The 227,683-nt window shown below is 74.1% G+C and carries 205 protein-coding genes (2 of these 205 only partly in view); 124 read left to right on the top strand and 81 right to left on the bottom strand.

The window, feature by feature from the left end; translation table 11 throughout:
• A protein-coding gene (locus ACLQ14_RS01995) for a DNA-3-methyladenine glycosylase family protein (RefSeq protein ID WP_425809334.1) crosses the window boundary here: on the bottom strand, positions 1-601 show its 5' portion. 347 nt of this gene lie to the left of the window's left edge; 601 of the gene's 948 nt are visible here — the first part of the coding sequence; its start codon is at positions 599-601; the stop codon falls past the left edge of the window.
• Positions 602-743: 142 nt separating this feature from the next.
• On the opposite strand from ACLQ14_RS01995, the gene ACLQ14_RS02000 reads away from it, so the two are divergent.
• A complete protein-coding gene (locus ACLQ14_RS02000; RefSeq protein WP_425809336.1) occupies positions 744-1,124 on the top strand; it encodes a VOC family protein in 381 nt (126 codons plus the stop codon).
• 7 nt (positions 1,125-1,131) lie between these two features.
• Here the strand turns inward: ACLQ14_RS02000 and ACLQ14_RS02005 are convergent, their stop codons facing one another.
• The gene (locus ACLQ14_RS02005) at positions 1,132-2,172 is read right to left on the bottom strand and encodes an NAD(P)-dependent alcohol dehydrogenase (RefSeq protein WP_425809338.1); all 1,041 of its coding nucleotides are present in this window, start codon (positions 2,170-2,172) and stop codon (positions 1,132-1,134) included.
• A 169-nt stretch (positions 2,173-2,341) separates the two neighbouring features.
• Here ACLQ14_RS02005 and ACLQ14_RS02010 point away from each other — a divergent pair, with 169 nt between their 5' ends.
• On the top strand, positions 2,342-2,575 hold the full coding sequence (locus ACLQ14_RS02010) for a PLD nuclease N-terminal domain-containing protein (RefSeq protein WP_425809340.1): 234 nt from the start codon (positions 2,342-2,344) through the stop codon (positions 2,573-2,575).
• Between the two features lie 8 nt (positions 2,576-2,583).
• Complete coding sequence (locus ACLQ14_RS02015) at positions 2,584-4,746, top strand: MMPL family transporter (protein ID WP_425809342.1); 2,163 nt, start codon at positions 2,584-2,586, stop codon at positions 4,744-4,746.
• Here ACLQ14_RS02015 and ACLQ14_RS02020 read toward each other — a convergent pair.
• Positions 4,653-5,924 (bottom strand): low temperature requirement protein A, encoded by a 1,272-nt coding sequence (locus ACLQ14_RS02020; RefSeq protein WP_425809344.1) that lies wholly within the window; start codon positions 5,922-5,924, stop codon positions 4,653-4,655. The two genes, ACLQ14_RS02015 and ACLQ14_RS02020, sit on opposite strands and share 94 nt — an antisense overlap.
• 150 nt (positions 5,925-6,074) lie before the next feature.
• Between ACLQ14_RS02020 and ACLQ14_RS02025 the strand changes: the two genes are divergently transcribed.
• The 3 genes from ACLQ14_RS02025 to ACLQ14_RS02035 all read left to right on the top strand — a co-directional run bounded on the left by ACLQ14_RS02025 (position 6,075) and on the right by ACLQ14_RS02035 (position 8,052).
• Positions 6,075-6,773, top strand: coding sequence for an HAD-IA family hydrolase (locus tag ACLQ14_RS02025; RefSeq protein WP_425809346.1), 699 nt, complete (start codon positions 6,075-6,077; stop codon positions 6,771-6,773).
• Between the two features lie 363 nt (positions 6,774-7,136).
• A complete protein-coding gene (locus ACLQ14_RS02030) occupies positions 7,137-7,523 on the top strand; it encodes a cupin domain-containing protein (RefSeq protein ID WP_425809348.1) in 387 nt (128 codons plus the stop codon).
• Positions 7,516-8,052 (top strand): DUF1992 domain-containing protein, encoded by a 537-nt coding sequence (locus ACLQ14_RS02035; RefSeq protein ID WP_425809350.1) that lies wholly within the window; start codon positions 7,516-7,518, stop codon positions 8,050-8,052. The genes ACLQ14_RS02030 and ACLQ14_RS02035 overlap by 8 nt, the downstream gene beginning before the upstream one ends.
• On the opposite strand, the gene ACLQ14_RS02040 is transcribed toward ACLQ14_RS02035, so the two are convergent.
• Positions 7,991-8,491 (bottom strand): pyrimidine dimer DNA glycosylase/endonuclease V, encoded by a 501-nt coding sequence (locus ACLQ14_RS02040; protein WP_425810178.1) that lies wholly within the window; start codon positions 8,489-8,491, stop codon positions 7,991-7,993. The genes ACLQ14_RS02035 and ACLQ14_RS02040 overlap by 62 nt on opposite strands.
• A gap of 262 nt (positions 8,492-8,753) precedes the next feature.
• Here ACLQ14_RS02040 and ACLQ14_RS02045 point away from each other — a divergent pair, with 262 nt between their 5' ends.
• Positions 8,754-10,382, top strand: coding sequence for an ABC-F family ATP-binding cassette domain-containing protein (locus ACLQ14_RS02045; protein ID WP_425809352.1), 1,629 nt, complete (start codon positions 8,754-8,756; stop codon positions 10,380-10,382).
• A 20-nt stretch (positions 10,383-10,402) separates the two neighbouring features.
• Here the strand turns inward: ACLQ14_RS02045 and ACLQ14_RS02050 are convergent, their stop codons facing one another.
• Both ACLQ14_RS02050 and ACLQ14_RS02055 read right to left on the bottom strand, forming a co-directional pair.
• Positions 10,403-11,134, bottom strand: coding sequence for a hypothetical protein (locus tag ACLQ14_RS02050; RefSeq protein ID WP_425809354.1), 732 nt, complete (start codon positions 11,132-11,134; stop codon positions 10,403-10,405).
• A 234-nt stretch (positions 11,135-11,368) separates the two neighbouring features.
• Positions 11,369-12,442 carry a LacI family DNA-binding transcriptional regulator gene (locus tag ACLQ14_RS02055; RefSeq protein WP_425809356.1) on the bottom strand — a complete coding sequence of 358 codons (1,074 nt, stop codon included), beginning with the start codon at positions 12,440-12,442 and terminating at the stop codon, positions 11,369-11,371.
• A 198-nt stretch (positions 12,443-12,640) separates the two neighbouring features.
• On the opposite strand from ACLQ14_RS02055, the gene ACLQ14_RS02060 reads away from it, so the two are divergent.
• Both ACLQ14_RS02060 and ACLQ14_RS02065 read left to right on the top strand, forming a co-directional pair.
• On the top strand, positions 12,641-14,050 hold the full coding sequence (locus ACLQ14_RS02060) for an ABC transporter substrate-binding protein (RefSeq protein WP_425809358.1): 1,410 nt from the start codon (positions 12,641-12,643) through the stop codon (positions 14,048-14,050).
• Positions 14,051-14,177: 127 nt separating this feature from the next.
• Positions 14,178-16,781: a TIM-barrel domain-containing protein gene (locus ACLQ14_RS02065; RefSeq protein WP_425809360.1), complete on the top strand. Its 2,604-nt coding sequence runs from the start codon at positions 14,178-14,180 to the stop codon at positions 16,779-16,781.
• A gap of 135 nt (positions 16,782-16,916) precedes the next feature.
• On the opposite strand, the gene ACLQ14_RS02070 is transcribed toward ACLQ14_RS02065, so the two are convergent.
• The gene (locus tag ACLQ14_RS02070; protein ID WP_425809362.1) at positions 16,917-21,086 is read right to left on the bottom strand and encodes a S53 family peptidase; all 4,170 of its coding nucleotides are present in this window, start codon (positions 21,084-21,086) and stop codon (positions 16,917-16,919) included.
• Positions 21,087-21,245: 159 nt separating this feature from the next.
• Between ACLQ14_RS02070 and ACLQ14_RS02075 the strand changes: the two genes are divergently transcribed.
• On the top strand, positions 21,246-22,214 hold the full coding sequence (locus ACLQ14_RS02075) for a helix-turn-helix domain-containing protein (RefSeq protein ID WP_425809364.1): 969 nt from the start codon (positions 21,246-21,248) through the stop codon (positions 22,212-22,214).
• Between the two features lie 44 nt (positions 22,215-22,258).
• Here ACLQ14_RS02075 and ACLQ14_RS02080 read toward each other — a convergent pair whose 3' ends face one another.
• Positions 22,259-23,299, bottom strand: a complete 1,041-nt coding sequence (locus ACLQ14_RS02080) for a phosphotransferase family protein (protein ID WP_425809366.1) — start codon at positions 23,297-23,299, stop codon at positions 22,259-22,261.
• Between the two features lie 133 nt (positions 23,300-23,432).
• On the opposite strand from ACLQ14_RS02080, the gene ACLQ14_RS02085 reads away from it, so the two are divergent.
• The gene (locus ACLQ14_RS02085) at positions 23,433-26,174 is read left to right on the top strand and encodes a lamin tail domain-containing protein (protein WP_425809368.1); all 2,742 of its coding nucleotides are present in this window, start codon (positions 23,433-23,435) and stop codon (positions 26,172-26,174) included.
• A 13-nt stretch (positions 26,175-26,187) separates the two neighbouring features.
• Here ACLQ14_RS02085 and ACLQ14_RS02090 read toward each other — a convergent pair whose 3' ends face one another.
• Positions 26,188-26,451, bottom strand: a complete 264-nt coding sequence (locus ACLQ14_RS02090; RefSeq protein WP_425809370.1) for a DUF6457 domain-containing protein — start codon at positions 26,449-26,451, stop codon at positions 26,188-26,190.
• Positions 26,448-28,427: a gephyrin-like molybdotransferase Glp gene (gene glp, locus ACLQ14_RS02095; RefSeq protein ID WP_425809372.1), complete on the bottom strand. Its 1,980-nt coding sequence runs from the start codon at positions 28,425-28,427 to the stop codon at positions 26,448-26,450. Before glp ends, ACLQ14_RS02090 begins: the two co-directional genes overlap by 4 nt.
• Positions 28,428-28,630: 203 nt before the next feature.
• Between glp and ACLQ14_RS02100 the strand changes: the two genes are divergently transcribed.
• The 8 genes from ACLQ14_RS02100 (at position 28,631) to ACLQ14_RS02135 (ending at position 39,986) form a co-directional block, all read left to right on the top strand.
• Positions 28,631-30,049 carry an MFS transporter gene (locus tag ACLQ14_RS02100; protein WP_425809374.1) on the top strand — a complete coding sequence of 473 codons (1,419 nt, stop codon included), beginning with the start codon at positions 28,631-28,633 and terminating at the stop codon, positions 30,047-30,049.
• Positions 30,050-30,230: 181 nt separating this feature from the next.
• Entirely contained in the window at positions 30,231-32,141 is a 1,911-nt protein-coding gene (locus ACLQ14_RS02105) for a heavy metal translocating P-type ATPase (protein WP_425809376.1), read from the top strand.
• A 194-nt stretch (positions 32,142-32,335) separates the two neighbouring features.
• Positions 32,336-33,817 (top strand): FAD-binding oxidoreductase, encoded by a 1,482-nt coding sequence (locus ACLQ14_RS02110; RefSeq protein ID WP_425809378.1) that lies wholly within the window; start codon positions 32,336-32,338, stop codon positions 33,815-33,817.
• Between the two features lie 68 nt (positions 33,818-33,885).
• The gene (locus ACLQ14_RS02115; RefSeq protein ID WP_425809380.1) at positions 33,886-35,223 is read left to right on the top strand and encodes an APC family permease; all 1,338 of its coding nucleotides are present in this window, start codon (positions 33,886-33,888) and stop codon (positions 35,221-35,223) included.
• Position 35,224: 1 nt separating this feature from the next.
• The gene (locus tag ACLQ14_RS02120; protein WP_425809382.1) at positions 35,225-38,227 is read left to right on the top strand and encodes an FAD-binding and (Fe-S)-binding domain-containing protein; all 3,003 of its coding nucleotides are present in this window, start codon (positions 35,225-35,227) and stop codon (positions 38,225-38,227) included.
• Between the two features lie 44 nt (positions 38,228-38,271).
• A complete protein-coding gene (locus ACLQ14_RS02125) occupies positions 38,272-38,946 on the top strand; it encodes a pyridoxine/pyridoxamine 5'-phosphate oxidase (protein ID WP_425809385.1) in 675 nt (224 codons plus the stop codon).
• Positions 38,947-38,982: 36 nt separating this feature from the next.
• Positions 38,983-39,603, top strand: a complete 621-nt coding sequence (locus ACLQ14_RS02130) for a TetR/AcrR family transcriptional regulator (protein WP_425809387.1) — start codon at positions 38,983-38,985, stop codon at positions 39,601-39,603.
• Positions 39,600-39,986: a hypothetical protein gene (locus ACLQ14_RS02135; protein WP_425809389.1), complete on the top strand. Its 387-nt coding sequence runs from the start codon at positions 39,600-39,602 to the stop codon at positions 39,984-39,986. Before ACLQ14_RS02130 ends, ACLQ14_RS02135 begins: the two co-directional genes overlap by 4 nt.
• A 13-nt stretch (positions 39,987-39,999) precedes the next feature.
• On the opposite strand, the gene ACLQ14_RS02140 is transcribed toward ACLQ14_RS02135, so the two are convergent.
• Positions 40,000-40,347 carry a hypothetical protein gene (locus tag ACLQ14_RS02140; RefSeq protein WP_425809391.1) on the bottom strand — a complete coding sequence of 116 codons (348 nt, stop codon included), beginning with the start codon at positions 40,345-40,347 and terminating at the stop codon, positions 40,000-40,002.
• On the opposite strand from ACLQ14_RS02140, the gene ACLQ14_RS02145 reads away from it, so the two are divergent.
• Positions 40,346-40,600: a hypothetical protein gene (locus tag ACLQ14_RS02145; RefSeq protein WP_425809393.1), complete on the top strand. Its 255-nt coding sequence runs from the start codon at positions 40,346-40,348 to the stop codon at positions 40,598-40,600. The genes ACLQ14_RS02140 and ACLQ14_RS02145 overlap by 2 nt on opposite strands.
• 105 nt (positions 40,601-40,705) lie before the next feature.
• Here the strand turns inward: ACLQ14_RS02145 and ACLQ14_RS02150 are convergent, their stop codons facing one another.
• Positions 40,706-41,404 (bottom strand): aspartate/glutamate racemase family protein, encoded by a 699-nt coding sequence (locus ACLQ14_RS02150; protein WP_425809395.1) that lies wholly within the window; start codon positions 41,402-41,404, stop codon positions 40,706-40,708.
• Between the two features lie 77 nt (positions 41,405-41,481).
• On the opposite strand from ACLQ14_RS02150, the gene ACLQ14_RS02155 reads away from it, so the two are divergent.
• The 6 genes from ACLQ14_RS02155 to ACLQ14_RS02180 all read left to right on the top strand — a co-directional run bounded on the left by ACLQ14_RS02155 (position 41,482) and on the right by ACLQ14_RS02180 (position 46,915).
• Complete coding sequence (locus tag ACLQ14_RS02155; protein WP_425809397.1) at positions 41,482-42,396, top strand: LysR family transcriptional regulator; 915 nt, start codon at positions 41,482-41,484, stop codon at positions 42,394-42,396.
• A gap of 20 nt (positions 42,397-42,416) precedes the next feature.
• Positions 42,417-43,184: a PIG-L deacetylase family protein gene (locus ACLQ14_RS02160; protein WP_425809399.1), complete on the top strand. Its 768-nt coding sequence runs from the start codon at positions 42,417-42,419 to the stop codon at positions 43,182-43,184.
• Complete coding sequence (locus ACLQ14_RS02165; protein WP_425809401.1) at positions 43,181-44,026, top strand: DNA-3-methyladenine glycosylase family protein; 846 nt, start codon at positions 43,181-43,183, stop codon at positions 44,024-44,026. The genes ACLQ14_RS02160 and ACLQ14_RS02165 overlap by 4 nt, the downstream gene beginning before the upstream one ends.
• Before the next feature lie 77 nt (positions 44,027-44,103).
• Positions 44,104-45,132, top strand: a complete 1,029-nt coding sequence (locus tag ACLQ14_RS02170) for a LacI family DNA-binding transcriptional regulator (RefSeq protein ID WP_425809403.1) — start codon at positions 44,104-44,106, stop codon at positions 45,130-45,132.
• A gap of 159 nt (positions 45,133-45,291) precedes the next feature.
• The gene (locus tag ACLQ14_RS02175) at positions 45,292-46,557 is read left to right on the top strand and encodes an AGE family epimerase/isomerase (protein WP_425809405.1); all 1,266 of its coding nucleotides are present in this window, start codon (positions 45,292-45,294) and stop codon (positions 46,555-46,557) included.
• 37 nt (positions 46,558-46,594) lie between these two features.
• A complete protein-coding gene (locus tag ACLQ14_RS02180; protein ID WP_425809407.1) occupies positions 46,595-46,915 on the top strand; it encodes a protease inhibitor I42 family protein in 321 nt (106 codons plus the stop codon).
• A gap of 42 nt (positions 46,916-46,957) precedes the next feature.
• Here the strand turns inward: ACLQ14_RS02180 and ACLQ14_RS02185 are convergent, their stop codons facing one another.
• The 3 genes from ACLQ14_RS02185 to ACLQ14_RS02195 form a co-directional block, all read right to left on the bottom strand.
• Positions 46,958-48,034, bottom strand: coding sequence for a C1 family peptidase (locus ACLQ14_RS02185; protein ID WP_425809409.1), 1,077 nt, complete (start codon positions 48,032-48,034; stop codon positions 46,958-46,960).
• A 119-nt stretch (positions 48,035-48,153) separates the two neighbouring features.
• Positions 48,154-49,413 carry an RNA polymerase sigma factor gene (locus tag ACLQ14_RS02190; protein WP_425809411.1) on the bottom strand — a complete coding sequence of 420 codons (1,260 nt, stop codon included), beginning with the start codon at positions 49,411-49,413 and terminating at the stop codon, positions 48,154-48,156.
• 6 nt (positions 49,414-49,419) lie between these two features.
• Complete coding sequence (locus ACLQ14_RS02195; protein ID WP_425809413.1) at positions 49,420-49,782, bottom strand: YciI family protein; 363 nt, start codon at positions 49,780-49,782, stop codon at positions 49,420-49,422.
• Positions 49,783-49,986: 204 nt separating this feature from the next.
• On the opposite strand from ACLQ14_RS02195, the gene ACLQ14_RS02200 reads away from it, so the two are divergent.
• From ACLQ14_RS02200 to ACLQ14_RS02215, 4 genes are all read left to right on the top strand, one after another.
• On the top strand, positions 49,987-50,427 hold the full coding sequence (locus ACLQ14_RS02200) for a DUF6069 family protein (RefSeq protein WP_425809415.1): 441 nt from the start codon (positions 49,987-49,989) through the stop codon (positions 50,425-50,427).
• A 42-nt stretch (positions 50,428-50,469) separates the two neighbouring features.
• Positions 50,470-50,796, top strand: a complete 327-nt coding sequence (locus ACLQ14_RS02205) for a TfoX/Sxy family protein (RefSeq protein WP_425809417.1) — start codon at positions 50,470-50,472, stop codon at positions 50,794-50,796.
• A 63-nt stretch (positions 50,797-50,859) separates the two neighbouring features.
• Positions 50,860-52,023 carry a DNA polymerase domain-containing protein gene (locus ACLQ14_RS02210; protein ID WP_425809419.1) on the top strand — a complete coding sequence of 388 codons (1,164 nt, stop codon included), beginning with the start codon at positions 50,860-50,862 and terminating at the stop codon, positions 52,021-52,023.
• 57 nt (positions 52,024-52,080) lie between these two features.
• Positions 52,081-54,330, top strand: coding sequence for a S9 family peptidase (locus ACLQ14_RS02215; protein WP_425809421.1), 2,250 nt, complete (start codon positions 52,081-52,083; stop codon positions 54,328-54,330).
• A gap of 1 nt (position 54,331) precedes the next feature.
• On the opposite strand, the gene ACLQ14_RS02220 is transcribed toward ACLQ14_RS02215, so the two are convergent.
• Both ACLQ14_RS02220 and ACLQ14_RS02225 read right to left on the bottom strand, forming a co-directional pair.
• Complete coding sequence (locus tag ACLQ14_RS02220) at positions 54,332-55,930, bottom strand: CHAD domain-containing protein (protein ID WP_425809423.1); 1,599 nt, start codon at positions 55,928-55,930, stop codon at positions 54,332-54,334.
• Positions 55,927-56,361: a nitroreductase/quinone reductase family protein gene (locus ACLQ14_RS02225; RefSeq protein WP_425809425.1), complete on the bottom strand. Its 435-nt coding sequence runs from the start codon at positions 56,359-56,361 to the stop codon at positions 55,927-55,929. The genes ACLQ14_RS02220 and ACLQ14_RS02225 overlap by 4 nt, the downstream gene beginning before the upstream one ends.
• A 111-nt stretch (positions 56,362-56,472) precedes the next feature.
• Here ACLQ14_RS02225 and ACLQ14_RS02230 point away from each other — a divergent pair, with 111 nt between their 5' ends.
• Positions 56,473-57,153 carry a TetR/AcrR family transcriptional regulator gene (locus tag ACLQ14_RS02230; protein WP_425809427.1) on the top strand — a complete coding sequence of 227 codons (681 nt, stop codon included), beginning with the start codon at positions 56,473-56,475 and terminating at the stop codon, positions 57,151-57,153.
• A 136-nt stretch (positions 57,154-57,289) separates the two neighbouring features.
• Positions 57,290-59,593: an MMPL family transporter gene (locus ACLQ14_RS02235; protein ID WP_425809429.1), complete on the top strand. Its 2,304-nt coding sequence runs from the start codon at positions 57,290-57,292 to the stop codon at positions 59,591-59,593.
• Between the two features lie 92 nt (positions 59,594-59,685).
• Here ACLQ14_RS02235 and ACLQ14_RS02240 read toward each other — a convergent pair whose 3' ends face one another.
• From ACLQ14_RS02240 to ACLQ14_RS02250, 3 genes are all read right to left on the bottom strand, one after another.
• The gene (locus ACLQ14_RS02240; protein ID WP_425809431.1) at positions 59,686-60,876 is read right to left on the bottom strand and encodes an ATP-dependent DNA ligase; all 1,191 of its coding nucleotides are present in this window, start codon (positions 60,874-60,876) and stop codon (positions 59,686-59,688) included.
• A 63-nt stretch (positions 60,877-60,939) separates the two neighbouring features.
• On the bottom strand, positions 60,940-62,205 hold the full coding sequence (locus tag ACLQ14_RS02245; RefSeq protein ID WP_425809433.1) for an ATP-binding protein: 1,266 nt from the start codon (positions 62,203-62,205) through the stop codon (positions 60,940-60,942).
• Between the two features lie 109 nt (positions 62,206-62,314).
• On the bottom strand, positions 62,315-63,175 hold the full coding sequence (locus ACLQ14_RS02250; RefSeq protein ID WP_425809435.1) for a dienelactone hydrolase family protein: 861 nt from the start codon (positions 63,173-63,175) through the stop codon (positions 62,315-62,317).
• Positions 63,176-63,306: 131 nt separating this feature from the next.
• On the opposite strand from ACLQ14_RS02250, the gene ACLQ14_RS02255 reads away from it, so the two are divergent.
• The 3 genes from ACLQ14_RS02255 to ACLQ14_RS02265 all read left to right on the top strand — a co-directional run bounded on the left by ACLQ14_RS02255 (position 63,307) and on the right by ACLQ14_RS02265 (position 65,421).
• Positions 63,307-64,005 (top strand): hypothetical protein, encoded by a 699-nt coding sequence (locus ACLQ14_RS02255; protein WP_425809437.1) that lies wholly within the window; start codon positions 63,307-63,309, stop codon positions 64,003-64,005.
• A 64-nt stretch (positions 64,006-64,069) separates the two neighbouring features.
• Complete coding sequence (locus tag ACLQ14_RS02260) at positions 64,070-64,807, top strand: YcnI family protein (protein WP_425809439.1); 738 nt, start codon at positions 64,070-64,072, stop codon at positions 64,805-64,807.
• A complete protein-coding gene (locus tag ACLQ14_RS02265; RefSeq protein WP_425809441.1) occupies positions 64,804-65,421 on the top strand; it encodes a copper resistance CopC family protein in 618 nt (205 codons plus the stop codon). The genes ACLQ14_RS02260 and ACLQ14_RS02265 overlap by 4 nt, the downstream gene beginning before the upstream one ends.
• A 3-nt stretch (positions 65,422-65,424) precedes the next feature.
• On the opposite strand, the gene ACLQ14_RS02270 is transcribed toward ACLQ14_RS02265, so the two are convergent.
• The 3 genes from ACLQ14_RS02270 to ACLQ14_RS02280 are packed head-to-tail and all read right to left on the bottom strand — an operon-like array spanning position 65,425 to position 66,772.
• Positions 65,425-65,958 (bottom strand): GNAT family N-acetyltransferase, encoded by a 534-nt coding sequence (locus ACLQ14_RS02270; protein ID WP_425809443.1) that lies wholly within the window; start codon positions 65,956-65,958, stop codon positions 65,425-65,427.
• 4 nt (positions 65,959-65,962) lie between these two features.
• On the bottom strand, positions 65,963-66,337 hold the full coding sequence (locus ACLQ14_RS02275) for an SHOCT domain-containing protein (protein ID WP_425809445.1): 375 nt from the start codon (positions 66,335-66,337) through the stop codon (positions 65,963-65,965).
• A 33-nt stretch (positions 66,338-66,370) separates the two neighbouring features.
• Positions 66,371-66,772 carry a hypothetical protein gene (locus ACLQ14_RS02280; RefSeq protein ID WP_425809447.1) on the bottom strand — a complete coding sequence of 134 codons (402 nt, stop codon included), beginning with the start codon at positions 66,770-66,772 and terminating at the stop codon, positions 66,371-66,373.
• Positions 66,773-66,919: 147 nt separating this feature from the next.
• On the opposite strand from ACLQ14_RS02280, the gene ACLQ14_RS02285 reads away from it, so the two are divergent.
• A complete protein-coding gene (locus ACLQ14_RS02285) occupies positions 66,920-68,848 on the top strand; it encodes a cation:proton antiporter (protein ID WP_425809449.1) in 1,929 nt (642 codons plus the stop codon).
• Positions 68,849-68,876: 28 nt separating this feature from the next.
• Complete coding sequence (locus ACLQ14_RS02290) at positions 68,877-69,623, top strand: GNAT family N-acetyltransferase (RefSeq protein WP_425809451.1); 747 nt, start codon at positions 68,877-68,879, stop codon at positions 69,621-69,623.
• 88 nt (positions 69,624-69,711) lie between these two features.
• Here ACLQ14_RS02290 and pyrE read toward each other — a convergent pair whose 3' ends face one another.
• Positions 69,712-70,236, bottom strand: coding sequence for an orotate phosphoribosyltransferase (pyrE, locus tag ACLQ14_RS02295; RefSeq protein WP_425809453.1), 525 nt, complete (start codon positions 70,234-70,236; stop codon positions 69,712-69,714).
• Positions 70,237-70,261: 25 nt separating this feature from the next.
• On the bottom strand, positions 70,262-71,218 hold the full coding sequence (locus tag ACLQ14_RS02300; RefSeq protein WP_425809455.1) for an alpha/beta fold hydrolase: 957 nt from the start codon (positions 71,216-71,218) through the stop codon (positions 70,262-70,264).
• 176 nt (positions 71,219-71,394) lie between these two features.
• On the opposite strand from ACLQ14_RS02300, the gene ACLQ14_RS02305 reads away from it, so the two are divergent.
• Entirely contained in the window at positions 71,395-71,988 is a 594-nt protein-coding gene (locus tag ACLQ14_RS02305; protein ID WP_425809457.1) for an AAA family ATPase, read from the top strand.
• Here ACLQ14_RS02305 and ACLQ14_RS02310 read toward each other — a convergent pair.
• On the bottom strand, positions 71,960-72,247 hold the full coding sequence (locus tag ACLQ14_RS02310; protein WP_425809459.1) for a hypothetical protein: 288 nt from the start codon (positions 72,245-72,247) through the stop codon (positions 71,960-71,962). The two genes, ACLQ14_RS02305 and ACLQ14_RS02310, sit on opposite strands and share 29 nt — an antisense overlap.
• Positions 72,248-72,346: 99 nt before the next feature.
• Between ACLQ14_RS02310 and ACLQ14_RS02315 the strand changes: the two genes are divergently transcribed.
• Entirely contained in the window at positions 72,347-74,026 is a 1,680-nt protein-coding gene (locus tag ACLQ14_RS02315; protein WP_425809461.1) for an ATP-binding cassette domain-containing protein, read from the top strand.
• 44 nt (positions 74,027-74,070) lie between these two features.
• On the opposite strand, the gene ACLQ14_RS02320 is transcribed toward ACLQ14_RS02315, so the two are convergent.
• Complete coding sequence (locus ACLQ14_RS02320) at positions 74,071-74,505, bottom strand: winged helix-turn-helix transcriptional regulator (protein ID WP_425809463.1); 435 nt, start codon at positions 74,503-74,505, stop codon at positions 74,071-74,073.
• 158 nt (positions 74,506-74,663) lie between these two features.
• Here ACLQ14_RS02320 and ACLQ14_RS02325 point away from each other — a divergent pair, with 158 nt between their 5' ends.
• The 6 genes from ACLQ14_RS02325 (at position 74,664) to thiC (ending at position 81,426) form a co-directional block, all read left to right on the top strand.
• Positions 74,664-75,647, top strand: coding sequence for an NADP-dependent oxidoreductase (locus ACLQ14_RS02325; protein WP_425809465.1), 984 nt, complete (start codon positions 74,664-74,666; stop codon positions 75,645-75,647).
• Positions 75,648-75,792: 145 nt separating this feature from the next.
• Positions 75,793-76,914, top strand: coding sequence for a GNAT family N-acetyltransferase (locus ACLQ14_RS02330; RefSeq protein ID WP_425809467.1), 1,122 nt, complete (start codon positions 75,793-75,795; stop codon positions 76,912-76,914).
• Positions 76,915-76,944: 30 nt separating this feature from the next.
• Complete coding sequence (locus ACLQ14_RS02335; protein WP_425809469.1) at positions 76,945-77,529, top strand: dienelactone hydrolase family protein; 585 nt, start codon at positions 76,945-76,947, stop codon at positions 77,527-77,529.
• 52 nt (positions 77,530-77,581) lie between these two features.
• The gene (locus tag ACLQ14_RS02340) at positions 77,582-78,970 is read left to right on the top strand and encodes an MFS transporter (protein ID WP_425809471.1); all 1,389 of its coding nucleotides are present in this window, start codon (positions 77,582-77,584) and stop codon (positions 78,968-78,970) included.
• 135 nt (positions 78,971-79,105) lie between these two features.
• Complete coding sequence (locus tag ACLQ14_RS02345) at positions 79,106-79,543, top strand: SRPBCC family protein (RefSeq protein ID WP_425809473.1); 438 nt, start codon at positions 79,106-79,108, stop codon at positions 79,541-79,543.
• Positions 79,544-79,701: 158 nt separating this feature from the next.
• A complete protein-coding gene (thiC, locus tag ACLQ14_RS02350) occupies positions 79,702-81,426 on the top strand; it encodes a phosphomethylpyrimidine synthase ThiC (RefSeq protein ID WP_425809475.1) in 1,725 nt (574 codons plus the stop codon).
• 113 nt (positions 81,427-81,539) lie between these two features.
• Here thiC and ACLQ14_RS02355 read toward each other — a convergent pair whose 3' ends face one another.
• From ACLQ14_RS02355 to ACLQ14_RS02365, 3 genes are all read right to left on the bottom strand, one after another.
• Entirely contained in the window at positions 81,540-82,634 is a 1,095-nt protein-coding gene (locus ACLQ14_RS02355; RefSeq protein WP_425809477.1) for a TetR/AcrR family transcriptional regulator C-terminal domain-containing protein, read from the bottom strand.
• Positions 82,635-82,726: 92 nt separating this feature from the next.
• A complete protein-coding gene (locus ACLQ14_RS02360) occupies positions 82,727-83,557 on the bottom strand; it encodes an ABC transporter permease (RefSeq protein ID WP_425809479.1) in 831 nt (276 codons plus the stop codon).
• Positions 83,554-84,531 (bottom strand): ATP-binding cassette domain-containing protein, encoded by a 978-nt coding sequence (locus tag ACLQ14_RS02365; RefSeq protein ID WP_425809481.1) that lies wholly within the window; start codon positions 84,529-84,531, stop codon positions 83,554-83,556. Before ACLQ14_RS02365 ends, ACLQ14_RS02360 begins: the two co-directional genes overlap by 4 nt.
• Positions 84,532-85,031: 500 nt before the next feature.
• Between ACLQ14_RS02365 and ACLQ14_RS02370 the strand changes: the two genes are divergently transcribed.
• The 4 genes from ACLQ14_RS02370 to ACLQ14_RS02385 all read left to right on the top strand — a co-directional run bounded on the left by ACLQ14_RS02370 (position 85,032) and on the right by ACLQ14_RS02385 (position 88,684).
• The gene (locus ACLQ14_RS02370; protein ID WP_425809483.1) at positions 85,032-85,958 is read left to right on the top strand and encodes a MetQ/NlpA family ABC transporter substrate-binding protein; all 927 of its coding nucleotides are present in this window, start codon (positions 85,032-85,034) and stop codon (positions 85,956-85,958) included.
• Between the two features lie 123 nt (positions 85,959-86,081).
• Positions 86,082-87,212, top strand: coding sequence for a methionine ABC transporter ATP-binding protein (locus ACLQ14_RS02375; RefSeq protein ID WP_425809485.1), 1,131 nt, complete (start codon positions 86,082-86,084; stop codon positions 87,210-87,212).
• Positions 87,212-87,892 carry a methionine ABC transporter permease gene (locus tag ACLQ14_RS02380; RefSeq protein WP_425810180.1) on the top strand — a complete coding sequence of 227 codons (681 nt, stop codon included), beginning with the start codon at positions 87,212-87,214 and terminating at the stop codon, positions 87,890-87,892. Before ACLQ14_RS02375 ends, ACLQ14_RS02380 begins: the two co-directional genes overlap by 1 nt.
• A 9-nt stretch (positions 87,893-87,901) precedes the next feature.
• Positions 87,902-88,684, top strand: a complete 783-nt coding sequence (locus tag ACLQ14_RS02385) for a methyltransferase domain-containing protein (protein WP_425809487.1) — start codon at positions 87,902-87,904, stop codon at positions 88,682-88,684.
• 21 nt (positions 88,685-88,705) lie between these two features.
• Here ACLQ14_RS02385 and ACLQ14_RS02390 read toward each other — a convergent pair whose 3' ends face one another.
• Both ACLQ14_RS02390 and pgi read right to left on the bottom strand, forming a co-directional pair.
• The gene (locus ACLQ14_RS02390; RefSeq protein ID WP_425809489.1) at positions 88,706-89,803 is read right to left on the bottom strand and encodes a fatty acid desaturase family protein; all 1,098 of its coding nucleotides are present in this window, start codon (positions 89,801-89,803) and stop codon (positions 88,706-88,708) included.
• Between the two features lie 252 nt (positions 89,804-90,055).
• Entirely contained in the window at positions 90,056-91,816 is a 1,761-nt protein-coding gene (gene pgi, locus ACLQ14_RS02395) for a glucose-6-phosphate isomerase (RefSeq protein WP_425809491.1), read from the bottom strand.
• A gap of 84 nt (positions 91,817-91,900) precedes the next feature.
• On the opposite strand from pgi, the gene ACLQ14_RS02400 reads away from it, so the two are divergent.
• Positions 91,901-93,265, top strand: a complete 1,365-nt coding sequence (locus ACLQ14_RS02400; RefSeq protein WP_425809493.1) for a glycoside hydrolase family 15 — start codon at positions 91,901-91,903, stop codon at positions 93,263-93,265.
• A 64-nt stretch (positions 93,266-93,329) separates the two neighbouring features.
• Here ACLQ14_RS02400 and ACLQ14_RS02405 read toward each other — a convergent pair whose 3' ends face one another.
• Positions 93,330-94,100, bottom strand: a complete 771-nt coding sequence (locus tag ACLQ14_RS02405) for a VOC family protein (RefSeq protein ID WP_425809495.1) — start codon at positions 94,098-94,100, stop codon at positions 93,330-93,332.
• Positions 94,101-94,208: 108 nt separating this feature from the next.
• On the opposite strand from ACLQ14_RS02405, the gene ACLQ14_RS02410 reads away from it, so the two are divergent.
• The 4 genes from ACLQ14_RS02410 to ACLQ14_RS02425 all read left to right on the top strand — a co-directional run bounded on the left by ACLQ14_RS02410 (position 94,209) and on the right by ACLQ14_RS02425 (position 101,201).
• Positions 94,209-94,658: a VOC family protein gene (locus tag ACLQ14_RS02410; RefSeq protein WP_425809497.1), complete on the top strand. Its 450-nt coding sequence runs from the start codon at positions 94,209-94,211 to the stop codon at positions 94,656-94,658.
• A 64-nt stretch (positions 94,659-94,722) separates the two neighbouring features.
• Positions 94,723-95,652 (top strand): aminoglycoside phosphotransferase family protein, encoded by a 930-nt coding sequence (locus ACLQ14_RS02415; protein WP_425809499.1) that lies wholly within the window; start codon positions 94,723-94,725, stop codon positions 95,650-95,652.
• A 149-nt stretch (positions 95,653-95,801) separates the two neighbouring features.
• Positions 95,802-100,058, top strand: a complete 4,257-nt coding sequence (locus tag ACLQ14_RS02420) for a S8 family serine peptidase (protein ID WP_425809501.1) — start codon at positions 95,802-95,804, stop codon at positions 100,056-100,058.
• A 129-nt stretch (positions 100,059-100,187) separates the two neighbouring features.
• Complete coding sequence (locus ACLQ14_RS02425) at positions 100,188-101,201, top strand: LuxR C-terminal-related transcriptional regulator (protein WP_425809503.1); 1,014 nt, start codon at positions 100,188-100,190, stop codon at positions 101,199-101,201.
• An 80-nt stretch (positions 101,202-101,281) separates the two neighbouring features.
• Here ACLQ14_RS02425 and ACLQ14_RS02430 read toward each other — a convergent pair whose 3' ends face one another.
• Positions 101,282-102,286 carry a 5'-3' exonuclease gene (locus ACLQ14_RS02430; RefSeq protein ID WP_425809505.1) on the bottom strand — a complete coding sequence of 335 codons (1,005 nt, stop codon included), beginning with the start codon at positions 102,284-102,286 and terminating at the stop codon, positions 101,282-101,284.
• A gap of 114 nt (positions 102,287-102,400) precedes the next feature.
• On the opposite strand from ACLQ14_RS02430, the gene ACLQ14_RS02435 reads away from it, so the two are divergent.
• The 3 genes from ACLQ14_RS02435 to ACLQ14_RS02445 all read left to right on the top strand — a co-directional run bounded on the left by ACLQ14_RS02435 (position 102,401) and on the right by ACLQ14_RS02445 (position 105,162).
• A complete protein-coding gene (locus tag ACLQ14_RS02435) occupies positions 102,401-103,900 on the top strand; it encodes a sensor histidine kinase (protein WP_425809507.1) in 1,500 nt (499 codons plus the stop codon).
• Positions 103,897-104,595: a response regulator gene (locus ACLQ14_RS02440; RefSeq protein WP_425809509.1), complete on the top strand. Its 699-nt coding sequence runs from the start codon at positions 103,897-103,899 to the stop codon at positions 104,593-104,595. The genes ACLQ14_RS02435 and ACLQ14_RS02440 overlap by 4 nt, the downstream gene beginning before the upstream one ends.
• A 261-nt stretch (positions 104,596-104,856) precedes the next feature.
• Complete coding sequence (locus ACLQ14_RS02445; protein WP_425809511.1) at positions 104,857-105,162, top strand: SHOCT domain-containing protein; 306 nt, start codon at positions 104,857-104,859, stop codon at positions 105,160-105,162.
• On the opposite strand, the gene ACLQ14_RS02450 is transcribed toward ACLQ14_RS02445, so the two are convergent.
• Complete coding sequence (locus ACLQ14_RS02450) at positions 105,146-105,763, bottom strand: hypothetical protein (RefSeq protein ID WP_425809513.1); 618 nt, start codon at positions 105,761-105,763, stop codon at positions 105,146-105,148. The two genes, ACLQ14_RS02445 and ACLQ14_RS02450, sit on opposite strands and share 17 nt — an antisense overlap.
• 313 nt (positions 105,764-106,076) lie before the next feature.
• On the opposite strand from ACLQ14_RS02450, the gene ACLQ14_RS02455 reads away from it, so the two are divergent.
• The 3 genes from ACLQ14_RS02455 (at position 106,077) to ACLQ14_RS02465 (ending at position 108,185) form a co-directional block, all read left to right on the top strand.
• Positions 106,077-106,355 (top strand): hypothetical protein, encoded by a 279-nt coding sequence (locus tag ACLQ14_RS02455; RefSeq protein WP_425809515.1) that lies wholly within the window; start codon positions 106,077-106,079, stop codon positions 106,353-106,355.
• Between the two features lie 65 nt (positions 106,356-106,420).
• Positions 106,421-107,374 carry a hypothetical protein gene (locus tag ACLQ14_RS02460; protein WP_425809517.1) on the top strand — a complete coding sequence of 318 codons (954 nt, stop codon included), beginning with the start codon at positions 106,421-106,423 and terminating at the stop codon, positions 107,372-107,374.
• Positions 107,352-108,185, top strand: a complete 834-nt coding sequence (locus ACLQ14_RS02465; protein ID WP_425809519.1) for a hypothetical protein — start codon at positions 107,352-107,354, stop codon at positions 108,183-108,185. The genes ACLQ14_RS02460 and ACLQ14_RS02465 overlap by 23 nt, the downstream gene beginning before the upstream one ends.
• Here ACLQ14_RS02465 and ACLQ14_RS02470 read toward each other — a convergent pair.
• The gene (locus ACLQ14_RS02470; protein ID WP_425809521.1) at positions 108,179-108,814 is read right to left on the bottom strand and encodes a hypothetical protein; all 636 of its coding nucleotides are present in this window, start codon (positions 108,812-108,814) and stop codon (positions 108,179-108,181) included. The two genes, ACLQ14_RS02465 and ACLQ14_RS02470, sit on opposite strands and share 7 nt — an antisense overlap.
• A 64-nt stretch (positions 108,815-108,878) precedes the next feature.
• Between ACLQ14_RS02470 and ACLQ14_RS02475 the strand changes: the two genes are divergently transcribed.
• Positions 108,879-109,739, top strand: a complete 861-nt coding sequence (locus tag ACLQ14_RS02475) for a phosphotransferase (protein ID WP_425809523.1) — start codon at positions 108,879-108,881, stop codon at positions 109,737-109,739.
• Between the two features lie 19 nt (positions 109,740-109,758).
• On the opposite strand, the gene ACLQ14_RS02480 is transcribed toward ACLQ14_RS02475, so the two are convergent.
• The gene (locus ACLQ14_RS02480; protein WP_425809525.1) at positions 109,759-110,469 is read right to left on the bottom strand and encodes an SDR family NAD(P)-dependent oxidoreductase; all 711 of its coding nucleotides are present in this window, start codon (positions 110,467-110,469) and stop codon (positions 109,759-109,761) included.
• A gap of 113 nt (positions 110,470-110,582) precedes the next feature.
• On the opposite strand from ACLQ14_RS02480, the gene ACLQ14_RS02485 reads away from it, so the two are divergent.
• Positions 110,583-111,443 (top strand): helix-turn-helix transcriptional regulator, encoded by an 861-nt coding sequence (locus tag ACLQ14_RS02485; RefSeq protein WP_425809527.1) that lies wholly within the window; start codon positions 110,583-110,585, stop codon positions 111,441-111,443.
• A gap of 6 nt (positions 111,444-111,449) precedes the next feature.
• Here the strand turns inward: ACLQ14_RS02485 and ACLQ14_RS02490 are convergent, their stop codons facing one another.
• The gene (locus ACLQ14_RS02490) at positions 111,450-112,769 is read right to left on the bottom strand and encodes an RNA polymerase sigma factor (RefSeq protein ID WP_425809529.1); all 1,320 of its coding nucleotides are present in this window, start codon (positions 112,767-112,769) and stop codon (positions 111,450-111,452) included.
• Entirely contained in the window at positions 112,766-113,113 is a 348-nt protein-coding gene (locus ACLQ14_RS02495) for a YciI family protein (protein WP_425809531.1), read from the bottom strand. Before ACLQ14_RS02495 ends, ACLQ14_RS02490 begins: the two co-directional genes overlap by 4 nt.
• A gap of 110 nt (positions 113,114-113,223) precedes the next feature.
• Here ACLQ14_RS02495 and ACLQ14_RS02500 point away from each other — a divergent pair, with 110 nt between their 5' ends.
• Positions 113,224-114,510, top strand: a complete 1,287-nt coding sequence (locus ACLQ14_RS02500) for an amidohydrolase (RefSeq protein ID WP_425809533.1) — start codon at positions 113,224-113,226, stop codon at positions 114,508-114,510.
• 21 nt (positions 114,511-114,531) lie between these two features.
• Here the strand turns inward: ACLQ14_RS02500 and ACLQ14_RS02505 are convergent, their stop codons facing one another.
• Positions 114,532-114,885, bottom strand: a complete 354-nt coding sequence (locus ACLQ14_RS02505) for an iron chaperone (protein ID WP_425809535.1) — start codon at positions 114,883-114,885, stop codon at positions 114,532-114,534.
• Between the two features lie 90 nt (positions 114,886-114,975).
• Between ACLQ14_RS02505 and ACLQ14_RS02510 the strand changes: the two genes are divergently transcribed.
• Complete coding sequence (locus ACLQ14_RS02510) at positions 114,976-115,638, top strand: GNAT family N-acetyltransferase (RefSeq protein WP_425809537.1); 663 nt, start codon at positions 114,976-114,978, stop codon at positions 115,636-115,638.
• Positions 115,639-115,702: 64 nt separating this feature from the next.
• Here ACLQ14_RS02510 and ACLQ14_RS02515 read toward each other — a convergent pair whose 3' ends face one another.
• Both ACLQ14_RS02515 and ACLQ14_RS02520 read right to left on the bottom strand, forming a co-directional pair.
• Complete coding sequence (locus ACLQ14_RS02515) at positions 115,703-117,184, bottom strand: dicarboxylate/amino acid:cation symporter (protein ID WP_425809539.1); 1,482 nt, start codon at positions 117,182-117,184, stop codon at positions 115,703-115,705.
• A gap of 434 nt (positions 117,185-117,618) precedes the next feature.
• The gene (locus tag ACLQ14_RS02520) at positions 117,619-117,975 is read right to left on the bottom strand and encodes a TraR/DksA family transcriptional regulator (RefSeq protein ID WP_425809541.1); all 357 of its coding nucleotides are present in this window, start codon (positions 117,973-117,975) and stop codon (positions 117,619-117,621) included.
• Positions 117,976-118,048: 73 nt separating this feature from the next.
• Between ACLQ14_RS02520 and ACLQ14_RS02525 the strand changes: the two genes are divergently transcribed.
• The 9 genes from ACLQ14_RS02525 to ACLQ14_RS02565 all read left to right on the top strand — a co-directional run bounded on the left by ACLQ14_RS02525 (position 118,049) and on the right by ACLQ14_RS02565 (position 124,552).
• A complete protein-coding gene (locus tag ACLQ14_RS02525; RefSeq protein ID WP_425809543.1) occupies positions 118,049-119,038 on the top strand; it encodes a magnesium transporter CorA family protein in 990 nt (329 codons plus the stop codon).
• 183 nt (positions 119,039-119,221) lie between these two features.
• The gene (locus ACLQ14_RS02530) at positions 119,222-120,247 is read left to right on the top strand and encodes a hypothetical protein (protein ID WP_425809545.1); all 1,026 of its coding nucleotides are present in this window, start codon (positions 119,222-119,224) and stop codon (positions 120,245-120,247) included.
• 228 nt (positions 120,248-120,475) lie between these two features.
• A complete protein-coding gene (locus tag ACLQ14_RS02535) occupies positions 120,476-121,306 on the top strand; it encodes an alpha/beta fold hydrolase (protein ID WP_425809547.1) in 831 nt (276 codons plus the stop codon).
• A 114-nt stretch (positions 121,307-121,420) separates the two neighbouring features.
• Entirely contained in the window at positions 121,421-122,119 is a 699-nt protein-coding gene (locus ACLQ14_RS02540) for a hypothetical protein (RefSeq protein WP_425809549.1), read from the top strand.
• Positions 122,120-122,213: 94 nt separating this feature from the next.
• Complete coding sequence (locus ACLQ14_RS02545) at positions 122,214-123,404, top strand: MalY/PatB family protein (protein WP_425809551.1); 1,191 nt, start codon at positions 122,214-122,216, stop codon at positions 123,402-123,404.
• A gap of 93 nt (positions 123,405-123,497) precedes the next feature.
• Positions 123,498-123,773, top strand: coding sequence for a type B 50S ribosomal protein L31 (locus ACLQ14_RS02550; RefSeq protein WP_425809553.1), 276 nt, complete (start codon positions 123,498-123,500; stop codon positions 123,771-123,773).
• A 116-nt stretch (positions 123,774-123,889) separates the two neighbouring features.
• Positions 123,890-124,060, top strand: coding sequence for a 50S ribosomal protein L33 (rpmG, locus tag ACLQ14_RS02555; protein ID WP_386799537.1), 171 nt, complete (start codon positions 123,890-123,892; stop codon positions 124,058-124,060).
• Positions 124,060-124,365: a 30S ribosomal protein S14 gene (gene rpsN, locus ACLQ14_RS02560; RefSeq protein ID WP_425809556.1), complete on the top strand. Its 306-nt coding sequence runs from the start codon at positions 124,060-124,062 to the stop codon at positions 124,363-124,365. The genes rpmG and rpsN overlap by 1 nt, the downstream gene beginning before the upstream one ends.
• Before the next feature lie 64 nt (positions 124,366-124,429).
• The gene (locus ACLQ14_RS02565) at positions 124,430-124,552 is read left to right on the top strand and encodes a ribosomal protein bL36 (RefSeq protein WP_425809558.1); all 123 of its coding nucleotides are present in this window, start codon (positions 124,430-124,432) and stop codon (positions 124,550-124,552) included.
• A gap of 77 nt (positions 124,553-124,629) precedes the next feature.
• Here ACLQ14_RS02565 and ACLQ14_RS02570 read toward each other — a convergent pair whose 3' ends face one another.
• Genes ACLQ14_RS02570 through ACLQ14_RS02580 form a run of 3 tightly spaced genes read right to left on the bottom strand, consistent with a single transcriptional unit; the run spans position 124,630 to position 127,311 of the window.
• Positions 124,630-125,529, bottom strand: coding sequence for a metal ABC transporter permease (locus tag ACLQ14_RS02570; protein WP_425809560.1), 900 nt, complete (start codon positions 125,527-125,529; stop codon positions 124,630-124,632).
• Positions 125,530-125,531: 2 nt separating this feature from the next.
• On the bottom strand, positions 125,532-126,371 hold the full coding sequence (locus ACLQ14_RS02575; RefSeq protein WP_425809562.1) for a metal ABC transporter ATP-binding protein: 840 nt from the start codon (positions 126,369-126,371) through the stop codon (positions 125,532-125,534).
• Positions 126,358-127,311, bottom strand: coding sequence for a metal ABC transporter solute-binding protein, Zn/Mn family (locus tag ACLQ14_RS02580; RefSeq protein WP_425809564.1), 954 nt, complete (start codon positions 127,309-127,311; stop codon positions 126,358-126,360). The genes ACLQ14_RS02575 and ACLQ14_RS02580 overlap by 14 nt, the downstream gene beginning before the upstream one ends.
• A 189-nt stretch (positions 127,312-127,500) precedes the next feature.
• Between ACLQ14_RS02580 and ACLQ14_RS02585 the strand changes: the two genes are divergently transcribed.
• From ACLQ14_RS02585 to ACLQ14_RS02600, 4 genes are all read left to right on the top strand, one after another.
• Positions 127,501-127,782: an HU family DNA-binding protein gene (locus ACLQ14_RS02585; protein ID WP_425809566.1), complete on the top strand. Its 282-nt coding sequence runs from the start codon at positions 127,501-127,503 to the stop codon at positions 127,780-127,782.
• Positions 127,783-127,884: 102 nt separating this feature from the next.
• The gene (locus tag ACLQ14_RS02590; protein WP_425809568.1) at positions 127,885-128,355 is read left to right on the top strand and encodes a fluoride efflux transporter FluC; all 471 of its coding nucleotides are present in this window, start codon (positions 127,885-127,887) and stop codon (positions 128,353-128,355) included.
• Complete coding sequence (crcB, locus tag ACLQ14_RS02595; RefSeq protein WP_425809570.1) at positions 128,352-128,735, top strand: fluoride efflux transporter CrcB; 384 nt, start codon at positions 128,352-128,354, stop codon at positions 128,733-128,735. Before ACLQ14_RS02590 ends, crcB begins: the two co-directional genes overlap by 4 nt.
• 34 nt (positions 128,736-128,769) lie before the next feature.
• Positions 128,770-129,735 carry an NAD-dependent epimerase/dehydratase family protein gene (locus ACLQ14_RS02600; RefSeq protein WP_425809572.1) on the top strand — a complete coding sequence of 322 codons (966 nt, stop codon included), beginning with the start codon at positions 128,770-128,772 and terminating at the stop codon, positions 129,733-129,735.
• 23 nt (positions 129,736-129,758) lie between these two features.
• On the opposite strand, the gene ACLQ14_RS02605 is transcribed toward ACLQ14_RS02600, so the two are convergent.
• Positions 129,759-130,661, bottom strand: coding sequence for an alpha/beta hydrolase (locus ACLQ14_RS02605; protein ID WP_425809574.1), 903 nt, complete (start codon positions 130,659-130,661; stop codon positions 129,759-129,761).
• A 68-nt stretch (positions 130,662-130,729) separates the two neighbouring features.
• On the opposite strand from ACLQ14_RS02605, the gene ACLQ14_RS02610 reads away from it, so the two are divergent.
• Complete coding sequence (locus ACLQ14_RS02610) at positions 130,730-131,200, top strand: MarR family winged helix-turn-helix transcriptional regulator (RefSeq protein ID WP_425809576.1); 471 nt, start codon at positions 130,730-130,732, stop codon at positions 131,198-131,200.
• A gap of 10 nt (positions 131,201-131,210) precedes the next feature.
• On the opposite strand, the gene ACLQ14_RS02615 is transcribed toward ACLQ14_RS02610, so the two are convergent.
• Complete coding sequence (locus ACLQ14_RS02615) at positions 131,211-131,675, bottom strand: MarR family winged helix-turn-helix transcriptional regulator (RefSeq protein ID WP_425809578.1); 465 nt, start codon at positions 131,673-131,675, stop codon at positions 131,211-131,213.
• Positions 131,676-131,728: 53 nt separating this feature from the next.
• Here ACLQ14_RS02615 and ACLQ14_RS02620 point away from each other — a divergent pair, with 53 nt between their 5' ends.
• Positions 131,729-132,526: an alpha/beta fold hydrolase gene (locus tag ACLQ14_RS02620; RefSeq protein WP_425809580.1), complete on the top strand. Its 798-nt coding sequence runs from the start codon at positions 131,729-131,731 to the stop codon at positions 132,524-132,526.
• Here the strand turns inward: ACLQ14_RS02620 and ACLQ14_RS02625 are convergent.
• A complete protein-coding gene (locus ACLQ14_RS02625) occupies positions 132,492-135,077 on the bottom strand; it encodes a lysylphosphatidylglycerol synthase domain-containing protein (RefSeq protein ID WP_425809582.1) in 2,586 nt (861 codons plus the stop codon). The two genes, ACLQ14_RS02620 and ACLQ14_RS02625, sit on opposite strands and share 35 nt — an antisense overlap.
• A gap of 122 nt (positions 135,078-135,199) precedes the next feature.
• Between ACLQ14_RS02625 and ACLQ14_RS02630 the strand changes: the two genes are divergently transcribed.
• Positions 135,200-136,105, top strand: a complete 906-nt coding sequence (locus tag ACLQ14_RS02630; RefSeq protein WP_425809584.1) for a DUF308 domain-containing protein — start codon at positions 135,200-135,202, stop codon at positions 136,103-136,105.
• Here ACLQ14_RS02630 and tatC read toward each other — a convergent pair.
• The 4 genes from tatC to ACLQ14_RS02650 are packed head-to-tail and all read right to left on the bottom strand — an operon-like array spanning position 136,079 to position 140,441.
• On the bottom strand, positions 136,079-136,873 hold the full coding sequence (gene tatC / locus ACLQ14_RS02635; protein ID WP_425809586.1) for a twin-arginine translocase subunit TatC: 795 nt from the start codon (positions 136,871-136,873) through the stop codon (positions 136,079-136,081). The two genes, ACLQ14_RS02630 and tatC, sit on opposite strands and share 27 nt — an antisense overlap.
• On the bottom strand, positions 136,870-137,112 hold the full coding sequence (tatA, locus tag ACLQ14_RS02640) for a twin-arginine translocase TatA/TatE family subunit (protein WP_425809588.1): 243 nt from the start codon (positions 137,110-137,112) through the stop codon (positions 136,870-136,872). Before tatA ends, tatC begins: the two co-directional genes overlap by 4 nt.
• The gene (gene tatB / locus ACLQ14_RS02645; protein ID WP_425809590.1) at positions 137,102-137,392 is read right to left on the bottom strand and encodes a Sec-independent protein translocase protein TatB; all 291 of its coding nucleotides are present in this window, start codon (positions 137,390-137,392) and stop codon (positions 137,102-137,104) included. Before tatB ends, tatA begins: the two co-directional genes overlap by 11 nt.
• A 58-nt stretch (positions 137,393-137,450) precedes the next feature.
• Complete coding sequence (locus ACLQ14_RS02650) at positions 137,451-140,441, bottom strand: glycoside hydrolase family 3 C-terminal domain-containing protein (protein WP_425809592.1); 2,991 nt, start codon at positions 140,439-140,441, stop codon at positions 137,451-137,453.
• A gap of 370 nt (positions 140,442-140,811) precedes the next feature.
• On the opposite strand from ACLQ14_RS02650, the gene ACLQ14_RS02655 reads away from it, so the two are divergent.
• The 4 genes from ACLQ14_RS02655 to ACLQ14_RS02670 are packed head-to-tail and all read left to right on the top strand — an operon-like array spanning position 140,812 to position 146,979.
• Positions 140,812-142,482, top strand: coding sequence for a sugar ABC transporter substrate-binding protein (locus ACLQ14_RS02655; protein WP_425809594.1), 1,671 nt, complete (start codon positions 140,812-140,814; stop codon positions 142,480-142,482).
• Positions 142,479-143,585: an ABC transporter permease gene (locus tag ACLQ14_RS02660; protein WP_425809596.1), complete on the top strand. Its 1,107-nt coding sequence runs from the start codon at positions 142,479-142,481 to the stop codon at positions 143,583-143,585. The genes ACLQ14_RS02655 and ACLQ14_RS02660 overlap by 4 nt, the downstream gene beginning before the upstream one ends.
• Positions 143,582-144,595, top strand: coding sequence for a carbohydrate ABC transporter permease (locus ACLQ14_RS02665; RefSeq protein WP_425809598.1), 1,014 nt, complete (start codon positions 143,582-143,584; stop codon positions 144,593-144,595). The genes ACLQ14_RS02660 and ACLQ14_RS02665 overlap by 4 nt, the downstream gene beginning before the upstream one ends.
• 5 nt (positions 144,596-144,600) lie before the next feature.
• The gene (locus ACLQ14_RS02670; protein ID WP_425809600.1) at positions 144,601-146,979 is read left to right on the top strand and encodes a glycosyl hydrolase family 95 catalytic domain-containing protein; all 2,379 of its coding nucleotides are present in this window, start codon (positions 144,601-144,603) and stop codon (positions 146,977-146,979) included.
• 663 nt (positions 146,980-147,642) lie between these two features.
• On the opposite strand, the gene ACLQ14_RS02675 is transcribed toward ACLQ14_RS02670, so the two are convergent.
• Positions 147,643-148,701, bottom strand: a complete 1,059-nt coding sequence (locus ACLQ14_RS02675) for a LacI family DNA-binding transcriptional regulator (protein WP_425809602.1) — start codon at positions 148,699-148,701, stop codon at positions 147,643-147,645.
• A gap of 252 nt (positions 148,702-148,953) precedes the next feature.
• Between ACLQ14_RS02675 and ACLQ14_RS02680 the strand changes: the two genes are divergently transcribed.
• Positions 148,954-150,978, top strand: a complete 2,025-nt coding sequence (locus ACLQ14_RS02680) for a beta-galactosidase (protein ID WP_425809604.1) — start codon at positions 148,954-148,956, stop codon at positions 150,976-150,978.
• On the opposite strand, the gene ACLQ14_RS02685 is transcribed toward ACLQ14_RS02680, so the two are convergent.
• Together ACLQ14_RS02685 and ACLQ14_RS02690 are read right to left on the bottom strand one after the other, a co-directional pair.
• The gene (locus ACLQ14_RS02685; RefSeq protein ID WP_425809606.1) at positions 150,959-152,203 is read right to left on the bottom strand and encodes an NAD(P)/FAD-dependent oxidoreductase; all 1,245 of its coding nucleotides are present in this window, start codon (positions 152,201-152,203) and stop codon (positions 150,959-150,961) included. The two genes, ACLQ14_RS02680 and ACLQ14_RS02685, sit on opposite strands and share 20 nt — an antisense overlap.
• 74 nt (positions 152,204-152,277) lie before the next feature.
• Complete coding sequence (locus ACLQ14_RS02690) at positions 152,278-153,111, bottom strand: CPBP family intramembrane glutamic endopeptidase (RefSeq protein ID WP_425809607.1); 834 nt, start codon at positions 153,109-153,111, stop codon at positions 152,278-152,280.
• 179 nt (positions 153,112-153,290) lie between these two features.
• Between ACLQ14_RS02690 and ACLQ14_RS02695 the strand changes: the two genes are divergently transcribed.
• On the top strand, positions 153,291-154,568 hold the full coding sequence (locus tag ACLQ14_RS02695) for a hypothetical protein (protein ID WP_425809609.1): 1,278 nt from the start codon (positions 153,291-153,293) through the stop codon (positions 154,566-154,568).
• Between the two features lie 63 nt (positions 154,569-154,631).
• Entirely contained in the window at positions 154,632-156,041 is a 1,410-nt protein-coding gene (locus ACLQ14_RS02700) for a DHA2 family efflux MFS transporter permease subunit (RefSeq protein WP_425809611.1), read from the top strand.
• 1 nt (position 156,042) lies between these two features.
• Here the strand turns inward: ACLQ14_RS02700 and ACLQ14_RS02705 are convergent, their stop codons facing one another.
• From ACLQ14_RS02705 to ACLQ14_RS02720, 4 genes are all read right to left on the bottom strand, one after another.
• A complete protein-coding gene (locus ACLQ14_RS02705) occupies positions 156,043-158,544 on the bottom strand; it encodes a heavy metal translocating P-type ATPase (protein WP_425809613.1) in 2,502 nt (833 codons plus the stop codon).
• A gap of 31 nt (positions 158,545-158,575) precedes the next feature.
• Positions 158,576-158,800, bottom strand: coding sequence for a heavy-metal-associated domain-containing protein (locus tag ACLQ14_RS02710; RefSeq protein ID WP_425809615.1), 225 nt, complete (start codon positions 158,798-158,800; stop codon positions 158,576-158,578).
• A 23-nt stretch (positions 158,801-158,823) separates the two neighbouring features.
• A complete protein-coding gene (locus ACLQ14_RS02715; RefSeq protein ID WP_425809617.1) occupies positions 158,824-159,144 on the bottom strand; it encodes a metal-sensitive transcriptional regulator in 321 nt (106 codons plus the stop codon).
• 161 nt (positions 159,145-159,305) lie between these two features.
• Entirely contained in the window at positions 159,306-160,565 is a 1,260-nt protein-coding gene (locus ACLQ14_RS02720) for an SGNH/GDSL hydrolase family protein (RefSeq protein ID WP_425809619.1), read from the bottom strand.
• A gap of 230 nt (positions 160,566-160,795) precedes the next feature.
• On the opposite strand from ACLQ14_RS02720, the gene ACLQ14_RS02725 reads away from it, so the two are divergent.
• The 3 genes from ACLQ14_RS02725 to ACLQ14_RS02735 are packed head-to-tail and all read left to right on the top strand — an operon-like array spanning position 160,796 to position 162,922.
• Positions 160,796-161,389, top strand: a complete 594-nt coding sequence (locus tag ACLQ14_RS02725; RefSeq protein WP_425809621.1) for an HdeD family acid-resistance protein — start codon at positions 160,796-160,798, stop codon at positions 161,387-161,389.
• A 29-nt stretch (positions 161,390-161,418) separates the two neighbouring features.
• Positions 161,419-161,862 (top strand): hypothetical protein, encoded by a 444-nt coding sequence (locus tag ACLQ14_RS02730; RefSeq protein ID WP_425809623.1) that lies wholly within the window; start codon positions 161,419-161,421, stop codon positions 161,860-161,862.
• 25 nt (positions 161,863-161,887) lie between these two features.
• Positions 161,888-162,922 (top strand): DUF2804 domain-containing protein, encoded by a 1,035-nt coding sequence (locus tag ACLQ14_RS02735; protein ID WP_425809625.1) that lies wholly within the window; start codon positions 161,888-161,890, stop codon positions 162,920-162,922.
• Positions 162,923-162,976: 54 nt separating this feature from the next.
• Here ACLQ14_RS02735 and ACLQ14_RS02740 read toward each other — a convergent pair whose 3' ends face one another.
• Entirely contained in the window at positions 162,977-165,304 is a 2,328-nt protein-coding gene (locus ACLQ14_RS02740; protein WP_425809627.1) for a hypothetical protein, read from the bottom strand.
• Between the two features lie 120 nt (positions 165,305-165,424).
• Between ACLQ14_RS02740 and ACLQ14_RS02745 the strand changes: the two genes are divergently transcribed.
• From ACLQ14_RS02745 to ACLQ14_RS02765, 5 genes are all read left to right on the top strand, one after another.
• On the top strand, positions 165,425-166,144 hold the full coding sequence (locus tag ACLQ14_RS02745) for a hypothetical protein (protein WP_425809629.1): 720 nt from the start codon (positions 165,425-165,427) through the stop codon (positions 166,142-166,144).
• 223 nt (positions 166,145-166,367) lie between these two features.
• Positions 166,368-168,539, top strand: a complete 2,172-nt coding sequence (locus tag ACLQ14_RS02750; protein ID WP_425809631.1) for a carbohydrate-binding module family 20 domain-containing protein — start codon at positions 166,368-166,370, stop codon at positions 168,537-168,539.
• A gap of 101 nt (positions 168,540-168,640) precedes the next feature.
• Positions 168,641-169,123, top strand: coding sequence for a hypothetical protein (locus tag ACLQ14_RS02755; protein ID WP_425809633.1), 483 nt, complete (start codon positions 168,641-168,643; stop codon positions 169,121-169,123).
• A 40-nt stretch (positions 169,124-169,163) separates the two neighbouring features.
• On the top strand, positions 169,164-169,580 hold the full coding sequence (locus ACLQ14_RS02760) for a hypothetical protein (protein ID WP_425809635.1): 417 nt from the start codon (positions 169,164-169,166) through the stop codon (positions 169,578-169,580).
• A gap of 76 nt (positions 169,581-169,656) precedes the next feature.
• Positions 169,657-170,127: a carboxymuconolactone decarboxylase family protein gene (locus tag ACLQ14_RS02765; protein ID WP_425809637.1), complete on the top strand. Its 471-nt coding sequence runs from the start codon at positions 169,657-169,659 to the stop codon at positions 170,125-170,127.
• A 201-nt stretch (positions 170,128-170,328) separates the two neighbouring features.
• On the opposite strand, the gene ACLQ14_RS02770 is transcribed toward ACLQ14_RS02765, so the two are convergent.
• A complete protein-coding gene (locus ACLQ14_RS02770; RefSeq protein WP_425809639.1) occupies positions 170,329-170,994 on the bottom strand; it encodes an NAD(P)H-binding protein in 666 nt (221 codons plus the stop codon).
• A 130-nt stretch (positions 170,995-171,124) separates the two neighbouring features.
• Here ACLQ14_RS02770 and ACLQ14_RS02775 point away from each other — a divergent pair, with 130 nt between their 5' ends.
• Both ACLQ14_RS02775 and ACLQ14_RS02780 read left to right on the top strand, forming a co-directional pair.
• The gene (locus tag ACLQ14_RS02775; RefSeq protein ID WP_425809641.1) at positions 171,125-171,436 is read left to right on the top strand and encodes an EthD family reductase; all 312 of its coding nucleotides are present in this window, start codon (positions 171,125-171,127) and stop codon (positions 171,434-171,436) included.
• 208 nt (positions 171,437-171,644) lie between these two features.
• Positions 171,645-173,825: an MMPL family transporter gene (locus ACLQ14_RS02780; RefSeq protein ID WP_425809643.1), complete on the top strand. Its 2,181-nt coding sequence runs from the start codon at positions 171,645-171,647 to the stop codon at positions 173,823-173,825.
• On the opposite strand, the gene ACLQ14_RS02785 is transcribed toward ACLQ14_RS02780, so the two are convergent.
• Positions 173,806-174,450, bottom strand: coding sequence for a response regulator (locus tag ACLQ14_RS02785; protein WP_425809645.1), 645 nt, complete (start codon positions 174,448-174,450; stop codon positions 173,806-173,808). The two genes, ACLQ14_RS02780 and ACLQ14_RS02785, sit on opposite strands and share 20 nt — an antisense overlap.
• Before the next feature lie 138 nt (positions 174,451-174,588).
• Here ACLQ14_RS02785 and ACLQ14_RS02790 point away from each other — a divergent pair, with 138 nt between their 5' ends.
• Positions 174,589-175,881 carry a sensor domain-containing protein gene (locus ACLQ14_RS02790; protein WP_425809647.1) on the top strand — a complete coding sequence of 431 codons (1,293 nt, stop codon included), beginning with the start codon at positions 174,589-174,591 and terminating at the stop codon, positions 175,879-175,881.
• Positions 175,882-175,897: 16 nt separating this feature from the next.
• Here ACLQ14_RS02790 and ACLQ14_RS02795 read toward each other — a convergent pair whose 3' ends face one another.
• The 5 genes from ACLQ14_RS02795 to hemC form a co-directional block, all read right to left on the bottom strand.
• Positions 175,898-176,728, bottom strand: coding sequence for a siderophore-interacting protein (locus ACLQ14_RS02795; protein ID WP_425809649.1), 831 nt, complete (start codon positions 176,726-176,728; stop codon positions 175,898-175,900).
• Positions 176,729-176,829: 101 nt separating this feature from the next.
• The gene (hemL, locus tag ACLQ14_RS02800; RefSeq protein WP_425809651.1) at positions 176,830-178,161 is read right to left on the bottom strand and encodes a glutamate-1-semialdehyde 2,1-aminomutase; all 1,332 of its coding nucleotides are present in this window, start codon (positions 178,159-178,161) and stop codon (positions 176,830-176,832) included.
• Positions 178,158-179,147: a porphobilinogen synthase gene (hemB, locus tag ACLQ14_RS02805; protein ID WP_425809653.1), complete on the bottom strand. Its 990-nt coding sequence runs from the start codon at positions 179,145-179,147 to the stop codon at positions 178,158-178,160. The genes hemL and hemB overlap by 4 nt, the downstream gene beginning before the upstream one ends.
• Complete coding sequence (locus ACLQ14_RS02810; protein WP_425809655.1) at positions 179,144-180,061, bottom strand: uroporphyrinogen-III synthase; 918 nt, start codon at positions 180,059-180,061, stop codon at positions 179,144-179,146. Before ACLQ14_RS02810 ends, hemB begins: the two co-directional genes overlap by 4 nt.
• Position 180,062: 1 nt before the next feature.
• Positions 180,063-181,094 carry a hydroxymethylbilane synthase gene (hemC, locus tag ACLQ14_RS02815; RefSeq protein WP_425809657.1) on the bottom strand — a complete coding sequence of 344 codons (1,032 nt, stop codon included), beginning with the start codon at positions 181,092-181,094 and terminating at the stop codon, positions 180,063-180,065.
• 141 nt (positions 181,095-181,235) lie between these two features.
• Between hemC and ACLQ14_RS02820 the strand changes: the two genes are divergently transcribed.
• The 3 genes from ACLQ14_RS02820 to ACLQ14_RS02830 all read left to right on the top strand — a co-directional run bounded on the left by ACLQ14_RS02820 (position 181,236) and on the right by ACLQ14_RS02830 (position 184,989).
• Entirely contained in the window at positions 181,236-182,135 is a 900-nt protein-coding gene (locus tag ACLQ14_RS02820; RefSeq protein WP_425809659.1) for an alpha/beta fold hydrolase, read from the top strand.
• Positions 182,136-182,171: 36 nt separating this feature from the next.
• Positions 182,172-182,546: a hypothetical protein gene (locus ACLQ14_RS02825; protein WP_425809661.1), complete on the top strand. Its 375-nt coding sequence runs from the start codon at positions 182,172-182,174 to the stop codon at positions 182,544-182,546.
• A 202-nt stretch (positions 182,547-182,748) separates the two neighbouring features.
• Positions 182,749-184,989 (top strand): MMPL family transporter, encoded by a 2,241-nt coding sequence (locus tag ACLQ14_RS02830; RefSeq protein WP_425809663.1) that lies wholly within the window; start codon positions 182,749-182,751, stop codon positions 184,987-184,989.
• Here the strand turns inward: ACLQ14_RS02830 and ACLQ14_RS02835 are convergent.
• Entirely contained in the window at positions 184,971-186,512 is a 1,542-nt protein-coding gene (locus ACLQ14_RS02835; protein ID WP_425809665.1) for a protoporphyrinogen/coproporphyrinogen oxidase, read from the bottom strand. The two genes, ACLQ14_RS02830 and ACLQ14_RS02835, sit on opposite strands and share 19 nt — an antisense overlap.
• 66 nt (positions 186,513-186,578) lie before the next feature.
• Positions 186,579-187,682 carry a uroporphyrinogen decarboxylase gene (hemE, locus tag ACLQ14_RS02840; protein ID WP_425809667.1) on the bottom strand — a complete coding sequence of 368 codons (1,104 nt, stop codon included), beginning with the start codon at positions 187,680-187,682 and terminating at the stop codon, positions 186,579-186,581.
• Between the two features lie 47 nt (positions 187,683-187,729).
• Here hemE and ACLQ14_RS02845 point away from each other — a divergent pair, with 47 nt between their 5' ends.
• The 3 genes from ACLQ14_RS02845 to ACLQ14_RS02855 all read left to right on the top strand — a co-directional run bounded on the left by ACLQ14_RS02845 (position 187,730) and on the right by ACLQ14_RS02855 (position 190,896).
• On the top strand, positions 187,730-189,031 hold the full coding sequence (locus ACLQ14_RS02845; protein WP_425809669.1) for a glutamyl-tRNA reductase: 1,302 nt from the start codon (positions 187,730-187,732) through the stop codon (positions 189,029-189,031).
• 166 nt (positions 189,032-189,197) lie between these two features.
• A complete protein-coding gene (locus ACLQ14_RS02850) occupies positions 189,198-189,449 on the top strand; it encodes a hypothetical protein (protein WP_425809671.1) in 252 nt (83 codons plus the stop codon).
• Positions 189,450-189,591: 142 nt separating this feature from the next.
• A complete protein-coding gene (locus ACLQ14_RS02855; RefSeq protein WP_425809673.1) occupies positions 189,592-190,896 on the top strand; it encodes an SH3 domain-containing protein in 1,305 nt (434 codons plus the stop codon).
• A 514-nt stretch (positions 190,897-191,410) separates the two neighbouring features.
• On the opposite strand, the gene purB is transcribed toward ACLQ14_RS02855, so the two are convergent.
• Positions 191,411-192,862, bottom strand: a complete 1,452-nt coding sequence (purB, locus tag ACLQ14_RS02860) for an adenylosuccinate lyase (protein WP_425810182.1) — start codon at positions 192,860-192,862, stop codon at positions 191,411-191,413.
• A 107-nt stretch (positions 192,863-192,969) separates the two neighbouring features.
• Here purB and ACLQ14_RS02865 point away from each other — a divergent pair, with 107 nt between their 5' ends.
• Both ACLQ14_RS02865 and ACLQ14_RS02870 read left to right on the top strand, forming a co-directional pair.
• The gene (locus ACLQ14_RS02865) at positions 192,970-193,281 is read left to right on the top strand and encodes a hypothetical protein (RefSeq protein ID WP_425809675.1); all 312 of its coding nucleotides are present in this window, start codon (positions 192,970-192,972) and stop codon (positions 193,279-193,281) included.
• Positions 193,281-194,669 (top strand): hypothetical protein, encoded by a 1,389-nt coding sequence (locus ACLQ14_RS02870; RefSeq protein WP_425809677.1) that lies wholly within the window; start codon positions 193,281-193,283, stop codon positions 194,667-194,669. The genes ACLQ14_RS02865 and ACLQ14_RS02870 overlap by 1 nt, the downstream gene beginning before the upstream one ends.
• On the opposite strand, the gene ACLQ14_RS02875 is transcribed toward ACLQ14_RS02870, so the two are convergent.
• Positions 194,635-195,024, bottom strand: coding sequence for a phage holin family protein (locus ACLQ14_RS02875; protein WP_425809679.1), 390 nt, complete (start codon positions 195,022-195,024; stop codon positions 194,635-194,637). The two genes, ACLQ14_RS02870 and ACLQ14_RS02875, sit on opposite strands and share 35 nt — an antisense overlap.
• Before the next feature lie 101 nt (positions 195,025-195,125).
• On the opposite strand from ACLQ14_RS02875, the gene hisC reads away from it, so the two are divergent.
• From hisC to ACLQ14_RS02895, 4 genes are all read left to right on the top strand, one after another.
• Positions 195,126-196,277, top strand: a complete 1,152-nt coding sequence (gene hisC / locus ACLQ14_RS02880) for a histidinol-phosphate transaminase (protein ID WP_425809681.1) — start codon at positions 195,126-195,128, stop codon at positions 196,275-196,277.
• A 434-nt stretch (positions 196,278-196,711) separates the two neighbouring features.
• Positions 196,712-197,932 carry a pyruvate dehydrogenase (acetyl-transferring) E1 component subunit alpha gene (gene pdhA, locus ACLQ14_RS02885; protein WP_425809683.1) on the top strand — a complete coding sequence of 407 codons (1,221 nt, stop codon included), beginning with the start codon at positions 196,712-196,714 and terminating at the stop codon, positions 197,930-197,932.
• Entirely contained in the window at positions 197,929-198,987 is a 1,059-nt protein-coding gene (locus tag ACLQ14_RS02890; RefSeq protein ID WP_425809685.1) for an alpha-ketoacid dehydrogenase subunit beta, read from the top strand. The genes pdhA and ACLQ14_RS02890 overlap by 4 nt, the downstream gene beginning before the upstream one ends.
• 38 nt (positions 198,988-199,025) lie before the next feature.
• Positions 199,026-200,498: a dihydrolipoamide acetyltransferase family protein gene (locus ACLQ14_RS02895; RefSeq protein ID WP_425809687.1), complete on the top strand. Its 1,473-nt coding sequence runs from the start codon at positions 199,026-199,028 to the stop codon at positions 200,496-200,498.
• Between the two features lie 16 nt (positions 200,499-200,514).
• Here ACLQ14_RS02895 and ACLQ14_RS02900 read toward each other — a convergent pair whose 3' ends face one another.
• Positions 200,515-200,883, bottom strand: coding sequence for a hypothetical protein (locus ACLQ14_RS02900; protein WP_425809689.1), 369 nt, complete (start codon positions 200,881-200,883; stop codon positions 200,515-200,517).
• Between the two features lie 222 nt (positions 200,884-201,105).
• Here ACLQ14_RS02900 and ACLQ14_RS02905 point away from each other — a divergent pair, with 222 nt between their 5' ends.
• Both ACLQ14_RS02905 and ACLQ14_RS02910 read left to right on the top strand, forming a co-directional pair.
• Positions 201,106-203,235: a cytochrome c oxidase assembly protein gene (locus ACLQ14_RS02905; protein ID WP_425809691.1), complete on the top strand. Its 2,130-nt coding sequence runs from the start codon at positions 201,106-201,108 to the stop codon at positions 203,233-203,235.
• 290 nt (positions 203,236-203,525) lie between these two features.
• Positions 203,526-204,524 (top strand): type IV toxin-antitoxin system AbiEi family antitoxin domain-containing protein, encoded by a 999-nt coding sequence (locus ACLQ14_RS02910; RefSeq protein ID WP_425809693.1) that lies wholly within the window; start codon positions 203,526-203,528, stop codon positions 204,522-204,524.
• 205 nt (positions 204,525-204,729) lie between these two features.
• Here ACLQ14_RS02910 and ACLQ14_RS02915 read toward each other — a convergent pair whose 3' ends face one another.
• Entirely contained in the window at positions 204,730-206,154 is a 1,425-nt protein-coding gene (locus ACLQ14_RS02915) for a DUF2252 domain-containing protein (protein WP_425809695.1), read from the bottom strand.
• Positions 206,155-206,245: 91 nt separating this feature from the next.
• Here ACLQ14_RS02915 and ACLQ14_RS02920 point away from each other — a divergent pair, with 91 nt between their 5' ends.
• Positions 206,246-208,432, top strand: a complete 2,187-nt coding sequence (locus ACLQ14_RS02920) for a prolyl oligopeptidase family serine peptidase (RefSeq protein WP_425809697.1) — start codon at positions 206,246-206,248, stop codon at positions 208,430-208,432.
• Positions 208,433-208,513: 81 nt separating this feature from the next.
• Here the strand turns inward: ACLQ14_RS02920 and ACLQ14_RS02925 are convergent, their stop codons facing one another.
• Positions 208,514-209,236 (bottom strand): alpha/beta fold hydrolase, encoded by a 723-nt coding sequence (locus tag ACLQ14_RS02925; protein WP_425809699.1) that lies wholly within the window; start codon positions 209,234-209,236, stop codon positions 208,514-208,516.
• 58 nt (positions 209,237-209,294) lie between these two features.
• On the opposite strand from ACLQ14_RS02925, the gene ACLQ14_RS02930 reads away from it, so the two are divergent.
• Positions 209,295-210,023, top strand: a complete 729-nt coding sequence (locus ACLQ14_RS02930; protein WP_425809701.1) for a helix-turn-helix transcriptional regulator — start codon at positions 209,295-209,297, stop codon at positions 210,021-210,023.
• 167 nt (positions 210,024-210,190) lie between these two features.
• Here the strand turns inward: ACLQ14_RS02930 and ACLQ14_RS02935 are convergent, their stop codons facing one another.
• Complete coding sequence (locus tag ACLQ14_RS02935; protein WP_425810184.1) at positions 210,191-210,535, bottom strand: S41 family peptidase; 345 nt, start codon at positions 210,533-210,535, stop codon at positions 210,191-210,193.
• A gap of 140 nt (positions 210,536-210,675) precedes the next feature.
• On the opposite strand from ACLQ14_RS02935, the gene ACLQ14_RS02940 reads away from it, so the two are divergent.
• Complete coding sequence (locus ACLQ14_RS02940; RefSeq protein WP_425809703.1) at positions 210,676-212,625, top strand: NHL domain-containing thioredoxin family protein; 1,950 nt, start codon at positions 210,676-210,678, stop codon at positions 212,623-212,625.
• Positions 212,626-212,684: 59 nt separating this feature from the next.
• Here ACLQ14_RS02940 and ACLQ14_RS02945 read toward each other — a convergent pair whose 3' ends face one another.
• The gene (locus tag ACLQ14_RS02945; protein ID WP_425809705.1) at positions 212,685-213,506 is read right to left on the bottom strand and encodes an alpha/beta fold hydrolase; all 822 of its coding nucleotides are present in this window, start codon (positions 213,504-213,506) and stop codon (positions 212,685-212,687) included.
• Between the two features lie 131 nt (positions 213,507-213,637).
• On the opposite strand from ACLQ14_RS02945, the gene ACLQ14_RS02950 reads away from it, so the two are divergent.
• A complete protein-coding gene (locus ACLQ14_RS02950; protein ID WP_425809707.1) occupies positions 213,638-215,950 on the top strand; it encodes an ATP-binding protein in 2,313 nt (770 codons plus the stop codon).
• Here the strand turns inward: ACLQ14_RS02950 and ACLQ14_RS02955 are convergent.
• Complete coding sequence (locus ACLQ14_RS02955) at positions 215,860-216,630, bottom strand: SDR family NAD(P)-dependent oxidoreductase (RefSeq protein WP_425809709.1); 771 nt, start codon at positions 216,628-216,630, stop codon at positions 215,860-215,862. The two genes, ACLQ14_RS02950 and ACLQ14_RS02955, sit on opposite strands and share 91 nt — an antisense overlap.
• 60 nt (positions 216,631-216,690) lie before the next feature.
• Here ACLQ14_RS02955 and ACLQ14_RS02960 point away from each other — a divergent pair, with 60 nt between their 5' ends.
• From ACLQ14_RS02960 to ACLQ14_RS02975, 4 genes are all read left to right on the top strand, one after another.
• Positions 216,691-217,278, top strand: coding sequence for a TetR/AcrR family transcriptional regulator (locus ACLQ14_RS02960; protein WP_425809711.1), 588 nt, complete (start codon positions 216,691-216,693; stop codon positions 217,276-217,278).
• 69 nt (positions 217,279-217,347) lie between these two features.
• Positions 217,348-217,815: a hypothetical protein gene (locus tag ACLQ14_RS02965; RefSeq protein WP_425809713.1), complete on the top strand. Its 468-nt coding sequence runs from the start codon at positions 217,348-217,350 to the stop codon at positions 217,813-217,815.
• Positions 217,816-217,856: 41 nt separating this feature from the next.
• Positions 217,857-218,570 carry an HAD hydrolase-like protein gene (locus ACLQ14_RS02970; protein ID WP_425809715.1) on the top strand — a complete coding sequence of 238 codons (714 nt, stop codon included), beginning with the start codon at positions 217,857-217,859 and terminating at the stop codon, positions 218,568-218,570.
• A 254-nt stretch (positions 218,571-218,824) separates the two neighbouring features.
• Positions 218,825-219,994 carry a magnesium and cobalt transport protein CorA gene (locus ACLQ14_RS02975; protein WP_425809717.1) on the top strand — a complete coding sequence of 390 codons (1,170 nt, stop codon included), beginning with the start codon at positions 218,825-218,827 and terminating at the stop codon, positions 219,992-219,994.
• A gap of 6 nt (positions 219,995-220,000) precedes the next feature.
• On the opposite strand, the gene ACLQ14_RS02980 is transcribed toward ACLQ14_RS02975, so the two are convergent.
• Complete coding sequence (locus ACLQ14_RS02980) at positions 220,001-220,597, bottom strand: nitroreductase family protein (protein WP_425809719.1); 597 nt, start codon at positions 220,595-220,597, stop codon at positions 220,001-220,003.
• A 32-nt stretch (positions 220,598-220,629) separates the two neighbouring features.
• Positions 220,630-221,154, bottom strand: a complete 525-nt coding sequence (locus ACLQ14_RS02985) for a carboxymuconolactone decarboxylase family protein (RefSeq protein ID WP_425809721.1) — start codon at positions 221,152-221,154, stop codon at positions 220,630-220,632.
• Between the two features lie 46 nt (positions 221,155-221,200).
• Here ACLQ14_RS02985 and ACLQ14_RS02990 point away from each other — a divergent pair, with 46 nt between their 5' ends.
• Both ACLQ14_RS02990 and ACLQ14_RS02995 read left to right on the top strand, forming a co-directional pair.
• A complete protein-coding gene (locus tag ACLQ14_RS02990; protein WP_425809723.1) occupies positions 221,201-222,607 on the top strand; it encodes a PLP-dependent aminotransferase family protein in 1,407 nt (468 codons plus the stop codon).
• Between the two features lie 119 nt (positions 222,608-222,726).
• Positions 222,727-223,152, top strand: a complete 426-nt coding sequence (locus ACLQ14_RS02995; RefSeq protein WP_425809725.1) for a hypothetical protein — start codon at positions 222,727-222,729, stop codon at positions 223,150-223,152.
• 10 nt (positions 223,153-223,162) lie between these two features.
• On the opposite strand, the gene ACLQ14_RS03000 is transcribed toward ACLQ14_RS02995, so the two are convergent.
• Together ACLQ14_RS03000 and ACLQ14_RS03005 are read right to left on the bottom strand one after the other, a co-directional pair.
• The gene (locus ACLQ14_RS03000) at positions 223,163-223,765 is read right to left on the bottom strand and encodes a TetR/AcrR family transcriptional regulator (RefSeq protein WP_425809727.1); all 603 of its coding nucleotides are present in this window, start codon (positions 223,763-223,765) and stop codon (positions 223,163-223,165) included.
• Between the two features lie 43 nt (positions 223,766-223,808).
• Positions 223,809-224,675, bottom strand: coding sequence for an SDR family oxidoreductase (locus ACLQ14_RS03005; protein ID WP_425809729.1), 867 nt, complete (start codon positions 224,673-224,675; stop codon positions 223,809-223,811).
• Between the two features lie 81 nt (positions 224,676-224,756).
• On the opposite strand from ACLQ14_RS03005, the gene ACLQ14_RS03010 reads away from it, so the two are divergent.
• Both ACLQ14_RS03010 and adh read left to right on the top strand, forming a co-directional pair.
• Positions 224,757-225,989: a GAF domain-containing protein gene (locus tag ACLQ14_RS03010; RefSeq protein WP_425809730.1), complete on the top strand. Its 1,233-nt coding sequence runs from the start codon at positions 224,757-224,759 to the stop codon at positions 225,987-225,989.
• 303 nt (positions 225,990-226,292) lie between these two features.
• Positions 226,293-227,683, top strand: the 5' portion of a protein-coding gene (adh, locus tag ACLQ14_RS03015) for an aldehyde dehydrogenase (RefSeq protein WP_425809732.1). 133 nt of this gene lie beyond the right edge of the window; the window shows 1,391 of its 1,524 coding nt (coding positions 1-1,391); its start codon is at positions 226,293-226,295; its stop codon lies beyond the right edge, outside the window.

A 227,683-nucleotide genomic window follows, 5' to 3' on the forward strand; every position in this document is an offset into this window, starting at 1 on the left:
CCACGACGGTCCGGGCACGTCCGGGGTCGATCCCCGCGCGGTGGAAGTCCCACACCGGGACGGACGCCCAGACCTCGGCGGTCGGCGGCACGCGCATGCGGTCGGCGACGGGTCCGGGCGCGGGCTCGCCGTGCCGGCGCAGCAGCCACCGCCACGCGTCGTGGGCCTGCCGGGTGACGACCCGCTGCTCCAGGACCGCCGGGACGATCGCCTCGAGGACGTTGCCGCTGCGCGTCATCCGCACGGCCCGGGTCCGCCGCCAGGCGTCGCGGACGCGGCCGGGCGGCGGGTCGAAGTCCTCGGGGTCGTCGTCCCCGAGAAGCGCCGGCACCGCGGCGAGCGCGGCCTCGGCGCCAGGCCCCCAGGCGCTCGCGGTCACCGTGTCCGGGCCGGTCGCCAGGATGCGGAGGGTCGCTGCGCCGTCGGGCGTGCGGGTGGCGCGCCAGACGGCGCCGTCGGGCCCGACCTGGAACGCCGGGTCGAGCGGGCCGCGGCGGTGGGGGAGGAGCGTCGCGCGCACGTCGACGGCGGCGGCGAGCCGGAACGAGCCGGTGGCCGTGCGGGGCCGGACGGGGGCGAGCGCGGGTGACACAGCGTCCATGGTCACACGCGCGCGGGCGGCGGGTGGGCGCGCGGGCGATGAGTGCGGGACGCTGGACGGGTCGGTACGCGTGGGTCGGCGCGCCGGCCCGTCCCGGTCCCATCCCGGCCGATCCCCGGCCGGGGCCAAGGAGGAGCGCACCATGGCCGCACTGTTCGACAGCTGTTTCAGCGGGTTCTCCGTCGACGACCTCGACGCCGCCCAGCACTTCTACGCCGACGTCCTGGGGCTCCGGGTGGAGCGCGACGAGATGGGGATGCGGATCCTCGTCCCCGGCGACTCGGGCGTGTTCGTGTACGACAAGGGCGCGGCGCACCAGCCGGCGTCCTTCACGGTGCTGAACTTCCCGGTGCCGGACGTCACCGCCAAGGTCGCCGAGCTCACGGCGCTCGACGTCGAGTTCGAGCGCTACGAGGGCACGCCGATGGCGACCGACGCCGACGGCGTCTTCCGTGGCGGCGGCCCGCTCATCGCGTGGTTCACGGACCCCGCGGGGAACGTGCTGTCGGTCGTCGAGGGCTGATCGGCCGCTACGGGATCAGCACCGCCCGACCGGTGATCCTCCCGGCCTCCAGGTCGTCGAACGCCCGCTGGTACTCCGCGAGCGGGTACCGCTGGACCTCGACGGAGAGCCTGCCCTGCTGCGCGAGCGCGATCACCTGGAGCTGGTCGGCGCGCGTCCCGCCGTAGGAGCGCTGGACGTTCACGCCCCACGGCAGGACGTCGGTGCCCGGGTCGGACGCGAACGTGAAGCTGCCCCCGCCGAGCCCGACGAAGCGCAGCGCGCCCTCGGGCGCGACGACCGCCGTCGCGAGGTCCACGGTGGGCTGCACGCCCACGAAGTCGAACACGGCGTCGGCGCCGTAGCCGTTCGTCAGGTCGAGGATCTTCCGCGCGGCGTCGGCGTCGCTCTTCAGGACGACGTCGGCGCCGAGCTCGCGTGCGAGCGCGAGCTTGGCGTCGTCGGTGTCGACGGCGACGATCCGGGCGGCCGTGGTCGCCTTGAGGATCTGCAGGCCCAGGTGGCCGAGGCCGCCGACGCCGATCACGACGGCCGTCGAGCCCGGTGTGAGGCGGGCGCGGGCGCTGTTGATCGCGTGCATGGGCGTGACGCCGGCGTCGGCGAGGGGAGCGGCGGCGACCGGGTCGAGGTCGCCGATCCGGTCGAGCTGCCGCGCCTTGACGACCATGTACTCCGCCATGGCACCGTCGGGACCGAGACCCGGCGTCGTCGGGAACTGCAGGCGGCTGCCGTTGACCTCGCACGCGTTGTCGCGGCCCTCGACGCAGGCGCGGCACCGGCCGCACGCCCAGATGACGCTGATCAGCACCGCGTCGCCGCGGGCCAGGCCGTCGACGTCGGCGCCGGTCCGCTCCACCCAGCCCGCGCCCTCGTGCCCGACGGTGTTCCCGAAGAACGGCCACTCCTCGCCCATGTGGAGCACGTGCAGGTCGGAGTGGCACAGGCCGGCGCCGGCGATCCTCACCAGCACCTCGTCCGGCCCGACGTCCGGTACGGGGACGTCCTGGAGCTCCAGGGTGTGCGGTCCGACGAGCTTGACAGCCTGCATGCGGGGTCCCTTCTCCGGGGGCCGGTGGTGGCCCGACCCCGACTCTGGCGGACGCCACCGCGCCCGTCCAGCCCTCCCGCCCGACGGCGGCCCGTGCGTCGCGCGCGAGGGACGAACCACGCGTAGCGTCGTCGGGACGGATCGTCGTCGGACCCAAGCGGAGGTGCTCATGGCACGCAAGCAGTCCTGGAGCGAGCTCAGCGGCGGCAAGAAGGTGCTGGTGGTCGTCGTGTCGCTCGCGCAGCTCGCACTGACGGTCGCGGGCTATCGTGACCTGGCGAAGCGCTCCGCCGACGAGGTCGAAGGTTCGAAGCTCGCCTGGGGCGTGGCGATGCTCGCCAACTGGGTGGGGCCGATCGCGTACTTCGCGAAGGGCCGCAAGGGCCTCGGCCTCAACGACTGAGCCACTCGGTGCCACGCTGGGCGCGGGCCGCGCTGCCCGCCGTCCTCGTCCTCGTCTGGCTCGCGCTCGCCGCCGTCGGCGGCCCCTACTTCGGACGGGTGTCCGAGGTCTCGAGCAACGACCAGGCGAGCTACCTCCCCGCGAGCGCGGACGCCACCAAGGTCGCGGCGCTCCAGCCGGAGTTCAGCGACTCCGACGCGGTGCCCGCCATCGTCGTGCTCCATCGCCCGGGTGGGCTCAGCACGCCCGACGTCGCGGCGATCACCGAGGACACGAAGGCGCTCGCGGGGCTGCCGGGCGTCGCCGGCGACGTCTCGCCCCCGATCGTGTCCGACGACGGCGAGGCGGCCCAGGTCTTCGTCCCGATGACCGACGACGCCGACCTCGACGCGCACGTCGCGGGGCTCCGGGAGCACCTCGCGTCGAGCGTGCCCGACGGCGTCCGCGCCTACGTGACGGGACCGGCCGGGTTCGCCAGCGACCTGGGCGCCGCGTTCGAGGGCATCGACGGCCTGCTGCTGGGCGTGGCGCTCGCGGCCGTGTTCGTCATCCTCGTCGTGGTCTACCGGTCGCCCCTGCTGCCGCTGCTGGTCCTGGTGACGTCGACCTTCGCGCTGTGCGCGGCGCTCCTCGTGGTCTGGTGGCTCGCGAAGTGGGACGTCGTCGAGCTCAACGGCCAGGTGCAGGGCATCCTCTTCATCCTCGTGATCGGGGCGGCCACCGACTACTCGCTGCTCTACGTCTCGCGGTACCGGGAGGCGCTGCGCGACGAGCGGAGCCGGTGGCGGGCCACCTGGGTCGCGCTGCGCGGGGCGTTCTGGCCCGTCGTGGCGTCGGCGGGCACCGTGATCGCCGGCCTGCTGTGCCTGCTGCTCAGCGACCTGAGCTCCAACCAGGCGCTCGGTCCGGTCACCTCGATCGGCATCGTCTTCGCGCTGCTCGCCGCGACGACCCTCCTGCCGGCGCTGCTCCTGCTGTGCGGGCGGGCGGCGTTCTGGCCCGCCCGGCCGAATCTCGGCTCGGCGCACCCGGCGGTCGTCGGGCCGCAGGCCCGCGGGCTGTGGGCGCGGGTCGCGCGCTGGATCTCCGGCGCGCCGCGCACGATCTGGGTGGTCTGCACCCTGGTCCTCCTCGCTGCGGCCACGGGGCTCGTCCAGCTCAAGGCCGACGGCGTGCCCCAGAGCGACCTCGTCCTCGGTCACTCGGAGGCGCGGGACGGCCAGGACGTCCTGGCCGAGCACTTTCCGGGGGGTTCCGGCAGCCCGGCGCTCGTCGTCGGGCCGTCGTCCGAGCTCGAGCGGATGGCCGGGGTGCTGGTCGGGCACGACGGCGTCTCGTCGGTGTCGGTCGCGGCGAAGGGTGTGCCGAGCGGGACCGCGCCGGTCACCGCGGACGGGGTCCAGCCGGTGCAGGGCGCGACGCCGGCCCCGACGGTCGTCGACGGCGACGTGCTGCTCGAGGCCACCCTGAGCGACCCGGCGGACTCGGACGCCGCGGAGGACGTCGTCCGCTCCCTCCGCGCGGATCTCGCCGCCGTGGACGACGGCATCCTCGTCGGTGGGGTGACGGCGGTCGCAGTCGACTCGAACGACGCCTCGATCCACGACCGGAACACGATCATCCCGATCGTCCTCGTCGTGATCCTGCTGATCCTGGTGCTGCTGCTCCGCGCCGTCCTGGCGCCCGTGCTCCTGGTGCTCTCTGTCGTCCTCTCGTTCGCGGCCTCTCTCGGGGTCTCCGCGCTCGTGTTCGACCACGTGTTCGGGCTCCCCGGCGCCGATCCGGCGGTGCCCCTCTACGGCTTCGTGTTCCTGGTGGCGCTCGGCATCGACTACAACATCTTTCTCATGACGCGGGTGCGCGAGGAGTCGCTGGAGCACGGCACGCGGCAGGGGATCCTGCGGGGGCTCGCGGTGACGGGCGGCGTGATCACGTCCGCGGGGCTCGTCCTCGCGGCGACGTTCGCCGCGCTCGGCGTCATCCCGATCCTGTTCCTCGCGCAGATCGCGTTCATCGTCGCGTTCGGTGTGCTGGTGGACACCCTCGTCGTCCGGTCGCTGCTGGTCCCGGCCCTGTCCTACGACATCGGCGCACCGATCTGGTGGCCGTCGCGGTTGTGGCGCGACGACGGCGGCGTCGCCCGGTCGGACCGCCGCCGGGACCGGGTCTGACGCGTGCCCACCTGCTCGACGGCTACGACCGTCACGACGACGGCGGTCGTGAGCCCGAGCACGAGGAGGGCCGGGCCGGTGTGCGTCCCGACGGCGACGTCGACGAGCGCCAGGACGCCGAGCATCGGCGCGGCGTGCAGCTCGCGGAGCATGACCCAGCGGACGAGCTCGAGCGCGAGCAGGTAGAGCGCGACGCCGCCGGTGAGCGCAGCGGTGGCCGTCCAGCCGGCCGGGGCGCCGTCGTCGGCGTCCGCGAGGAGGAGCCGCAGCCCGAGTGCCAGGGCCACGATCCCGACGACGACCGGCGCGTGGCCGAGGGCGTAGCCGTCGCGCGCGAGCTCGGCCCGGCGGCGTGCGGACGCCGCGGCGAGCACGCCGCCCGCTGCGCCCGCGAGACGCGCGGCGTACGCCGACCAGAGCGTCGCGGCGAGCAGGAAGCCCAGGCTCGCCGCCGCGACGACGGGCCAGCGCATCACGCGGTCGCCGGCGCCTGTGCCCGCGGCCACGAGGGTCTCGCCGAACGCGATGATCACGACCAGGCCGTGCCGCTCCACGAAGTGCCCGGGGCTCACGATCCGCCAGCCGCGGTACCCGGACGTGATCCGCCCGCCTGCGAAGTCGACGAGGAGCGCGCACGACCAGAGCACCGTCTGCGTGGTTCCGCCGAGCACCGCCCCGACGACGAGCAGCACGCTCGAGATGCCCTGGGGGACGAGGTCGAGCGTGATCTGGGTGCGCAGCCGGGGGTCGTTCTGCGCGGCCGCCCGGAACAGCAGCACGTACGTCACGCGGACGGCCGCGAACGCGAGAGCGAGGACGAGCGGCGCGTCGATCGGGCCGCCGTCCGGCTGCCAGGCGCCCGGCGCGACGACTCCCGCCAGGAACAGCCCCGCCATGGCCGCGACCATGCCGAGCTTGACGAAGCCGCGGTCAGCGCGGACCCGGTTGCCGAGCCAGGTGAACGCCGACCACGCCCACCACAGGAGCAGCAGGAGCACCAGCCCCTGCACGGGCGCGGTCGGGCCGTGGTCCTGCTCGAGGTAGGCGACGACCCGCGTGATCGCGAACACGAACACGAGGTCGAAGAAGATCTCGAACATCGTGACGCGGTGGCTCGAGCGGACCGGGACGACGCCGAGGGCCCCGCGGGCCTGGGGGCGGGTGGTGGTCGTGTCCATGGGACGACGGTCCGTCCTGCGGGTCGGTCGCCGCGTCCGTCGGACACCCTGGCCGGGACCCTGGCAGCGCCACCCCTCGGCCGTCGCAGGCGGGCGTGCAGCCCTCCCGGTCGGGCCGGCCGGCGGCGCCCCGCCGGTAGTCTGACGCGCGTGAGCCCCCGCCCCCTGCCCGACGACGGCGTCCGCGCCGCCGCCCTCCTGCTCGACCTCGACGGCACGCTCGTCGACACCACGGAGAAGGTCGAGGCCGCGTGGCGGTGGGGCGCCGACCGGCTCGGCGTCCCGTTCTCGACCCTCGAGCCGTACATCCACGGGATCCCCGGGTCGCAGGCGCTCGAGCTGGCGCTCCCGGGGCGCCTCGCCCCCGACGAGCGGGACGCGCTCACCGACGAGCTGCTGCGGCGGATGGCCGACCCGGCCGCCGGCCACGTGCTCTGGATGCCCGGCGCGCAGGACCTCGTCACGATCCTCGCCCGCGACGCCGGTGACCGGTGGGCGATCGTCACCAGCGGCGACCGGCGCCTCGCTGGGTCGAGCGTCGAGGCTCTCGCGCTGCCCTTGCCGCCGGTCATGGTGACGTCCCAGGACGTCGAGCTCGGCAAGCCGCACCCCGAGCCCTACCTGCAGGCTGCGGACCGGCTCGGGATCCTCGAGACCGATGCGTGCGTCGTCGTCGAGGACGCGCCCGCCGGCATCGCCGCGGGCAAGGCGGCCGGGATGCGAGTGCTCGCGCTGACGACGACGTACCCCGCGTCCGAGCTCGCCGAGGCCGACTGGGTGGTGGGCTCGCTCGCGGACGTGAGTGCCGTCGTCGAGGGCGACGCCATCGTCCTGCGCCCCGCGGCCTGATCGCTCCCGCTCCCACCCTCCCTCCGGCACCCATCCCTCCGCCGAACACGGGATCTCGGCCTGTCCGGACGGCCGGACAGGCCGACGTCCTGTGTTCGGCAGTCTGGGATCCCGTGGTCGCGCGTGTCAGGCAGCCCGGTGATGCGGATGCGCGGTCTCGATGGTTCGACATGCCCGCTCCGGCGTCGGCGACCGTTGCCGGCTGAGTTGCGGCGTTGTCGCGCGACCCACCTACACAGCCCGCCAGCAGCTTCAGCGTGTCGGGGTGTGACACGCGGGCGAAACGGGCATCTGGCCCGGCTGTCGGGACGGGTTGTGGAGGCTGGTCTCGCTACGACGCGGCGCCGCTCGTAGGGTCGGACCATGGCCGACGTCGTCAACCTCGCCGCTGCGTTCGACTCCTTCGACGACACCTGGCAGCCCAGGCGGCTGGTCAGCGTCAACGACTACGACGTCAAAGCCGTGCGGCTGGAGGGCGAGTTCGTCTGGCACTCCCACCCGGAGACGGACGAGCTGTTCATGGTGCGCTCGGGGCGCCTCGTCATCCAGCAGCGCGATGCGGAGGGCAAGCGCCACGACGTGGAGCTCGGCCCCGGCGACGTCTACGTGGTCCCGCGCGGCGTTGAGCACTGCCCGCGTACCGAGGGCGCGGTGACGGCCCTGCTGTTCGAGCCGCGGGGCACGGTCAACACCGGCGACGCCGGCGGCGAGCGGACCGCCGAGCTCCAGGAGCCTGCCGCGGATGACTGACGTTGCGCCAGCCTCCGAGCCTGCGGACGGCCGCGGCGATCCCGAGCCGGCCGAGCGGCGAGCCGAGCGCCGTCGTCGGGAGGACGAGAACCGGCGCACCGAGAACCCGCACTCGCCGCAGGCGCGCCTGCGCGCCCGTCACCAGCTCGAGCTGCGGTCGCGGTGGGTGGACCACCTGGTCGACGAGGCCATCGAGCGCGGGGAATTCGACGACCTGCCCCTCGCGGGCAAGCCGATCCCCAACCTCGGCACCCATCACGACCCCGACTGGTGGATCAAGAGCCTCGTCGAGCGCGAGCAGATCACCGGCGTGCTGCCTGAGGCGTTCCAGCTCCGCAAGGACGTCGCCGAGCTCGACGCGCGGCTCGACCGAGAGTTCTCGGAGGCGCGCGTCCGGGAGGTGCTCGAGGAGTTCAACCGCCGTGTGGTCGAGGCCCGGCGTCAGCTGCTGGGCGGCCCGCCCGTCGTCACGCCCCTCCGGGACGTCGACGGCGAGGTCGTGCGCTGGCGGCAGCGGAACCGTCGCTGACGCGCTCCCAGGGGGCGACCGGCCCCGGCACGACGACGAACGACGGGTGCGGGTCCGGCCTCGCGACGGCCGCCCACCGCGCTGCGACGTCGGGACTCCGGTCCGTGAGCTTCGCTCGCAGACGGCTCCACTCGTGGGCGAGCTGGCCGTCTGGCACGGGTATCGGCGCGATCTGTTCGGCCGCGGCGTCGGGCGGGCGCTCGATGCGGGCACGGTCGAACCGGTAGGCCCGGGCCGTCGCCTCCTCGGCGACGGCCGCGAGATAGGCGCCGACCGACACGAGCGGGTCCGGGGTGGCCCTGAAGCGCTCGAGCTGCGGGTGGTGGCGGTAGCCGGTCGTCCGGCCGGCGAGCACCGCCTGCGCGAGCAGCGCCTCGCGCCAGCACGCCGTCAGCCCCTGGCGGTCCAGGTACCGCGGGTGCACGCTCCACAGCCGCACGCTGCCTCCGATCGTCGCCGTACCGGCGACGCTACCCGTCACGCTCGGCCCTCGGCATAAACCCTGGCGCTGTTCGTCGGGGCATGCGACAGTGGGCGGGTGCCCCCACGCGCCACCGCGTCGGGGCATCCCCCTGCCCCCGACGGAAGGCACCCGGTGAGGATCGCTCCCCGCTCAGCGTCCACGCGCTGACCCACCCGCTGCTCGAGCGCACGCTCGCAGGGGTGGTCGGCGCAGTCTCGCCGAACCCCGGGAGCCCTCCATGGCCTTTCGTCCCTCTGCTGCACCCTCCGTCGTCCTCACCCGCCTGACGTTCGCCTGGCCCGACGGGGCCGTCGCGCTGCGCGACCTCACCGCGTCGTTCACCGCCGGGCGGACCGGCCTCGTCGGCCGCAACGGTGCCGGCAAGTCCACGCTGCTGCGCCTGGTCGCGGGCGAGCTCGCCCCGACCTCCGGGTCCGTCCGGACCACCGGCGACGTCGCGTACCTGCCACAGCACCTCACCGTGCGGGACGACGGTGCGTCCGTCGCCGACCTGCTCGGCGTCGGGGCGCGGCTGCGCGCGTTCCGCCTCATCGAGTCGGGCACGGCCGACCCCGCGGCCCTCGAGGCCGCGTTCGACGCGCTCGCCGACGACTGGGAGGTCGAGCAGCGGGCCGCCGACGCCGCGCGGTCCGCCGGGCTCGGCGCCGCCGATCTCGACCGACCCGCCCGCACCCTGTCCGGCGGTGAGACCATCCTGACGGCGCTCGCGGGGCTCCGCGCCGCCGCCACCCCGGTGACGCTCCTCGACGAGCCCACCAACAACCTCGACCGCGACGCCCGCGCGCGCCTCTACGCGATGGTCGAGGCGTGGCGGGGGACGCTCGTCGTCGTGAGTCACGACCGCACCCTGCTCGAACTCATGGACTCCACCGCGGAGCTCCGCGAAGGCTCGCTCGAGGTGTTCGGCGGGACGTTCACCGACTACGAGGAGCACCTCGCGGTCCAGCAGGAGGCCGCGGCACGCGCCGTCCGGACCGCCGAGCAGCGGCTGCGCACGGAGAAGCGCGAGCGGATCGAGGCGGAGACCAAGATCGCGCGGTCGGCCAAGGCCGGGAAGAAGGCCGCCGAGAACATGCCGAAGATCCTCGCGAACGCCCGCAAGAACGCCGCCGAGGCGACCGCCGGCAAGACCCGCGCCAACGCCGACGAGCGCCTCGACCGGGCGCGCGCCGCCGTCGACGAGGCCGAGTCACGGGTCCGCGACGACGATCACATCCACGTCGACCTGCCCGGCACCGAGGTGCCCAGCGGGCGTCGGCTGCTCGAGCTCGACGGCTCCGACGGTCGGCCCGTCGTCCTGCAGGGGCCCGAGCGTGTCGTCCTCGGCGGCCCGAACGGCGCCGGCAAGACCACGCTGATCGAGGAGCTCCTGGGGCTCCGGCCCGCGCAGGGCCAGCCCCGCGGGTGCCTGCTCACCGACCGCGTCGGCTACCTCGCGCAGCGCCTCACCCTTCCCGACGACGACGCGAGCGTCCTCGACACCGTGCGCTCCGGCTCCCCGGAGCTCACCCCGGGTGAGGTGCGGAACCGGCTGGCGAGGTTCCTCCTGCGCGGGGCGACGGTCGACCGGCCCGTCCGGAGCCTCTCCGGAGGGGAGCGGTTCCGGGTCGCGCTGGCCCGTGTGCTGCTCGCCGACCCGCCGCCGCAGCTCCTGGTTCTCGACGAGCCCACCAACAACCTCGACCTCGCCAGCGTCGACCAGCTCGCCGAGGCCCTCGACGGATACCGCGGCGCGCTGCTCGTCGTCAGCCACGACGACGCGTTCCTCCAGCGGATCGGGGCGGGGGTCGAGGTCGGGACGCGGTGGGAGGTCGAGCGCGGGGGCGCTGTGCGCCTCGCTTCCTGACTGTCGTCGGCTGGGTCGTTTCAGGCCGCCGAGCCGAGACGTTGGCGACGGCGGTTGGCCAGCACCGCCCACATGATGCCGCCTGCCGCGACTGCTCCCAGGATCGCGAACGACCACGCGACGTCCGTGCCGGCCGGAGGCGTCTCCGGCACGCCGCCGTCGGACGTCGCGAGCCAGGTGGTGTAGACCTCGCGCTGCGCTGAGCGGAACGCCGACGTGCTCAGAGCCTTGACGCCCGTGGCCTCCCTCGCGGACTGGTCGAGTGGGCTCACGGTCCTGCGGTCGTCGCTCACCGTGTAGTAGTGGGGCTGCGACGGCGGTCCCGCGATGAGCACCAGCGTGTCCGCGGGCAGCGCCTCGAGGGCGACGTCGAAGGCCGCACCGGCTCCACCTCCGTAGGAATCGACCCGGCCGTCGTCGTGGAGGGTGAACATGCCCACCGTCGCGCCGTCCTGGTGGGCGAGGACGACCCAGTCGACCCCACCCTCCGGCGAGACGAGCTCGTTCCCTCCGAGGGCGGACGACGTCCGGCCAGCGTCGTCGTAGTAGAGCAGCGCGTGGGGCGTGCCCAGCGTCAGACCCTCGGCGACGGCCGTCTCGCTGTCGGGCGCGTCGAGGATGTAGTGGGCCGCCGTGCGGTACGTCTGCCCGCCGGGTGCGACCGACGCGAGGACTGCCAACGGCGCCGTCGTGCCCGGAGCCGGAGGTGGCACGGGCTCGGCGGCGCGGGCCGTCGTCGGGAGGGCGAGCATCAGGAAGAGCGGAGCAGCCAGGGCAGCGGCGAACGTTACGGCGCGGCCGCGTCGGTGTGCGTGCACGGAACCCCCTCGTCCGTCCGGATGCTCGCGACGCTAGCAGCGGCGTCGCCCGTCCGACCTGCGCGGACGCGAGTCGTGACGCACCTGTGACCGTGTCCGGCCGCCGCATGTTCGGCGCCGAGGTATTCGGGCCGCCCGTCTACTTCGCGAGGTAGTACGGCGGCCGTACTACTTCGGCGAGGGGGCGGGGGCCGTGGACTCGCGGACCACGAGCTCGACGCCGAGCCGCGCGGGGTCGGCCGGGCGCTCGCCGTCGATCATCGATAGCAGCAGGGAGGCGGCCGTCCGGCCCTTGGCGACGACGTCCTGCCGGACGGTGGTGAGGCTCGGGGTCACGTACTCGGCGACGTCGGTGTCGTCGTAGCCGACGACGGACACGTCCTCGGGGACGCGCCGCCCCGCCCGCGCGAGCGCCTTGGCGAGGCCCGCGGCAAGGATGTCGGCGGTCGCGAGGACGGCCGTCGCCTCGGGGTGCGAGGCCGCCACGACGCCACCGGCGCGCAGCCCCTCCTCGAAGCTGGTGTTCGCGGGCACGACGAGCGTGTCGTCCCACGCGACCCCGGCCGCGGCGAGGGCCGCGCGGAACCCGCGGAGGCGTTCGGCGACGACGCGGCTGGGGGTCGTCGTCGGGCCGCAGAACACGATGCGCCGGTGCCCGAGCGCGAGCAGGTGCTCGGCGGCCAGCCGCCCGCCCTGCGCGTCGTCGGACCCCACGCGCGCGACGGGCACCGGCGACACCCCCGCATCGCCGTCCGCGCCTTCGCGCTGGTCCGCGCCCTCCCGCTCGTACGCGTCGACGAGCACGACGGGCGTGTCGCGGGGGAGCTCGAGGGCCTCGAGCTCGGCGTCGGTGTAGTTCATGACGACGATCCCGTCGAGGTTCCAGCGACGCACGGACTCGCGGACGTCGTCGGCGGTGCCGGCGCTGCGGAGCATGAGGTGGTTGTCGTGCGAACGCAGGGTGGCCTCGACGGCGCCGACGACGCCGACGTCGTGCGCGCTCACGAGGAGGCTCTGGTCGGCGGTCCCGGGCGGCACGAGGAGCCCGACGAGCCGGGTGCGGCCGGCGGCGAGGGACTGGGCGGAGCCGTTGGGCACGTAGCCGCGGGCGGCGATGACGCGGCGGACCTCGTCGGCGGTGGTTGGCGAGACCCGGCCGAGGTTGCCGTTCACGACGTTCGACACGGTCATGACGCTGACGCCGGCCTCGTGGGCGATGTCCTTGAGGGTGACGCGGGCCACCGTGCCTCCTGTCGTGAGCGACTCCGCCGCGCGGCCGTGACCACATCGTGACCGTTCTGGCTCGCTCGGCGTCTTGACGGCCGATCCTATCGGCATTTAGCGTTAAACGTGTAGCGCTAAACCTGCCGGGCGAGCTCGGCGGCGGCGGCGCCCCCGCCCGGACCCCGGCCACCCCGCCGGACCCCCAAGGAGAAGACGATGAAGTCATCGATCACGGGACGAGCCGCCGCCGCCCTCGGGCTCAGCGCGCTCGCCCTCGGCACGCTCGCAGCATGCAGCAGCGGCGACAGCGGTGCCGCCGACAAGAGCACGAGTCCCACGGCCGCAGCGACGCTGAGCGGCCCGGTCACCATCACCGTCGCGATCGACAAGGGCCTGAGCAAGGACGCCAGGGACCAGTTCGACGCGCGCGTGGTGGCCTTCGAGAAGGCCAACCCGCTCATCACGGTCAAGTCACAGGAGTACACCTGGACCGCCACGACCTTCACCGCCGACCTCGCCGGCGGCACGCTCCCCGACGTCTTCCCGATCCCGTTCACGGACGGCCGCGGACTCATCGCGCAGCAGCAGATCGCGAACGTCAGCGGCCTCGTGTCCCAGCTCCCGTACGCGAAGAGCTTCAACGAGAACATCGCCGCGGAGGGCGAGGACGCCGACGGCGCGATGTGGGCCGTCCCGATCGCCGCCTACGGCCAGGGGCTGCACTACAACCGGACGCTGTTCACGCAGGCCGGCCTCGACCCCGACAAGCCCCCGACCACCTGGGACGAGGTCCGCACCGACGCCAAGCAGATCGCGGACAAGACCGGCCAGGCCGGCCTGGCGATGATGACCAAGGACAACACCGGCGGCTGGATCTTCACCACGATGGTGAACGCGTTCGGCGGCAGGGTCGAGGCCACGGACGGCACCACTACCACCGCGACGATCGCCACGGACCAGGCCAAGCAGGTCGCCCAGTTCCTCCACGACCTGCGCTGGACCGACCACTCGATGGGCGCCAACTTCCTCTACGACTGGAACGGCATCAACCAGGACTTCGCCGCCGGCAAGATCGGCATGTACGTGTCGGGCGGCGGCAACCTGCCGAACCTCATCACGCAGAACGACATGGACATGAAGGACTACGGCCTCACGGTCCTGCCGCTCCAGGGCGACGACGCCGGCGTCCTCGGCGGCGGCACGCTCGCCGCGGTCAGCGCCAAGGCTGACCAGCAGGCGCAGATCGCGTCCGTGAAGTGGATCGACTTCTACTACGTCCAGCAGCTCATCGACAAGGACGCCGCCGTCACCTCCGCGCAGCAGTCCGTCGCCAACAAGCAGCCGGTCGGCGCGCCGCAGCTCCCGATCTTCGACCAGAAGACCTACGAGCAGCAGCAGGAGTGGATCAAGCCGTACGTCAACGTGCCGCTCGACCAGATGACCGGCTACACGCAGCACGTCTTCGAGCAGCCGCTCGTGCCCGAGCCGGGCGTCGCCACGCAGGACGTCTACGCGAAGCTCGACCCGGTGGTCCAGAGCATCCTCACGAAGCAGGACGCGGACGTCGACAAGCTCCTGTCCGACGCCCAGACGCAGGCGCAGCGCGCGATCGACTCCGCGAGCTGACGCTCCGAGCTCCGGCCCGTCATCCGGACCTGGGCCGGTCCCGTGCGCCGGTCGGTGGGCTCCGCTCCGCCCACCGGCCGGCGCCATGTTTCGATGGTCTTCTCCACGGATTGGGAACACTGGATCCATGCCCGACGACGCCCGCAGCCTCCCCGCGCCCGCCCTCGACGGCGCGGCGCGCCCGCCCGAGGGGATCCCTGCCCTGGTGACGGACCCGGTCGCGGACCCACGCGCCGTCGTGCAGGGGGACCGGTACCGCGTCACGGTCCTCACCGACGGGCTGGTGCGCCTCGAGTACGCCGAGGACGGCGTCTTCGAGGACCGCGCCTCGACCTTCGCTGTGCGCCGGCGCCTCCCCGTCCCTGAGTTCCGGGTGCTCGACGACGGCCCGAACCTCGAGGTCGTCACGGACCGGTTCCGCCTCGTCTACGACCGCGGCCCGTTCAGCACGAGCGGCCTGTCCGTCGCCGTCCAGGGCGGCGTGACCGTCTACCACTCGGTGTGGCGGTACGGGGAGGAGCTCGGCGACGCCGAGGGCACGGTCGCGGGGATGCCCGGGCTGCGCGGCACGGCCCGCACGCTCGACGAGGCCGACGGCGCCGTCCCGCTCGAGCCCGGTGTCGCCTCCCGGACCGGGTTCGCCGTCCTCGACGACTCCGCGTCCATGCTGTTCACCGACGACGGCTGGGTCGCGCCGCGCCCGGCCGCGGCCGGCGCGCGGTCCGGGACGTCGTCGTCGGGCGGGCGGGAGGACCTGTACGTGTTCGCGTACGGGACCGACCACGCCGAGGCGCTGCGGGCCTTCTACGCCGTGTCCGGGCCGCAGCCGCTGCTCCCGCGGTTCGCGCTCGGGAACTGGTGGAGCCGGTACCACCCGTACACGGCGGCGTCGTACGAGGCGCTGATCGAGCGGTTCGCGGCCGAGGGGCTCCCGTTCTCGGTGAGCGTCGTGGACATGGACTGGCACGTCGTCGACGTCGACCCCGCGCTCGGCAGCGGCTGGACGGGCTACACGTGGAACCGCTCGCTGTTCCCGGACCCCGCGAAGTTCCTCGACTGGCTGCACGAGCACGGCCTGCGGGTGACGTTGAACGTGCACCCGGCCGACGGCGTCCGCGCGCACGAGGACGCCTACGAGGCGATGGCCGCGGCGCTCGGCCGGGACACCTCGCAGCGCGACCCGATCGCCTTCGACGTGACCGACCGGGCGTTCCTCGAGGCCTACCTCGCGGTGCCGCACCGCCGCCTCGAGCGCGACGGCGTCGACTTCTGGTGGCTCGACTGGCAGTCGGGCCCGCACTCGCGCGTCACGGGCATCGACCCGCTGTGGATGCTCAACCACGTCCACTTCCTCGACAACGCGCGGCCGCGCGAGCTGACCCGCACCCCGGGCGGCCGGGCCGTGCGCGATGACCGGCCGCTCACCTTCTCCCGATACGCCGGCCCGGGGTCGCACCGCTACCCGGTCGGGTTCTCCGGGGACAGCGTGATCTCCTGGGCCAGCCTCGACTTCCAGCCGTACTTCACGGCGTCCGCGGCGAACATCGGCTACGGCTGGTGGTCGCACGATGTCGGCGGGCACTTCCACGGCGCCAAGGACGACGAGCTCGCGACCCGCTGGTTCCAGCTGGGCGTGCTGTCGCCGATCATGCGGCTGCACTCCGGCGCCAACCCGTTCATCACCAAGGAGCCGTGGGCGTTCGGGCCCGAGGCGCGCGAGGTCATGACCGCGTTCCTGCGGCTCCGGCACCGGCTCGTGCCCTACCTGCACGCCATGAACCATCGCGCCGCGTTCGACGCGACGCCGCTGGTCCGGCCGCTCTACCACCGCTGGCCACGCGCGGCGGGGGCGTACGACGCGCGGAACACGTTCCTCTTCGGGTCCGAGCTGCTCGTCGCGCCGATCACCGCCCCCGCCGACGGCGCGACCCGGCTCGGCGAGGTCCTGACCTGGCTGCCGCCGGGCACGTGGGTCGACGTGCTGACCGGTCAGGTCTACGACGCCGGCTCCGGCCAGGGGCGGGAGATCGTGCTGCACCGCCCGCTCGCCTCGGTGCCCGTCCTCGCCCCCGCGGGCGCGGTCGTGCCGCTCGACGCCGCGGCCGTCCCGGGCAACGACCTCGCCGCTCCCGAGGCCCTCGAGGTGCTCGTGGTCGTGGGCGCGGACGGCGCGTTCGACCTCGTCGAGGACGACGGCGGCCCGGTCGCGTCCGCGGACGCCCCGAACGTCGTGCGGACCCCGGTCCGGTGGTCGCAGGCCGGCGGTCGCGCCGTCGTCGGGCCGGCGCGCGGGGGAGCGGACGGCCTCGCCGCCGTTCCCGCGCGCCGGACGTGGACGCTGACGTTCCCGTCGCTCGGAGTGCTCGGCGCCGACGAGGCCGCCCTGGTCGTGGCGACCGTGGACGGCGCTCGCGTCCAGGCGGCCGTCGAGCGCGTGGCGCTGGCCGCCGACCCCCGGGGCTCGGGGCTCGCCGTGACCGTCGCGGACGTGCCGGTCGGGGCGGAGGTCGTCGTCGTGCTGGGGCCGGGGACGACGCTCGAGGCGGGCGACCTCGCGGGCCGCGTGTTCGACCTGCTCGACCGGGCACAGATCGCGTACGACCTCAAGGAGCGGTTGCTCGCCGTCGCGACCGCGGACGAGCCCGCGACCACGCGCGTCTCACGGCTCCAGGCGCTCGGCCTGGACCGCCCGCTCGAGACCGCGCTCGGCGAGCTGCTCCTCAACCCCTGACGCGACGTACTGCTTCGCCAGATATACGGGCGGCCGGTCGCTTTCGCGGAGACGACGAGGCCCGCCCCCTGCGGAGGGGGGCGGGCCTCGTCCTTTCACGTCCGGCGTCGTGACCCCGACGCCGGGCGGGTCTCGCTACTCCTTGGAGGCGAGGGCCTTGTCGATCCCGGCCAGCGGCGAGCCGAGGCCGGTCACGGTGTCGTACCCGGGTCCGGCCGTGCACTCGAGGCCGCAGTACCCGTTCGACCCGGACGTCACGTCGTTCAGCGCGGAGCCGAGCGAGTAGACGGCCTTGTGGATCGTGTCGCCCTTGGCGCCGGCCGCCGCGAACGGCGCCTTGCCGCTCGCGACGCGGAGCTGGTCGGCCGTCGCGATGATGCCGGCCCACATCGGCGACGAGAGGCTCGTGCCGCCGACCTGCATCCAGTAGCTGCCACCGGCCTCGGCCAGGGTGACGTACACCGCGACGCCGGTGTTCGGGTCGGCGACGAAGCTCACGTCCGGCGTGCCGCGGAACGGCGAGGAGACCACGCCGTCCTGGTACGACGGGCGCTTCTCGAAGTAGCTGAGGCCGCCACCGGTCGAGGACCAGGCGGTCTCGGCCGTCGTGTTGCCGTCCGCGTCGAGCGCGAGGTTCGTGCCACCCACCGCGAGGACGTGCACGTTGGTGCTCGAGTAGCCCGACGGGTGGCCGTCGTCACCCGTGGACTGGGTGCAGACGGTCGTGATGTCGCAGTGGCCGTCGTAGAACGACTCCTCCGAGAACTCGGGCATGCCCCAGCTGTTGTTGATCGCGGCCGGGTGCAGCGACGCGGCGGTGTCGATGGCCTTGTACAGGCCCTCGGCGGACGCGTCCTTGCCCTCGACGAGCACGATCTTCGCGTGGGGCGCCACGGAGTGCACCGACTCGATGTCGAGCGCGGCCTCCTCGTTCCAGCCGTCGTCCTGGACGGGCTTGGTGCCGTCCGCGTAGACCGTCTGGAAGTCGAAGCAGTCCTTTTGGTCGGCCCCGTCGGCGTCGCACGTCAGCGGCAGGTCGAAGTGCGCCGCGTAGTGGTTCAGGTCCGACTTGGCGGACGGGTAGTCGTACGCGATCGAGATCGCGACCGTCTGCCCGGTGCCGTCGCCCGTCAGGCCCAGACGCTTCTGGATCTGCTGGGGGGTGTAGCCGCGCGTGGTCTCGCCGTCGTCGGCTGCGTTCGACTTCGCGAGCATGCTCGGGGAGACGGCCGTCTTCGAGAGGACCTTGTGCGGCGCCGATGCGACGCCAACGGGGAGCGAGCCGTCGTCGAGCGTGACGGTCCCGGTGGAGGCCTTGGTCTCCGCGGCGGACGGCGCCGGGGCGGCGGCGTCCTTCGCGGCGGCGGCCGACGTGCCGGTCGCCTGCAGCACGGTCAGGCCGTGCGGGAAGGCGTCGGTTGCGTACGGGTCGGCCGAGAAGCCGCCCACGTTCTCGTTGAGGTTGTACGCCGTGTAGTCCTGCTGCAGTCCGACGAGGTCGGTGGCCTTGTCCTTGTCGAGCGGCAGCGCGGTCACGTGCCCCGCGTAGTACGCGAACGCCGAGGCGTCACCGTACTGATACTCCCAGCGGTCGTTCGGGAACGGCAGCGAGTACGCGAAGATGCCGCCCGTCCCGGCCACGAGCATCTCCGACCCGTCCTGCGCGGTCGCGACGACGCCGTTCTGGAGATACGAGTTCTCCTGGCTCTCGTACTGGTCGGAGCCGTCCGCGGGAAGCACGGACGTCATGATCGAGTGGAGCCAGAGGAGGCCCTGGGTCGGCGACGAGGCGTAGCCCTGGAACGTCGCGGAGCCGCTCGACGTGTGGGTGCCCACGGGGGTGCCCGTCAGGCCGTCGACGATCATCATCGTGTGGCTGCCCGTCGCGGGCTTGTCGCCGCCGAACGCGAACGCCACGCCGTGGCCGCCCGCGCCGGGGATGTCGGACGAAGCGTAGACGCCGGCCTGCGGTTCGATCCAGGTCGCCTGCGGGTCTTCCGCGGGGTGGAAGGACCAGCGCTCGGTGCCCTTCGCCGCGTCGAGCGAGACGCCCGTCGGGGCGGGGTCGGACGTCCCGGAGCCGAAGGCGGTGCGGACTCCGCCGTACTCGAGGAAGAGGTGCCCGTCACCGTCCGTGGCCGGCACGGAGAACGCGGTGTTCTTGCCCTTCGCGGCGGCCGGGGCGTAGGACCACACCGCGTGACCCGACGCGTCGTAGGCGCTGACGCCGTGCGCGTTGGAGGCCACCACGTGGCCGCCGATCACCGGGGTGTCGTACTGGAACGCGCCGGTCGCCGTGTCCGAGACGAGCTTGCCGGACTTCGGGTCGAGGACCGCGAAGCCGTCCGACGTCGCCGCGACGACGCGCTGCGTCGTCTTGCCGTGCGAGTCCGCGACATCGGCGACGTGCACCGCGTGCACGCCCGCGCTCACCGGGGTCTCCCAGAGCACCTTGATGGCGTCGCCCTTGAGGGACTTGCCGTCGAGCGCGAAGATGCCGTGGGACTGGCCGCCGACGATCAGGTCGGGCGTGCCGTCGTGGTTCACGTCGGTGGCGTCCGAGGCGTACAGGTCGCCGAGCAGGGGCTCCGCGGTGGCCTTGCCGAGGACGTTCGTCCGCCAGGCGGTGAGGTCGTAGCCGACCGTGAGGTAGCCGCCGAGGTAGGGCGTGACCTGGTCGCTGGCGACGTTCCCGTCGTGCGACCACGCGACCTTGCCGGTGCGGGCGCTGAGCGCGACGAGCTGCGTGTGGTAGGGGCCCTCGGGGCTGGTCAGCGACTCCGCGACGCCGTCCGAGACGGCGACGAGCACCTGGCCCAGGGGGTCGATCGAGACGGCCGTGACCGGGGACTCGTCCGCGCCGACGGTCGACTTCGTGGTGTACGACCAGGTCGTCTTGCCGGTCGCTGAAAGGCCGAGCACCGAGGACGCGCCGTCGGTCAGGTCGGCGTTGATGCCGAGCTCCGAGACGACGTACTGCGGCTGGCCGGCGAGGACGATGCCGAGCTTCGAGCGGTTGACCTGCACGGACTCGGGGATCGCGCCCTCGTGGGTCATGACGACCTTGCGGGCGCCCGTCCGCGTGTCGACGGTCGTGAGGGACCAGTTGACGTCGTCGGTCGGGTCGTTCTGCTCGGCGACCAGCACGCGGCCGCTCGTGGCGTCCGGCTGGACGATGCGCGGGTAGCCCGGCGTCTTGACGTCGATGACGGCCTTGCCGGTCTTCGCGTCGACCACGATCACGTGGCCGGCGGCCGGGCGGGGGTTGCCGAGGCCGAGCGGGGTGTCGGTCCAGCCCGCCGTGACCTGGCCGGAGCCGAGGTTCTCGACGTCGGACCAGTCGGCGTACGGCGCCTTCGTCGAGTAGGTCCAGGCCTTCGTCCCGGTGAGGGAGGTGTGGCCGCTGCCCGAGAACCGGTAGCCGAGGAGCGCGCTGCGGCTGTCGGACTGCTCGGGGACCGGGTTGTACTGGTCGCGCGGGCCCGTGGTCTCGGCGACGATCAGCGTGCCGTCCTGGACGGTCATGGAACCGACCGTGCCGGCCACCAGCTGGTGCCAGAGCATGGCACCCGTGCGGCCGTCGAAGACGCTGACGAACGTCCCGCTCTGCAGCTTGGAGCCGGGCGTCGTGAACGGCGCGTCCGGCGAGACGCCGAGCTGGTAGGCGACCGCGACGTCCGCGGTGCCGTCGTGGTTGAAGTCCGCCTGGGCGAACGGGTGGGTGCCCGCGGCGCTCGGCTGGTACGGGTTGTAGCCCTCGTACAGCTGGGGGGTCAGATCCTCGTGGTGGACCCCGCCCACCGGGGTGATGTCCCAGGCGGCGCTGAGGTCGTGGCCCCCCTGCTGCCAGACGATGTGCCCGGCGGCGTCGTAGCGCGCGACCGTGCCGGCGCTCGAGATGCCCACCCAGTCGGTGGTGCCGTTCAGCGCCAGGGTCGACATCGCGCCGCGGATCGTCTCGACGCTGCCCTTGGAGACGAAGCCGTCGACGTCGCCGTCGTTCTGGCTCGACGTGCCCTTCAGCGCCTGCTTCTGGGTCTGGGCCGAGGCGCCGGACGTGCCGGTCGTCCCGGCGGCGTCGGCGACGAGGCCGGGGGTGCCATCGGACTGCGGGGTGTACTTCTTGCTCAGCTTGTCCAGCTGAGCGACGCTCAGGTGGGTCGCGCTCGAGCTGCCGGCGTCGGACCGTTGGTCGGACGTGCTGGCGGTGCTCGCCATGACTGCGGGCGCCGAGACGGACGCCACGACGACGGCTGTCGTCGCGGCGACGCAGGCGGAGCGCAGGCTCCAGGTGCGGGCTCTCATCCGGGGGGTTCCTTCTGTGGGCGGTGCGGTGCGGTGCTTGCCACCCTGCCAGGAAGGGCGCGGATTCCTTGTGCCCACGGGGTGGTCACAACCGGCCACCTTCCGGTTCTGGCCGTTAACGTTGTCACTGCCGGGGGTTCACCTGACGGAGGACGGCAGATGCTCGAGGGCGTAGGTCTCGGGGACGTCGAGGAACGCGCCTACCGCGTGCTGCTGCACCACGCGAGCCTGGGCGTCCGCGACCTGGCCGAGCAGCTCGAGGTGAGCGCCCTCGTCGCGCGACGCGCCGTGGACCGGCTGCTCGCCGTCGGCCTGGTCACCGGGCTGGACACCACGCCGGCGCGGTTCGCGCCCGTCGACCCCGCGCTCGGGCTCACGGCGCTCATCCGGGTGCGGCAGGCGGAGCTCGAGCGAGCGGCGTCGGCGGTCCAGACGTACGCGGCCGACTTCCACGAGCGGACGCTTCGCTCCCAGCCGCACCGGCTCGTCGAGGTGCTCGAGGGCCCCACGGCGATCACCGAGCGGGTCGCCGAGGTCCTGCTCGCGGCGCAGCACGAGGTGCTCGCCTTCGACACGCCGCCGTACGTCGCGGCGGAGCCCAACGCGCCCGTCGCGGAGCAGCAGGTGCTCGCGCGGGGCGTGCGGGTCCGGGCCGTGTACGCCACCGAGGTGCTGTCGGTCGAGGGTCGGACCGAGAACATCCGTGAGGTCGTCGCGCTGGGCGAGCAGGCGCGCGTCGTGCCGCACGTGCCCCTCAAGATGGTCCTGGTGGACGGCAACATCGCCGTCATCCCGCTGACCGACAGCGAGGAGGGCACCCGCACCGCGGCCGTGGTGGTCCGCCGGTCGCGCCTGTGCGACGCGCTCGTCGAGCTGTTCGAGGCGACGTGGAGCCAGGGCGCGCCCCTGTTCGCGCCGGCGGGCGCCGAGGCCGACCGGGAGCTGTCCGCGGTCGACCGCGAGCTCCTCGGCCTGCTGGGCGCCGGCCTCAAGGACGAGGCGGTCGGGCGACAGCTCGGCCTGTCCGAGCGCACCGTGCGGCGGCACATCGCCGAGCTCGTCACGCGCCTTGGCGCGACCAGCAGGTTCCAGGCGGGCGCGCAGGCCGTCCGTCGCGGCTGGCTCTAGCCTCCCGCCCGCCTACTTCGCGCGTGGGCGTGGGCGCCCCGGTCTCAGACGGCGACCGGGCGCGCGCCCAGCCGCCCGACGAGCGCGTCGAGGTTCTGCGTGACGTGCGCGCGGTGCTCCGGCGCGGCCGGGCCCCGCGGCCCCTGCTCGACGTGCATGACGAGGTGCAGGTACAGCCGGTAGAGGCGCAGGCGGAGGGCCTCGTCCTCGGCGGCGGGCGTGCGCGGCTCGGCGAGCGTGCCGCCGGCAGCCCGGTAGCCCTCGAGGTACGGCGCGGGGATCCCGCCGGTACCCATCGCGTCCGCGGCCATGAGGTCGAACAGGGGGTCGCCGAACAGCGCACGCTCGCCGTCGATCACGCCCGTGACCTCGAGGGTCGCGGGGTCGACGAGGACGTTGCCGGCCCAGAGGTCGCCGTGCACGAGCCGCGGCGTGGTCACGCGCGCGAGCGCGTGCTCGCCCCGGACGACGGCCTCCCGCACCGCGAACGACGGGACGGTGATCCCCCACCGGACCGCGTCGTCGAGGACCGCCTCGATCATGGCGGCGAACGCGTCGGGCCAGGTGGTGCGCGCGAGCCCGGCCTCCGGCGCCGGGTAGCCGTAGAGCGACCCCCTCGCCCGGTGGAGGCACGCGAGGGCGCCGCCGACCGCTCGCTGGACGCGCGCCGTCGTCGCTGGGTCCAGGGGTGCGCCGGCGCGCTCGGCGGCCTCGGCCGCCTGCGACCACGGGACGCCGTCCACGTACGTCATGACGACGGCGTCGCCCGGGAACGCGGTCCGGCTGCGGTCCTCGTGGAGGAGCTGTGGCACGAGGTCCGACGGCGCCTCGGGCGTCGCGTGCACGAGCCGCAGGAACGCGGCCTCCGTGCCGATGATGCCGCGCTCGTAGGTCAGCAGCCGCGCGGCGTCGGCGGTGCCGGCCTTGACGACGACGCGGCGGCCGTCGTCGAGGGTGACCGCGTGCACGGCGGCGAACAGGCCGCCGGGCAGCCGCTCGCTGGAGACCGGTCGGCCGAGGGGTGCGCAGAGGGCAGCGAGCTGCTCGTCCGTGAGCGCTGGCGTCGGCTGCGGGGGCGTCGTCACCACCCGAGCGTAACGATTCCGGAGGTCTCGTGAAAAACGGACGAAAGCATCCGGACCGCCCGAGCCTGGTTGTTCGCGTGCTGTTCACGCGCCGGACTGCCTCCGGACGGCTCGCTCCGAGACCATCCGCACCATGCAGACTCATGCCCCTCGGGCGTTCGCAGCGCTCGCCGTCGTGGCGACCGCGGGCGTCCTCGCCCTGGCGCTCCCGGGCGCCGCGCACGCCGCCGGGACCCCCGACGTCCGGATCACCGAGTGGATGTACAAGAGCGAGGCGACCGCCGGCGAGTTCGTGGAGCTCACCAACGTCGGTGCCGGCCCCGTCGACCTCGCCGGCTGGTCCTACGCGACGAGCGGCGGCGGCGCGGGCCAGGTGCCCCTGACCGCCTTCGGCGAGGTCGCCGCCGGCGAGTCGGTGGTCCTCACCGAGGCGCCCGCCGCCACCTTCCGGTCGCAGTGGGGCCTCGACGCCCACGTCAAGATCGTCGGCGACGTGACCCACAACATCGGGCGCGCGGGCGACGTCGAGGTCTACGACGCCGACGGCACGCTCGTCGACCGGCTCGCCTACGACGACCAGGGGACGGGCACCCTCAAGGGCCCCCGCACGGACGGCGTCTCCGGCGTCCCGAAGTCGGCCGCGGCCCTCGGCTCGGACGACGCCAGCCAGTGGCAGCTCTCCGTCGCCGGGGACGCCGACCACGCGTGGGCGGCGACCGTCGGCGGCGCGTCGGACCTGGGCTCGCCCGGCACCAGCCGGTTCGGCGACGGCCGCGACCCGCGCGCGTCCGACGGCGGCGGCGACGACGGCGGCGATCCCGGGACCGGCACCGGCGTCGACCCGCACTGGGCGGACGTCCGCATCAACGAGGTCTCGTCCGACAACGGCGACACCCCCGTCGGCGACGCGGTCGAGCTGGTCAACACGGGCGCGTCGGACGTGAGCATCGCCGGCTGGCTGCAGATCGACAGCGGCGCGGCCGCGAGCGCCACGGCCTTCGCCGCGAAGCTCCCCGACGGCGCCGCCACGACGACGATCCCGGCCCACGGCTACGTGTACTTCTCCTCGACCAAGGGCCTCGGCAGCGGCGGGGACGGCGTGAAGGTCTACCTCCCGGACGGTCCCGACGGCACCGCGGGGACGCTCGTCGACTCCGTGACGTACACGGCCGGGCAGGCCGGCGCGGACGAGACCGACGACTTCGGCGCGGGCGCGTTCGCGCGCTGCCCCGACGGCACGGGCGACTTCGCGTCGGTGGTGCCCAAGAGCTTCGGCGCCTCGAACACCACGGCGTGCGCGTCGCCGGTGACCGACCCCGCGGGTGGCGGTGACGGCGGCGGCTCGACGCTGACGTGCGAGCCCGAGGCGCCGTCGGGCACGGGGACGCTCCCCGCCACGGCCCTGCCCGCCACGACCTGGCCGGGCAGCGCGGACGTGACGCTCGCCGACGCCCCGTGCGCCTGGACGACGACCACCGGTCCCGAGGGCCGCGACGTCAGCGGCCTGGCCTTCGACCCGACCGACGCGAACGTGCTCTACGCGGTCAAGAACAAGAGCTGGGTGTTCCGCCTCGTGAAGCAGGACGGGCGCTGGGTCCCCGACACGAGCAACGACTGGGGCGCGGGCAAGGAGATCTTCTTCCCCGGCGACGCGGACCCGCAGACCAACCAGCCCGACACCGAGGGCCTCACGGTCGGCGCGGACGGCGCGCTCTACGTCACGACCGAGCGCAACAACCAGGCGAACACCATTCCGTTGAACTCGATCCTGCGCTTCGACCCGACCGAGCCCGGCGACCAGCTCGTCGCGACCGACCAGTGGGACCTGACGTCCGAGTTCCCCGAGCTGCACGCCGGGAACAAGACCGAGGCGAACCTCGGGTTCGAGGGCGTCGCGTTCGTCCCGGACAGCTACCTGACGGCGAACGGGTTCGTCGACGAGTCGACCGGCGCGACGTACCGGCCGGGCGACTACCTGGGCCACGGCACGGGGCTGTACTTCGCGGGCCTCGAGAACGACGGCAAGCTCTACGCCTACGCGCTCGACGCCGACCACACGTACCACCGGGTCGCCGTCGTCGACACGGGCATGGGGCACGTCATGGACGTCCAGTTCGACGCGAGCACCCAGCGGATCTGGGCGCTGTGCGACAACACCTGCGGCGTCGCCTCGACCGTCCTGAAGATGAGCTCGACGGGCGCGGTCGTCCCCGAGGTCGTCTACGCGAAGCCCGCCGGGCTGCCCGTCGACAACCTCGAGGGCTTCGCCGTCGCGCCGGCGTCGACGTGCGTCGACGGCACCCGCGAGGTCCTTTGGTCCGACGACGGCATCTACGGCACCGGGCGCGGCTCCGCGAGCGAGGGGCACGCGCTCTACAGCGGGCGCATCTCCTGCGACCTCGGCCTCGGCGAGCAGGGCGTGCCGCGCCCGGGCGCGTGGGACGCGACGACGGCCTACGGCGCCGGCGACCAGGTCTCGTCCGGCGGTGCGGTCTTCGAGGCGCTGTGGTGGACGAAGGGCGAGAAGCCCGGCAACGCCACGGGCGCGTGGGCGGAGATCGCCACCGCCGCCGACGGCACCGCGGCCTGGACTGCGTCGCGCGTCTTCGATGCGGGCGACGTCGTCGTCTACCAGGGCCGCACGTTCAAGGCCCTGTGGTGGACCCGCAACCAGGTGCCGGGCGGCGTCGGCGGGCCGTGGAGCGAGGTCGTGAGCGCGGCCGCGGGGACCGTCCCGGCGTGGAGCGCAGCGACCCTCTACGTGGGCGGCGAGAAGGTGACGTACCAGGGGCACGTCTACCAGGCGCAGTGGTGGACGTCGGGCGACGCCCCGGCGGCCGGCGCGAAGAAGAACGCCTGGGTGCTGGTCGGCTGACGCCGACCGGGCGTCAGTCGGTCGCGGAGCCCCACGCCCGGGCGAACCCGGCGATCCGTTCGAGGACGGCGGCGGGCTCGGGCGCCTCGCCGCCGTCCCGCGCCGCGGCCAGGCCGATCACGTAGCCGGCGACGTACGTCGTCAGCGGCGCCGCGGGCCGGACGACGTTGTGGGCGGCGTCCCCGGCCAGGTCCAGCACCGCCTCGACGTCGACGTCGGCGGGGTCGAACCCGACCTCGTCCGCGAGCGCCTGCAGCCAGTCGTCGAGCTCCTTCACGAGTGCCTCCTCGGGTCGTTCGGATCGTCCGGGCCGTCGCCCGCGGCGCGGTGCGCCTCGTCGTCGGGGGCGAGTGTGGCGGCGAGCCTGGCGGCATCGTCCCACGTGTCGACGTCGTCGCTCAGGGCGTCGGGGTCGGCGACCTCCGCGCAGCGCAGTCCCGCGACGAGCGCCCGGACGCTCGCGCCCGCGAGACCGTCGCCGCCAGCCGAGAGGTCGGCCAGCGCGCGGTCCAGGGCCTCGCGCGCGTACACGCCGACGAGCCACTGGGGGCGCCCGTCCCGGACGAGGTACGCGCCGTCGGGGGCGTCGGCCTCCGGGCCGTAGGCGGCGGCGAGCAGCAGGGGCACGGCGTCGGCGGCGCGCGGGACGTCGCAGGCGACGACGAGCACGGGCATCTCGGACACCCCCGGCTCCGGCCGGGGCAGGGCTGCCAGACCGGCCGCGAGGCCCGCGACCGGGCCCCCGAACGGCGGGTCCTCGCGGACGACCGCGACCCCCGGCCGCGCCAGCTCCGGCGGCCCGACGACGACCGTCCGGCGGGCCGCCCGGGTCGCGGCGAGCGCATGGTCGAGCAGCGTGCGGCCGGCGAGCGTCACGCCCGGCTTGGGGACGCCGAGCCGCTCGGCGCGCCCGCCCGCCAGGACGACGGCGTCGAACACGACGCGCGGATCCGTGGGGCCGTCGAGGAGCGGTGGCGCCTCGGCGGCGGGCGTGAACCGCCGGACGGGCACCGCGTCGCCGACGTCCACCTCGTGCGTGTCGGCCGGCACGACGGCGAGCCCGTCCGCCCGGGCGAGCGCCGACAGGCGGTGACCGTCCCCGACCGGGGCGACGCGGCCGGCGTCGTCGAGGCGGACCGGGACGATCTGCTGGCGGCCGCGCGGGGAGCGCCAGCCCGCGGCGACGACCCGCGACTCGTCGGTGGGCTCGGGACCACGCACGCCGCGGAGGCGGGCGAGCATCGGCCGGACGAACAGCTCGAACGACGCGTACGCGCCCGTCGGGTTGCCGGGCGCCGCGACCCACGGCACGCCGCGCCACCGGGCGAGGGCCTGCGGCTTGCCGGGCTGCATGCCGACGGCGGCGACGTCGGCGTCCGTCGCGGCGCCCGGTTCCGCCGCCGCGTCCCCGGGCAGCCGGGCGAGCAGCGCGCGGACCACGTCGTGCGCTCCGACGCTCACGCCCCCCGTGGTCACGAGGAGGTCGGCGCCTGCGCGGACCGCGCCGTCGAGCGCGGCGGCGAGCGCCGCAGGCGTGTCGGGGACGCCGCCCGTGCGGACGGCGCGGGCCCCCGCGCCCCGGACGGCGCCCGCGAGCAGGACCGAGTTCGAGTCGGGGATCCGGCCGGGCGCGAGGGGCGCGCCCGCCGGGGTGAGCTCGTCGCCGGTCGACAGCACCGCGACCACGGGCGGCCGGTGGACGGGCAGCGTGCCGTGCCCGAGCGCCGCGGCGAGCGCGGCGAGCCGCGCGGACACCACCGTCCCGGCGTTCGCGACGACGGCGTCGGCGGCGACGTCCTCGCCCCGGCGCCGGACGTGGGCGCGGTCGTCCGCGGTGAGCGCCGGCACCGTGACGTGGCGCTCGTCGGGCGGCGCGTCGCCGTCGGGCGCGAACGTGCGCGCCGACGTCCGCTCGACGGGCACGACGACGTCCGCGCCGTCGGGCAGCGGCGCGCCCGTCATGATCCGGACGGCCTCACCAGGGCCGACGACGCCGTCGAACGTCGTGCCCGCCGCGGCCTCGCCGATGATCGTCACCGTGGCGGCGCCTGCGGCGTCGGCCCGCCGCAGCGCGTACCCGTCCATCGCGGCGGCGTCGAACGGCGGCAGGTCGAGGAGTGCGACCAGGTCGCGGGCCAGGATCGCCCCGACGGCCTCGTCGAGCGGCAGGTCGACGATCGGCAGCGGCTCGACGAGCGCGACCGCCCGGCGCGCGTGCTCGTCGACGGTACGCAGCGGGGCAGGGGAGTCCACGGCCCCACCGTAGGTCGGCGCGGCCCTGTTCGGGTGGTTGTCCGGAGCAAGAGCCTCGCCCTCACCGCCGCGGCCCGAGCGCTGTGCGCAAACCCTTACGGACGCTTAACTGCCTGCGGCGAGCGCGGAAACACGGGCTTCCTAGCGTCGGGCGCACCGATCCACCACCGCACGTCCCGCACCCGTCACCCGAGGAGACCGCCATGTCACTCCCCACCACGGACGGCACCACCACGGCCGCCCCCGCCCCGGCCGCCGGCGCGGACCCCGCCGTCTCGACCGCCCCCAGCGCCGCGAAGCGCCGCCTCGGCCGCCGCTGGATCGAGCACTGGGACCCCGAGGACCCGACGTTCTGGCGCGACGGCGGCCGCCTCGTCGCCCGCCGCAACCTGTGGATCTCGATGTTCGCGGAGTTCCTCGGGTTCTCCGTCTGGGCGCTGTGGTCGATCGTCGTCCCGCAGCTCGCGGGGGCGGGCTTCGCGCTCACCGTCGACCAGCAGTTCTGGCTCGTGTCGATCCCCAGCCTCGTCGGCGCGACGCTCCGCATCCCGTACACGTTCGCGGTCACGGCGTTCGGCGGCCGCAACTGGACCATCGTGTCCGCGCTGCTGCTCCTGCTCCCGACGACGGCGCTCGCGATCGTCGTGCAGAACCCCGACACGTCGTTCGGCGTCCTGCTGGGTGTCGCGGCGCTCGCGGGCTTCGGCGGCGGCAACTTCGCGTCGTCGATGGCGAACATCTCGTTCTTCTACCCGGAGAAGGAGAAGGGCAAGGCGCTCGGCCTCAACGCGGCCGGCGGGAACCTCGGCACGGCGGCCGTCCAGCTCGCGGTGCCGCTGGTGATCGCGGCGGGTGCGGGCGTCCACCTGGGCCGGGCGGGCCTCATGATGATCCCGTTCGTCGTGGTGGCGGCGTTCCTCGCGTGGCGCTTCATGGACAACCTGACGACGGCGCACGCGGACTCCAAGGGCTTCGCCTCCGCGACGCGCTCGCGGCACACGTGGGTGGTCTCGTTCCTCTACATCGGGACGTTCGGGTCGTTCATCGGGTACTCGGGCGCGTTCCCGACGCTGCTCAAGAACCAGTTCCCCGACGTCACGATCCAGCTCGCGTTCCTCGGCGCGCTCGTCGGCTCGGTGGCGCGCCCGTTCGGCGGGACGCTCGCCGACAAGGTGGGCGGCACCCGGGTGACGATCGCGTCCTACGTCGTCATGGCGCTGGGCGCGCTCGGCGCCATCGGGGCTCTCCACGAGCACAGCTTCGGCCTGTTCTTCGGGTCGTTCATGGTGCTGTTCGTCGCGTCGGGCGTGGGCAACGGGTCGATCTACCGGATGATCCCGGCGATCTTCAGGGCCGACGCCGAGACCGGCGTCGACGCGGACGCCCGGCCCGCCGCGCTCGACGTCGCCCGCAAGGCTGCCGCCGGCTGCATCGGTATCGCGGGAGCGATCGGCGCGTTCGGCGGGTTCCTCATCCCGCGCGGGTTCGCCGCGTCGACCAACCACGCCGGCAGCCTCGCGCCGGCCCTGTGGGTCTTCATCGGCGTCTACCTCGTGATGGGCGTCGTCACCTGGTCCGTGTACCAGCGCAAGGGCTCGCGGCTCGCGGCCCGATCGATCTGAGCGGGCGCCCGGCTCGCGGGCGGACCGTTCCCCCAGGCTGCCGCGCCGAGGTTCTGAGGCCCTCGGCGCGGCACACCACCCCCGCTCGCCGGTCGGGCCGGGGGCATGAGGGAAGCCTCAACACACTAAGGCAAGACTTGGCTTGCTAGCGGCAAACATTCAGAAAAGCGAGAATGGAGGCATGAACTTCCTCGTCTCGCTGCGCCGGTATCCGCTGGTCGTCGCGACGATCGTCGCGGGGCTGGTCACCGCCACCCTGTGGCTCGCGGGCGCCGACGACGCCGCCCGCTGGCTCGGATCCGGGTTCGCTCTGGTGGTGGCAGCACGACAGGCCTGGAGCATGCTCCGCGACCTCGTGCGCGGCAAGGTCGGGCTCGACGTGCTCGCCGTCGTCGCGATCGTCAGCACCGTGGTGGTGGGCGACTTCGCGGCGGCCCTCGTCGTCGTCCTCATGCTCACCGGGGGCGAGGCGCTCGAGGACTACGCGAGCGACCGCGCGTCCGCCGAGCTCGCCGCGCTCCTCGCCGGCCGCCCGCAGGAGGCGACCCTCGACGACGACGGCACGCTCCGCCGGGTGCCCGCGGCCGAGGTCCGGGTGGGCGACGTCGTGGTGGTCCGCCCTGGCGAGGTCGTCCCCGTCGACGGGACGCTCGTCTCGCCCACGGGCGTCTTCGACGAGTCGTCGCTGACCGGCGAGTCGCTGCCGGTGACCCGCTCGTCGAGCGAGGACGTCCTGTCGGGCACGGTCGTCGGGGCGGAGCTCGTGCGGGTGCGGGCGACGGCGAGCGCCAGCGACTCCCAGTACCAGCAGATCGTCGACCTCGTCCGCGGAGCAGCGGAGAGCCGGCCCGACTTCGTCCGGCTCGCCGACCGCTGGTCGGTGCCGTTCACCGCCGTCTCCCTGCTGATCGCGGGGGTGGCGTGGGCGGTCAGCGGCGACCCGATGCGGTTCGCGCAGGTGCTCGTGCTGGCGACCCCGTGCCCGCTGCTCATCGCCGCGCCGGTCGCGTTCCTCTCGGGCACGAACCGGGCTACGAGCCACGGCATCATCGTCAAGACGGCCGCGACCCTCGAGCAGCTCGCGCGGATCCGCACGGTCGCGCTCGACAAGACCGGAACGATCACGCGCGGCGCCCCCGAGGTCGTGCGGGTCGTGCCCGCCGCGGGGCGCACGGAGGACGAGGTGCTCCGGCTCGCGGCGAGCGCCGAGCAGGCGTCGGCCCACGTGCTCGCGCACGCGGTCGTCACCGGGGCACGTGCCCGTGGCCTCGCGCCCGCGGCGGCCGACGGGCTGCGGGAGGTCGTCGGCAGCGGCGTCGAGGCCCGGGTGCACGACGCCGGTCGCGACCGGACGGTCGTCGTCGGCAAGGCCGGGTACGTGCGCTCGCTCGCGCCGGAGGCGCCCACGCCTGCGCTCGAGCCCGGCGAGCTCGCGGTCCTCGTCGCCGTCGACGGCGCGTACGCGGGGGCGGTCGTCCTCGCGGACGCCCTGCGCCCGGACGCCGCGGACACGATCCGTGACCTGCGGGACGGCGGCGTCGAGCACGTCATGATGCTCACCGGCGACGCGCAGGTCACCGCGGACCACGTGGCCGCGGAGGTCGGCATCGACGACGTCCGGGCGGGGCTCCTGCCCGCCGACAAGGTCGCGGCCGTGTCGTCGGCGGACCCCCGGCCCGTGCTCATGGTCGGCGACGGCGTCAACGACGCCCCCGTGCTCGCTGCCGCGGACGTCGGCGTGGCGATGGGTGCGCGCGGCTCGACGGCGGCGTCGCAGTCCGCGGACGTCGTCCTGCTCCACGACCGCGTCTCCGACGTGTCGCGCTCGGCCCGGATCGCCCGCGACACCGTGGGGATCGCGAAGCAGAGCATCTGGATCGGCATCGGGCTGTCGGTGTTCCTCATGCTCGTCGCGGCGTTCGGCGTGATCCCCGCCGTGATCGGCGCGCTGTTGCAGGAGGTCGTCGACCTCGTGACCATCCTCAACGGCCTGCGCGCCCGCGGTCGGGCGGACGCGGTCGCCGTCCCGCCCGCCGCCGTCGTCCGGAACGCGGCCGCCGACGAGACGCCCCGCGTCCTGACGCCGAGGTAGCGCGCTTCGCTCGAGATAGCGCGGAGCACGCACTACCTCGCGCGAAAGGTGCTATCTCGGGGGAAGTCGGTCGAGGGCGCGAGCCGGTCAGGGTGAGATCGGCCCCCGCTGTATCGCGCGGTTCGTCGAGGGCCTCCCGAACGGGTATGCGCTACGCCACCGCGTGGCGCGCGACAGCCCGAGAGGAAAGACCGATGACGTTCCCCACGACCGGGACGACCGCGCCGACACCCGCCGCGCTCGGCACCGCCGCCACCACCCCCGACGACGGCCCCCGCACCACCCCGGACGCAGCCCGGACCGCGGCCTTCGCGGCCGCCGTCGCGGCGCAGGGCTCGGACGCACCCGTCCACCCGCAGGGCGCGCCGACCTACGAGGGCGCCCGGCTGCCGTGGAACGTCGCGGTCGACCAGCGCCCGGCCGCCGTCGCGGAGCCGCGCACGGCCGACGACGTCGTCGCCGTCGTCCGGGCCGCCCGCGCGACCGGGCTGCGGGTCGCCGCGCAGGGCACCGGCCACAACGCCGGGCCGCTCGCGCTGCAGGACCTGAGCGACGTCGTCCTCGTCCGTACGGGCGCGCTCGACGACGTCACGATCGACCCCGAGCGGCGCGTCGCCCGCGTCGGCGCGGGGGTCCTCTGGGACGCCGTCGTCACCGCGGCGGCCGAGCACGGCCTCGCCGCGCTGCACGGCTCGTCGCCCGACGTCGGCGTGGTCGGCTACACCCTCGGGGGCGGCACGTTCGTATACTCGCGGGCGCTCGGCCTCGCGTGCCACAGCCTGGTCGCCGCGGAGCTGGTGCTCGCGGACGGGTCGGCCGTGCGCGCGTCGGCGGACGAGAACCCCGAGCTGTTCTGGGCGCTGCGCGGCGGCGGCGGCAGCTTCGGGGTCGTCACGGCCCTCGAGCTGCAGCTCTTCGAGCTGCCCACCGTCCACGCCGGGATGCTCCTGTGGGACGGCTCGCGCAGCGCCGAGGTGCTGCGCACGTGGGCCACGTGGGCGCCCGACGCCGCCGACGAGATCACCACCTCGCTGCGCTTCCTCAACGTGCCGCCGCTGCCGGAGCTGCCGCCGTTCCTGCGCGGCCGCCAGGTCGTCGTCGTCGACGGCGCGGTCCTCGACTCCGACGAGCGCGCTGCTGAGGCGCTCGCGCCCCTGCGCGCGCTCGAGCCGGAGCTGGACACGTTCGCGCGGGTCCCGGCGAGCGCCGTCGTGCGGCTGCACATGGACCCCGAGGGCCCGACGCCGGCGGTGTCCGACTCGCTGCTCGTCGACGGGCTGCCCGACGACGCCGTCGACGCGCTGCTCGCCGCGGCCGGCCCGGGATCCGGGTCGAGCCTGCTGTCGGCCGAGGTCCGCCAGCTGGGCGGCGCGCTCGCCCGGCCCGCCGACGGGGCGCTCACCCACCTCGACGGCGCGTTCCTCGTCTTCGGGGTCGCGGTCGCGCCCACGCCGGAGGTCGCGGCCCAGGGGCGTGCCGACGCGGCGCGCCTGGTCCAGGCGCTCGCGCCGTGGTCGCACGGCCGGGCGTATGCGAACTTCGTCGAGGAGGGGCTCGACCCGGCCAGCGCCTACGACGACCCGACCCTCGCGCGCCTCCGCGCCGTGCGCGACGCCGTCGACCCGGAGCGCCGGATCGTCGCCAACCACCCGGTCGGTGAGCGCCGCGCCGCCTGATCATCGCTACCTCGCGGGCGGGCTCGTGGCCGGTTGCCTAGGTCCGGGGCCGCCCGTACGTTCACGTGATGGCGAGCCTGGACGCCGACACCGGCACCGAGCGGGAGGCCGCGCGGTCGGGCCTCAAGCGCGACATCTCCGGCAGGATGCTCTACCTGTTCATCCTCGGGGACGTCCTCGGGGCGGGGATCTACGCGCTCGTCGGGCAGATCGCCGGCAAGGTCGGCGGGGCGACGTGGGCGCCGATGGTCGTGGCGCTGCTCCTGGCTCTCCTCACCGCGGCGTCGTACGCGGAGCTCGTCACGAAGTACCCGCGGGCCGGTGGCTCGGCGGTGTTCGCCGAGCGCGCCTACCGGTCGCCGGCCGTGTCGTTCCTCGTGGGCTACTGCATGCTGGCGGCGGGCGTGGTCAGCGCGTCGGGCCTGGCGCTGGCGTTCGCGGGGGACTACCTCGCGACCTTCGTCGACGTCCCGTCGGTGCTGGGGGCGGTGATCTTCCTGGCGCTGGTCGGGCTGATCAACGCGCGCGGCATCAAGGAGTCCGTCCGCGCGAACCTCGTCATGACGATGATCGAGACGACCGGCCTGGTGCTCGTCGTCGTGGCGGCGGGGATCATGCTCGGGCGGGGCGACGGCGACCTCGGCCGCGCCGCCGAGTTCTCGGCCGGCACGAGCCCGGTCGTGGCGACCTTCAGCGCCGCCCTCCTCGCCTACTACTCGTTCGTGGGCTTCGAGACGAGCGCGAACGTCGTCGAGGAGGTCAAGGACCCGACGCGCGCGTACCCCCGGGCGCTGTTCGGGGCGCTCGGGACAGCGGGTCTGCTGTACGTCCTGGTCGGGACGGCCGCGTCGGCCGCGCTCCCCGCCGACCAGCTCGCCGGCACGACCGGCCCGCTGCTCGCCGTCATCCACGCCACGGGCGTGGGCATCCCGTCGTGGCTGTTCAGTCTGATCGCCCTGGTCGCGGTCGCGAACGGCGCGCTGCTCACGATGATCATGGCGAGCCGGCTCGCCTACGGGATGGGGGCGCAGGGTCTGCTGCCCGCCGTGTTCGCGAAGGTGCTGCCCGGTCGGGGCACGCCCTGGGTGGCGATCGTCGTCACGACCGGCGTCGCCATGGCCCTGACCGCGACGGGGAGCATCGCGACGCTCGCCGAGACGGTCGTCCTGCTGCTCCTCGTGGTCTTCCTCAGCACCAACATCGCGGTCCTCGTCCTGCGCCGCGACCACGTCGAGCACGACCACTTCCGCGCCTGGACGGCCCTGCCCGTGCTCGCGGCGGCGTCGTGCGTCGTGCTGATGTCCCGGCAGAGCGCGCAGGTCTGGCTGCGGGGCGGCATCATCGTCGCGGTGGGCGTCGTGCTGTACGGCGTGACCGTCGTCGTACGGCGAGGCCGGAAGGACTGAGATGCGCGGGTCGATCGGGTCGGACATCAGGCGCGGTCTGGCCCGGCCGCCCGCGGCCCCGATGCCGGGCCGCGCCGATCCTGAGGTGCTCGACGCGCGGGGGTCGCGCGTCTCCGCCGAGCTGCGGGCCCTGCTCGGCGACGACCGCGCCGTCCTCGACAGCCCCACGGACCTCGTGCGCTACGCGTCCGACGCCAGCCCGTACCGGCTCGTGCCGCGCGTCGTCGTGGTCGCCCGGGACACCGACGACGTCGTCCGCCTGGCCCGGTGGGCGCGCGCGAGCGGGCACGGGCTGACGTTCCGCGCGGGCGGGACCAGCCTCAACGGGCAGTCCCAGTCCGACGACGTCCTCGTGGACGTGCGTCGGCACTTCACCGGCGCCGAGGTGCTCGACGACGCCGACGGGTCGGGCGTGCGGCTGCGCGCCCGGCCCGGCCACATCACCGCCCGCGCCAACGCGCTGCTGCGCCGCCACGGCCGCAAGCTCGGGCCCGACCCGGCGAGCTCCGCGGCCGCGACGATCGGCGGCGTGGTCGCGAACAACGCGAGCGGGATGACGTGCGGTGTCGTGCGGAACTCGTACTACACGCTCGAGTCGGCGACGCTCGTCCTCGTGTCCGGGACCGTCGTCGACACGGCCGCCCCCGACGCCGACCAGCGCCTGCGCGCCGCCGAGCCCGCACTGTGCGCGGAGCTCGACGCGATCCGGCGCGACCTGCGCGCGGACACGGCGCTCGCGGACCGGATCCGCCGGAAGTTCACGATCAAGAACACGTCCGGCTTCCACCTCGACGCGTTCCTCGACGAGGACTCGAACGCCGCGACCCTCCGCGGGCTGGCCGTCGGGTCGGAGGGGACGCTCGCGTTCGTCGCGGGCACGGTCTGGCGGACCGTCCCGCTCGGCCGCCTCCGCACCACCGCGCTGTTCCGGTTCGCGACCCTGGAGGACGCGGCGGCCGTCGTCCCCGGGCTCAACGAGGCCGGCGCGGAGGCCGTCGAGATCATGGACGCCGCGTCGCTGCGCGCCGCCGCCCGCACGGCGGGGGCGCCCGACTGGGTCGCCTCCCTCGGCCCCGGCGCGACCGACGCCGCGATCCTCACCGAGGTCCGCGCGGACGACGACGCAGCCCTGGCCGCGTTCGAGGCGAGGGCGAGGGCCGTCGTCGGGCGGGGCGAGGGGGCCGGGCCCGACGTCGGGGGAGCGGTGGGCGGGGACTTCACGCGCGATCCGGCCGTCGCGGACGGCTACTGGGCCGTGCGCTCGGGGCTGCTCGCGATCATCGGCGCGGCGCGCCCGGAGGGAACCGCGCTCATCACGGAGGACGTCGTCGTCCCGCCCGAGCGCCTCGCCGACGCGTGCGGCGACCTCGAGGCGCTGCTCGTGAAGCACGGGTTCCTGGGCGCGGTGAACGGGCACGCGTCAGCCGGGAACGTGCACTTCTACCTCTACCTCGACGCGTCGCAGCCCGACCAGGTCGCCACGTATCGGGCGTTCATGACGGACCTCGTGGCGCTCGTCGTCGACCGGTACGACGGCTCCCTCAAGGGCGAGCACGGCACCGGGCGCAACATGGCGCCGTTCGTCGAACGCGAGTGGGGCGCTGATGCCGTCGGGTACATGTGGCGGGTCAAGCGTGCCCTCGACCCGCACGGGATCCTCGCGCCCGGCGTGTTCCTGAGCGACGACCCCGAGGTCGCGTTCCGGGACCTCAAGACCATGCCGACCCTCGGGTCGGAGCTCGACCGGTGCATCGAGTGCGGGTTCTGCGAGCCCGTGTGCCCGTCGCGGAACCTCACGACGACGCCGCGGCAGCGCATCGTCCTGGAGCGCGAGATGGCGCGCCAGGGGTGGTCGGGCGAGGTGGAGGCCGCGCTCGTCGACGAGTACGAGTACGCGGGCGTGAACACGTGCGCGGGCGACTCGTCGTGCGCGATCGCGTGCCCCGTCGACATCGACACCGGGCACGTCATGAAGCAGGTGCGGCGGGACTCGTGGTCGCCGACGGCGCAGCGCGTGGGCGAGGGACTCGCGCGGCGCTGGGGCGTGGGCGCCGCGGGGGCGCGGGTCGCGGTCGGGGCGGCGGACGTCGTCCGGCGCGGGCTGGGGCCAGCAGGTGGAGTCGGGGAGTCCTTGTTGGCCGGCGCGACCAACGCCGGTCGCGCGCTGCTCGGCGAGGACCTGGTGCCCCGGTGGCTGAACGCGATCCCGGGGCCCGCGCCGCGTGTCCCGGCGACGCGCGCAACTCAGCAGACCGCCGACGCCGTCCTGTTCGCCGCGTGCATCAACCGGATCTTCGGACCGCCGCCGGGCTCGCGCGCCGGGACGCTGACCGTGACGCAGGCGCTCGTCGCGCTGGCAGAGCGGGCCGGCAGGAACCTCTGGATCCCGGGTGATCTCGGCGACGACTGCTGCGCCACGATCTGGCAGTCCAAGGGCCTCGACGCCGGCAACCGGCTCATGGCGGCGCGCCTCGTCGAGGACCTGCACCGCTGGTCCGACGGCGGGCGGCTGCCGGTCGTCGTGGACGCCGCGTCGTGCACGCTCGGGGTGCTGGCGGAGGTCGTGCCGCACCTCGACGACGCGCACCGGGTCCTGCACGCGGACCTGACCGTCGTCGACGCCACCACCTGGGTGCGGCGCGAGGTCGTGCCCGCGCTCGGGGAGCACGCGAGGCTCGGCACCGTCGTCGTGCACCCGACGTGCTCCATGCACACGCTCGGCATCGCCGACGACCTGCGGGCGCTCGCGGGCGCGGTCGCGGACGACGTGGTCGAGCCCGTCGTCGCGACCTGCTGCGGGACTGCGGGCGACCGCGGGATGCTGCACCCCGAGCTCACCGAGACCGCGACGCTCGAGGAGGCCGCGGAGGTCGCGGGCGTCGCAGCCGACGCCTGGGTGTCCGGGAACCGGACCTGCGAGCTCGGGCTCGAGCACGACACCGGCAAGCCGTACGAGTCGGTGGTCGTGACCCTCGAGCGCGTGACCCGCCCCTCCCCGGGGTAAACGGCAGCCCGTATATCTCGGTGAGACGGGGCGAGGATGGTGGGGTGACCGAGCTCCGTGAGCGCCTGCGCGCGCTGCCGTCGTTCCCGCCCGACCTCCCGCGCTTCGACCCCGAGCACGACCCTGCGGCCGCGCCGCCCGACCCGCGCGCCCTGTTCGTGACCTGGCTCGACGAGGCCCTCGCCTCGGGCGCGCCGACGCCCCAGGCCGCGGTCCTCGCGACGGCCGGCGCGGACGGCGTCGTCGGGGCGCGGACGCTCATCGTCAAGGACGTCACCGACGACGCCGCCTGGCTGTTCGCGACGCACCGCACCAGCCCCAAGGCGCGGGCCGCCGAGGAGAACCCGCACGCCGCGATGACGTTCTTCTGGCCGACGCGCGGGCGCCAGGTCCGGGTGTCGGGGACGGTCCGCCGCTTGCCCGACGACGTCGCCGCGGCCGACTTCTCGGCCCGCCCCGAGGCGTCGCGCGCGGCGACGCTCGTGGGGGGCCAGAGCGAACGGCTGGCGTCGCGGTCGGAGCTCGCGGCCGCGTTCGACGCCGCGCTGGCTCGCGTGCGATCGGATCCGGACCTGGTCGACCCGGCCTGGGCGCTCTACGCGGTCGACGCCGTCCGGGTCGAGTTCTGGCAGGCCGTGACCGGCGGCGGGGCGGTCCGCTGGGCGTACGAGCGGGACGCCGTCGGGCGGCCGTGGCGGGCCGGGCTGCTCTGGCCCTGAGCCCTCGGCGCTGACCACCTGGGTTAGAATTTGACCATGTGGTCAGAGAATCAGCCCGAACCGACGCTGACCCGCACCCGGCGTGCGCGCCGGGAGGACGTGGTCCGGGCCGCCGTCGAGGTCGTCAACGCGGAGGGCTACGCCGCGGCGTCGGTCGACCGGATCGCGCGCCGGGCCGGGACCACCAAGGGCACCGTCCTCTACCACTTCGGCTCGAAGCAGGGCATCGACGAGGCCGTCGTCGCCGCCCTGTACGAGGCCGGCGCGGCGGTGATGGGGGAGCGGCTGCGCGCGGCCGGGAGCGCCCGCGAGAAGCTGCACGTCTACCTCGACGCGAACCTCCGGTTCGTCGCCGAGCACGTCGAGCACGTCGCGGCCGTGCAGCGGATCTTCTTCGGGGCCGGGCCGGTCGGCGAGCTCGACGACGACGCCACGGCCCCGCTCGCCCGGATCCTCGCGGGCGGGCAGGCGTCCGGCGAGCTCGGTGACTTCGACGCCGAGCTCATGGCTCTGGCGATCCGCGCGGTCGTCGACCGCGCGGCCTTCCGGCTCGTCGAACGCCCCGACACGGGCCTGGACCACTACGTCGAGGAGGCCGTCCGCCTCTTCGACGCCGCCGTGGCACCCGCCCGCGGAACGAAGGAGGACCTCTCATGACCACCACCGTCGTGTCTCGGCTGCCGCTGGTCCGGCGCCTCGTGCTGGTCTACCTGGCACTCGGTCTGGCGACCGTGGCCGCGCTGGTCGTCCTGTCTTTCGTCGCGCCCGACCACGTCACCCCCGAGGCATGGGTCCGCGGCGTGATCGTCGCCGGCACGGCGTTCCTCACGCTGCGCTTCGCGCAGGGCGCGCTCCGGCGCGAGGCCCGCGCTCTGCTGCGGCTCCGCATCGTCCTTGCCGTGCTGTGCGTGGCGGTGCTCGCCGTGCTCGCGTTCCTGCCGCTGCCGGGCTGGATGGTCGTGGAGCAGGCCGCGTGCGCCGTCGTCCTCCTGGCCGCGGCCGTCCTCGCGTTCCGCGAGCCGGACCGGTCGGAGCCCTAGCGCCGACCGGGCGTCAGTGCGGCAGTGCGGCGGCGACGCGGCCCTGCCACTCGGCGAAGGCCTGACGTGCCCGGGAGACGCCGACCGCGCCAGCCATGGCGCCCGTGTTGCCGCGGTCGAGCCGGACCACGGAGCCGTTCCCGTCGGGCGCCGCGAACACCTTGACCGTGTACTTGAGGTGCTGGCGCTTCTTGCCGGCGAGCGCACCGAACATCGCCGTCATCGAAGCTGAGCCCCGCACGATCTCCGCCGAGAACTCGTCGAGCGGCCTGACCTCGCAGCCCTCGGCGGAGAACACGCCGTAGGTCAGGTCGCGCGCCTGCGCGGGGTGGGCGGTGGTCAGGATGTCGTCGGCGGCCATGCCGTGCTCCTCATGCTCCGGGGTGCCGCGCGTGTGCCTCGGCGGCCCGAAGGTACCAGAGCGCCCCGGCGACGACTGGCGCCGGTCGACCCGGGTCGAGGTCTACCTGACGGACGACGGGCGCGCCCTCGCCGAGCGCGGTGCGGCCCAGGTGCGCGCGGCGCTCGAGCCGTCGACGGCGACGCTCACCGGCGCGGAGCGGCGGCGGCTCCAGGCGCTTCTCGAGAAGCTCGTCGACGCCGGCCTCCGCTGAGACAGCCCGCCGAGTACGAGGGTTTCCCGCGAGTACGAGGGAATTCTCCTCGTACTCGCGGGAAACCCTCGTACTCGGCGATAGGTGGGCCGGACGGGGCGGGCGTCACGTCAGGAGGAAGCGGACCGCCGCGTCGACGTGCGCGGTGGTCGAGTCGACGAGCGGCACGGGGGACACGTCCTCGTCGAGCAGCAGGTCGAGCTCGGTGCAGCCGAGCACGACGCCCTCGGCGCCGGCGTCGGCCAGTCGCTGCAGCACCCCCACGACGGCGTCCCTCGACTCCGCGCGGACCTCACCTCGCGTGAGCTCGTCGAAGACGACGCGGTCGACGGTCGCGGCGTCGTCGGCCCACCCGGTCGCGGGCCGCACGACCTCGATCCCGTGCCGGCCCAACCGCTCCCCGTAGAAGGCCTCTGTCATGACCCAGCCCGAGCCGATGACCCCGAGCCGCCCGAGCCCGCGCGCCCGCGCGGCGTCCGCGACGGCGTCGGCGATGTGCAGCAGCGGCACGCCGACGGCGGCCTCGACCGCGGGCGCGACCTTGTGCATGAGGTTCGTCGCGATGAGGACGGCGTCCGCCCCGGCCCGCTCCAGCCCGACGGCGCGGTCCGCGAGCAGGGCGCCCGCGCCGTCCCAGTCGCCGTCGACCTGGAGGCGTCGCACGTCGTCGAAGTCGACGGACGCGAGCAGCAGCTGAGCGCTGTGGTGGCCGCCGAGGCGCTCGGCGACCGCGGTGTTGAGGAGCCGGTAGTACTCCGAGGTCGAGTGCCAGCTCATGCCGCCGAGGATGCCGAGGGTCGTCATGGGTCCACGATGGCCGCTCGGGTTGCCATCACGGAATCCCCGTGCTCGTAGGCGCGGGCATAAGCGATGCTTGGACCATGACGAGCGTCCCCCCGGCCCCCGACGGACCTTCCCCGCTCGACCCCCGCCGCCTCCTCATCCTGCGCGCCGTGGCGCAGGCGGGCTCCATCAGCGCGGGCGCCCGGGCGCTCGGCTGGACGCAGCCCGCCGTCTCGCAGCACCTCCAGGCGCTCGAGCGCAGCGCCCGCACCCCGCTCGTGCTCCGCCACAGCGGTGGGGTGACGCTCACGGAGGCGGGGCGGGCCGCCGTCGTGCACGCGGACGCCATCGCGGCGCACCTGGACGCGGCCGCGCGCGAGGTCGGCGAGCTCGCCGCGCTGGGCGCGGGGACGGTGCGGCTCGCGGCGTTCCCGTCGGCGCTGGCGGTCCTCGTCCCGCCCGCGCTGGAGCGCCTCGCGACCGCGACGGGCGTCGAGGTGCGGCTGGTCGAGGCGGAGCCGCCCGAGGCGGTCGAGCTGGTGCGCGCGGGCGAGGTCGACGTCGCGCTGACCTTCGGGTACGCCGAGTCGCCCGGCGTCCCCGCGGACCTGGAGGGCCTGGCGCTGGGCGTCGACCCCGTGGACGTCGTGCTGCCCGCGGCGCACCCCGCGGCGGACCGGTCGGCCCTCCGCCTCGTCGATCTCGCCGACGACGACTGGGTCGCCGGGTGCGTCCGCTGCCGCGAGCACCTCGTCGCCTCCGCGGCCGCCGCGGGCTTCGTGCCGCGGGTCCGGCACGAGACGGACGACTACGTCGTCGTGCAGCAGCTCGTGGCGCGCGGGCTCGCGGTCGCCGCGCTGCCCCGCACCGCGCTGGAGGCCTACCGGCACCCGGATGTCACCACGAGGGCGGTGGAGGGCCTCGACGGCCGCAGCCTGCACGCCGTCCACCGCGCGGGAGTCGAGCGGGTCCCCGCGGTCGCCGCGCTGCTGGGCGCCCTGCGCCGAGGGTGACGCGGTGGGACGATGCCGAGGTGACCACCCCTGACGCGCCCCCGGCGCTCGCGACCTTCGACGACGGCGCGGTGCGCCGCGTGCTGTGCGTCGTCGCCCATCCGGACGACATGGAGTACGGCGGGTCGGCGCTCGTGGCGCGGTGGGTCGAGCGCGGTGCGGAGGCCGCGTACCTCCTGCTCACGGGCGGCGAGGCGGGGATCGAGGGCATGGATCCCGACGAGACGCGGCGGGTGCGCGCCGTCGAGCAGCAGCGCGCGTGCGAGCAGGTCGGCGTCGGGGACCTCGAGATCCTCGACCACCCGGACGGCACGCTGGTGTACGGGCTGGACCTGCGGCACGACGTGGCGCGCGCCGTCCGCCGCTTCCGCCCCGACACCGTGGTCGTCATGACGTGGGAGCTCGAGACGCCGTGGGGGCTCAACCAGGCGGACCACCGGGCCGCGGGCGTCGCCGCGATCGACGGCGTGCGCGACGCCGACAACACGTGGATCTTCCGGGACCTCGCCGACGCCGGGCTGCCGAAGTGGGGGCCCGACCGGATCGTCGTCATGGGTCACCCCGCCCCGACGCACGGCGCCGACGTGTCGGGGGAGCCGCTCGAGCGGGCGATCCGGTCGCTCGAGGCGCACGAGCAGTACCTCGCGGCGCTGCCCTGGCACCCCGCGCCGCGCGACATGCTGGGCGGCATGACGGCGGCCCAGGGCGCGGCGCTCGGTGTCCCCAACGCCGTGCTGTTCAAGGTCTACGAGCTCAAGGCGCCCCCGACGACCGACGACGCGTCGTGACCTCCCGCCACGAGGTGCGGCTCGAGGTGCGCGGGCCGTGGTCGCTCGCGACGTGCCGCCGGTTCTGGGAGGGCTTCACACCGGCGGCGCTCGCGGGCGACGACCGCGACGGCCACCTGCGCACCGCGTTCCGGGTCGAGGCCGACTGGTCGCCCGCGACGGCCGACGTCGCCCAGGACGGTCCGGTCGCGCGCGTCGTCGTGCAGGGAACCGGCGACCTGGACGAGGCCGCGGCACAGGTGGCGCGGTTCCTCGCGCTCGACGCCGACGCCACCACGTGGCCGGACGTCGGACGGCGGGACCCGGTGGTCGGTGCCGTCCAGGAGAGGCTCCCCGGGCTGCGGCCCTGCGGGTTCCACTCGCCCTACGAGGCCGCGGCGTGGGCCGTGCTGTCCCAGCGGATCAGCATGGTCCAGGCCGCGCGGCTGCGGACGGCGCTCGTCGCCCGCCACGGGGACGACGGCGCGTTCCCGGCGCCCGCCCGGCTCCGCGACCTTGCCGGCGGCGACCTGGAGCTGCCCGGGCGCAAGGCCGAGTACCTCGGCGCGGTCGCCGAGGCCGCACTCGACGGGCGCCTCGACACGCGCGCCCTGCGCGCCGTCGACCCGGAGGACGCCCGCCGCGAGGTCGCCGCGATCCACGGTCTCGGCCCGTTCGCCGCCGACCTCGTCGTGCTGCGCGGAGCCAACGTGCCCGACGCCGTCCCGCGCCACGAGCCGCGGCTGCGGACCGTCGTGGCCGAGCAGTATCCGGGCCGCGAGCTCGACGACGTCGCCGACGCATGGCGCCCGTGGCGGACGTGGGCGTCGTTCCACCTGCGCGCCGCCTCCGGAGCCGGTTGACGGCAGGCGGTGCGCCCGACGCGGATACGCTGACGGGGTCGTCGGGCCCAGTGCGGGACCGCAGAGGGAGCGTGGCGGTGGCACGGATCACGATCGCCGACATCGCCCGCCGTGCGGGCGTGTCGACGGGGGCTGTGTCGTACGCGCTCAACGACCGACCGGGCGTCTCGCAGGCGACCCGCGAGCGGATCCTCGCCGTGGCCGCGGAGCTGGGCTGGCGGCCGTCGGCGGCGGCCCGCTCGCTGTCCGGCGCGCGCACCGAGACGGTGGGCCTCGTGCTCGCGCGCGACCCGAGCGCCCTGGGTGCCGAGTCGTTCTACATGCAGTTCATCGCGGGCATCGAGTCCGAGCTCCAGCGGCGGTCCTACGGGCTGCTGCTCCAGGTCGTACCGACCCTCGAGGCGGAGCTCGCGACGTACCGGACCTGGCGCGCGGCCCGGCGCGTGGACGGCGTCGTGCTCGTCGACCCCCGCGTGGACGACCCGCGCGTCCGTCTGCTGTCCGAGCCGGACGCGCTGCCGGCCGTCGTCGTCGGCGACCCGACCCTGGCGAACGGCCTCATGAACGTCTGGACGGACGACGCCGCAGCGATCCGCGAGTCCGTGCGCTACCTGCACGGGGCCGGGCACCGTCGCGTCGTGCGGGTCGGCGGCACCGAGGGGTACGTGCACACGCTCATCCGCGACGAGGCGTTCCGCGAGGAGACCGCGCGGCTCGGCATGGAGGGTGTCGTCGCCCGGACGGACTACACGCCGGGCGAGGGGGCGGCCGTGACGCGTGCGCTGCTGGAGGATGGCGCGCTCAGGCCGACGGCGTTCATCTACGACAACGACGTGATGGCGCTCGCGGGGTTGGGCGTGGCTCGCGAGCTCGGCCTGGACGTGCCGGCGCAGCTGTCGATCGTCGCGTGGGACGACTCGGCGCTGTGCCTCGCGACCTACCCGCGGCTCTCCGCGCTGAGCCACGACGTGACGGGTTTCGGTGCGCACGTCGCGCGGCGGCTGTTCGACCGGCTCGACGGCGGCCCCGTGGGCAGCTTCCTCGACTCGACCCCGGCGCTCCGTCTGCGCGGGACGACGGGCCCGGTCGCGGAGCGGCCGGCGTAGAGCGGGTGAACGGCGTCGTCGGCGCTTGACGACCCCGATACTTAAGCGTTTCACTAAGCCTGTTCGTCACGTAAGCCGACGTTTTCCCAGTTTCGAGACGCCAGGGTCGGCTAGGGTTTCGACAGCGTTGTCAGACAGCGAACGGCAAGGAGTGCCCGCATGACCCGTTGGACCGACCTCCCCACGCACCGCGCGTGGCTCCAGCAGCACGCCGAGGCGCTGCTCGCGTTCGGCCGCCGGACGGCCGGGCCCGGCGGGGGTGCGTACTGGCTCGACGCGGTCGGCAGACCGGAGACGGAACGCGGCGTGCAGACGTGGATCACGGGCCGGACGGTGCACGTCTACTCGCTCGGCCACCTGCTCGGCATCCCGGGTGCGCGGGCCGTCGCCCAGCGTGCGCTCGACGGGCTCGCCGGACCCGACGCGCCCCTCCACGACGCCGAGTACGGCGGTTGGTACGGCACGGTCTTCCCCGACGGCACGCACACCGAGGGCAAGGAGGCGTACCAGCACGCGTTCGTCGTCCTCGCCGCGACGTCCGCCGTCCGCGCCGGGCTCGACGGCGCGCGGGCCCTCCTCGACGAAGCGACCCGCGTCTACCTCGACCGGTTCTGGGACGACGAGGCCGGCCTCAGCGTGGACACGTGGGACACCGCCTTCACCACGCTCGACCCGTACCGCGGCGTCAACGCCAACATGCACTCGGTCGAGGCGATGCTCGCCGCGGCCGACGCCACGGGCGACACCGCATGGCTCGACCGTGCCGCGCGGATCGCCGGGTTCGTCGTCGGGCAGGCGGAGCGCCACGAGTGGCGGATCCCCGAGCACTTCGGGCCCGACTGGGTCCCCGACCTCGAGCTCAACCGCGACCGCCCCGACGACCCGTTCAAGCCGTTCGGCGCGACGGTCGGGCACGGGCTCGAGTGGGCGCGCCTGCTGCTCCACCTCGAGGCCGCGCGCGACGCCGCAGGCCTGACGTCGCAGGTCGACTGGCACGCCGCGGCCGCCGGACTGTTCGACCGCGCCGTCGAGGACGGCTGGGACGTCGACGGCGCACCCGGCTTCGTGTACACCACGGACTGGGACGGCAAGCCCGTCGTCCGTCAGCGGATGCACTGGGTCGTCGCCGAGGCCGTCAACACGGCCGCCTCCCTCCAGGCGCGCGCCGTCCGGGCAGGTGACGAGTCCGCCGCCGACCGGTACGCCGACCTGTACGCCCGCTGGTGGGACTACGCCGACCGGCACGTCCTCGACCACGAGAACGGGTCGTGGTTCCACGAGCTCGACCCCGAGAACCGGCCCGCCGGCACCGTGTGGCCCGGCAAGGCCGACCTCTACCACGCGTTCCAGGCGACGCTGGTCCCGCGCCTGCCGCTGGCGCCGTCGATGGCGACCGCCGTCGCCGAGGGCCTCCTGCGCCCCTGAGACGCCTCGCCGACGACGGCGGGCGGAGGATGGGGGCATGAGCACGTCGCCGCTCGAGCCTGATGCCGTGATCGAGGCGCGTGTCGGAGTGCCCGTCGCGCTCCCGCTCGCCGACGCCGGTCCTACCGGCTACTCATGGCGTTTCGAGCTGCCCGACGGGGTCCACGGGGCGGGCTCGACCGACGCGGTGGCGCCCGCCCCGGGCCTGGCCCTGGGTACGCCGTCCGGCGTGCTCCCGCTCGTGACCGTCGACCGCCCGGGAACGTACGACGTGACGGCCGTGCTCGCGCGTCCCTGGGAACAGGACGGCGTCCGGACCCTCACCGTCCGGATCGTCGGCATCGGGTCGGAGACCTGAGCCGGGCGGGACCACCATCGGTGAGCCCGCCCGGCATCCCGGTCAGCGGAGCAGGGCAGGGCGGAGCACAAAGTCTTCCACCGGGCCCGGTCCCGGGATCGGGAGCGGCCGCTGCAGGACCTTGATGTCCTTGAGCTTCGCGAGGTCGAGGAGGCGGACGTCGATCGGCCGCGGCGCGACCACCCCGGTGCACCCGAAGAACGCCTCGCCGTCGATGCCGCTGTCCCCATAGCCGAGCTCGAAGAAGCCGGCGCCCGTCCCGTCGGGCTGCGCCGCACCACCGAAGCCGGTACCCCACGAGTTGCGGCAGATCCAGCAGCCCCGGTCGTCGTCGTACCCCACGACGAGCACGGCGTGCCCGCCGCGGCTCTTGCCCGTCACGTGCCGGAAGACGCCGCCGGCGTAGACGTCGAAGTCCTCGAACACCGTGAAGCCGCAGATCATCGGCCCGACCGTCGAGAGGTACGTCTTGCGATCGTCGCCCGTGTGGGCGGTGAAGTTCGTGATCGAGTAGGCGCGCCTGAGCCGCTGGGCGCGGCAGTGGGCCGCCCAGAGGCTGTTCGGATCGGCCGGGTTCGTGACCTGCGGCGGCGAGTCGAACGCCGACATGTAGGGGAACGACGCCTCGGTCGAGATGCCGCGCTGACGGACCTGGTCGAGCGAGTCGTGGTTGTTCCAGCCGCCGCAGTGTGCGCCGTGGCTCGAGCAGAAGTGCTGGTCGGCCTCGGACAGATCCAGGTCGTGGACGCCCAGCTCGATCGCGGCCTGAGCCGACACCAGCCCGGCCGTCGCGAACGATACGCACGACCCGCACCACCGCTGGTCCGTGACCGCTCCGATGACGCCGCGGTCGCGCCAGTCGAACCGGCGCGGCTGCACGCGCAGGAACTTCGCGAGGACGCTCGGGTCGAGCAGGCGGTTGCGGCTGAGGGCCGTGGGGTTGAGCTGCAAGGCCTGCAGCAGGGTCGCTCCCACGGCTTCTGACGCGGCGAGCTGGGTGGCGACCGACGGCTCGAAGCCGAGCGAGTGCGGCTCGTCGTCGGGGACGACCCGGACGCGCCACGAGAGGTTCTCCGAGCGGATCTGCTGCTGCAGCCGGTCGAGGTCGAGCGGTGCCATGGTGGGCTCCTTCACCCGGGGCGACGGGGTGTCGTCCGTCCCCTGGAACGAGCGCCTGCGACGTGCGCGGGATACGGCTCCGTGGGATGAAGCGGAGGTCCGCCTCGCCGCGGAGCGCTCTAGCCCCGCCGGTCCGGCGCGCGCAGCCGGTCGGCCCTGGCGCTGAGGTAGCGCCGCTCCGGCAGGCTCGTGGTCAGGCGCCCGGCGTCGCGGTACGCGCGGGCGGCGGCCTCGTCGTCGCCGGCCAGCTCGAGCAGGTGCGCGCGGGTCGAGAGGAGCCGATGGTGCCGCCCGACGCGACGGTCGGCGTCGAGCGTGCCGAGCAGCGCGAGCCCCTGCTCGGGACCGTGCACCATCGCGACGGCGACGGCGCGGTTCAGCGTCACCATCGGCCCCGGGTCGACGCGTTCGAGCAGCTCGTAGAGCACGAGGACCTGCGCCCAGTCGGTCGCCTCGACCGATGGCGCCTCGTCGTGCACGGCGGCGATCGCCGCCTGGAGCTGGTACGGCCCGACGGCGCCGCGCGGCAGCGTGGCCGACACGAGCTCGACACCCTCGGCGATCGCGCCGCCGTCCCAGCGGTCGCGGTCCTGCTCGGCGAGCGGGACGAGCTCGCCGCCCGGGCCGGTGCGGGCCGCGCGGCGCGCGTCGGTGAGGAGCATGAGGGCGAGCAGCCCCGCGACCTCCGGCTCGTCCGGCAGGAGCCGGCGGAGCAGGCGGCCGAGGCGGATCGCCTCCGTCGACAGGTCGGGTGCGGTCAGCCGGTCGCCGGCGCTCGCGGTGTAACCCTCGTTGAAGACGAGGTAGACCACGTGCAGGACGGCCGCGAGGCGCGCGGGGCGCTCGTCGGGCGCGGGCAGCGCGAACGGGAGGCCGCTCGCGCGCACCGTCTGCTTGGCGCGGCTGATCCGCTGCGCCATGGTGGGCTCGGGGACGAGGAACGCGGCGGCGATCTGCGCCGTCCGCAGACCACCGACGGCTCGTAGCGTGAGGGCGACCTGGCTCGGGACGGACAGCGCCGGGTGGCAGCACAGGAAGAGCAGGACGAGGGAGTCGTCGACGTCGCCCGCCGGACGGGCGTCCGCGGGCCCGGCGAGGAGCGCGGCGTCGGGGGTAGCGACGGCGAGGGCGTGCTCGCGGCGTCGGCGGGACGCGTCACTGCGGGCGGCGTCGAGAAGCTCCCGGGCCGCGACGGTCACGAGCCAGCCGCGGGGGTTGTCGGGCAGACCCGTCGTCGGCCAGCGCCGCGCGGCCTTGAGCAGCGCCTCCTGGGTGGCGTCCTCGCAGGCCTCGAACTGGCCGTAGCGACGCACCAGCGCGCCGAGGACCTGCGGCGCGAGCTCGCGCAGCAGGTCCTCGACGCCGCGGGAGGAGTCCACGGCGCCTCAGGCGTCGAGCGCGGACTCGTTGAGGATCGGCCACACCTCGGTGGGGTTCTGGTCGGCCCACGGCATGTCCGCGGCGATCTCGAGGGCCCGGGCCTCGTCGACGACGTCGATCAGGTAGAACGTCGACAGGTACTCCTTGGTCTCGAGGTACGGGCCGTCGGTGACGAGCGGCGCACCGTCGGCGCGCCGGACCAGCCGCGACGCCGCGGCGTCCGCCAGCCCGTAGCCGCCCAGGAGCTCGCCGGTCTCGTGGTAGCGCTTGTTGAACGCGTCCTGCTTGGCGATCTCGGTCGGCCAGTCCTCGGCCGGGATCGAGTCCCACTTCTCCTGGTTGCCGTAGATCATCAGCACGTACTTCATGGCCTGCTTCTCCTCGAGGTCCTGGCGTCCGGTGCGCCGGGCGGCGCTCCGAGGACCAGACGGAGCCGGTCCGCGTTCCTCGACATGCCCGGCCGGCGTGACCCCGGCCCGGCTCCACGAGCGGATGTCGAGCGGCAGCACCCGGTTCCGTCCTGTTCCTGACGACGCGGCGACCGTCCGCGTCGACGGACGAAGGAGACTGCCATGACCACCACGATCCTCCCCGGCGTGTCCCGCGCGGCACGGACATGGCCGGTGTGGTGGGTGAACGTGCTCGCCGGCCTGGCCGCCGCGGTCGCCACCGAGCTGTACGGGCTGGTCGCCCGCGCGTCCGGCGTCCCGATGGAGGCGGCGAGCCCCGGTGCTTCGGCGCCCACCGCCGTCACCGTGGGAATGTTCGCCATGGGCACCTTGGTGGCCACGTTCTGGAGCACGCCCGTCGTGCTGGCTGTGGCGCGCTGGGCCCGCCGGCCCGCGCGCACCTACCGGGCGATCGCCGTCGTCGTGCTGGTCGTGTCGTTCCTCGCGCCGCTGACGTCGACAGGCACCGCGACCGCCACGAAGGTGGTGCTCTGCGGGGCGCACGTGCTCGCGGCCTCGATCATCGTCCCGGTCGTGGCCGCGCGGCTGGGCGTGCTCCGGTGAGGTCGGAGGGTGCGTGTCGGAGCCGCGGTCCACGATGGGCCCATGGCCTACGACGAGGTGCTCGCGCAGCGCGTCCGCGACAGGATCGGCGCGGACCTCGCAGTGAGCGAGAAGCGCATGTTCGGCGGTCTGTCGTTCCTGTGGGACGGCCGGATCGCCGTCGCGATCCGTCGTGACGGGCTGCTGATCCGCGTGGGGCCGGACGACGTCGAGCTCGCCCTCACCGAGCCCGGCACCCAGCAGGCGGTGATGGGCGGCCGCGAGATGCGGGGCTGGATCACGGTCGAGGGCGAGGTCCTCGACGACGACGCGCTCGAGACGTGGATCCGCACCGGCGTCGAGTCGGCGGCCCGCCTGCCGGGGGAGTGATCCTCGCGCCCGACGTGCGGTGAGCGGTCGCCGTGGTCGGGGGCGGGCCGTACGGTCGGGTCCATGGGCACCACCGAGGGCGCTGCCGTGGAGATCGAGGTCGCCGGTCGCGCGGTGCGCGTCTCCAGCCCGGACCGTGTGATCTTCGAGGCGACCGACCGCACGCCCGCCGTCACCAAGCTCGACGTCGCGCGCTACTACGCTGCCGTCGCGACGCGCGGCGGACGCCCCGGGGAGGCGCGCCCGGCCGCCGTCGCCGGGGGAGCGCCGTCGGACGTGGGCGGCCTGCTGCGCGCGCTGTGGCACCGCCCGACGACGCTCGAGCGGTGGCCACGCGGTGTGCGGGAGGGCATGGTGCTCGCGACCCGCCAGGGGCACGAGCGCGACGCCGACGCGTTCTACCAGAAGCGCGTGCCGTCGGGCGCGCCGGGCTACGTCGAGACGGCGACCATCGCGTTCCCGTCGGGCCGGACCGCGGACGAGATCGCGCCGACCGAGCCCGCCGTGCCGGTCTGGGCGGCGCACATGGGGACGATCGTGTTCCACCCGTGGCCCGTCCGGAGCGGGGACGTCGAGCACCCCGACGAGCTGCGCATCGACCTCGACCCGCAGCCGGGCACCGACTTCGCCGACGCACGCCGCGTCGCGATGGCCGCCCGCGACCTGCTCACGGAGGTCGGGATCCGGGGCTTCCCGAAGACGTCGGGGAACCGGGGCGTGCACGTGTTCGTGCGGATCGAGCCGCGCTGGACGTTCACCGACGTGCGGCACGCGGCGATCGCGTTCGGGCGCGAGCTCGGCCGACGGATCGACGGCGTCACGACGGCGTGGTGGAAGGAGGAGCGCGGCGAGGCGATCTTCGTGGACTACAACCAGAACGCGCGCGACCGCACCATCGCGAGCGCCTACTCGATCCGCCCGAGGCCCGGCGCGCCCGTCTCGACGCCGATCACCTGGGACGAGCTCGCGGACGTCGACGACCCGCGGGTCTTCCACGTCGGGACCGTGCCCGCGCGGCTGGAGCCCGGCGGAGGGCCCAACGGCGACGGCGTCGACCCGTGGGCCGAGATCGACGACGTCGCGCACTCGCTCGAGCCGCTCCTCGCCTGGTACGAGCGGGACGAGAGCGAGGGGCTCGGCGACCTGCCGTACCCGCCCGAGCACCCGAAGATGGCCGGCGAGCCGCGGCGCGTGCAGCCCAGCCGGGCGCGCAAGGAGCCGGACTGACCGTTGCGCGCCGGAAAGCCTCGAACTCGACGAGCGGTGAGCACCTAGGGTGGCCTGGTGCCCGACGAGACCCCGTCCACCACCATCCCCGACACCCCCCGAGCCGAGAAGCGTCCGACGACGCGCACCCACCACGGCGACACGTTCGTCGACGACTACGAGTGGCTGCGCGACAAGTCGGACCCCGACGTGATCGCGTACCTCGAGGCCGAGAACGCGCACACCCAGGGCGCGACGGCGCACCTCGCCCCGCTGCGCTCGCGGCTGTTCGAGGAGATCAAGTCCCGCACGCAGGAGACCGACCTGAGCGTCCCGGTCCGCGAGGGCGGCTACTGGTACGTGACGCGCACCGTCGAGGGCAAGCAGTACCCGGTCCACGTCCGCATCCCCGTCGACAGCCCGGACGACTGGACCCCGCCCGCCCTGCCCGACGACGGCAGCGCGCTCCCAGGCGAGCAGCTTCTCCTCGACCAGAACGTCGAGGCCGAGGGGCACGACTTCTTCTCGCTCGGCTCGTTCGACGTCACGCCCGACGGCGCCCGAGCGCTGTACGCGGTGGACGTCGACGGGGACGAGCGCTACCTGCTCCGCGTCCGCGACCTCACGACGGGCGAGGACCTCCCCGACGCCGTCCCCGGCACCTCTCCGGGCGCGTTCTTCGCGCCCGACGGCGAGCACCTCTTCTACACGACCGTCGACGACGCGTGGCGCCCCGACACCCTGTGGCGCCACCGCGTCGGTGACCCGGTCGAGGACGACGTGAAGGTCTTCCACGAGCCCGACGAGCGGTTCTGGCTGGGCGCGGGGCTGACCCGGTCCAGGCAGTTCATCGTGATCGAGATGGGCTCGAAGATCACGTCCGAGGTGTGGCTGCTGCCCGCCGACGACGTCACGGGCGACCCGCGCGTCGTCTGGCCGCGGCGCGAGGGGGTCGAGTACGCCGTCGAGCACGTGATCCTGCCGGACGCCGGGGGCGAGCGGGCGGACGCCGTCCTCGTCCTCCACAACGGCGGCTCGGGCGAGGCTCCGGAGAACTTCGAGCTCGCGCTCTCCAAGCTGCCCGGGGGCGAGCCGCTCGTGCCGGAGCACGCGGTCACGGTCGTGCCGTCGTCGTCGGGTACGAGGCTGGAGGACGTCGACGCGTTCGACGGGCACGTCGTGGTGTCGTTCCGTCGCGACGGGTTGGCGCGGGTCGGCGTCGTGCCGCTCTCGCCCCTGACCGGCCCGTTCGCGCCGGCGTTCACCGGAAGCGAGGCCGCGGAGCCCTGGGACGTGCAGGAGATCCCGTTCGACCAGCCGCTGTTCACGGTCGGCGCGGGCGCCAACCCGGAGTTCGGGCAGCCGGCGGTGCGCCTGGCGTACGCGTCGTTCGTCGAGCCGGCGACGGTCTACGACTACGTCGTCGCGACGGGTGAGCTGCGCGAGCTCAAGCGGCAGCCGGTGCTCCCGGACCCGGACGGCCGTCCGTTCGACCCGGCCGAGTACGTGCAGCGCCGCGAGTGGGCCACCGCCGACGACGGCACCCAGGTCCCGGTGTCGCTCGTCTGGCGGCGGGACGCGCTGGGCCTGGACAACGCCGGCACGCGCGCCGAGCCGGCGCCGCTGCTCCTCTACGGGTACGGCTCCTACGAGACGAGCATCGACCCGTCGTTCTCCATCGCGCGCCTGTCGCTGCTGGACCGCGGCGTCGTGTTCGCCGTCGCGCACGTGCGGGGCGGCGGCGAGCTGGGCCGCCGCTGGTACGACGACGGCAAGGAGCTCACCAAGAAGCACACGTTCACAGACTTCGTCGCGGTCGGACGCCACCTCGTGGGCGCGGGGTGGACGAGCCCCGAGCGCATGGTCGCCGACGGCCGCAGCGCCGGCGGGCTCCTCATGGGTGCGGTCGCCAACCTCGCGCCCGAGCTGTTCGCGGGCATCCACGCGGGCGTGCCGTTCGTCGACGCGCTGACGTCGATCCTCGACCCGTCGCTCCCGCTGACCGTCGTCGAGTGGGACGAGTGGGGCGACCCGCTGCACGACGCCGACGTCTACCGGTACATGAAGTCGTACACGCCCTACGAGAACGTGCGCGACGACGCCGCCTACCCGCGCATCCTCGCGACCACGAGCCTCAACGACACCCGCGTGCTGTACGTCGAGCCGGCCAAGTGGACGGCCCGGCTGCGCGACGTCGGCGCGCCCGTCCTGCTCAAGACGGAGATGAGCGCGGGGCACGGCGGGGTCTCGGGGCGCTACGCCCGGTGGGAGGAGATCGCGTTCGAGGACGCGTGGATCCTCGACGTGCTGGGCCTCGCCGGCGCGTAGCTCAGCGTGTCCAGCGTCGCAGCCGGCGGCGTGAGGCGGACGCCCAGGCGTCGTGCGCGTCGGCGAGCGCGGCCTGCGCCCGGGCGCGCTCCAGCCCGACGAGCAGCCCGTACGTGAAGGCGTTCTCCCCGGACAGGTGCGCGCGCATCCCCAGCTCGCGGAAGAGGCCGGCGAGCACGACGGCGTCGTGGTGCGCCCCCAGGACGTCCTGCACGTCCTCGAGCGCGTCGGCGAGCCGCGCCGCTGGTTCGCCCGCCACCACGACCGCCGCCTCCGCGGCATACCGGGCCGCCTTGAGCTTCTTGCGGGCGTCGTGCATCGCGTCGGCGAGCCGGGGCGCCGTGGCGTCCGGACCCCGCGTCCCTGGCTCGGCGGGGTCCGTGGGCGGCACCGAGTCGCTGCCCGTCGCCCGGGCCAGCCCGGCGAGGACGACCTCGCCCGCCTCCATCCGTCGCCGCGCGCGCCGGAACGCGTGCCGCACCACCCGGGCGGCGACGTCGGGCGCGGGCTCGCCGGCGCGCTCTCGCACCGGGGGATCGTCGGCGAGCGCGTCGAGCCCGGACAGCAGCGCGCGGTAGCGGTCGCTGTCCATGAGCTCGACGGCGTCCCGCACGGCCGTGCGGTAGCCGGCGTCGAGAGCGTCCGCGAGCCGGGCGCGCACCGGCCCGACGACGAGCTCGTCCGGCAGCCCGTCGAGCAGTCCGCGCACCCGGTCGCGCTGCACCTCGTGATCGCGGGCGGCCCCGAGCGCTCCGCCCCACCAGCGCAGCTCGTCCCGGACCGGCTCGACGGTGTCGCGGTCGAGGACGGGCCGGAACGTCCGGAGGGTCGAGCGAAGGCGTCGCGCCGCGACCCGGGCGGCGTGCACCGCGTCCGGCTCGTCGCGGCGCACCCGGGGGTCGGCGTCGAGCAGTGCGTCCACCTGCTCGCGCAGGTACCGGGTGACCAGCTCGGCACCGGTGGTCGGCGGGACGGTCGCCGGCCGGCCCCCGTACCAGCTCGCGCCCAGCCCGAGCGCGCGCTCCAGCTTGACGGGCAGCGGGGCCGGGTTCGCTCCCGACTCCTCCAGGCGATCGACGACGCGACCCAGGAGCGTGGTGTCGCCGTCGACGAGCTCGACCTCGACCTCGCGCCACGCCTCGTCGCCGCGCTCGGTCGACGCGAGCACGTCGTCCACCGCGACCGACGCGAGCACGTCGCCGCCCGGGCCGAGCAGCAGGGTGGTCGCGCGCTCGGTCCGCAGCCGCGCGACCGGGCGCAGGGCGGCGCCGAGCCTCACCCCGTCGACCAGTGCCGCGAGCTCGGCGGGCGGTGCCTCGTCGTCGGCCGGTCCGAGCGGCGCACGGACCTCGGTCCGTCCGTCTCCCGCGGGCAGCTTGAGGTGCCAGCCCTCGTCGTCGCCCCCGACGCGGCGACGCAGCGTGATGCCTCGCCGCAGCAGCGCCAGCCGGGGCGTGTCGAGGTAGGTCGCGTCGAGCGTCAGGGAGGCCAGGTCGCGCGAGCCGGAGACGCCGTCGACACCGGACGGACCGTCGAGCGTGGGCGGCGACCAGCCGACGGGCACGTCGAGCGTGCGCTCGACCTCGAGCGACGCGCTCATGCCGGGCCAGGGGAGGTGCGGTCGAGCACGACGAGCGGCAGCTCGCGTCCGGCCTTCGCCTCGTGGTCGGTGAAGAACGGGTAGGCCAGGACGAGCCGCTCCCAGAGCCCGGCGCGCTCGGACCCGGCGGCCACCCGCGCCACCGCGTCGTACGCGTCGCCGTCGACCTCGACGTGGACCACCGGGTCGTCGACCAGGTTGTGGAACCAGCCCGGCGCCCGGCGCGACCCGGCGCCGGACGCGACCACGAACCGCAGCCCGGTGGGCTCGTCGTCGACGACGAGCATGGGGGTGGTGCGCAGTTCGCCGCTGCGCCTGCCGCGAGTCGTGAGCAGGACCAGCCGGTCGCGATGCATCCCGTCGACCGGCCCGCCCGCCCGGAACTGCTCGACGACGCGGCGGTTGGTCGCAAGCTGCTGCTCGTCCGTCATCGCTCCATGGTGCGTCGCGCGGCCGGGAGACGCCGGGTGAGACACGTGTCACACGACCTGCACTCCGTGCAGACTTGCACTCTGTGCAACTCGCGGCGCATGCTGGACGGCATGACCCTTCTCGCCCCCGACGACGCCCGCCCGGCGCCCGACCTTCGCGCCCGCAAGCGCGAGGCCACGCGCGAGGCGCTCGCGACCGCGGCGTTCGCGCTGGCTCGGGAGCACGGCCTGGACGGGTTCACCGTCGACGACGTCGCCCGCCGCGCCGACGTGTCCCGCCGGACCTTCTTCAACTACTTCAGCTCCAAGGAGCAGGCGGTCACCGCGATCGTCCAGCTCCAGCTCGCGGAGCTCCTCGACGACGTCGAGCGCGCCATCGCCGAGGAGCAGGAGGCGCTGGAGCGCGGCTCCGACGGCGCCGGCCACGATCTCCTGGACATGGCGGTGCGCACGCTGCTGTCGCCCGGGTCGGTCGAGACGTTCCGGGCGCTCATCGCGCTCGCCGAGGACAGCCCGGAGCTCGTGCCGCACCTCGCGGGCCTCGAGCACTCCGCCGGCGACCAGGTCGTCGATCTGATGCGCGGCAAGGCGGCCGCCCACGCCGGCGTCGAGCTGCAGCCCGTGTACGCGTACGCGATCCCGGGCGCGATCATCGCGACCGTCGGAGCCGTGTACTCGCGCCGGCTCCACGTGCGCGAGGTCGACGGCGACGCCGACGGTGCGCTCGCGCTCGACGACGTGATCGACCAGCTCCGTGCCCTCCTCCCGCCCATGGCCGAGTGCCGGACCTGATGTCACGTCCCGGCCGCCCGCCCCGTCTCTCCTAGCGAGCACCCCGCCCGACCCCTTGTCAGCACCACCCGCACCATCCCGTTCCAGGCTCCGACGACGCAGCCGCACCACTCAGCACCACTCTGAGGAGCCCCACGTGTCCACCTTGCTGTACCGACTCGGAAAGCTGGCGTACCGCCGACGCGGCCGCTTCGTCCTCGGCTGGCTCGTCGTCCTCGTCGCGGTCGGCGCGCTGCTCGCGATCAACCCGCCGAAGACGTCGACGTCCTTCTCCATCCCCGGGACCCAGTCCCAGGCGGTCATGGACCAGCTCGAGAGCAAGATGCCGTCCGCTGGCGGGACGAGCGCGACGTTCGTCTTCCAGGCGTCCGACGGCGCGCGCGTCGACCAGGGCGACCAGGCGCAGGCCATCGACGACGTCGTGAAGGCCCTCGACGACAACCCCTACGTGGTGCACGCGAGCGGCGGCGAGACGCAGCAGAAGGTCTCGGCCGACATGCAGAAGGCGCTCGCACCCGTCGGGGACCTGAAGCTCGAGCCCCTGACGGTCGACGGCACCGTCGTGCCCGGGGTGACCGTGTCGGGTGACGGCAGCGTCGCGATGCTGAGCTTCCAGCTCACCGAGGACCCCATGTCGCTGCCGTCCGGCGCGACGGACAGCGTCGTCGGCGACGCGAGCGCTGCGCACGACGCCGGGCTCACGGTGCTGCCGAGCTCCGAGCTCACCCAGACGATCGAGTCGCCGATGGGGCCCAAGGAGGTCGTCGGCCTCGTCATCGCCGCGATCGTCCTGTTCCTCACGCTCGGATCGCTGCGCCTCGCCGGCATGCCCCTGCTGACCGCGATCGTGGGCGTCGGGGTGGGCGTCGGCTCGGCGTACGCGCTGTCGTCGGTCATCGACATGACCTCGATGACGCCGATCCTCGCGCTCATGATCGGGCTCGCGGTCGGCATCGACTACGCCCTGTTCATCGTGAACCGAGCGAGGCGGCTGGTCCTCGACAAGGGCCTCGCCGCCCACGAGGCGGTCGCGCGCGCCGTCGGGACCGCTGGCTCCGCCGTGTTCTTCGCGGGCCTCACCGTCGTCGTGTCGCTGTCCGGCCTGTCGATCATCGGGATCAGCTTCCTCACCACGATGGCCCTCGTCGCCGCCGGGACGGTCGTCATCGCGGTGCTCGTCGCGCTGACGCTCCTGCCCGCGCTGCTCGGCTTCGTGGGCGAGCGTCTGGTCACCGCGAAGCAGCGTGACAAGCACGCCGCCAAGACGGCCGCCAGCTCGGACGGCACCACCAGCGGCCCGGCCGTGCGCTGGGTCAAGGGCGTCGCGCGCCGTCCGGCGTGGGTCACCGTCGGGGTCGTCGTCGTGCTGGCGGCGCTCGCCGTCCCGGTCACGAAGATGAACCTCAACCTGCCGTCCGCGGCGTCGTCCAACACGGACACCACCGAGCGGCAGTCCTACGACGCCATCAGCAGCGGCTTCAGCGAGGGCCTCAACGGCCCGCTGATCGTCGTTGCGAGCGACGACGACGGCCTCGACGCCGCCGCCATCACGCAGGTCAAGACGACGCTCGCCGGCGTCGACCACGTCGTGCAGGTCATGCCCGGTGGGGTGTCCGCGGACGGCACCACCGCGACGTTCACCGTCGTGCCCGACGGCGGCCCCACCGACGACGACACCGTCGACCTCGTCAAGACCCTCCGCGACGCCGGGCTCGCCCAGCAGGCCGGGGTCACGCTCGGGGTCACGGGAGTCACGGCGATCAACATCGACATGTCGGGGATCCTGTCCGGCGCGCTCGTGCCGTACCTCGCGATCATCGTCGTGATCTCGCTGATCATCCTCATGCTGGTGTTCCGGTCGATCTTCGTCCCGCTCACCGCGACCCTCGGGTTCGTGTTCACGATCGGCGCCGCGCTCGGCGCGACGACCGCCGTGTTCCAGTGGGGCTGGGCCAAGAACCTGCTCGGCTTCGACACCGCGGGCCCGGTGCTGAGCTTCCTGCCGATCATCGTCACCGGGATCCTGTACGGGCTCGCGATGGACTACCAGATGTTCCTCGTGTCCTCGATGCGCGAGTCGCACGTCCACGGGCACCCGGGTGTCGCGGGCGTCGTCGACGGGTTCCGCGGGGCGGCGCGCGTCGTCGTCGCGGCGGCGATCATCATGATCTCCGTGTTCTCCGGGTTCATCTTCGGCGACGACACGATGATCAAGCAGATCGGCTTCGCCCTGGCCTTCGGCATCCTCATCGACGCGTTCGTCGTCCGGATGACGCTCATCCCGGCCGTCATGGCGCTGGCCGGCGAGAAGGCCTGGTGGCTGCCGAAGTGGCTCGACCGGATCCTGCCGAACCTGGACGTCGAGGGCGACAAGCTCGTCAAGCGCCTGGAGGCCGAGGCCGCCGAGCGCGAGAAGGAGCCGGTGGGCGCGTCCGCCTGACGCCCACCCGCGAGGTAGCGCCTTTCGCCCCAGGTAGCACGCAATCCGCGCTACCTGGGGCGAAAGGCGCTACCTCGCGAGGTGTGCTGTGGTCAGCGCAGGACGTCCGCCAGGTCGTAGCGCGCGACCTCCTCGAGCTGCTCGTACGTGCAGGTCTCGGCGTCCCGGTCGTCGCGCCACCGGACGAGCCGGGCGGTGTGCCGGAACCGGTCGCCCTCCATGTGCTCGTACCGCACCTCGGCCACGAGCACCGGGTCGAGCGGCACGAACGACAGGTCCTTCTTCGCGTTCCAGCGCGACACCCCGCCGGGCAGCCGCGAGTCCCCGGAGGTGGCATCGGTCTGCCACCGCGCCCAGGGGTGCTGGGTCAGCGGGATCTCGAGCTTCCCCAGCTCGTCGACCAGCTCCGCCCGCCTGGCAGCAGTGAAGGACGCGGCGACGCCCACGTGGTGCAGCACGCCGCCGTCGTCGTACAGGCCGAGGAGCAGTGAGCCGAGCAGCGGGCGCTCCTCCGTCGACGTCTTGTGCAGGCGGTACCCGGCGACGACGACGTCGGCCGTGCGCTCGTGCTTGATCTTCGCCCAGCCGCGCTTGTCGGGCTGGTAGGTGGAGGCGAGCGGCTTCGCGACGACGCCGTCGAGCCCCGCGCCCTCGAACACCTCGAACCACCGCTGCGCCTCGTCCGGATCGCGCGTGGTCTGGGACAGGTACACCCCCGACGACGTCGTGAGGTCCGCCGCGGACGTCACCCGGGTGCGGCTCGCGTCGCCCAGGGCGTCCTCGAGGAGCCTGCGGCGCTCCGCCAGCGGCCGCCCCGTGAGGTCCTCGTCGTCCAGCGCCAGGAGGTCGAAGACGACGAGCGAGGCCGGGGTCTGCTCGGCCAGCAACCTCACGCGCGACGCGGCGGGGTGGATGCGGTCCTGGAGGCGGTCGAAGTCCAGCCTCGTGCCGGTGCCCTTCTCGTCCGCCGCGTCAGGCCGCACCACGACGAGCTCCCCGTCGACGACGCACCGCTCCGGCAGCGCGGCCAGCAGGGCCTCGACCACCTCGGGGAAGTACCGCGTCAGGGGCTTGGTGTTGCGGCTGCCGAGCTCGACGACGTCGCCGTCGCGGAACACGATGCAGCGGAAGCCGTCCCACTTGGGCTCGTAGGACCAACCAGCGTCCGCGTCGTCGGCCGCGTCGTCGCGGGGGACGGTCGCGACCGCCTTGGCGAGCATCGGGAGCACCGGCGGGCGCACGGGCAGGGACGCGAAGCGCACGGGGGAGTCGTCGTCGGCCACGGGCCCCACGCTAGGCCGAACACGGGATCCCAGCCCGCCGAGGACAGCACGGGCCCTTCCCGGTCATGGGTTCCAGAGCCGGTCGACCGGCATGACGTGGAGACGATCCTCGTACGTGTAGCTGCGGGCACCCGTGTAGAGCGCGACGCCGGCGACGAATCCTTCCCCCAGGAGCTCGCGAAGCTTGCGCAGGCCCCGGAAGTCATCTCCGCCCACGCGCGCTGCGGCCTTGACCTCGAACGCGAGGACGCGGCCCTCGTCCGTCTCGAGGACGAGGTCGACCTCGTGCCCGTCCCGGGTGCGCCAGTGTCCGAACCCTGTGATTTCATCCGTCCATCCGGCCTCCTTCAAGATCTCCTCGACGACGAACGTCTCCAGCAGGTGGCCGAACTCCGTCGCTGCGGCAGGTTCGCGAAGCGCGAGCTTGCCGGACGAGAGGCGGAGAAGCCGTGCGCAGATCCCGGTGTCGAGCAGGTGGATCTTGGGGCGGGCGGCCGTCCGCTTGGTCAGCGTCCGATCCCACGCAGGAAGCAGGTGGAGCAGAAAGACGGCCTCGAGCAGTCGGAGGTAGTCGCGCGTCGTCTTTTCGTCGAGGCCGACCGCATGGGCGATCCGTGCGGTGTTGAGGACTTGCGCGGTCTGCCCGGCGACACGTTCGAGGACGGTGGGGAGTGCGTGCGCCTGACGCACCTTGGAGAGCTCCTCGACGTCGCGCTCGAGGGTCAGCCGCACGTAGTCGTCGATCCATCGCCCCCGTGCCGGTACCGATGAGGCAGACAGAGCGATGGGGAACCCTCCCCTGACGACACGCCGAATGTACTCGTCGCGGTCTGTCGTCGAGGGTGCGGCCGCAACGGTCTCGGAAGGTGAGCTCAGCAGCCGCGACAGAAGGTTGGGAGCGGTTCCGTCGATCTCGCTCTGTGCGAGCGGGTCGACCTGCAGACGTTGCAAGCGGCCCGTCAGCGCCTGGGCGGCGCGAGGCAACGCCTCGTGGCGAGCCGACCCGGTCAGGACGAACTGGCCGGGCTGGGCCCCGACGTTGAGCCGGGTCTTGATCGCGTCCAGCACCGAGGGAACATGCTGGTACTCGTCGATGAGGACCGGCCCCTGGCCGCCAAGCATGGTCCCGGGATCCTGTGCCACCGCGGTTCGGGCATCGATGTCGTCAAGGTCGAGCGTCCGACCCCCGAGTTGGGAGGCGAGCTGATGCAGGAGCGTCGACTTGCCGACGGTCCGCGGCCCCTCGAGGAGGAGCACGGGTGTCTCATGGCTTCGGGCGATCGCGACGTCGTAGATCTTCCGTCTGACCAGGCCTTCGGACGCGTCCACAACTCCGAGAGTACCCTGCAGATCCAGAATTGCCAGGCCTTGGGTTCCAGAACTGCCGGGCTGCGAACTCCAGAACTGCCATCCGGAGAGCTCCAGAACTGCCAGCCGATCAGGCGAGGACGCGCGCCAGGAAGTCGGTGAACGCGACCCACGACCGGCGGTCGGCCTCCGGGCGGAACGACGGCTGGTCGGCGATCGTGTACGCGTGCGGCGCCCCGCCGTACAGCGTCACCTCCCACGGCACCCCCGCGGCCCGCAGCTCGTCGGTGAACGCGTGCACCGCGTCGTCCGGCACGACGGCGTCGTCGCCGCCGCCCAGCACGAGCACGCGGCCCCGGATCTCGGCGGCGTCGGACGGGTCGTGCGTGACGAGCCGGGCGTGGAACGCGACCGTGCCGCGGAGGTCGGCGCCGGTGCGGGCGAGCTCGAGCGCGCCCGACCCGCCGAAGCAGTAGCCCGCCGCGACGACGCGGCCGGCGTCGACGGCGGGCTGGGCCACCAGCCACTCGTAGGCCGCGTGGAGCCGCGCGCGCAGCAGCGCGACGTGCTCGTAGTACCGCCCGGCGACGGCGGGCGCGTCGCCGTGCGAGGCCGGTCGCCCGTCGATCCCGTAGACGTCGGCGGCGAACGCCACGTAGCCGAGCCGCGCGAGCATGTGGGCGCGGGCCTGCACCGTCGGCCCGACGCCGAGCCAGTCATGGACCAGCAGGACCGCGGGGCGCGGGGCGGCCGCCGGGTCGTCCCACAGCGCGTCGTCCCAGGCGACGTAGCCCTCGCACCGCGTCGTGCCGCCCGCGCTCGTGTGCCCGTACCGCACCGGCGCCCCGACGACGCGCGAGCCCTCGCGCTCCGGGACGCTCCCTACGACCTCGTGCCAGGCGGGCGGGTAGGCGGTCGGGTCGAAGGGGGTGGCGGGCGTCGTCGTCGGGAAGCGGCGTGCCTCGGGGCCGGACGCGGACGGATCGGTCATGTCATCGGACGTTACGCCCGAGTACGGGACACCCGCCCGCCGACCACGGGGCCCGCGCCTGTCTGCTCGGCCAGACGGGCGGGCAGCCCGTGTTCGGCGGGAGGGGACGGGCGGACCGGTAGCCTGGCGGGGTGGACGGGACCCTCGGCAGCTCGGACGGCGCAGGCCTCCTGAGCGACGTCGTGCGGCCCTACGCGCGGGGTGCGCGGGTGGTCCTGATCGCGTCGACGGCGCTCGCGACCGGCTTCGGCGCGCACGCACTGGGCGGAGGCAGGATCCCCGGCGGACTCGGGCTGACGGCACTCGCGGCGCTGTGCGTCGCCGTCGCCGGGGTGCTCGCGCTCGGGCGACTCCGCGCCGCGACGCTCGTGCCCGCGCTCGGCGCGCTGCAGGTCACCCTCCACGTCGGGCTCGGCGTCCTGACCTCCGGCTCTCACGCGACCGGCCCCGCGTCGCTCGCCGCGCACGGCATGCCCGGCATGGCGGCCGTCCCGAGCGGGACGTCCGCGCACGCCCTGACCAGCGCCGCGGCGGCCGGGACCGCCCACATGGGCATGACCGCCTCGCCGGGGATGCTCGCGGCGCACGCCGTCGCGGTGCTCGTCACCGCGGTCCTGCTGGTCCTCGGCGACCGGGCTGCGCTCGCCGCGGTCCGCTGGTGGTCGGTCGTCCGACCGCGGGTCGAGTCGGTCGCTGCGGGCCCGGTCGTCGTGCCGCTCCGTGCCGCCGCCGTGGACGCCGCCCCCGGTCCGTGCCGGGCGCTCGTCGTCGCGCGCCGCGGGCTCGGCCGTCGGGGACCCCCGAGGCGCGGGTTCGCCCTCGCCGCCTGAGCCCGTCGTCATCCGACGACGGGTGGTCCCCGTTCGTCCTGCCGACATCCAGGAGCTCATCGTCATGTCCGTCGTTTCCCCGCGCGCTCGCGCTGCCCGCCTCGCCCGCCCCCTCGCTGTGGGCGCCGCCGCCCTCGCCCTCACGGTCGCTGCACCGCTCGCCGCCGAGGCGCACGTCCGCGTCACGCCCGACCAGGCGGCCGCCGGCAGCTACGCGGTGCTCACGTTCCGCGTCCCGACCGAGTCGGCGACCGCGTCGACCACGAAGGTCGTCGTGGACCTGCCCGCCGACCACCCGTTCAGCTCGGTGTCCTACCAGCCCGTGCCCGGCTGGACCACGAAGGTCGTCACGACGAAGCTCGCGAAGCCCGTCGAGACCAAGGCCGGCGCCACGATCACCGAGGCCCCCACCCAGGTGATCTGGACCGCCGAGAAGGGCCACGCCGTCGCCCCGGGGCAGTTCCAGCAGTTCAGCGTCTCCGCCGGCCCCGTGCCCGACGACGTCACGAGCCTCGAGCTGCCCGCCCACCAGACGTACTCCGACGGCAGCGTCGTCGACTGGGACGAGGCGACGCCGGCGTCGGGCGAGGAGCCCGAGCACCCCGCGCCCGTCCTTCAGGTCGTGCCCGCGGACGCGTCGGTCGACGCGACCGCCGCAGCCGGCACGAGCGACGACGCCGACGACGACGGCGGCACCTCGGGCGTCGCCGTGGGGCTCGGCGTCGGCGGCCTGGTGCTCGGCGCGGCCGGCCTCGGCGCGGGCGTCGTGGCGCTGCGCCGCACGCGGCGGGTGGCGCCGTGAGGCGGGCGAGCCGCGGCCTGGTGGCCGCGATCGGTGCGGCGGCGCTCCTCGGCGGCCTCGCGGGCTCCGTCCTCGTGGCCGGCCCGGCGTCCGCGCACGACTACGTCGTCTCGACCACGCCGAAGGCGGACTCGACGGTCGACGCGGCCGTGCCGACCGTCGACGTCACGTTCGACGACGTCGTCCTCGACCCCCAGCGCGACGGCTCGACGACCGTGCTCCAGGTGACCGACCCGGCGGGGAAGCACTTCGAGACGAGCTGCCCCGCCGTGTCGGGGCGGACGATCTCCGTCCCGACGGCGCTCGGCGACGCCGGGCAGTACACCGTGACGTGGCGGATCGTGTCCGCCGACGGACACCCCGTCTCGGGGACGTTCGGTTTCGACTACCGGCCGGGGTCGGGCGTCCCGAGCGCGGCCGGGCAGGCCGCGGCGCCGTGCGGCGGGTCGACCGCGAAGGCGGGCGCAGCCACGAGCACCGTGACCAGCGGCAGCAGCTCGGTCTCGCCGGGCGTGGTGGTCGGGGTGGTGGGCGTCGTCGTGCTGCTCGCTGCCGTCGTCGTCGTGCTGCTCACCCGGCGCGCGCGGCGGTCGCTCGACGAACCCGACGCGTGACCGTCACCGCAGCGCGAGCGCCATCTCGAGGTCGCGCGTGCTGGGGTCCAGGCGGTAGGGCGTCCAGCCGCCCGTGAGCTCGAAGCCCTCGCGCCCGTAGAACCGGCGGGCGCGCGGGTTGTGCTCGTGCACCTCGAGCAGGAGCCGGTCGGCGCCGACCTCGTCCCGGGCCCATGCGACGACCTCCGCGAGCAGCCGTCGCGGCAGGTCGGTGCCCCGGTGCGCGGGCGCGACGTAGACGGCGGCGAGGCACGGGACGCCGTCGGGCCGCCGGTAGCCGGTCATGGTGCCGACCCAGGGCTCCTGGCGGCCCGGCGCTGTCGTTCGTACCGGTACGGCCCCGAGCACGAGCGAGCCCGGCAGCGTGTGCTGCCGGGCTCGCTCGCGCCACTGCTCGTCCGTGCGCGCCCGCGCCGACTCGAGCGTCTCCAGGTAGGCGAGCGGCGTGTCCGCGAGCATCTCCAGCCGGAGGTCGCGCATCGCCTGCCAGTCGTCGGCGGTCGCCCGGACGAGATCCATGCTGTCGGCCGGCCGCACGCGCTCAGGCGAGCGCGCGGGCCTTGAGGCGGTCGAACTCCTCCTGCGAGATCGTCCCGGCGTCCAGCAGCGACTTCGCGGTGGCGATCTGCTCGGCGGGCGTCGTCGAGGCCGTCTGCTTGATGTACGTGTCGGCCTGCGCCCTCGCGTCGGAGACGGCGGCGACCTGCCGCTCGCTCATCCCGCGCCCGCGCGCGATCAGGTACACCAGCCCGGTGATCACCGGAAGGATGATCAGGAAGACGATCCACACGGCCTTCCACCCACCCGACAGCTTCCGGTCACGGAACAGGTCGGTGAAGATCTGGATCAGGACGAAGATGTAGGCGATGAAGAGGAAGACCCCGATGATCCACCAGAAGTAGTCCCACACGGTCACGGTCGGTCACCTTTCGTCGGTCACGCCCCACGGTCAGGCCGAGGCGGCGTTCTTCTTCTCCTCGCGCCGGTTGCGCAGGAAGATCAGGGGCAGGACGAGCGTCGCGACGGCCGTCACGAGCCAGACCACCAGGGTCGCGAGGATCCACGGGACGACGCCGCCCGTGATGGACAGGCCGTCGCCGATGATCGAGGCGAGCGCCAGCCCGACGAACGCGGACACGAGGCCCACGCCGCCGATGAAGGCGTTGGCATAGCGGCGCGTCATCCGGAGGATGAACGGCGTCAGGATCCACTGCGCGAGGGAGTAGACGACCACCGCGACGATGAACCCGCTGACCGTCAGGTGGACGTCGTCGATGAGCAACGACGCGACCCAGAGCCCGAGCGCGGCGGAACCGAGGAAGATCGCGGTGCGGATCAGGAAGACCACCATGGCGCTCAACGTAGCGCCGAGGGCGGCGTTCGTCGCGGCGAAGTGCGGTGGTGTACCCGCACGGTCCGGTTCGCCCCGGTTCGCCGGGCCTGCCCGAGTGCCGGGACGATAACCTGGGGGCCCGTCACCCGCCGCCGGAGGCCGCCCGTGGACCTTGCCATCCCCCTTGTGCTCGGCGCGCTCGCGGTGATCGTCGTGACAGCGTTCGCGCCCCGTCTCGGCATCGCCGCGCCGCTCATCCTCGTCGTCGTCGGCGTCGCCGTGAGCTTCCTGCCGTTCGTCTCGGCCGTGGAGCTCGAGCCGGAGCTCATCCTCGGCGGCGTCCTCCCACCGCTCCTGTACTCGTCGGCCGTGAGCATGCCGACCATGGACTTCCGGCGGGACTTCAAGCTCATCGGGGGGCTGTCCGTCGTCCTCGTGATCGTCACGGCCGTCGTGATCGGCTGGGTGCTCTACCTCGTGGTCCCCGACATCACCCTGCCCATGGGCATCGCGCTGGGCGCGATCATCAGCCCCACGGACGCAGTCGCGACGTCGATCGTCAAGCGGCTCGGGGTGTCGCCGCGCATCGTCACGATCCTCGAGGGCGAGTCGCTGCTCAACGACGCGTCCGCCCTCGTGGTGCTGCGCTCCGCGGTCGCGGCGATGGCCGGCGCCGTGTCGCTCGGCCACGTCGCCTGGGACTTCGTCTACGCGGTGGTCGTCGCTGTCGCGGTGGGGTTCGTCGTCGGGCGCGTGAGCCTCATGCTGCGCGCGCGGATCCAGGACGCCGTCCTCAACACGGCCGCGTCGTTCGTCGTGCCGTTCGTGGCGTACCTCCCCGCGGAGCACCTGGGCGCGTCCGGGCTCGTGGCCGTCGTGGTGACGGGCCTCGTGATGGGCCAGGGGGCGCCGCGGTACCTGCGGCCCCAGGACCGCCGGGCGGAGGAGTCGAACTGGCGCACGGTCGAGCTGCTGCTCGAGGGCGCCGTGTTCCTGCTCATGGGGCTCGAGCTGTTCGGCCTGGTCACCGAGGTGCACGAGGAGCACCAGAGCGCGATGAAGGCGGTCGGGATCGCGGCGGTCGCGTTCGTCGGCGTGCTCGTGGTGCGGACCGGGTTCCTGGTGCCGTTCCTCTTCGCCCTGCGCCGCGACCGGCGGGACATGAAGCAGCAGCGGACCGCCCTGGCCCGCGCGCAGGAGCGGCTCGACTCGTCCGACGGGTTCGTGCCCGGATCGGACGCCGACGGGTCCGGCGAGCATCGCCAGGTCCCGCTCACCGACCTCGCGGGCAAGCCGCTGTCGGAGCGGCGGCGGCGCCGGCTCAAGCGGCGGCTCGAGAAGGGGCACACCCGCCTCGAGGGCCGGATGGAGGGCATGGACGAGGCGCAGCGCGCGGAGCAGCACGAGCAGCGCAAGGGCCGCCTCCAGGACTTCCTCGACCGCCGTGTCGCGGACATCGACTACCTCACGGGCGAGCCGCTGGGGGCGAAGCAGGGTGTCGTCCTCGTCTGGGCGGGCATGCGCGGCGTCGTCACCCTGGCCGCCGCCCAGACGCTGCCCGAGACCGTCGCCGGCAACGACGACTACCACCGCGCCCTGCTCGTCCTGATCGCGTTCATCGTCGCGGCAGGGAGCCTGTTCCTCCAGGGCGGGACGCTCGGCTGGATCGTGCGCCGGCTCGGCCTCGCCGTCGACGACGGCGGAGCGGCCCGCAAGGAGCGGCAGCAGCTCGTCGCCGAGCTCGCCGGGACGGCGGCCGCCGAGTGCGACCGCGACGGCCTGGCCCGCGCGGACGGCACGCCGTTCGACCCGGGCGTCGTCAAGCTGGTGCGGCGCGAGTCCGTCCGCATCGTCGACGAGAACGGCTTCGACCTCGTCCCTGGCTCCGAGAACACCCGCTACGACCAGTACCGCGAGCTGCGCATCCGTGTCATCCAGGCCCAGCGCGACGAGCTCCTGCGGATCCGCGACGTCGGGACGTACTCGGCAGACGCGCTCGGCAGCGTGCTGGAGGTCCTCGACGCCGACGAGATCGGCCTCGAGCTGCGCGGCTCGCACGACGACGAGGACCCGGCGCCGCGTCCGGCGGAATAGCGGGCCCGTGCCGCGCGGTTCCCGTGGCGTGCCCACGACCACCACTCCCGCCGACCCCGCCGCCGAGCCCGGGACCGAGACCGCCCCGGCTCGCGACCTCGCCGTCCTCGACAACCCCGCGTGGCACGCGTTGCGCGGCCCGCACCGGCGCTTCGCGCAGCAGCACGGGGTGGCCCTGCGCTACGACCCGGAGGTCTCGCCCTTCGTGGCGCTGCCCGACGACGCGCCGTCGTCCGCGTTCGACGACCTCGCGGCGCTCGTCGGGCCGGGCGTGGAGCTCGGCCTGACCGGTCCGGTCACGAACGTCCCGGACGGGTGGGAGATCGGCTGGGCGGGCGACGGCGTGCAGATGGTCGCCGTCGGCGTGGACGCGCAGCCCGACCCCGAGGCCGTCGTGCTCGGCGCCGCGGACGTACCCGAGATGCTGGACCTCGTCGCCCGGACGGAGCCGGGGCCGTTCCGCCCGCGCACCGTCGAGCTCGGCACGTACCTCGGGATCAGGCGCGAGGGCCGGCTCGTCGCGATGGCCGGCGAGCGGATGCAGCCGCCCGGCTGGACCGAGGTCAGCGCCGTCTGCACGGACCCCGACCACCGCGGCCAGGGCCTCGCCGCCCGGCTGGTGCGCGCCGTCGTGCACGGCGTCCGGGAGCGCGGGGACGAGGCGATTCTGCACGCGTCCGCGACCAACACCGGCGCGATCCGGCTCTACGAGCGGCTCGGCTTCGAGGTGCGCACCCCGGTGCGGTTCGTCATCGCGCGCACCCCCCGGGGCTGACCAGCGCTCGTGCCGAACACGTGGTCCGCGACTGTCAGCACGCGCTGACGGTCGGGAGTGACGTTCTCGCGGGGCCGGGATCCCGTGCTCAGGCGGTGGCGCGCAGGTCGGCGGCGGTGACGAGCGAGCGGAGCGCGATGCCGTGCTCCGCCAGCGCCTCGGCACCGCCCTCCTGCCGGTCGATCACGCACAGCGCGTCGCGCACCTCTGCGCCGGCGGCACGCAGGTCGGCCGTCGACAGGACGATCTGGCCGCCGCTCGTGACGACGTCCTCGACGACGAGCACGCGCCGCCCGGCCACGTCGGCGCCCTCCGCGAGGCGGGCCGTGCCGTACGTCTTGGCCTGCTTGCGGACGAACGTGCACGGCAGGCCCGTGTGCCGGCCGAGCGCGGTGACCACCGGGATGCCGCCCAGCTCGAGCCCGGCGAGGACCTCGACGCCGTCGGGGACCAGGGGCGCCATCGCCTCCGCCACGGCGTCGAGGAGCCGCGGGTCGGACTCGAACTGGTACTTGTCGAAGTACGCGGTGGCCGTGCGCCCCGACCGGAGCGTGAACGTGCCGGTCAGGTGGGAGGCCTCGTGGATGCGGCGGGCGAGCTCGTCGAGGTTCACGGGTCGCCAGTCTGGCACGGCGCCGCTACGACCCGGCCGGTTGCCCGGAGTGCGCGTCCATGAACGCGGTCGTCTTCTTCGCGATCAGGTCGGGCTCGTACTGGAAGACGTAGTGGCCGACGTCGAGCTGGACGAGCTGGGCCCCGGCCTGCTTCGCGTACGCCGTGCTCGCGGGCACCCAGAAGTCGCCGATCTCCTTGCCGTTCGAGACGAACATGAGCGTCGGGACGTCCGGGATGCCGCCCGCCTGGACCTTCGCCGCGTTGTCGAGGACCGCGAGGCCCTCGTCGTACTGGGCGTCGTCGAGGAAGTTGCGCTGGGTCAGCATCTTCTGCTGCGCCCGCTCGTACCCGGTCAGGTCGGTGGTGAGGTCGTCGTCGCCCATGACCCGCGACAGGCCGAAGAACCTCAGCTTCCGCCCCAGGTCCATCGTCCGCTTCTCGCCCTTGAAGTCGAGGTCGTCGTACGAGTGCGGCACGGCCATGTCGAGGCCCACGATGCCCGCGACCTCGTTCGGGTACTGCTGCGCCCAGTACAGGGCCTCCAGCCCGCCCATCGAGTGCGGCGCGAGGACGTACGGGGGCTTCTCCCCGGCGAGGCGCAGCGCCTCGCGGTCTTGGGCGAGGACCGTCGCGACGTCGCGCGGCGTGTCGACGTCGTCCGAGTACCCGTAGCCGAAGCGCTCGACGACGGCCGTCCGGAAGTCGCCGTCCAGGCGGTCCGTCAGAGGCTTGAAGGAGTAGATCGGGGCCGCCGTGCCCGCGCCGGCCATGAGGACGATCGTCGGGTCGTCGGACTTCTTCCCCTCGACCTGGACGGACATCTGGTGCCCGTCGACCTGCACCATCTCCCCGGCGGGCTTCAGCTTCCCGGCCTCCTGGTGGAGCTCGATGTGGTGGTAGGCCGTGAAGCCGCCGACGGCGACGACCGCCGTCGCCGCCACGCCCGCCGTGACCCTGCCGATGACCTTGAGGGGCCGCATGTCCGTCCAGTCGCTGGGTCGCGGCGCCGTCGGAACCGGGCCGCGAGGATGTCTCCCAGTCTTCGCGGGGCGCTCCGGCGGCGACACGGTGCCCGCCCCCGCGACGGCGCGGCGTGGCCCCCGGGTCGGCCGGGGGAGAGCCCCCGGGCGCCGCGGCGGTCGCTAGAGTTCCCGGGATGGTCGTGGTGCTGGTCAACGGGCTTCCGGGAGCGGGCAAGACGACGCTCGCCCGCGCCCTCGCGGCCGAGCTGGGGCTCCCGCTCTTCAGCAAGGACGCGGTGAAGGAGACCCTCGCGGACACCCTCGGAGCCGTCCGCGCGCCCGGCACCCCCGACGCGGCGTGGAGCCGCGCCCTCGGGGTGGCCGCTGCGGAGACGCTCTGGACCCTGCTCGGTGACGCCCGCGGCGGCGCCGTGCTCGAGAGCCCGTGGCTGGCACATCTCCGGCCGGTCGTGCGGGCGGGGCTCGACCGCGCGGGCGTGTCCGAGGTCTGCGAGGTGTGGTGCGAGGTCCCCCTCGCCGTTGCCCGACGCCGCTTCGACGGCCGCGCCTCGGACCGCCACCCGGTGCACACCGAGCGCGCGACGGGCGACGGCGACTGGGAGCTGTGGGCGCGCGGCGCGGAACCGCTCGGGCTCGGGCCCGTCTACCGCGTCGACACGACCCGCCCGGTCGACGTCACGGCGCTCGCGGCATCGCTCGGAGCCGATCGGGGCTCCGGCGCCCGGTGCACGACGACCGTCAGGACCAGACCTGGTCGTCGCCCTTGACCGGCGAACGGTTCGTCCGGACGCGCGGCTCGTCGGTCACCGCGCGCACGAGGAACGACCCGGCGATCGCGACCGAGCCGAGAACCTCCAGGACGGTGTTGAGGTACCCGACGTAGGGGCTGACGGTCGCGAGCAACGAGTGGAGCGACTCCGAGTCGGACTGGGCGATCCGGTAGACGACGAAGATCAGCAGCAACGACGCAGCGAGGAGCGCGAGACCGCCCCAGAAGAGCTGGCGGGCGTTCAGCTTCGGGGGCACGGGAACTCCTTCGTCCGGGACGCCCGCATCCTCCCACGACGGCGAGCCCGGCCGGCGGTATCGGGCAGTCCCGCCCGCGTGACCTCTTAGCCTTGACGGATGCCCCACCTCGTCGCGCGCGACCTCGCCTTCGCGTACCCCGGCCGCCCCGTGTTCCGGGGCGTGTCGTTCCGCGTGTCCGACGGCGTCCGGCTGGGCGTGGTCGGCGAGAACGGGTCGGGCAAGTCGACCCTGCTGCACGTGCTGGCGGGCGAGGCGGCCGACGGGACGCCGCTCGCGCCGTCGTCGGGGGAGGTGGTGCGCCACGGCAGCCTGGCGCTCGTCGAGCAGGAGCTCCGGACGCCGCCCGGCACGACGGTGGGCGACGTCGTCCGCGCGACCCTCGCGGACGTGCGGGCGGCCGCCGATGCCCTCGACGCGGCGGCGCGCGCGTTCGACCACGACGCGTCCGGTGGGCCGGACGACACCGCCCCGGCTGGGCTCGGTGAGCTGACCGAGCTGCTCGCGCGCGCCGAGCACCTGCAGGCCTGGGACGCCGACCGCCGCGTCGACGAGGCGCTCTCCCGGCTCGGCGCGACCCGGGACCACGCGCGCCGGCTGGACGAGCTCAGCGTCGGAGAGCGCTACCGGGTGCGCCTCGCGTGCCGCCTCGCCGAGCGCACGGACCTCCTGCTCCTCGACGAGCCGACCAACCACCTCGACGACGCCGCGATCGGCTTCCTCACCCAGCAGCTCGCCGCTTGGCGAGGCGGGGTCGTCGTGGTGACGCACGACCGGCAGCTCCTCGACGACGTCGCGACCGCGATCCTCGACCTCGACCCGTCGATGGACGGCACGCCGACCCTCTACGGCCAGCCCGGCTACCTGGCGTACCGGTTCGCGAAGAACCAGGCGCTCGTGCGGTGGCGGCAGCGGTACCGGGCGGAACGCAAGCGCGCGGAGCAGCTCGCGGAGCGGCTCGACGCGTCCTACGAGGGGCTGTCCGACGAGTGGCGCCCGCCCAAGGGCTCGAACAAGAACCGCCGGGGCACGCGCGCCCGCATCCACGTCAAGGCAGCGGACCGCCTGATCCAGAAGCTGGAGGCCGAGGCCGTCGAGGTTCCGGTGCCGCCCCTCGAGCTGCGGTTCCCGGACCTGGTCGCGATGTCACCGGGGTGGGACCCGTCCGACCCCGTCGTGGAGGTCCGGAACCCGCGCGTCGAGGCGCGCCTCGACCTGCCCGGCACCCGGGTGGCGGTGCCGGCGTCGGGCCGGCTGCTCGTCGTCGGGCCGAACGGCTCCGGGAAGTCGACGCTGCTGGCGGCGCTCGCGGGCACCCTGCCGCTGGACCGGGGGACGCGGCGGACCGTGGACGGCGCGCGGGTCGGGATCGTCGGGCAGGAGGAGTCCGTGCCCGTGGGGCTGCGCATGGGCGACGGCAAGCTCGCGACCGGCTTCGACGCGTACGCGCGCGAGGCGCTGGACCTCCTGGCGGCGGGCTCGCTCGACCCGGAGCACCTCGTGCCCGTCGCGGCCCTCGGCCTGCTCACGGAGGACGACCTGGACCGCCCGCTCGCCGAGCTGTCCGCGGGCCAGCGGCGGCGGTTCGAGCTCGCGCGGGCGCTGCTCGCCGTCCCGCACCTGCTGCTCCTCGACGAGCCGACCAACCACCTGTCCATCGACCTCGTCGACGAGCTCACGCGGGCACTGCAGGCGACGCCCGCCGCCGTCGTCGTCGCCACCCACGACCGGCGGATGCGCGAGGAGCTGGCCGACTGGCCGACGCTCGTGCTCGCTTGACGCCCGAGCGTGTTCGCCGCGGGTGCCCGACGACGTCGCTCGCGTCAGGCGTGCGCCGGCACCCGGGCGACGGTCGGCTCGCCGTCGCGGGCGTCGTAGGCGTCGCGCGCGTCGAGGATCTGGGCGATGTGTCCCTCGCTCCACGCCTTGAGCGCGTGCAGCACGGGCGTGAGGCTGACGCCGAGGTCGGTGAGCTCGTAGTCGACGCGGACCGGCACGGTCGGCGTGACGGTGCGGGTCACGAGGCCGTCGCGCTCCAGGGTGCGGAGCGTCTGGGTGAGCATCTTCTGGCTCGCCCCGGCGATGGTGCGTGCGATCTCGGAGTGGCGCAGCGGGCCGTTCTCGAGCGCGTTGACGACCAGGCACGACCACTTGTTGCCGATGGTCTCGAGGACCTGTCGGCTGGGGCAGGCGGCGAAGAACGCGTTGTAGTCGAGGCGCGCGAGCTCGCGCTCCTGGGCGGCGGTCAGGGTGGGCACGGGTGCTCCTCGGGTCGGACGGCTCGACGGGGTTCCGCTTGGTGGGATAGGCACTCGTAGGTACCTACTTCCGACTGGTTCCCCGCCCCCCTACGGTAGCGACGACAGCCCCGACAGGGAACCCCGCCGGGCACCGACCCTCATCGAAGGAGCCACCCATGCAGGTCGTGCAGCTCTCCCAGTACGGCGACGCCGACGTCCTCGAGGTCGCCGAGCGCCCCACCCCGCAGCCCGAGGCGGGTCGCGTCCGCGTCCGCGTCACTGCCCGCTCCGTCAACCCGGCCGACCTGGGGTCGCGCTCCGGGGCGCTCGCCGTGATGGTCCCCGACCTCGCCTTCCCCGCGGTGCTCGGCTGGGACTTCGCGGGCACCCTGCTCGACGACGCGGCCGTGGCCGCCGGCGTGACCGCCCCGGACGCCCCGGCCGACACCCTCCCGGCGGGCACTCGCGTCGCTGGCTTCGTGCCGTGGTTCGGGGAGGCGGCGGGCGACGGCAGCTACGCCGAGGTGCTCGTCGTCGACCCGACGTGGGTCGCGCCCGTGCCCGACGGCGTCACCGACGCCCAGGCAGCCGTCCTCGGCATGAACGCCCTCACCGGCGCGCACGCGGCCGACCTGGTGGCGGAGCTCGCCGGCGGCCTCGACGGTGCGACCGTCCTCGTGACGGGGGCGAGCGGCCCGGTCGGCGCGGCCGCCGTGCGTGACGCGGTCGGGCGGGGGGCGCGCGTGCTCGCGGTGGGCTCCGCGGACGACGACGCGTTCGTCGCCGGGCTCGGGGCCGAGGTCCTCCCGCGCACGGACGCCGCGGGCATCGCGGCGGCGGCCCGCGCAGCCGTGCCCGGCGGCGTGGACGCGGTGTTCAACGCCGGCCTCGCGTCGCACGAGCTCCTCGACGCGGTCCGCGACGGCGGGGTGTTCGTGAGCGCGACGCGCGGCTACATGCCCGAGGCGGCGCGGGGCGTCGTCGTCGACGGGGTGCACGTCGAGCCCGACGCGCCCCGGCTCGCGAGCCTCCTCCGGGACGCCGCGGACGGCACCCTCCCGGCGCGCGTGGCCGAGGAGCTCCCGCTCGCGGGCGCCGCGGACGCGCACCGGCGCCTCGCCGACGGCGGCCTCCGGGGCAAGCTCGTGCTCGTGAGCTGACCCCCTCGTCGAGATCGAGGGTCGTGCGCCCAAGTCGAGGAGAACACCCTCGACCTCGGCGTCGGACCCTCGATCTCGGCGAGCGCGTGCCTCCGACGGAAACTCGCTTGCTCGGCGGGTACCCGGACCGGGAGGGTGTGCCCTGATGAGCACACGCCAGCAGGACCCGCCCCGCCCCGCCCCGCCCGCCGGACTCGAGATCGTCGAGGTGACGGTCCCGGCCTCGCTCGACGCCCCGGACAGCTGGCCCGTCCACGCGACGGTCGCCGTGTCGCAGGCGGTCGAGCTCGACGTCCACGGGAACGTCGACAACGCGCTCGACGCCGAGGGCGTCATCGCGGGCCTCGCGGAGAGCACGCACCGCCGGATCCGGCGCTGGGTCGCGACGCTCGACGGCGAGCCCGTCGGTCGGGGGTTCGCCCTCCTGCCGCTCACGAGCAACACGCACCGGGCGAGCGTCCAGGTCTCGGTCGTCCCGTCCGCCCGACGGCGCGGCGTGGGCGAGGCGCTGTGGCGCACCGTCGAGCGGGTCACCCGCGAGGAGGGCCGCACGGTCCTGTCGGGCGACTCGCCGCACACCCCGGAGCCGCCGCCGGGGCCCGGCGCGCTCGAGCCGACGACGGGCGCCGGACGCGCCCCCGCCGACGACGCCGGCGTCCGGTTCGCGCTGCGGCACGGGTTCACGCTCGAGCAGGTCGCCCGGCACTCGGTACTCGACCTGCCCGTCGACCCCGAGGAGCTCGCCGCCCTCGTGGCCGAGGCGACCGCCGCGGCCGGGCCCGACTACCGGGTCCACGTCTGGACGGACGAGATCCCCGACGAGCGCCTCGACGGCATCGCCGTCCTCGAGACGCGCATGAGCACCGACGCGCCCGTCGGCGGCCTCGACCGGCGCGAGGACCCCTGGGACGCCGACCGCGTCCGCGCCGCGTTCGCCCAGATCCACGAGCGCGAGGCCCGTTACGCGGTGTGTGCCGTGGAGCACGTCCCCGGCGGGACGCTCGCGGGCTTCACCGTCGTGACGCTCCCGGAGAAGCGGCCGACGGTCGTCTTCCAGGAGGACACGCTCGTCCTGCGCGAGCACCGCGGGCACCGCCTCGGCATGCTCGCCAAGGCCACCATGCTCGGCGAGCTCGGCCGCAGCTTCCCCGCGGCCGAGCGCGTCCACACCTGGAACGCGCAGGAGAACGACGCGATGCTCGCGATCAACGTCGCGCTGGGGTTCCGGCCCGCCGGCATCGACGCGGAGTGGCAGCGCGTGGGGTGAGCGTCGGAGGCCGGTCGTAGGGTCGAGCACATGGCTGACGTCCTGCTGTTCCACCACGTCCTGGGGCTCACCGACGGGGTCCTTCACCTGGCCGACCGGCTCCGCGCCGGCGGCCACACCGTCCACACGCCCGACCTCTACGGAGGTCGCACGTTCGCGACCATCCCCGAGGGCGCGGCCTTCTCGAGCGGCGACGACGCCCCCGACCAGCAGGCGCTCGCCGACGCGGCGGCCGCCGCGCTCCCGGCGGGGATCGTGTACGCGGGCATCTCGTCCGGCGTCATGCAGGCGCAGCGGCTCGCGCAGACCCGACCGGGCGCGGCGGGGGCGCTCTTGCTCGAGTCGTGCCTCCCGATCACGGGGGAGTGGGCGATCGGGCCGTGGCCGGGTGACGTCCCCGTGCAGGTGCACGGGATGGCAGACGACGAGTTCTTCGCGAAGGAGGGCGACATCGACGCCGCCCGCGAGCTCGTCGCCGCGGCTCCCGACGGCGAGCTGTTCGTCTACCCGGGCGACGCGCACCTGTTCGAGGACGACTCGATCCCCTCCTACGACGCCGCCGCGACCGCGCTCCTGACCGAGCGGCTGCTGGCGTTCCTCGACCGGGTGTCGTGATCGTCGGGCTCGCGGCGCGCGGGCGGGCGCCCGACGGAGCACCCTGGACCCCGTGACCCCCGCTCAGCGGCGCGTGCTCGTCGTCGCGATCCTCGCGTCCTTCGTCGCGTTCCTCGACGGCTCGGTCGTCAACGTCGCCCTGCCGGCCATCTCGGACGAGCTCGCCGGCCCGCTCGACTCCGGCCTCGACGCGCTCGCGCTGCAGCAGTGGGTCGTCGACGCCTACCTCGTCACGCTCGGCTCGCTGATCCTGCTCGCGGGGTCGCTGTCGGACGTGCACGGGCGCAAGCGCATCCTCGTCGTCGGGATCGCGGGCTTCGGCGTGACGTCGCTGGCCTGCGCGCTCGCCCCCACCGGCCTCTTCCTCGTGGCCGCGCGCGCCCTGCAGGGCGTGTCGGGCGCGCTCCTCGTGCCGAGCTCGCTCGCGATCATCATCGCCACGTTCACGGGCCCCGCCCAGGCCAAGGCGATCGGGTCGTGGACCGCGTGGACGAGCGTCGCGGGTCTCGCCGGGCCGCTCGTCGGCGGCATCTTCGTCGACGCGCTCTCGTGGCGCTGGGTCTTCGCGATCAACGTGCTGCCCATCGCCGTGACGCTCTGGCTGCTGCGCGGCGTCCCGCGCGGCGCCCGCGTCGAGGGCCGGCACATCGACGGGCTCGGGGCGACGCTCGCGACCGTCGGGCTCGCCGGCACGGTGTTCGGCCTGATCGAGCTCGGCGCCCGCGGCTGGGCGAGCCCGCTCGTGTGGCCGCCGGTCGCCGTCGGCGTCGCATCGCTGGTCGCATTCGTGATCTGGGAGCGGTTCGACCCCGACCCGATGCTCCCGCTGTCGCTGTTCAGGGCCCGGAACTTCGCCGTCGGGAACGTCGCGACGCTCGTCGTCTACGGCGCGCTCGGACTCGTGTCCTTCGCGATGTCGATCTTCCTCCAGCAGGTCGCCGGGTACTCGGCGTTCCAGGCGGGGCTCGCGCAGCTCCCGACGACGGTCGTCATGATCGGCCTGTCCACCCGCTTCGGGGCGCTCGCGGGCCGACTGGGCCCGCGGTGGTTCATGGCGGCGGGCCCCGCCGTGGCCGCCGTCGGGATGCTGACGCTGCTCCGGACCGACGCTTCCGCGCCCTACGTCTCGCAGGTGCTGCCGGGCGTCGTCCTCCTGGGGCTCGGCCTCTCGATCACGGTCGCGCCGCTCACCGCGGCGATCCTGAGCGCGGTGCCGACCGCCGACGCGGGCATCGGCTCGGCTACGAACAACGCCGTCGCACGGGTGGCCGGGCTGGTCACGGTGGCGTGCGCGGGGATCGTCGTCGGCGACACGTTCGACGTCGGCGGGTTCCACCGCGCGATGATCCTGTGCGCGGTGCTGCTGGCGCTCGGCGGCGCGGTCTCCGCCGTCGGCATCACGAACCGCGCGGCGCGACCGTCGCGACCGCTCGCCGCGTAGCCGGCGCGCCCGCTCGCCCCTGACCGCAACCAAACGGTTGCGCTAGTTGCCGCGCGGCCGTAGCGTGGCATGCAACCTGCAGGTTGCAGGTGTGGCGCGGTCGCACGGCGGCCGCGCCCGCGAGAGGAGATCGACATGGTGGACATCCTGCAGAGGGTCGGCGTCGTGGCACCGCGCGAGACCGTCCGTGCCGCGCTGACGACGATCGACGGGCTGGCCGGCTGGTGGACCGAGGACACGAAGGGCGAAGCCGTCGTCGGCGGTGAGATCCGCTTCGACTTCGAGCCCGGGAGCATCACGATGCGGGTGCTCGAGGACCGGACCGACCTCGTGCTGTGGGAGGTCGTCGACGGTCCCGCCGAGTGGATCGGGACGCGGGTCCGCTTCGGTCTCGACCAGCAGGAGGAGTACACGATCGTGCACTTCTCCCAGGAGGGCTGGGCCGAGCCTGTCGAGTTCATGGCGCACTGCACCACCAAGTGGGCGACGTTCCTGATGAGCCTCAAGCGGCTCGCCGAGACGGGGACGGGCGAGCCCGCGCCGCGCGACGTCCGGATCAGCGACTGGCACTGACCTGCGCGAGCGCGCCTCCGGAAGCCCCACCGGGGGCGCGCTAGGGTGGGCCGCACAACTGCACAGCACGGGAGTCCGCAGCAGCGGGCTGAGAGGGCGACTGACGCGTCGCCGACCGCACGAACCTGTCCGGGTCATGCCGACGTAGGGAGACATTCATGAGCCAGAGCTCTGCGCGCCCGAGCGCGCCCACCGCCATCACCACGGGACCCATCGCGGGCTCCGCCAAGGTGTACCTGCCCGTCGCAGCGCCGTCGGGAACGGTTCCCGACGACGGCGAGGCCGCCACCCCGCTCGCCGTCCCCGTCCGTCGGATCCACCTGACGAACGGGGAGCACCTCGACGTCTACGACACCTCCGGCCCGTACACGGAGAGCGCCGAGGGCAGAGCGGAGGTGCCCCCGTCGATCGACGTGCGCGCCGGGCTCCCGCCGCTCCGCGCGTCGTGGCGCGTGCCCGACGCCGCCGCCACCGACCGCGGGTCCGCCCGCACCCAGCTCGCGTGGGCGCGGGCCGGCGGCGTGACGGACGAGATGCGGTTCGTCGCGGCGCGCGAGGGCGTGGACGTCGAGCTCGTGCGGTCGGAGGTGGCGCGCGGCCGTGCTGTGATCCCCGCCAACCGGAACCACCCCGAGCAGGAGCCGATGATCATCGGCAAGAAGTTCGCGGTGAAGATCAACGCGAACATCGGGAACTCGGCCGTGACGTCCTCGATCGAGGAGGAGGTCGAGAAGATGGTGTGGGCGGCGCGCTGGGGCGCGGACACGCTCATGGACCTGTCGACCGGGAAGCAGATCCACGAGACGCGCGAGTGGATCCTGCGGAACTCGCCCATCCCCGTCGGGACCGTCCCGATCTACCAGGCGCTCGAGAAGGTCAAGGGCGACCCCGCGGCGCTGACGTGGGAGGTCTACCGGGACACCGTGATCGAGCAGGCCGAGCAGGGCGTCGACTACATGACCGTGCACGCGGGCGTCCTGCTGCGGTACGTGCCGCTGACCGCGCGACGGGTCACGGGCATCGTGTCGCGCGGCGGGTCGATCATGGCGGCGTGGTGCCTCGCGCACCACCGCGAGTCGTTCCTCTACGAGCACTTCGAGGAGCTGTGCGAGATCCTCGCGCGCTACGACGTGACGTTCTCGCTGGGTGACGGGCTGCGGCCCGGGTCCATCGCGGACGCAAACGACGCCGCGCAGCTCGCCGAGCTGAAGACGCTCGGGGAGCTCACGCAGGTCGCGAAGTCGTACGGCGTCCAGGTCATGATCGAGGGCCCCGGGCACGTGCCGATGCACAAGATCGCGGAGAACGTGCGGCTCGAGGAGGAGTGGTGCGACGAGGCGCCGTTCTACACGCTCGGCCCGCTCGCGACCGACATCGCGCCCGCCTACGACCACATCACCTCGGCCATCGGGGCGGCGATGATCGCGCAGGCCGGGACCGCGATGCTCTGCTACGTCACGCCCAAGGAGCACCTCGGCCTGCCCGACCGCGACGACGTGAAGGTCGGCGTCATCACCTACAAGATCGCGGCGCACGCCGCCGACCTCGCCAAGGGGCACCCGCGCGCGCAGGAGCGCGACGACGCGCTGTCGAGGGCGCGGTTCGAGTTCCGCTGGACCGACCAGTTCAACCTCGCGCTCGACCCCGACACCGCCCGCTCGTTCCACGACGAGACCCTGCCCGCCGAGCCGGCGAAGACCGCCCACTTCTGCTCCATGTGCGGGCCGAAGTTCTGCTCGATGCGGATCTCCGCCGACGTCCGCGCGTACGCCGAGGAGCACGGGCTCACGAGCGTCGAGGCGATCGAGGCCGGGATGGCCGAGAAGTCGGAGGAGTTCGTCGACGCCGGGAGCCGGGTCTACCTGCCGGTCGCCTCCTCCTGACCCCCGCCCACCCCCTGTGCCGAACACGGGCTCCGCGACCGTCTCGCTGCGCGGACGGTCGCGGAGCCCGTCGTCGGCGGGCGGAGACCCCGTGGTCGGCGGAAGCGCGGTGGTCAGGGCCGGTCGCGCTCGGCGGCCGCCTTCGCGGCCTCCGCCTCGGCCTTGCGGGCCTCGCGCAGCGCCTTCTCGCCCTCGCGGACCTTCTTCTCCGCCTCGTGCACGGCCTTCTGCAGCTCGCGGACGCGCTTCTCAGCGTCCTTGCGCTTCTCGGCCGCCCTCTTCACCTTGGGATCCCGGGCGTATCGCGAAGCGAGGGCGGCGGCCTCACGGACGCCGTCGTCGGAACCGGTCAGGCTGCCCGCGTTCCTCGCGCCCGCCGACGACGTCGCGGCGCCCGGCTCCGCCGGGAAGGTCCGGCCGGCGCCGGGGAGGCCCGCCGCGCGCGCGTCGATGTAGGCGGCGACCCCGTCGAGGATGCGCTCGAGCCCGAACGCGGAGTCGTCGATCGCCCCGTCGCCCACGTACGCCCCCGACTCGACGAGCGGCCGCAGGTACGGGAAGCGCTCGGCGTCGACCAGGTCCCGGAGCACCGACTCGTAGGCGCCGCCGAGGACGTCGTCGTTGCCGCCGGCGGCGGCGACCGCGCGGCCGAGGTCACGCTGGAGCTGCGCCGCGGCCCTGCCGTAGTTCGTCGCGAGGAGGATCACCGCCATCTTCTCCTCCTGGTCGAGCGGCAGGTCCCGCAGCGAGCGGAGGCCCCGGTCGACGAGTCGCAGGTTGTTGGGCGTGATGGGTACGCCCTCGATCGGGATGTCCAGGTACCACGCGTGCTCGACGAGCAGGGCCTGCGTGAACTGCGCCCACTCGCGCAGCTCGGCGCGCCAGTCGGACGGGTCGTGCGCGGGCGGCGGCTCGACCCCGATCACCTGCTCCTGCATGAGGAGCAGCAGGTCGTCCTTGCTGGTCACGTACCGGTACAGGGACATCGTGGTGTAGCCGAGCCGGGTCGCGACCTTCGCCATGGACACGCCCTCGAGCCCGTCGGCGTCCGCCAGCTCGACGGCGGCGTCGACGATCCGCTCGATGCTCAGCTCGCGGCGCGGTCCCCGGTTCGGGCTCGCTGCGACCCCCCACGCGAGCGCCAGCCCGCGGGGGAGCTCGGGCGCGTCGAGCGGCTCGGCGGGTGCGTCGTCCTCCGGTGCGTTCACGGTGCCCATCCTCTCCGATGCCGGGCGCGACGCCCGGTCCGCCGACCGCGACGGAGCGTCACGGTCGACGAACCGGGCGTCGCCGCCCACGCTCAGCGCGCCGTCCGACGGCGGTACGCCAGCGAGCCCAGCGTGATCGAGACCGCGAGGAACCCGGCGAGCCAGGCGACGGCGGTCCAGATCGTCGACGCGTCCGGCGACCCGGACATCAGCCCCCGGAGGCCCTCGATGATCGGCGTGAACGGCTGGTTGTCCGCGAACCCGTGGAGCCAGGTCGGCATGGTGCCGACGGCGACGAACCCGCTGGACAGGTAGGGCAGGAACAGGAAGACGGAGTTGAGCGCCTGGGAGGCGTCGACGCTGAGGACGAGCCCGGCGGCGGCGCAGATCCAGGTGAACGCGAGCACCGTCAGCACGACGTACCCGACGACGGCGACCCACCCGAGGACGTCCGCGTCGGGCCGGAACCCGAGCGCCACGGCCACCCCGAGGACGACGACGGCGGACGCGAGGTTGCGCACGACGCTCGCGATCACGTGTCCCCAGAGCGGCGCCGGACCGAGGATCGGCAGCGTCTTGAACCGGTCGATGGTGCCGCTGGTCATGTCCTGCGCGACGGCGGTCGCCGTGGCCGCGGACCCGAAGCCGAGGCACAGGATCAACGTGCCGGGCACGACGTAGTTGATGTAGTCGCCCGAGCTGTCGATCGCGCCGCCGAAGATGACGACGAACACGAGCATGATCGCGACGGGGATGGCGAAGGCGGTGATGAGGCCGTCGACGCTGCGGACCGTCCGGCGCAGCTCGCGGGCCGTCATGGTGGTGATGTCGCGCAGGCCCGTGCGCACGGACGGCGCGGCGGGGGTGACGGTCGCTACGGGTGCGCGGCGCGGGGAAAGGGCGGTCGGGGTGATCGTGGTCATCGTGCGTTCTCCTTGCCGGACGTGGTGGCGGGGGCGGTGGGCGTGCCGGTGACGGCGAGGAACACGTCGTCGAGCGTGGGCTTGACGACGCTCACGCCGGCGAGCGCGAGGTGGTGGAGGTCGGCGAGCGCCAGGGCCTCGCGGATCGTCGCCACGGGGTCGGCGGCGGGGGTGGTCAGCGCGAGGTCGCGCTCGTCCACGTCGACGACGGGGAGCCCGGCGGCGGGGGCGAGGTCCCGCGCGGCCCGGAGCGACGCGGCGTCCTCGAACGCGATCCGCACGTGGTCGCCCGCGACGAGCGCCTTGAGCTCGCCGGCGGTGCCACGGGCGGCGACGACACCCTCGTGCAGGACGGCGATGGTGTCGGCGAGGCGGTCGGCCTCCTCGAGGTACTGCGTGGTGAGGAGGACGGTCGTGCCGTCGGTGGCGAGGTCGCGGACGACGTCCCACAGCTGCGCGCGCGAGGCGGGGTCGAGCCCGGTGGTGGGCTCGTCCAGGACGAGTACCGCGGGGGACGCGACCAGGCTGATGGCGAGGTCGAGGCGCCGCCGCATGCCGCCGGAGTACGTGGACGCCTGGCGCCGGGCGGCGTCCGTGAGGTCGAAGCGTTCGAGCAGCTCCTGGGCGCGGCGCCGGACGGCGCGCCGGGGCAGGTGCGCGAGGTTGCCCATCATGACGAGGTTCTCCTCGCCGGTCTGGAACGGGTCGACCGCGGCGTACTGGCCGGTGAGGGCCACGAGCGCCCGGACCCGGGCGGGGTTCCTGGCGACGTCGGCGCCCGCGACGGTGATCGTGCCGGAGTCGGCGGGCACGAGCGTGGTGAGGATGTTGACGGCGGTGGTCTTGCCGGCCCCGTTGGGTCCGAGCAGGGCGTAGATCTCGCCGCGCCGGACCGTGAGGTCGACGCCGCGCAGGACGTGCTGCGAGCCGTAGGACTTGCGCAGGTCCCGTACGGCGATCATCGGGTCGTTCATGGCCTGTCTCCTGTCGTTCGTCTCCGGCCCCGTCCCTGATCCGTGACGGCCGAGGCTGTGTGCGGCGCACTCTGTGTGTATGCCGTACGCGCTGTGTAGACCATAAACATTGCTGATGACGGCGGTCAAGAGGTGGGCGGCGTCTCATCTCCGCGTCTCGTCCAGTGAGATTCGAGGGTTGCTGATTGGACTCGGGCCGCGATCCGGCCCAGGCTTGTGGTCATGACCCCGACCACCGCTCGCTGCGGCGAGCGAATGCCCCAGGCGCCCGCGCGCCTCGTGGGCTGTCGGTGCTGTCGCCCCGTGCTCTGACCTCCGGTCGGCCCGGTCCGCGGCGAGCGCCGCGCCCCGCCGCTGCGCGCCCAGCGCGCCCACACGATCCCCGGCACGTCTCGTGCCCCGCTCGACCCGGACGTCGTCGACGAGACCGGACCCCGCTCGGCCCGCACCACGGGCACCCACCGGGCGCGACCCAGCGCCCCGACCCCTTGGAGAACCCCATGTCCCGCACCCGCCGTCGGTTCCGCGGCCCGCTCGCCGCCACGGTCGTCGCCGCAGCCACCGCGCTGGTCCTCGCCGCCTGCTCGTCGGGCGACTCGGGCAGCAGCAGCGACAAGACCAAGGGGTCGGCCGACGACCCGGTGAAGATCGGCGTCGTCGGCTCCGACGGCGACCAGTGGAAGGTCTTCACCGACCTGGCCGAGAAGCAGGGCATCCACGTCAAGCTGGTCGACTTCAGCGACTACCAGCAGCCGAACCCCGCCACGACGTCCGGCGAGCTGGACCTCAACCAGTTCCAGCACATCCTGTTCCTGGCGGACTACAACAACAACACCGGCGGCGACCTCGTGCCGGTCGGGTCGACCGCGATCTACCCCCTCGCGCTCTACTCGAAGCAGTACAAGAGCGTCGACGCGATCCCCGCCGGCTCGCAGATCGCCATCCCGAACGACGGCACCAACCAGGCCCGCGCGCTCGGTGTGCTCGCGTCCGCCGGCCTCGTCACGCTCAAGGACGGCACGCCGTCGCTGTCCGCGGCCCCGGCCGACGTCGACACGAGCAAGTCCAAGGTGAAGGTGACCCCGGTCGCGGCGAACCAGACCGGCCGCTCGCTCGGGGACAAGTCCGTCGCGGGCGCGGTGATCAACAACGACTACATCAAGGACACGGGCCTCAAGTCGTCCGAGGCGCTCGCCCAGGACGACCCGGACAGCGACGCCGCCAAGCCGTACATCAACATCTGGGCGACGCGGGCCAAGGACAAGGACAACGCGGTCTACGCGAAGCTCGTCAAGATCGCCCAGTCGTCCGAGGTCGAGAAGGCGCTCCAGGCGAACTCGGACGGCACGGCCGTCATCGTCCACGAGACGCCCGCCAACCTGCAGAAGTACCTGACCGACGTCGAGGGCCAGCTCAAGCAGGGCTGACCCGCCCCGTCCCGCCGAGGTAGCTGGGGGCTTCGCGCGCGGGAGCGCGGCGGCGGTGGTGTGATCGGACGCAGGCGAGAACAGGGCGACGGCAGGGCGAGCCGAGGAGGCAGTGGGAGCCGCATGAGCGCAGCACCGGGAACGACGGAGGCGGGCGCCGACCCGATCATCGTGCTCGACGGCGTGACCAAGGTCTTCGCGGGCCGCGGCCGGGGCGAGGCGAGGGTGGCGCGCGGGGTGCGCGCCGTCGACGACGTCAGCCTCCGGATCGGTCGCGGCGAGGTGTTCGGGGTCGTTGGCTACTCGGGCGCGGGGAAGTCGACGCTCGTCCGGCTCGTCAACGCGCTCGAGCGCGCCGACGCCGGGACCATCGACGTCGACGGGCGCCGCGTCACCGAGCTCGGGGAGCGCGGCCTCCGCGAGCTGCGGGCCAACATCGGCATGGTGTTCCAGCAGTTCAACCTGTTCGGAGCCCGGACGGTGGCGCGCAACGTCGAGTACCCGCTCCGGCTCGCGGGCTGGCCGCGCGAGAAGCGCCGCGCCCGCGTTGCGGAGCTGCTGGACTTCGTCGGTCTGGCCGACAAGGCGCGCTCGTACCCCGCCCAGCTCTCGGGCGGGCAGAAGCAGCGCGTCGGCATCGCCCGGGCGCTCGCGACGTCGCCGCACATCCTCCTCGCCGACGAGGCCACCAGCGCGCTCGACCCCGAGACGACACGCGACGTCCTCGACCTCCTGCGCCGCGTCAACCGCGAGCTCGGCGTGACGATCGTCGTCATCACGCACGAGATGAGCGTCGTGCAGTACGTGTGCCACCGCGTCGCCGTCATGGAGCAGGGCAAGGTCGTCGAGCACGGCGACGTCTACCAGGTCTTCGCCGACCCGCAGACGCCCGCCACGCGCCGGTTCATCCAGACCGCGCTCAAGGACCGCCCCGCGCCCGACGTCGTCGCCCGTCTGCGCGAGCGGCACCCGGGCCGACTCGTGGTCGTCACCCTCCCGGACACGGGCCGCGGGTTCGACGTCACCGCGTTCACGAGCGGGCTCGACGCGCGGGCCGCCGTCGTCTACGGCGGGGTCACCGAGGTCGGGGACCGGCCCTTCGGCAGCCTCACACTCGAGCTCACCGGAGCCCAGGCCGACGAAGCCTTCGAGCGGCTCCGCGCCGCAGCGCCCGTCGTCGACCTCGGGACGGCCGTCGACCCCCACGACGACGACCGCTGGGTCGCGACCGCCCCCGGGAAGGAGGACGCGTGATGATCGTCCACGCGACCAACGAGTGGACCTGGGACTACTACGGTCCGCTGCTGCGCCAGGCCATCGGCGAGACCCTCCAGATGGTCCTCACCGCCCTGGTGATCGGCGGGATCCTGGGCCTCGTGTACGGGCTGGCGCTCTACTCGACCCGGCGCGGCGGGCTCTACCAGAGCCGTTGGGCGTACGGGGTGCTGAGCTTCGTGGTCAACCTGATCCGGCCGATCCCGTTCATCATCTTCCTGACGGCCGTCCGCCCCGCGACGATCGCGATCACCGGCACCTCGCTGGGCGTCAAGGCCGCGATCTTCCCGATGACCGTCGTGACGATCGTCGCGACCGCGCGGCTCGTCGAGCAGAACCTCGTGTCCGCGGACCCGGGCGTGATCGAGGCGGCCCGGGCGATGGGCGCCTCCAAGGTGAACGCGCTGATCCGGGTGCTCGTCCCGGAGGCGCTCGCGCCCCTGATCCTCGGGTACGCGTTCCTGTTCGTCGGGGTGCTGGACATGTCGGCCGTGGCGGGCGCCGTCGGCGCGGGCGGCCTGGGGAACTTTGCCATCCAGTACGGCTACAACCGCTACAACGACATCGTGACCTGGGTCGCGGTCGCGGTCATCATCGTGCTCGTCCAGCTCGCGCAGATGCTCGGCAACACGCTCGCGCGACGTGTCCTCCACCGGTAGGGGTGTGCCGTGAGCGACTGGGATCCCACGCGCTACCTGCGTTTCGCCGACGAGCGCAGCCGCCCGTTCGTCGACCTGCTCGCTCGGGTGCCCGGCACCCCGCGGACGGTGGTCGACCTCGGCGCGGGCCCCGGCCACCTCGTCGCCGCGATCCACGCCCGCTGGCCGGACGCCGTCGTGACGGGCGTCGACGCGTCCCCGGCGATGGTGGAGCGGGCGCTCGTCGAGCACGGGGACGAGGCGCGCTTCGTGCTCGCCGACCTCCGCGACTTCGTGCCCGACGACGTCCCCGACCTCGTGGTCAGCAACGCCGCCCTGCAGTGGGTTCCCGGGCACCTGGACGTGCTCGCGCGCTGGCGAGATCTCCTGGCCGGGGGCGAGGCGCCGTCGTCGGGCAGGACGCTCGCCGTCCAGGTGCCCGCCAACCAGGACGCGCCGAGCCACGTGCTCCTGCGCGAGCTCGCCGCGACCGAGCCGTACGCGCGGTGGACGGCCGGGACCGCGCGGGTGCACGTGCACCGCGCCGCCGAGTACCTCGACGTCCTCGCCCGTCCGGGCTGGACCGCGGACGCGTGGGAGACCACGTACCTGCACGTGCTCGACGGCCCAGACCCGGTGTTCCGGTGGATCTCGTCGACCGGCGCGCGGCCCGTGCTCGCCGCGCTGCCCGACGACGTCCGGCCGGCTTTCGAGGAGGAGTACAAGGCGCGGCTGCGCGCGGCCTACCCGGAGCGGTCGTACGGCACGGTGCTGCCGTTCCGGCGGACGTTCGTCGTCGCGACGCGCGACTGACTCGCGACAGCCGGGCCGGAACTACTGGCGGCGGAGCGTCCTGAAGGTCGGGCAGTCGAACGGGTCCCGCGCGGCGAGGCCGACGCGGTTGAGGTACTTCACGACGGTCCCGTAGGACCGCAGCGTCGTCGTCTCCGTGTACGGCACGCCGACCCGGGCGCAGTGCTCGCGGACGATCTCCCGGGCCTTCGCGAGGTGCGGACGGGGCATGCTCGGGAACAGGTGGTGCTCGACCTGGTAGTTGAGGCCGCCGTAGATCTGCGTCAGGCCACGGTCGGAGACGATCCGTCCGCCCATGATGTTGCGCGACGTGAGGACCTGGCGCGACAGGAAGTCGAGCTTCGAGTCGTGGGGGATGATCGCCATGCCCTTGTGGTTCGGCGCGAACGACGCCCCCATGTACACGCCGAACACCGCGAGATGTACGCCGACGAACGCGGCGGCGATGCCGGGCGGCAGGAGCCAGAAGATCAGTCCGAGGTAGGCGGCGAGGCGCACGGAGATCGTGACGATCTCGCGGACCCAGCCCTCGCGGCGGTCGGTGACGAGGCTGCGGATCGACGTGAGGTGCAGGTTCAGGCCCTCGAGCGTCAGGAGCGGGAAGAACAGCCAGCCCTGCCGGCGGGTCATCACGGCGCGCCAGCCCGTCTGCTTGGCGGCGTCCTCCTCGACGAACGAGATGGTGTCGAACGCGATGTCCGGGTCCTTGCCGACCTTGTTCGGGTTCGCGTGGTGGCGCGTGTGCTTGTTCATCCACCACGAGTACGAGATCCCGACGACGCCGTTGGCGAGCCACCGGCCGACCCGGTCGTTCACGGGGCCCGACGTGAAGATCTGGCGGTGCGACGCCTCGTGGCCGAGGAACGCGAACTGGGTGAGGACGACCCCGAGGACGCCCGCGAGCGCGAGCTGCCACCAGGTGTCCCCGAGCATGACGACACCCACGCCGATCGCGGCGAGCGCGGCGAGCAGGATCCCTGTGGTCGTGCCGTAGAACCCGAGCGTGCGGCGGAGCAGGCCTGCGTCGCGCACCGTCTTCAGGAGGGCGGCATACGTGCCGGTCGCGGCCTCGCGCGGCCCCGCCGACGGTGCCGGGGCGGTGGGGATGAGAACGGTCACGCTGCCTCGCAGGTGCTCGGGTCGACTTCCCAGCCTGGAGTTGAGCGGACGCTCGTGGTGCGGATCACAGACACTCTACGCGGCGGACCTGGACGGGGGCGGGAAGCCGGCGCGCGCCCGGCGATCGTCACCGCGCGAACACGGGATCCTCGCCCCGCGACCACGGGACCTCGGTCCGTCTGCTCGGGCAGACGGGCGGAGGTCCCGTGGTCGGCGAATGGGGGGGAGGCGCGGGTGGCGGGCGCCGCAGGGTCAGGACTCGCGGAGCTCGAGGTACTTCGCGATGAGCGCCTTCGTCGACGGGTCCTGCGCCTCGAGCGCTGCGGCGTCGCCGGAGACGGCGGGCGCGACCTCGAGCGCGAGCTTCTTGCCGAGCTCGACGCCCCACTGGTCGAACGAGTCGATGCCCCACACGGTGCCCTCGACGAAGGTGATGTGCTCGTAGAGCGCGATGAGCTGCCCGACGACGGACGGCGTGAGCGCGGGGGCGAGGATCGACGTCGTCGGCCGGTTCCCGGAGAACACGCGGGCCGGGACGATCGCCTCGGCCGTGCCCTCGGCGCGGACCTCGTCGGCGGTCTTGCCGAACGCGAGCGCCTTGGTCTGGGCGAAGAAGTTCGCGAGGAACAGGCTGTGGACGTCCGCGCCGGAAGCAGCGGACCCGCCGTCACTCTGCCCTGATCCCTCGTCCTTCAGCGGCCGGGCCGGGTTCGCGACGGCGATGAAGTCGGCCGGGATGAGCCGGGTCCCCTGGTGGATGAGCTGGTAGAACGCGTGCTGGCCGTTGGTCCCGGGCTCGCCCCAGAAGACCTCGCCGGTCTCGCTGGTGACCGGCGTGCCGTCCCACCGCACCGACTTGCCGTTCGACTCCATCGTGAGCTGCTGCAGGTACGCCGGGAAACGGTGCAGGTACTGCGCGTAAGGCAGCACGGCGTGCGTGTGCGCGTCGAGGAAGTTCGTGTACCAGACGTTGAGCAGGCCCATGAGGACGGGCACGTTCTGCTCGAGCGGCGTGGTGCGGACGTGCTCGTCGATCGCGTGGAAGCCCGCGAGGAACTCCTCGAACCGGTCCGGCCCGACGGCGATCGCGACGGACGTGCCGATCGCCGAGTCCACCGAGTAGCGGCCGCCGACCCAGTCCCAGAACCCGAACGCGTTGGCGGGGTCGATGCCGAACGCGGCGACCTTGTCGAGCGCGGTCGACACGGCGACGAAGTGCCTCCCGACGGCCGCGGTGCGTGCCTCGTCCGTGGCCTCGATGGCGCCGGCCGCGACCAGCCTCTCCCACAGCCACTGGCGGGCCAGACGCGCGTTGGTCAGCGTCTCGAGCGTGCCGAACGTCTTCGACGCGACGATGAAGAGCGTCGTCTCGGGGTCGAGGTCCGCCGTCTTCTCGTACACGTCCGACGGGTCGATGTTCGACACGAACCGCACCTCGAGGCCCGGCTGCACGTACGGCTTGAGCGCCTCGTAGACCATGACCGGCCCGAGGTCGGACCCGCCGATCCCGATGTTCACGACCGTCTCGACGCGCTTGCCGGTGACGCCCGTCCACTCGCCCGAGCGCACCTTGTCGGCGAAGTCGTAGACGCGGCCGAGGACCTCGTGGACGTCGTCGTCGACGTGCTGGCCGTCGACGACCAACGGCGTCGCGGCCTCGTCCTCGTCGAGCGCGGGGCGGCGCAGCGCCGTGTGCAGGACGGCGCGGTCCTCGGTGACGTTGATGTGGTCGCCGCGGAGCATCGCGGCGTACCGGCCGGGCACGTCGACGTCGCGGGCGAGCGCCACGAGCTGGGCGAGGACGTCGTCGGTCACGAGGTTCTTCGACAGGTCGACCGTGAGGTCGGCCGCCTGGTGCGTGAGGCGCTCGGCGCGGCCCGGGTCGGCAGCGAACCAGCCGCGCAGGTCCGGGGCGAGGCCGTCACGGAGCCCCGTGAGCGCGGCCCACGACGGGGTCGCGGTGGCGTCGACGGGAACGGCGGGGGAGGCGGGCGCGGAGGAGTTCTCGGTCACGGTCCGACGATAGTCGCGCCGGGCTGCGCTCGCCCCGGCGCGACCGCCTCGTGGGCGCGCTACCACGCGGCGTAAAGTGCGCGGGTGGCCGGAAGACGTCGAGCGGGTGAACGACGGTGGTGGCGCCGCGAGCTCGCGCTCGTCGTCGGCGCCGGTCTGGTCGTGACGCTGGGCGTCGCGGGGACGAACCACCTGGGCCGCACGCCCTACAGCGACAAGCCGCTCTATCTCGCGACGATGGCGCGCGACGCCGACGGGAACCTCGTCCGGGTCGACGTGGACGGCGACGCGGACGACCTCAGCCTCCTGCCCGGCACGCGCGCCGTCGCCGGGGCCACGGCGGAGGCCGCCGCCCAGCGCGCCTGGCTCGCCGACGGCAGCGTCCCGGCGACGGGCACGCGTTGGGAGGGCATGGCCCGCGACGCCCTCCTCGACCTGCGCACCATGACCTTCGACGACGGCGCCGTCCTCGCCGCCGGATCCGGCCCCTGGCGTTACGCCTGGCCGCGCGACGGCGCGTTCGTCGCCGTCGCGTACGCGCGCACGGGCCACCTCGACGACGCCCGCCGCGTCCTGGCCTTCTACCAACGGGCGCAGGCCGCCGACGGAACCGTCGAGGCCCGCTACCTGCCCGACGGCAGCGGCCCGCCGGACGACCGCACCCCGCAGACCGACGGCATCGGCTGGCTGCTGTGGGCGCTGGGCGAGACCGTCGACGCGACGCCCGCCGCCGAACGTGCCGCCGTCCTCGCCCAGTTCGAGCCTCTCCTGGACCGCGGTGCGAACGCCGCCGTCCGCGCCCTCGGGCCGACGGGCCTGCCCGGGCCGTCGCCCGACTACTGGGAGAAGCGCGAGGACACCGTCACGCTCGGGACGGCCGCGCCGCTCCTCGCTGGGCTCCGGGCCGCCGCCCACCTGTACGGCCTGCTCGACGACGACGGGGGTGCGACCGCCGCCGGGTCGGCCGCCCGTCGGCTGGACGCTGCGATCGAGGCCGGGTTCGCGCCGTCGTACGGGCGGTACCCGGGCAGCAGTGGGCGCGACGCGGCCGTCGCGTTCCTCCTGCCGCCGTTCGTGCCGGCGAGCGACGCGGTCGCCGCGGACTACGGCGGCGTCGACACCGACGACGCGGCCGTGCGCGCGGCGCTGCACGCGGCCGCCGGGCAGATGGCACGGCCGGGCGGGGGGCTCGCACCCGGCGCACACTGGACCCAGGACGGGGTCAGCTGGACCCCGGAGACCGCGCTCGTCGCGCTCGGCGCGGCGTCCGGTGACGGCGCCGACCGGGCGCTCGCGACGCGGCTGCTCGACTGGCTCGACGACCATCGCACCGTCACGGGTTCCTTCCCCGAGAAGGTCCTGCACGACGGCAGCCCCGCGGGCACCGCGCCGCTCGTCTGGACGAGCGCGACGGTCCTGCTCGCCCTCGCCACGCTCGACGCCCGCTGACCCGAGCGACCCTGCGCCGACGTAGCGCAAAGGCGCTACCTCGCGGCGGTCCGCCGGGCGGCGGTCAGCTGCCGACGTTCGGGCCGAGCACGGAGAACTCGGTGCCGCGCGGGTCCTTGACGTTGACCAGCCGGCCGTACGGGGTGTCCTCCGGCCCGCGGACGACGGTCCCGCCCAGCTCGGCGATCGTCGCGGCGGTGGCGTCGGCGTCGTCGGTGGCGAAGTAGGTGAGCCAGTACGACGGGCCGGTCATGCCCGAGCGCGGGTCGTCCATGATCCCGGCGAACTGCTGCTCGCCGACCTGGTCGACGGCGTAGCGGAACTGCGGCTCGTCACTCATGAGCTGCGTGGTCCAGCCGAGCGCACCGTAGAACGGGAGCACGGCGTCGAACCCCTGGGTGTGGAGCTCGTGCCAGCCGGGCGCGCCGTGCTCGGCGACGACCGCGAACCCGTCGTGCGTCCCCGGCTGCCACAGCGCGAACGCGGCCCCCGCCGGGTCGACGACGACGGCCTGCTTGCCGAGGCCCATGACGTCGAGCGGCTCGAGGAGCACCGTGCCGCCGGCGCCGCGGGCGGCGTCGGTCGCCGCCGCGACGTCGGGCGCGTGCAGGTGCACGGTCCACGCGAGCGGCTGCTCGGGCGACATGCGCGGCATCACGCCGGCGACGGGCTTGCCGTCGAGCGAGAACGTGCCGTAGTTGCCGTACTCCTCGCCGTGGCCCTCGTGGGTCCAGCCGAACAGGCCGGCGTAGAAGGCCACCGTCGCGTCGAGGTCGTCGGTGGTGAGGTCGTTCCAGATCGGGGCGCCCGCGGGCACCTCTCCACGTGCAGGCATGGCTTCTCCTGATAGGTGTCGACGGGGTGGTGCCTGTACCGACTCTGCCCCCCTGTGGAAGTCATCGCGCGGCGGTGCCACGCTCGGAGGGACCCTGGAGGTGCACCGATGGCGAGCCCTACTACACCGCCGCCGACGTCGACCCCGGCACCGCGGATCCGGCAGGTCGTCCTCGACACGACCGACGCCCGGCGGCTGGCCGAGTTCTACCGGCAGTTCTTCGACCTCGTGTATCGGCGCGGCGACGAGCCGCCGCCGCCCGGCGAGCCCGACCCGAACGGGTCCGACTGGCTGGTGCTGCGCCGGCCGGGCGAGGACTTCGGGGTCGCGTTCCAGCAGGTCGCGACGCTCCCGCGCTCGACGTGGCCGGACGCCGCCGTGCCGCAGCAGCTCCACCTCGACACGACGGTGCCCGACGTCGCCGCGCTCGACGTGCAGCACGAGCGGGCGCTCGCGCTCGGCGCGACGCTGCTCCTCGACCGCACCGACGACCCGGACGAGCCGCTCCGCGTGTACGCCGACCCGGACGGGCACCCGTTCTGCGTGTTCGTGGGGTGACGGTTCGGGGCGGGTGCGCCGCGGGGCGCGGAACGCCGCGTCGCCGTCCCGTACGTTGCACGACATGACGGACATCGACACCGAGGTCACCGAGGCGCTCGTCCGAGAGCTGCTGCGGGAGCAGCATCCCGACCTGGCGGGGCTGCCGCTGCGCGAGGTCGACGGCGGCTGGGGCAACCAGATGTGGCGGCTCGGCGACGAGCTGGCCGTGCGGGTACAGCGCATGGACACCGCCCCGGACCACCAGCTCAAGGAACGCCGGTGGCTGCCGCAGCTCGCGCCGCGCCTGCCGCTGCCGATCCCCGTCCCGGTGCGCAGCGGCGCGCCCTCCGAGCGCTTCCCCAAGATCTGGACCGTCATGACCTGGGTGCCGGGCCGGCCGCTGGACCGCGGATCGATCACCCGCGGCGACCACGCCGCCGACGCGCTGGCGGCGTTCCTCCGGGCGCTGCACGTCGAGGCGCCCGCCGACGCCCCGACGGCGACGGGCCGCGGCGCCCACCCCCGGGACTGCACCGACGGGTTCGAGCACTTCCTCGGCTCCCTCGACGCGGCCACGATCGGCCCCGACACGGACGCCGTCCGTGCCGTGTGGGACGACGCCGTCGCCGCACCCGCCTGGGAGGGCCCGGCGGTGTGGGTGCACGGCGACCTGCACCCCGCGAACGTCGTGGTCGCGGACGGCACGCTCGCGGGCGTGGTCGACTTCGGCGACCTGTCCGTCGGCGACCCGGCGTGGGACCTCGCGGCCGCCTGGGTGCTGCTGCCGGCGGGCGGGTGCGCCCGCTTCTTCGCCGCGTACGGGACGGACGACGCGACGGTCCGCCGGGCCCGCGGGCTGGCCGCGATGAAGAGCCTCTTCCTGCTGCTCATGGGCCAGAACGGCGACCGCGGACTGCCCGGCGGGAAGCCGGCGTGGGGTCCCGCAGGTCGGGCGGCGCTCGACCGGGTCCTGGGCGCCGCGCCTCACGACGTCGGGTACGCCGCGCGCTGACGCATTGTCGCCACGGCGGACATCCGCCACGCCGGAGCCGTGGACATGCGTCTGACCTGCTGTTTCTCTCGGAGGGTCGATGTCACGCCGTCGACCCGTCGAGAGGACCAGCCCTCATGTCGCCATCCCGTAGATCCCGTCTCGGCAGCGTGCCGTCCGCCACCCTGCGGCGGGCGGGCATCGCCACGCTCGCGCTCGGAACGGTGCTCGGCGTCGCCGCGCCGACGTACGCCGCCGGGCTGGACGAGCCCCCCGGCCTCGCCGCCCACCGGCAGGCCACCGAGACGCCCGCGCCGGACGGCGACGCCGACGGGCCCGTGTTCACGCAGCGCAGCGACGGCACGGCTGCGCTCGCCGACAAGCTGGGCCAGCCCGACCTGACCGAGCTGCGCAAGGCCGAGGTGAAGGATCAGGCCAGGGTCACGGTGCTGGTGGCGACCAAGACGGGCGACACCCACGCGGTCGCCGATGCCGTCGACGCCGTCGGCGGGGTGGTCGGCCGGAGCGAGGACAAGCTGGGCTACGTGCGGGCGACGGTGGCCCCGGACGACGTCGCCGAGCTGGCCGACCGGGACGACGTGCTCGCGATCGACCTCGACCGCACCTTCGACGTCCCGGACACGAGTGTCTCGGCGACCCCGACCGGAAAGGCCGCCGTCGCGGCTCCGGGCGCGAGCACCCCCGCCGACAATCCCTACCTCCCCGTCGGCGAGACCGGCGCGACCGACTTCACCGCGAAGCACCCGACCTGGGACGGGCGCGGCGTGACCGTGGGCATCCTCGACACCGGCGTCGACCTCTCCCAGCCGGCGCTCCAGCGGACCACGACCGGTCAGCCCAAGATCGCCGACTGGTTCACCGCGACCGACCCCGTCGTCGACAACGACGCCAGCTGGGCCCGCGTGCAGAACTTCGTCACGGGGCCGACCTTCACGTCCGGCGGGATCACGTGGACCGCGCCGAACGGCCGGTACGGGCTCGTCATCCTCAACGAGGCGTCGTTCAAGGGCGAGCTGGGGGGCGACCTCAACCGCGACGGCGACACCACCGACCGGATCGGCGTGCTCTACGACCCGGAGACCCACGACATCCGGGTCGACGCGAACCTGGACTTCGACTTCACCGACGATCCCGTGATGCGGCCCTACGACGAGGGTCACCAGGTCGGGTATCTCGGCACCGACGACCCGGCCACGGACGTCGCCGAGCGGCTGCCGTTCACCGTCGACTACCGCGAGGACGTCGACCTCTCGCCGCTCGGCGGGGTCAACGTCGGCAAGACCGCGGACTACGTGAACCTCGGGGTGGTCAGCGGTGCGCACGGCACCCACGTGGCGGGGATCGTCGCGGGCAACGGGGTCCTCGGCGGCAGCATGCGCGGCGCCGCACCCGGCGCGCAGATCGTCTCCGCCCGGGCCTGCACGTTCTCCGGAGGCTGCACGACGGTGGCGCTGACCGAGGGCATGATCGACCTGGTCACCGAGCACCACGTCGACGTGGTGAACCTGTCCGTGGGCGGGCTGACCGCGCTCAACGACGGTTCCGACGCGATCGCGCAGCTCTACGACCGGCTGATCGACCAGTACGGCGTCCAGATCGTCGTCTCGGCCGGCAACGACGGCGCCGGCGTCAACACGGTGTCGCCCCCGTCGACGTCCGCCTCCGCGATCAGCGTCGCCGCCTCGGTCAGCAAGCAGACCTGGCGGGCCGACTACGGCGCCGACGTGAAGGCCGCGCAGGGCATGTTCCCGTTCTCCGCGCGCGGACCCGGCGAGGACGGCGGCGGAAAGCCGGACCTCGCCGCTCCCGGCGCCGCGGTGTCCACGGTCCCGAGCTGGATGCCTGGCGCCGGCGTCGCCCAGACCGGCTACTCCCTGCCTGCCGGGTACCAGCTGATGAACGGCACCTCGATGGCGGCCCCGGAGGTCACCGGCGACGCCGCGCTCCTCCTCTCCGCAGCCTCCGCGGACCGCACCGAGGTGACCGCCCGGGGGCTGAAGACCGCGTTGACCGACGGCGCGCGGCCGATCCACGGCGTGCCCACGGCCGCGCAGGGCAGCGGCCTCGCGGACGTGACCGCGGCGTGGAAGGTGCTGTCCAAGGGTGTCGGGACGGGGACCTACGACGTCGCCGCACCGGTCTGCACCTCGCTCTCGTCCCTGCTCACCACCCCGAACACCGGCACCGGGGTCTACAACCGCTGCCTGCCCGGCGAGGGTGGTCAGCAGGTCGGCGCCACGAAGACGTACGACGTCGCCGTGGCCCGCACCGACGGCGGCGCGACCCGCCGCCACAAGCTGAGCTGGGTCGGCAACGACGGCACGTTCGCCGCGCCGAAGAGCGTCGACATCGGGACGGGCAAGGTCGAGGTCCCGGTGACCGCGCGGCCCGCCACGGCCGGTCTGCACTCAGCGATCCTGCAGGTCGACGACCCGTCGACCCACGGCACCGACCTGCTGATCCCGGTCACCATCGTCGTGCCGCGCGCCGCGGCGGCGCCGACCCGGACCGTCGTCGAGTCCGGGTTGGTCGCCCGCTCGACCAGCCGGTCGTTCTTCGTCTCGGTGCCCGAGGGCGTCGCCAACCTCCAGCTCAACCTGTCCCGCTTCGGCAGGGGTGACGTCCGGGTCATCGCCTTCGACCCCAGCGGGATGCCGCGCAACGACACCTCGGCGAGCGCCTGCTTCACCGTGTCCGACCCGGGCAGCTGCAACCCGACCGACCGGGCCTACCTCGACCCGGAGCCGGGCGTCTGGGAGTTCCAGGTCGAGGCCCGGCGGACGAGCGTCTCCGCGGACAACCCGTTCCGGGCGTCCGTCGCGCTGCAGGGGGTCGCGGTCGGCTCGGCGACCACGACGATCGACGAGCTCGCCGTGCACCAGAGCCAGGGCGTGGACATGACCGCCACCAACGACTGGGGCACCACGGACGTGCATGCCGAGCAGGGCGCCGTCGGCCGGGTCCGGGACCAGGTGGGCGAGGTGGCGGAGGGCGCGACCGACGAGGCCGGGGTCTACGTCCCGCGGGACGTGACCGAGGTCGACATGAGCTTCACGCCGCGGGACGCGGATGCCGATCTCGAGGTCTACGTCTTCGTCGGGAGCACGCTGCTCGTCAAGGACCTCGACCCGCGACCGGGCGAGGTGAGCTTCCGGCTGCTGAACCCGCCTCCGGGCACCTACCACGTGGTGGTCAGCGGGACGAGGGTCCCGTCCGGATCGACCGCGTTCGACTACCACGAGGCGGTCTTCTCGGACGGGATCGGCACGGTCACGGTCGACGACCGGGCGACCCACCGGCTGCAGTCGGGTGACCGGTTGCCGGTCCGGGCGACCATCACCCCGACCGCCGAGCCGACGAACGACCTCGGCCTGGTGGCGAGCGTGCCGGTCGCCAACGCCCAGGGCGTCACGATCGGCCACACCGAGGTAGGGATCGGCGCGGTGACCACGCCGCAGGCGACCGTGCTGTCCACGTTCAAGCCGATGGTGGCCTCCGACCTGAACGACGCCGGGCTCGTCGTCGGTGACCACCAGGTGGCCGGCTACCCGGTCCCGACGCGCTGGACCCAGGACGGCGGGTTCGTCGACTACGACATGGGCGTCGGCGGCAAGCTGGGCACCGTCTACGACACCAACGAGGACGGCACGGCCGTCGGTGAGATCCAGACGGTGTCCGACGGGACCCAGGTGGGCCTGTGGCGGCCGGACGGGACGCGGGTCCAGGTCGGGCGACCGGACTGGCGCGCCTACACCGCGGCCCGCGCGTTCGGCCTGAACGACAAGGGCGTGGTGGTCGGCGACGCTCGGGCCTCGATCAAGGAGTCCGACGGCCTGACCCACAGCTACATCGAGGGCTGGACCTGGACCGAGGAGCGCGGCTTCACGCGGCTGGCCGACCTGGACGGCGACCCGTCGGCCACGACGCCGTTCGCCGTCGACGACGACGGGTACGTCGTCGGAGTCTCCCTCGTGGCCCACGCCAAGCACGCGGTGCTCTGGCACCCCGACGGCAGCGCCGAGGACCTCGGCACCCTGCCCGGCCAGCAGACCTCGATGGCCACCGCGATCAGCGCCGACGGGACGGTCGTCGGCACCAGCGGCGACGACGCCTTCGTGTGGACCCGGGCCGGGGGCATGAAGCGGCTGCCGGACTACGGCTTCAACGGGACGGCGACCAAGGTCACCGACGACGGCTGGGTCCTCGGGAGCGCCGAGCTGGAGCCGGACGTGTCGGTCCCCGTCGTCTGGGACCCGCAGGGCCGGATCTACGACCTCAGCCGGATGATCGACCCCGCGACGCTGTCCGCCGTGGAACCCATGGGGATCAACAACCGGCACCAGGTCCTCGTCTACGGCTACGTCGGGTCCGGCTCCGGGATGGCGCTCGTCCAGCTGCCCGGATAGCCCCGAGCCGCCGGCGGGCCCGGACGTCCACCGAGCGGTGGGCGTCCGGGCCCGTTCGGCTTACCCCCGTCGGTGCGGGGCGCCGCCTCGGTGCACCCCGCCGACCTGAGCAGGACGTGAGGAGCGGCGATGAGGGATCTTCCGGGGCTCGGGACCGACGAGTCGACGGCGTACCGGCTGATGGTGGAGCGACCGTCGTGCAGCACCCACGAGCTGGCGCTGCTGATGGCGGTCGAGCAGTCGCACGCCGCGATGCTGCTGAGCGGTCTGGAGTCCAGGGGGCTGGTCGCCAGGTCGGCGGTGCCGGGCCGCTTCGTCGCCTCCCCGCCGGACCTCGCGCTCGGCGCGATGGTCATGGAGCGTCAGGAGGAGCTCCGCGGACTCCAGCTCGAGCTCGGTCGGCTGTCCCAGGCGTACCGCGGCTCGCCGGGCCGGGACCTCGCCGACGTGATCGACGTGGTCAGCGGACGGGACGCGGTCGCGCAGCGGTTCCGGCAGCTGCACGGTGCCGCTCGTGAGGAGGTGCTCGCGTTCGTCAGGGCAGGCGTCGTCGCCGTCTCGGCGGAGGACAACCGCGAGGAGGACGACGCCGTCGCGCGCGGGGTCGGCTACCGCGTGGTGGTGGAGCGGTCGTTGCTGGACCGACCGGGATTCCTGGCCGAGGCCGAAGCGTCGTTGGCCGCCGGTGAGGAGGTCCGGCTCGCCCGAGAGCTGCCGCTCCGGATGCTCGTCGTCGACCGCCGGCTCGCGCTGGTGCCGATGGCGGCCGCCGAGGGTCCGGCCGCCGAGGGCGCGGCCGTGCCGGGCGCTCGTGCCGACGACGCCGGTGTCGGTGCGCTGCTGGTGCACCGCAGCAGCCTGCTCGACGCGCTGGTCACGCTCTTCGAGGAGGTCTGGCGCGGAGCGAGGTCGTTGTCGATGACCCCCGACGGGCCGAGCGAGATCGACCACGGCGCCCTGGACCCGCTGGACTCCAAGGTCCTCCAGCTGCTGCTCTCCGGGCTCACCGACCGTGGGGTGGCGACCCAGCTCGGGCTCTCGCTGCGCACCGTGCAGCGGCGGGTGCGCGAGCTGATGAACCAGGCCGGCGTGGAGAGCCGGCTCCAGCTCGGTCTGGAGGTCGGCCGCCGGGGCTGGGTCTGACAGGCCTCAGCACGTGTCGAGTCCGGCCTGGCGCCGACCGCCGTCCTCGCGGGGCGTCGCGCTGAGCCCGCGGGCGGTGCTCAGGCCCGGCCGGCGAACGCCTCCGTCACACGACGCACGCTCGACGCCAGCCCCCACCGCTCGACGAGCGCCGCGAGCGCCTCGGGGTCCGCGGGCGCGGAAGGGACGTCGTCGGGCACGGGGCGTTGCGCGGTGGGGGAGGGCAGCGTCACGGGCGCGGAGCGGACCACCTGGACGACGACGGGGGCGACGTCGAGGTAGTCGGACGCCTCGACGAGGCGGCGCCGCTGCGTGGCGGTGAGGCCGGGGTCGGTGGAGTCCCGGGCGGCGAGGATCCCGTCGAGGGTGCCGTACCGGGCGATGAGCGTGGCGGCCGTCTTCTCGCCGATCCCGACGACGCCGGGCAGCCCGTCCGACGGGTCGCCGCGCAGGGTCGCCATGTCGGCGTACGCGGCGCCGGTGGGCACGCCGTACTTGTCGTGGAGCACCGCCTGGTCGACCGTCAGGAGGTTCTTGATGCCCTTGACGGGGTAGAGGATGCGGACGCCGGCGTCGTCGTCGACGAGCTGGAACAGGTCGCGGTCACCCGTCACCACGTCGACGCGGTCGCGTTCGGCGGCCGGCTTCGCGACCTCGCGGGCCGTGAGCGTGCCGATCACGTCGTCGGCCTCGAAGCCGGGCGCCCCGACGCGCGCGATCCCGAGCGCCGCGAGCACGTCGACGATCACGGGGACCTGCGCGACCAGCGCGGGCGGCACCTCCTCGACCCACTGGGGGCCGTCCGGCCCGGCGACCTCCGCTGCAACCTCGGAGACCACCCGGTGCGCCTTGTACGACGGGATCGCCGCGACCCGGAACGCCGGGCGCCAGTCGTCGTCCCAGCAGGCGACGAGGCGGGTCGGCCGGTGGTCCGTCACGAGCGTCGCGATCATGTCGAGCAGGCCCCGCACCGCGTTGACGGGGGTGCCGTCGGGGGCGCGGAGCGAGTCCGGAACCCCGAAGTACGCGCGGAAGTACAGGCTCGCGGTGTCGAGGAGGAGCAGGCGGCCGGGGGTCGAGGGCATGCGCCCATCCTGCCCGGTGGGTGCTGACACCACGACCCACCCGGCACCCGGGTACCGGTCGGGGTGCGACCCAGGACCGACGCGCCGCGCGGCGTCCCCGCATACCGTGGTCGGATGACCGCCGCGGGCACGACGAGCGCGGGCGCCCCGACGACGCTCGGACCGCTCGACCGCCGTCGTCCCCGCCTGTTCCTCGCGTTCACGCTCGGGTTCCTGGCGCTCGTCGGGACGGCCGGCGCGTCGCACCGGTTCATGTCGGACCGGTTCATGCCCGCCGCCCGGCCCCTCGACGCCGGCGCGGTCCTCCTGCTGCTCGTCGCGCCGCTGGTCGTGGCGCTCGGGCTGCGCCGGCGGGTGACCGCCGTCGTCGTGACGGTGGCGGCGCTGACCGCGTACGTCCTCGCGGGCTACCCGCTCGGGCCGGTGTTCGTCTCGACGGAGGGCGTGCTCGTCGGGCTGGTGCTGAGCGGGCCCGCGCGGTCGGGACGGGTCGCGGCGTGGTCGGGCCTCGCGGCCCTCGCCGTCACGGTGCCGCTCGCGTTCACCGCGCGGGACGAGGCGTTCCCCGGGCCGGCGGGGGTGGCGGGCGGGCTGGCGTGGTCGTGCGTGCTGCTCCTGCTCGCGGGCGGGCTGCGGGGGCGGTACGACCGCATGGCGGAGCGCCGCGCCCGCGCCCGCGAGGCCGCGGGCCGCCGCGAGCACGACGCCGTGACCGCCGAGCGCCTCCGCATCGCGCGCGAGCTCCACGACGTCCTCGCCCACTCCCTCTCGGGCATCTCCGTGCAGGCCGGCGTCGGGCTGCACCTCCTGGACCGCGACGTCGAGCAGGCCCGCTCCGCGCTGACGCAGATCCGCTCCACGAGCATCGAGGCGCTCGACGAGGTCCGCGCGGTCCTCGGGATCGTCCGGTCCGACGACGGCGCCCCCGCGGGCGGACCGGTGACGCCGGGGGCCGGGCCGGGTGGGGAGCCGGTGGCGGGCCAGCCAGCGGGCGACACCCCGGGCGGCGCGGGGCTCGGTGCCGCGCCCCGGACCCCGTCGTGGACGCTCGACGCGCTCCCGCGCCTGGTCGACGAGTTCACCGTGCCCGGGGGGCCCGTCGCGACGCTCGACGACGCGCTGTCGCCGGCCGCGCGCGCCCAGGTCCCGCCGCACGTGGCGGGCGTCGTGTTCCGCGTGGTCCAGGAGTCGCTGACGAACGCGCGCCGGCACGCGACCGGGGCCACGCGCGTCGAGGTGCGGCTCGCGGCGGACCCCTCGGGTGACGGGGCGCTCGTTGTCCGCGTGAGCGACGACGGACCGGGGCCTGGTGCGGGGGGCGAGGCTGCGTCGTCGGGCGCGGGGGACGCGGAGCCGGCGGCGGGGTACGGGCTGCGGGGGATGCGCGAGCGGGTCGAGGCGGCGGGCGGCGTCGTGCGGGCAGGTGCGCGCGACGATGGGCGGCGGGGGTTCGAGGTCGAGGCCCGCGTCCCCCTTGCCCTGGAGCCGTCAGAACGTGGTGAGTCCCGAGGCTTACGAGCTTCTGACGTGAGCGCAGTCGCCGGCGAGTTGTCAGAACCAGGTGAGCCTCGGGACTCACGAGCTTCTGACAGTTCGGGAGGGGAGGACAGATGAGCGGGGGTGTGGAGGTGCCCGACGACGGCGCAATCCGGGTGCTGCTGGCCGACGACCAGGCTCTGGTCCGGGGCGGGTTCCGGGCGCTCGTCGACTCGGAGCCCGACATGACGGTCGTCGGGGAGGCGTCCACCGGCGACGACGCGGTGCGCCTGACGCACGACCTGCGGCCCGACGTCGTGCTCATGGACATCCGCATGCCCGGGCTCGACGGGCTCGAGGCGACGCGGCGGATCGTGGCCGACCCGGCGGCGTCGGGCACGCACGTGGTGGTCGTGACGACGTTCGAGCTCGACGAGTACGTGGCCGAGGCGATCCGGTCGGGCGCGAGCGGGTTCCTCGTCAAGGACACCGAGCCGGCCGACCTCGTCCGGGCGGTCCGCGTCGCGGCGCACGGCGACGCGCTACTGTCGCCGACGGTGACGCGGCGCCTGCTCGCGCGGGTCGCCGACGCCACGCGCCCCGTCGCGTCGCCGCCCGGGCTCGACGACCTGACGCCGCGCGAGCGCGAGGTGCTCGTCGAGGTGGCGCGCGGGCTGTCGAACGACGAGATCGCGCGGACCTTGTACCTGTCGGAGTCGACGGTCAAGACGCACGTGTCGCGGACGATGACCAAGCTCGGGGCGCGGGACCGCGCGCAGCTCGTCGTGCTCGCCTACGAGGCGGGGCTCGTCCGGCCGGGCTGGACCGACTGACCTGCTCGTAGCGCGACTGACCTACACGACCCAGCGCGCTCCATGGCGCGAAACGGTACGCATCGGGACGAAGAGGCGCGGGGCTGGTGCCCGGGAGCAGTGCTGTGTAGGTGGGTCGCGCTACGTCGGCACCACGGGGGTACGAGGTCGCCAACCCTCGGGGGACGACCCGGCCACCCCCGGCGGGCGACGGTGAGGGTGCGGCCGAAGCGGCCGTCGTCGGGACCCGAAGAGAGTTCCGGCGTGACGGAGGAGGTCATCATGCTCAGCGCACTCGTCCCGGCCCACGCGGCCGTGGTCGCGCACCCCTACTGGAACGGCGGAGGCGGGCCCGGCTTCGGCTGGTGGTTCATCTTCCCGCTGCTCTGGTTCCTGCTGTTCGCGTCGATCGTGTTCCTGGTGGCGCGCGGCGCACGCCGCCGCTGGCAGTCCGGCGGCGCGTACGGTCCGCCGTGGGCGCGGGGGAACCAGACGGCGATCTCGGTCCTCGGCGAGCGCTACGCCCGCGGAGAGATCGACGAGGCCGAGTACCGCGCCAGGCTCGAGGTGCTCACGCGTCAGCAGTGAGCGAGGGCCGTGCTCGTCGGTGGGCCGGGGCGCGGGTCTCCGTCAGCCGCAGGGCGACGAAGCCGGCACCGGCCGCGACGAGCACGGCTCCGCCGACCCCGACGACGATCAGGTCGTCGCGCACCTCGGCGCCCGACGCCGCGTCCACGAGGTCCGGGATCGCCATCACGACGCTCGGGTCGGACGGCAGGTACGCGACGTCGAACGTCCCGCGGTAGGGGCTGCCGGTCGGGGCGGCCCCCCACTCACCTTCCGGGATGCCGTCGGTGTCGGGGAAGACCCCGTGGAGGCGCAGGCGTTCGGGGCCGGAGGAGAGCTCGACGACGGCGCGGACGGAGTCCGTGCCGGAGCAGGACTTGCAGCTCTCGGCGTGGTAGATCTCGGCGTCGTGCGCCGTCGTCGTGACGCCCGACGCAGCGAGCTCGTGCGCGCGGCCCTCGTCGGCGTCGTCGGTCCACCAGATCGCGAGACCCGCGAACGCGGCCACCCCGCCGAGGATGGCGGCACCCTGGCAGACCAGGACGCCGATCTCCCGGCGGTCGCGCCGCCGTCGGGCGTGTGGGGACATCGCCTCGCGGTGGCGGCCGCGCGTCGTGCCCATGGGCGCTCCTCCTGTCGGGCGCTCATGATGGCATGCGCCTGCGCTCCTTGGTGGCCGCGCTGACGGGCGGGTCGCGGGGTGCAGGTCGGGACGTCGGATAGGTTCCACCGCGTGGCACGGAGGGCGTGGCGCGTCGTCGGCGCTTCCGGTGCGGGTGCGCTGGCGTTCGCGCTGGGGGCGCGGTGGTCCTCGGACCGCGGACCCGACGTCGCTCTCCCGCCCGACGACGCCCCGCCGGGCCAGGTCGTCCAGGCGTACCTGGACGCCGCGAACGCCGACGGCGAGCGCGTGCTCCGCGGTCACGAGGCCGGCGATGTTCGACGGCGTGGAGCAGGCGTGGCTCAAGAGGAGCCTTTTCGGGCTCGGGCCGCGTGGAGGCTTCGGGAACCCGACGATCGTGAAGGTCCTCACGGGCGACGTTGTCACCGAGATGACGGGGCGGGACTCGGACCTCGTGGCGGACGTCGTCGTGAGGTTCGAGGCGCGGGGCCAGGACGGGACGATCGGCCCGGGCGCCGTGACTTGGGGGATCGAGCTGCAGCGCGACACCCCGACGTCGCGCTGGCTCGTCTACGACCAGGGGCAGGGGTGAGCACAGGGCCTGATGCTGTGGCGCGTCTTCCCGTCCCTCGTGCCCTGGATCGGTAGCGTGCTGTCGTGGCAGGTCTCGCGTCGTTCCGGCGCCTCGACGTCTCCCGCTGGCCCGTCGTACGCGAGGAGCAAGTGGGGGCCGAGGCCAAGGAGTGGCTCAAAGATCCGGATGGCGTGCAGTGGCTCTTCAAGCCGGTCCGATTCCGGGCGGACGAGGCCCGGATCGGACTGGACTGGGCCGAGAAGGTCGCAGCCGAGATCGCAGGGCTCCTGGCGCTTCCCCATGCGGAGGTCGAGCTCGCCGTTCGGGGCGGGAAGGAAGGTTCGGTGTCGCGCGACGTGCGTGTCGATGCGACGTCCGCGTACGACCTTCGTGACGGAGCGGATCAGCTGCTTGACGTCGGAGCCCCCGGGTTCCGGCCGTCGAAGGGGCTCCCGAAGAGCGAGAAGCAGAGTCGTCCGGGGCACTCGCTCGTCAACATCGCTGCCGCTCTCGCGAACGTCGATCCACCGACGGGCGGGCCTGCGGGCCTGGCGGCCTTCGACATCTTCACCGGCTACCTCGTTCTCGACGCGTGGATCGGCAACGCAGACCGGCACGACCAGAACTGGGCGGTCCTCGAACCGACGATCGGGCTCAGGGCGTCCCGGATGCTCAGCCCGACGTTCGACCACGGGAGCGCGTTCGGCGTCGGGCTCATGGAGGAGCAGCGCGCGGCGTGGGCTGCGGACGACGACGCGATCCAGCGGTTTGCGAGAGGGGGGCGTGCGACTCCCTTCAAGAACGAGGGGAAGGCCACCATCCCGAGTCTCGTGACCTTGGCCGCCCAGGCCATCGAGCTCTGCACGGCTGAGGGTCGGCGGCACTGGCGGATCGCCTGCTCCGCACTTCCGGTCATGGAGGCGCGTAACGTCATTCAAAGGGTTCCAGTGATGTCAGTGGCGACACGTACGTTTGTCGTTCGGCTGGTCGAGGAGAACGCAAGGAGGATCCGCCATGAGTGCGGTCACGACGCTTGATGCGCCGACCCGGCACGAGGGTCCCGCGGCCCCGAGCCCGCAGCGCATGATCGTCGCGTGGCAACACCCGGACAGTCGAGCCATCCTGCCCGTTGGCGTTCTCACGCGTACTGAGCGTGACTACACGTTCGCCTACCTCGAGTCAGTCCGTGAGATCGACGGCTTCCGTCCGCTCCTCGGCTTTCGCGACTTCGACCAGCGCTATCACAGCTCGGAGCTCTTCCACCTCTTCGCCCAGAGGGTCATGAGCTCGCGGCGCCCGGACTATGCGCGGTACGTCACCGAGCTGGGACTGAACCCTGAGGACTTCGAGCCGTGGGAGCAGTTGGCGCGTTCGCAAGGCAGTCGTGCTGTTGACCGGCTGCAGCTCTTTCCGGTGCCCAGCGTCGTCGGCGGGTCCGTCCGGTGCGCCTTCCTCGTTCACGGAACTCGCCACGTACCCGGCCAGGAGTTCGTGGTCGACGGCGAGCCGGTTCTGATGTCGCTGATGGAGTACGAAGCGATGCTGTCGGCCCTCGAGGCGGGCACAGAGGTGCACCTGCTGTCGCAACCCGAGAATCTGGTGAACCCGGAGGCGCTCCTCGTTGTGGGTGACGCCCGGAGCCCTCTCGGTTGGGTCCCGGACTTCCTCGTTCATGAGGTCCGTCGACTCCAAGAGGTCACCACCGTCGAGGCCCGCGTCCTCCGGGTCAACGGCGCTGAGGCGTCCCCACACCTTCGCGTGCTGGCCGAACTACGTGCCGAGGGCGCGGAGGGCTTCGAGTTCTTCTCTGGGCCGGAGTGGCGCGAGATTCCGGCGTCGGATCAGTAGGCAAAGACGTCGTCGATACCCAGCGCAGCGACGACGGTGCGTGTGGACAAGAACTCGCAGCACTTGGTGAAGAGCGCGGCAAGGCCTTGGGCGTCGAGCTCACCAACCAGCAGCTGGTACAGGTCGAGGAGATGGACCACGTCCTCGCTCGCGTAGCGGATCTGCTGGGACGAGAGTTCCTCCGCCCCCCAGTCGCTCGTCCTCACGGCACCCTTGTTCAGCTCGATACCTAGTCGCGACCGCACCTGTGCGGCCAGGCTGTGCGTGGTTGCCGGAGCTCCTGGGGCCACCAGCTTCGAAGCGATCTTGGTGCATCGCACGGCTCGAGCGTCCACCCCCCAGGACGCCCGCATGAACGCGAGGTCGAAGGGCGCATGGTGCATGACCTTGAGGACGTCCGGGTCGGACAGCAGCTCGCAGAGCCGATCCGGTCTCCGGTCGTCGACCCGGACGAGGAGCGCCCCGATCGACGGTGCGAAGATCTGGCAGAGGTGAAGCCGATCGACCCGCGGGTCGAGGCCCGATGTCTCCGTGTCCCACGCCGCGACCCCTGCGGCTCGCACCGCTGCGGCCAGTTCGTCGGGCAGGTCGTGCTCGAAGACACGGATGCCAACTGCCGCCTCAGTCATGCGCCGATCGTAGGGCCGGCTACCAACCGTCATGTTCGGTACACGCTCCGCGTAGGGTCGCGGGGTGACCGAGCGAGCCCCTGATCCCGCGACCGACCCGGACGAGACCGAGATCCTGCTGCCCGGCGGGGACGTGACCGTCGGGGTCGTGCGCGTCAGCGGGACAGTGCGCCGTCCGACGAACCGGAACTCGCCGTTCGTGCACGCGCTGCTGCGCCACCTCGAGGGTGTCGGCTTCGACGGCGCACCCCGGTTCCTGGGTCTCGACGAGAAGGGCCGCGAGACGCTCACGTTCGTCGAGGGAGAGGTCGCAGGGCGTCCGCGCCCGGACTGGATCGCGGACGAGGGCCGGCTGGTGTCCGTGGCCGAGCTCGTGCGCCGGTACGACGACGCCACCACCACCTTCGTCCCGCCCGACGGCGTCCGACCGGACCGCGGGATCGCCGCGGACCCGCCGGGCACGCCGCCCGCGCCCGTGGGTGAGCCGGAGATCGTCGGGCACCTCGACATCACGCCGGAGAACGTGGTCTTCCGGGACGGCCGGGCGGTCGCGCTCATCGACTTCGACCTCGCCGGCCCGGCGACCCGCGTCGACGAGCTCGCCAACCTCCTGCTGTGGTGGGCGCCGCTCTTCGACCCGGCCGACCGCGACCCGCTGCTGCGGGACGTCGACGTGGCGGCCCGCGCCCGGCTCGTCCTCGACGCCTACGGGGCCTCGGACTCCGACCGTGCGCGCGTCGTCGACGTCGTCCTCGCCCGGACGGCCCGGGCGTGGTTCCTCATGCGCCACCGCGCGGTGACCCTCGGGGGCGGCTGGGCCCGGATGTGGGACGAGGGCGTGGGAGACGTGATCCTGCGCCGTCGGGCATGGATAGAAGCGAACGGCGCCGCCCTCCGTTCGGCGTGCGCGGCGTGCGCCCGCTGACGCGCGCCGCGCGCCCGACTCACCAGCCGAGCTCGCCGGCGTCCTCCTGGAAGGTCCCGGTCGGGCCGTCGGGGCCGATCGTCGCGAGGCGCGCCACGACCTCGGCGCTCACGTCGACGGACCGGCCGGGGTGGTTCTCGACGCCGCCCCCGCCGAGCTCGGTCGCCGTGATGCCCGGCTCGACGGCGTTGAACTTCACCTCGGGCACCGCGCGCGAGTACTGCACCGTGATCATCGAGACCGCGGCCTTGCTCGAGCCGTAGACGATCGACGGGAACCGCGACGCCGGGCGCGACGGCTCGTGCACGGCCCAGAAGGACCCGAGCGCGCTCGACACGTTCACGACCACGGGGTTGTCCGACCGGCGCAGCAGCGGCAGCCCGGCCTCGGTGACCCGGACGATCCCCGCGGCGTTGGTGTCGAAGACCGCGAGGACGCTCGGTCCGTCGAGCGCCTCGGCGCCGCCGTCGCCGGTGCGCAGCGCGATGCCGGCGTTGTTGACGAGGACGTCGAGCCCGCCGTCCGCCTCGATCTTCGCGAGGGCGGCCGTGACGGAGGCGTCGTCGGTCACGTCGAGCTGGACGAAGCGGGCGCCGAGCTCGGCGGCGGCGGCGCGGCCGCGGGCCTCGTCCCGCGAGCCGATCCAGACGGTGTGGCCCGCGGCGAGCAGCAGGCGGGCGGTGGCCTTGCCGAGGCCCTTGTTGGCCCCGGTGATGAGTGTCGTTGTCATGCGTCCAGGCTGCCCCGCGGGCCGGGTGCCAGGTAGTCGTCCGCTTTTCGTAGGACCGTCAGGGCCAGGACGGCCGCGGTGCGCGTGGGCGGACCGGGCGCAGACTGGGGGGCATGGAGGCTGGGGCCGTGCAGGCGTGGGACTTCGGCAGCGCCGTGCGTCGGTGGCGCGACCGGACCGTCCCGGAGGCCGTTGGCGTCCCCGCCGGGAGCCGCCGGCGTGCGGTCGGCCTGCGGCGCGAGGAGCTCGCCGGCCTCGCCGGGATCTCGGTCGACTACCTGACCCGCCTCGAGCAGGGGCGCGCGGTGTCGCCGTCGGGCCAGGTCGTCGAGGCACTCGCGCGGGCGCTGCGGCTGTCCGACGGCGAGCGGGACGTCCTGTTCGAGCTGGCGGGGCTCGTCGCGCCGGGCTCGGGCCTCGTGCCCGGTCGGATCACGCCGAGCATCCAGCGCCTCCTGGACCGCTTCTCGCACACGCCCGTGATCGTGCAGGACGCCGCGTTCACCTTCCTCACCGCCAACGCCCCCTACGACGCGCTCATGGGCGACACGTCCGCCTGGCAGGGCAACGAGCGCAACGGCGTCTGGCGCAACCTCGTAGGCCCCGGCACCCGGGCGGTCCACTCCCCGGCCGAGCGTGCCGCCTTCGAAGAGGGCCTCGTCGCCGGGCTGCGGCTGACCGCGAGCCGCTACCCGGCCGACGCCGCGCTGCGGAGCCTGGTCGACGACCTCGAGGCCGCGAGCCCCCGGTTCCGTGAGCTCTGGGACACCGCCGAGATCGACGACACCCTCGACCGGGCGCGGCACAAGGTGATCGACCACCCCGCGGTCGGCCTCATCACGCTCGACTGCGACAACCTGACCGTCGCCCGCGACGACCTGCTCATCACCGTGTACACGGCCGAGCCCGGGACCGACGACGCCGAGCGGTTGGCGCTGGCGATCGTGCTCGGCACCCAGCGCGTGGCGACCTGACGTGCGTCAACGCTCGACGCCCACGGCCGCGAGCCCGGCGAGCCGCTCGGCGAGGAATGCGCGCTCGGCGTCGTTGGCCGTGAGGGCGAGGGCCTCGCGGTACGCCGCGGCGGCGTCGTCGGGGCGGTCGAGCCGGCGCAGCAGGTCGGCGCGGACGGCGGGCAGGTAGGGGTAACGCTCGAGACGGGGGTCGGCGGCGAGCGTCTCGACCTCGGCGAGGGCAGCGGCAGGCCCGCGGGCCCCCGCGAGCGGAACGGTCCGGTTCAGCGCGACGACCGGCGAGGGCCACAGCTCGAGCAGCCGGTCGTAGAGCGTCACGAGCTGCGGCCAGTCCGTCTTCGCGTACGTGGGGGCGTCGGCGTAGAGCGACGCGATCGCGGCCTGAAGCACGTAGCGTCCCGCGCGCCCGGACCGCAGCGCGGCGACGACGAGCACGTCGGCCTCGGCCAGCGCGTCGCGGTCCCAGCGGGATCGGTCCTGGTCCTCGAGCCGGACCAGGTGGCCGTCGTCGTCGACGCGGGTCGCGCGCCTGGCGTCGGTGGCCAGGATCAGGGCGAGCAGCCCGCCGACCTCGGGCTCGTCGGGCATGAGACGCCGCAGCGTCCGGGCGAGCCTGAGCGCGCGGTCGGCCGCGTCCCCGCGGACGAGCTCCGGCCCCGACGGCGCGGTGTGCCCGGCGGTGAACAGCAGGTGCACGACGCCGAGCACCGCCGGGAGCCGCTCGGGCAGCTCGGCCGCGCGCGGGGTGCGGAACGGGATCCGCGCCGTCGCGATCTTCTTCTTGGCCCGCGTGATCCGGGCGGCCATGGTCGTCTCCGACACGAGCAGCGTCCGCGCGACGTCGGGGGTGGCGAGCCCGCACACGAGCCGGAGCGTGAGCGCGAGCTGCGCCTCCTGGGCGAGCGCCGGGTGGCAGCAGAGGAAGACGAGCCGGAGCAGGTCGTCGGGCTCTCCGCTGGCCCAGGGGTCCGCGGGGTCCGCCGTCGCGAGCTCGGCCGGGTCCACGCCGTCGGGCACCTCGACGAGCAGCGGCATCCGCACCCGGAACGCCTGCTCGCGGCGGATCACGTCGAGCGCCCGACGGCGCGCGACCGTCGTCAGCCACGCGGCCGGGTTGCGCGGGACGCCGTCGCGCGGCCAGCCGGTGAGCGCCGAGGCGTACGCCTCCTGGACGCACTCCTCGGCGAGGTCGAGGTCCCGGGCGGTCCGCGCCGTCGCGGCGAGCACGGTCGCCCACTCGTCCCGGTGCGCGCGGACGACGGCGGCGCGTGCGTCGTCGTCCGGCGTGCCCGGGGCGTGGGCGGAGCCGCCCGGGACGGTGCTCACCCCGCGGCCGGGGCGATGCTGCCGCCGACGGGTCGGACCTCGAGCCCGCCGCGCCCCCACGCGACCGCGGGGTTGGCGCGCGCCAGGTCGAGGGCCGCGTCCAGGTCGGCCGCCTCGACGACGTAGAAGCCGGCGACGACCTCCTTGGTGTCGACGAACGGGCCGTCGGTCACGACGTCGCTGCGCAGCGACGTCGCGGTGTCCGCGCCGTGGAGCGCGAACGCGGTGACCATCGCGCCCGAGGCGACCAGCTCGTCGGCGTAACGCTTGCTCGCCTCCTGCTGCTCGGGGGTGTAGTCGCCCGCGGTCGGGTCGTCGAAGATCAGGATCGCGTACTGGGCCATGGTGGCAGTCTCCCTGGTCGGTCGGTCGGTTGTCGGTTGGTTCGGCTGTCCCTGCTCCCTGACGTCGGGCGGGGACGGGCGGAATCGACAACGGGGTGAAGATGGACCGCATGAGCAACCCTCACGAGAGCCGTCCGGCCACCCGTCCGATCGCCACCGTCCGCGGCAGCGTCGCCATCACCAACGCGTACGTCGTCCCCGTCGCCTCGCCCCCGATCGAGGGCGGCACCGTCCTCGTGACCGACGGCGTGATCGAGGCCGTGGGGACGTCGTCGGAGGTCACGGTCCCCGACGGCGTGCGCGTCGTCGACGCCGGTGGGCGCTGGGTGCTCCCGGGCTTCGTGGAGTCGCACGGCCACGTCGGCGTCCACGAGGAGGGCGAGGGCTGGGCCGGCAACGACACCAACGAGATGACCGACCCCAACGGCTCGCACCTGCGCGCGCTCGACGGGATCAACGTCGAGGAGGAGGGCTTCCGCGACGCGCTGGCCGGCGGCGTGACGTCGGTCGTCGTGAAGCCGGGCTCGGGCAACCCGATCGGCGGCCAGACCGTCGCGATCAAGACGTGGGGCGGCCGGACGGTCGACGAGCAGATCATCTCCGAGTCGGTGTCGGTGAAGTCGGCGCTCGGGGAGAACCCGAAGCGCGTCTACGGCGACCAGAAGAAGACGCCCGCCACCCGCCTCGGGGTCGCGGCCGTGATCCGCAAGGCGTTCGTGGACGCACAGAACTACCGCGCGAAGCGGGACGCGGCCGAGGCGAAGGGCGAGCCGTTCGATCGTGACCTCGGCAAGGAGACGCTCGTCCGCGTCCTCGACGGCGAGCTCGCGTGGGACCAGCACACGCATCGCGCCGACGACATCGCGACGGCGCTCCGCCTCGCGGACGAGTTCGGCTACCGGCTCGTCGTCAACCACGGCACCGAGGGCGCGGAGATCGCCGACGTGCTCGCCGAGCGCGACGTCCCCGTGATCTTCGGCCCGATGTTCACGAGCCGTTCCAAGGTCGAGCTGCGGCAGCGCGCGATCGCGAACCTCGGGCGCCTCGCCCGCGCCGGCGTGCGCGTCGCGATCACGACCGACCACCCCGTCGTGCCGATCAACTTCCTCGTCCACCAGGCGTCGCTCGCGGTCAAGGAGGGCCTGGACCGGGACGTCGCGCTGCAGGCGCTCACCGTGAACCCGGCGTCGTTCCTGCGTCTCGACACGCGGGTCGGCGCGCTCGCCACGGGCCTCGACGGCGACGTCGTCGTGTGGTCCGGCGACCCGCTCGACGTGAACAGCCGCGCCGAGCAGGTGTTCGTGACCGGCGCCGAGGTCTACCGCTGGGACGGGTCCGCGGACGGCGGCCGGGGCGCGGGCGTCGTCACCGAGCGCTCGGAGCGCTTCACCGCGTGACCCGCGGGGTGCCGACCGCGCTCAGCCCCGGATCTGGGCGGCGCGCGCGTCGACCAGCGCGGTGACGACGTCGTCGGGCAGCGGGTGCGCGGGGTGGAACCTCACGGTTCCCTTCGCGCGCCCGCTGCCCTCGACGGCGTCGACCTGCCCGGCGACGGCCTCGACCGCGGCCGCGCTGAACGGGTAGATGCCGACGTGAGCCTTCGCGCGCACCACGGCGAGCAGGGGCTTGCCGTCGAGGACGAGCGCGGGCATGCCGTACCCGGCGCCCTGGGCCGCGTCGGGCACGCGGGCGCGCGCGACGTCGTACACGTGCCCGACGACGGCTCGGTCGTCGTCGGACAGGCCGGCGAGGTAGTCGTCCACGGTCCCCATCGGTCCATCGTCGCCCGCGTGGTCCGCCGCCGCCCGCGACGAGGCGCGCACCCCTTGTAGTGGGAGCGCTCCCATGGAAGGCTCGTCGGCGTGACCACCCCGACCCCGACCCCGGCCGCCGCGACGACGCGCGCACCGGCGACCCTCCGGCCCTACCGCCGGTCCGACGCCGACGACCTCTACGACGTCTGCGTCCGCACCGCCGACGCGGGCGGCGACGCGCGCGGCCAGTACGCCTCCGACCGGCTCGTCGGCGACCTGTTCGCCCTCCCGTACGCGACGCTCGAACCCGACCTGGCGTTCGTCGTCGACGACGGCACCCGCGTCGTGGGCTACGTGGTCGGGACCGCGGACACGCCGCGCTTCGTCGAGCGGTACCGCGACGAGTGGATCCCCGCGATCGCGGGCCGCTACGCGCCGGCCCCGTCGGAGCTCACCGACGACGCCACCCCGGACGACGTCATGCACTATCTCCATGAGCACCCCGAGCGGCTGCTCGTCCCGGAGGTCGCGCCCTACCCGGCCCACCTCCACATCGACCTGCTCCCCGGCTTCCAGGGCCGGGGCCTCGGCCGCCGTCTGCTGGAGACCTTCGCGTCGGCCGCGGCGGACGCCGGCGCGCGCGCCGTCCACGTGGGAATGGTCTCGGCCAACACGGGCGCGCGCCCGTTCTACGACGCGCTCGGCTTCCACGTGATCGACGTCCCCGACGCCGGGCCGCTCACCTACCTGGGCCGCGCCACCCGCCCGTGAACGCCTGAGGGCGGCGCGACCAGGTCGCGCCGCCCTCGGTGTTCTGCCCGGACGTCCGACGACGTCAGCGGGCGGAGCCCACCAGCTCGCCTTCGTCCTGGGTCGCCTCGGCGCCGGTGGCCGGCCCGTCAGCAGGCGACACCTCGGACCCCGTGGGGCCCTCGTCGTCGTCGGTGAACAGGTCGTCGGCGGTGGCCGCGTCGTACTGCTCGGTGTCGAGGATGCCCTCGCGCTTGGCGACGATCACCGGCACGAGCACCTGGCCCGCGACGTTGGTCGCGGTGCGGCCCATGTCGAGGATCGGGTCGATCGCCAGCAGCAGCCCGACGCCCGCGAGCGGGAGGCCCAGCGTCGAGACCGTGAGGGTCAGCATGACGAGCGCGCCCGTGAGGCCGGCCGTCGCGGCGGACCCGACCACGGAGACGAACGCGATGAGGATGTAGTCCGTGATCGACAGGTGGATGCCGAAGAGCTGCGCGATGAAGATCGCGGCGACCGCCGGGTAGATCGAGGCGCAGCCGTCCATCTTCGTGGTCGCGCCGAGCGGCACGGCGAACGACGCGTACTCGCGCGGCACGCCGAGGTTGCGCTCGGTGACCCGCTCGGTCACGGGCAGGGTGCCGATCGAGGACCGCGACACGAACGCGAGCTGGATCGCGGGCCAGGCTCCGCGGAAGTAGCTCGAGACCTTGAGGCCGTTGCTGCGCAGGATCACGGGGTAGACGACGAACAGCACGAGCGCGAGGCCCACGTAGATCGCGATCGCGAAGCGGGCCAGCGGGGAGAGCAGGTCCCAGCCGTACGAGGCGACGGCGTTGCCGATGAGGCCCAGCGTGCCGAGCGGCGCGAGGCGGATGATCCACCACAGCACCTTCTGGACGATCGCGAGCGCGGACCGGCTGAACGCGATGAACGGGTCGGCCTTCTTGCCGGACTTGTAGGCGGCGATCCCGACGACGATCGCGATGACGACGATCTGCAGGACGTTGAAGCTGACCGCGGTGTCCGCGGCGCCGTCGGTGATCTGCGTCGAGGCGCCGAGGCCGAGGAAGTTGCCAGGGATCAGGCCGGTGAGGAAGTCGATCCAGGTGCCGGTGTGGCTGGGCGCCGCGCCCTGGCTGATGTCGAGCGAGGTGTGCTTGCCGGGCTGGAAGATCAGGCCCATCCCGATGCCGATGGCCACGGCGATCAGCGACGTGATCGCGAACCACAGCAGCGTCTTCCAGGCGAGGCGGGCCGCGTTGGCGACGCCCTTGAGGTTCGCGATGGACACGACGATCGCGAGGAAGACGAGCGGCGGGACCACGGCCTTGAGCAGGGTCACGAAGTCCGAGCCGATGGTGCCGAGGGTCGTGGTGAGCCAGTTCGGCGTCTGGGCGTCGGCCGGGCCGACCTCGCCCATGGACCGGGCGACCCAGCCCAGGAGGAGGCCGAGGACGAGGCCCGCGACGATCTGGACGCTGAACGACGGCCAGCGCAGGCGGCGCTTGGGGGCGTCGGGTGTCGCGGCGGCGTCGGGCCGGGCGACGGAGGAAGGCGTGGACACAGGGGTTCCTTGTCTGGTGGTCGCGGAGTGTTTCTGCGGGTGCGCGAGCGCACGCGCACGGAGGTGCGGGGTGCTGCAGGGGATCGACCGGCGCACGACGTCGGCCGCGTGGGTGCACGCGACGAACGGGGGTCAGGCGGGGGTCGGGTGAGCGGGGGCCGCTCGGTGCGGCCGGCGTCGGTGCCGGCGGCGGGTGCTCGCGGGGAGCGCTACCTGTTCAGCGACACAGCGCGCTGGCGACGCGTCGGAAGTCGACGTCGCGGCGCGCGGTGAACAGGCGCTGGAGCACGGGGTCTCTCCTGAGGAGTGAAGGCAGTACCGGTCGGTACGAGGAGCGAGCGTAACAGCAGGTCCATCACACGGACAAAGATCCCGTGAAGTGAGACGAAACGTTCCGAACTTTGAGGCCCGCCCCGCCGTCGCCCGCCGAGATATCAGCGTCGCTCGACCGCGGCCTGGCAGTCCACGCACAGCCGCGCCGTCGGGCGAGCCGTCAGCCGGGCGTCCGGGATCGGGCGCCCGCAGCGCTCGCAACGCCCGTACGTGCCGTCGTCGAGCCGGGCCGACGCCGCGTCGACCTCGTCGAGCTGACGGCGCGCGTCCGCGGCGAGCACGGCGGCCTGGGCGCGGTCGAAGGCGAGCGTCGAGCCCTCGGGGTCGTGCTCGTCGTCGGAGTTCGCGTCCCGCCGGGCGACCGCGATGTCGTCGAGCTGCTCCTCGAGCGCCGCGAGACGCCCGGTCGCCTCGCGCCGGAGCTCGTCGAGGCGCTCCCGCACCTGCGTGTCGTCCATCCCTCGAGTGTGCCCCGGTGCGCCGTCGGCGGTGCGGCTCGGCCCGCCCCGGTCGTCGCGGCAGACTACGGGGATGACCACGAGCGCCGTCCGGACCCGCGCCTGGCGAGACGGCACGGTCGTCGCCGAGGACTTCCCCTTCGACCAGATCTCCGACTACGTGGACTCCGGGGACTGCCTCGTGTGGGCCGACGTCTGCGCCCCGGACGACGAGATCCTCGCGGGCCTCGCGGAGGAGCTGCGCCTCGACCCGCACGCCGTCGAGGACGCGCGCGGCCGCAACGAGCGGCCCAAGGCCGCGCGGTACCCGACGCACACGTTCGTGACGACCGACGCCCTGCGTCGCGACCCCGGGACCGGGGAGGTCGTCATGACGCGAGTCTCCGTGTTCACGACCAAGCACGCGGTCGTGACCGTCCGGCTCGACGACGGGTTCGACATCGGCCCCGTCCTGCAGCGCTGGGACGAGAACGCCGCGCTGCTGCGCTACGGGCCGAGGGCTCTCGTCTACGGCCTCCTCGACGTCCTGGTCGACCAGTACTTCGAGACGCTGCAAGGCATCGACGACGAGGTCGAGGCGCTCGAGGACGCCCTGTTCGAGGAGTCGCCCACGAGCGGGCGCCGCCTGCAGGAGCGGACGTTCCGGGCCCGCAAGGACCTCGCGCGGGTCCGGCGCGTCGTGCTCCCGATGCGCGAGGTCGTCAACACGGTGACGCGGCGCGCGATCGAGCCCGACGACAGCGGCGAGCTGGTCCCGTACTTCGAGGACCTGTACGACCACGTGCTCCGCGCCACCGACTGGAGCGACTCGCTGCGGGACCTCATCGCCTCGGTCCACGAGACGACGATGGCGCTCGCCGACAACCGGATGAACCAGGTCATGAAGCAGCTGACGGCCTGGGCGGCGATCATCGCGGTGCCCACCGCGATCACGGGATTCTTCGGCCAGAACGTCCCGTTCCCGGGCTTCGGCCGCCCGTGGGGCGTCTCCCTGAGTGTCGGGCTGATCGTCGTCGTCGCTGTCGTCCTCTACGCGCAGTTCAAGCGCAAGGACTGGCTCTGAGGCCCCCATTCTCCGCGAGGTAGCGCCTTTCGCTCGAGACAGCACGTACTCCGCGCTACCTCGGGCGAAAGGCGCTACCTCGCGGAGGGCGGGGGCCGACGTCGGGCCTGTGGACGACCCGCGCGGTGCACAGGCACGCGCTGACCCCGCGCCGCCGGGCGGGCGGGAGCGGACGATGACGCGATGCTCACGATCGCCCGGGCGTCCGCGTCGACGCCGTCGAATCAGCCCGTCGTTCATCCCGCCCGCCTGGGCCAGGGCGTGCCGCTCGAGAGGCCCGCGCTGCCCCACATCAGCCGGTTCGACCCCGAGCGCCGGGCCGAGCACGAGCGCTCGCTGGCGGACGGGTCCCTGATCCGGGTCCGAGCGGGCGTCTACGCGCCCCCGGTGACGGCGGAAGGCCCTGCCCGGCGCCGCAAGGAGGAGGTGCTGCTCGGCGCGCGCGCGGCGCTCGAGAAGCTGCGGGTCGAGTTCTGGTTCAGCCACGACACCGCCGCGCTGCTCTGGGGTCTGTGGACGTGGCGTCTGTCGGGTCAGGTCCATCTGACGCACCTCCGGACCCAGCACGTCGACGGCGCACGTGCGGGATCGACGACCCGGCACTGGACGGACCTGCCCGAGCGGCAGAGGACGGCGTGGGTCGACGACGGCACGGGGCTCCTCGTCCCCGTGACGAGCCTCGAACGCACGATCGTTGACTGCGCGCGGAGCTGCCCGCCGGACGCGGGGCTCGTGGTCGCCGACGCCGGACTCCGCCTCGGCGCCGACCGCGACGTCGTCGAGGCAGTGCTCGCAGAAGCGTCCGGCGGTCGTGGCGTGCGGCGCGCGCGACGGGTCGTGGCGGCGGCCGACCCGCGGTCCGAGTCGCCGATCGAGAGCGTGACCCGGTGGGTCGTCGTCGACGCGGGGCTGCCGACGCCGGAGCTCGCCATCGAGCAACAGACCTGGTCGGGACGTTACTGGGTGGACCTCGGGTGGCCAGAGCTCAAGGTCGGGATAGAGGTGGACGGGCTCGAGAAGTACTCCGGCCGGTACGGGGACCCGAGGCAGGTGCTCCTGGACGAGAAGCGCCGCCACGACGCGCTCGTCGAGGCGGGGTGGCTGCTCATCCGCGTGAGCCTGCAGGACCTGCTCGATCCCGCCAGGCTGGTCGCGCGGATCGTGGCGGCGCTCCGCTCCCGCGGCTGGAGGAGGGGCGCACCGATGTAGCGAGGTAGCGCCTTTCGCCTCAGATAGCACGGATTCAGCGCTATCTCGGGCTCAAGGCGCTACCTCGCGGACGGACTAGCGCGGGTGACGTCCTCGGGCGGCGGGTCGGCGGGTGAAACGCTCCGGACCCGCGTCACGATCCCCCCTGGGTCGGCTCCCCTCTGCGTAGGACGGAGCCGTGCGCCGGACGCGCGGTGGCCGTGGACCGCGGACGACTGGGTGCTCGACGTGACCGATGCTCGGCAGGACACCACGACGCGCGTGGCGACATGCGTCGGCGACCTGAGCGTGCGGGTCGTCGGCAGCGGTCCGCCGGCCCTCCTGTGGCACAGCCTCCTCGTGGACTCGTCGTCCTGGACCCGGGTCGAGGACGACCTCGCGGGGCGCCGGACGCTCGTCATGGTGGACGCGCCGGGGCACGGGCGGAGCGCCTGCCCGCCGCGTCGCTTCGGCATCCACGACTGCGCGGCGGCCGCGCTGGACGTGATGGACGCGCTCGGGCTCTCGGTCGTCGACTGGCTGGGTGTCGCGTGGGGAGGCCGGGTGGGCCTCGCGTTCGCGGCGGCGTACGGCGAGCGGCTCCGGTCGCTGACGACGTTCAGCGCGCCTCCCTTCCGTCTGTCCGCCGCCTGGCGGAGGGTCACGGCCTCGCTGCTCGTCCCGTACCGCCTGCTGGGCCCGGTGGCCCCGGTCACCGAGGCCGCCATGAGGACGGTGCTGGGCGAGCGTGCGCGCCGGACGGACGTCGAGGCCGCGATCCTCGTGAGCCGGGCGTTCCTCGGCGCCGGCCGGACCGGCATGGCCCGGACCGTCAGCAACGCGCTGCTCCACCCCGAGGACCTGAGCGGCGTGCTCGCCCGGATCACCGTCCCGACGCTCGTGGTCGCCGGCGGCGACGACGAGACCTTCACCGCCGACGACGCGGCGGCGGTGGCGGCGTCGATGCCGAACGCGCGCAGCGACGTGCTCGAGTCGGTGTTCCGTCTGGCCCCGCTCGAGCGTCCCCACGAGACCACCAAGCTCGTGCTGGACCACTGGGACCAGTCCGCCTGGGCATGAACTCCTCCCGCCCGTTGCGGCGGCGTGTGACGCGCGCGACACTGGAACCACCGGCGCCCCGTGCGCCGGGTGTTGGCTCTGAACCGTGCTGACCGACCCGAGGGGGTGGCCCTCATGGCTACCGCGTACGACGTCCTGCCGATGCTGGGACGTGGCAAGCACCGCAACCCGCGCAAGGGCGCCTGCTTCATGGAGCTCGCGTCGTACCTGGCGGGCGAGAAGTGGTCCGACCATCCCGCCTGCACCCATCCGCTGCTCGCGATGCTGGCGCGCGCGGTGAACGACCTGACCTCCGACGCCGGCCGGCCCCAGCTCGCGCCGCTGATCCCGTCGGTGATCGGCGTGAACAGCGACGACGCGCACTGGGACATCCAGATCGCGCTCGACGCCGCCGTCGCGGCGCTCCCCGACGCCCCCGAGTACCGGCAGCGCACTCTTGCTGTCGCGATCATCGCGTGCGAGCGGATCCTCGACGACCTCGACGCCCGCGAACCGGGGACGCGGTCCCTCGGGGCGCAGTCGGCGCTCGCGGAGGTCCCGACGACGACCGCCTGGGCCGAGGAGTTCTGCCGCGGCTCGATCGCCAAGCCCGCGCGGTTCGTGCGCGACGCGGCACCGAGCATCGTCGGGTCCGCGGTGCTGGCCATCGCGGAGTCGGCGACCCCCGACGTCGACGCGCGGCTGCGCCGCCTGCTCGACGAGACCATCACACGGTGCCGCGCCTGGGCCGAGGTCGACGGCGACGAGCCGCGGACGCTCGCGCCGGACGTCTGGAGCGACGTCGTGCGTGCGGTGCCGGCCGAGGCGGTCTGACTCCGTCCGCGCGGCCGACGCCGCACCCACCCTCCCGGTCGAACGGGCGCGCCCCGCGGGGCGCGCCCGTTCCGCACGTCGCTAGCCTCGTGCTGTGACGACACCCTCGACGACGACGCCGCCCGACCCGCTCAACACCCTCACGCTCGACCAGCTCCGGACGCGCACGAGCGTCAAGTGGCGCGAGTACGCCCCCGACGTGCTGCCGCTCTGGGTCGCCGAGATGGACGTCGTCCCGGCCCCGGGCGTGGTGGACGCGGTGTCGCGGGCGCTGCGCGACGGCGACACGGGCTACGACCACGGCTACCGGTACGCGGAGGCGTGGGCGTCGTACGCGGCCGACCGCTGGGGCTGGGACGTCGACCCGTCGCTCACCATGACCGTGGCCGACGTCATGACGGGCGTCGTGCAGGCGGTGAGCGTGCTCACGGAGCCCGGGGACGTCGTCGTCGTGAGCCCGCCGGTGTACCCGCCGTTCTACCAGTTCGTCCCGGGCTCGGGGCGTCGCGTGCTCGACGCGCCGCTCACGTCGGAGGGCCGCCTCGACCTGGACGACGGCGGCGCTCTCGACCGGGCGTTCGCCGTCGCCCGCGCCGGTGGCCGGGCCGCCGCCTATCTGCTGGCCAACCCGCACAACCCGACCGGCGTCGCACACACCAGGGAGGAGCTCGAGCGGCTCGTCGCGCTCGCAGACCGGCACGGCGTCCGCGTCGTGTCGGACGAGATCCATGCCCCGCTCAGCGGGCGGCCGGGCGTCGACGACGTCCCGCCGTTCACCTCCGTCCTGCAGGTACCGGGCGGGGACCGGGCGCTCGCTCTCGTCTCGCCGTCGAAGGCGTGGAACCTCGCGGGACTGCGCGCGGCGCTGCTGGTCGCGGGCCCGGGCGCCGCCGCCGACCTGGCGCGCGTCCCGGGGCACGTGCTCGACGGCGTCAACCACGTGGGCGTCATCGCCCAGACCGCGGCGCTCGAGACGGGCCGCGGGTGGCTGGACGACGTGCTCACGGGCCTCGACACCAACCGCGCGCTCCTCGCCGAGCTGCTCGCGGACCGCCTGCCGCAGGTCCGCTACCGCCGTGCCCACGCGACCTACCTGGCGTGGCTGGACTGCCGCGACCTGGGGCTCGGCGACGACCCGTCCCGGGCGTTCCTCGACCGCGGGCGCGTCGCTCTCAACCCCGGCCCGACGTTCGGCGCGGGCGGCGCCGGGCACGTGCGGCTCAACCTGGCGACGTCGACCGCGATCCTCACGGAGGCGGTGGCGCGGATGGCGTCGGTCGTCTGACGGCGGGCCGGTCCGGGAATTCCGGGGTTGCCACGACGGTTCGTGAGGGGGACGCTCGAAGGAGCGTCCGAGGTCAGCGTGAAGGAGCCGAGCATGAAGAACGACATCCACCCCGACTACGGCTGGGTCGTGTTCCGCGACGCGTCCGCGGACTTCTCGTTCCTGACGCGGTCGACGCTCTCCGCCGACAACACCGGCGGGCCGGGGCGCCCGGAGAAGACCGTCGAGTGGACCGACGGCAACACGTACCCCGTGATCGACGTCGAGATCTCGTCCGCGAGCCACCCGTTCTACACGGGTACGGCGCGCGTCGTCGACACCGCCGGTCGCGTCGAGAAGTTCAACCGCCGGTACGGCCGCAAGAGCTGACGCCGCGGGTCCCTCGAGGACGGGTCGACCGGGAATCGGTCGGCCCGTCCTGGTGTTATCAGGAACGGCTCTCAAGAAGCGTGAGGGCCGTCCGACACCAGCACAGGGAGTGCCCCGTGGCCACCAAGCACGCCGACCTGCGACCCGTCGTCAAGCTCCGCTCGACGGCAGGCACCGGGTTCACCTACGTCACCACCAAGAACCGCCGCAACGACCCCGACCGGCTCGTGCTGCGCAAGTTCGACCCCGTCGTCCGCGAGCACGTCGACTTCCGCGAGGAGCGTTGATGGCGAAGACCTCGAAGATCGCACGCGACGAGCAGCGCCGCGTCGTCGTGGAGCGGTACGCCGACCGCCGGGCCGCGCTCAAGGACCTCGTGGCCTCGCCGGACGCGACGCCGGAGGCCAGGCACGCCGCCGTCGTCGAGCTGCAGAGGCAGCCGCGCGACGCGAGCCGCACCCGGCTGCGCAACCGGGACGTCGTCGACGGCCGCCCCCGCGGCTACGTCGGAGCGTTCGGGCTCAGCCGGATCCGCCTGCGCCAGATGGCGCACCGCGGCGAGCTGCCGGGCGTCACGAAGTCCAGCTGGTGACCGGGTTCGCCGGCGCATCCACCACGTTCGACCGCCGGCTCGGCCGGCAGGACAGGAGCACCCCGTGAAGGTCCGTGCATCGCTCCGCTCGCTCAAGGCGCGTGACGGCTCCGTCGTCGTCCGGCGCCGCGGCCGCGCGACCGTGATCAACAAGCGGAACCCCCGCTGGAAGGGGCGGCAGGGCTGAGCCCGCCGCCGACGTCGACCGGCCGCCCGTCTACCTCCGAGGTAGGCGGGCGGCCGGTCTGTTTCACGGGTGGGCGGTCAGGCGCGGACGGGGTGCTCGTCGCTGACGTGGGCGGGGGCTCCGACGATCGCTCCGCCCGCCCGGTGCGAGACGCGCGCCGTCAGCCAGACGGCGAACCACACCAGGCACGCGATCGTGACGACGACGAAGCTCGGCGGCAGGTTGAGCATCGCCGAGAACGCGAGGCCCGCCCACACCGAGACGAGCGAGATCCCGGCCGAGACGGCCATCGCGCGCCGCGGCCGGGGCGTGAGCTGGATGCCGGTCGCGGCCGGCGTCACGACGAGGGCGAACAGCAGCAGCGTCCCGACGACCTGCACGGCCATCGTCACGACGAGGCCGAGCAGCGCCATGAACACGACGGACAGCGTCCGCACGGGCACGCCGCGCGCCTCGGCGACGTCCGAGTCGACCGACGCGAACAGCAGCGGCCGGTAGATGAGCCCGACGGCGGCCGCGAGCGCCGCCAGCATGATCGCGAACACGACGAGCTGCTCGTTGGTGATCGCGAGGAGGTTCCCGAACAGGACGTTCGTCATGGTCGACGACGACTTGGTCGCGAGCGAGTTGAAGTACAGCCCCAGCCCGGTCGCGAGGGCGAGGACCGTCCCGGTCGCGACCTCCCGGTCGGCCGCCTTCTTGCCGAGCGCGCCGATGACGAGCGCACCCCCGACGGCGAAGATCCCGAGCCCGAGGCTCACCGGGATGCCCACCAGCACGGCCCCCGTCGCGCCCGGCAGGCCGATGTGCGCCAGCGCGTGCGCGGCGAACGCCGTGTTGCGGACGATCACGAAGTAGCCGATGAGGCCCGCGGCGAGCGCCACGATCGTCCCGCCGAGCAGCGCGTTGCGCATGAAGTCCGAGGTGAGGATCTCCCACCAGTTGTCCTGGTAGGTCACGAGGTCGACGGTCCGCACGATCACACGCTCCTCATGAACATCTCGCCCTGCGGGGTGCGCACGACCTCGATGCGCGTCCCGTACAGGTGGCTCAGCAGGTCCTCGTCGACGACCCCCGAGAGCGGCGCGTGGTGGGCGTGCCCGTCGAGGAGGTAGACGGCGCCGTCGAGCACGGACAGCAGCGGGTTGAGGTCGTGCGCGACGACGAGGATGGTGACGCCGAGGTCGTGGTTGAGGCGCCCGAGCAGGTCGACGATCTCGCGCTGGTTGCGCAGGTCGAGGGCGGCGAGGGGCTCGTCGAGGACGACCAGCCGCGGCTTGGACACGATGGCCTGCGCGATGGCCACGCGCTGCCGCTGGCCGCCCGAGAGCTGGGACACGCGCCGGTTCGCGAAGCCGGTCGCGTCGACGGCGGCGAGCGCCTCGTCGACCTGGGCGCGCTGCTCCGGGGTGGTCCGCGAGAACGCCCAGCGCGTCCCGGTGAGGCCCAGCAGCACGGCGTCGCGGGCACGGATCGCCTCGCCCGCAGTGGACGTGTAGTCCTGCGGGACGTAGCCGATGTCCGCTCGGCCGGACGGGCCGCCGTTCCCGGGCGTGTGGCCGAGCACCTCGACCCGGCCCGACGACGTCGGGACGAGCCCGAGGATCACCTTGAGCATCGTCGTCTTGCCGGAGCCGTTGGAGCCGATGATCGCGGTGACGGAGCCGGCGGGGATCTCGAACGTGCCCTCGGACCAGACGAGCCGGCCGCCCCGCACGACGCTCACGTCGTCGAAGACGAGCGCCGCGGGCGTGGGGGAGGCGTCGGGCGCGGTCCCGGCGGGCGCGGGCGCCGGGGCCGCGGGCTCAGGCGTCGACACCGAGGGCCTTCGCGAGCTCGGTGAGCTGGGACACCTGCCAATCCTCGAACGACGACGCGCCCGGCGCCACCGTCTCCGTGACCTCGACGACCGGCACGCCTGCCTGCTCGGCGGTGTGGCGGACCTGCTCGGGGATCGACCCCTCGGTCTGCGTGTTGTCGATCAGGACGTCGATCTCGTGGCCGGCGAGCGCGTCCTGGAAGGCCTTGAGGTCCGCGGGCGACGGGTCGGACTCGTTGGCGGCGGCCCGCGCGAACCCCGCGGGCGTCTTGTCCACGAGCCCGACGGCCTGCGCCATGTAGTCGAACACCCCCTCGGTCGCGCCGTACGTCCTGCCGGCCGCCTCGGTCTTGAGCTTCGCGACGAGGTCCGTGTACGGCGCGAGGTCCTTCGTCAGGGCGGCGCGCTGCTGCTCGAGGTAGTCCTTCGCGTCGGGGGAGAGGGTCTCGAGCTCCCGCGTGACGGCGTCGGACACCCGCGCGACGTCGTCCGGCGAGTACCAGAGGTGCGGGTTGGCGCCGTCGGCCGCGCCGACGACCTGGCCCGCGTCGAGGACGGCCGCGCCCTTGGCGGCGCTGGCGGCGAGCTTGGACGCCCAGGGGTCGTAGTCGGCGCCGTTCACGACGACGAGGTCCGCCTTGACGAACTTCCCGGCGTCCGCGGGGGTCGGCTCGTAGTCGTGGGGGTCGACGGACGAGCTCGCGATGACCGTGGTCACGTGCGTGCAGTCGCCGCCGAGCCTGCTGACGAGGTCTCCCCACTGGTCGACGCTGACGACCACGTCGACCGGCGCGGTGGGGCAGTCGCCGGTCTCCGCGGCGGCGTCGGTGTCGCCCGAGGAGGAGCACGCGGCGAGGGTCAGCAGGGTGGCCGCGGCGAGCGCGCCGGTGGCCGCACGGGTGCGTCGGCGGCGTCGGGAGGGGGTGGCGCGGCTGCTCATACGCCTAACCATAATGAGAATCCTTCTCGGGAAGCAAACCGCGTGACGCACGTCCCGGCCTGTCGAGTGCGCATCAGTGCCGCGGATTCCCTAGAGTTGGGCCGACGTCCGGCGGTCCCGGACGGGCCGCAGAGCTGACGAGGGCCCGTTGGCCGCCGTCGGCGCAGTCCACACGATGAAGGGAATGGCATGTCGCTCAACAAGTCCGAGCTCGTCTCGGCCATCGCGGAGAAGTCCGAGCTCACCAAGGCGCAGGCCGAGGACGCACTCAACGCCTTCCAGGAGGTGCTGATCGAGTCGCTCGGCAAGGGCGAGGCCGTCAAGCTCACGGGCCTGCTCTCGGTCGAGCGCGTCGAGCGCGCCGCCCGCACCGGGCGCAACCCGCGCACCGGCGAGGAGATCGCCATCCCCGCCGGCTTCGGCGTGAAGCTCTCGGCCGGCAGCCTGCTGAAGAAGGCCGTCTCCGCCTGAGACCCACCACTCGAGGGGCCGCACGTCCGCGTGCGGCCCCTCGCGTCGTCTCCGGCGGGCCGCGCGGCCGCCGGTAGAGTGACGGCGCCCGAGGGGAGTGCCATGCCCGACGTCCGACGCCGCCCCCACCACCTCGACCCGCTGCTGCTGCTCGTGGTCGCGCTGGGCGGTGGGCTCGGGACCTGCGCGCGCTACGGGCTCACGAAGATCCTCCTGCCCGAGCACGGGCTGCCCGTCGCCACGCTCGCCGCCAACCTCGCGGGCGCGTTCCTGCTCGGCGTCCTGCTCGAGCTCCTCGTCCGCGCGGGGCGCGAGACGCGCGGCCGCCGGCTGCTGCGGCTCGGCGTCGGCACCGGGTTCATGGGCGGCTTCACCACCTTCTCCAGCCTCGCGCTCGAGGTCGAGCGCCTGCTGCAGGGCGGCCGGGTCGGGCTCGCGCTCGCGTACGGGCTGGGGAGCGTCGTCGTCGGCTTCGCGGTCTGCCTCGCCGGCGTGGCACTCTCGGCGCGCCACCACCGGCGCCTCGTCGTGCTCCTGCCCCGCGACCCCGACGCCCCGGAGCCCTGGCCGTGAGCGGGGCGCTCGCCTGGGTGCTGGTGTGCGTGCTGGGTGGCGTCGGCGCGGCGACCCGCTTCGTCGTCGACGGCGCGGTCAAGGGTCGCTGGACGCACGCCTTCCCCGTCGCGACGTTCCTCATCAACGTGAGCGGGTCGTTGGTGATCGGCGTGCTCGCGGGCGCGCTCGCGTACGGGCCGCTCGACGCCGACGGCTACCTGCTGCTCGCGACGGGCTTCTGCGGCGGGTACACCACGTTCTCGACGGCGATGGTCGAGACCGTCCGGCTCGTCCAGGCCGGCGAGGTGGGGCGGGCCGTCGGCAGCGGTCTCGGCACCCTCGTCGTGTGCGTCGGGGCCGCCGCGCTCGGCGTGGGGCTGGCGGCGCTGGTCTGGTGAGCGCCGGGTCCGCCCGGCCTGGTTGACTCGGGCCATGAGAAGGGTGCTGGTGCTGGGCGGGACGGGCTGGCTCGGCCGCGAGATCGCCGCGCGGGCCGTGGCGGCCGGCGCCGAGGCCGTGTGCGTGGCGCGTGGACGCTCGGGTGCGGTGCCCGCCGGGGCGCGGCTGGTGGCGGCCGACCGGACCGGGCCCGGCGCCTACGACGCGCTCGAGGGGGAGTGGGACGAGGTCGTCGAGCTCTCGTACGCGCCGGGCCTCGTCGGGCCCGCGCTCGAGGCCCTCGCGGACCGCGCCCGCCACTGGACCCTCGTCTCGACGGTCTCGGTCTACCGCCGCCACGACGTGCCTGGCGCGGACGAGTCGGCCGACGTCGTCGAGCCCGACGGCCTCGCCGACTACGGGCAGGCCAAGGTCGCGGCCGAGCGGGCCACGGCCGCCGCGGTCGGCGACCGCCTGCTCGTGGTGCGCCCGGGGCTGATCGTGGGGCCCGGCGACCTGAGTGACCGCTTCGGGTACTGGCCGGCCCGCCTGAGCCGCGGGGGACGGGTGCTCGCGCCGGTGAACGCCGGCGGGCACGTGCAGGCGATCGACGTCGGCGACCTCGCGGGCTGGGTGGTCGAGGCCGGCTCGCGCGGGCTGACGGGGACCGTCGACGCGGTCGGCGAGGCGGTGCCGTGGGACGCGTTCCTCGCGGGCGTCGCGGCCGCCGTGGGTTTCGACGGCGAGCTCGTGCGGGCCGACGACGACTGGCTGGTCGCCCAGGACGTGGGCTACTGGGCGGGGCCGCGGTCGCTTCCCCTCTGGCTCCCGGCGTCCCAGGTGGCGCTCGCACAGCGCAGCGGCGCGGCGTTCCGTGCGGCCGGCGGGGTGGCCCGGCCCCTCGCGGAGACCGTCGTCCGCACGCTCGACGACGAGCGGTCGCGCGGCGTCGACCGGCCGCGTCGCGCGGGGCTCGCCGCCGACGAGGAGGCCGGGCTGCTGCGCTCGCTCGGTCGCTGACCCGCGCCCCGATCGGGGGAGCGTCAGCGGGCCTGCAGACGCTGCCTGACGAACAGGGCGGCCCGGTCGAGGGCGTCGCCCGCCTCGTCGAGCGCGTCCGTGTACGCCTGGAAGACGTGCGGCACGTCGGCCGTGACGTCGAGGACGACGTCCACGCCGGCGTCCCGGGCGCGGTCGGCGAGGCGGACGGCGTCGTCGAGCAGGAGCTCGTTGGTGCCGACCTGCAGCAGGATCGGCGGGAAGCCCGTGAGGTCGGCGAGGACCGCGGGCGCCGCGAGGGGCGTCGCCGCGTCCTGACCACCGAGGTAGAGGGCGCCCGTCCGCTCCATGCCCGCCTGCGTGAAGAAGGGGTCGACGCCCTCCTTCGTCGTCATGGACGCCCCGGAGCGCGTGTGGTCGAGGCCCGGCGAGAACGCGACGATCCCCACCGGGACGGGGAGCCCGGCGTCCCTGGCCGCCAGGGTGGTGGTGACCGCGAGGCCGCCGCCCGCGGAGTCGCCCGCGAGCACGACCGAACCGGGCGAGACGCCATCGGCGAGCAGGGCTCGGTAGGCGGCGACGCCGTCCTCGATCGCGGCCGGGAACGGGTGCTCGGGCGCGAGGCGGTAGTCGAGCGAGATCGCGCGCACTCCCGTGCGCCGCACGAGCTGCGCCGTCAGGGGCATCGCGGTGTCGGGGGAGCCGAGCGCGAACGACCCGCCGTGGAAGTAGAGGATCGTCCCGGGTGCGGCGTCGCCCTCCGGCTCGACGACGACGGCGGGCCGGCCCGCGAGCGCCGCGGGCTCCCGGCGGACGTCGTCGGGGATGGCGAACGTGCCCATGAGGGCGGCGAACCCGGCCCGGAGCGCCTCGATCGACGCGGGGCCATCGGGGTGTGCGGACCGGTGGAGCGTCTCGTCGAGCGTCCGTCGTTGCTGCCTGCTCATGGTGCCTCCTCAGCGATGTGGATGTCCTGGAAGTAGATGCCGTGGCATGGAGATGTAGACTCTATGCCGTGGCATCCATCCCGGCAAGAGGCTCCCGGCTTGCGCTCTTCGACGACCTCGTCCGCTGCGAGACGCGCCTCTACAACGCGGTCGGCGAGCGGCTGCGCGCGGAGCACGGCCTCACGACGGCCCAGTACGAGCTGCTGCACCGGCTCGCCGACCGGCCCGCCTCACGTGTCGCCGATCTCGCCGCGTACTTCGCGGCCGGCGTCGGCGCCGTGAGCAAGATGGTGGACCGGTCCGAGGCGCGGGGCTGGGTGCGCCGGGTGCCGAACCCGGACGACCGGCGCTCGTCGCTGATCGAGCTCACGGCGAGCGGCGCCGTGCTCGTCACCGAGGCGCGGCGCACGTTCGACGCGCGCCTGGGCGAGCTGCTCGACGGCGTCCTCGCGCCCGACGACGTCGCCGCGGTGGCGTCCGTGCTGGCGCGGCTGAGAGGGTCGCTCGAGGGGGCGCGGGTGGGGCTTCCGGTCGGCTGACCGGGCTGCGCTACGCCTCAGCGGAGGGGTGTGACCGGATCGGGGACGGCATGTCCGGGCCGAGAAGCTGAGCGAGCAGCGCGCCGAGACGTGCCCGGTCGGCGTCGTCGAGCGCTGCGAGCGACGTCGCCAGCACGTCGTCGACCTCCCGTTGCACGTCGACGCGCAGGCGCTCGCCCGTCGGCGTGATCCGGTGCCGGACGGCGCGACCCGGGCCGGTGACGCGCTCGACCAGCCCGCGCGCGACCATGCGCGTGGCGAGGGTGCCCATCGACTGGTCGGTCTGGAACGTGAGCACCGCGAGGTCGTGCAGCGAGGCGTCCGGGTGGGCGTGCAGGTGCCGCAGCGCGTCCCACTGCGCGAGCGTGAGCCCGAGCGGTGCGAGCCGGGACTCGAGCGCGCGCTGGTGGCGCACCTGGAGGCGCTTGATCGCGAGCCCGAGCGTGCCGGCCGAGTACGCGGTGCGGTCTGCCATGGAGGCAGCGTATCAGGTTGCTTATCTAAATATGCTGATCTAGCGTCGACGCCATGCTCATCGACACCACGCCTATGACCCTGTCCGACGTCGGCGCCGGCGTGCCCGTCCTCCTCCTGCACGGCGGCGGCGGCCCCGCCTCGGTCGCCCCGTTCGCGCCCCGCCTGGCCGAGCGGCTCGGCGCACGGGTCCTTACCCCGACCCACCCCGGCTTCGCGGGCACCGAGCGGCCGGGTGGCGTCCGGACCGTCCCGCAGCTCGCCAGCCTGTACGCACGGCTGCTCGACGAGCTCGGGCTCGACGACGTCACGGTCGTCGGGAACTCCATCGGCGGGTGGGTCGCGCAGGAGCTCGGGCTCCTCGGGTCGCCGCGCGTCGGACGGCTCGTGCTGGTCGACTCGGTCGGCGTGGACGTGCCCCGGCACCCCGTCGCCGACTTCTTCTCGCTCACCTTCCCGGAGCTCGCGCGGCTCAGCTACCACGACCCCGAGCGGTTCCGGATCGACCCCGACGCGCTCCCGGCCGAGGCGCGCGCCGTCCTCGCCGCGAACCGTTCCGCCCTCGCCGTCTACGCGGGCGACGGCATGACGGACCCGACGCTGCTCCCGCGGCTCGGCGGGATCGCCGTCCCGACGCTCGTCGTCTGGGGCGAGGACGATCGCATCGCCGACCCCGACTACGGCCAGGCGCTCGCCGAAGCGGTGCCGGGCGCGCGGTTCGAGCTGCTGCCGCGCACCGGCCACCTGCCTCAGCTCGAGACGCCCGACGACCTGGCCGACGTCGTCGCCAGGTTCGCCCTCGCGGGGGGACCGGGTGCTACAGGTCGCCCTGCCGCTGCAGCCAGCGCATGACGACCCAGCCGATCGGGATCCGCGCCCAGTACGTCGCGACGCGGAACAGCACGACGACGGACGTCGCGATCGGCGCCGACACCCCCGCCGTCGTGAGCCCGAGGATCAGGGCGGCCTCGATGGCGCCGATGCCGCCCGGCGTCGGGACGGCGGAGCCCGCCGCGTTGCCGACGAGGTAGATGACGGCGACGTCGACGAGGTTGAGGTCCTGCCCGAACGCAGCGAGCGCAGCGTCGAACGCGAGCACGTACCCCATCGACAGGAGCACGTTGCCGCCGACGCCGAGCGCGAGCCGGCTCGGCTGGCTCAGCATCTGCGACAGGCGCGGCCAGACCTGGGACAGGGTCGGGCCGATGCGCTTGACGATCCACCGCCGCACCGCGGGCACCAGCAGGCTCGACGCGGCGAGCGCCGCGAGCCCGCCGATCGCGATCATCACCGTGGTGGAGGGGAGCGCGATCAGGCCGCCGCCGTTGGGGCTCGCGAGGGACAGCACGAGCAGGATCCCGACGGTCACCGCGAACTGGGTGAGCTGGACGAGGGCGACGGTCGCGAGCGCGAGCGACGTCGACACGCCCCGCCTGGTGAGCAGGCGCAGGTTGAGCGCGGCGGGGCCGATGCCGGCGGGCGCGGCGAGCGCCACGAAGGAGCCGGCGATCTGCGTGAGGAACGTGCGCAGCCACGGCAGCTTGACCGGCGAGAACGCGATCAGGGTGAGCGCCGCCCCGATCCACGTCAGGATGCCCAGGGCGAACGTCGCGACGGCCCACCAGGGGTTCGCGTCGGCGATCGCGGACGTGATCTCGTCGGCGTTGATCGTCGTGATGATGACCGCGACCGCGACGATCGTCAGGGTGAGGGTGAGGATCGTCCGGACCGAGAACCGGGTGATGTTCTCCGGCTCGAGGTCGGCCTCGGGCATCCGGTCGACGATCTCCGCGCGCAGCTGCTTGAGGATCTCCTTGTCGCTGCGGACCTCCTCGCGGGTCGACGCCGGCAGCGCGATCGACTGGAGGATCGGCCCGACGGACTCGAGGTCGGCGGCGCTGAGCGCACGCGCCGCGGACTCGACGGCGCGGCGCGGCCCCACGGCGAGCGCCAGCAGCGCGAGCATCTGGGCCAGGTCGAGGCGCCTCGCGAGCTCGGGCGACGCCACCTCGCCGGACTCCCACCCCGTGAGCCACACGCGGGGGCTGCCGTCACCCCCCGGGCTGGCTCCCACCAGGACGACGTCGGACGTGAGAGCGCGGTGCGTCAGGCCGGCGTCGTGGGCGTACCGCAGCTCCGTCCAGGCGTCGTTCAGGACGGCGTCGTCGAGCAGGTCGTGGTCGACGTCGCGCAGCGACACGATCCCGTCGACGTGCTCCTGGACGAGGAGCATCGAGTCCGCGGACTCGGCGATGCCGAGCAGGCGCGGGGTCCTGACCCCGGCCGACGCCGCCGCGTAGCTCAGCAGCGCCGACCGCTCGGCCGCAGCGCGCAGCGAGATGGCCGCACGCGTCTCGAGCCCCCGCAGGCGCAGCGAGCGCCACAGCCGGGTGAGGAGGCCGACGACCTGGCGGTCGCCGTCGAGCACGACGACGTCCCGCCGCACGCCGTCCGAGGTGAACAGCGCGTACACGCGGTTGTCGCCGGCGCGCGTCAGCGCGACCGCCGCCGGGTCCCACGTCGCGACGATCGCCTCGGCAGGGTGCCGCAGGGACGGCGAGACGGACGGGTGCTCGCCGGTGCGCAGGTCGGCGACGTCGACCTCGCCGGTCACGTGGCCGTCCGCCACGCTCGCGACCTGCTGGCCGCTCAGGACCCCCTGGGCGTCGGCCACGTCGCGCACCCGCACCAGGTACGTGGGGGCGAAGCCCGCCTTCCGGACGCCGTCGACGAGGTCGGGCCCGTACGCACGCTCGCTGCGCACCCCCGACAGGTAGCGGACGCCCTGGCCGGCCATGCGCCCGAGGAGCAGGACGATGACGGCGCCCGGCAGCGTGATCTGGGCCGTCACGAAGACGACGGACAGCGCCACCCACAGCAGGTTCCACGACCACTTCACGGTGCGCCGTCGCGAGCGGGGGCCCGCGACGGTGAGCAGCGCCGCGATGCCCGCGACGTAGCCGGGCAGCACGATGCCGTACGTGCTGCCGACCCAGACGCTCAGCCCGGACACCATGTCGTCCGAGCCCCAGGCGCGGATCGCGGCCGCCGCTGCCACGGCGAGGAGCAGACCGGCGATCCCCGCGGCCAGCGACTCGAGCATCTGCCGGCCCAGGCGCCGGATCGCCAGCTCCGCGAGCACGGCGACCGGCACGAACACCGTGACCAGACCCTCGAGCACCGCGACAGGCACCACGAGGATCCGGGCGAGCAGGCTCGAGAAGCCGTGCACGTCCTGCGCGACGCCCTCGGTCGTCCCGTGCGCGTACACCGCGAGCAGCAGCACGACGACGATCCCCAGCGCCGACAGCACCACACCGACCGCGTCGCTCGGGTGACGCACGCGCATGGCGGGCGTGTCGACGACGCGCACCACCTCGTCGTCGCGCGCGGGGCCGGGCATGAGCCCGAGTCTAGGTCGCAGGTGTGTTCCCGCCCGGGACCGGCGCGGGCCGTGTCTCGCGCGGGTCCCGGGAGCGCGGCGTCGTCGGGCGAGCGGCCGCGGCCCTCGGTAGCGTGGCGGGCATGACAGCGACGACGCCCGCCGGCTCGCAGCGCGACGTCGCGCGCGACGGGGCCGCGCGCGACGGGGGGAGCGGCGCGGCCCCCCGGACCCCGCCCGAGTTCCGGCGGGTGTGGCTCTTGGCGATCGTCCGCGGGGTCCTGCTGCTGGTGCTCGGGCTCCTGCTGCTCATCGACCCCGTGCGCAGCGACCTCGCGACCATGCGCTGGGTGCTCGGCGCGTTCATGATCGTCGACGGCGTCGTCGCCGCGCTGGCCGCCCTGTGGCACCGGAACCAGTCGAGCTGGCAGGTGTGGCTCACGCAGTCCGCGGTCGACGTCGTCCTCGGCCTGGTGGTCCTCGCCTGGCCCGACCTGACCGCGAAGGCCCTGTACTACGTCCTGGCCGCCTGGGTGATCGCGCTGGGCGTGACGCTGCTGGTCACGGCGGGGGTGCTCGCCCGGTCGCGCGACCTGGAGTGGTCGTGGACGCTCACGTCGGGTGTGGTCGCGTTCCTGTTCGGGGTGCTGCTGGTGCTGCGCCCCGGGTCCGACGACGCCATCCAGCAGACGACGTCGCTGGTGTTCGCCTTCTTCGCGTGGGTCGCGGGCGCGATCTACGTGGTGACCGGGTTCGCGACGCGCACGCTCGCGCTCGAGCTCCGCTCCCTCCGCGCGCAGCTCACGGCGCAGGGCGGGGCGCCCGCGCCCGCGCGGCTCGTCCTCGGCGGCGTCGGGGAGGGCGGGGCCGCCCGCCCGGCGCCGGAGCCCGAGCGGGTTCCGGCCTCGGACCCCGAGCCTCCCGAGGCGGCTCAGGCGCCCCGGACCACCGCTCCCGAGCCCACCCCGGACCGTGCGAGCCCCGAGCCGCCGACGGAGCCGGACGCGCCGGCCCCGCCCCCGTCAGGACCCGATCGACCGGTCACCTGACGCGCCGAGCAGCGCTGCCCGCCGCGCGTCGAGACGGCGGTCGTGCGCCAGGCACACGGCGACGGCCGCGAAGTACAGCGCGCACATCGGGACGGCGACGGCGAGCATCGTGACCGCGTCGGGCGTCGGCGTCATGACGGCGGCGAAGACGAAGTTCGCGATCACGGCCCACCGCCAGCCCCCGAGCCACGTCGACCCGCGGACGACGCCGGCGAGGCCCAGACCCGCCATCAGCACCGGCAGCACGAACGCGATCCCGAACGCGAGGGCCAGCCGCATCACGAACGACAGGTACGACTGCGCGTCGATGAAGTTGGCGGCGCCGTCGGGCGTGAACGCGGTGAGCATGCGCACCGCGTTGGGCAGCGCCCACCAGGCCAGCGCCACCCCGCCGGCGAACAGGGGGACGGCGGCGCCCAGGAACCCCACGGCCCAGCGGCGCTCGCGGCCCGTGAGGCCGGGGGTCACGAAGGCCCACAGCTGGTAGAGCCACCAGGGGCAGGCGAGGAGCACGCCGAGGAACAGCGCGCCCTTGAGGTGCAGGTCGAACGCCGACGCCAGGCCGGAGAAGTTCAGCGCCGTGTCGGAGCCGCGGCGCTCGCCGGCGGCGAGGACCGGCGCCTGCACGGCGTCGAACACCGGCGCGTACAGCCACCAGCCCGCGACCGCGGCGGCGAGCGTCCCGGCGGCCGCGAGCACGGCGCGCCGGCGCAGCTCGCGCAGGTGCTCGCGCAGCGGCGCCCGGCCGTCGCCGCGCGTCCGGCTCATTCGGGCAGGGCGGCGCGCTCGGCCGTGGGCGCGGCGACGCTCTCGGCCGGGGCGAGGGTCCCCGCCGCGGCGGTGGCACCGGCGCCGTCGCCCTCGGTGAGCTCCTTGACCTCGTTCTTGAAGATCTTGAGCGAGGACCCGACGCCCTTGGCGAGCTCGGGCAGCTTGTTCGCGCCGAACAGCAGCACGAGCACGCCGACGACGATGATCAGGTGCCAGGCGGTGAGGTTACGCAGCATGGGAGTCTCCTTGCTCGGGGTGGTGCGGGTCGGTGGGGGCGGCGAGCGCGTCGCGCACGACGCGTCGCGGGTCGTACTGGCGAGGGTCGAGCGCGGACCAGTCGACGCCGTCGGCGCCGAGCTCGTCGTCGACCCGGGCCCGGAGCCCGCGGGCGACGTCGCGCGCGCGGCGCACCCAGCGGCCGGCCTCCTCCGCGTACCGGGGCAGGCGGGTGGGGCCGATCACGACGATCGCGACGACGAGGATCACGAGCAGCTCGCCGCCGTTGACGTCAGCCACGGCGGTCGGCCCGGGTCGAGAGAATGAGCACGCTGGTCTCCATTGACGTCGAAGCGCTTCAACGCTGATAGTGCGGGTCAGAGTCCCTCGATGTCAACCCCGAGGGGCGATCAGGTCTTCTGCTGTCGAACGTCGGCGACGCCGGATCGTCGAACGTGTTCGACGCCTCGCCGTGGAACCGCAGGCCCGCGCACCGCGCGCCGCCCGTGAGCACGAGGCGCACGTCGCCGGGCAGCACGGGCGCCCAGCCCGACGGGACGTCGACCCGCACGCGCGACCATGCGTGTCGCAGGTCGTCGGCGTCGTCGTCCGGCTCGGGCACGGCGACCGAGCCGAGCGTGCGCCACCCCGTCGGGGTGCAGGCGTCGACCCGCACCTGCGCGGGGCCCGGCCGGGCGCGGGCGACGGTGAGCGTCAGCCCGACGGTGCCGGCGAGGTCGCACTCGCGCAGGAGCGCGCGCCCCTCGGTGCGCCCGGGGGCGACCTGGACGCACGTGCCTTCCTCTGCGGTCCTGTCGGAGAGCGCGAGGCCGTCGAGCTCGTCCGCGTCCACGGGGTCGACGTCCCGGTCCAGGCACGGGCGCGGCCAGAACCGTGCGCCCTCGACCTCGAGCGTCGCGGCCGGCCCGACGAGCGCCGACGACGGCCCCGCCGCCAGCGTGTACGTGCCCGGCGCCACGGCGCGGCGGTGGCCGACCGTGTCCCACACCGCCAGGTCGTCCACCGCGAGCTCCAGCTCGACCGACGCGGTCGCGCCCGCCGGCACGACGACTCTCCGGTGCGCGACGAGGCGGTGGGGGTAGGGGAGCCCGAGGTCGGGAGCGTCGACGTAGAGCTGGACGAGCTCGTGGGCGTCGCGCGTCCCCGCGCTGCGGACGCTGACGCTGGCGCGCACCACGTCGCCGGCGGCGGCCGACGCGCGGTCCAGGCGGACGTCGTCGTACCGCACGTCGCCGTAGGTCAGGCCGTGCCCGAGCCCGTACCGGGGAGCGTGCGGGGAGTACCAGGTCGTGTGCCCGGCGCGGAGGACGTCGTAGTCGAGCAGGTCGCCGACGTGCTCGGTCGCGGCCGGCCACGACTGGGCCAGCCGGCCCCGCGGCTCGTGCTCGCCGAGCAGGACGTCCGCGAGGGCGTGCCCGAGCTCCTGCCCACCGTGGGACGACCACACGACGGCATCCGCGTCGAGGTCGTCGGGCAGCACGTACGGGTAGGACGACACGATGACGAGCACCGCGGTCGCGGCGGCCTCCCGGACGGCGCGCCACAGCGCGAGCATCGACGCGGGCAGCTCGAGCGAGCCGCGGTCCGTCGCCTCGCGGCCGCCGAGGTGCGGGTCGTTGCCCAGCACGACGACGGCCGTCCCGGCGTCCCGTGCGACCCGGGCCACGTCGTCGCGGCCGGTGCGCAGGGCGTGCGGCGTGAACCGTTCGGCCTGCTCGAGGACGTCGGCGTCGACCACCAGCGTGCCCTGCTCGTCGTGCTGCACCCGGACCCAGCGGCCGGTGAGGTGGTGCTGGAACGACCACGTGCCGTCGTCGTGCACGTGCCGGCGGAACGCCTCCTGCGCCACCCAGCCGCCGACGCGCTCGGCGCTCGCCCGGACGATCCAGTCGGCGCCCGTCCACAGCGCGCCCGAGCCCTCCTCGCCGACCGAGCGGAGCGTGAGGAAGCCGTCGTCCCATCCCGTCACGTCGTGCAGGGCCCGCGCCGAGTCGACCGCGTCGGCCACGAGGACGGCGCGTCCCGTCACCGGGCGCACGCACCGCCCGGTCGTGGCCGAGCGCAGGGCGACGCGGTCGGCGCCGTCGGCGACGTGGACGGCGCCGGACCCGAGCTGCTCGGCGAGCGCCGTCGCGACGCTCACCGTGTAGGGCGCGGGTCCGGAGTACCAGTCGCGGAGCACGACGCCGGCGAGCGGCCCGGTGACGGCCACGCGCGCCCCCGCCGGGAGCGGCAGCGCGCCGTCGTTCTCGAGCACGACGACGGCCTTGGTCGCGGCCTCGCGGGCGAGGGCCCGGTGGCGGGGCAGGTCGATCGCGTCCGCGGGCTCGACGAAGGGGTCCAGCTCGGGGTCGAGCTCGCCCGTGCGGATGCGGACCTCGAGGAGGTGCCGGACCGCCCGGTCGACGTCCTCCTCGCCGACGAGCCCGAGCTCGAGGGCCGCGGTCAGGCGCTCGACGGTCTCGGTCGGGTCGGCGAGCTCCGTGAACGAGTCGATGCCGGCCCGCAGGAGCGCGGCGTGGGACTCGACGTGGTCGTCGGCGTAGCGCTGGAGGTCGACGACGAACCCCGGGGCGGCGGCGTCGGACACCACGAGGAGGTCGTGCGGCGCGGCGTCGCGGAGCGCGTCGAGCAGCTCGCGCGACAGGTGCGCGGGCCGGCCGTTCACCAGGTTGTACGACGCCATCACCCCGCCGACGACGCCTGCCCGGACCGGGCCCAGGAACGCGGGCGCCTCGTACTCGTGCCAGACGCGCGGGCGCAGCTCCGAGCTCGTCACGGCCCGGTCGGTCTCGTTGCTGTAGCCGAACGCGTGCTTGAGCGTGGGCACCGTCCGCCAGTACACGGGGTGGTCGCCGCGCAGGCCGCGCGCGTAGGCCGTCGCGAGCCACGCCGTGACGTGCGGGTCCTCGCTGAAGCCCTCCTCGTTGCGGCCCCACAGCGGGTGCCGTAGCGGGTTGACGACGGGAGCCCAGGCGTTGAGCGAGATCGTCGGGTCGTCGGCGTGCTTGGCGCGCAGCTCGACGCCCACGACCTCGCCCACCCGGGTGACGACGTCGGCGTCCCAGGTGGCCGCGAGGCCGACGGGCTGCGGGAAGAGCGTCGCGGTCCCGAGCCAGGCGACGCCGTGCAGCGCCTCGGTGCCGGTGCGGAAGGCCGCGAGCCCGAGCCGCTCGACCGCGGGGGCGGTCTGGTGGAGCATCGCGATCTTCTCGTCGCGGGTGAGCCGGCGCGCGAGGTCGGCGGCGCGCTCGGGGGCGGGCAGCGCCGGGTCGCGGTAGGGCGGCACGTCCAGGGCGGTCTCGGAGACGGGGGCGCCGTCGGCCACGGTGGTCCTCCTCGGGCGGTCGGGTCGTCGGGGTGGTCTGGTGGGCCGCGCGCTCGTCGATGAGCCCGTCGATCCATTCGTCGAAGCGCAGCGTCGATGCGGCATCGAACCCGGGTGTCGGAGCCGCGCGGAGCCGCCCCGGCGCCCCGGCAGGGTGCGGCCGTCGCGCTTCTGAGCCGGAATGATGCCACGGATTCGCGAACCGCCGCGACGCAGGGAAACGAAACGGTCACGGAACCGCAGCACGGTCTTGCGCGGGCGTCGTGGATGCCGCTAGGGTCGCGCATCGAACCGCTTCGACGACGAATGTCGAACATCGTCGCCCGGGCACGGCCCGGGGGACCGCCTGCACAAGGGAGTGAGGACGACCATGAACAACCCCCACCCGCGTCTCGGCCGGGCCGGTGACATCGAGGTCGGGCGACGGTCCTTCCTCGGGATGATCGCCGCGGGCGCCGCCGTGATCGGAGTGCCGTCGCTGCTGTCGGCCTGCGGCACGGGCGCCAAGAGCGTCGACCCGACCGACGCCGCCAAGGTCTCGGCGGGCGTGCTGCCCGCCTTCGTCCCCGTCGAGTACGCGAAGCCGGACTTCGCGAGCGTCAAGGGGTCCACCCCCGGCTACGCGAAGATCCCGAGCCCGCTCGTCCAGTCCGTCAAGACCAAGCCCGGCAAGGGCTCCACGTTCACGGCGATGACGCCGCTGTGGGGCACCATCCCGCCCGTCGCCGGCAACAAGTACTACGAGGCCGTCAACGGCATGCTCGGCTCGACGATCAAGTTCCAGATCTCCGACGGGAACACGTACGGCGACAAGCTCGCCACCACGCTCGCATCGGCCAAGGACGTGCCGGACTGGGTGTGCGTGCCGACCTGGAACGTCCCGCCCCGCTTCGGCTCCGAGATCGTCCCCCACCTCTTCCAGGACCTCACGGACTTCCTGTCCGGCGACAACGTCAAGAAGTACCCGAACCTCGCCAACATCCCCACGGCGGCCTGGAAGTACGGCGTCTTCAACAACCGCCTCTACGCGCTGCCGTTCCCCGGCGAGATCCTCACGGACGCGACCTTCTACCGCAAGGACGTCGTCGACGCCAAGGGCATCGACGCGTCCCAGGTCAAGACCGCCGACGACCTGCTCGCCCTCGCCAAGGAGCTCACCGGCGGCAAGGTGTGGGGCGCCGAGGACCTGTGGACCACGGCCACCCAGATGTTCGCCGTCGTCCCCAAGTGGAAGCTCGTCGACGGCAAGCTCGTCAACCGCGTCGAGACCGACGAGTACCGCGAGGCGCTCGAGTGGAACCGCAAGCTCTTCGCGAGCGGCTCCGTGCACCCCGACGCGGTCGCCGCGAACGCCGGCGAGGCCAAGTCGCGGTTCCAGTCCGGCAAGACCCTCATCGCGTCCGACGGCGTCGGCGGGTGGCACGAGGCCCTGCGCGACAACCTGGCGAACAACCCGGACTACGCCCAGCAGCCGTTCGCCCCGCTGACCGGCACGAGCGGCACCGCCCCGGTCCTGTGGCAGGCGAACCCGGTCAACATCTTCTCGTTCCTCAAGAAGAACGACGACAAGGCCAAGATCGAGGAGCTCCTCGCGCTGGCCAACCTGCTCGCGGCGCCCTTCGGGACCACGGAGTTCGACACCATCAACAACGGTGTCGAGGGCGTCCACTTCACGCGCGACAAGGACGGGCTGCCCGTCCCCACCAAGCTCGCCGCGACCGAGCTCCAGCCGACCTACACGTTCCTCGTCGACGGGCCGGTCGCGAACTCGTTCGTCCAGTACCCGGGCTTCGTCGAGGCCTACTGCACCTGGATGGCCGGCGCCGCTCAGGTCGTCCAGGAGCCCCTGTTCTTCGCGGAGCAGATCGTGGAGCCGCCGCAGTACGCGTCCCTCGGGCAGCCGTTCACCGACCTCGAGAAGGACTACGCGCGCGGGCGCAAGAGCTCCTCCGACCTCGACGCCGCGATCAAGACGTGGCAGTCCTCGGGCGGTGACCAGCTCCGCGACTTCTACCAGAAGATCCTGGACTCCGAGCAGTGACCACGCCCCGCACCGCCCCCGTCGCCCCCGGCACGTCGGACCGGACCACGACCGGTCGGCCCGCCGGGGGCGGTGGGCCCGCCGGCCCCGCGCCGTCGTCGGGCGACGTCGACCCCGCGGGTGCTGCGCCGTCGTCGGGCAGCGCCCGGCGCACCCGGCGCACCCGGCGCGCGCGCCGCGCCGGCGAACGCACGATCAGCTGGCGGGTCCGCCTGCGGCGGGACCGCTCGCTCATCCTCATGACGCTGCCCGCGGTGCTGCTGCTCGCCGTCTTCGCGTACGTGCCGATGGCCGGGAACGTCATCGCGTGGCAGAACTACTCGCCGTACACGGGGTTCCTGCACAGCCCGTTCGTGGGCTGGTCGAACTTCGAGCGGGTGTTCACGAACCCGGCGTTCCTCAACGCCGTCGGGAACACGCTCACCATCACGGTGTTCCAGCTGCTCTTCTACTTCCCCGTGCCGATCGTGCTCGCGCTGCTGCTCAACAGCGTCATGTCGCCGCGCATCCGCACCATCGTCCAGTCGATCGTCTACCTGCCCCACTTCTTCTCGTGGGTGCTCGTCGTGACGATCTTCCAGCAGCTCTTCGGCGGCGCCGGCCTCGTCAACCAGGTCCTGAGCGAGCACGGCGGCGGCGGGTTCGACCTCATGACGAACCCGCACACGTTCCTCGTGCTCATCACGTCGCAGTCCATCTGGAAGGACGCGGGCTGGGGCATCATCATCTTCCTCGCGGCGCTCACCACGGTGTCGCCCGAGCTCTACGAGGCGTCCGTCGTCGACGGCGCCGGTCGGTGGCGCCGCATGTGGCACGTGACGCTGCCCGCGCTGCGGCCCGTCATCATCCTGCTGCTCATCCTGCGGCTCGGGGACGCGCTCACCGTCGGCTTCGAGCAGCTCATCCTGCAGCGCGACGCCGTCGGGTCCGACGTGTCCGAGGTGATCGACACGTACGTCTACTACCAGGGCGTCATCTACGGGGACTGGAGCTTCGCCGCCGCGGCGGGGCTCGTCAAGGGAATCGTGAGCCTCGCGCTCGTCCTCGGGGCGAACAAGCTCGCGCACGTGTTCGGGGAGTCGGGGGTGTACAAGCGGTCATGAGTGGACAGTCACCGGAGATCAGCACCGAGGTCATGCAGGTGCCGTCGGACGTCCTGCCCGACGCCGCGTCCCGGCGCGCGCAGCCGGACCGCCCTCGCAGGCGCCCCCGACGCAACAAGTACCGGCCCGTGTGGGAGGAGGAGCCCAGCACCGCCGGACGCATCACCAAGGCGGTCGTGCTGACCGTCGTGGTGCTCGTCGTCCTGTTCCCGCTGTGGACCGTCCTCCTCACGAGCTTCTCGACGACGCAGCAGACCAGGGACGCGGGCGGGCTCGTCGTCGTGCCGGGGCACCTGACGTTCGCCGCGTACTCCGAGATCCTGTCGGGCGGCGTCGTCACCCGGGCGGCGCTCGTGAGCGTCGGGGTCACCGCGGTCGGCACCGCGATCTCGGTCGTCGTGTCGGTGCTCGCCGCCTACGGGCTGTCGCGGCCCGGGTCGTTCGCGCACCGGCCGATCCTGTTCGTCTTCCTCATCACGATGTTCTTCGGGGCGGGCCTCATCCCCACCTACCTGCTGGTGAGCTCGCTGAACCTCATCGACACCTACTGGGCGCTCATCCTCCCGGGGGCGGTGTCGGCGTTCAACGTGCTGATCCTGCGGAACTTCTTCATGGGGATCGACCCGTCGATCGTCGAGGCCGCGCGCATCGACGGCGCGGGGGACTGGCGGGTGCTCGCCCGGATCGTCCTGCCGATGTCGAGGGCCGTGGTCGCCGTCGTCGCGCTGTTCTACGGCGTCGGGTACTGGAACGCGTTCTTCAACGCGATGCTGTACATCAACGACAACGCCAAGTGGCCGCTGCAGCTCGTGCTCCGGTCCTACGTGCTGCAGGGCGTGACCCTGCCGGGGTCCGGCGTCGGGCAGGTCGACGTCGGGTCTGGCGCGGTGACCGGGCTCCCCATCAAGATGGCCGTCATGATCCTGGCGATCGTCCCGATCCTCGTCGTGTACCCCTTCGTGCAGCGGCACTTCACCAAGGGCGTCATCGTCGGCGCCGTGAAGGGCTGACGACGGTGCGGGCGGGCGGCCGCCCGGCGGTCCGGCTGCGGGCCGTCGGGCCGGCGCGGCAGTGGGTCGAGGCGTTCCCGATCGGCAACGGCCGGGTCGGGGCGATGGTCTTCGGCGGGCGCACCGGTGCGCGGCTGCAGGTCAACGACGCGACCGCGTGGTCGGGCGGGCCCGCCGGGCCCCGTGACGCGCTCGCGGCGCTGCTCGCGGACGGCGCCGGCCCCGCGGTCCTCGCCGACCTGCGCGACGCCGTCCGGGCCGGCGACGACGCCCGCGCCACCGCGCTCGCGCAGCGGCTCCAGGGCCCGCATGCCCAGGCGTTCCAACCGCTCGTCGACGTCGTCGCCGACGTCGGCCCTGCCCGGGGCTCCCTGGGCGTCGGCGTCCGCGAGCTCGACCTGCGCGACGGCGTCGTCACCGAGACGTGGGCCGCCGGGGTCGCCGCCGTCGACGTCGTGCAGGCCTGGTATGCGGACGCGGGCGACGGCTGCCTCCACGGCCGGTGGCGCGCGGCCGAGCCGCTCGACGTGACGCTCGCCGTCACCAGCCCGCACCCCGCCGAGCCCGGCCCGACCGGCCGCGACGGTGTCGGCGTCCTGCTCACGCTCCCGCACGACGTCGGCCCGGCCGTCGTGCGGGAGGGCGCACCCGGCGGGGCGATCGTGGCCGCGGCCGTGGTGGCGGCCTCGTCGGACGGGACCGTCCGGACCGACGACGGCCGGCTGACCGTGCGCGGCGCGACCTGGCTCGAGGTCGTCGTCGCGACCGCGACCACGTCGCGCTGGCCCGAGCCGGGGCCGCTGCGCGACCCGGGCTCGGCGTCCGACGACGCGTGGGGGCGCGCCCGGGCCGCGCTCCCGGCCGACGCCGCCGCGGGGGACCGCGCGCTCGGCCGCCACACCGCGGCGCACCGGGCGCTCGTCGACCGGACGACGCTGTCGCTCACCGGCCCCGACGACCTCGTCCTGGACCTGCCGGGCGCGCTCGAGTCCGAGCCCCTCTCCGCGCGGGCCCAGGCGGCGTTCGCGTTCGGCCGGTACGCGCTCCTGGCGTGCTCCCGGCCGGGCTCGCCGCCCGCCACGCTGCAGGGCATCTGGAACGAGCAGGTCCAGCCGCCGTGGTCGAGCGCCTACACGCTCAACATCAACGTGCAGATGGCGTACTGGGCCGCCGACGCCGTCGGGCTGCCCGAGTGCGTGGGTCCGCTCGTGGACCTCGTCCGCGTCCTCGCGCGCGAGGGGGAGGGCGTGGCGCGCGAGCTCTACGGCTGCCGGGGATGGGTCGCGCACCACAACAGCGACGTGTGGGGGTGGGCGCTCCCCGTCGGCGGGGGTACCGGCGACCCGTCGTGGGCGGCGTGGTGGACCGCCGGCCCGTGGCTGTGCACCCACCTGTGGTCGCACTGGCTCGTCACCGGCGACCGGGACTTCCTGCGCGACGTCTGGCCGCTGCTGCGCGACTGCGCGCGCTTCTGCGTCGACTGGCTCGTCGAGACGCCCGACGGCGGCCTGGTGCCGAGCCCGTCGAGCTCGCCCGAGAACGTGTTCCGCCGGGCGACGGGCTCGGCGTCCTCGACGGGCGCCGTGTGCGCCGGCTCGACGATGGACGTGGCGCTCGTGCGCGCGCTGCTCGAGAGCTGCGTGGCGGCGACCACGGAGCTGGGCGACGACGCCGCGCTCGGGCTCGACGCCGGGGAGGTGGGCGAGTGGACGCGTGCGCTGAGCCGTCTGCCCTTGCCCGCGGTGACCACGGAGGGGCTCCTCGCGGAGTGGCCGGGCGACGTCGAGGCCGTCGACCCGCACCACCGGCACCTCTCGCACCTCGTGGGCCTCTACCCCTTGGACCAGCTCGACGTCGACGACACGCCCGACCTCGCCGTCGCCGCGTCGCGGTCCCTCGACGCCCGCGGCCCCGGCTCCACCGGGTGGTCGCTCGCATGGAAGACGGCCCTGCGGGCGCGGCTCGGGCAGGGACGCGCCGTCGAGGAGCTCCTCGGCCAGGCGCTGGGTCCCGCCCGCGACGACGCCGGGCCCTGGGCCGGCGGGCTCCTGCCCAACCTGTTCTCCACGCACCCGCCCTTCCAGCTCGACGGCAACCTCGGGCTCGTCGCCGGCCTCACCGAGGCGCTCGTCTCCTCGACCGGCGCCCGGCTTCAAGTCCTGCCCGCGCTCCCGCCCGGCTGGCGGGACGGCTCGATCACGGGAGTGCGGACCCACGGGGGCGTCGTCGTCGACGTGCGCTGGGCCGGCGGCGCGCTCGCGGAGCTCGTGCTGCGCCCGGCGCGCGACACGACCCGACGCGTCGTGCACGGCGGCGCGGAGCGCGAGCTCACCCTGCTGGAGGGCCGGCCGGTCCGCCTCGGCCGGGACCTGGCAGAGCTCTGACCGCCGACGGTGACGTCCGGTTCGCCGATGGTGACGTCGGGCGTCCTGTGGTCGGGTCCGCGGGTGGGTGCGGACAGGCGGTTCGGACTGCGTCGCCTTCAGGCCCCTGGGGGCCTTCCGGCTCCTTGACGTCCTTCACCACCTGCCCGCCCCCACCCGCTCCAGCCGTCACCTCGCCTCGGTAGCCCGACTGCGCCGTCGTCGACCAGCGATGGGCTCTACCCGCCACTCCGACCATGCGATGGGCACCACCCACCTGGGCCGCCGACCATGCGTATACGCCACCACCCCAGCAGCCGACCATGCGCGTACGCGCATGTTCGACGCCGAGAAGGGGTCTGCGCACATGGTCGGCACCGGGCGGGGAGGCCGAGCGCATGTTCGCCGCCGAACGGGTGGCCAACCGCATGCTCGGCACGGTGACGGGTCGGAGCCCAGCGCCGAGGTCGAGGGTTCTGCGTCGAGAACGAGGGCTTTCGGCTCGTCTTCGGCGAGAAACCCTCGACCTCGGCGCACGTGCCGCCGCGGGGCGGTGGCGGGAAGCCGGCCGGCTGTGGGGGTGGGACGACGGCGCAAGGGCCACACCCCCGAACCGCCCGTCCCAACCACGGGCGCCCGACGTCACCGTCGGCGCGCGCAACGTCACCATCGGCGAACCGGACGTCACCATCGGCGAACGGGACGTCCACCGTCGGCGGGGGGCGTGTGGCCTACCTCGAGGGGGGGTGCGGCGCAGCTGCCGTTCTCGGTGAGGGCGGGGGCGAGGAGCCGCGTCTCGGTGGGTCGGGCGTCATCCTCGCGCTCGACGGCCATGGCGACGGCGATCCGGCCGATCTCGACGCTCGGGACGTCGATCACGGACAGCGGGACGGCCAGGTGCTCGGCCAGGTCGAGCGGGCTCACGGCGAGCACGGAGACGTCGCCGGGCACGGAGAGCCCGCGGCGTGCGAGCGCGTCCAGGACGCCCGGCATGGCCGCCTCGTTGTGGACGACGAGCGCGGTCAGGTCCTCGACCTCGTCGAACGCGCGCGCCACGGCCTCGGCGGCCCCGGGGTACGTGCCCTCGCACGGCACGACGGTGTGCCGGACCCCGGCCCGCCCGGCCTCGCCGCGGAAGCCGTCGATGATCCGGACGGCGTAGTTGGCGCTGCGGCGGACCGCGCTCTCGGGCGCTCCCAGCAGGGCGATGCCGGTGTGCCCGTGGCCGGTGAGGTGCTGGACGGCGAGCCGCCCCGCGGCCGCGAAGTCCAGGTCTACGCACGACAGCCCGTGCGTGTCGCTGGGCACCCCGATGAGGATGGCGGGCTGCCGGACCTCGCCGAGCAGCGGGAGGCGCGGGTCGTGCCGCTCGACGTCCATGAGGACGAGCGCGTCGACGCGCGAGCTGGACGCGAGACGCTGGATGCTCTCGACGTCGTCCTCGGTGAGGACGAGCACGTCGTCGCCGTACGTGCGCGCGGCGGTGATGACGCCCGTGACGACCTCCATCACGGTGGCGGAGTTCGTCTCGAGGGCGCGGAGCGGGACGACGAGGCCGATCACGTTCGTCTCGTTGGTGGCGAGCGCCCGCGCCCCGGCGTGCGCGCTGAAACCGAGCTCACGGATGCTCCGCTCGACGCGCTCCCGCGTGGGCGCCGAGATGGGGCGCTTGCCGGAGAGCACGTAGCTCACGGTGGACGAGGAGACGCCGGCGAGCCGTGCGACGTCGGCGATCGTTGCCATGGGGTCGAGTGTAGCCGTCGACCCGTCCCGGACATCGAACGGTTTCCGGCCCCATCGATGGGTGAATTCGACGCCGTGCGGGCGTGCGCGCCGCGTCGCGGTGAGCGGCCGAATGGTGCAGTTGACAAGGATGTCAGGGTACTGGTGACCTGGCCTACGGTCGTGCGAGGATGAGCCGCGGCGTTGAAGCGCTTCGACAGTGCGTGGCGCCGCCCGCGACAGCATCGTCAGAGCCGAGCCAACGGAGGCACCGTGCCCACCCCGTCGTCCCCCGCGAACCCGTTCCCCGCGAACGTCGTCACCGGCCGCCACGAGCTGCTCTACGGCGGGGACTACAACCCCGAGCAGTGGCCGCGCGAGGTGTGGCGCGAGGACGTCGCGCTCATGCGGGAGGCCGGGGTCAACCTGGTCACGGTGGGCGTGTTCTCGTGGGCGTCGATCGAGCCCGAGCCCGGCCGGTTCACCTGGGACTGGCTGGACGAGGTGCTCGACCTCCTGCACGCCGCGGGGATCGGGGTGGACCTCGCCACCCCGAGCGCGTCGGCGCCGCCGTGGCTCGCGCGGTTCCACCCCGAGACGTCGTCGGTCGACGCGGCCGGGGTGCGGATGAGCGTCGGCTCGCGCAACCACTTCTGCCCCAGCGCACCGGCCTATCGCGACGCCGTCGTGACGGTCGCGCGTGCACTCGCCGAGCGCTACGCCGACCACCCTGCGGTCGAGCTCTGGCACGTCGGGAACGAGTTCGGGCAGACGTGCTTCTGCGACCTGTGCGCGGACGCGTTCCGCGACTGGCTGCGCGCACGCCACGGCGCCCTCGACCGCCTCGACGAAGCGTGGGGCACGACGTTCTGGAGCCAGCGCTACGCCGACTGGTCCGAGGTCGTCCCGCCGCGCGCCGCGCCCTACGTGCACAACCCCGCGCAGCTGCTCGACTTCCGCCGCTTCACGTCGGACCGGATGCTCGACCTGTACCGGCTCCAGGCCGTCGAGCTGCGCCGCGCCGGCGACGTCCCCGTGACCACGAACTTCATGGGCTTCTTCCCCGGGGTCGACCAGCACTCCTGGGCCGCCGACCTCGACGTCGTGTCCGACGACCACTACGCCGACCCCGAGCACCCCACGCCCGCCCGCACCGCCCTGACGCACGACCTGCTGCGCGGCGTCGGGAAGGGGCGGCCGTGGCTGCTGCTCGAGCAGGCGGCGGGTGCGGTGAGCTGGCGCCCCCACAACGTGCCCAAGTCGCCCGTCCAGATGCTGCAGGACTCGCTCCGCGCGGTCGCCCACGGGGCCGACGGCGTCTGCTACTTCCAGTGGCGTGCGTCCGCCGCGGGGTCCGAGCAGTTCCACTCGGCGATGCTGCCGCACGCGGGCCCCGACACCCGGCTGCACCGGGCCGTCCGGCACCAGGGCGCGCTGCTCGGGCGTCTCGGTCCCGTCGCGGGGACGCGGGTCGCGGCCCGGGCGGCGCTGGTCTTCGACTGGCCGTCCTTGTGGGCGTCCGAGCTACCGGCGCGCCCGTCCGAGCGGCTGCGCGCGACCGACCAGCTCGAGGCCTACCACCGGCCCTTCTGGGAGGACGGGATCCCCGTGGACGTCGTCCCGCCCGGCGCGGACCTCGACGCGTACGACCTCGTGGTGGTTCCCGCGCTGCAGCTCGTGTCCGACGACGACGCCGCGAACCTCGCGCGCGTCCCCGCGCGTGGCGGGGTGCTGCTCGTCGGGCCGTTCGCCGCGGTCCAGGACCCGACGGGCCGCGTGCGGACGGGCCCGTTCCCCGGACCGTGGACGGAGGTGCTGGGCGTCGCGGGCGAGGACTGGCGGCCCCTGCCGGAGGGCGGCGTCCGCGTCCGCAGCGAGGCGTGGGGGGAGTTCATCGCGGACACGTGGTCCGAGCGCGTCGTCGCCCGCGACACCGACGTGCTCGCGGCCTACGCGGGCGCCGGCCTGGACGGCGAGCCCGCGATCCTCCGCCGGTCCGTGGGTGACGGCGAGGCCTGGTACGTGAGCACGGTGCCGCCGTCGGACGTGCTGGGGCGCGTGGTCCGCGACTGCGCCCGCGCCGCCGGGCTCGCAGCCCCCGTGCCCGGGCTGCCGGCCGGGGTCGAGGCGGCGGTGCGCGGCGACGTCGTCTTCCTGCTCAACGCCGACGACGTGGCCCGGGACGTGACGGTCCCCGGCGCCGTCGAGGACCTGCTCGGCGCGGCGGTCGTGGACGGCCGGGTCGGGCTGGAGCCGGGCGGCGTCGCGGCGGTGCGGGTCAGTCCCGCTGGCCGATGAACACGTGCGGCCGCGACTGCGTGATGTAGTCGGGGACCCACGACGCGACGGCGCGGATGCGCTGGTTCCAGCCGGACAGCAGCACCAGGTGCACCCCCAGCCACGCCAGGAACGCGGGGAAGCCGCCGAGGAACGCGCGCTGGCGTCCGAGCTCTGCCACGGCGGCGCCGCGGCCGATCATCGCCATGTAGCCGCGGTCGACGTAGCCGAAGGGCTGCGGCGTGCCGCCCGCGCGCGTCGCGAGGATGTTCTTCGCGGCCCACTTGCCGGACTGCTTCGCGACCGACCCGAGCTGGGGCAGGTGGTCGCCGCGCGCGTCGGTGATGTTCGCGGCGTCGCCCAGCACGTACACGCCCTCGAAGCCCTCGACCGTGAGATCGGGGCGGACGTCGATGCGGCCGCCGCGCCCCTGCGGCAGGCCGGACTCGGCGAGCAGCGCGCCCGCCTTGAGCCCGCCCGCCCAGACGACGAGCTCCGCAGGCAGCTTGTCGTCGCCGAGCGTCAGCCCGTCCGACGACACCGCCGTCACGGGCGAGCCGAGCGCGAGCGTGATCCCGCGGCTCTCGAGCTGGTCGGCCGCGTACTGCTGCGACCGTTCCGAGAACGGCATGAGCGGGTGGGGCAGCATGTCGACGAGCGCCACGGAGCTGCGGTCCGCGAGCTGCTTCGAGTAGAGCTCGGGGATGACGTAGCGGATGTTCTCCGCGATCGCGCCCGCCGTCTCGACGCCCGTCGGGCCGGCGCCCACGACGGCGATCCGCACCGGCGTGCCGTCGGTGTCCGCGCGGTCGAACAGGTCGACGAGCGCGTTCCCGAGGCGCCGCGCGTCGTGCGCGGAGTAGAGGGGGTACGTGAGCTCCTCGGCGCCGGGCGTGTTGAAGAAGTTGGGGACGGCGCCGCACGCGACCACGAGCGACGGGGCCTGGAAGGTGTCGCCGTCGGCGGTCGTCACGGAGCGCTGGGCGGCGTCGATCTTCGTGACCTCCGTGCGCAGCACCCGCACGGCCGGCAGCCCCTTGAAGATCGAGCGCAGCGGGCGGGCGATCGCCGACTCGCCGACCTGCGCCGTCGCGAGCTGGTAGAGGAGCGGCTGGAACTGCATGTAGCCGTTGGTGTCGAGCAGGAGCGTCCGCACTCCGGCCCGGCCCAGCTTCAGGGCGGCCGCGACCCCCGCGAAGCCGCCTCCCACCACGATGACGTCCGGTTCCATCTTCGCTGCTGCCATGTCTCGACGGTACGACCACCGGCGCGCGGCTGCTTCCCCTGGCGGGGTGCGCCCGACGACGGCGCCCGGCCGGGTCACGTGATGCCCAGCGCGTCCTTCCAGCTCTGCGGCAGCAGCGCGTACCCGACGAACGACACGACGTCGAGGATCGTGTGCGCGACGACGAGCGGCATCACCCGGTGCCTGCCCCACCGTGACGTGTAGAACCACGAGAACAGGACGCCCATCGCCATGTTGCCGAAGAACGGGCCCCAGCCCTGGTACAGGTGGTACGAGCCGCGCAGCACCGAGCTCGCTGCGACGAACTTCAGACGTCCCCAGCCGAGGTCGGTGAGCCGCTCGTGCAGGTACCCGACGACGATGAGCTCCTCGAGCAGCGCGTTCATGATCGCGCGGGCCACGAGGATCGGGACGGTCCACCAGTACGCGTTGAGCGCGGACGCCTGGATCTCGACCGTGATCCCGATCGCCCGGCCGATGACGTAGAACGCCAGGCCGGGGATGCCGATCACGGCGGCGAGGCCCGCGCCCCAGGCGAGGTCCTTGCCGGGCCGGTGCAGGTCGAACCCGATCGCGCGGGTCGCCGAGCGGCCGCGGTTCGACAGCAGGTACAGCGCGAGCACCACGGGCACGAGCGTGAACACGATGCTCAGCACCTGGTACGTGAGGTCGAGGTACGGGCGGGCGGACTGGCTCGTGTTGATCGCGGTCGACTGGCCCTTGAGCGGACCCTGGCTCAGCGCCGCGATCAGCGCCACGATCGCGTACACCGCCGACTGGCCGAGGCTGAGGCCGAGGAGGATCCAGATCTCCGCGACGATCCGCGGGCGGCGCAGCCACGGCGGGGTCGGCCCGGCGTCCGGAGCGGTGGTCGGCGCCGCGGGCGGGGGAGCGGGCGTCGTCGTCATGCTGCGGTTATAGCACCGCGACCTGCCCGCGCGCGGTGGGTGGGTGCACCGGTCGTCCACACGATCGTCACGGGGCGCGTGCGACGTCCTCAGCCAACCGTCGGGGGCCGCTCGGTACCGTGGAGGGGACGTCCGCCGAGGACCTCCGAACCTGTCCGCGCCTCGACCCGAAACGCCTTGTGACGCCTCGTACTCAGCCTGTTCCCCCCGTCCCCGACCACGACGACGACGTCACCACCACCCGGCCCCTGCCGCCCTCGATCCCCCCGCGGCGGTCGGTCCGCGCGCACCCGCAGGCGCAGGCGTCCGCCGGGCGCACCGCGCTGCCCACGTCCACGCTCCCGGTGCGCACGCCCGCTCCCGGCGAGGCGTCGACACAGGGAACGCACGTCCCCGACGCTCACGCCGCCGACGACGTCGCGGACCGCATCCAGGAGCGCGCACCCCGGCCGTCGGGCGTCCAGATCACGGCGTCGGCGCTCGCCGCCGTGTCGTCGACGCTGCTGCTGTCGTACTTCGGGGTCGCGGGCACGATCATCGGGGCGGGCCTCGCGTCGGTCCTCACGGTGCTGGGCAACTTCGTCTACCAGCGCTCGATGCTGCGCGCTCACGAGAAGGTCGCGGCCGCGCTCCGGACCGGCGCCCGCCTGGGCGCGGGCGCATCGGCGGCCGAGGCCGCGCGGACGACCGCGGTGAGCGGCGCGTCGTCGAGCGCGCGGAGCGGTGGGGGGCCGGAGGCGACCGGTTCGTCGGGCTCGGGCGCGACTCCGCCCGTCGGCTCCGGCTCGGCCGACGACGCCGAGGCGCACGCGGCGAAGCGTCGCGTGCGACGCCGGCTCGTCGTCGCGGCGATCTCGCTCTTCGCGGCGATCGTCGCCGCCGTGACGGTCGTCGAGCTGGTCGCCGGCAAGCCGCTCACGAACGTGCTGCACGGCACGGACGGGTCCGGGACGAGCATCTCCGACGTGACGGGGAGCCGGAGCGGCGGCGGCAGCGCGCCCGCGCCGACGTCGACCACGACGAAGGACCCGAGCGACGGGGGCTCGTCGGGCACGGGTTCGACGGGCGACGGAGCGAAGGACGGCACCACGTCGACCCCGCAGCCGACGACCACCCCGGACAGCTCGACCGGAAGCGACTCGAGCGGCACGGGCTCTGGGGGCACGGGCTCGACGGGCGACGGCTCGACGGACGGTGGTTCGACCGGGTCCGACTCGTCGGGTTCCACGGGTTCGGGCTCGACGGGCTCCGACTCCTCCGGGTCGACGGGCACCGGGTCGCAGGACGGCACCTCGACGGGCGACCAGGGTTCCACCGGCTCGGACGGCGCGTCCGACGGCGCGGGGTCGACCCAGCCGACGAGCCCAGCGACGACGGCGCCCACGACGCAGTCGGACGCCCTCGCGGGCGCGGACGCCGCGTCCGGTGCCGGGTCGCAGGCGGACGCGACCTCCTGACCGGTCCGCTCGAGGGCTGGGCGCGGCCGACCGAGGTAGTTGCGAAACGGTAAGTTGATGGCGATGTCCAGCACCGCCCCACGCGTCGTCATGACGCCCGCGCGCCGCAACCTGGCGCTCGTCTCGATCCTCCTGAGCACCCTGATGGGGACCATCGACACGTCGATCGTCAACGTCGCGCTGCCGCAGCTCTCGACGGACCTGCACGTCGCGCCGTCGGAGACCGTGTGGGTCGCGACCGCGTTCCTGCTCGCGGTGGCCTGCGCGGTGCCGGCGACAGCGGCGCTCGGCGACCAGGTCGGACGCCGTCGCATGTACCTCGTGGGACTGCCGATCTTCACGCTCGCCTCGCTCGCGTGCGCGCTCGCGCCCAGTCTCGGGCTCCTCGTGACGTTCCGGGTCGTCCAAGGGCTGGGGTCGGCCGTGATCCTGGCTGTCGCGATCCCGCTGTTCCGGCGGATCTTCCCGCCCGAGAAGCTCGGCCAGGTGCTGGGCATCAACGCGATGACCGTCGCGATCGGCACGTCGGCCGGGCCGGCGCTGGGCGGTGTGATCCTCGCCTGGGCGCGCTGGCCCTGGCTGTTCCTCATCAACGTGCCCGTGGGCGTGGTCGCGTGGGTGCTCGCGTACGTCGTCGTGCCGAAGGGGCAGCCCCGGTGGGGCGACTACGACACGCCCGGCGCGGTGCTGGTCGCCGCTGCGATCGCGTCGTTCCTCGTGGGTCTTCGCGAGCTGGCGTCTCCGAGCACGCTGCCGCTCGCTGTCGGGCTGCTCGTCGTCTCCGCGGCGTTCGTGGTCCTGTTCGTCCGCCGGGAACGCCGGGCCGTGCGGCCCCTGATCCCGCTGGGCCTGTTCAGCGGCCTCTTCAGCCTGACCGTCGCGACGGCGTGGGCGTCGTTCGTCGCCCAGGGCATCGCGTTCGTGGCGCTGCCCTTCCTGTTCCAGAGCGCGTACGACGTCACGCCCCTGCACTCCGCGCTGCTGTTCACGCCGTGGCCAGCGGTCATCGTGCTGGTCGCCCCCCTGGCCGGGCGGGTCGCCGACCGGGTCAGTCCCGCGTACCCGGCGCTCGTCGGGCTCGTCGTCCTCACGGGCGGGCTGGTGATGTGCGCGCTCCTCGGGACCGCCCCGCCCACCTGGCTCGTCCTCGTCTCCACAGGCGTCTGCGGGCTCGGCTTCGGGGTCTTCCAGAGCCCCAACAACCGGTCGATGATGGCGGCCGCGCCGCTCGAGCACGCGGCGAGCGCGTCGGCGGTGCTCAACACGAACCGCACGGTCGGCCAGTCGACCGGGGCCGCCGTCGTCTCGATGGCGCTCGTGATCGCGGGTGCCGAGGCCGGGTCGGTCGCGACCCAGGCCTCGGCTGCGATGAACGTCCTGTGGGTCGCCGTGGCGGCGTCCGCCGCGGCCGTCGTGCTGTCGGCCGTGCGGCTGCGCGCCCAGCTCGCCGCGGAACGGTTCCCTGCGCGCTGACTCAGCCCGCGCGGCGCAGGCGGAGCGAGTTCCCGACGACGAGCACGGAGCTCGCGGCCATCGCCGCCCCCGCGATCATCGGGTTGAGGAGTCCGGCGGCCGCGAGCGGGATCGCCGCCACGTTGTACGCGAACGCCCAGAACAGGTTCTGCTTGATCACGCGGAGCGTGCCGCGCGACAGCCGGATCGCGGTCGCGGCGACCCGCAGGTCCCCGCGGACGAGCGTGATGTCGCTCGCCTCGATCGCGACGTCGGTGCCGGTGCCCATCGCGAGGCCGAGGTCGGCCTGCGCGAGCGCCGCGGCGTCGTTCACGCCGTCGCCGACCATCGCCACGACCCCGCCCTCGCCCTGCAGCCGCTCGACGACCGCGACCTTGTCCTGGGGGCGGACGTCGGCGATCACGTCGTCCTCGGCGATGCCGACCGCCGCGGCCGCCGCCCGGGCCGCCGGGGCGTTGTCGCCGGTGAGCAGGACGGGCCGCAGCCCGAGCTCGCGCAGCTGCCCGACGGCGTCCGCGGACGTCGGCTTGACCGTGTCCCGCAGCCGGATCACGCCGCGCGCGGCGCCGTCCCACGCGACGACGACGGCCGTCGCGCCCGACTCCTGCGCGGCAGCGACGGCGTGCGCCACCTCGTCGCCCACCACCTGACCCTGCTCAACCAGCCACGCGGGGCGACCCACGAGCACGTGGTGAGCGCCGTCGTCGGGCATGGGACCGGAGCCGAGGCTGACCGTGCCCTCGACGCCCCCGCCGGCGTGGTTCCGGAAGCCGGTCACGTCGGGGAGCCCGGCGGACCCGGCGGACTCGCGGGCTGCCGCGGCGATCGCCTGCGCGACGGGGTGCTCGCTGAGCGCCTCGACCGCCCCGGCGTACCGCAAGGCGTCCTCCGCCGACATACCGAGATTCGGCCGAGATACCGATGCAGACTCGGTATCTCGCGCGTTTCTCGGTATCTCGCGGGTCGGGGCGGGGGCGTCCATACCCTCGACGCTCATGCGGCCCTCGGTGACGGTGCCGGTCTTGTCGAGCACGACGGTGTCGACGCGGCGCGTGGACTCGAGGATCTCCGGGCCCTTGATGAGCGCGCCGAGCTGCGCGCCGCGGCCGGTCCCGACGAGCAGGGCGGTCGGCGTCGCGAGGCCGAGCGCGCAGGGGCACGCGATGATCAGCACCGCGACGGCGGCGGTGAACGCCATCTGCACGCTCGACCCGCCGATCAGCCAGGCGGCGAGCGTGCCGAGCGCGATCACGAGGACGACGGGCACGAAGACCGCGGAGATGCGGTCGGCGAGCCGCTGCACGGGCGCCTTGCCGGTCTGCGCGCGCGCCACGAGGCGCCCGATCTGGGCGAGCGTCGTCTCGTCGCCGACGCGCGTCGCGCGGACCACCAGCGTGCCGGACGTGTTGACGGTCGCGCCGGTCACGGCGTCGCCGGGGGCGACGTCCACGGGGACGGGCTCGCCGGTGAGCAGCGACGTGTCGACGGCGCTGCGCCCCTCGACGACCTCGCCGTCGGTCGCGACCTTCTCGCCCGGGCGGACCCGGAACAGGTCGCCCTCGGCGAGAGCGGTGATCGGGACGCGCTCCTCGGAGCGCTCCCCGCCGGGGCCGGTGACGACCCGCGCGACGTCCTTCGCGCCCAGCTCGAGCAGCGACCGCAGCGCGTCGCCCGAGCGCCGACGCGACCGGTACTCGGCGTAGCGGCCCGCGAGCAGGAACGTCGTCACGACGACGGCGACCTCGAAGTACAGCTCGGGGGTGGCGCCGGGGTGGGCGGCCGACGGCACGAGCGTGGGCCGCATCTCCATGCCGATCTCGCCCGCGCCGCCGAACAGCAGCGCCCACAGCGACCACAGGGTCGCGGCGATGACGCCGAGCGCGACGAGCGTGTCCATGGTCGACGACCCGTGCCGGCCCGCGCGCCAGGCGGCGCGGTGGAACGGCCACGCCCCCCACGTCACGACGGGCAGCGCGAGAACGGCGACGACCCACTGCCAGCCGTCGAACTGGAGCGCCGGGATCATCGACAGCGCCACGACGGGCACCGCGAGGACCGCCGACGCGCGCAGCCGGCGGAGCAGGTCCTGCCCGCGGTCGGGCGTGGGGGCGGAGGTGTCCTCGCCCTCGACCATGACGTGCCCGGGCGCCATCGAGTGCCCGGAGAGCGCCATCTCCTCGTCGGTCATGCCGGGCATGTCGTGGGACATGCCCTCGTGGTGGTCATGGTGCGCCGCGGGGGCCGGCTCGCCCCCGTGTCGCCCGGTGACCCGCGCGTCGTACCCGGCCTTGCGGACGGCGGCGACCAGGTCGTCGTCGGAGGTGGCGGCACCCGGCTCGAGGACCACGTGCGCCGACTCGAGCGGCAGGTTGACGGTCGCCGACACTCCGGGCAGCGCGGACAGCTTCTTCTCGACGCGGGTCACGCACGAGGCGCAGGTCATGCCCTCGACGGCCAGGTCGATCTCCTCGGCGGGGTGTCCCGAGGTGGGGTGGGTGGTCACGGCGTCAGGTCGCCTCCTCCGGGAGAACGGTTCAGTGGATGCCGACGACGGCGTAGCCCGCCTCGTCGACGGCGGCGCGGAGCGCGTCCTCGCTCACCGCGGCGTCGGTGGTGACCGTGACCGGGGTCGTGCCGCCGGGGACGAGGGCGACGTTGACGGACGCGACGCCGTCGAGCGCCGTGAGCTCGTTCGTGACGGACTGGGCGCAGTGGCCGCAGGTCATGCCGGAGACGTCGAGGGTCAGCTGGGTGCTCATGGGGGTTCTCCTTCGGTGGTGGGTCAGCTGCGGACGAGGCGGGCGATCGCGTCGGCGGCCTCGCGGACCTTGGCCTGGCCGGCCTCGTCGGACTCGCGGGCGGCGTCGACGACGCAGTGGCCGAGGTGGTCCTCGACGAGACCGAGGCTCACGGCCTGGAGCGCCTTGGTGACGGCGGAGACCTGGGTGAGGACGTCGATGCAGTAGGCGTCCTCGTCGACCATGCGGGCGATGCCCCGGACCTGGCCCTCGATGCGGCGCAGGCGCTTGAGGTAGGCCTCCTTGTCCTGCGCATAGCCGCGGGCAGGGGTGGTCGCCGCGGGGTGCTCGTGCGTCGGGCTCATCGGATCCTCCAGCATACCGGTGGGGGGTATTGATAGATGCGAATATACCCCCAGCGGGTATCAAGTCAAGGCGTCGCCGGATCGACGGAACGAGCCAGGGCCGCGCCGGCGTGCCGCGACCCTGGCTCGAGCTGGGGGCCGCGCGTGCCCCGGGGCTTTGCCTAGAGCGAGCTGAGGTCGACCGCGTCGCCCATCGCCGCGTAGCCCAGATCGTTCGGGTGGAGGTGGTCGCCGGAGTCGTAGAGGGGCAGCATGCGGTGAGGGTCCGCGGGGTCGCGCACCGCCTTGTCGAAGTCGACGTAGCCGTCGTAGTCGTGCGTGGTCCGCGTCCAGTCGTTCACGCCCTGGCGGGTCGCCTCCTCCGACGGGTCGTACGTCGACCAACCCTCGAACGGCGTGAGCGTGCCGCCGAGCACCCGGATGCCCCGGGCGTGCGCCATCGCCGCCATCGTGCTCAGCCCCGCGGTGATCTTGGCGGCGTCGAGCTGGTGCGGCTCCTGCTGGATGTCGTTGATCCCGAGCAGGATGACCACAGTGCGTACGCCCGTCTGGTCGAGCACGTCGCGCTGGAAGCGATCCACCGCCGCCGGGCCGAAGCCGTCGCCGCCGTCCAGCAGCACGCGGTTTCCGCCGATGCCGGCGTCCACCACGGCGAGCGGGTGCTTCTCGGCGTTCAGGCGCCCGGCGAGGAAGTTGGGCCACCGATGGTCGACGTTGCCGCTCGACTGGTAGCCGTCCGTGATCGAGTCGCCGAATGCGACGACGGTTCCGCGGGCGCCCGATCCGGCGACGTCGACCCCGGTGACGAAGTGCCAGGCCTGGGTCTTCTGGGGCAGGGCGGCGGCGGACGTGGCCTCGGTCGCGTTGGTGCCGGACGTGAAGTAGGAGTCCTGCTGCGCGCTGGGGTGGAACGTCATCGGCGTCGAGTAGCCGGGGGTGTACGTCGACACGAGCAGGTCATGGTCCGCGGGGACGTCGAGCTTGACCGGGTCGCTCACCACGCTCTCGCCGGCGGGGATGGTGATCTTCTCGGCGCCGTGGAAGCGCAGCGCCCGCATGGTGCCGGGCTGGACCTGGGCCGTGTCCGGCGTCACCGGCAGCGCCACGGTCGCCTCGTCGACGACCAGCGGTGCGGTGCCGAACACGTTGGAGAGGTGGACCCGGACCTTGTCGCCGCCCACGCTGGTGTGGACGACGTCGCGAATCGTGCAGCTCACGCATCCGTTGTCGACCTTGCCGCTCGGCGACATGCCCCAGGTCGCGACCCAGCTGCGACCGCCCGACGCGGGAGGATCGTGCGGGGTGCCGGCACCCGCAGGGGCGACGGCGGTCGCGACGAGAGCAGCCGTGGCGAGGGCGACCGGGGCGGCGAGCCTGGCGCGGCGGGGCGCGCGGGACTTCGAACGGTGGACAGCGTGCATTGCTGGACCTCCTGGTGAGCGTCGGTCCAGGACGCGGACCGACATGACAGCGTTGTCGGAATGGATCGTAGGCCGGAGCGCCGGCACCGGCAACGCGAGTTGCCCGTGCCTCGGCGCGCGGTCGGCGGGCGCGAGGACGACGATGGACCCGAAGAGCCGCACGACCGCCCACCGTGCCGGACCTGCACCGACGCAGCGTCGGCCGGCCGGCCGACCGTCAGGGAGCTGCCATGACCGACGTCCCCACCGCACCCGATCCGTACGCGCGTGCCGTCCAGGGAGCCGCTCGCCAGTACTGGTGGCTGCCCGTGCTCCGCGGCGTGCTCACCATCGTCTTCGGCCTCGTCGCGGTGATCTGGCCCGGCGTGACGGCGCTGGCGATCCTCTGGGTGATCGCGATCTTCGCGATCGTCGACGGGCTCCTCGAGATCTTCGACGCGATCCGGTACCGCGCCGCCGGCGGGACGGCGCTCGGCATCACGTTCGGTGTGCTCTCGGTGGCGTTCGGCATCGTGGCGCTCGTCTGGCCCGGCCCGACCGTGACCGTCTTCGCCGTCATCGTGGGCATCTGGGCGATCCTCGTGGGGCTCGTCGGGCTGGCCGCCAGCATCGACCTGCGCAAGGTGGTCGGCAGCGGCTGGGCCTGGGGCGCGATCACCGCGGGCCTCACCGTGGTCCTCGGCATCCTGCTCCTGATCTGGCCCAAGGGCAGCCTCGCCGCACTCGTGTGGCTCGTCGGGATCTGGGCGTTCGTCGCGGGGATCGTGCTCGTCGTCATCGGCTTCCAGGTCCGCCGGCTCGGGAAGGCGGACCTCACGGTCTGAGCCGGGCGAACCGCGCAGGGGGATGAGCCATGGCACAGACCGTCGGACACGACGCCCGCCCACCACGTCACCGCGCCGGACGACGCCCGGGCGGCTGGTCCTTCACCCGCACGACGGCGCCGCTCGGCCTGCCCGCGCTGTGCGCCTCGGGCGCGGCGATCGTCGCGCTCGGGGCGGTCCTCACCGCGACGCACGCCTGGGCCGCCTGGTACACGGCGGTCGTGTTCGGGCTGTGGTTCCTCGCGCTCCTCGCGTGGGCCGACGCGTTCCAGTCGCGCCTGCCGTGGCAGGCCTCGCTCGCCGCCGGGCTCGTGTGCCTGGCCGGCGCCACCGTGCTCCCCGGCACGACGGCGCCACCCACCGACGCGCCGTCCCTCGCGGTCGCGGTCCTCGGGGCCGTCGGGATCGGGCTCGCGCTCGGGCCGGCCGCGGGCGCCGTCGAGCGGGGGCTCGAGCGGGTGCGCTGGAAGTAGCCGGCCCGGCGGCTACCCTCGCCGGGTGGACCGTGCGACGACGCCCTCCAGCGAGCACCCGCGCGAGCGGGAGCTCACCGCGCCCGACGGCGCGTGGCTCGACCTGTGCCTGCCCGGCGGTCGGCTGGACCCGGCGGCCGTGGGCTGGTCGCGCCGCCCGCTCCACCGGGCGAACCTGCGCGGCTGGGGCCGCCGGAAGCGCTGGGAGTACTGGGGGATCGTCACCCCGGCGCACGCCGTCGGCGTGACCGTCTCCAGCCTCGACTACGCCGCCGTGCACGGCGTCTACCTCCTCGACCGTGCGACCGGTGAAGAGACCACCGTCGACGCCGTCGTGCCGCTCGCGCGCGGCGTCGCGCTGCCCGACCGGTCCGGTGGGGGACGGGCGTCAGGCCGGGCCGGGAAACTGGTCGTCACCGTCGACGAGGAGGCCGGCGGCACCCGGCTGCGCGTCGAGCACCCGCGCGTCTGGCTCGACGTCCTGCTCGCCCGGCCCGCCGGGCACGAGTCGATGAGCGTCGTCGTGCCGTGGAGCGCCCGTCGCTTCCAGTACACCGTGAAGGACGTCGCGCGCCCCGCGACCGGGACGCTGCGGCTCGGCTCCGGGCCCGGCGCCGTCGGGCACACGCTCCCACCCGGCGAGAGCTTCGGCGTGCTCGACCACGGGCGCGGGAAGTGGCCCTACCGGATCACCTGGAACTGGGCCGCCGGCAGCGGCGACGGGCGCGGCATCCAGCTCGGCGGACGCTGGACGGACGGCACCGGGTCCACGGAGAACGCGTTGCTGGTGGACGGCCGGATCCACAAGATCAGCGACGACCTGCGCTGGGACTACGACCCCGCCGACTGGCTCCGCCACTGGCGCATCACCGGGCCGCGCGTCGACGCGACGTTCCACCCCGAGCACGTGCGCGTCGCCCGGACCGAGCTGGGGGTCGTCGGGTCGCGCACGCACCAGTGCTTCGGCACCTTCAGCGGGCGGGCCCGGGCCGACGACGGCGCATGGGTGCCGCTCGACGGGCTCGTCGGGTGGGCCGAGGAGGCCAGGCAGCGGTGGTGAGCGCCGGCCTCAGCAGTGTGGCCCGGTTCCCAGGCGGTCAGCAGATGCAGGCGGTCAGTAGATGACGGTGTAGTCGTGCACGTACGAGACGGCCTTCGTGAGCGGCTTGAGCTGGAGCACGCCGCGGTGGTGCGCCCGCACCTTGACCGTCACGTAGGCCCAGTGGGACGTCGAGGAGGTCGCCTTCACCGTCCCGATCCTGGTCTTGCCGATGTATACCGCGAACGATCCGCCCTTCGGGTACTTCTTCACGTGCAGGCGGACAGCGTGGCCGACCACGGCGTCGCCCGTTCGGTAGCTGCCGTATTTGTCGAATTCAGAGGTCGAGAGCTTCCCGAAGTTGGCCCCCGCACTGTCGTAGAACATCCCACCCATCACATTGCTGCAGTGGGTCCCCGACCACCGACCGACGTTCCCCACGGCGTCCTTGGCCCGGACCCTGAAGCAGATCTCCTCACCGGGAACGACCGCGCGAGAGACGCTGTGCCTCGTCGTCCAACCGTCGCGGTACACGGAGGGGTACCACCCCAAGGATTCGACCGGGTAGAGGTCCTGGACCTGATAACGGAGGGTGCTCCGATCGTCACGGCCGGCGAAGGTGAAGGTGGTCTGCTGCCACCTGTCCGGCGTCCTGTCCCAGGCCTTCTTGTAGGCGTAGTAGCGCTGGGCGGTCGCCGCCGTCGTCATCCTGGGAGCGGTGCCGTCGGCGTAGGTGCAGTGTGACGACGACCATGCGCTCACGTTGCCCGCCGTGTCACGGGCGCGGACGCTGAGGCAGACCCGCTGACTCGTCGTGGCCGTGACCGAGCGGCTCGTCGCGGTCGTCCGCTGCCACGATCCCGGATAGACCCAGGCGCTGTACGTGGCACTACCCCTGGGCGCCTTCTTGTAGCGGACGTCGTACGACGCGACCTTGAGGTTGTCGGTCGCGGCGTAGGTGATCTTCGCGACGGCTCGGTCCTTGACCGCACGCGTGGTGGACGCAAGCCCGCTCACCCTCGTGACGCGCGGCGCGATCTCGTCGACCCGCCCGCACACGGGTTGCGACCAGGCCGAGTAGTTGCCGGCCACGTCGTGGTTGCGAGCCTCGACGCAGACCGTATGGTGCGGGGTCGTGCGAATCTCGACCATCGAGCTCGACCTGCCCGTGACCGGGCCGGTGCGCCAGTCGCCGGGCACAGCGCCATCCGAGGTAACGCGGAAGCGGCTCTCTTGGCGGTCTGCCCCGCTGGGCGTGAACACGGTCGGCGAGGTGTCCCACGGAATTGGCCCGTAGACGGTCACGGTCGTCGCGGCCGGCGGCGCGAGCGTGAGGATCGGGACCTCCGGTGGGTCCTGGTCGACGGCCGTCGTGGCGGGCGGCGTCGCCCAGCCGAGGTCGACGACGCGTAGTAGCCCGTCGAGGTCGCGATAGGCGAGGGTGCTGCCGGTGTCGTCGAGGTCGAGCGCGCCTGCCGCCGCGGGGCCGAAGGTCCGTTCGGTCCGGTCGCCCCCGATCTCGCGCACCGCGACGGTCGCGGCGCCGGCGGACGTCGCGGCGCGTAGCCCGACGATCGTGCGTTCGCCGACCGACAGGCGGTCGAGCGCCTGGTCCGCATCGGGGAGCTGCCAGTTCTTGTAGACCGGGCTGCGGCGAGCATCGATGAAGAATCGCACCCCATTCGGGTCCGTCTCGACCGCCCAGGGATCGCGAACGGCAAGACCGTGCGACCCGTAGCCGGTTCCCCTCTCCACGAATGACCAGGCGTCGGTGGCGATGTCGATCCGCACGAGGCCGCCCGCATATCCGCTGGCGGCCCAGAGGGTCGAGCCGTCCACGGTCCCGCCGTTCGGGAATACCGCCGTGTAGTGGGACGTGATCGAACCTGTCGCGACATCCTCGACGTTCCATGTGCCTCCGCCGCGCCCGGTGGTGTCGGGGACAGCAGGAAGAAGCGCGTAGAGCCCGCCCCTGCCCAGGGTCGTACCGGTCGCTACGACGCGTGAGGACCAGCCACCCTCGTGGGCGCGCCACACGAGGGTGTCGGCCTTCCCGCCCGCGTCCGCCACGAGGAGGGCATCTCCCTCGGCGCTCAGCAGGTGGCCCGTGAGAGGCGCGCCGTCGACGGTGACCGGGCTCCAGTCGATGGCCGAGCCGTCTCGGGGAAGGGCAACGATGCCGGCGGCGGTCTCGCCGTAGACGGCGTCGTCCGTGAGCCCGACGCCGCCGGTCAGGCGGACCGCCGACGACGGCGCGACGACCGCGCCCTCGGTCGGTGCGACCACCGGGTCGGCGGCGGTCGCCGTCGCGGGGACCGACACGAGCGCCGTCGTCCCTGCGAGCGCCGCTGCGAGAGCGACAGCCCACGCGCGGGAAGCCCGCTTCACCTGCACGAACGCCATCTGGTCCTCCTGCGAACCGTTGCCTGCAGCGCACAGGCTGAGCGGACTGTATCGGAGGTGGGTGCTGGCTGAGAAGGGGTTCCGTCCGGCGGATCGTCGAACGTCCTGCATGATGCGGTCGTGACCGTGGAACCCGCGCCGCCGGCGCCCCGCAGCACCGACGACGACGCTCCCCTGCGGTACGACGTCGGGTGCCTCGGCGTTCTCGTGCTGCTCGACGGGGCGGTGTCCGCGAGCCACCTGGGCGATCACGTCCCGGGGTGGTTCGCCGGAGGCGTCGGTTGGCTCTGGGGCCTGTCGGTGCTCGGGCTGACGTTCTCCGTCGGCGAGCGGGCGTCCACGGCGTGGCGGTTCGTGGCGGCGCCGGTGCTGACCGCGTTCACGCTGTTCGTGGGGCTGCGCGTCCCGGACCGTGGTGGGTGGCCCGCCGAGCTCCATGCTCTAGCGTGGGTCGCCGGCCCCGTGGCGCTGGCGTTGGTGCTCGTCCCGCCGATGCTCGCGGGCAAGCGGGCCTGGGACCGGCGCCATCCGGCTCCGACGGCGTCCCAGCGGCTCGGCCTGGCGAGCGATGCCGAACCCGCCACGGGACTGCCGCTCCGCTGGTCGACGGGCGGCCGCGCGGTCGTGCTCGACGACGTCGGCGACCGCCGGCTGCAGGTCATCAAGCTCGTCGGCGACCTCTGGGCCGATCGTGACCTGACGGTTCTCACGGAGGTTCTGCGGCGCCCCGAGCACGGCCCGATGGTCCCGCTCGTGATCGCGACGGGCCTGTCCCGCGACGACGCGTCCGCGCTCGTCACGGCGCTGCAGGGGTGCGGGGCGGAAGCGCGCGTCCTCTGACGGCACCACTACCACGTGTTTGCAGAAACTTGCGGTAGACCTTCGCCGCTGACCTGGCTATGGTGGGCGACGCGTGTTGCACGTTTCTGTATGCGGCTGCAAAACACCGGTGATGTGTTCGCTCACGACCTGAGGCGGACGCGCCGCGGCCGTCGTCCTGTGCACGAGCGCACCGCCCGGCGTCGAGCGTCGGGCGGTCTGCGCACCCGACGAGAGGGAAGCGATGAAGCTCCTCCGACACCGCACCACCCCCGACCATCCCCGTACCCACCGCGCCCGACGCACCACGGCCGTCGCCGCTGCGACGACGCTCCTCGCGAGCTCGCTCGTCGGCATCGCGACCACGACGGTCGCGCCGACGGCCCAGGCCACGGCGCCCGGCGCCAAGAACGTGACCGCGGTGCTCTTCCAGTGGCCCTGGACCTCGGTCGCGCGCGAGTGCACCGACAGCCTCGGCCCGGACGGCTACGGCTACGTCCAGGTCTCGCCGCCCACCGACGAGCCCCGCCTGCAGGATCAGTGGTGGACCTCCTATCAGCCGGTCAGCTACACGCTGAACGGCAAGGAGGGCACCCGGCAGCAGTTCGCCGACATGGTGAAGACCTGCAACGACGCGGGCGTCAAGGTCATCGTCGACACGATCGTGAACCACATGTCCGGGACCGGGAGCATCGGCGCCGGCTCGGTCGGCGGCGAGACGTTCTCGAAGTACGACTACCCCGGCCTGTACAGCGACGGCGACTTCCACTCGTGCCGCCACGACATCGCCAACTGGGGCAACAAGACCGAGGTCCAGACCTGCGAGCTCGTCGGCCTGTCCGACCTCGACACGGGCAGCGACTACGTGCGCGGCAAGATCGCGGGCTACCTGAACGACCTGCTGTCCCTGGGCGTCACGGGCTTCCGGATAGACGCGGCCAAGCACGTCAACAACGCGGACCTGCAGGCCATCAAGGCCAAGCTCACCAACCCGAACGCGTACTGGGCGCAGGAGGACATCTCCGACGCCACCGTCCCGGCGTCGGACTACTACGCGACCGGCGACGTCCACGACTTCGCCTACGCGTCGCAGCTCAAGTCCCAGTTCGGGTCCGGCCAGATCAAGAACCTGGCGTCGTTCGGTCCGTCCTGGGGGATCCTGCCGTCCGAGCACGCCAGCGTGTTCGTCTCCAACCACGACACCGAGCGCAACGGGAACTCGCTCAGCTACAAGGACGGCGCCGCCTACACCCTCGCGAACACGTTCATGCTCGCGTACCCCGACGGGTCGCCGAGCATCCAGTCCGGGTACGCGTTCACCAACGCCGACGCCGGCCCCGCGGTCGACTCGACGGGTCACGTCAAGGACGCCGTCTGCGGTGAGAACGGCTGGCTCTGCGTGCACTCCCAGCAGCCGATCGTCGGCATGGTCGGGTTCCACAACGCGGTCGGCGACGCCGCGGTGAACAGCTGGTGGGACGACGGCGACAACCAGATCGCGTTCGGCCGCGGGAACAAGGGCTTCGTCGTGATCAACCACGAGGGCGGAGCCCTCACGCACACGTTCCGGACGTCGCTGCCCGCGGGCACGTACTGCGACGTCGTGAGCACCGACCCGAAGGCCGCCTCGTGCGACTCCTCGCACACGGTCACCGTCGGAGCGGACGGCACCTTCACGGCGACCGTCCCCGCGCAGAGCGCGCTCGCGATCGACGTCGACAGCACCACGACCGGCGGCGGCACCACCGACCCGGGCGACGGCGGCACGGACCCGGGCGACGGCGGCTCGACCACCGGCGGCGCCACGGTCTACTACTCGACCGACAAGGGCTGGCCGGCGTACGACATCCACTACCAGGTCGGCGCGGGCGCGTGGACGACCGCGCCGGGCGTCGCCATGAGCGCCGCCTGCACCGGATGGGTCTCGAAGACCATCGACCTGGGCGCGGCCACGACCCTCGCCGCGACCTTCAACAACGGCAGCGGCACGTGGGACAACAACGGTTCCAAGAACTACGCGCTCAAGGCCGGGGTCAGTGCGGTCAAGGACGGCGTCGTCACGACGACGTCCCCGTGCGCAGGCTCTCCCGGCGGTGGTGACACGGGCACCGGCACGGGCGACGGCACCACCGCCGTCACCTTCGCCGTGACCGCGACGACCGTCTTCGGGCAGAACGTCTTCGTCGTCGGGAGCACGGCCGCTCTCGGCTCGTGGGACACGTCGAAGGCGGTCGCGCTCTCGTCGGCCTCGTACCCGGTGTGGAAGGGGATCGTCTCGCTGCCCGCCGGCACGACCGCGGAGTACAAGTACGTCCGCAAGAACGCGGACGGGTCCGTCGCGTGGGAGTCCGGCGCCAACCGCACGACGACGCCGTCCGGCTCGTCCGTCGCGGTGAGCGACACCTGGCGCAACTGACCCGTCAGGGCCTGCCCGGCGTCGTCGGGCACGAGCGTGCGGTGCCGGGGAGGGGACGGCGCCGCACGCTCTCACCGCGCCCCCCAGCGATCGGAGCAACGATGCCCACCCGACCCATGCCGGTACTCGCCGTCGTCCTGCTCGCCGTCACGGCTCTCGTGGGGTGCTCGGCCGACGACGCCGCGACCGACGAACAGGCGGCCACGCTCGCGCAGCTGCAGCACGGGACCGAGCTCATCGGCGACGATCTGCTCGCGCAGGTCCACGGCGACCTCGCCCGCAACCAGCCTGAGCCCGCGAGCCGCGCAGTCTCGGCCGCGGCCGACTCCGCGCGGTACTGGAGCTGGTCCACCCGGGTCCGTCTGACGGACTACGCGGACCGCACGCCCGCGCAGGCGGCGAAGGCCCTGGCCGACCACCTGATCGACCAGGGCTGGCAGGCGGGGACCGTGTCCCGCCCGGCCTCCGGCGTCACCGGGCTGTACAGGGCCGACGAGGACGGCGCGTGGGAGGTCGACCTCGCCGCCCCCGCTCAGCACACCGTCGAGATCAAGGTCCTCAGCCCGGTCACCACGGGGGGCTGAGCCGCGAACCGGCGCGTTCCGCCCCCGTTACTCTGCGTCGGTGAAGATCGTGACCCCCGCCGGCGAGACCTACCGTGTGCACCGGCGAGTACTGCCGTGGCGGCGCCGGATCCGGGAGAAGCCCGACTGGGACCTCCTCGACGCGTTCGACGTGCCGGACGTCGACCACCTCGGCGTCCTCGGCGCGATCCTGCTCGTGATCGGCATCGTCATCGCGCTGCCGATCATCGTCCTGGCGCTGCTCGTCGTCGGGGAGGTGCTGCTCCTGCTCCTTCTGCTGCCGCTGTTCCTGCTGGCGCGCGTCGCGTTCAAGAAGCCGTGGATCGTCGAGGTCACGCGCAAGCGCAAGGTCGTGCACGCCGAGTCCGTCGTCGGGTGGGGCGCTGCGGGTCGCCGCGCGCGGGCGCTCGTCGACGAGCTGCGGTCCACCGTCCCCAAGGCCAGGATCACGGGCTGACCGGTTCGGTTACGTTTCGGGACGCGGCGCCGTCGTCGGAGGTGAGAGCAGCACTCACCTCGACGAAGGAGACCTCATGGACGCCCGGCTCAACCCCACCGCAACCGTCATCGGCCCGAAGGCGATGAAGCACGTCGTCTCGGCGGACCACGCGCTCGCCGGCTCGACCGTCCCGCGGGCGACGCAGGAGCTCATGAAGATCCGCGCCAGCCAGATCAACGGCTGCGGCGCGTGCCTCGACATGCACGTCAAGGAGGCGCTCCTCGCGGGCGAGGACCCGCTGCGGGTCGGCCTCGTCGCGACGTGGTCCGAGACGACCGTCTTCACCGAGGCCGAGCGGGCCGCGCTGGAGCTCACCGAGCAGGGCTCGCGCCTCGCCGACGGTGGGCGCGTCACCGACGAGGCGTGGGCCGAGGCCTCCCGCCACTACGACGAGGAGCAGCTCACCGCGCTCGTCTGCGTGGTGGCGGTCATCAACGCCTTCAACCGTGTCAACGTCATGCTCGGGATCCGCGGCGGCGACTACGAGCCCGGGCACCTGGGATGAGCTCAAAACCAGGGTCGGAGCGTGCCGACGGGAACGACGTTGACACCGTCAGGTGGTCGATAGCCAAGCCCTAGCCCGTGAGGACCGTGAGGGCGAGCGGCTTGCCGGACCGGGATTCGTCGATGTCGTGAGCGAGCCTGTCGACAGCTTGTCGACGCTCCAGTCGGCACCTTCTAGGGGTACGCGGTGCCCCGACGCCGATCAGGCTGGCGTGACGGCGTCGGCGATGGGCACGTCCCCGCCGACGAAGGCGATGAACCGGCCGATCGTGTCGCGCCGGTGCAGCACCTCGGCCACGACCCGGGCGACGTCCTCGCGCGGGACGCTGCCGCCGTCGGGCGCGCTGCCGTCGTCGGGCGAGCCGGCGTCGATCGCGCCGGTGCCCGGCTCGAGCGTGAGCGAGCCGGGCGCGACGATCGTCCACTCGAGGTCGGTGCCGCGCAGGTACTCGTCGGCGGCCGCCTTGGCCTGCGCGTACGCGTAGAAGGAGCTGTCGGGCGAGACGCCGTGGTCCGGACCCGCGCCGAGGTACGACACCATCACGTAGCGCTGGATCCCGGCGCCGCGCGTCGCCTCCATGGAGCGGATCGCGGCGTCCCGATCCACCGCATAGGTGCGCTGCGGGTCGCCGCCGCCCGCCCCTGCGGACCAGACGACGGCGTCGTGCCCGCGCAGGACGTCCGACAGGTCGGACGCCGAGAGCTGCTCGACGTCGGCGACGACGCCGCGCGCGCCGGTCGCGTTCACGTCGGCAATCTGGTCGACGTGGCGGACGAGCGACGTCACCTCGTCGCCGCGCTCGACGAGGAGGGGGGCGAGCAGGAGTGCGACCTTGCCGTGGCCGCCGATGATCGCGATGCGTGACATGGATGTCCTTCCGACCCTCCGACCGTACGCGGGAGACCCGCTCCGCCGCGCGGCCGACGACGTCGCGGCTCACGATGGCGTCGGGTGCACCGCCCTGTGCACGCCGAGCGCGACGACCGGAAGGCCCACCATGCCCACGAAGATCACCGCCGTCTACGACAACCCGACCGACCCGGAGGCCTTCGAGGCCGGGTACGTCGGGCAGGTCGACCTCGCCCGCGCCGTGCCGGGCGTGCTGCACGTCGAGGCGTCGAAGGTCTGGCCCAAGGAGGACGGGACGCCGACGCCCGCCTACCGGCTCATCGACCTGTACTTCGCCGACTACGACGCCGCGAGCGTGGCCGTCACGACGCCCGAGTTCGGGGCGCTCGCGGGCAGCGTCTTCGCGATCGCGAGCGGGGGCGTGCGGATCGTGTTCGCCGACGTGGAGGCCGAGAAGTAGCCCGCCACCCGAAGAGTGGTGCCTGCACCCCTGTGCCGGGGCGCGTCCGCGCGAAGGATGGATCAGGTCCGGGCGACCGCCCGTACCTGGTCCGACCGAGGCGTCGCCGACCAGCGGATCGATCCCCCGGGACGGCACCGAGATGTCCACGAGCACAGCAGTCGGGAGGACCCCGCAGACGGGCCGCCGCCCAGGTCGGCCGAGCGGCGTGACCCAACGGGTCGCCGTCTGGAGCGCGACCCACCGCTGGACCGCGATCGGCCTGTGGGCCCTGATGATCGTGCTGGCGGCGAGCATCAGCATGTTCATGGCGCCGCGCCAGGCCACGAGCCTCGACCTCGGGGTGGGTGAATCGGGCCGCGCCGCGCAGGTCGCCGCCGACGCCGGGCACCCCGACCCGATCGTCGAGAACGCCCTCATCACCTCGCCGACCGGCACGCTCGACCGGCACGACGCCGACGCGGCCGCCCGCGAGCTCGTCTCCCGGCTCGGCGCGCTCGACGAGGTCGCGTCCGTCGCCGACCCGGTCACCTCCAAGGACGGGACGGCCGTCCTCGTCCAGGCGACGATGTCCGGTACCGAGGACACCGCCGACGCGCGGGTCCCCGCGCTCCAGGACGTCGTCGCCGGCGTCGGCGCCGACCACCCCGGGCTGCGCGTCGAGGAGGTCGGGACCGCGTCCATCGACGCGCAGTTCCAGGACTGGCTCGGCGGCCAGCTCGGCAAGGCGACGCTCCTGAGCGTCCCGCTGACGCTCGTGATCCTGCTGGTGGTCTTCGGGGCGATCGTCATGGCCGGGATCCCCGTGATCCTCGGGCTGTCGTCCGTGGCGGCCGGCCTGGGGCTCTGGGCCGCGGCGTCGCAGCTCCTGCCCGACCCGGGCACGGTCACGGACCTCCTGGTGCTGGTCGGCATGGCCGTCGGCGTCGACTACTCGCTGTTCTACCTGCGCCGGTTCCGGGAGGAGCGGCGGCGCCTCGGCGACGACCGGGCCGCCACCGTCGACGCGATCAGCATCGCCGCCAAGACGGCGGGGCACTCGGTCGTCGTGTCGGGGCTCGCGGTCACCCTGTCGATGGCCGGCCTGTACTTCGCCGGCAACGCCACGTTCTCCGCGATGGCGACGGGCTCGATCCTCGTGGTCCTGGTCGCGCTGGCCTCGTCCGTGACGGTGCTGCCCGCGATGCTCGCGCTGTTCGGCCGCTGGGCCGACCGGCCGCGCGTCCCGGTGCTGTGGAGGATGACCGGCGGCCGTCCGCGCCTCGTTCCGGCGATGCTGCGACGCGTGCTCGCCCGGCCCGTGGCAGCGACCGTGGTCTCGGTCGTCGGGCTCCTCGCGCTCGCCGCGCCCGTCCTGGGCATCTCGCTCGCGAACGGCGACGTCGACGAGTTCCCCCGCACCCTCACGACCATGCAGGCGTACGACCGGCTCGTGGCGGAGTTCCCGCAGGGCGCGGCGCCCGACACGGTCGTGGTTCAGGTCCCCGCGGGGCAGGAGGACGAGCTCCGTGCGCAGGTGAAGGCCCTCGACGCCGACGTCGCCCGCCACCCCGACGTGTTCGCCGGCACGGAGGCGCCCTGGTTCTCGCCCGACGGGCGCACCGCGGTCCTCACGGTCGACGTCGCGACCGCGGCGCCGTCGTCGGGCGGGGGAGCCGGCGCCTCCGAGACCGCGAACGACTCGGTGAACACCCTCCGCGGGACCGTGGTCCCGGCGACCGTGGGGAGCATCGAGGGTGCGACGGCCGACGTCGGCGGCGACGCCGCGAGCTCGCTCGACTTCACGGCGAACCTCCGCCACGCGACGCCGATCGTCGCCGTCGCGGTACTCGGGCTGACGTTCCTCGTGATGCTCGTCGCGTTCCGGTCCGTGGCCGTCGCCGGGCTGACCGTCGTGCTCAACGTGCTGTCGATGGCGGCGTCGTTCGGCGTCCTGACGCTGATCTTCCAGGGCACGTGGGCCGAGGGGCTGCTGGGCTTCACGTCGAGCGGGCACGTCGTCTCGTGGGTGCCGATGCTGCTGTTCGTGGTGCTGTCCGGGCTGTCGCTCGACTACCACGTGTTCGTGGTCAGCCGGATCCGGGAGAACGCCCGGCTCGGGATGGCCACGCGCGAGGCGATCCTCGACGGCGTGACGCGCACCGCCGGGACCATCACGAGCGCCGCAGCTGTCATGGTGGGCGTGTTCTGCCTGTTCGGGGTGCTCGGGTTCATCGAGCTCAAGCAGTTCGGCGTGGGGCTCGTCGTGGGCGTCGTGCTCGACGCGACCGTCGTCCGCCTCGTCCTCCTGCCCGCCACGATGATGCTCGCCCGCCGGCGGCTGTGGTGGCCCGGGATGCGCGGGACGCGCTCCGTCGTCGTGCCCGAGCTCAGGAGCGCAGATAGGTGAGGACCGCCACCACCCGACGCGACACCGTCGCCGACGCAGGAAGGTCCAGCTTCATGAGGATCGAGTTGATGTGCTTGGCCACCGCCTTCTCCGTGACGACGAGCCGCTCCGCGATCGCGAGGTTCCCCTCGCCCTCGGCCATGAGCGCGAGCACCTCGAGCTCCCGCGGCGTGAGCCGGTCGAGCAGGGCGGCCGCCGACCGCCGCTGCATGAGGGCGCGCACGACCTCGGGGTCGACCGCCGTCCCGCCCGCGGCGACCGTGCGCAGCGCGGCCACGAACTGGACGTCGTCGAAGACGCGGTCCTTCAGCAGGTACCCGACTCCGCCCGCGCCGCCGTCGAGCAGCTCGTCCACGTACAGCTGCTCGACGTACTGGGACAGCAACAGCACCGGCAGGCCCGGGAACCGGCGTCTCGCCTCGAGCGCGGCGCGCAGGCCCTCGTCGGTGAACGACGGCGGCAGGCGCACGTCGAGCAGCGCCAGGTCGGGGGAGTGTGCCTCGATCGCGGGCAGGATCTCGTCCCCGTGCGCGACGGCGGCCACGACCTCGACGCCGTGCGTCGCCAGCAGGCGGGTGAGGCCGTCGCGCAGCAGGAACTGGTCCTCGGCGAGCACGATGCGCACAGGGGTCCCTTCGGGGGGCCGGTCGGGTCGCAGCCAGCCTAGCGGCGGGCATCGATGCAGGTCATCGGCGGTCCGCGCGGCCGGCGACGGCGGCGCCGCGCGCGTGACTCGCGGCGCCGCGTGGGGCAAGGTGGTCCTGTGACGACGACCGCGCCCCCGACCGCTCGGCCCGCCGCTCCGCGCGTCGCCGTCTCCCGGCCCGGCGCCCTGCGCCGCTGCCTCGTCCTCGCCGGGCTCGCGTTCGGGGAGCTCTGGCTCGCCGTGTGGCTGATCTTCACGGCGGCGCTCTCCCTCCTGTGGGTCGGCGGGTACCTCGTCCCGGGCGCGCTGACCGCGATCAGGGGCGCCGCACGCCGTCAGCGCCGGCTCGCGGCCGAGTACGCCGGGGTCGAGGTCCCGGAGTGGTACCGCCCGCTCGACGACGTCCCGCCGGGCACCGGTGCGCTCGCGCCCTGGCGGCGGCTCCTCGCCCTGGTCCGGGACCCGACGACCGCGCGGGACGTGCTGTGGGTGGTCGCCGACCCGTTCGTCGGGTTCTTCATCGCCCTGCTCCCCGTCGTGCTGATCCTCGAGATGCTCTGGGGCTTCGTGCTCCTCGCCATCTGGCGGACGATCGTCGACGCCGACGGCACGCAGTGGTACCTCTTCGTGCCGGTGAGCGACCAGACCACCGCCGTGGTCGCGGCGGGCGTCGGGGTCGTCTCGGCGGTCTGCGGCTACCTCCTCGCGCGCCCCGCGCTCGCCTGGCACGCGCGGTGGGTCCGCCTCGTCCTGTCGCCGCCGGCCCGGGCCCTCGAGCAGCGCGTCGAGGAGCTCTCGCGCAGCCGGGCGGACGCCGTCGACGACGCGTCGGCCGAGGTCCGTCGCATCGAGCGCGACCTGCACGACGGCGCCCAGGCGCGGATCGTCGCCATGGGGATGACCCTGACCGCAGCGGAGCGTCTCATGGAGACGGACCCCGAGGCCGCCCGGGCGATGCTCGCGGAGGCCAAGGCGTCGTCGTCGGCGGCGCTGCAGGAGCTGCGCGACCTCGTGCGCGGTATCCACCCGCCGGTGCTCGCCGACCGCGGGCTCGTGGACGCCGTCCGGACGCTCGCGCTCGAGGCGCCGGTGCCCGTCGAGGTGACGTCCACGCTGGAGGCCAGGGTCGCCTTGCCGGTGGAGTCGGCCGTCTACTTCGCCGTGTCCGAGCTGCTCGCCAACGTGGCGAAGCACGCGGGCGCGTCGGGGGCACGGGTCGAGGTCTCGCGGACGCCCCGCACGCTCACCGTGGTCGTGTCGGACGACGGGGTGGGCGGCGCGGCCGCCGCGCCCGGGTCGGGGCTCGCGGGGATCGAGCGGCGCCTGGGCGCGTTCGACGGGACGCTCGCGCTCGCAGCCCCCGTCGGCGGCGGCACGGTCGCGACGATCCACGTCCCGCTGGCGGGCTGAGTCCGGGGCGCCGGCCCTACGGGAGGATCTGGCCGATCGGTTCGCGCTTCTCAGCCTGGAACCGATCCTCCGCGCGGCCGCGCGCCCAGTACCCCGAGATCGAGATCTGCTCGCGCGCGACGCCGCGCTGGTAGACCACCAGGTCGCGCAGGGCTTTGACCGACTCGCGCTCCCCGTGCACGAACGCGTGCACCCGGCCGTCGCGCCACGGGGCCGCCGCGACGGCGTCGGCGAGGAGGGTCGACGTGCCGTCCGCGTCGGGACCGCGGTGGACCCAGCGCAGCTCGACGCCGGCCGGGCGGGCGAGCGGGACCTCGTGCTCCGGCCCGGCCACCTCGACGAACGCGTCGCCCTCGGCGTCATCGGGAAGCGCCTCGAGCGCGGCGGCGATCGCAGGGAGGGCGGACTCGTCGCCGACGAGCAGGTGCCAGTCGGCCGTCGGGTCGGGCGCGTACCCGCCGCCGGGGCCGGTCAGCACCACGCGGTCGCCGGGGGTGGCCGACGCGGCCCACGGGCCGGCGAGACCCTCGTCGCCGTGGACGACGAAGTCGACGGCGAGCCAACCCTCGGCCCCGTTCACCTCGCGGACCGTGTACGTCCGCGTGACCGGGACCCGCTCGGCGGGCAGGGTGGCGCGGAGCTCGGCGACGTCGAAGGGCGGGCGGAGCTGCTCGCCCGACGGTGAGAAGAAGATCTTGACGTACCGGTCGGTGAACGCGTTCGGCGTGAAGCCCGCGAAGCCGTCGCCGCCGAGGACGAGCCGCACGAGGTGCGGGGAGAGCCGGCGGGTGCTCAGCACCTCGAGCTCGATCTGAGGTCGTGCGGGGCGCCGGGGGCGGTCGGTCATCGAGGTCCTCTTCCCTGTGGAGTTAGGTCATCCTAACCTCGCGAAGAAGGCCTCCCGGGGGCCTGCTTCGCGAGGACCCCGCCCGGAGGCCTACGTCGCGGTCAGGAGGGGGTGGCCTCCGCCGCCGCGCGTGCTGCCGCGGGGAGGGCGGCCTCGATGCGGTCGAGCGCGGCGTCGTCGTGCGCGGCGGACAGGAACCACGCCTCGAAGACGGACGGCGGCAGGTTCACCCCCGCGTCGAGCATGGCGTGGAAGAACGCGGTGTACCGGAACGAGTCCTGCGCCTTGGCCTGGGCGTACGTGGTGACGCCGAACCGCGCGGCCAGGTCGCCGAAGAACACGGAGAACAGGCTTCCCGCGTGTTGGACGACGTGCGGCACGCCTGCCTCGTCGAGCGCGGCGCCCACCGCGGCGGAGAGCCGGGCGGCGGCGGCGTCGACGCGGGAGTAGACGGCGTCGTCGGCGAGGCGGAGGGTCGCGAGGCCCGCGGCGACGGCGACCGGGTTCCCGGACAGCGTGCCCGCCTGGTAGACGGGGCCGAGCGGGGCCAGCTGGTCCATGACCGCGGCCGAGCCGGCGAGCGCCGCGACGGGCATCCCGCCGCCGACGACCTTCCCGAACGTGAACAGGTCGGGCGCGTAGTAGTCGTCGCCGGCCGGGTCGAGCCCGCTCTCGAGCCCCCACCACCCCGACGGCCCGACCCGGAAACCGGTGAGCACCTCGTCGAGGATGAGCAGCGCGCCGTGCTCGGCCGTGACCCGGCGCAGGCCCTGGTTGAAGCCCTCCGGCGGCCGGACGACGCCCATGTTCGCGGGCGCCGCCTCGGTGATGACGGCGGCGATCTGCGAGCCGTACCGGGTGAACGCGTCCTCGACGGCGGACAGGTCGCCGTAGGGCACGACGATCGTCTCGCCCGCCGTCGCCTCGGTGACCCCCGCGGAGCCGGGGAGCGCGAGCGTCGCGACGCCCGAGCCGGCGTCGGCCAGGAGCGCGTCGCCGTGCCCGTGGTAGCAGCCCGCGAACTTCACGACGAGGTCGCGGCCGGTCACGCCTCGCGCCAGGCGGATCGCCGTCATGGTCGCCTCGGTGCCCGTCGACACGAGCCGGACGCGCTCGGCGAGCGGCACCCGCCGGCGGATCTCCTCGGCCAGCTCGACCTCGCCGACCGTCGGTGCGCCGAACGACAGGCCGCGCGCGGCCGCCTCCTGGACGGCCGCGACGACGTCGGGCTGCGCGTGGCCGAGGAGCGCGGGACCCCACGAGCAGACGAGGTCGACGTACTCGCGACCCGCGACGTCGGTCACGTACGCGCCGCGGGCGCTCGCGAGGAACCGCGGGTCGCCGCCGACGCTCCCGTACGCGCGGACGGGCGAGTTCACGCCGCCCGGGATCGCGGCCTGGGCGCGGACGAACGCGTCGTGGTTGGTGGTCACTTCTGCTCCTTCAGCCAGCCGGCGACCTCGACGGCCCAGTACGTGAGCACGACGTCCGCGCCGGCGCGCTTGATCATGGTGAGCGACTCCTCGATCGCCGGGCGGCGGTTGATCCACCCGTTCGCGGCCGCGGCCTCGATCATCGCGTACTCGCCCGACACCTGGTACGCCGCGACCGGCACGTCGGAGCGCTGCGTGACCTCGGCCAGGACGTCCAGGTTGCCCGCGGGCTTGACCATGACGACGTCCGCGCCCTCGAGCAGGTCGAGGTCCGTCTCGCGGATCCCCTCGCGCCCGTTGGCGGGGTCGAGCTGGTAGGTCCGGCGGTCGCCCTGGAGCTCGGAGTCGACGGCTTCGCGGAACGGGCCGTAGAACGCGCTCGCGTACTTGGCGGTGTAGGCGAGGATCGCGGTGTCGGTGTACCCGGCGTCGTCGAGCGCTTCGCGGCACGCGGCGACCTGGCCGTCCATCATGCCGCTGAGCCCCAGGACGTCGGCGCCCGCCTCCGCCTGCGCGACGGCCATGGCCTGGTAGCGGGTGAGCGTGGCGTCGTTGTCGACCTTGCCGCCGGGGTCGAGGACGCCGCAGTGGCCGTGGTCGGTGAACTCGTCGAGGCACAGGTCGGACATGACCACCAGGCGTCCCTCGGCGGCCTCGACGGCGGCGCGGAGCCCGCGCTGCAGGATGCCGTCGGGCGCGTCGGCCTGCGAGCCCACGGCGTCGCGCACGGCGGGGATGCCGAACAGCATGACGCCGCCGATCCCGGCGTCGGCGGCCTCCTTCACGGCGCCCGCGAGGCTGTCGAGCGTGTGCTGCACGACGCCGGGCATCGACTCGAGCGGAGCCGGCTCGGTCAGGCTCTCCTTGACGAAGAGCGGCAGCACGAGGTCCGCGGCGTGCAGGCGGTGCTCCGACACGAGCCGCCGGAGCGCGGGGGTGGTGCGCAGGCGACGCGGCCGCACGTACGGGCGGGGCGGGGTGGTCATGAGGAAGCTCCTCGGTCGGTGGTCTCTACCGGGTCGTCAGAACCTCGTGAGGCTTGAGGCCCACGAGCTTCTGACAGGTCGAGTGGGGTGAGGGCACGGACGGTGGCGTCGGCGAGCCCGGCGTCGTCGGCGGTGGTGGCGACCGCGGCGACGTGCAGCCCGGCCTCCTCGGCCGCTCGGGCGGTGGGGGGACCGATGGCCACGCCGACGACGCCGTCGCGCGGCCCCAGCTGGGTCGCCACCTCGCGCGCGACGCTGCCCGAGGTGAGGACGACCGCGTCGACGTCGCCGTCCGCCCAGGCGTCGCGGGTCGCGCCGTCGATCAGGTGGGTCACCGTGCGGTAGGCGGTCACGACGTGCGGTCGCGCGCCCATCGCGGTCAGCCCCCGCTCGAGCGTCGGCTGCGCCAGGTCGCCGAGGGGCAGCAGGACGCGGGGGCCGCCGACGTCGGACGTGTCAGAACGAGGCGCCCGTATACGGGACTCACGTTCTGACGACTCGGTGGGGGCGGCGAGGGAGCGCAGCGCGGCGAGGAGGCCGAGCGCCGAGTGGTCCTCGGGGACGAGCGCGGCCTCGACGCCGACCTCGCGCAGCGCGCGCGCCGTCGACGGCCCGACGGCGGCCCACCGGGCGGGCGCGCCGCCGAGCCGGTCGCCGGGAGCCACGCGAGACCACGCAGCCGCGAGCTCGTCGACCGCGTTGACGCTCGTGACCAGGACCCACGCGTACCCGGCGGCCGCGAGGTCGCGGGCGGCGTCGTCGAGGGCGCCGAGGTCGTCGGCGGGGGCGCGCTCGATCACGGGGCTGACCAGCACCTGCGCGCCCAGCTCGTGCAGGCGCGCCGCGAGCCCGACCGCGCGGTCCAGCGACCGCGGCACGAGGACGGTCCGCCCGTCGAGGGGACGCTCGGTCACGTCAGCGCCCGGTCCCGACGACGTCCGGCATGGCCGCCGCGATCTCGTCCGCGAGCTGGGTGCCGAGGCTGACGGCGTCGTCGAGGGTGATGCCGCCGGAGCCCCCGGCGGCCTGGAGCCGGGCCGTCCGGCGCTCGGCGGTGCGGCCGTCGACCGTGACCGCTACGGCCTCGAGCACGAGCTCCTCGAGCCCGGCGCCCGCGTCCGGGTCGAGGTCGTCGTCGGCCGGCGCCGACCGCTCGACGTGCGCCAGGGCACCGAGCGGCGCGGCGCACCCGGCCTCGAGGCGGGCGAGGAACGCGCGCTCCGCCGTCACGGACAGCGTGGTGTCGCGGTCGGCGAGCGCGTCGAGGGCCGCGTGCAGCGCGAGGTCGAGCGCGGTGGGTTCGGTCCCGAGCACGCGCACCTCGATCGCGAGCGCGCCCTGCCCCGGCGCGGGCAGCATCACGCCCGGCTCGAACGCCTCCGCCACCGCGCCGAGCCGCCCGATCCGCGCGAGCCCGGCGCGTGCCAGCACGACGGCGTCCAGGTCGCCCGTCTCCGGGTGTGCCCGGCCGAGGCGCGTGTCGATGTTGCCGCGGATGTCGACGACGTCGAGGTCGGGCCGCGCGGCGAGCAGCTGCGCGGCGCGGCGCGGGGACCCGGTGCCGACGCGCGCGCCGTCGGGCAGGGCGAACAGGCCGGCGCCGGTGCGCGAGCACAGGACGTCGCGAGGGTTCTCCCGCTCGGGGCTCACGAGCCGCAGGCCGGGCGCGGTCGCGACCGGCAAGTCCTTGAGCGAGTGGACCGCGACGTCGCAGCGCCCGTCCAGGAGCGCCTCCCGCAGCGCAGTGACGAACACGCCCGTCCCTCCGAGCTGGGCGAGGGACCCGGTACGCACGTCGCCGTCGGTCGTGATCCGGACGAGCTCGACGTCGAGGCCCGTGAGCTCGGCGAGCCGGTCGGCGATCGTCTGCGTCTGGGTGAGGGCGAGCGTGGAACCGCGGGTGCCGACGCGCACGCTCGTCGGCACCTTCAGGGGGGTCGGGGTCACCCGTCCAGTGTCCGCCCGGTGACGGCTGCCGGGAAATCACCTGACCCGCCGTCAGATCGGCGTCACTCCGCGCACCCGAGGCCCGACCACGTGTCAGCGTCACGTCAGCGATCTGGAAGCGCCGCGGCCGACGATCGTCGCATGGACACCACCACCAACCGGCCGGGCGAGGCAACCTTCACGACGGGCCGCGTCACGTCCGCCGACGGCACGACGATCGGGTTCCGCCGGATCGGGCACGGCCCGGCGGTCATCCTCCTGCACGGCGGCCTCCAGTCCGGGCAGAACCTGGCCCGGCTCGCCGCGGCGCTGTCGGGGTCGTTCGACGTGATCGTCCCCGACCGCCGCCGCCGGGGGACGAGCCGGGCCGCCGAGCCCGCCGACGGCGAGCACACGGCCCGCGAGGTCGAGGACCTCCGCGCGCTCGTCGACGCGACCGGTGCCCACGCCGTGTTCGGGCTGAGCGCCGGCGGCCTCGTCGCGCTCCGGGCGGCCACCGAGATCCCCGAGCTGACGCGCCTGGCGCTGTACGAGCCGGCGCTGTCCGTCGGCGGCTCGGTGCCGACGGACTGGCTCCCGGCGTACGACCGCCAGGTCGCCGCCGGGCGTCTCGCCTCCGCGATGCGGACGGCGATGGTCGGGCTGCGGGTCGCGCCGGGGTTCTTCCGGCTGCCGTCGTTCCTCGTCTCGCCGCTGCTGCGGATCGTCATGCGGTTCCAGCGTCCGGCGCCGGGCGAGGCGTCGACCGAGGACGTCGTCCGCGCGATGCGCCATGACATGGCGCTCGTGACCGAGCTCGCCGACACGACCGCCGACTACGCGGCCCTCAGCGCGGACGTCCTTCTCCTGGGCGGCGCGAAGAGCCCGGGCTACTTCGCGGCTTCGCTCGCGGCGCTCGCCGACGCGCTCCCGCACGCCCACCGCGTCACCCTCTCCGGCATGACGCACAACGACGCCGACAACGACGGCGACCCGGCGCGCGTCGCAGACCTCCTCGAGCCGTTCTTCCAGGGCGCCCCGGCCGTGCAGCCGCGGTACTGAGCGCCGGTCCGCACGGCGCCGTGAAACGATGGCGACGTGGACCTGCCGACGCGCCTCCGCCGGGTCGTGCGGCGCCGACTCTCCGAGGCGACCGGCGTACCTCTGCGCGTGAGGCCGTGGCCCGAGGACCACGAGCTGTGGGTGGTCTACCGGGCGGCAGCCCAGAACCGTGACCTCTGGCCGATGCTGCGGTCAGCCGTGATGCTGGAGGGGGACCATGACGAGTCCCTGGCGAATGCGGTCGTCGTGGCCGGGCTGCTCGCCTCCCGCGACGACGCCGAGCGTGCGTGGTGGCTGGCAGCCGCGCGACCCGACTGGCAGGCCCACGAGGCGGCTGAGGAGATGCTGATCGCCCGTGAGGTCGCCGCGGGCCGCGGCACCGACCGAGCCGAAGCTGGACAGCTGGGCTGACGGTCTGCAGCGGCACGTCGTCGAGGTCGCGCCAGCCGCGGTGCTCGAGCTCCTGGCCGTTCATGCTCGGACTCGCCGTGTCCGGTCGCGCGCATCCGAGCGACTGGCCGGCTCGCGCCGCTGAGGTTCACAGCCGATCCCGCGACTGAGTTCACCCCGAGCGACCCGGTCTGCCGCGAACCTCCAGGCCTAGCGTGAAGGTGTGGATGGCGCGCCCGCACGGGACGCCGGCGGCCTGCGTGGCCTCGGTCGCTTCTGCGCGCGGCACGCCTGGCTGGTGGTCGTGGTGTGGGTGGTCGTCGGCGCGGCCGTGCTCCTCGCGAACCGGGCGTTCGGCGGGACGTACGTCGACGACTTCTCGTTGCCCGGGACCTCCTCGCAGCAGGGCAAGGATCTGCTCGCCGAGCACTCGCCGACGACGGCCGGCTCGACGTCGCCGGTGGTGTTCCGGTCGACGTCGGCGCTGTCCGACCAGTCCGACGCGATCTCCCAGACCGTGACCGCGCTCGGCACGGTCGAGCACGTGGTGACGGCGTCGTCGCCGCTGGCCGAGGGCGACCTCTCCACCGACGGCAGGACCGGCATCTCGGACGTCACCTTCGCGGACAACCCGGTCGTCTACGGCCAGGACCTGCTCGACGACGTCGACCGCGCGGTCGCTCCCGCGCGCGCCGCGGGGCTGCAGGTCGACTACGGCGGGCAGCTCGGCCAGCTCGCCCGGCCCGTCACCGACGACAAGCGCTCGGAGGCGATCGGCCTCGCCGTGGCGCTCGTCGTCCTGCTCGTCGGGTTCGGGAGCGTCGCCGCCGCGCTGATCCCGCTCGTGAGCGCCGTCGTCGGCGCGCTGGGAGGGCTCGCGGTCCTCGGGCTCGTCGCGGCCTCGGTGACGTTCGCGTCCGTCTCGCCGACGCTCGCCGCGATGATGGGGCTCGGGGTGGGCATCGACTACGCCCTGTTCCTCACGACCCGGTTCCGCAAGGCGCTGCACGACGGCGCGTCCCCGCCCGACGCGCTCGGGTCCGCCACGGCGACGAGCGGTCGCACCGTCCTGACGGCCGCGATCACGGTGATCGTGGCGCTGCTCGGGCTGTACGTGTCGGGCATCGAGTTCGTCGGGCGGATGGGTCTGGCGGCGGGCATCGCCGTCGCGGTCGCCGCGCTGTCCGCGCTGACGCTCGCGCCGGCCCTCCTCGGGCTGGCGGGACGCCGCATCGATCGCTGGCACGTGCGGGAACCCGTGAGCGAGCCGGTCGGGACGGGCGACGTCTGGCAGCGGTACGCGGGCGTGGTCGGGCGGCGGCCGTGGGTGTTCCTCGGCGCCGGACTCGGGGTGCTGGTGGTGCTCGCGATCCCCGTGCTGTCGCTCGAGCTCGGTCACATCGACGCGGGGGCGAGCCCCACGAGCTACACCGAGCGACGCGCCTACGACGCGATCGAGAAGGCGTTCGGGCCCGGGGCGAACGCGCCGATCACGGTGGTCGCGGAGCTCGCGCCCGGCACCTCCGACGCCGACCGCACCCAGCTCGGCACCGACCTCACGACCGCGCTCACCGGGACGAGCGGCGTCGCCTCGGTGACCCCGGTGAGCACCACGCCCGACGACGCGCTCCTCGTCACCACCGTCACCCCGACGACCGGGCCGCAGGACGCCGCGACCGACGCGCTCCTGCGCGAGCTCAGCGGCACCACGCTCCCGCGCGTCCTCGGCCCCGCCGGCGCGACCGGGGACGTCACGGGCGTGACCGCCGCACAGCTCGAGTTCCGCGACGACGTCGCCCAGAAGCTCCCGCTCATCATCGCGGTGGTCGTCGCGGCGGCGTTCGTGCTCCTGCTCGTCGTGTTCCGCGGCGTCCTCGTGGCGCTCAAGGCGGGGGTGCTCAACCTGCTGTCCATCGCCGCGTCGTACGGGGTGCTCGTCGCGGTGTTCCAGTGGGGCTGGGGCTCGTCGCTGCTCGGGGTGCCCGAGCCGGTGCCGATCGAGTCCTACGTGCCGATGATGATGTTCGCGATCGTGTTCGGGCTGTCGATGGACTACGAGGTGTTCCTGCTCTCGCGGATCCGCGAGGGCTGGCTCGCCACCGCCGACAACAGGCAGAGCGTCGCAGCCGGGCTGTCCGCGACCGGGCGGGTCATCACCTGCGCCGCACTGATCATGACGAGCGTGTTCGCGTCGTTCCTGCTCTCGACGAACGTCGTCGTGAAGATGCTCGCGCTCGGCCTGGCCGTGAACGTCCTCATCGACGCGACCGTGGCGCGGCTCGTGCTCGTCCCGTCGACCATGTACCTGTTCGGGCGCCTCAACTGGTGGATGCCCCGTTGGCTGGACCGTGCCCTGCCGCACCTCGACCCGGAGCCGCCGGCGGAGCCCGTCGAACCCGTCGAGCCCGTCGAACCCGTCGATCCGGTTGAGCGCGCGCGGAGGCCTCAGTCCGCGGTCGACTGAGGCGCGAGCGCAGTCACGGCGTCCCGCGCCTGCCCGACGACGGCGGCCAGCCCCGTCCCCGCGACCCACGACCCGACCACGGTGAGGCCGGGGAGCCGGTGGGCGGCGTCGTCGGCGAGGGAACGATCGGCGGGGCGGGCGGGCGCGAGCGCGTCCGGCCAGTGGGTGTCGAGGTGGTCGAGCACCTGCGACGGGTCGAGCGGGACGCCGAGCAGCCGGGACGCATCGGCGACGGCCTCCTCGACGGTCGGCGGGAGGGTCGGCTCGGGGTCGCCCGCGCGGCCGTAGGACAGCCGGACCACGTGCACGCCGTCGGGCAGCAGCGCCCGCAGCCACGGCCACTTGGCGCTCGCGTGCGTGAGGCCCTTCGCGCGGACGTCCGCGCCGGGGGCGACGAGGACGCCGGTGCCGCGGGGAGCGTCGTCGAGCGCGGGCGCGCGCAGCACGAGCGTGATGAGCCGGACGTCCGACCCGCCCTTCTCTGACCTGTCAGAACCTGGCGAGCCTCGAGACTCACCAGGTTCTGACACGTCACCGCCGTCCCCCGGGTTGTCAGAAGCTCCTGAGGCTCGACCCTCGCCAGCTTCTGACAAGTCGGGAGGGAGGAGGGGGGTGACGAGCGCGATCGCGGGCGTGCGGGGGAGCGCGACGACGACGCGCTGCGCCTCCGCGGCCGTCGCACGGGCGCCGTCGGAGGCGCTGCCGCTGACGTGCCACAGCCCGCCGTCGTGGTGGTGCCGCTCGAGCCCGACGACGCGCACACCGAGCCGGACCTCGCCCCCCGCGCTGCGGACGGCGTCGGCGAGCGACGCGACGAGCCGGTGCATCCCGCCGTCGATGCCGGCCACCGCCGACCCGGGCTTCGTGTTCCCCCGGCCGGGGGCGTCGGCGAGCATCGAGGCGGCGCGCAGCAGCGACCCGGTCTTCTCGTACGCGGCGACGAGCTGCGGGGCGACGGCGCGCGGGTCGAGCGTCGCCGGGTCGGCGGAGTGGATCCCGCCGGCCACGGGGGCGACGAGCCGCTCCAGCGCGGTCGGGCCGAGGCGCTGCGTGACCCACGCGGCCAGCGAGTCGGGCACGGGCGTGCGCGCCATGCCGAGGTCCCACCACGCGCGGAGGGCGCCCCCGAGGCCGAGCACCCGCCGGACGTCGGCCGCCCACGGGGTGGTCGGGATGCCGAGCGTCGCGGTGCGGGGGAGCGGGCGCGCGCGGGCCGGGTCGTCCTCAGTGCCTGCCCCCGCGTACGCCCAGGCGCCGCGGGGGTCCGGCTCGACGACAGCCAGCCCGAGCTCGCGCGCGAGGTCGCCGACCGCGGGGGTGCGGGTCGCGAAGGACTCCGCCCCGACGTCGACGGCGACGGTGCGGCCGCCGCCGATGCCCACCGATGCGCCCGCGACGGTCCCGCCCGGGCGGTCGGCGGCGTCGAGCACGAGCACGCGCACGCCGTCCCGCGCGAGGTCGTGCGCGGCGACGAGCCCCGCGACGCCCGCCCCGAGGACGACGGCGTCCCACCTCTCAGCCACGGCCGCACACCCCCGCCCCCGCGAAGTAGGCCTCCGCGCGGGGTACTTCGGCGAGGGGGGCCCCGGTCACAGGGAGTGGACGAGCTCGACGACGCGGGTCAGGACGGTCGGGTCCGTGGTCGGGGGGACGCCGTGGCCGAGGTTCACGACGTGCGCGGGCGCGTACCTGCCCCGCTCGACGACGTCGCGGACGTGCGCCTCCAGCACCGGCCACGGCGCGAACAGGAGCGCGGGGTCGATGTTGCCCTGCAGCGGCGTCGTCTCGCCGAGCAGCTTCGCTGCCTCGTCGAGCGGCGTGCGGTAGTCGACGCCGATCGCGCCGGCACCCGCGTGGCGCATCGCCTCGAGGAGGTGGCCGGTGCCGGTGCCGAAGTGAACCAGGGGGACCCCGAGCTCGTCGGGACCGGAGGACGGCACGACGAGGTCCGTCACGTGCGTGAGCGCCCGCGAGGACGCCGGGAGGGCGTAGCGCGAGTAGTCGTCGAGCGACAGGGCGCCCGCCCACGAGTCGAACAGCTGGCCCGCGCTCGCGCCCGCGAGCACCTGGGCGCGCAGGAACGTGCCCGTGAGGTCCGCGGCCCACTCGACGAGGCGGAACCAGGTGTCCGGGTCGGCGTGCATGAGGGTGCGGGCGGCGAGGTGGTCGCGCGACGGCTGCCCCTCGACGAGGTACGCGGCGAGCGTGAACGGCGCCCCCGCGAAGCCGATGAGAGGAATCTCACCCAGCTCGGAAACGGTCCGTTCGACCCCCTCCCGAACGGGTGCGAGGGCCTCGAGGGTGAGCTCGTGCTCGACCAGCCGGGCGACGTCGTCGGCGGTCCGGTAGGCCTGGTCCATGACCGGACCGACGCCCGGCTGGATCTCCACGCCCACCCCGGCGAGGAGCAGCGGCACGACGATGTCCGAGTAGAAGACTGCCGCGTCGACACCGTGCCGGCGCACCGGCTGCAGCGTGATCTCGCTGCTCAGAGCCGGGTTCAGGCACGACTCGAGCATCGTCGTGCCCTCGCGTGCGGCCTTGTACTCGGGCAGCGAGCGGCCGGCCTGGCGCATGAACCAGACGGGCGTCGTGTCGGGCCGGTCGCCGCGGAGCGCGCGCACGAGCGGGGCTTCGGCGGTGCGCCCGGAGGCGAGCGGGTGCGCGTCGGGAAGGGGCTTGCTGGGGGTCACCCTTCGATTGTGCCGCGACCCGGCCGCGGTGCTTCAATCGAAGCACTGTGCCTCTGCTCTCCTTCACCGCCAGTCATCACGACCTCGACCTGGAGACGCTGGAGCGCCTCTCGTCAGGCGCGCACCGCGTGGTCGAGTCCGATCTGGTGCGCTGCGACCCCATCAGCGGTGCCGTCGTGCTCGCGACGTGCAACCGCTTCGAGGTGTACGTGGACGTCGCCGGCCCCGCGCACGACGACGCCCCCGCAGTTCCCGTCTCCGGCCTCGCCCGGGTGCACGCCGCCCGCGAGGTCGCGCGCGTCGTCTCGGCGTCGTCCGGGCTGGACGAGGACCAGGCGCACGCCGCGCTCACCGTGCGGTCCGGCGAGGACGTCGCCCGGCACCTGTTCTCCGTGGCGTCCGGCCTGGACTCGATGGTCGTGGGCGAGCGTCAGATCGCGGGTCAGGTGAAGCGAGCCCTCGAGGCGTCGCGACCGGCCGGCACGACCACGGCGTCCCTCGAGCGGCTCTTCCAGGCCGCCGCGCGGGCGTCGAAGCGCGTCAGCAACGAGACGGCGCTCAGCGCGGCCGGGCGCTCGCTCGTGTCCCTCGGCCTGGACCTCGCTGGCGCCGACCTCCCACCGTGGCCCCAGGTCCGCACGCTGCTGGTCGGCACCGGCTCCTACGCCGGCGCGAGCTTCGCCGCCCTGCGGGACCGCGGCGTCACGGACGTCCGCGTGTTCTCGCGCTCCGGGCGGGCGGACGCGTTCGTGTCGTCGCACGCCGCCGACGGTGTGGACGTGCGCCCCGCCGACGACCTCCTCGTCGAGCTCGAGGACGTCGACCTCGTCGTCGCCTGCTCGGGCGGCGGGCGCGTCGGCGACCCCACGGCGTCCCTGCGCCCCGCGCTCGACGCCGCCCACGTGCTCGGCGCACGCGCCCGCGCCGCGAAGGTCGCCGGCGACGACGCCACGACCCGCCCGCTCGTCGTGCTCGACCTCGCGCTCACCCGGGACGTCGCGCCGCAGGTCGCCGACGTCGACGGCGTCCTGCTCTACGACCTCGCCGCGCTCCAGGCGCGTGCCCCGCACGTGTCGGGCGCCGCGGTGGCCGAGGCGGCGTCGATCGTCGACCACGCCGCCGAGCACTTCGTGCAGGGCGAGGGCTACCGGGCGTCCGACGCGCGCGTCGTCGAGCTCGTGCGCGCCGCCGACGCCGAGATCGCCGCGCTGGTCGCGGAGCGGCTCGCCGCGGCTGGCGCCGAGGGCGTCGACGTGGACCCTGAGGAGGTCGAGCTCGCCGCGCGTCGCGAGGTGCGCGCGCGCCTGCACCGCGACATCGTCGCCCTCCGGTCGGCCGTCAACCCCTGACCCGACCGTGACGTCCGGTCCGCCGCAGGTCACGGGCCCGTCGGCGTGCGGTGTCGCCATCAGCAGCGGGCGTGGTTAGTGTGGTCACCGGTCCGCGCCGCGGGTCCGCAGGGGGCTGGCGAGCAGGGGAGAACGAGGGCTCGAAGGCGAGCCCGAGGAGGACCGCATGACCGTGCCGGACCGGCCGCCGAACGTCTCGCTGCGCCTCGACGCCGCCCTCGCCGGCAGGGGCCAGGACGAGGACCTCTCGGATCTGCTGCCGTCCGCCGACGTCCAGCTGGCCGCGCGTCGTCGGCTCGACCCGTGCGACCTGCCTCCCGCCCCGACGACGGCGTCCGTCGGCCGCCAGCTCGGCCGCGGTGCGGCGCGGGCGTGCTTCGGCGCCGTGGACAAGCTCCGGGGGCACCGCGCCGGCTGAGGCTCACAGGCGCCTGACCTGCGGCGACGCTTCTAGCGCGCGCGCCGACCGTCACCCCGGGCTATCTTGCGAAGACTTGTGAAGGACTCGTGCAGGCGAGTCGCCACGAGGTCACCGCAGGCTGACGAGGGGGAGTCGCAGCATGGTTCGCAACGATTCGGGGGACGTCGAGGAGAGCGTGTTCGCGCGCCGTGCCCACGGGCCGGCGGCGCGTCGGGCGGGGCTCGCTGTGGCCGCCGCGCTGGCGTTCGGCGGCCTGGCGACGGCGGCGGCGGACGCGGCTCCGGCGGGCGGCACCGCCCTCGCGCCGTCGGTGCTGTCGGCAGCGGTCGAGGCGGCCACGCCCACGAACACGACCAAGGTCGTGACGCCCCTCAAGGCCGGCAAGTACCGGCTCTCGTCGTACTACGGCCCACGCTGCATGCCGACCGTGAACGCGTCCGACTGGCACCTCGGCCAGGACATGGCCGCCGCGGACGGGACGCCCATCTACGCGGTCGCGTCCGGCGTCGTGCGGAAGGCCGGAGCGGTGAGCGGGTTCGGCCAGTGGATCGTCATCGACCACGTGATCGCCGGCAAGAAGGTGTCCACCGTCTACGGGCACATGTGGAACGCCACCAAGTACGTGAAGGCCGGGCAGAAGGTCACGGCCGGGCAGCACATCGCGAACGTCGGGTCCAACGGCGTCGCGACCGGCCCGCACCTGCACCTCGAGGTCTGGCCCGGCGGGTACGGCGCGTCGTCGACGGACCCCCTCGTCTACATGAAGGCCCGGGGGGTCAACCTCACGGCGGGGGCGACGTCGGCGATCAAGCGGAGCGTGCCGTCGTCGTGCACGTACTACGCGCGGTCCCGCCTGAACCTGCGGGTCGGGGCGAGCACGAGCACGCCGAGCAAGGTCGTCCTCCCGGTGAACGCGAAGCTCACGACGAAGCCCGGGAGCAAGTCGAACGGCTGGCTGCCCGTCGCGTACGGCAGCCGGTCGGGTTGGGTCTACTCGACCTACGTCGGGCCCACGAAGGTCGCGGTCCCCAAGCCCGCGACCAAGACGGTCCGGTACGTCGGCGTGACGACCCTGAACCTGCGCGCGAGCGCGTCGACCTCCTCGAAGGTGGTCGCCAAGCTGACGCGCGGCACCGCGGTCACGTACCAGGGCAGCGTGTCGAAGTCGGGCTGGGTCAAGGTCAGCGCGGCCGGCCACACCGGCTACGTGTCCACCCAGTACCTCAAGACCACGAAGGCGAAGGCCCTCTACGCGCTCAAGTACGTGAACGTCACGACGCTCAACCTGCGGTCACGGGCCACGACGTCCTCGTCGGTCGTCGCGAGGCTGAAGCTGAACAAGGCCGTACAGCCCCTCGCCGCGGCGTCCAAGGGCTGGCTGCACGTGAGCGTGTCGGGGCACACCGGCTACGTCGCGACGGAGTACCTGCGCTCGAAGAAGTAGCGGCGCCGGCAACGCGGGAGGCCGGGGAGACAGGGTCCGCGGGAGACGGGATCATGGCCGGGTGCCCAGCGAGCTCGTCGTCGTCACGCGGACCCGCCACCCGGTCGAGGCGCTCTTCGACCTCGCGTTGGACGTCGATGCGCACGTCCGGACGATGCCCGGGTCGGGCGAGCGTGCCGTCGGCGGGGTGACGAGCGGCCGGATAGGGCTCGGTGAGACCGTCACCTGGAGCGGACGGCACCTCGGGGTGCGCTTCACGATGACGGCCGAGGTCACCGAGCTCGACCGCCCGCGCCGGTTCGTCGACGTCCAGGTCGCGGGACCGTTCCGCTCGTTCCGGCACGAGCACGTCTTCGAACGACGGGGCGGCGCGACCGTGATGACGGACCGGGTCGTGGTCGCCTCGCCGGTCCTGGGGCGCGTCGCCGAGCGGCTCGTCCTGGTGCCCTACCTGCGTCGCCTGCTCCGCCGCCGCGGGCGCCTGCTGGTCGAGGCGCTGGGCCGAGGCCCGGTATCAGGCCAGGTAGTCGCGGACCAGCTGCTCGGCCAGACCCGTGTACGTGGCGGGGGTGAGCGCGGAGAGCCGGGCGGCGACGTCGTCGGGCAGGCCGAGGCCGGCGACAAACTCCCGGAGCTGCGCGGCGTCGATGCGCTGGCCGCGCGTGAGCTCCTTGAGGCGCTCGTAGGGGTTGTCCATGCCGGGGACGCCCGCGACGGACGCCGCGCGCATCGCGGACTGGATCGGCTCGCCGAGCACCTCCCAGTTCGCGTCGAGGTCGGCGTCGAGGGTGGCGGTCCCGACGGCGAGAGCCCTGAGCCCGCGCCGCACGTTGTCGACCGCGAGCAGCGAGTGCCCGAACGCGGTGCCGATGTTGCGCTGCGTCGAGGAGTCCGTGAGGTCGCGCTGCAGGCGCGAGGTGACGAGCGTGGAGGCCAGGGTGTCGAGCAGCGCGCACGAGATCTCGAGGTTGGCCTCGGCGTTCTCGAACCGGATCGGGTTCACCTTGTGCGGCATGGTCGACGAGCCGGTGGCGCCGGGCACGGGGATCTGGACGAAGAACCCGAGCGAGATGTACGTCCACAGGTCCGTGCTGAGGTTGTGCAGCACCCGGTTGAAACGGGCGACGTCGGCGTACAGCTCGGCCTGCCAGTCGTGCGACTCGATCTGGGTGGTGAGCGGGTTCCACGTGAGGCCCAGGTGCTCGACGAAGTGCCGCGACACCGCGGCCCAGTCCACGCCGGGGACGGCGACGGTGTGTGCGCCGTACGTCCCGGTCGCGCCGTTGAGCTTGCCCAGGTACTCGGCGCCCTCGATGCGGCGCAGCTGGCGGCGGAGCCGGTGGGCGAGGACCGCCATCTCCTTCCCCAGCGTCGTCGGCGTCGCGGGCTGCCCGTGCGTCCGGCTGAGCATCGGCACGGCCGCGTGCTCGCGGGCGAGGTCCGCGACCTGGTCGGCGAGCGCCGTCGCCGCGGGGAGCCACACGTCCCGGACGGCACCTTGGACCATGAGCGCGTACGACAGGTTGTTGACGTCCTCGCTCGTGCAGGCGAAGTGGACGAGCTCGCCGACGCCCGGCAGGACGGTGTCCGCGCCCAGGACGTCGGGGGCCGCCGCGAGCCGGCGCTTCACGAAGTACTCGACGGCCTTGACGTCGTGGACGGTCTCGCGCTCGATGGTCGCGAGCTCGGCGATCTCGTCGGCGCCGAACGCGTCGGGGATGCCGCGCAGGTACGCGCGCTCGGCGTCGGACAGGCCGGGGGCGCCGGGGACGACCGCGCCCTGCGTCACGCCGGGGACGCCGTCGCAGAGGGTGATGAGCCACTCGACCTCGACGTGGATGCGCGCCCGGTTGAGCGCGGCCTCCGACAGGTGGTCGACGAGCGGGGCCACCGCGGGGCGGTAGCGACCGTCGAGCGGACCGAGGGCGATCGGGGGCGTCACGTCGGCAAGGTTCACGTACCTCAGTCTCCCATGCGGCGGGCGTCACCCCCAGGGTGCGTCCATGGGGCGGCATCCCCAGCGGACGTCCCGCGGTCGGCAGCGGTCGGCGCCGCGCCCGTAGCGTCCCGGCCGTGACCGACCAGCCCTCGCCCTTCGTCCGCCCGGCCCCGCCGCCTGCCGCCGTCGATGCGACCGCGAGCCGCGCGCTCGACGCCGCCGCGGCCGCCGCGGTCGACGCGCGGCAGGCCGCCGCCCGCGCGCTCGAGGTCGACTGGGTGTCGCGGGCGGCGCGCGCCTACGACGGCCGGGTCGACGAGGCCCTCGGCGCGGTCGACGACGCGGTGGCCCTGCTGGACGCCGCCGCCGGGTCCGCCCGGCGGGCCGAGCGGCGCGAGCGGGACGGCGAGCCGTCGGCGTGCCTCGGCCCCGGGGGAGGCCGGTGATGACAGACGGCATCACGATCACGGGCGGGTACACCGCGGCGGAGACCGACACCCTGCGGGACGCAGCCGCCGTGCTCCGGGCCGCGTCCCGCCGGCTCGACGACGCCCGCTTGGACGTCGCGCGCGCCCGGGTCGCGCTGGCCACGGGTGAGGTCCCGTGGGGCGGCGCGGTGGTGCCGTGGGCAGGTTCCGACCCGTGGTCGCGGCGTGGCGCGGCCGGCGCCGAGATCGCGGCAGCGATCGGCGCCGTCGCCGTCGCCGACGGCGCCGTCCTGCGGGCGCTCGGCCAGGTCGAGGCGCTCGCCCTCGCGGTGCTCCGGGCGGCTCGGCTCTACGAGGAGCACGACGAGGTCGCGGTCCGGCTGGTCGACGGCGCCGTCCCGGCCGGCGTGCAGCTGCTCGCGGCCGGACTGGACCTGCTCCTCCCGTGGGCGGTCGCGGGGTCCGTCGGGTCGCCGGTCGCGTCCGTCTCGGGGACCGCGTCGCACCTGTTCGACGGCGTCGCCCGGGCGCGGGAGGGCGACGGTGTCCGCGTCGAGGAGGTCACGCGAGGGACGGTCGACGGCCGGCCCGACAGCCCGCTCCCCGACCTGCCCGTCCCCGGGAACGTCGAGGGCGCGCTGCGCGCGCTCGAGGTGCCGAACAAGGCCGGGGACGGCGTCCTGGCCGTCCAGCGGCTCGGCGCCGGCGCTGACGCGCGCTACGTCGTCCTGCTGCCCGGCACCCAGACCTGGAACGTCGTCGGCGACGGGGCGGGGGACTTCGCCAACCCGCGCGACCTCACGAGCGACCTGGACCTCGTCGGCGGGCGCGCCAGCGACTACACGGACGAGGTCGCGCAGGCGCTCGACCGGGTCGTGCCCGCCGGGGCGTCCGTGGTCGTGGTCGGCCACTCGCTCGGCGGCATCGCCGCGACCCGGGTGGTGACGAGCCCCGCGCTGCGGCGCCGCTACCGGTTCACCGGCCTCGTGACCGCCGGGGCGCCGTCGGGCGGGATCGCCGTCCCCGCGGGGACCTTGACGCTCAACGTGGAGAACGCACGCGAGGTCGTCTCGGCGCTCGACCCCGGGCCGAACCCTGCGGGCCCGCGCCACCTCGTGGTGCACGCGTCCGGGGCGGACGACGTCGTCCGGCAGGCCCTCGGTTCGTCGCCCTACGGCGGCGGCACCCACGGCCTCGCGGCGCACGCGGGCGTGCTCGCGGAGGCCAGGTCGCGGCACGACCCGGCGCTCGACCGCGCCCTCGCCGAGCTCGACGGGTCGCTCGGGGCGGGAGCGCCCGGGCTCGCCACCCGGACCTGGTACTTCCGGGGCGAGCGCGGCGGTGCCGCGACGGTAGCCCCGGCCCAGGGCGTCAGCGGCGCTGGTTCCCCGGCACCACCGCGTTGATGACCACCTGGAGGATCGCGATGATGAGCGCCCCGAGGACGGCCCACCAGAACCCGTCCACCCGGATGCCCCAGTCGGTCTGCTCGGTGATCCACGCGACGAGCATGAGCATCAGCGCGTTCACCACCAGCGAGAACAGTCCGAGCGTCAGGATGTACAGGGGGATCGCGATGATCTGCACGATCGGCTTCACGATCATGTTGACCAGGGTGAGGAGCAGGCCGACCGCGACCAGGATCACGATGGTCTTGCCGGCCGTGGCGTCCTTGGGGACGACGTACAGGTGGTCGCCGAGGAACAGCGACGCCAACCACACGGCGAGCGCCGTCACGGCAACTCGGACGATGAACCACATGCGCGACATCCTGCCATCCGGGCCCGCCTGCCGCCCAGATTCGCCCGGGGACGTCCGTCGGCGACTTCGGCCGGCGAGGACGGGGGTGGCATCCTGGGCCCGTGAGCACCGACCTCCCCGCGCACCGCACGTCCGGCATCCCGCTCCGTCACGCCGTGGAGGCCCTGCCGCCCTACGTCCCGGGCGCCCGCACCGAGCCCGGGGCGCGGACGTTCAAGCTGTCGTCCAACGAGAACCCGTACCCGCCGCTGCCGTCCGTGCTCGAGGCGATCCGCGAGGGTGCGGGCGACACCCACCGCTACCCCGACATGTACGCGACGGAGCTGACCGAGGCGATCGCCGCCTCGCTCACCCAGGAGGCCGCGAGCCGAGGCAGTGCCGTGACCGTCTCCCCGGACGAGGTCGTCGTCGGCACCGGGTCCGTCGCCGTCCTGGCCCACGTCCTCCAGACGGTCTGCGAGCCGGGCGACGAGGTCGTCGTCCCGTGGCGCTCGTTCGAGGCGTACCCGATCGCGGTCGCCGTCTCCGGCGCGACGTTCGTCCCCGTCCCGCTCGCCTCCGGCCCCGACGCCGACGGCACGCTGCTCGACGGCCGCCTCGACCTCCGCGCCCTCGCGGCCGCGATCGGGGAGCGGACGCGCGTCGTCGCCGTGTGCACCCCCAACAACCCGACGGGCCCGGCCGTGCACCGCGCCGAGCTCGAGGCGTTCCTCGCGGCGGTCCCGTCAGACGTCCTGGTGCTGCTCGACGAGGCGTACGTCGAGTTCGTGCGCGACCCCGAGGCGCCGGACGGCCTCGCCGTCTACGCGGCGCACCCGAACGTCGTCGTGCTGCGCACGTTCTCCAAGGCGTACGGGCTCGCGGGACTGCGCGTGGGCTACGCGCTCGCCCGCCCCGACCTCGCCGCCGGCGTGAGGTCGGTCTCGACGCCGTTCGGGGTGTCCGACCTGGCGCAGCGTGCCGCCCTGGCGAGCCTGCGCGCGCAGGACGAGCTGCTCGAGCGGGTCGAGGCGCTCGTCGTCGAGCGGGCGCGCGTCGTCGGCGAGCTGGGCGCCCAGGGCTGGGAGATTCCGGACGCGCAGGGGAACTTCGTGTGGTTCGGGCTCGGCGACGCGACGCTGCAGCGGGGCGCCGAGGCCCGCGAGGCCGGGGTGCTGGTGCGCCCCTTCGCCGGCGAGGGGATCCGCGTGACCATCGGGGAGCACGAGGCGAACGACGCGTTCCTGCAGGTCGCCGCCTCCTGGCGCCGCTGACCTCCCTACCTGCCTACCCACCCACCCGCTCGCTTGCCGAACACGGGCCCAGCTCTCTCGCCGAACACGGGCTCCGCGTCCGTCAGCGCGAGCAGACGGGCGCAGCTCCCGTGGTCGACGGGCGGAGACCGCGTGCTCGGCGACGGGTCGATCGGCGTGGCCGACGGCGGCCCGCGAGCGCCGGCCGTCGGGCGGGGGAACGCCCCCGCGACGCCGTCGGGCGCTCCGGCTGCCGCCCGACCTACGTTTGGCGAAAACCTACAAACGCGGGCGACGAATTCGCACGGCCGGACATCTCCCGTCCGCTCGGCCGCGTACCTTACGCTTGCGTAGGCTACGGAACCGTAGGTTGCGGTGAGGTCGGACGACCCCGCCGTGACGCCCGCCGCACCGCCCGCCATCCCCGGGCGATCCGGACGACGTGAGGAGTATCAGTGACCGAGCACCAGGACGAGATCGTCCAGCTCGTCGGACCCGACGGCGAACCCGTCGTGTCCGAGGCGAACGCCCCCTACCGGGAGCGTGCAGCGCGCTACCTCCTCGACGGTCCCGACGCCGCCGACGCCGAGCCGGCCGCACAGAGACTCCGCGGGCTCTACCGCGACATGGTCCTCGTGCGGCGGTTCGACGTCGAGGCCACGAGCCTCCAGCGCCAGGGCGAGCTCGCGCTCTTCCCGCCGCTGCTCGGCCAGGAGGCGGCGCAGGTCGGCTCCGGCCGGGCGCTGCGCGAGCAGGACTACGTGTTCCCGTCGTACCGCGAGCACGGCGTCGCGTGGACGCGGGGCATGGACCTCGCCGACGTCATGCCGATCTTCCGCGGCGTCGAGCACGGCGGCTGGGACCCGAAGGCCCACAACTTCAACGTCTACACGCTCGTCATCGGCTCCCACGCGCTGCACGCGACCGGGTACGCGATGGGCGTCCAGCGTGACGGCCTCGTCGGCACGGGCGACGACGCGAGCGACACCGCCGTCGTCGCGTACTTCGGTGACGGGGCGACGTCCCAGGGCGACGTGAGCGAGGCCCTCGGGTTCGCGTCCGTGAACAACGCGCCCGTCGTGTTCTTCTGCCAGAACAACCAGTGGGCCATCTCGGTCCCGACGACGAGGCAGAGCCGCGTCCCCCTGGCCCGCCGCGCGTGGGGCTTCGGGATGCCGGGCGTCCGCGTCGACGGGAACGACGTCATCGCGAGCTGGGCCGTCATGGACGAGGCGCTCGAGCGGGCGCGGTCCGGCGGCGGCCCGACCTTCGTCGAGGCCGTCACGTACCGGATGGGCGCGCACACCACCTCGGACGACCCGACCCGCTACCGCACCTCCGACGAGGAGGAGTCGTGGCGTCGTCGGGACCCGATCGCCCGCGTCCGGACGTACCTGGAGGCGCACGGCGCCTGGGACGACGCGCGTGAGGCCGCGCTGCAGGCCGAGGCGGACGAGCTCGGAGAGCACGTACGCACCAAGGTGCGCGCGATGGAGGCGCCGCCCACCTCGAGGATGTTCGAGCACGTCTACGCGACGCCGCAGGCCCAGGTCGCGGCGGATCGCGCCGCGTTCGAGGCGTACGAGGCGGGCGAGCCCGCGCCGTCGCCGTTCGAGGGACTGCTCGGGAACGACGCCACCGCCGCGAACGCCGGAACGACCGGAGGGAACCGATGACCGCCACCGCCGTACGCCCCACGGGCCCCGCGCCGTCGGGACAGCCGGGCGAGCCCGGCCGCACCGTCCGCATGCCGTTCGCGAAGGCGATCACCGCCGGTCTGCGTGCGGCCCTCGCCGGGGACGAGAACGTCCTGCTGATGGGCGAGGACATCGGCGCGCTGGGCGGCGTGTTCCGGGTGACCGAGGGCCTGCAGGCCGAGTTCGGCGAGAACCGCGTCGTCGACACGCCGCTCGCCGAGTCGGGGATCGTCGGGACCGCGATCGGCCTCGCGATGCGGGGCTACCGGCCCGTCCTGGAGATCCAGTTCGACGGGTTCATCTTCCCGGCCTACGACCAGATCACCACGCAGCTCGCCAAGATCCACTTCCGGACCGCGGGCCGCATCGACCTGCCCGTCGTCATCCGCGTGCCGTTCGGCGGCGGGATCGGCGCCGTCGAGCACCACAGCGAGAGCCCCGAGGTGCTGTTCGCGCACACCGCCGGCCTGCGCGTCGTCAGCCCGGCGACCCCGCAGGACGCGTTCACGATGATCCAGGAGGCCGTGGCCAGCCCGGACCCGGTGCTCTTCCTCGAGCCCAAGGGCCGCTACTGGGAGAAGGGCGACGTCGACCTCGACGCGCCCGTCGGCGTCGGCGCGGCCGCGCGGACCCTCGACCACGCCGCCGTCGCGCGGCAGGGCAGCGACGTCACCGTCGTCGCGTACGGGCCGACCGTCCACACCGCGCTCGAGGCCGCGAAGACCGCCGCCGAGGAGGGCACGAGCATCGAGGTCGTAGACCTGCGCTCCGTGTCCCCGATCGACGTGCCCACGGTCGTGGCGAGCGTCCGGAAGACCGGTCGCTGCGTCGTCGTGCACGAGGCCCCCACGTTCCACGGGCCCGGCGCCGAGATCGCCGCGCGCGTCACCGAGGAGTGCTTCTACGCGCTCGAGGCCCCGGTGCTGCGGGTGGGCGGCTACCACGCGCCCTACCCGGTCGCGAAGCTCGAGCACCACTACCTGCCGTCCGTCGACCGCGTGCTCGACGCCGTCGACCGCGTGCTCGCGCACTGACCGCCACCTCTTCCCCCGACGCATCGGAGACGCACCCCGTGCCCACCATCCAGGAGTTCCGCCTGCCCGACGCCGGTGAGGGACTCACCGAGGCCGAGATCGTCCAGTGGCGGGTCGCGCCCGGGGACGCGGTGCGCGTCAACCAGACGATCGTCGAGATCGAGACCGCGAAGTCGCTCGTGGAGCTGCCGTCGCCGTGGGACGGGACGGTCGTCGAGATCCTCGTCGAGGAGGGCACGACGGTCGACGTCGGCACCCCGATCGTGCGGATCGAGACGGCGGGCGGGCCCGCGGGCGACACCGCGCCCCCCGCGGACCCGGCGGCCGCGGCCCTGGAGATCGCCGCCGAGGTCGATCCCGCGGACACCGACCCCGCGACCGTCGCCGCGGCGGCGCCGGACGAGGCGGCCGGCGGCGCCGTGCTCGTCGGGTACGGGACGGGCGGCGCGACCGCGGGCGGCGCGCGACGTCGTCGGCGGACCGCTCCCGCGGGCGGCGCGTCCTCGGCACCAGCGCCCGCCGCGGTCCCGACGACGGCGCCCGCCGCGCCGGTGCCCACCCCGGCCGCCGCGGCACCCGCTGCAGCGAGCGCCGCACCGAGCGTCCGGGTGCTGGCGAAGCCCCCGGTCCGCAAGCTCGCGAAGGACCTCGGCGTCGACCTGCTCAGCGTCCCGGGCACCGGTCCGGGCGGGATCGTGACCCGCGAGGACGTCCAGGCGTTCGCTTCCGAGGCAGCGCACCCCGAGACGCTCGCCACGTACCCGGGCGACGAGAACCCCTGGCTCGGGCGTGGTGCCGTCAGCCCCGACGGCCGGCGCACCCGCGTGCCCGTGAAGTCGGTCCGCCGGCGCACCGCGGAGGCGATGGTCGCGAGCGCGTTCACCGCGCCGCACGTCACCGAGTTCGTGACCGTCGACGTCACCAAGACCATGAGGCTCGTCGCCGCGCTCCGCGAGGACCGCGAGTTCGCGGACGTGCGCGTGACGCCGCTGCTGATCACCGCGAAGGCGCTCCTCCTCGCGCTGCGCCGGCACCCGGAGATCAACGCGAGCTGGGACGACGAGGCCCAGGAGATCGTCTACAAGCACTACGTGAACCTCGGCATCGCGGCCGCCACGCCGCGGGGGCTCGTCGTGCCGAACATCAAGGACGCGCACCGCCTCGGCCTGCGCGACCTCGCCGCCGCGATCGCCGACCTCACGACCACCGCCCGCGCGGGCCGCACCACGCCGACCGACATGTCCGACGGGACCATCACCATCACGAACGTGGGCGTGTTCGGCATCGACACGGGGACGCCGATCCTCAACCCGGGCGAGGCGGGGATCCTCGCGTTCGGGGCGATCCGGCAGCAGCCGTGGGTCCACAAGGGGAAGATCAAGAAGCGCTGGGTCACCCAGCTCGCGCTGTCGTTCGACCACCGGCTCGTCGACGGGGAGCTGGGGTCGCGCGTCCTCGCTGACGTCGCCGCGGTGCTCGAGGAGCCGGCGCGCGGCCTCGTCTGGGGTTGACCCGGGTGACGCCGCGTCAGACCGGGGCGAGCTCGCACAGGTGCGCGTACAGGTCCCAGCTCTCGGGCCTGCTGCCCGGGTCGAACCACTCCGCACCGTGCTCGACCCACCGCCTGCGGTGCGCCCGCGCACGGTCCGGGGTGACGTCGTCGATGCCCGCCTCGCAGGCGCAGCAGTCGCAGATCGCGGACGTGGGGCGCCCGTCCACCCAGCCGGGACGGTCGAGCGGCCACCCGCACGCGCGACACGCGTGCTCGACGTCGGCGGCGCCGGGCGGGTCCGGGACGTCCGTCGTCGGAAGCTGACGCCGCGCGCTGCGGCGTAGCCCGGCGACGAGCGCGACGGAGACGAGCAGGGGTGGCACGAGACCTGCGAGCGCAGCCATGCGCTGACCTCCCGGGGCGATTGCTCCACGGTTCGTGACGAGTGCCGTGCTCCGGCGGCCCCGTGCGGGGACGCCGACACCTGCGGGGCGCGACTGTCCGACAGCATAAGCAAGCAGGCCCCCGTGAAGGCAACCCTTGGTCGCACGTGCGTCCGGGTGAGGTCTGCCACGGCGGCCGCCCCCGGGGGTCGGGTACCCAGCCGCTCCGCCTACCCTGGGCGGGTGACGTCGTCCTCCACCCCCGCGCGCCCGCGGCCGAGCTCCGGGACGGCGCGTCCGCCCGGGACGGTCCGGCCGCGCACGCTCGCGGGGCGGCCGTGGTGGGTCGTCCTCGCGGCCCCGGGCGCCGTCGTCGTCGGCCTCGTCGCGGTCCTGCTCGCGGGGGCCTTCACGCAGGCGTTCGCCGCGCCCGGCACGGGCCTGCTCGACCCGGGCGTCGCCGTCCGCCTCGGCCTTCCCGTCGCAACCCTCCTCACCGAGCTGTCGATGGCCGTGACCGTCGGCTCGCTCGCGCTCGCGCTGTTCGTGCTGCCGTGGCGCGAGCCGTCCGACGGCGCAGGGTTCCGGCGCGCGCTGGTCGCGGCCGCCGTCGCGTCGGGCGTGTGGGCGGTGGCAGGGCTCGCGGAGACCGTGCTCGAGGACGCGAACATCGCGGGCGTCGCCCTGTCCGACCCGACGTTCGGGCAGCAGCTCGGCGTCTTCATGACGCAGGTCGCGTACGGCCGGACGCTGCTCGAGATCGTGGTGCTGGCGGCCGTCACGTCGACGCTCCTGCTGCTCGTCCGGACGCCGACGGGGGCGGCCTGGACCGCCATCCTGCCCGTCGCGGCGCTGTCGCTGCAGGCCGGGACCGGGCACGCGGCCGGGACGTCGAGCCACGAGCTCGCGATCTCGTCGCTGTTCTTGCACCTGCTCGGCGCGAGCGTGTGGATCGGCGGGCTCGCGACCCTGGGCGTGGTGTTCTGGGCGGGGCGCGGGTCCGACGGCGGCGCGCCTGCCCGACGTCGGGCAGGGGCGCGCGACGGCGCCCGCCCGGACCTCGCGGTCGTCGTGGCCCGGTACTCGCACATGGCGCTGTGGTGCCTCGCGCTCGTCGCCGCCTCCGGGCTCGTCAACGGCTGGATCCGCGCCGGGTCGATCGACGGCCTCGCCACGCGGTACGGCGTCCTCCTGCTCGCCAAGCTCGTCCTGCTCGTCGTGCTCGGACTGATCGGGTACGCGCACCGGACGCTCGTCGTCGGGCGGCTCGGCCGGGACGACGCGCGGCCCCGCGGGCTGTTCTGGCGCCTCGCCGCCGTCGAGCTCGCCGTCATGGGTGCCGTGATGGGCGTGGCGGTGGCGCTCGCGTCGTCGGCGCCGCCCGTGAGCGAGGTCGTGGGCAAGGACCTCACGCCGTCGGAGCGGGTCACCGGGCACGTGCTCCCGCCCGCCCTCACGGCGGCCCGCTGGTTCACCCAGTGGCGGTGGGACCTGCTGCTCGCCACGGCCGCCGCGGCCGGGGTGATCGTGTACGTGGGGTGGGTCGTCCGGCTCGCGCGCCGCGGCGACCGCTGGCCGTGGGCCCGGACCGTCTGCTGGTGCGCGGGCATGGTCGTGCTCTGGTGGACGACGTCCGGCGGGCCCGCGATGTACGGGCACGTGCTGTTCAGCGCACACATGGTCCAGCACATGGTGCTGGCGATGGTCGTGCCGATCTTCCTCGTGCTCGGCGCGCCCGTGACCCTGGCGCTGCGCGGGCTGCCCGTCCGCAAGGACGGCTCGCGCGGGCCGCGGGAGTGGCTGCTGATCCTCGTCCACTCGCGCTGGGGCCAGTTCGTCGCCAACCCCGTCGTCGCTGCCGCGCTGTTCGCCAGCTCGCTCGTCGTCTTCTACTACACGCCGCTGTTCTCGTGGTCGCTCCACTCGTACGTCGGGCACCTGTGGATGGTCGTCCACTTCACCGGCGCGGGGTACCTGTTCGCCAACGCGCTCGTCGGGATCGACCCCGGGCCCAAGCGGCTCGGATACCCGCAGCGGCTCGTCCTGCTGTTCGCGACCATGGCGTTCCACGCGTTCTTCGGCGTCGCGCTCATCAGCTCCGAGACGCTGCTCGTCCCCGACTGGTTCGGCCTCCTCGGCCGCACGTGGGGCGAGTCCGCGATCGAGGACCAGCAGGCCGGCGGGTCCGTCGCCTGGGGGATCGGCGAGCTGCCGACCCTGCTGCTCGCGGTGCTCGTCGCCACCTCGTGGTCGCGGTCCGACGAGCGCGAGGCGCGCCGCAAGGACCGCAAGGCCGACCGCGACGGCGACGCGGAGCTGCGGGAGTACAACGCGATGCTCGAGAAGCTCGCGAAGCGCGACACCCCGAGCTGACCACCCCGGCTGCCGAGCAGCCGGCCGCAGCCGCGGCCGTCGTCGTCGCCGCGCTGGCACCCGCCTGCCCAACATGCGGTTGCCACCGCCCCGGCTGCCGAATATGCCGTTGTCCCCCAAATCGGGCTCGAATTGGTGGACCACGTCATGGTCGGCCGCGGTGGCGCCTTTGCGGAGGGTGAGCAGCACCATGTTCGGCGGCCGACGCCGTACCTGTGGATGGCCGCCTTGATCCACAACCGGCGTCCTCGCGGCGGCGTCGGGCGCGCGGTCTCGGTTTCACTCCGACCATGGCTCTTCCCACGGTGCTCGTCGACGCGCGACCAGGCGTCGAGCCACCCCTGACCCTCATGGTTCCTCCGGAGCTCGAACACGTCGCAGGGACGCAGGTCGGTCTGGTCTCGACCGAGCAGGCTCGGTCCGTCGGCGTCACGGACCGGAAGATCGAGACGCTGGTCCGCCGCGGCAGGTGGCGTCGTCTGACACGCGGCGTCCTGGACACGAGGTGCGGCTCGCTGTCCGCTGTTCATTGGGATGCCCGACGACGGCGCGCCGCCTGGGCTGGGCTGCTCGCGTACGGCCCGGACGCCGTGGCGATCGGTACGTGCGCGCTCGCACTCCTCGACTCCGGCGGGCTACCACCGACGATCGCTCCGCAGGTCGCGCTCCCGAAGGCCAGCAACCGGTTGTCGCGTGACGGGATGTCGGCCCGGCAGTTCGACGCCGGGATGCAGACCGTCATGGTCGACGGGCGCAGCGTCGCTTCGGCCGAATGGGCCGTCGCTCAGGCGGTGCCTGAGCTTTCTCGTCGCGGCGGACTTGCTGTCCTGGACTCCGTCCTGCACCGCGGGCTGTTGACGCCGTCCGGGCTCGCGTGTGCGCACGACCTGGCGCGTGGTCGACGCGGTGTCGCCGTGGCGCACGAGCTCTGGGAGCTCGCTGACGGACGGGCGGAGTCGGTGCCCGAGTCGTACGGGCGCCTCGACTGCATCGACGGCGGGGTGCCGCCCGACGTGCTTCAGCTTCCGCTCGACGACTCGCCCTTCCCCGAGCGAGGCGACCTCGGGTGGGAGCTCGGCGACGGGCGGTGGCTCGTCGCCGAGGTCGACGGCAAGGAGATCCACGACGTGCCTGAGGCTGCCTTCGCGGATCGGTCGCGGCAGAACGGACTGGTGTCGACGGGGAAGTTTTCGGTGCTTCGGTTCACGTCTGCCGACCTCGACGGTGTGATGGCGCGGACCGTGAGGCGGGCCCTCCGGGTGCTGCGCTCGCCGCGGGGCCGACGGTGATCGGACACTCCGGTGCCGAGCATGTGGCTGTCCACCGATCCGAGCGTCTTGCCCCGGCCGACCATGATGCTGTCCACCGACCCGAGGTCAAATCAGGGGACAACGTCATGGTCGGCCCGGTGGGTGGGGGACAACGTCATGGTCGGCCCGGTGGGTGGGGGACAACGTCATGTTCGGCGCGGCCGAGGTCGGTCGGCAGCCCCGGTCAGATGCCCGTGAGGGCCTCGACGTCGCCGGCGGCGATGGACTCGTCGAGACGCGCGGCGTCGGCCTCCGCCTGGTCGGCGTACTTCCGGGCGAACCGGGCGGCGGCCTTGTCGAACGCGTCGTCGTCGGGGTCCACGCCGAGGTACGCGGCGACGGCGACGGCGTCGCCGGACCGGGCGTGCGCGCGGGCGAGGGTCGTGCCGCACAGCTCGGCGAGCGCCACGAGCCCCCGCCGACGGACCTGGGCGAGGTCGATCGAGCCCTTCATGTCGTGGAGCTGCCGGACGTAGAAGTGGCGTCCGGCGGGACCGGTGGCCCAGCCGAGCAGGATGTCGCCGGCCGCCTGCGCGTACCGCTGCCCGACGACGACGCGCCGCCCGGAATGGTCGTAGGCGCTCGCCCCGAGGTGCTGCTCGAGGACCGACGCCTGCGCCTGCTTGATCTGCAGGACGAGCGGGTCGTCGTCGTCGCGGCCTGCGAGGAGGATGACGTACGCCTGCGTCCCGACGCTGCCGACCCCGACGACCTTGCGCGCGGCGTCGACGCGCTCGAACCGGTCGAGGAGCAGCTGCAGGGGGTCGTCGAGGGTGGACCGGTACGCGTCGAAGACGGCGTCGTACTGCTCGCGGTCGAGCGCGCTGAGCGGCTCGCGGGAGATCAGCGGCGGCGCCTCGCGGAACTGGAGGCGCCCGTCGACGCGCTCGGTGAGCTTCTCGGCGGCGCGCAGGCTCGTGCGGCCCCGGGCCTTGTCGAAGGTCTCCGCGACCCGCTCGTGCGCGTGCTTGCTGACGTCGGCGGTCTCGAGGGTACGCATGATGCGCTGCTCGTCGACGCGCGCGTACCAGACGTCGAGGGTCCGCCGGCCGGCGAGGCCGACCGTGGCGAGCCGGTACGCGCGGGCGGCGGCCCGGGCCGCGTCACGAGCAACCTCGCGCTCGAAGCCGCGGTCCCGGGCCGCGAGCACGAGCGACGCCGCGAGCCGCAGCACGTCCCACTCGAACGGCCCCGGGAGGGTCTCGTCGAAGTCGTTGACGTCGAAGACCAGGCTGCGGTCGGCGGCGGCGAACACCCCGAAGTTGGCGACGTGCGCGTCGCCGCACAGCTGGGTGGTGCCGCCGGTGCGGGGCAGCGAGGCGAGGTCGGCGGCCATGACCGCGGCGGAGCCGCGGTAGAACGCGAACGGCGACGCGCTCATGCGCCCGTAGCGCAGGGGCACGAGCTCGGCGACGCGGTCGGCGTCCTGCTCGCGGAGGAGTGCCACGGGGTCGGGCCGACCGGGCGCGGGGGACCAGTCGGCGAGCGCCTCGACGGGGGCGTGCTCGCGCCACGAGCGCCCCTCGTCGGACCGGTCCTCGACGCTCCGTCGCGTGCCACCGACGCCCGGGAAGGCCGGGCCCGGCACCGTCGCCGTGGTGTTCGTCATGCCGCATTGTGCGCCCGGTCGTGCGCGCCACGCCCGGACGGACGAGAACCTCACCCACAGGCCGTCGGTGGGATTGTGATAGGACGGTCCGGTGACGACCGACGCCGCGACCCCGTTCCACGACCTCGACGCCTACGTCGCCCTGCCACGGCTGGCGGGGTTGACGCTCTCCCCGGACGGGTCGCGGCTGGTCACGGCGGTGCAGACCCTCGACCCCAAGCGGACCCGCTACGTGACGGCGCTGTGGGAGGTCGACCCGACGGGCACGGCGCCCGCGCGCCGGCTGACGCGGTCGGCCAAGGGCGAGTCGTCCGCGGTGTTCGCCCCGAACGGGGACCTGCTCTTCACGTCCGCACGCCCCGACGCCGACGGCGACGACGACGACCCCAAGCCGGCGCTCTGGCTGCTCCCGGTTGGCGGGGGAGAGGCGAGGGTCGTCGCGACGGCACCCGGCGGCGTCGGCGGCGTGACGGTGGCCCGGGACGCGAGCGTCGTGTCGGTGGGGGCCGCCGTCCTGCCGTCGGCGGGCGACCTCGACGAGGACGCCAAGCTGCGCAAGGCGCGCAAGAAGCACAAGGTCGCGGCGATCCTCCACGACGGCTACCCCGTCCGCTACTGGGACCACGACCTCGGCCCCGACCGTCCGCGCCGGTTCGCCGCCGACCTGGCCGCCCTCACGGACGAGGTTCCGGGCGCGCTGGTGCCGGCGCCGTCGTCGGGCGGCGAAGGCAAGGAAGCCGACGACGACGGCCCCGCCACGCCGGAGGGCGCCCGCCTCCAGCTGCGCGACCTCACGCCCACGCCGGGCGCCGCGCTCGAGGAGGCGGACGCCGCGCTCAGCCCGGACGGGCGCACGCTCGTCACGAGCTGGCGCGTCAACGGCCCCGGCCCGACGCAGCGCAGCACGCTCGTCGCGATCGACACCGAGACCGGGGAGCGGTACGTCCTGGTCGACGACAAGGGCGCCGACCTGTTCGCGCCCACAGTCTCGCCCGACGGCCGGTTCGTCGCGTACGCGCGCGAGACCCTCACGACGCCGCACCGCGCGCCCGAGGTGACGCTCGCCGTCGTCGCGCTCGCGCCCAAGCAGAGCCCGCGCAGCCTGACGACGCACTGGGACCGTTGGCCGACGTCGGTCACGTGGCTCCCGGACGGCTCCGGCCTCCTCGTCACCGCCGACGACGACGGCCGCGGACCGGTCTTCCACGTCGCCGCGACCGGCGGCGGCATCGTCCCGGTGGAGCGCATCACGGCGGCCGACGACGTGTACACGAACGTCGAGGTCGCGCGCGACGGTTCCGCGTTCTACGCCCTGCGGTCGAGCTACCTGGCCCCGGCCGAGCCGGTCCGCGTGGAGCTCGCCGCGTTCCTCGCGCAGGAGGAGGGCAAGCGGACGCCGGTCGAGCCGACGCTGCTCCGCGGGCCCGTCGCCGCGCCGGAGCTGCCGGGCACGCTCGTGGAGGTCGAGACCCCCGCGTCGGACGACGTCCGGGTGCGCGCCTGGCTCGCCCTCCCCGCGGGTGCGAGCGCCGACAACCCGGCCCCGCTGGCGCTGTGGGTCCACGGTGGCCCGCTCGGGTCGTGGAACACGTGGAGCTGGCGCTGGAACCCGTGGCTGCTCGTCGCCGCCGGCTACGCGGTGCTGCTGCCGGACCCGGCCCTGTCGACGGGCTACGGCCAGGACTTCGTCCAGCGCGGCTGGGGCGCGTGGGGCGACAAGCCGTTCACCGACGTCATGGCCGTGACCGACGCCGTCGTCGCGCGCGACGACATCGACGAGACCCGCACCGGCATGATGGGCGGCTCCTTCGGCGGATACATGGCCAACTGGATCGCCGGCCACACCGACCGGTTCCGGGCGATCGTCTCGCACGCCAGCCTCTGGGCGCTCGACCAGTTCGGCCCGACGACGGACGCCTCGTTCTACTGGCAGCGCGAGATGAGCCCGGAGATGGCGCGTGAGAACTCGCCGCACCGGTTCGTCGGCGACATCCGCACGCCGATGCTCGTGGTCCACGGCGACAAGGACTACCGCGTCCCGATCGGCGAGGGCCTGCGCCTCTGGTACGAGCTGCTGTCGGCGTCCGGCCTGCCGGCCGACGCCGAGGGAAAGACCGTCCACCGGTTCCTGTACTTCCCGGACGAGAACCACTGGGTGCTCACGCCCGAGCACGCCAAGGTCTGGTACCAGGTGGTCCTCGCGTTCCTCGCCGAGCACGTGCTCGGCGTCGCGCCCGACGACGACGCGCACCCTGGCTTGCCCAGCGTCCTGGGGTGACCCCGCCGAACACGGGCTGCGCGACCGTCTGCCGCGGCAGACGGTCGCGGGCCCCGTGTTCGGCGGGCGGGGATCCCGTGCTCAGGCGCGAGCGGCCTCGACCAGCGCCGCGGCCAGGTCCGCGGGGCGCGAGAACATCGCCCAGTGCCCGGTGGGCAGGTCGACCCAGGTGACGGGGTAGTCGAGCAGCTCGGTGTGGAACGGCGCGCCGGGCCCGGCGGCCGCACGGAGCTGCTCGGCGCTGACGCTCGTGCAGATCGCTGTGACGGGGACGTCGAACCGGGCCGGGTCCAAGACCCGCACGGGCTCCGTCGCGACCCGGGCCGGCTGGGGGCAGGCGTGCTCGCGGAACCGGGCGAGGCCGGCGTCGTCGATGCCGACGGTGCTGGACCCCTGGGCGGCCAGCTCGTCCCAGGTCGGGAGCGGGAGCTCGGTGACGCCGTCGGGCAGCCCGGGGTTGAGCGTGGCGCCGTCGACGAGGGGCCCGGCGTCGAGGTAGACGGCCCGGCCGATCCGGTCGGGTACCCGGTCGACGACCTCGCCGACGAGTGCCCCGCCGCCGCTGTGCCCGACGAGGACGACGCGGCCTCCGAGCCCCTCGACGAGCTCGACGACGGCGCGCACGTGGTCGGCGCGGGTGGCGCGGGCGCGGTCAGCGGCCGTGTCGTCGGGGCCGAGGCCGGGCAGCGTGACGGCGTGGGGGACGAGCCCGGCGTCGCGGAGCGGCACGACGACGTCGTCCCACGCCCAGCCGCCGAGCCAGAAGCCGGGGACGAGGACCACGTGGGTGCGGGGGGTTGTCATACGACGAGTCTCGACCCACGCTGGTGACACCTGTCTGTCACCGATATCGGGAGGTCGCGTGAACCGCACCGAGCGGCTGTACGCGGTCGCCGAGGAGCTGCGCCGCGCGGGCGCCCGGGGCACCACGAGCGAGCGCCTCGCACGGGCCCTCGAGGTGAGCGTCCGGACGATCAAGCGCGACGTGTCGGCGCTCCAGCAGGCCGGCCTGCCCGTGCGCGCCGAAGCCGGCCCCGGCGGCGGGTACGTGCTCGACGTCGCCGCGAGCCTGCCGCCCGTCACCTACACGCCCGCGCAGGCGGTCGCCGTGTCCGTCGCGCTCGCGCTGCTCCCGCCCGGCTCACCGTTCGCCGTCGACGCCGCGACCGCCCGCGCGAAGCTCTGGGACGCCCTCGGCCCCGGTGGCCGCGAGCGAGCGTCGCGCCTCGCGTCGCGCGTCTGGACCCGCGGCGCGGGCACGCCCGACGCCGGCAGCGCGCTCGAGAAGGAGCCCGCGGCGGGCGTGCTGCGGGCGGTCGAGCAGGCGCTCGCGGGTGAGCGCGTCCTCGCGATCCGTTATCGGTCGCGGGACGGCCGCGTGTCCCGTCGCCGGGTCGAGCCCGTGCTCCTCGCGCACACCGACGGGCGGTGGTACCTCGTCGCGTGGTGCCGCGACCGGGAGGGGATGCGATGGTTCCGGCTCGACCGCGTCGAGCGCGCCGACCTCACCGCCGAGGCATACGTGCCCCGACCGGTCGAGGACGTCGGCGAGCCGCCGCCGGACGCGGTCGCCGTCGTCCCGCCGACCTGACCACCGCCCACCGGACCCGCATTTCCGGGCCGGGCGGACACGCGATCCCGGCCCGCCGAGCACGGGCTCGGGGACCGTCTGCCGCGGCAGACCGTCGCGGAGCCCGTGCTCGGCAGGCTCAGGTCCCGTGCTCGGCAGCACGAAGGGCATGACGTCGCCGGTCTCGATCAGGCCCATGTCGGCCCGCCGACGATGCGCGCGCCCAGGCTGTCGCGGAGCATCGTGGCGGTCGATTCGCCGGACGACGCCGTCCCACCGTCGACCAGGACGAGCATCCGTCCGTGAAAGGGGTGCAGGCCGGCGGGAAAATGGTCCGCCGACTGGTCGAAGCGCACCCCGTCGCCGGCTGCCGGCGCGTGTCGGAGCCGAAGCAGCGACGCCGGGTCCGTCGTCCTTCCTGTCGCTGTCCGGGCGTTCGGCGCCGCCTTCACGCCCGACGCCGTCCTCGACGACTGGGGCCGGACGTTCACCGGGACTGACGGGGTCGCCCGCTGGAACGTGACCGACAACATCGGGACGGGTACACCGGCACCGGCGCCATGACGTTCACGCTCGACGGCGACCGGATCGCGCGCCTCGTCATCAGCCCGACCTGAGGGCGGGGAGAGCCCGGCGGGCCACGCGCCCAGCCTGGTGCTGTTGACTTGGCCTCGTGACCGCCGCACCCGCCCGCCTGCCCCGTGTCCGCGCGTCCGCCCTCGTGGGGCGGGGCTGGCTCAACACCGGCGGCCGCACGCTCACGCTCGAGGACTTCCGCGGCCGCGTGACGATCCTCGACTTCTGGACCTTCTGCTGCATCAACTGCCTGCACGTCCTCGACGAGCTGCGCGACCTCGAGCAGCGGTTCGGCGACGTCCTCACGATCGTCGGGGTCCACTCGCCGAAGTTCGTGCACGAGGCCGACCCGGACGCGCTCGCGGCCGCCGTCGAGCGCTACGAGGTGCACCACCCCGTCCTCGACGACCCCGACCTCGTCACCTGGCAGGCGTACACGGCCCGCGCCTGGCCGACGCTCGTCGTGATCGACCCGGAGGGCTACGTCGTCGCGCAGCTCGCGGGGGAGGGCCACGCGGCGTCGATCGAGGCGCTCGTCGCCGAGCTCGTCGCGGAGCACCGCGCCAAGGGCACGCTCCGCGAGGGCGACGGCCCGTACGTCCCGCCGACGCCGCAGCCCTCCACCCTCCGCTTCCCCGCCAAGGCCGTCGCCCTGCCGGGCGGGAACCTCCTCGTCGCCGACGCCGGGCACCACAGTCTCGCCGAGCTGGCTCCCGACGCCGAGACGCTGGTCCGGCAGATCGGCTCGGGCGAGCGCGGGCTCGTCGACGGCGGCCCCGACGACGCCCGGTTCGCCGAGCCCAACGGCCTCTGCCTCGTCCCCGACGAGCTGCGCACGTGGCTCGGCTACGACGTCGTCGTCGCCGACACCGCCAACCACGTGCTGCGCGGCGTGCGCCTCGACGACGGCACCGTCACGACGGTCGCAGGCACGGGCGACCAGCTCATGGTCGGCGCGCCCGACAACCTCGTCGGCGAGCTCGCGGGCGAGCCGCTCGTCCCCGGGGCGAAGGTCCCGCCGCTGATGGTGAAGCTGTCGTCGCCGTGGGACGTCGCGTGGGTGCCCGAGGTCGCGGCGTTCGTCGTCGCGATGGCCGGCAACCACACGCTGTGGGCGTTCGACGGCAAGGAGGGCTCGATCGAGCACCTCGCCGGGACGATGAACGAGGGTCTGCAGGACGGTCCGCTGCTCGACGCGTGGTTCGCGCAGCCGTCGGGGCTCGCGGCCGTGCCCGGGAAGCTGTGGGTGGCCGACGCCGAGACGTCGGCGCTGCGCTGGGTCGACCCGGTCGCCCGCGCCGCGCACACGGCCGTCGGGCAGGGGCTGTTCGACTTCGGTCACCGGGACGGCGCCGCCGACCGGGCGCTCTTCCAGCACCCGCTCGGCGTGGCCGCGCTCCCCGACGGGTCGGTGCTCGTCGCCGACACCTACGACGGAGCGCTCCGCCGCTACGTGCCCGACGACGCCGCGCCCGGTGGCGGCGAGGTCACGACCCTGGTGACGGGGCTCGCGGAGCCGAGCGGCGTCGTCGTGCGGGAGGGCACGGGCGGCGGGGACGTGGAGGTGCTCGTCGTCGAGTCGGCTGCGCACCGGATCACGCGGGTCGCGCTCCCGGCCGACCTGCGCGCGCTCGGCAGCACCGTGGACGACGGCGCCCACCGCACGCGGCGCCCCGTCACCGACCTGGCCCCGGGCGCCCTCAGCCTGCGCGTGCCCTTCACGCCGGCCCCGGGCCAGAAGCTCGACGACCGCTTCGGCCCGTCCACGCAGCTCTCGGTGAGCGCGACCCCGGCGAGCCTCCTCGTGGGCGGCGCCGGCACGGGCACCGACCTCGACCGCGGCCTGACGCTCGCCGCGCCGGCCCCCGGCGAGACCCTCGAGGGCGTGCTGCACGTGAGCGCACGGGCGGCGTCGTGCGACGCGTTCGGGCCCGACGGCGAGCCGGTGGAGTTCCCGGCATGTCACCTCGCGCAGCAGGACTGGGGCGTCCCGGTCCGGATCACCGCCGACGGCGCCGCGGAGCTCGTGCTCCCGCTGCTCGGCTGACCTCCGCCGACGGTGACGCCCACCCCCAGCCGGGGCGTCACCGTCGGAGGCGGGGCGGATCACTCCGCGAGGAACGCCAGGATGTCGTTGTCGAGCTCCTCCTGGTACGAGCCGGCGATGCCGTGGGGCGCGCCCGGGTAGACCTTGAGCGTGCCGAGCTTCACGAGCTCGATCGCCTTGTACGCCGCGGCGCCGATGGGGACGATCTGGTCGTCGTCGCCCTGCGCGATGAGGATCGGGACGTCGAGCGCCTGGAGGTCCTCGGTGAAGTCGGTCTCGGAGAACGCCTTGATGCAGTCGTACGCGGCCTGGAGTCCGACGAGCATGCCCTGACGCCAGAAGTCGTCGCGCTGGCCCTGCGAGATCGTCGAGCCCTCGCGGTTGGTGCCGAAGAACGCGGCCGAGAGGGTGCGGTACAGCTCGGACCGGTCGTTCAGGACGCCGGCGCGCAGCCCGTCGAACACGTCGATCGGCGTGCCCTCGGGGTTCGTCTCGGACTTCACCATGATCGGCGGCACGGCCCCGATCGTCACGATCTTGCTCACGCGACCCTTGCCGTGGCGGGCGGCGTAGCGCACGACCTCGCCGCCGCCCGTGGAGTGGCCGACCAGGGCGAGGTCGGTCAGGTCGAGCGCCTCGACGAGCGCCGCGAGGTCGGCCGCGTAGTGGTCCATGTCGTTGCCGTCGTGGGTGCGCGACGACCGGCCGTGCCCGCGGCGGTCGTGGGCGATGGCGCGGTAGCCGTTGTCGGCGAGCAGCTTGAGCTCGCGCTCCCAGCCCTCCGAGCTCAGCGGCCAGCCGTGGGACAGGACGACCGGGCGGCCGCTGCCGAAGTCCTGGTAGAACAGCTCGACGCCGTCCGGCGTGGTGATGTACGGCACGGGAGGTCTCCTTCGTCGGGAACGCAGGCGCGGGTGCGCCTGTCCTACGATCGAACCGCGCCGCCGGGGCCGCGACCAGGAAGTAGTCAGGCAGAACCGCCGCGAGCGGTTCGGCAGCGAGGTGGTGGCCGGTGCAGGACGACGGGTTCGGCGCGGTGGTGCGCCGCCTGCGGCTCGAGGCCGACCTCACGCTCGAGGCGCTCGCCGAGGCGTCGGGCGTGAGCGACCGGGGCATCGGCGACATCGAGCGCGGCGTGAGCCGGGCGCCGCAGCGCCGGACGGTGCTGGCGCTCGCGGACGGCCTCGGCCTCGACGACGCCGCCCGCACCGCGCTCCTCGAGGCGGCGCGCGACGCCCGGCGACGGGCCCAGGACTCGGCGGCCGGCGCGCGGCTGCCCGTCCCGGGGGCGCTGGGGGACTTCACGGGCCGCGCCGACGACCGCCGGCTCCTCGCCTCCGCGCTGCGTGCCTCGACGTCCGGCGCGGCCCCGCCCGTGGTGCTGGTCTCCGGGCCGCCGGGCTTCGGCAAGACGGCGCTCGCGACGCGGGTCGCCGCCGACCTGTCCGGCGACTTCGACGCCCAGGTGTTCCTCGACCTCCGCGGCCTCGACGCGCGTCCCGTCACGCCCGGCGACGTCGTCCGACGCCTGTGCGCGGCGCTCACGGGCTCCCCGTCGCCCGCGCGCGTCGACGACGCAGCGGACCGTCTGCGCGGCGCGCTCGTCGGGCGGCGCGTCCTGCTGGTGCTCGACAACGCGGCGTCCGAGGAGCAGGTGCGTGCGGCCGTGCCGGCGGCCGGTCCGGCCGCGGTCCTGGTGACGTCCCGCCGGACGCTCGCCGGCCTCGCGGGGGTCCGCCGGCTCGTCCTCGGGACGCTCGCGGCGGACGACGCGGTCGCGCTCCTCCGCCGGATCGTCCCCGCGGAGGCGGGCGGGTCGGCCGAGCTGGCCCGGCTCGCCGCGCTGTGCGCCGACGTCCCCCTGGCCCTGCGGATCGCCGGGAACCGGCTCGCGGTGCGTCAGGGGTGGTCGGTGGCCCGGCTGGTCGCGCGCCTCGGGTCGCCGGACCGCCGGCTCGACGGGCTGCGCGCCGGCGACCTGCAGGTGCGGGCGGCGTTCTCGTCGTCGTTCGAGCAGCTCGGCCCCGGCTCGCAGCGGATGTTCCGACGCCTGTCGCTGGTCGGCGCCCCGAGCGTCGGCACGGGGCTCGCCGCTGCCCTCAGCGGGGAGCCGCTCGCGCGCGCCGAGGACCTGCTCGACGAGCTCGTGGACCTCAGCCTGGTGCAGCCTGCCGGCGACGACCGGTTCGCGCTGCACGACCTGCTGCGCGAGTTCGCCGGCTCCGAGCTGCGCGCGCAGGAGGGTGCGCCTGCGGCGGACGCGACCCGCCGCCGCGCGGACGACTGGCTGCTGGCCACGGCCGCGCGAGCGGGGTGCTGGTTCGAGGCCGCGCGCGAGGGAGCGCCGTCGGCGAAGGACGACCTCGTCGTCGTCGAGACCGCGGACGACGCTCGCCACTGGCTGGTGGCCGAGTCCGACGAGTGGCTGGCCGCGCTCCGGCGCGCGAACGACCGCGGGGACGCGCGCGTCGTCGTCGAGGTGGCCGAGGCGCTGCACTGGTTCTCGGACCTGTGGCCGCACTGGCACGGCTGGGGCGAGGTCTTCGGGATGTCTGCGGGGGCGGCCCGGGCGGTCGGCGACGACCTGCTGGTCGCGACCCACGAGGGCTACCTCGCGTGGGCGGAGATCGTCACGCTGGACGACCTGGACGCCGCCCGGGCGTCCGCGCGTCGTGCGCTCGACGCGGCGACGCGCACGGGCGACGACGGGGCGCTCGGCTGGGCGCACTACTACATCGGCTGGGCGGCGGAGGACCCGGCGGTCGCGCTCGTCGAGGCCCGCGAGGCGGCCCGGCGCTTCCGCGCGGCCGGGGACCGAGAGGCGCTCCCGCAGGCCCTGCTCGCCGCCTCGGACGCCCAGAGCCTCTCGGGCGACGTCGACGCGGCCGTCGCGACCGCCCGCGAGCTGCTCGCCGCGCTCGCCGACCCGGCGACCCGGCCGCGCGCCCAGGTCGCGGAGTTCACGGCGGCGTCCGTCCACGCCTACCTGGTGCGGATCCTCGGCGACGCCGGGCGGTGGGAGGACGTCCTCGAGGTCGCGCCCGCCTCGGTGGGGCTGGCGGAGTCGCTCGGCGTGACCCGGATGGTCGCGAACGCCCGCTACTGGCGGGGCCGGGCGCTGTTCGAGCTGCACGGGCCGGCGGCCGCGGCTCCGGACCTGCGACGTGCGCTCGCCCTCCGCGAGGAGATGGGCGACACGGCGGCGGCCGCCGCGATCCGGGAGCTGCTGGAGCGTCAGCCGGCGACGACCGCCACGCCCGTGCGGCCGCCGTCGACGTCCAGCACGGTGCCGTGGACGAACGCGGCGTCGTCGGACGCGAGGTAGACCGCCGCGGCGGCGATCGCCTCCGGCGCGCCCGTGCCCCCGGCCGGGGTGCCCGCCATCATGCGCGCGCCGGCCTCCGCCGCGACGTTCACGGCGTCGTCGGCGCGGATCACGCCGGGCGAGATCGCGTTGACGCGGATGTTCTGCGGCGCGAGCTCCGCGGACCAGGCGCGGGTCAGCGTCTCGACGGCGCCCTTCGAGGTCGCGTACACGGGGCTCGTCGGCAGCGCGAGCCGCGCGACCCACGAGCCGAGGTTGATGACGACGCCGCCGCCCGCCGCGGCCATCGACGGCACGAGCGCCTGCGTGAGGAAGAAGGGCGCCTTGACGTTGACGGCGAGGACGCGGTCGACGAGGGCGTCGCCGGCGTCGGCGGTGCTGTGGAGCGGGAAGATCCCGGCGTTGTTGACGAGGACGTCGAGCCGGCCGCCGACCGCGGCGAGCGCCCGCTCGGCGAGGTCGCGGCTGCGCGCGGACGAGCCGTCGAGGTCGGCGCGCACGAAGTCGGCCGTGCCGCCTGCGGCGCGGAGGGCGTCGACGACGTCCCGCCCGCGCGCCGCGTCCCGCCCGGAGACGACGACGTGCGCGCCCTCGGCCGCGAGGGCGGTCGCGATCGCGCGCCCGATGTTGCTGGTGGAACCTGTCACGAGGGCCGTGCGGCCCCGGAGTCGCTGTGTCATGCCGGCGACGCTACGAGCCTCAAAATGGACTCTCAAGTCCAGAAAACGTAGCCTCGGTCCATGAGGCTCACGGCCAAGGGCGAGGCGACCCGCGCCCGCATCGTCGAAGGCGCCGCCGACCACCTCCGCGGCACGGAGGACGGCGAGATCACGCTCGACGACGTCCGCGCCGTCACCGGCACCAGCAAGGGTCAGCTCTTCCACTACTTCCCGGGCGGGAAGCACGACCTCCTGATGGCGGTCGTGCGGCTCGAGGCCGACCGCGTGCTCGACGACCAGGAGCCGTACCTCTCGAACCTCACCACCTGGGCGGCGTGGCAGCGCTGGCGCGACGTCGTCGTCGCGCGCTACCGGGCCCAGGGCACCCGGTGCCCGTTGAACGCGCTCATGGGCCAGGTCGGCGGCGTGCCCGGCGCCGCGGACGTCGCGCGCACCCTCGTCGGGCGGTGGGAGGAGCGCCTCGCCGCGGGTGTCCGGGCGATGCAGGCAGCGGGCGCGGTGCGCACCGGGATCGCGCCCGAGCGGGCCGCCTCGGCGCTCGTCGCCGGGATCCAGGGCGGCGTCCTCCTGCTCCGGACGACGGGCGAGACGCGCCACCTGGAGGCGGCGCTCGACGTCGGGCTCGAGCACCTCCGGGCCCGCGACTGAGCCGCCGTGCGGCCGGGTGGGGAGGGCTCCCCATCGAGCCGTGAGGGGTCCCGTTGGTAGCGTGCCTGCGTGCTGACGTGGGGCAGGAGCTGGGGCAACCAGGAGCTGGTGCTGGACGGCACGACGGTCGGTCTGTTCGACACGTCGACGTTCCGCGAGCGGGCGACCGTCCGGCTCGGGCCGGAGGTCTGGGAGTACGCCCGGCAGTCGGGCGGGGCCATCCTCGGCACAGGCCCGGCCGGCTCGCCGACGCCCTTCCAGCTCTGGGCCACGCGGAGGTCGTTCTTCACCTACACCTGGGACGTCGCGACGCCCGCCGGCCGCTACGAGCTCAAGCAGGGGGTCTTCTCGACGGCGTTCCAGGTGCTGCGGGCCGGCGTCCCGATCGGCGAGGCGCGGCGCGCGGGGACGCTGACGAACCGGTTCTCGCTCTCCGTCACGCCCGACGTCCCGCTGCCGGACCAGGTGTTCCTGCTGTGGGTCGTCGAGGCCTCGGAGCGGCGCCGCAGCCACAGCTCGAGCGCGGCCGCGAGCTAGCCCGCCGGTGCGTCCGGGGCGCCACCGCGTAGCCTTCCGCCGTGTCCTCCCCTCGCCTCTCGCTCCCCGCGCTGCCGCCCGCCGTCGTCCTGCTCGACCTGGACGGCACCCTGACCGACTCGGCGCCCGGCATCACGGCGTCGCTCCGCGCGGCCCTCACCGAGGCCGGGTTCCCCGTGCCCGACGACGCCGGCCTCCGCCGGTTCGTCGGCCCGCCGCTCCCGCTCATGCTGCGGCAGAGCGGGGTGCCGGCCGACCGGGTGGACGAGCTCGTGGCCACCTACCGCCGGCACTTCACGGCCGGCGGCATGTTCGACAACGCCGTGTTCCCCGGCATCCCGGAGGCGATGGACGCGCTGGCCGCAGCGGGGGCCACCCTCGCCGTCGCGACGTCGAAGCCCGAGGTCTACGCCCGGCAGATCGCGGAGCACTTCGGCCTCGACGCGCACCTGACCCACGGCGTCGACGGGGTGTTCGGTGCGGACGCCGACCAGGGGGCGCGGTCGGGCAAGGCCGAGGTCGTGGCGCACGCGCTCGCGACCCTCGCGTCGCGCGGCGTCGCGACCGGCCCGGCGACGACGGTCATGGTCGGCGACCGCGAGCACGACGTCCTGGGTGCCGGACGCCACGGGATCGCCACCGTCGGCGTGGCGTGGGGCTACGCGGAGCCGGGCGAGCTGGAGGCGGCGGGCGCGGTCGCCGTCGTCGCGACGCCCGCGGAGCTCGTGACGCTGCTGCGCGGCGGGCGGCGGTAGGCTGGGTGGTGGCCCGCCAGGGCTGAGCAGCCGAGACACCGCACGCCACGCGTGCCGAGCGAGGGGAGGACCGCCATGCGCAGCGAACCTCCCAGTGATAGTCGCTCCCGCGGCCCCCGCCGCGGTGTGTCCGTGCACCCCCAGCACCGTCCCGCTCGCCACCCGCGCGGCTGACGGCCCGCGCGCCTCGCGCCGGGCTGCGCCGTGGTCGGCGAGCCACCGGACGGTGCGCCAGCGCTGTCCTGGAGCCCGCCATGACCGACCGTTCGATCACCCGTCTCGCCACCCTCGCCCGGCGTCCGCACCTGCTCAACCGGCGTGACCCCGACGTCGCCCGCGGCCGCCGCGGCGTCCTCCCCGACCTCCCGGTGCCCGACGCCGGCGCCGACGTCTCGGAGCCCGGCTCGGCCATCGTCGACTCCGCGATCTACGTCCAGGGCCGGCGGGTCGCGACGCCCGCGACGCTCGCCGACACGTTCCGCGCGCTGCGTGCCGAGGACGACGCGATGGCGTGGATCGGCTTGTACCGGCCGAGCGAGAGCGACCTGACCCGGCTCGCGGTCGAGTTCGACCTGCACGAGCTCGCCGTCGAGGACGCGATCGTCGCGCACCAGCGGCCCAAGCTGGAGCGGTACGGGAACACGCTGTTCGTCGTCCTGCGCGCCGCGCGCTACGTCGACGCGACCGAGCAGGTCGAGTTCGGCGAGCTGCACGTGTTCGTCGGGCCGGACTTCGTGGTCACCGTCCGGCACGCCGAGTCGCCGAACCTCACGGCGGTGCGGCGTCGCACCGAGGCGGACCCGTCCATGCTGGCCCGCGGCCCGGAGGCGGTCCTCTACGCGATCCTGGACGCCGTCGTCGACGGGTACGCGCCCGTCGTGGCGGGCCTCGAGAACGACATCGACGAGATCGAGACGGAGGTGTTCCACGGCGACGCGTCGGTGTCGCGGCGCATCTACGAGCTGTCGCGGGAGGTCGTCGAGTTCCAGCGTGCCGTGCGCCCGCTGCGTCAGATCCTCACGGCCCTGCGCGCCGGGTTCGACAAGTACCAGATCGACGAGGAGCTCCAGTCGTACCTGCGCGACGTCGCCGACCACGCGACCGAGGTCGCGGAGCGCATCGACAGCTTCCGGGTGGCGCTGCGCGACATCCTCACGGTCAACGCGACGCTCGTGTCGCAGCGGCAGAACGAGGAGATGCGGGCGCTGTCCGAGGCCAGCAACGCGCAGAACGAGGAGGTCAAGAAGATCTCCGCGTGGGCGGCCATCCTCTTCGCGCCGACGCTCGTCGGCACGATCTACGGGATGAACTTCGACGACATGCCCGAGCTGGGCTGGCACTACGGCTACCCGTTCGCGCTCGTCGCCATGGTGTGCGTGAGCGTCGGGCTGTGGGGCGTGTTCAAGGCGCGCCGCTGGATCTGACCCGCCTCACCAACGGCCACGGTGGACGACGTCGTCCATGGGCCGTCGGGGGCGGCGCCTGGCGGAGCCCGTGGCGCCGCCAGGCGCCGGGTGGCCGATGGTGATGGCGCCGACGGGGTCGTGGTCGTCGGGGATGCCGAACTCCTCGCGCACCGCGGCGTCGGCCTCGGGCGGGATGCCGAAGAACAGGGCCCCGAGGCCCTCGTCGACGACGGTCTGGAGGATCAGCAGGCTCGCCATCGCGGTGTCGAGGTCCCAGAACGGCTGCGGCCACCGGGCCTCGTCGCGGTCGGTCCAGCCCTTGTCCGGCTCGGCGTACCGGTCGAGGTAGATCGCCTTGCTGCTGCACGGGATCACGACGACGGGCGCGCGCATCATGCCCTCGAGCCACGCGTCGGGGTGCTCGGTGTCGGCGCTCGCCTCCCAGTAGCGGCGGACGTCGTCGGGCGTGTCGAGGACGACGAACGCCCAGCCCTGGCTGAATCCCGCGCTGGGCGCGCGGACCGCGTTGCGGAGCGCACGGTCGACGACCGCGCGGTCCACCGGGTCCGTGGAGTAGCTGCGGGTCATGCGGCGGCGGTCGACGACGTCCTGGAACTCCATGCCTGAAGCATCCCACCGTCGGAGCGCGGAGCTCAGGCCCGCAGGGTCGGGTTCCAGGTCCGCGTCGTGACGTTGATGGTGTTCCACGCGTTGATGGTCGTGAGCGCGGCGACGAGGGCCCCCAGCTCGTCGGGCGTGAAGTGGCGCGCGGCCTCGTCCCAGACGGCGTCCGGCACGTGCGTCTGCGCGAGCAGCGTGACCTGTTCCGCGAGGTCGAGGGCGGCGCGCTCGCGGGCCGTGAAGAACGGCGCCTCCCGCCACACGGGCACCGCGGTGACGCGCTGCGCGTGCTCGCCGGCGGCCAGCGCGTCGGTGGTGTGGAGGTCGACGCAGTACGCGCACCCGTTGAGCTGGGACGCGCGGAGGCGCACGAGGTCCCGCAGGCGGGCGTCGAAGCCGACGCGGTCGAGCTCGGCCTCCGCGGCGCGGTGCAGGCGGTTCATGGCCGCGCTGAAGCCGGGCGCGGCCTTCTCGATGTCCAGGCGGACGGGGATGGTCACCGGCGCGGCGGCGTCGGAGGTGGTCGGGGCGGTGCTGGTCGTCTCTGTGGTGGTCATGTCCTCGACGCTACGCCGGAGCGGACCGCGCGTAGAGTCCACTTCGATGATGGAAACATGGGCCACTCGCGCGGGTCTCGACCTCTTCCTCGCCCCTGTCGACGCGCGCGACACGAGGCCGCGGCGCGCGCTCGAGGACGCGCTGCGCGACGCCGTCCGCACCGGCCGGCTGGCTCCTGGGACCCGCGTGCCGTCGTCGCGCAGCCTGGCCGCCGACCTCGGGCTCGCCCGCAACACCGTCGCCGAGGTCTACGGGCAGCTCGTCGCGGAGGGCTGGTTCGAGGCGCGCGTCGGGGCGGGCACCTGGGTGGGCGAGCGCCCCCGGCCGGCGCCCCGCCCGTCGCCGCCCGCCCGGGCGACCCGGCCGGCCACCGACCTGCGTGCCGGCCTGCCCGACGGTGGTCAGGTTCCGCGCGCGGCCTGGGTCGCCGCGGCCCGCAAGGCGATCGCCGGCCTCGGGGCCGCCGACCTGGGCTACACGCCGACCGCCGGGCTGCCCAGGCTCCGGACGGAGGTCGCCGGGTACGTCGGGCGGACCCGCGGCGTCGTCGCCCGGCCCGACGACGTGGTCGTCACCACGGGCTTCAGCGAGACCCTCGCGCTCGTCTGCGCCGCGTTGCACGCGAGCGGGGCCCGACGGCTCGCCGTCGAGGCCTACGGGCACGAGCGGCATCGCCATGTGGTGCGGGCGTCCGGGCTCACGCTGCAGGTGCTCCCGGTCGACGGCGAAGGCGCCCGCGTCGACCTGCTCGACGCCGACGCGGTGCTGCTGACCCCCGCGCACCAGTTCCCGAGGGGGGTGCCGCTCGCGCCGGCGCGCCGGGTCGCCGTCGCACGCTGGGCGGAGGCCACGGACGGCCTCGTCCTCGAGGACGACTACGACGGCGAGCTGCGCTACGACCGCCGGCCCGTGGGTGCGCTGCAGGCGCTGGCACCCGACCACGTCGTCTACGCGGGGACGGCGAACAAGGCGTTCTCGCCCGCGCTGGGTGTCGGCTGGGCCGTCGCGCCGGGCTGGCTCGTCGGCGAGCTCGAGCGGCTGCGGGGCGACCGGGGCGTGCGTTCGGACGGCCTGGGCCAGGCCGTCCTGGCCGAGCTGCTCGCGAGCCACGCGTACGACCGGCACGTCCGGCGCGTTCGGGCGACGTACCGTGACCGCCGCGACCGGCTCGCTGCCTCGCTCGCCTCGCGCGTGCCGGCGGCGCGGCTGCGCGGTCTTCCAGCCGGGCTCCACGTCGTCGTCGAGCTGCCCCACGGCGCGGACGCCCGCGCCGCCGTGGCCGCGGGCGCGCGGCGGGGCGTCCGGTTCGAGTCGCTCGCCGACTTCCGTGCCGACGACCCGGGCGATCCCGCCGACGCCCGCTGCGTGGTCGTCGGGTTCGGGGCGCCCGCGGCCCACGCCTACGCGGCCGCGGTGGAGGCCACGGTCGCGGCGCTCGCCGAGGTGTGCTGACCGGTACTCCCGGCTCCCCGCCCGACGACGGCCACCCCCAGCCGCGGTCGGGCGGGGGTTGTGCACAGGGTGCGTCGGGCGCCCGGTGGTGGACCCTGCGGGGGCGACACCCTGGGCCCATGACGATCCCTGACGCCCTGGACCTGCCCGACCTTCCCCTCGCCACGGACGAGGAGGTGACCGAGCGTGTGCGCGACCTGGTGGGCCGCGCCGCGCGCCGCCAGCTCTGGCTGTTCTTCCTCGACGACCACGACCGTCAGCTTCCCGTGCTGCTGCCGATCCCCGACTTCCCGCCGAGCCCCGACGGCGGGCAGGCGGAGAGGCTGGCCGGGTCGCTCGCGGCGCTCGTCGAGGAGCTGGGCGCGGCGCAGATCGTCGTGGTCTGGGAGCGACGGCTCGACGACCGGGCCACGACCCTCGACCGCGCGTGGGCTGCCCGGCTGGCCGAGGCCTGCCGGTCGGCGCGCGTGCGTCTGCGCGGTCAGCTCCTCAGCCACCGGAACGGCGTCCGGTGGCTCGCGCCGGACGAGCTCGTCGGGGTGTGATCGGGTGATGCTACGCGGCGACCTGCTGCGCGCCGACGGCACGCAGGACGAACGACTCGGTCGCCTCGATGCAGCGCTCGCGCTCGGGCGAGCTCTCGGGGATGAGTCGCCCGGACAGGCACGCGTTGACGAGCCCGACGGTCACCTCGACGTCCTGCGGCGGCAGCTCACCTGCCTCGACGCCGTCCTCGAGGATCCGGCGCAGGATCGTCTCGACGAGGACCGCGTGCTCCCGGAGCCGGTGCTGCGCGGGCCTGGAGAGGATGGTCCGCAGGTCGGGGCCGGGCGCGAGGTGGAAGACGCGCGTGAGCCGCGCCTGCTGGCGCACGTAGGTGCGGAGCTTCTCGACGGGGTCGTCGACGTCGGCGAGCGCCCGTTCGAGGGTGTGCACGTACTGCTCGGTCTCGTGGGTGATGAAGCCGAGCAGCATCGCTTCCTTGTCAGGGAAGTGGTTGTAGACGGCGGTGCGCCCGACGCCGGCGGCGGCAGCGATCTCGGCGAGCGTGATGGTGTCGAAGCCTCGGTCGGCCATCAGGGCGGACAGCGCGGTGAACAGCTTCTGCCGGGTCTGGGCGCGGTGCTCGTGCAGGGACCCCCCGATGATCTTGGGCATGCTGACACGGTAACACCGGAACGTCAGAACCCTTGACAGCCCCTCACGCGGCGGCGAGCACGTCCCGGAGCGTCATCGGCTCGCGCCCGGTCAGCCGCTCGACGTCGCCGCTCACGTGCGCGAGCGCGCCCTCGGCGATCGCCGTGTAGGTGGACACCCACGCGTCGACCTGCCAGCGCGGGGCGCCGTACCCAGCCCGCGACTCGTACGCCTCGCGCAGGGACTCGGCGTGGTACCGGGCGGGGCGGCCGGTCACCTCGTGAACCGTGCGGGCGACGTCCGCCAGACCGACGGCCTCGCGTCCGGTGAGCTCGTAGGCGCGCCCGCCGTGCGTGCCCGGGTCCGCGAGGACGTCCGTCAGCACGGCCGCGGCGCACTGTGCGACGTCGGCGCGCGCGACCGCGGCGACCACCCCGTCGCCGGCCGGCCCGCGCAGGACGCCGTCCTCGCCGACCCACTCGGCCAGCACGTCGAGGTAGAGGCTGTCGCGCAGGAACGTCCACGCCATGCCGGACAACCGGACCAGCTCCTCGGTCGCCGCGTGGTCCCGGGCGAGCGTGAACGACGCGTCGGGGCCCGCGCCCTGGAACGACGTGTAGACGACGTGCCGGACCCCGGCACGGGCTGCCCCGTCGACGAACCGCTCGTGCTGGTCGGTGCGGTCGGCCGACTCGGTCGCCGACACGAACAGCACGACGTCCACGCCCTGCAGCGCCTGCTCGACGGCGTCCCGGTCGCCGTACGCGGCCCGCAGCACCTGCGCGCCGGGCAGGTCGGGAGCGCGCTCGGGCGAGCGGACGAGCAGGCGCTGGGGGACGCCGTCGTCGGCGAGGAGGCGCGCGACCCGCCGTCCCAGGTGCCCGGTCGCTCCCGTCACCGCGACCCGCGCGTCCGACCGTGCTTCGCCCATGGGCTCATCGTGCGCCCGGACCTAGACTGGCCGCACCTCGGCCCGCGACGACGCGGGCCGCGCCCGCGAGGGGAGGCACCGATGCCCGCCGACGACCGCGTCAGCGTCGCCTACGAGGCAGCCTTGTCCGGGGACGTCGCGTCGGTGCGCGGGCAGCCCGGCGTCAGGCCGCTGGTCGCCGCCTCGTGGGCGCGCAGCCTGCGGCGCGGGCTCGACCCCGACCGGCCGCACACCGAGGTAGCCATCACGCACGCCGACCTCGTCGGGCAGCGGTCCCGCAGCCCGCTCGCAGCCGCCATGCCGGTCGTCCGGGACCTCCTCGTCGACGCCGTCGCCGACGACGGCCTGATCGTCGCCCTCTCCGACGGCTTCGGCCGGCTGCTGTGGGTCGAGGGCAACCGCCGCGTGCGGGACGAGGTCGGCCGGATCGGCTTCGTCGAGGGCGCGGTGTGGCGGGAGGACGTCGTCGGGACGAACGCTCCCGGCACCGCCCTCGCGACCGGGCGCCCCGTGCAGGTCGTCGGGCCCGAGCACTTCACGCGCCCCGTGCAGGCGTACTCGTGCGCGGCGGCGCCCGTCCGCGACCTCGCGTCGGGCCGGGTGCTCGGCGTCCTCGACGTGACAGGCGGTGCCCCTGCGGCGTCGGGCGTGATGCTCGCCCTCGTCCGGGCGTCGGCCGCGGCTGTCGAGCGCGAGCTCGCGCGGCTGACGCGCGACGACGCCGGACCGCACGCCGGTCCACGGCTCGGCGCCCTCGGCCCCACGCCGACGCTGCGGCTGCCGGGATCGCCGGCCCAGCGGCTGAGCCTGCGGCACGCCGAGCTGCTGACGCTGCTCGCCGAGGGACCTGGGGGCTCCACGGCGGACGAGCTCGCCGTCCTCCTCGCGCCCGGCGCGCTGTCCGACGTGACGGTGCGGGCGGAGATCTCACGGCTGCGCCGCGTGGCCGGACCCCTGCTCGACGGCGGACGCCCGTACCGCCTCGCGGTGCCGCTCGCGACGGACGTCGCCGAGGTCCGGGCGCGCCTCGCGTCCGACGACGTCGGCGGCGCGCTCGGCGCCTACCCCGGCCCGCTCCTCCCGCGCTCCGTCGCGCCCGGCGTCGAGCGGTTGCGCGCCGAGCTCGAGGCCGACGTGCGCTCCGCCGTCCTGCGCAGCGCGGACCCCGACGTCGTCGAACGCTGGACCGCGCGCCGCGAGGGTGCGGACGACCACGCGGCGTGGGACCGCCTCGCGCGCCTCAGCCCGCCCGGGAGCGCAGCGCACGCCCGGGCTCGAGGCCGTCTCACCCTGCTCGACCGCGCCCTCCGCTGAGCCCGACCGCGCCCTCCGCTGAGCCGGTCGCCCGAGCCCTCCACCGCCCGGTGCCAGGACCCGCCGAACACGGGCTCCGCGCCCGTCCGTTCGGAGTGACGGGCGTGGAGCCCCTGCTCGAGGGGCAGGAATCGCGTGCTCGCGTGGGACCCGGGCACCGATGTCTCACGGCCCGCCCGCCGGGGCAGCACGGCATGCTGCAACGCACCTGCAACGGCGGCTTCGTACCGTCGTGCCCGACGGCGCATGGCGCCGGGCGGCGCCCTCACCCGGGGCGCCGGGCACGACTGCAAGGAGGCAGCGATGACCGTGTACGCCGCGCCGGGCACCCCCGGCGGCATCGTCAGGTACCGCGAGCGGTACGACCACTGGATCGGCGGGGAGTACGTGCCGCCGTCGAGCGGCGAGTACTTCGAGAACCCGAGCCCCGTCACTGGTCACACCTTCACCGAGGTCGCGCGCGGCAACGCCGCCGACATCGAGCGCGCGCTCGACGCCGCGCACGGCGCGGCCCGCTCGTGGGGCCGGACGAGCGCGACCGACCGGGCGAACATCCTCAACAAGATCGCGGACCGGATGGAGGAGCATCTCGAGGAGATCGCCGTCGCCGAGTCGTGGGAGAACGGCAAGCCCGTCCGCGAGACGCTCGCCGCGGACATCCCGCTCGCGATCGACCACTTCCGGTACTTCGCGGGTGCCATCCGCGCGCAGGAGGGGTCGATCTCCGAGATCGACGAGGACACGATCGCCTACCACTTCCACGAGCCGCTGGGCGTCGTCGGGCAGATCATCCCGTGGAACTTCCCGATCCTCATGGCCACGTGGAAGCTCGCGCCGGCGCTCGCCGCCGGCAACTGCGTCGTCCTCAAGCCCGCCGAGCAGACGCCCGCCTCGATCCTCCTGCTCATGGAGCTCATCGCGGACCTGCTGCCGGCCGGCGTCGTGAACGTCGTCAACGGGTTCGGGTTCGAGGCCGGGAAGCCGCTGGCCAGCAGCCCGCGCATCCGCAAGATCGCGTTCACGGGCGAGACGACGACCGGCCGCCTGATCATGCAGTACGCGAGCGAGAACATCATCCCCGTGACGCTCGAGCTGGGCGGAAAGAGCCCGAACATCTTCTTCGACGACATCGCCCGGACGCGCGACGACTTCTACGACAAGGCGCTCGAGGGCTTCACGATGTTCGCGCTCAACCAGGGCGAGGTGTGCACGTGCCCGTCGCGGGCGCTGATCCAGGAGTCCATCTACGACGGCTTCCTCTCCGACGCCATCGCCCGCACGGAGGCCGTGAAGCAGGGCAACCCGCTCGACACCGAGACGATGATCGGCGCGCAGGCCAGCAACGACCAGCTCGAGAAGATCCTGTCGTACATCGACATCGGCCAGGCGGAGGGGGCGAAGGTCCTCACGGGCGGCCACCGGGCCGACCTGGGCGGCGACCTCGCGGACGGCTACTACGTCACCCCGACGATCTTCGGGGGCAAGAACTCGATGCGGATCTTCCAGGAGGAGATCTTCGGGCCCGTCGTGGCCGTGACGAGCTTCACCGACTTCGACGACGCCGTCACGATCGCCAACGACACCCTGTACGGCCTGGGAGCGGGCGTCTGGTCGCGCGAGGCCAACACCGCCTACCGGGCGGGGCGCGCGATCGAGGCCGGGCGGGTGTGGACGAACTGCTACCACGCGTACCC

Source organism: Luteimicrobium sp. DT211, assembly GCF_049844995.1.
In the GTDB taxonomy this organism is placed as follows: Bacteria; Actinomycetota; Actinomycetes; order Actinomycetales; family Cellulomonadaceae; genus Luteimicrobium.

Coding starts and splice junctions, on each gene's coding strand:
- ACLQ14_RS02675 (WP_425809602.1), bottom strand. CDS start 148,701: ATGGCAACGATCGCCGACGTCGCACGGCTCGCCGGCGTCTCCTCGTCC.
- ACLQ14_RS02035 (WP_425809350.1), top strand. CDS start 7,516: ATGACTGACGTTGCGCCAGCCTCCGAGCCTGCGGACGGCCGCGGCGAT.
- ACLQ14_RS02195 (WP_425809413.1), bottom strand. CDS start 49,782: ATGAAGTACGTGCTGATGATCTACGGCAACCAGGAGAAGTGGGACTCG.
- ACLQ14_RS02300 (WP_425809455.1), bottom strand. CDS start 71,218: ATGCGGCCCCTCAAGGTCATCGGCAGGGTCACGGCGGGCGTGGCGGCG.
- ACLQ14_RS02415 (WP_425809499.1), top strand. CDS start 94,723: ATGACGGACATCGACACCGAGGTCACCGAGGCGCTCGTCCGAGAGCTG.
- ACLQ14_RS02715 (WP_425809617.1), bottom strand. CDS start 159,144: ATGAGCCCGACGCACGAGCACCCCGCGGCGACCACCCCTGCCCGCGGC.
- ACLQ14_RS02935 (WP_425810184.1), bottom strand. CDS start 210,535: ATGTTGTCGGTCACGTTCCAGCGGGCGACCCCGTCAGTCCCGGTGAAC.
- ACLQ14_RS02980 (WP_425809719.1), bottom strand. CDS start 220,597: ATGGAGTTCCAGGACGTCGTCGACCGCCGCCGCATGACCCGCAGCTAC.
- ACLQ14_RS02070 (WP_425809362.1), bottom strand. CDS start 21,086: ATGAGAGCCCGCACCTGGAGCCTGCGCTCCGCCTGCGTCGCCGCGACG.
- ACLQ14_RS02625 (WP_425809582.1), bottom strand. CDS start 135,077: ATGCCCGGCCCCGCGCGCGACGACGAGGTGGTGCGCGTCGTCGACACG.
- ACLQ14_RS02210 (WP_425809419.1), top strand. CDS start 50,860: ATGGGCACCACCGAGGGCGCTGCCGTGGAGATCGAGGTCGCCGGTCGC.
- ACLQ14_RS02115 (WP_425809380.1), top strand. CDS start 33,886: ATGGCGAGCCTGGACGCCGACACCGGCACCGAGCGGGAGGCCGCGCGG.
- ACLQ14_RS02520 (WP_425809541.1), bottom strand. CDS start 117,975: ATGGACGACACGCAGGTGCGGGAGCGCCTCGACGAGCTCCGGCGCGAG.
- ACLQ14_RS02010 (WP_425809340.1), top strand. CDS start 2,342: ATGGCACGCAAGCAGTCCTGGAGCGAGCTCAGCGGCGGCAAGAAGGTG.
- ACLQ14_RS02550 (WP_425809553.1), top strand. CDS start 123,498: ATGAAGAACGACATCCACCCCGACTACGGCTGGGTCGTGTTCCGCGAC.
- ACLQ14_RS02250 (WP_425809435.1), bottom strand. CDS start 63,175: ATGACCGATCCGTCCGCGTCCGGCCCCGAGGCACGCCGCTTCCCGACG.
- ACLQ14_RS02370 (WP_425809483.1), top strand. CDS start 85,032: ATGTCCCGCACCCGCCGTCGGTTCCGCGGCCCGCTCGCCGCCACGGTC.
- ACLQ14_RS02870 (WP_425809677.1), top strand. CDS start 193,281: ATGACAGACGGCATCACGATCACGGGCGGGTACACCGCGGCGGAGACC.
- ACLQ14_RS02185 (WP_425809409.1), bottom strand. CDS start 48,034: ATGGCACCGCTCGACCTCGACCGGCTGCAGCAGCAGATCCGCTCGGAG.
- ACLQ14_RS02890 (WP_425809685.1), top strand. CDS start 197,929: ATGACCGCCACCGCCGTACGCCCCACGGGCCCCGCGCCGTCGGGACAG.
- ACLQ14_RS02500 (WP_425809533.1), top strand. CDS start 113,224: ATGAGCAACCCTCACGAGAGCCGTCCGGCCACCCGTCCGATCGCCACC.
- ACLQ14_RS02955 (WP_425809709.1), bottom strand. CDS start 216,630: ATGACACAGCGACTCCGGGGCCGCACGGCCCTCGTGACAGGTTCCACC.
- ACLQ14_RS02085 (WP_425809368.1), top strand. CDS start 23,433: ATGCAGACTCATGCCCCTCGGGCGTTCGCAGCGCTCGCCGTCGTGGCG.
- ACLQ14_RS02030 (WP_425809348.1), top strand. CDS start 7,137: ATGGCCGACGTCGTCAACCTCGCCGCTGCGTTCGACTCCTTCGACGAC.
- ACLQ14_RS02470 (WP_425809521.1), bottom strand. CDS start 108,814: ATGACTGAGGCGGCAGTTGGCATCCGTGTCTTCGAGCACGACCTGCCC.
- ACLQ14_RS02200 (WP_425809415.1), top strand. CDS start 49,987: ATGACCACCACGATCCTCCCCGGCGTGTCCCGCGCGGCACGGACATGG.
- rpsN (WP_425809556.1), top strand. CDS start 124,060: ATGGCGAAGACCTCGAAGATCGCACGCGACGAGCAGCGCCGCGTCGTC.
- ACLQ14_RS02960 (WP_425809711.1), top strand. CDS start 216,691: ATGAGGCTCACGGCCAAGGGCGAGGCGACCCGCGCCCGCATCGTCGAA.
- tatC (WP_425809586.1), bottom strand. CDS start 136,873: ATGAGCCGGACGCGCGGCGACGGCCGGGCGCCGCTGCGCGAGCACCTG.
- ACLQ14_RS02525 (WP_425809543.1), top strand. CDS start 118,049: ATGACCACGAGCGCCGTCCGGACCCGCGCCTGGCGAGACGGCACGGTC.
- ACLQ14_RS02380 (WP_425810180.1), top strand. CDS start 87,212: ATGATCGTCCACGCGACCAACGAGTGGACCTGGGACTACTACGGTCCG.
- ACLQ14_RS02450 (WP_425809513.1), bottom strand. CDS start 105,763: ATGGGCACGACGCGCGGCCGCCACCGCGAGGCGATGTCCCCACACGCC.
- ACLQ14_RS02020 (WP_425809344.1), bottom strand. CDS start 5,924: ATGGACACGACCACCACCCGCCCCCAGGCCCGCGGGGCCCTCGGCGTC.
- ACLQ14_RS02330 (WP_425809467.1), top strand. CDS start 75,793: ATGAGCACACGCCAGCAGGACCCGCCCCGCCCCGCCCCGCCCGCCGGA.
- ACLQ14_RS02900 (WP_425809689.1), bottom strand. CDS start 200,883: ATGGCTGCGCTCGCAGGTCTCGTGCCACCCCTGCTCGTCTCCGTCGCG.
- ACLQ14_RS02855 (WP_425809673.1), top strand. CDS start 189,592: ATGGTTCGCAACGATTCGGGGGACGTCGAGGAGAGCGTGTTCGCGCGC.
- ACLQ14_RS02455 (WP_425809515.1), top strand. CDS start 106,077: ATGTTCGACGGCGTGGAGCAGGCGTGGCTCAAGAGGAGCCTTTTCGGG.
- ACLQ14_RS02770 (WP_425809639.1), bottom strand. CDS start 170,994: ATGTCACGCATCGCGATCATCGGCGGCCACGGCAAGGTCGCACTCCTG.
- tatA (WP_425809588.1), bottom strand. CDS start 137,112: ATGCTGCGTAACCTCACCGCCTGGCACCTGATCATCGTCGTCGGCGTG.
- ACLQ14_RS03000 (WP_425809727.1), bottom strand. CDS start 223,765: ATGCCCAAGATCATCGGGGGGTCCCTGCACGAGCACCGCGCCCAGACC.
- ACLQ14_RS02975 (WP_425809717.1), top strand. CDS start 218,825: ATGACCGACCGTTCGATCACCCGTCTCGCCACCCTCGCCCGGCGTCCG.
- ACLQ14_RS02105 (WP_425809376.1), top strand. CDS start 30,231: ATGAACTTCCTCGTCTCGCTGCGCCGGTATCCGCTGGTCGTCGCGACG.
- ACLQ14_RS02485 (WP_425809527.1), top strand. CDS start 110,583: ATGGAGGCTGGGGCCGTGCAGGCGTGGGACTTCGGCAGCGCCGTGCGT.
- ACLQ14_RS02430 (WP_425809505.1), bottom strand. CDS start 102,286: ATGCCCTCGACCCCCGGCCGCCTGCTCCTCCTCGACACCGCGAGCCTG.
- ACLQ14_RS02075 (WP_425809364.1), top strand. CDS start 21,246: ATGCTCGAGGGCGTAGGTCTCGGGGACGTCGAGGAACGCGCCTACCGC.
- ACLQ14_RS02220 (WP_425809423.1), bottom strand. CDS start 55,930: ATGAGCGCGTCGCTCGAGGTCGAGCGCACGCTCGACGTGCCCGTCGGC.
- ACLQ14_RS02260 (WP_425809439.1), top strand. CDS start 64,070: ATGTCCGTCGTTTCCCCGCGCGCTCGCGCTGCCCGCCTCGCCCGCCCC.
- ACLQ14_RS02795 (WP_425809649.1), bottom strand. CDS start 176,728: ATGACCGACCGCCCCCGGCGCCCCGCACGACCTCAGATCGAGCTCGAG.
- ACLQ14_RS02180 (WP_425809407.1), top strand. CDS start 46,595: ATGAGCACGTCGCCGCTCGAGCCTGATGCCGTGATCGAGGCGCGTGTC.
- ACLQ14_RS02045 (WP_425809352.1), top strand. CDS start 8,754: ATGGCCTTTCGTCCCTCTGCTGCACCCTCCGTCGTCCTCACCCGCCTG.
- ACLQ14_RS02850 (WP_425809671.1), top strand. CDS start 189,198: ATGACCGTGCCGGACCGGCCGCCGAACGTCTCGCTGCGCCTCGACGCC.
- ACLQ14_RS02325 (WP_425809465.1), top strand. CDS start 74,664: ATGCAGGTCGTGCAGCTCTCCCAGTACGGCGACGCCGACGTCCTCGAG.
- ACLQ14_RS02375 (WP_425809485.1), top strand. CDS start 86,082: ATGAGCGCAGCACCGGGAACGACGGAGGCGGGCGCCGACCCGATCATC.
- ACLQ14_RS02620 (WP_425809580.1), top strand. CDS start 131,729: ATGCTCATCGACACCACGCCTATGACCCTGTCCGACGTCGGCGCCGGC.
- ACLQ14_RS02150 (WP_425809395.1), bottom strand. CDS start 41,404: ATGACGACCCTCGGCATCCTCGGCGGCATGAGCTGGCACTCGACCTCG.
- ACLQ14_RS02540 (WP_425809549.1), top strand. CDS start 121,421: ATGGCTACCGCGTACGACGTCCTGCCGATGCTGGGACGTGGCAAGCAC.
- ACLQ14_RS02130 (WP_425809387.1), top strand. CDS start 38,983: ATGTGGTCAGAGAATCAGCCCGAACCGACGCTGACCCGCACCCGGCGT.
- ACLQ14_RS02710 (WP_425809615.1), bottom strand. CDS start 158,800: ATGAGCACCCAGCTGACCCTCGACGTCTCCGGCATGACCTGCGGCCAC.
- ACLQ14_RS02205 (WP_425809417.1), top strand. CDS start 50,470: ATGGCCTACGACGAGGTGCTCGCGCAGCGCGTCCGCGACAGGATCGGC.
- ACLQ14_RS02495 (WP_425809531.1), bottom strand. CDS start 113,113: ATGGCCCAGTACGCGATCCTGATCTTCGACGACCCGACCGCGGGCGAC.
- ACLQ14_RS02365 (WP_425809481.1), bottom strand. CDS start 84,531: ATGAACGACCCGATGATCGCCGTACGGGACCTGCGCAAGTCCTACGGC.
- ACLQ14_RS02135 (WP_425809389.1), top strand. CDS start 39,600: ATGACCACCACCGTCGTGTCTCGGCTGCCGCTGGTCCGGCGCCTCGTG.
- ACLQ14_RS02410 (WP_425809497.1), top strand. CDS start 94,209: ATGGCGAGCCCTACTACACCGCCGCCGACGTCGACCCCGGCACCGCGG.
- ACLQ14_RS02755 (WP_425809633.1), top strand. CDS start 168,641: ATGCCCACCCGACCCATGCCGGTACTCGCCGTCGTCCTGCTCGCCGTC.
- ACLQ14_RS02995 (WP_425809725.1), top strand. CDS start 222,727: ATGACGATCCCTGACGCCCTGGACCTGCCCGACCTTCCCCTCGCCACG.
- ACLQ14_RS02775 (WP_425809641.1), top strand. CDS start 171,125: ATGCCCACGAAGATCACCGCCGTCTACGACAACCCGACCGACCCGGAG.
- ACLQ14_RS02405 (WP_425809495.1), bottom strand. CDS start 94,100: ATGCCTGCACGTGGAGAGGTGCCCGCGGGCGCCCCGATCTGGAACGAC.
- ACLQ14_RS02480 (WP_425809525.1), bottom strand. CDS start 110,469: ATGACAACGACACTCATCACCGGGGCCAACAAGGGCCTCGGCAAGGCC.
- ACLQ14_RS02360 (WP_425809479.1), bottom strand. CDS start 83,557: ATGACCACGATCACCCCGACCGCCCTTTCCCCGCGCCGCGCACCCGTA.
- ACLQ14_RS02145 (WP_425809393.1), top strand. CDS start 40,346: ATGCCGTGCTCCTCATGCTCCGGGGTGCCGCGCGTGTGCCTCGGCGGC.
- ACLQ14_RS02315 (WP_425809461.1), top strand. CDS start 72,347: ATGCCCCACCTCGTCGCGCGCGACCTCGCCTTCGCGTACCCCGGCCGC.
- ACLQ14_RS02820 (WP_425809659.1), top strand. CDS start 181,236: ATGGACACCACCACCAACCGGCCGGGCGAGGCAACCTTCACGACGGGC.
- ACLQ14_RS02700 (WP_425809611.1), top strand. CDS start 154,632: ATGTCCAGCACCGCCCCACGCGTCGTCATGACGCCCGCGCGCCGCAAC.
- ACLQ14_RS02915 (WP_425809695.1), bottom strand. CDS start 206,154: ATGACGAACACCACGGCGACGGTGCCGGGCCCGGCCTTCCCGGGCGTC.
- ACLQ14_RS02120 (WP_425809382.1), top strand. CDS start 35,225: ATGCGCGGGTCGATCGGGTCGGACATCAGGCGCGGTCTGGCCCGGCCG.
- ACLQ14_RS02280 (WP_425809447.1), bottom strand. CDS start 66,772: ATGGTGGTCTTCCTGATCCGCACCGCGATCTTCCTCGGTTCCGCCGCG.
- ACLQ14_RS02110 (WP_425809378.1), top strand. CDS start 32,336: ATGACGTTCCCCACGACCGGGACGACCGCGCCGACACCCGCCGCGCTC.
- ACLQ14_RS02230 (WP_425809427.1), top strand. CDS start 56,473: ATGACCCTTCTCGCCCCCGACGACGCCCGCCCGGCGCCCGACCTTCGC.
- ACLQ14_RS02440 (WP_425809509.1), top strand. CDS start 103,897: ATGAGCGGGGGTGTGGAGGTGCCCGACGACGGCGCAATCCGGGTGCTG.
- ACLQ14_RS02605 (WP_425809574.1), bottom strand. CDS start 130,661: ATGAGCAGGCAGCAACGACGGACGCTCGACGAGACGCTCCACCGGTCC.
- ACLQ14_RS02005 (WP_425809338.1), bottom strand. CDS start 2,172: ATGCAGGCTGTCAAGCTCGTCGGACCGCACACCCTGGAGCTCCAGGAC.
- ACLQ14_RS02655 (WP_425809594.1), top strand. CDS start 140,812: ATGAACAACCCCCACCCGCGTCTCGGCCGGGCCGGTGACATCGAGGTC.
- ACLQ14_RS02740 (WP_425809627.1), bottom strand. CDS start 165,304: ATGGCGTTCGTGCAGGTGAAGCGGGCTTCCCGCGCGTGGGCTGTCGCT.
- ACLQ14_RS03005 (WP_425809729.1), bottom strand. CDS start 224,675: ATGGGCGAAGCACGGTCGGACGCGCGGGTCGCGGTGACGGGAGCGACC.
- ACLQ14_RS02730 (WP_425809623.1), top strand. CDS start 161,419: ATGGCACAGACCGTCGGACACGACGCCCGCCCACCACGTCACCGCGCC.
- ACLQ14_RS02530 (WP_425809545.1), top strand. CDS start 119,222: ATGCTCACGATCGCCCGGGCGTCCGCGTCGACGCCGTCGAATCAGCCC.
- ACLQ14_RS02100 (WP_425809374.1), top strand. CDS start 28,631: ATGTCACTCCCCACCACGGACGGCACCACCACGGCCGCCCCCGCCCCG.
- ACLQ14_RS03010 (WP_425809730.1), top strand. CDS start 224,757: ATGCCCGCCGACGACCGCGTCAGCGTCGCCTACGAGGCAGCCTTGTCC.
- ACLQ14_RS02155 (WP_425809397.1), top strand. CDS start 41,482: ATGACGAGCGTCCCCCCGGCCCCCGACGGACCTTCCCCGCTCGACCCC.
- thiC (WP_425809475.1), top strand. CDS start 79,702: ATGAGCCAGAGCTCTGCGCGCCCGAGCGCGCCCACCGCCATCACCACG.
- ACLQ14_RS02630 (WP_425809584.1), top strand. CDS start 135,200: ATGACAGCGACGACGCCCGCCGGCTCGCAGCGCGACGTCGCGCGCGAC.
- ACLQ14_RS02600 (WP_425809572.1), top strand. CDS start 128,770: ATGAGAAGGGTGCTGGTGCTGGGCGGGACGGGCTGGCTCGGCCGCGAG.
- ACLQ14_RS02305 (WP_425809457.1), top strand. CDS start 71,395: ATGGTCGTGGTGCTGGTCAACGGGCTTCCGGGAGCGGGCAAGACGACG.
- ACLQ14_RS02985 (WP_425809721.1), bottom strand. CDS start 221,154: ATGACCACCACAGAGACGACCAGCACCGCCCCGACCACCTCCGACGCC.
- ACLQ14_RS02590 (WP_425809568.1), top strand. CDS start 127,885: ATGCCCGACGTCCGACGCCGCCCCCACCACCTCGACCCGCTGCTGCTG.
- ACLQ14_RS02725 (WP_425809621.1), top strand. CDS start 160,796: ATGACCGACGTCCCCACCGCACCCGATCCGTACGCGCGTGCCGTCCAG.
- ACLQ14_RS02750 (WP_425809631.1), top strand. CDS start 166,368: ATGAAGCTCCTCCGACACCGCACCACCCCCGACCATCCCCGTACCCAC.
- ACLQ14_RS02445 (WP_425809511.1), top strand. CDS start 104,857: ATGCTCAGCGCACTCGTCCCGGCCCACGCGGCCGTGGTCGCGCACCCC.
- ACLQ14_RS02140 (WP_425809391.1), bottom strand. CDS start 40,347: ATGGCCGCCGACGACATCCTGACCACCGCCCACCCCGCGCAGGCGCGC.
- ACLQ14_RS02175 (WP_425809405.1), top strand. CDS start 45,292: ATGACCCGTTGGACCGACCTCCCCACGCACCGCGCGTGGCTCCAGCAG.
- ACLQ14_RS02580 (WP_425809564.1), bottom strand. CDS start 127,311: ATGAGCAGCCGCGCCACCCCCTCCCGACGCCGCCGACGCACCCGTGCG.
- ACLQ14_RS02050 (WP_425809354.1), bottom strand. CDS start 11,134: ATGCTCGCCCTCCCGACGACGGCCCGCGCCGCCGAGCCCGTGCCACCT.
- ACLQ14_RS02435 (WP_425809507.1), top strand. CDS start 102,401: ATGACCGCCGCGGGCACGACGAGCGCGGGCGCCCCGACGACGCTCGGA.
- ACLQ14_RS02875 (WP_425809679.1), bottom strand. CDS start 195,024: ATGTGGTTCATCGTCCGAGTTGCCGTGACGGCGCTCGCCGTGTGGTTG.
- ACLQ14_RS02335 (WP_425809469.1), top strand. CDS start 76,945: ATGGCTGACGTCCTGCTGTTCCACCACGTCCTGGGGCTCACCGACGGG.
- ACLQ14_RS02345 (WP_425809473.1), top strand. CDS start 79,106: ATGGTGGACATCCTGCAGAGGGTCGGCGTCGTGGCACCGCGCGAGACC.
- ACLQ14_RS02505 (WP_425809535.1), bottom strand. CDS start 114,885: ATGGGGACCGTGGACGACTACCTCGCCGGCCTGTCCGACGACGACCGA.
- ACLQ14_RS02465 (WP_425809519.1), top strand. CDS start 107,352: ATGAGTGCGGTCACGACGCTTGATGCGCCGACCCGGCACGAGGGTCCC.
- ACLQ14_RS02665 (WP_425809598.1), top strand. CDS start 143,582: ATGAGTGGACAGTCACCGGAGATCAGCACCGAGGTCATGCAGGTGCCG.
- hemB (WP_425809653.1), bottom strand. CDS start 179,147: ATGACCACCCCGCCCCGCCCGTACGTGCGGCCGCGTCGCCTGCGCACC.
- ACLQ14_RS02065 (WP_425809360.1), top strand. CDS start 14,178: ATGCCCGACGACGCCCGCAGCCTCCCCGCGCCCGCCCTCGACGGCGCG.
- ACLQ14_RS02615 (WP_425809578.1), bottom strand. CDS start 131,675: ATGGCAGACCGCACCGCGTACTCGGCCGGCACGCTCGGGCTCGCGATC.
- ACLQ14_RS02000 (WP_425809336.1), top strand. CDS start 744: ATGGCCGCACTGTTCGACAGCTGTTTCAGCGGGTTCTCCGTCGACGAC.
- ACLQ14_RS02765 (WP_425809637.1), top strand. CDS start 169,657: ATGGACGCCCGGCTCAACCCCACCGCAACCGTCATCGGCCCGAAGGCG.
- ACLQ14_RS02425 (WP_425809503.1), top strand. CDS start 100,188: ATGAGGGATCTTCCGGGGCTCGGGACCGACGAGTCGACGGCGTACCGG.
- ACLQ14_RS02690 (WP_425809607.1), bottom strand. CDS start 153,111: ATGACGACGACGCCCGCTCCCCCGCCCGCGGCGCCGACCACCGCTCCG.
- ACLQ14_RS02925 (WP_425809699.1), bottom strand. CDS start 209,236: ATGACAACCCCCCGCACCCACGTGGTCCTCGTCCCCGGCTTCTGGCTC.
- ACLQ14_RS02060 (WP_425809358.1), top strand. CDS start 12,641: ATGAAGTCATCGATCACGGGACGAGCCGCCGCCGCCCTCGGGCTCAGC.
- ACLQ14_RS02720 (WP_425809619.1), bottom strand. CDS start 160,565: ATGCACGCTGTCCACCGTTCGAAGTCCCGCGCGCCCCGCCGCGCCAGG.
- ACLQ14_RS02910 (WP_425809693.1), top strand. CDS start 203,526: ATGGCTCTTCCCACGGTGCTCGTCGACGCGCGACCAGGCGTCGAGCCA.
- ACLQ14_RS02685 (WP_425809606.1), bottom strand. CDS start 152,203: ATGGCAGCAGCGAAGATGGAACCGGACGTCATCGTGGTGGGAGGCGGC.
- ACLQ14_RS02990 (WP_425809723.1), top strand. CDS start 221,201: ATGATGGAAACATGGGCCACTCGCGCGGGTCTCGACCTCTTCCTCGCC.
- ACLQ14_RS02225 (WP_425809425.1), bottom strand. CDS start 56,361: ATGACGGACGAGCAGCAGCTTGCGACCAACCGCCGCGTCGTCGAGCAG.
- ACLQ14_RS02585 (WP_425809566.1), top strand. CDS start 127,501: ATGTCGCTCAACAAGTCCGAGCTCGTCTCGGCCATCGCGGAGAAGTCC.